The following is a 204,124-nucleotide window of genomic DNA, read 5'->3' on the forward strand; positions in this document are numbered from 1 at the left end:
TAGGCCTTGATCCAGTGCGTGTTCTTCATCTCGTTCTTGGGGACCATCGGACCCGCTTCGAACGCCGTGTGGATTTCGTCGCCGGTGCGGTCGAGGAAACCCGTGTTGATGAAGGCGATGCGATGGGACGCGGCGCGGATCGAGGCCTTGAGATTGACGGACGTCCGCCGTTCCTCGTCCATCAGCCCCATTTTGACGGTATTGCGCGGCAGACCGAGTGCATCCTCGACGGAATCGAACACGCGGTCGGCGAACGCCACCTCTTCGGGGCCATGCAGTTTCGGCTTGACGATATAGATCGAACCGGTACGCGAACGAGCGCGACGGCTGGGCGACGATTCAAGCCCATGCATGCCGATGGCCGTGGTGATCATGGCATCGACAATGCCTTCCGGCGCCGGACGGCCGTCATCGAGCAGGATCGCATCGGTTTCGATGAGCAGACCGACATTGCGCACCAGCATCAGGGCCGTTCCGGGCAAGGTCAGCGTCGAGCCGTCCGGCGCGGTGTAGGCGCGGTCCGGATTGAGGCGGCGCATGGTGGTGCGGCCGGACTTTTCGAATTCCGCTTCCAGCGTGCCCTTCATCAGGCCAAGCCAGTTGCGGTAGGCGCCAACCTTGTCCTCGGCATCGACAGTGGAAACGGAATCCTCGAGGTCCATGATCGAGGTCGTGGCCGCTTCCACGATCACGTCGCAGATGCCGGCCGGATCGGTGCCGCCGACCGGATGGCTGCGGTCGAGACAGATCTCGATATGCAGACCGTGATGGGTGAGCAGGATCGCCGTGGGCGATTCCGCCGGTCCACGGTAGCCGGCGAACTGCGCCGGGTTGGCAAGTTCCGACGTCCGTCCACGCGTGGTACCAACTGCAAGCGTGCCGTTCTTGATCGCGAACGACACCGCGCCTTGATGGGAGCCCGAGGACAGCGGCACGGTCCGGTCGAGGAAATCGCGGGCAAAGGCAATAACCTGTGCACCGCGGATGGGATCGTAGGCCTTGCGCACCATGCCGGGGATCATGTCGGTGCCGTAGACGGCATCGTAAAGACTGCCCCAGCGCGCATTGGCGGCATTGAGCGCATAGCGCGCGTTGGTCAGCGGCACCACAAGTTGCGGACCGGCAACCGTCGACATCTCGGGATCGAGCGGGCCGGTCTGGATGGTGAAATCCGGCCCTTCTGGTTCGAGATAGCCGATCTCGGTCAGGAACGCCTTATAGGCGCCGACGTCGAACGCCTCGTAGGCGTGCTTGCGATGCCAATCGTCGATCGCGGCTTGCAGCCGGTCGCGTTTGGCCAGCAGGGCCCGGTTTTCCGGCGCCAGCGTATGCAAGAGTACGTCGAACTCGGCCCAAAATGCCAATTCCGAAATGCCGGTGCCGGGCAGGACTTCGTCGTTGATGAAGTCGTGCAGAACCTTCGCCACCTTGAGACGACGTCGCTTGACGCGCTGGGTTTCTTTGCGATGGGCCGGTTGTATTTCCATGAGAGCATCCATGACGGTCTCCGTCATTCCGCTGCGAACTGGGCGGTTTCGGTGGAATGGGCCATTGCGGTGGTCGAGGACTCGCCGCCGCTGACCGCCAGCGACACGGCGTCGAAATAGCCGGTACCGACTTCGCGCTGATGACGCGTGGCGGTATAGCCTTTGGGTTCCGCGGCAAACTCTTCCTGCTGCAGATCGGAATACGCCGCCATGCCACGCGTGTTGTATTCGTGGGCGAGACGGAACGTCGCCAGGTTCAGGCTGTGGAAGCCGGCCAGCGTGACGAACTGGAACTTGTAGCCCATGTCGCCGAGTTGTTCCTGGTACGTGGCGATGGTCTTCTCGTCCAGCTTGGCGCGCCAGTTGAACGACGGCGAACAGTTATAGGCCAGCAGCTTGTTGGGGTACTGGCGCCGGACTTCGGTCGCGAACTCACGCGCTTCACCGAGGTCGGGACGGGAGGTTTCCCACCACAGCATGTCGGCATAGGGCGCATACGCGAGAGCGCGCTTGATGCAATGGGCGACGCCCATTTTTTCCTTGAGGCGGAAGAAACCTTCGCTGGTGCGCTCGCCGGTCATGAATTCATGATCGCGCTCGTCGATATCGCTGGTGATGAGCTGCGCGGCTTCCGCATCGGTGCGGGCGATCAGGATGGTTTCGACGCCGGCGACATCGGCCGCCAGACGCGCCGCATTGAGCGTGCGGATAAAGTTTTGCGTCGGCACCAGAACCTTGCCGCCGAGATGGCCGCACTTCTTTTCCGACGCCAGCTGATCTTCGAAGTGCACGGCCGCGGCGCCGGCTTCGATCATCGACTTCATCAGTTCGAAGGCATTAAGCGGACCACCGAAGCCGGCTTCCGCATCGGCAATGATTGGTAAGAAGTAGTCGCATTCGCTCTTCCCTTCGAGATGGCCAATCTGGTCGGCGCGCTGCAGGGTGCGATTGATACGGCGGACCACTTCCGGGACGCTCGAACTCGGGTACAAGCTCTGGTCGGGATACATCTCGCCGGAATTATTGGCGTCGGCCGCGACCTGCCAACCGGAGACATAAATCGCCTCCAATCCCGCCTTGGCCATCTGCATCGCCTGATTGCCGGTCGACGCACCGAGCGCGCGCAAAAACGGTTTTTCATGAAGCGCTTGCCACAGGCGAGCGGCTCCGCGTTCGGCCAGCGTATGGGCGACTTGAACCGAACCTCTGAGCTTCTCCACCTCGGCTGGACCGTAGCTGCGGCGGATGCCGTCGAACCGTCCCGAACCGTTTGCCATCGAGTCCATAGCGTTTGCTCCTTGCGTTTATTGGTCTTGTTTAGTATTTGTCTTTTTACAAGAAGCGCAATAACTTATTGAAGAACCAAAGAAACTTTGTAAAGCGCCACACGAGGACACGCTGTAAATCGGTAAATCTCCAAACAAGGGTATGGGCCGCACATGATTCAAACCCGACTTGGAACCAAGCTGAGACGCCTGCGCGCGGAGCAAAAACTCACGCAAGCGCAGATGGCGCAGCAGCTTGAGATCAGCCCCACCTATCTCAATCTCTTGGAACACAATCAGCGTCCGATCACGGCGACGGTGCTGCTGAAACTGGCGCAGCGCTTTGCCATCGACGTGTCGTCATTCAACATGGATGACGAGACGCGCCTCGTCTCCGATGTGATGGAGGCGCTGTCGGATCCGCTGTTCGACGTGCATGGCATCAAAGCCACGGACGTGCGCGAGATGGTGGGCGCCTCGCCTGCCATCGCCCGTGCGGTGCTGACACTCTATCAGGCCGCCCGCCGCAATGCCGTGCCGAACGCGGCGGCGGTCGATACGGCGCCTGGCGAACTCAGCTATCTGCCGGGCGGCATGCCATCGGAAGAAGTGTCGGACTTCCTGCACGCCAATCACAATTACTTCCACGATCTCGAACTCGCCGCCGAAGCGCTGTGGAAAGCGAACGATCTCACTCTTGAAAATCTCTACCACGGCCTGATCGGTGTGCTGTCGAAGCGGTTCTCGGTTGCAGTGGACGTGCAGCCTGCCGACGCGATGGGGAACACGCTGCGCGAATACCGCCCGCTCGACCGGGTTTTACGCATCTCCGAAATGCTGCCGCTATCGAGCCGGACGTTCCAATTGGCGAGCCAGATCGCCTTGCTCGGCAGTGACGGCGAAATCTCTGCGCTGATGGCGAACGGAAAATTCACCTCGGGGGAATCGGAACACCTTACCCGCACGGCACTGGCCAACTATTTCGCGGCCGCCGTGATGATGCCCTATGCGCGGTTCCTCGAAGCGGCCCGCGCGACGCGGCACGATCTCGACGTGCTGCAGCATCGCTTCGGCGCCAGCTTCGAGCAGATTTGCCATCGCCTGACGACGCTGCGCCGGCCGGGGGAAGAAGGCGTGCCGTTCCATCTCATCCGCGTCGACGTCGCCGGCAACATCTCCAAGCGATTTAACGGTTCGGGCATTCAGATCGCCCGTTTCGGCGCCGCTTGTCCGCGCTGGAACGTTTACGACGCTTTCGCCACACCCGGCATGCTCCGGGTGCAAGTGAGCCAGATGCCGGACGGCTCCTCGTTCTTCTGCGTTGCCAAAACGATCAGCCCAATCGGCCGCGGCGCGCGCGCCAAGCCGGTCGGAGCCCGCTTGCACCGGCTCGCGATCGGCCTCGGCTGTCCCCTCTCCTATGCCAAGGAAGTGACCTATGCCGATGGGCTGACGCTGGACGATCCCAATATCCTAACCCCGATCGGCGTCAGTTGCCGCGTATGCGAGCGGGTCAATTGTCCCGAACGCGCCATGCCTTCGCGCAACTTCAAGCTGGTCGTCGACGAAAACCGCCGCGGCCTGTCCGCCTATTGCTACCCCTGACGGGAGAAACCCATGGTCTCCGAATCCACACCCTCATTCACCGACGAAGAAGCGCTCGCCTTCCATGCCGGCGCCAAGCCGGGCAAGATCGCGATCGCACCCTCCAAACCAATGGCAAGCCAGCGCGACCTGAGCCTCGCCTATTCGCCGGGCGTGGCGGTGCCGGTGCGGGTGATCGCCGATAGGCCGGATGCAGTGTATGACTACACCGCCAAGGGCAATCTGGTCGCGGTGATCTCGAACGGCACTGCGATCCTAGGCCTCGGCGATCTCGGCGCACTGGCATCGAAGCCGGTGATGGAAGGCAAGGCGGTGCTGTTCAAGCGCTTCGCCGATGTCGACGCTATCGATATCGAAGTCGATACGACCGATGTCGACGCCTTCATCAATGCGGTGCGCTATCTGGGCCCGACCTTCGGCGGCATCAATCTGGAAGACATCAAGGCGCCGGACTGCTTCGTGATCGAGGAGCGGTTGAAGGAGTTGATGGACATTCCGGTGTTCCACGACGATCAGCACGGCACCGCCATCATCTGCGCCGCCGGCGTCATCAATGCGCTCCAGCTCACCGGTCGCAAGATCAACGAGATCAAGGTGGTGGTGAACGGTGCCGGTGCCGCCGGCATTGCGTGTCTCGAACTCCTGAAGACCATGGGACTGCCGAACGCCAATGCGGTGCTGTGCGATTCCAAAGGCGTGGTCTATCGCGGTCGCACCAACGGCATGAACCAGTGGAAAAGCGCGCACGCCATCGACACCCGCGACCGTACATTGGAAGAGGCTTTGAAAGGTGCCGACGTGTTCCTCGGCTTGTCGGTCAAAGGTGCGCTGACGCAGGACATGGTGAAAGCCATGGGCAAAGCGCCGATCATTTTCGCGATGGCCAATCCCGATCCGGAAATCACGCCGGAAGACGCCAAAGCGGTGCGGCCCGACGCGATCATCGCCACAGGACGCAGTGACTATCCCAATCAAGTCAACAATGTCCTGGGCTTTCCCTACATCTTCCGCGGCGCATTGGACGTGCGGGCACGCGAGATTAATCTACCGATGAAGATCGCAGCTGCTGAAGCCCTCGCGGCTTTGGCGCGCGAAGACGTGCCCGACGAGGTTGCGACCGCGTACGGTGGCGTGCGGCCGAGCTATGGCGCCGATTACATCATCCCCTCGCCGTTCGATCCGCGGCTGATCTCGCGGGTGTCCTCGGCGGTGGCCGAAGCGGCGGTCAAGACCGGGGTGGCACGGCGCGCGATGCCGGATGTCGGGCATTATCGCGCCGAACTGACTTCGCGGCTGGACCCCTCCGCCGATCTATTCCACCGCCTCACCGAAAGCGTGCGCGCCAAGCCGAAGCGCGTGGTGTTCGCGGAAGGCGAAGAATCGTGCGTGGTGCGCGCCGCGGTCGCGTTCCAGCAAGCCGGTCTCGGCAAAGCCGTACTGGTCGGGCGCCGCGACGTCATCAAGGCAACCATCCAGCGCGCAGGCCTCGAAGGCGTCGCCGATCTTGAGATTCGCGTGCCGCATTCGGCGGCGGAAGCGGCACCTTATATCGAGGCGCTGTACAAGCGGCTGCAGCGGCGCGGCGCGCTGCATCGTGACGTCGTGCGCATGGTGACCAACGACCGCAATATCTATGCCGCGTCGCTGCTCTCCGCCGGGGAAGTCGATGCCATGGTGACCGGCTCGACGCGCGCCTATGCCGCCGTGCTGGCCGATATCCGCCGGGTGCTCGACACCCCGCCCAACCAGCGCCCGATGGGCGTGATGGTGATCTTCGCTAAGGGCCGGGTGATCTTCGTTGCCGACACGTCCGTGCACGAACTGCCGACCTCCGAGCAGCTTGCCGACATTGCGACCCAGGCGGCGCGTGTGGCCCGTTGGTTCGGCTATACCCCGCGCGTGGCATTGCTCGCGTCATCGACGTTCGGCTATCCCCGCAGCGAACGCTCCGAGCGCATCGTCGAGGCGGTGCACATTCTCGACCGCCGCCAAGTCGATTTCGAATACGACGGCGAAATGGCGATTGACGTGGCGCTCGATCGCGAGCGGATGGCGCTCTATCCGTTCTGCCGCCTGACTGAAACCGCCAACGTGCTGGTGATGCCGGCGGTGCATTCGGCACAGATTTCCACCAAGCTGTTGCAGCAGGTGGGCGGCGTGTCGATGCTGGGGCCGTTCATGGTCGGACTGGAAAAGTCCGTCCAGATCGTTTCGCTCGGCGCCAACATGACCGAGATCTACAACGCTGCGCTGGTGGCTTCGCTCTAGGTGGGGTCGCCGACCCGCGCCAGTACGCGCTGCGCCTGAACAAGGTGCGGCGCGTCCAACATGACGCCATCGAGCGCGATCACGCCGGCGCCAGCGGCGAAGGCTTGCACCACGGCTTTTGCGCGCGCGATCTGTTCGGGCGATGGCGTGAACGCAGCGTTGATCGGTCCGATCTGCGCCGGATGGATCGCCAGCATTCCGGAAAAGCCGTCGCGCGCGCCGCGTGCGGCGTAGGCAGCGAGACCTTCGCCGTCCGTGAACTTCGGATACACCGTTTCGATGGCAACGACACCGGCCGCGGCGGCGGCAAACAGTGCGAGCGACCGCACCATCTCGAACGGCGGCGTGTAGCGGCCGTCTTCCTCGCGCGACGTCGCCGCGCCGATCGCGGCAGGCAAATCTTCCGCACCCCAGGTCATCGCGCAAAGCCGCGGGCCGCCGTACTCGCCCAATTTGAACAGTGCTGCGGGCGTTTCGGTGACGATGGGCAAAACCCGCGTCGCGCCCGGCGCGATCTCATATTGCCGCTCGGCGGCTGCGAGCAATTCGTCGAGCCCCGCAAGGCTGCGCACCCCTTCCGCTTTCGGCAGCACGACCCCGTCCGGCCGTCCCGGCATGACTACGTTGAGGTCGGCCTCGACAAGAGCCGATGCCAAGGAATTGATGCGGATGAAAACCTTAGCATCGCCGCGCGATTGCAAAGCGGCCAGCGCATTCGAACGTGCTCTTTCCTTCGCCGCCAACGCAACGCTGTCCTCGAGATCGATGATGACAGCATCGGCGCCGCTGGCGAACGCCTTCGGAAAACGATCCGGCCGGTCTCCCGGCACGAACAGCAGCGAACGCAGCCTCATGGCGACCTTCTTTGCAGCAGCACCACGCGCAGCATCTCGCATACCACTTCATCGCGCTGGTTGAGCATCTCATGACGGAACGTGACCACACCGGCGTTCGGCCGCGACCGGCTCTCCTTGAGTGCGACAACCTCCGTGCGGGCGTGCAGCGTATCGCCGATGAAGACCGGCTTGGGCATCACGACCTTCTCGTAACCCAGATTGGCGATCAGCGTACCGAGCGTGGTATCGCCCACCGAGAGACCAACCAACAGCGAGAACGTGAATGTGCCGTTGACGAGAATGCGCCCGAACTCGCTTTTCGCGGCATAGTCCGCATCGATATGCATCGGCTGCGGATTGTGGGTCATCGCCGAGAACAACAGATTGTCCGTCTCGGTCACAGTACGGCGAATCTCGTGCTCGATCCGGTCGCCGATATGCCAATCCTCGAAACAGCGCCCCGCCATCATTCCTCTCCCGCGATGCGCACCAGTTCGGTTCCTTCCGACACCTGGGCGCCAGTTTCGGCACGCAATTCCGCAACCACACCGGCGAACGGCGCCACCAAGCTATGCTCCATCTTCATGGCTTCCAGCACCAGCAAAGCCTGCCCGCGCTCCACGCGGTCGCCCTGTTTCACTGCCACCGACAAGATGCGGCCCGGCATCGGCGCGGCGAGTGTTCCATCCTCACCTGCGCTGGTACCGCCCGCCCCCTCTGCCCTCGGTGCATTGACGTGCCATGCCTCGCCATCCAGGAAGACGATCCGTTCGCCGTGAACATCTCTGATAGCGCCGCGCGGCCGTTCAGAGTTTAGCTCCACCACGTGCGATAGACCGTCGACTTCGACCACGACACGCGTCTCTCGCGGTGCCGCAATGCGAAAACCGGAGAGCGCACGCCACGGATCATCGGCATCGGAAGGCAACAACGCTCGGGCAGCAAGCTGCAACACGGGACCGGATGGTTCGGCGGCAGGAATGAGATCGTCATGCCCCGCAATGAATCCGGTATCGATCCTCCCCGCGGCGAAATCCTCGTGCGCAGCCGCGCGCGCCAAAAACGCTGCATTGGTCTTCACCGGCCAGATTTCGACCGCGGCACACGCCTCTGCCAGTCGTCGCGCGGCAGCGGTGCGGCTCGGCGCGTGAACCGCGATCTTGGCGATCATCGGATCGTAGTACGGCGAAATCTCGTCACCTTGTTCAACGCCGCTGTCGACGCGAGCATTCGATGGCAGAACCAAGTGGTCGAGGCGTCCGGTCGACGGCAGGAACCCCGCCGAGGGGTTCTCCGCATAAAGGCGCGCCTCCATCGCCCAGCCATTGCGGCGGATTTCATTCTGCACAAGCGGCAGCGGCTCGCCCGCGGCAACGCGCATCTGCCATTCGACCAGATCGAGTCCGGTGATTGCTTCAGTGACGGGATGCTCGACCTGGAGGCGCGTATTCATCTCCATGAACCAGATGCGGTCGGCGCGAACGCCTCCGCGCGCATCGGCGATGAATTCGATCGTGCCGGCGCCGACATAGTTCACGGCCTGTGCTGCCTTCACCGCCATCGCGCAAAGGGCGGCACGGGTTTCTTCGTCCACACCGGGAGCGGGCGCTTCCTCGATCACCTTCTGGTGCCGCCGCTGCAGCGAGCAATCGCGTTCGAACAGGTGGACCACGCGGCCGTGCGCATCACCGAACACCTGGACTTCAATATGACGCGGCGCTTCGATGTACTTTTCCAGCAACACACGGTCGTCACCGAAAGCGGCTTTGGCTTCGCGGCGGCAGGATTGCAGCGCATCACCAAACGCCGCGGCGCCTTCGACCCGGCGCATGCCTTTGCCGCCGCCACCGGCCACCGCCTTGATCAGCACCGGATAGCCGATCGCATTGGCTTCGGCCTCAAGACGCTTGAGGCTTTGATCGTCGCCGAGATAGCCGGGCGTCACCGGAACGCCCGCCTCGGTCATCAGTCTTTTTGCTGCATCCTTCAGCCCCATGGCACGGATGGCTGCCGGCGGCGCGCCGATCCAGACGAGACCAGCTGCAGCAACAGCTTCGGCGAAGTCGGCATTTTCGGACAGGAAGCCGTAACCCGGATGGATCGCCTCGGCGCCGGTGCGGCGCGCGGCGTCGAGCAGTCGGTGCGTATCGAGATAGCTCTCCCGCGCCGGTGCCGGTCCGATACGAACCGCCTCGTCCGCCTCGCGCACGAACGGCAACCCCGCATCGGCATCCGAGTATACGGCGATGGTCCTGACGCCGAGGCGTCGCGCGGTACGCAGAATGCGCCGAGCAATCTCGCCGCGATTGGCTATCAGGACAGACCCGAACATCGGCTACATCCGGAACAGGCCGAAGCGCGGGCGCTCGGCAACAGGTGCGTTGAGGACGGCGGAGAGTGCCAAACCAAGCACATCGCGCGTTTGGGCCGGGTCGATCACACCGTCGTCCCACAGGCGTGCGGAGGCGTAATAGGGACTACCCTCATGCTCATACCGGGCGCGGATTGGCGCCTTGAACGCTTCCTCCTCTTCCTTGCTCCAAGTGCCGGCGTCGCGATGGACCGTTGCGAGCACACTGGCCGCCTGCTCGCCGCCCATCACCGAGATGCGCGCGTTGGGCCATGTGAACAGGAACCGCGGACCGAACGCGCGACCGCACATGCCGTAATTGCCGGCGCCGAACGAACCGCCGATCAACACGGTGAGCTTCGGAACGCTGGCGGTCGCCACTGCCGTCACCAGCTTGGCGCCGTTTTTGGCGATGCCTTCGGCCTCGTAGCGGCCGCCCACCATGAAACCGGAAATGTTCTGCAGGAACAAAAGTGGCGTGCGGCGCTGGCAGGCCAATTCGATAAAATGAGCGCCCTTCAACGCGCTTTCCGAAAACAAGATACCGTTGTTGGCGAGCACCGCAACCGGAATGCCCCAAATGCGGGCGAAGCCACAAACCAGCGTGGCGCCGTAGAGCGACTTGAATTCGTGAAATTCGGAACCGTCGACAATACGCGCGATGACCTCGTGCACGTCATAAGGCGCCCGGACATCCGCCGGGATGATGCCGTAAAGTTCTTCGGCGCCATAGGCTGGCGCTTTCGGCGGCGCGAGATCCATGTCGATGCTCTTGACCGTGTTGAGGCGGCCGACGATCTCCCGCACCAGACCCAGCGCATGGATATCGTTTTCCGCCACATGATCGACAACTCCCGAACGCCGCCCATGCGTCTCGGCGCCGCCCAACTCTTCCGCGCTGATCACTTCACCGGTCGCAGCCTTCACCAGCGGCGGCCCGCCGAGGAAGATCGTTCCCTGATTGCGCACGATCACCGTCTCGTCGCTCATTGCCGGAACATAGGCACCGCCGGCCGTGCACGAACCCATTACGCAAGCGATCTGTGCGATGCCTTCCGCCGACATCTGTGCCTGGTTGTAGAAGATGCGGCCGAAGTGATCGCGGTCGGGAAATACCTCGGCCTGGTGCGGCAGGTTGGCGCCGCCGCTGTCGACGAGATAGATGCACGGCAAGTGGTTTTCGCGCGCAATCTCCTGGGCTCGCAGATGCTTCTTCACCGTCAGCGGGAAATAGGCACCGCCCTTTACGGTCGGATCGTTGCAAACGATCATGACTTCGCGATTGGCGACACGGCCGATGCCGGTGACGATCCCCGCGCCGGGAGCTTCGTCGTTGTAGAGACCGTTCGCCGCAAGTGCGCCAACCTCAAGGAACGGCGAGCCCGGATCGAGCAAGCGGTGGATGCGGTCGCGCGGCAGGAGCTTGCCGCGTTCGGTGTGGCGCGCGCGAGCCCGCTCCGAGCCGCCGAGTGCAGCCGCAGCGACCCTGGCCCGCAACTCTTCGGCCAGCGCGCGATTGTGCCTTTCCTGGGCGAGAAACGCCGCGCTGCCGCGGTCGATCCTGGTGGCGAGCGTAGTCACGCGGCAATCAACTCTCGGCCGATCAGGATGCGACGGATTTCGTTGGTGCCGGCGCCGATGTCGTAGAGCTTGGCATCGCGCAAGTAGCGTTCGACCGGCCATTCGGTGGTGTATCCGGCGCCGCCCAGCGCCTGGATCGCCTCCAGCGCGACCTTCACCGCATTCTCGCTCGCCATCAGAATGGCACCCGCCGCATCGAAGCGCGTGGTCTTGCCGGCGTCGAATGCGCGGGCCACGGTATAGACGTAAGCACGCGACGAATTGAGCGCGACGTACATGTCCGCCACCTTGGCCTGGATCAACTGGAACGCACCGATCGGCTGACCGAATTGCTTGCGCTCGCGCACATAGGGCAGCACGACATCGAGGCACGCACGCATGATGCCGAGTGGACCACCGGCGAGAACGGTGCGTTCGAAGTCGAGCCCGCTCATCAACACGCGAATCCCGCCGCCTTCCGGCCCCATGACGTTCTCGGCGGAAACCTCGCAGTCCTCGAACACCAGTTCGGCAGTTTCCGAACCGCGCATGCCCATCTTGTCGAGCTTCTTGGAAACCGAAAATCCCTTGAAGCTCTTCTCGATCAGGAACGCGGTGAGGGAGCGCTCGCCGGTCCGCGCATAGACGACCAGCACATCCGCATGCGGGGCGTTGGTGATCCAGAACTTGGTGCCATTGAGCACGTAACGATCGCCGATCTTCTCCGCGGCCAGTTTCATCGATACGACGTCGGACCCGGCACCGGCTTCACTCATTGCCAGAGCGCCGACATGCTCGCCGGAAATCAGCTTCGGCAGATAACGGCGCTTCTGCTCGTCCGTCCCCCAGCGGCGGATCTGATTGATGCAGAGATTGGAGTGGGCGCCATAGGACAAGCCGACCGAAGCGGAGGCGCGGCTCACCTCCTCCATCGTCACGACGTGCTCGAGATAGCCAAGACCGAGACCGCCGTAATCCTCCTCCACCGTAATGCCGTGAAGGCCGAGCGTTCCCATCTCAGGCCACAAGGACCGCGGGAAGGTGCCGGAAACATCGGCTTCCTTCGCCAGCGGGCGAATCCGGTCGGTGGCAAACCGGGCGGTCGTCTCCCGGATCGCATCGGCGGTGTCGCCAAGCCCGAAATCCATGTCCTGCAGCACCATCGTCCTCCCGATCATTTTTTGTCGCGCTCGCACCGGCCGCGGCAACGAACGAGGCGTTCACCCCAACGTCAGAAACAACATCGCTGCGCCGAGGCCGTCCCGGCCACCACACTCCTGACCCAGCGCAAACTTTGCTTTGTTTGTTCTGCGTTCGATTTTGTTTGCAAATGAAACCATCCTGTCTTTCGATACTCCGAAAACAGGAGGAACGCCATGCCGGATTTGTGGGACAACCCGATCGGCACCGACGGCTTCGAGTTCGTCGAGTACACGGCACCCGATGTCGGACAGCTGCATGCGCTGTTCGAACGCCTCGGTTTCCGCGCCGTCGCGCGGCATCGTTCCAAGGATGTCACGCTGTATCGCCAAGGCGAAACCAACTTCATCGTCAATGCGGAAAAAGGCAGTCACGGCACGCGCTTCGCCGAGGTGCACGGTCCCAGTGCCTGCGCCATGGCCTTTCGCGTCAAGGATGCGGCCCATGCCTTGCGCAAGCTTACGGAGCGCGGCGCAAAACCCTTTGCCGGACAAATCGGCCCGATGGAATTGAACATTCCCGCCATCGAAGGCATCGGCGGCAGTCTTATTTACCTCGTCGACCGTTACGGCGAGCATTCCATTTACGATGTCGATTTCGTTCCGACCGATCCCGCGAAAGGGCTTACCCACGAGGGGACCGGCATCACGGCGATCGACCACGTCACCCACAACGTCTATCGCGGCAACATGGACCAGTGGGCCGGGTTCTACGAAAGGCTCTTCGGTTTCCGCGAGATCCGCTATTTCGATATCGAAGGCAAGCTGACCGGTTTGAAGTCGCGCGCGATGACGAGCCCCGACGGGAAGATCCGCATCCCCATCAACGAATCCGCCGACGACCGTTCGCAGATCGCGGAATACCTGTCCGACTACAAGGGCGAAGGCATCCAGCATATCGCGCTCGGTACGACCGATATCTACGAAACGGTCGAGCGGTTGCGGGCGGAGATTGCGTTCCTCGACACGCCCGACACCTATTACGAACGGCTCGACAACCGCATCAAAGGCCACGGCGAGGATGTCGAGCGCCTGCGCCGCGACCGTATCCTGATGGACGGCGCACCCGACGAGAACCAGGGGCTGCTGCTGCAGATATTCACCCAGAACGCCATCGGACCGATCTTCTTCGAGATCATCCAACGCAAGGGAAACGAAGGCTTCGGCGAAGGCAACTTCCGCGCGCTGTTCGAATCCATCGAACTCGACCAGATCCGCCGCGGTGTTCTCGATCCGGGGGCAAGATCATGAGCGCCAAAGGCTGGATTCATCTGCCCCGTAAGGAAGGGACGACCTCGCGCCAAGCGCATGCCGACCTTCCCGCCGGCAGCTTTGAACGCGAAATCGGCCGCGACGGCTTCTTCGGCCCGGCGAGCCACATCTATCATCCGCATCCGCCGACCGGGTGGACGAGCTTCGAAGGGCCCATGCGGCCGCGCGCGTTTGATGCCGTCGCGGCAGCGCAGGAGAGTTCCGATCCGCTTCGGGCGCAACCGCTGCTTCACAATGCGGCGGTAAAGCTGCGCATCTGGTCTGCCGACCGGCCGATGCGGGATCTGGTGCGCAACGCCGACGGCGACGAGCTGCTGTTCGTGCACCAGGGTGTCGGCGATCTGTTCTGCGACTTCGGTCATATGGCATATGGCGAGGGCGACTACATTCTGATGCCGCGCGGCACGATGTGGCGGCTGGAGCCATCTCAACGCACGGTGGCGCTGTTGATCGAAGCTACCAATGGCGCGTTCAAGCTGCCCGAGCGGGGCATTCTCGGTCCGCATGCGATCTTCGATCCCGCCGCGCTCGAAACGCCGGCTCTCGACGAGGCCTTTAAGGCGCAACAGGGCGACTGCCAAACGCGCGTACTGGTGAAGCGCCGCGATGCCATTTCGACCATCACCTACCCCTTCAACCCGCTCGATGCGATCGGCTGGAAAGGCGAGATCGCGGCGATGAAGCTCAACTGGCGCGACATAAGGCCGGTGATGAGCCATCGCTACCACCTTCCGCCCAGCGTCCACGCGACGTTCGTCGCCGACCGCTTCGTCGTCTGCACCTTCGTGCCCCGGCCGATCGAATCCGATCCGGGCGCCCTCAAAGTGCCGTTCTTCCATTCCAACGACGATTACGACGAGGTCATCTTCTATCACGCGGGCGACTTCTTCAGCCGCGACAACATCAAGCCGGGCATGATCACCTTTCACCCGAGCGGCTTCACGCATGGTCCTCATCCCAAGGCGTTCGCAGCGGGCGCGCAGCGTGCCCGGAACTCGACCGACGAGGTTGCCGTCATGATCGATGCCCGCGACGCGCTCGACATGAGCGAGGCGGCCCGCGTCCAGGAAGTCCCCAGTTACGCCGACAGCTGGAAATCGCCATGAAGCTGGCGTCGCTCCGGCACGGACGGGATGGCCGACTGGTGGTGGTCGACCGCAATCTCGAAATCTGTGTGCCGGTTCCCGATATTGCAGCGACGCTGCAAGTCGCGCTGGATGATTGGCACCACGTGGCGCCGCGCCTTGCTGACATTTATCGCCAGATGAATGAGGGCCGAGCCGACAACGCGCGCCCGTTCGATCCCAAAGCCTGCGCCGCACCGCTGCCGCGCGCCTATCAATGGGCGGACGGATCGGCGTATGTCACCCACGTCGAACTCGTACGCAAGGCACGCGGCGCCGAGATGCCGCAAAGCTTCTGGACCGATCCTCTGATGTACCAGGGCGGCTCGGACGCTTTCATCGGCGCCACCGACCCGATCCTTGCCGCCGATGAGGCCTGGGGCATCGACTTCGAAGGCGAAGTTGCGGTGATTACCGGTGATGTGCCGATGGGCGCCACGGACACGGAACGCCATATCAAGCTCCTGATGCTGGTGAACGACGTTTCCCTGCGCAACCTCATTCCCGGCGAACTGGCGAAAGGGTTCGGCTTCTTCCAGTCGAAACCGGCGACCGCGTTTTCGCCGGTGGCGGTGACGCCCGATGAGCTTTCGGGAGCATGGCACGACGGCAAGGTGCACTTGCCGCTCACCGTCACGCTCAATGGCGAGACGTTCGGAACGCCGGATGCCGGAGACGACATGACATTCGCCTTTCCGCAGCTTATCGCGCACGCGGCGAAAACGCGTTTTCTCAGCGCCGGCAGCATTATCGGATCGGGCACGATTTCGAACCGCGATGCGGCACGGGGCTCCGCCTGCATTGCCGAAAAGCGCATGCGCGAAACCATCGCCGACGGGGCGCCCAAGACGCCATTTCTCCGTTTCGGCGACAGCGTCCGTATCGAGATGCTGGATCCTCAAGGGCATTCGATCTTCGGTGCCATCGACCAGATCGTGGCGCGATACGAGGGAGGATGACGTGGCGATGCGGCTTTACACCTATTACCGCTCTTCGGCAGCGTATCGCGTGCGCATCGCGCTCAATCTGAAAGGCCTTTCGTACGAAGCCGTCGCGGTGCACTTGCGCAAGAACGAGCAGAACGCGGCAGCCTATCGCGCCATCAATCCGCAAGGCCTGATTCCGACATTGACCGCGGACGGCCATGCCATCGGCCAGTCGCTGGCCATCATTGAATATCTCGACGAAACGCATCCGGAGCCGCCGCTGCTGCCTCCAGAACCGCATGCCCGCGCCCGCGTGCGCCAGATTGCCTATGTCATCGCCTGCGATATCCATCCGCTCAACAATTTGCGCATGCTGCGCCACTTGAAGGACAGGCTCGGGCTGGACGATGACGCGCTGACCGTCTGGCAGCACCATTGGATGGTCGAGGGATTTGCCGCAATCGAAACCTTACTCGCGGATTCGCCCGATACCGGCCGCTTCTGTCACGGCGACACGCCCGGCCTCGCGGACATCTGTCTGGTGCCGCAGATCTACAATGCCCGCCGCACCGGCGTCGATCTTGCGCCGTATCCGACGATGACGCGGATCGAAGCGGCGTGCCAGGAGCGTCCCGCCTTCGCGGCCGCTCATCCTACGAGGCAGCCGGATGCGGAATGACGACGAACGGCTGGATCTGGCGTACTTCCTGCCGTACCGGCTTTCGGTGCTCACCAACCGCGTCAGCGCAGCGATCGCGCGACAGTATGCCGAGCGTTTCGATCTCACTCCGGCGGAGTGGCGCGTGATGGCGGCGCTCGGCAACACGCCGGGTCTCTCCTCGCGCGAGGTCGCCGCCCGCACTGCTATGGACAAAGTGCAGGTCAGCCGCGCCGTCGCCCGGCTAGTCGATGCCGGCCGCGTCAACCGGTCGGTGGATGCCAATGACGGCCGCATCGCGCGGCTGCGCCTGAGCGCCAGCGGACGCGCGATCTATCGCAAAATCGTGCCGCAAGCATTGCAGATCGAAGCCCAACTGGTAGAGCCGCTGAGCGGACCCGAACGCGACCAGTTCGACCGCATCCTGGCGAAGCTCGACCGCCAGATCGATATTCTGGCCGGAGTGTTGGAACGGGAACCGGAGGGAGGAATATGAAAGTCTACAAATCCGCACGCGACGCCCTTGAGGGCGTACTGTTCGAGGGCATGACCGTGATGAGCGGCGGCTTCGGGCTGTGCGGCATTCCGGAGAACCTCATTCCGGCGCTGCGCGATTCCGGCGTCAAAGGGTTGACGGTGATCTCGAACAATTGCGGCATCGACGATTTCGGCCTCGGCATCCTTCTGCACACGCGCCAGATCCGGAAAATGATTTCCTCTTATGTCGGCGAGAACGCCACATTCGAACGCCAGTATCTCGCCGGCGAGTTGGAGATCGAGTTCAGCCCGCAAGGTACGCTTGCCGAACGCATCCGCGCCGGCGGGGCGGGCATTCCCGGCTTCTACACCAAGACGGGCGTCGGCACGGTGGTCGCCGAAGGCAAGGAGCACAAAGTGTTCGATGGCGAAACCTACATTCTCGAAACCGGCCTGAAAGCGGACCTCGCCATGGTCAAGGCTTGGAAGGGCGACGCGGAAGGCAATCTCGTTTACCGCCATGCCGCGCGCAATTTCAATCCAATGATGGCGATGGCCGGCAAGGTCACAGTGGCGGAAGTCGAAGAGTTGGTGCCGGTGGGTTCGCTCGATCACGACCAGATCCATACGCCCGGAATCTTCGTGCAGCGGATCATCCAAGGTCCGACGTATCAAAAACGGATCGAAAAGCGCACGGTGCGGGGAGACTGATATGGCCTGGACACGCGAAGAGATGGCCAAACGTGCGGCGCAGGAGCTGCGCGACGGCTTTTATGTCAATCTCGGCATCGGCATTCCCACCCTGGTTGCGAACTATGTGCCGGACGGCGTGCATGTGACCTTGCAATCCGAGAACGGCATGCTCGGATTGGGTCCGTTTCCGCGCGAAGACGAGGTCGATCCCGATCTCATCAATGCCGGCAAGCAGACAGTGACGGCGCTGCCGCAGACCTCGTTCTTCTCCTCGGCCACGAGCTTCGCGATGATCCGCGGCGGTCACATCGACCTCGCCATCCTTGGCGCGATGGAGGTGTCGGAGAAAGGCGACCTCGCCAACTGGATGGTGCCGGGCAAGCTCGTCAAAGGCATGGGCGGAGCCATGGACCTTGTCGCCGGCGCGCGGCGCTGCATCGTCACCATGGATCACACCGACAAAAAGGGAAATCCGAAACTGTTGCGGCATTGTACGCTGCCGCTGACCGGCCTTAAGTGCGTCGACCGGATCATCACCAATCTCGGCGTGTTCGATGTCGTCGAAGGTGGGTTGCGGATCGCACAGACCGCACCCGGCGTTACCAACGAAGAAATCCGCGCCAAGACGGAAGCCAGAATGGTGGACTGAAATGCCGAACCTCGACGAACTGCGCCGCAGTCATCCCGATATCGCCGAAGACTTCACCATCCCGCAACGCTGGGACCACTACACCGTTGCGGAACACGCCGTTTGGCAGACCTTGTTCGAGCATCAATCGAAAATCCTGCCGGGCCGCGCCTGCCACGAGTTCCTTGATGGCCTCGCCAAACTCGGCCTCGCGCCCGACCGCATCCCGGATCTCGAACGCTTGTCCGATAAGCTCGAGAAAGAGACGGGCTGGCGCGTTGTGGCGGTTCCGTCGCTGGTGCCGGATGCGGTCTTCTTCGACCATCTCGCCGCCCGGCGCTTTCCGGCAGGACGCTTCATCCGCAAACCCGAACAGCTTGACTACATCGAAGAGCCGGACATTTTCCACGACGTGTTCGGCCATGTCCCGATGCTGGTTCATCCCATGTTTGCCGACTACATGCAGGCCTACGGCAAAGGCGGGCAGCGCGCGCTTGCCGAATTCAACGCTCTGAAGAATTTGGCGCGGCTCTATTGGTACACTGTCGAATTCGGCCTGATCGCGACGTCGCACGGTCTGCGCATCTACGGCTCCGGCATCGTATCGTCGCGCGCGGAGTCGGTTTACGCCGTGGAAAGCCCCTCCCCCGACCGCATCGGCTTCGAGCTCGAACGCGTCATGCGCACCGATTACCGCATCGACGATTTCCAGGATTGCTATTTCGTCATCGAGTCCTTCGAAGCCCTGCTGGCCGAGACCACGAAGGATTTCGCCGCGCTTTACGCCCGGCTGGCCGCTGGACCGACATACCGGCCCGGCGAGATTATACCCGGTGATCGCGTGATGACGCGCGGCAGCCACAGCTACAGGCCCGGCAGTCACGCGGCTTGATGGAGAACAGCAGAACGAGGACCGCGCATGTCCGCGCAGTCCTCGCTTCTATCACTCAGTTCGCGATCGGCTTCAGCACGATCTCGTAGCAATCGTTGGCGCGCATCGGCAGAGTCTTGCTGAAGCGGCCGCCCTTGACTTCGACCGTTTCGCGGATCGCAGGCGCTCCCGAGCTCACGCTTTTCAGACTGTCCACCTGGGCCCGCGTCAACTGCTTCGGCGATCCCATCTTGGCATACGCGGTGAACGCGTCATTCTGTTGATAGCCGATTTGATAGACCGACACCTCGTAGCGGCCATCGGGCACGCTGGTCAGGTTGAGCGCCGCGGTGCCTTTGCCGACCGTCGGCAGTTCCTGTTTGTAGTAGATCTGGTCGTTGCTGCCCTTGGGCGGCACCACCGGCGAATAATCCCAGAACAATGCCGTAATCGAACCGTCCTTCGCCTTGGTGATCCAGGATTGCCGGTCGTTCACTGCCACGTCGTCGCCCCGAAGCCGGCTAAGGAACGCGAAGGCGTGATAGGACGGCTTCTTGATCCCTTGCAGGTTCATCAGACCGAAACCACCGTGGAACGGCGTGAAGCGCGGCCCGAGCTCCTCGAAAATGTCGGTGAAGGTCCAGTAGGACAGCGAATCCACGTAGGGCGTGGCGCGCTTGACCACATTCAGGATGAAGCTCGCCTGATGGTACTGGTCGTGCATGTAGTCCGTGGGCGTATAGGCGGAACTCCATTCGGTGAAGTGCAGCTCGCGTCCCTTGAGCGACGTGGCGTCGATCAATTCGCGCGAGTGGCGCATACGTCCGCTGACCCGCTCGGGATCGGGATCGATGACCGTGCCGGCAAAACCGGTCTCGTCGAGATAGCCCTCGTTCACGCCGTAGGCATGCAGCGCGATGAAATCGGCCGGAATCGAAGGATTGGCGAGCAGCCACTTCTCGAATGCGATCTCGGCCGCATAAGGCACGGCAGAGGCCGGGCCGCCGATCCGGCATTTGGCGCATTCGGCACGGATCGCTTCGGCCGTGGTCTTGTAAAGCGACAGGTAGTCCTCAAGCGGATGAGGCCAGAAGCCGCGAATGTCCGGCTCGTTCCACACCTCGAAATACCAGTGATTGATCTCGTCCTCGCCGTAACGCTCCTTGAAATGCGCCACCAGCGCGCGCATCAGCGTCGCCCATTTGGCGGGATCCTTCGGCAGAGAAGTGTTGCCCTTCCACCAGAAAATCGTCGAGTTGCCGCTCGCCAGTTTGGAAGGCATGAAGGTCAATTCCACGAAGGGCCGGATCTTCAGCTTGAGCAGTGCGTCGTAGAGCGAGTCGACATATTGGAAATTGAACTGGGGATTGCCGGCTTTGTCCTCGCTGTAGACGCCCATCTCGTCGGTGAGCAGACCGTGCATCCGCAGATAGCGGAAGCCGATTTCCGATTGCACCGTCGCGAGTTGCTCCTGCCAATCAGCACGCAGCCCCTCCGCGGCGCGTCCCGCTCCCACCGCCTGCAACGGCACGGCGGAATGCGGGCCTGTCACCTTCGCCAGATCGGCGCGGATGACGCGATGCTGCGGCGTGACGCCGAAGCTGGGCACAAGCAACAAAACGGCGGAAACCACGGCCGCGCAAAATACACGCATTGGAACACTCCCTCCTGAGCGGCGGTATGTTGTTATCGCTCCGATCACGAAGCCGCTTCGCCGCAACTGCCAAAATAAATGTCTGATAAATTACGAAGCGGCTCAAGCCTCCCCTGGTAAAAGGCGCGTGACCGTTTCGCCCACTTACGCCTGGACTTTTCGCGGGTGAATCGCGAAACCGCCTTGCCGACAAACTTTGACAAACTTGATTAGGCCATCCGCCAATAGTCAGACTATTCGATCCTCCGACGCGCGGTTAGCATGGCGTCAACAAGCCGGCCCCAGTCAGGGCCGCTTCCGGAGGGAACTGCTGATGAAAATGACGTGGATGGCACTGGCCATCGCGGCGACCTGCGCAATGAGCGTTGGCGCGCCGGTCAAGGTAGACCAGGGACTATTGGAGGGCACGGTCGAAGACGGACTTTCCGTCTATCGCGGCATTCCCTTCGCGGCGCCGCCGGTCGGCGATTTGCGCTGGCGCGCACCGCAGCCGGCCGCGAAATGGACCGGCGTTCGCAAGGCGGACAAATTCGGTCCTCAATGCGTTCAAGGCGGCTTCGGTCCGCCCGATCCCAACGCTGGGCCGATGAGCGAGGATTGCCTCTATCTCAATGTGTGGAGCCCGGCCAAGACGGCAAAGGACAAGGTTCCGGTGCTGGTCTGGATTTACGGCGGCGGCTTCAATGGCGGCGCCACCTCGATCCCCGGCTATAGCGGCGAAGTGCTGGCCAAGAAAGGCGTCGTGCTGGTGTCGATCGCGTATCGCGTCGGCACGCTCGGCTTTCTCGCTCACCCCGAACTGAGCGCGGAATCGCGCCAGCACGTTTCGGGCAATTACGGCCTGCTCGACATGATCTCGGCGCTCGCCTGGATCAAAAAGAACATCGCGGCCTTCGGCGGCGATCCCAACAAAGTGACGATCTTCGGCGAATCCGCCGGCGGCATTGCGGTCAGCATGCTGAGCGCCTCGCCGGTTGCCAAAGGCCTGTTCCAAGGCGCGATCTCGGAAAGCGGCGGTTCGTTCGGTCCGCCGCGTGCGGCGGGCGGTCCAGGCGAAAACATGCGCCTGTTGGCCACTGCCGAAAAGGACGGCCTCGCCTTCCAAGTGGGTGCGGGAGCGAACTCGCTCGCCGATCTGCGCAAGCTGCCGGCCGAAAAGCTGGTTGGTCTGACTCGCGGGCTGGCGTGGCCGATCGTCGACGGCTGGGTCATTCCGAGCGATCAGGTTTCGCTCTATGACGCCAAGCGCTTCAACGACACGCCCATTTTGGTCGGCTACAATTCCGACGAAGGCCTCAGCTTCTCGCATTACGCCACGCCGCTGGACTACATCGACAGCGTGAAGGGCCGTTATGGGCCGTTTGCCGGCAAGCTTCTCGAAGCCTATCCGGCCGGCGCAACCGGTCATCCCAAATCGGCGCGCGATCTGTCCCGCGATGCGGCGTTCGGCTGGCACACCTGGACCTGGGCCAAGAAGCAAGCGAGCCTCGGCAAGTCGAAAGCCTATCTCTATTACTTCGACCAGCATCCCGACTTCGCCGCCAATTCGCCCCAGGCCGGATACGGCGCCTGGCATGGCCGCGATGTGCCGTATGTGTTCGGTCACTTGAACGATCTGCAGAAGGAAACGCCGTCGGCATCCGACCGCGTGATTTCCGATGCGATGGTGACCTATTGGACCAACTTCGCCAAATACGGCACGCCCAACGGCAACGGCGCTCCGGAATGGCCGGCTTTCACGGAAGACAATCCCCAGACCATGGTGCTGGCCGGCACGCCGCATCCCGGCAAGGTCGACAACGAAGCCGGCCTCAAAACGCTCGATGCCTATTTCACCTGGCGCCGCTCGGCGGAAGGCGTCGCGGCATCGGCGGTGGAAGATGCCAAGCCTGCGCCGACCAATGTGATGGGCGCCCAGTATCCGCGCGTGCTCTCCGACAAGCGGGTGGCGTTCCAGATCAAGGCGCCTGAGGCCAAGTCGGCCGACATCGACATCATGGGTCATAAGTATCCGATGACGCGCGGTGCCGACGGGACGTTCAGTGTCGTTACGCCGCCGATCGTCGAAGGTTTCCACTACTACGCGCTCGATGTCGACGGCACGCGGCTGAACGATCCGGGCAGCCACGCTTTCTTCGGCACCGGCATCGATGCCAGCGGCATCGAGATTCCGGAAGACGGCGTCAGCTACTATCTCGCCAACAACGTGCCGCACGGCGATGTCCGCATCCGGATGTACAAGTCGAAAGTCACCGGTCAGATGCGCCGCGCTTTCGTCTACACGCCGCCGGGCTATAACGCCGACACATCGAAGCGCTATCCGGTGCTCTATCTGCAGCACGGCATGGGCGAAGACGAAACCGGCTGGATCTTCCAGGGCCACGCCAACTACATCCTCGACAATCTCATCGCCGCAAAGAAGGCGGTGCCGATGATCGTGGTGATGGACAACGGCTATGCCGCAGCACCGGCTGGTCCGTTCGGCCCGGCTGCGCCGGCCGGGCGGCCTGACATGAAAAGCTTCGAGCGCGTCATGCTCGAAGACGTGATCCCGATGATCGACGCCGACTTCCGCACCATCGCGGACCGCGATCATCGCGCCGCGGCCGGCTTGTCGATGGGGGCCAACCAGATGACACATCTGGCCACCGGCCACCTCGACACCTTCGCTTATGTCGGCGGCTTCAGCGGCACGATGAACGGGCTTTCCACCGATCCGCTCGATGCCGCCACCGCGTTCGACGGACGCTTCAAGGATGCGGCGGCGTTCAACGCCAAGGTCAAACTGTTCTGGCTTGGCCTCGGTACGCAGGAACCGATGCCGTTCCCCAAATCGGTCGGCGCGTTCCGCACCATGCTCGACAAGGCCGGCGTGAAGTATGTGTTCTTCTCGTCGCCCGGCACCGCCCATGAGTGGCTGACCTGGCGCCGCGACCTCAACGACTTCGCGCCACGACTCTTCCACTGAGCATCCAGACAAGAGAGGCCCTGCTTCGGCGGGGCCTTTTTTTGTGCGTGCCGCTCAGCGTCGCAAAAGCTCTTCGAGGACCACAGCCTGGTTATGCCGTTCGTCCTTCGCGCCATAGAGGAGCGTGACGCGGCCCTTGCGGACCAGACTGCGCAACTGCTTCAGCGCCTCGGGATTGGCGGCAAGTTCCGCCTTATACCGCCGGCGAAACTCGCTCCAGCGTTCCGGATCGTGGCCAAACCAGCGACGCAGTTCGTTGCTCGGTGCGATGTCCTTCATCCAAACGTCGGCGGCCGCCTTGGTGCGCGCCAGTCCGCGCGGCCACAGCCGGTCCACCAGGACTCGGGTTCCATCTTCGGGTACGGCGGGCAGATAGGCTCTTTTCAGGAGTACTTCGCCGGAACGTTTCGATCCTGCCATCGCGATACCTCCTGCCTCCGGCAATGATACCCAACTCTCCGTGACGCTTCGGGTTTCGGGGTCCCGAATGGCCGCCATCCCGGCGGGCCATGCGGGCGAAAAGTCGGCTCGACACCTGCGGCAGCAGGACCGAGCAGGCGCGTTGACTTAAGGCCGCGACCTCCCTAAACAAACCGCCCCAAGCCCGTGCCCAGATGGCGGAATTGGTAGACGCACTAGTTTCAGGTACTAGCGCTGCAAGGCGTGGAGGTTCGAGTCCTCTTCTGGGCACCATTTCAGCCGGTTTGGCTGTCCCAACATTTTGATTCCAAAGGGTATTTACTCCCGCTCCCATGGTGGGCGGGCGGTAAAGGCGCTTGTCGTAGCGAGCCGTCCGATCCGGGGCTAGGGAACGGGCCGCTCTCTCCCGTGCAGCCATGGCAAGGGACATCAAGGCGTCCCGCGGAATACCGAATCGATGGCCCCGGCGCGGTCGCTCCCTATATATAGACGCGGGACACGGCCCGTCCGGACGTCCCCTCAAGGGAGGTGTCGATGCTGGTAGCCACAACCGAAACGGTCCCCGGATACCGCCGGGTGAAGACCCTCGGCCAAGTGTTCGGCGTCGTGGTCCGCTCGCGCGGGCTGGGCGGCAACGTCCTGGCAGGACTGCGCTCGATCGTCGGCGGCGAAATCCATGAATACACCCAGCTTCTTGAAGAGGCGCGGCGGCAGGCCGTCGACCGGCTGGTCACCAACGCCACCGCCATGGGCGGCAACGCCGTCCTGATGATGCGCTTCGATTCCTCGGAGATCGGCCAGTATATGAGCGAGATCGTCGCTTACGGCACCGCGGTGGTGCTGGAACAGGAGCCGACCAATGCTGCGTAATGTGGTTCTCGCCATCGGCGGCGCGATGCTTATTTTCGGCGTAATGGGCATGGTGGCGGGGTCGTTTACCGTCGGCGTCCCCGTCGCCGTCTGGGGCGCGATCTTCGTGTTCGGCATCCTTTACGAGCGCTATGCCTACAAGAGCCTGGTCGACAAAGTGCCGACCGGAAAAGGCTGGACCCGAACCACCGAGCGGTTCGTCGACGAGAAGAGCGGCCGGACCGTGACCGTCTACGTCAAGCCGCTCACCGGCGAACGCGCCTATGTGACGGAGCCGGTCGCCCCTGCGGCGCCCCCGCCGGTCGTAGAAGGATGACATGGCGGGCCCGGCGTGCCATAGAATGGGTCTAATTCAAGAGTTGTCTCACTTCAGGATCACGTCATGCCCAACGATCTCGTTACGGTTTTCGGCGCTTCGGGATTCGTCGGCCGCCATATCGTGCGTGCCCTCACCGCCCAGGGGTTTCGCGTCCGGGCGGTCTGCCGCAAGCCGAATCTGGCGAATTACCTGCTGCCCGCCGGGCATGTCGGTCAGATTCAGCTATTGAAAGCCAATATCAATAACGAGGAAGACGTCGCCCGCGCGCTCGAAGGCGCCGTGGCGGCGGTGAATGCGGCCGGCGTGCTGTTCGGTCATGGCCTGCAGAGCCTCGAAGCCATCAATGCCGATGCCTCCGGACGGATCGCCCGCGCCGCTTTGAAGGCCGACGTCGGAACGCTGGTGCATGTGTCGGCGATCGGCGCCGATACCCAGGCGATCAGCGAATACGCCCGCACCAAAGGTCTCGGCGAACGGGCGGTGCACGAAGGCTTTCCGCGTGCGGTCATCATGCGCCCGTCGCTGGTATTCGGACCGGAGGACGCGTTCTTCAACCGGTTCGCCGCAATGGCGCGTTTCCTCCCCGCCCTGCCCTTGATCGGCGGCGGCAAGACCAAGTTCCAGCCGGTGTTCGTCGGCGACGTGGCGGCGGCGGTGGCGCGGGCGGTGTCCGATCCCGCGATGGCCGGGCGCACCTACCAGCTCGGCGGCCCGAAGACCTATACTTTCCGCGCCCTGCTCGAATTCATTCTCGCCGAAACCGGCCGCAAGCGCCTCTTGATGCCGCTGCCGTTCTGGCTTGCGGGGCTCCAGGGCTTCTTCCTGCAAATGCCGAGCTTCATCCTGCCGATCAAACCGATGCTGACGGTCGATCAGGTGCGGCTGCTGAAATCCGACAACATCGTCCAGGACGGCGCCTTCACGCTCGACGATCTCGACATCGAGCCCACGAGCGTCGAGAAGATCGTGCCGACCTATCTCTGGCGCTTCCATCCCAAAGGCCAGTTCCGCGACGTGCAACGGCTCGCCGCGCACTAGAGCGCTTTCAGGAGCCGATAGCGCCAGCGTGGTCGGCGGCTTCCGGTTTTCCGTCCGAAAGCGCGTCAGTTCAAAAAGTCCTTATTTGACGTAAAGCCACGCCAGCAGCGCCGCGCCGGTGGCGATGCGGTACCAGCCGAACGGCTTGAGGCCGTATTTGCCGACGAAGGCGATGAAGCCCTTCACGACGATATAGGCGACGACGAACGACACCACGAAACCGACCGCGATGTTGGTCGTGTCGTTGCTCGAAAGCGTGTTCCATTCCTTGTAGAGGTCGTAGACCGTGGCACCCAGCATCGTCGGGACCGCCAGATAGAAGGTGAACGCCGCGCCGGCCTTGCGGTCGACGCCGAGCATCTCGCCGCCAAGAATCGTAGCACCGGACCGCGACACGCCGGGCAACAGCGAAATGCACTGGCACAGGCCGATTTGTAATGCCTTCTTGAGCGGCAGCCGGTCGCCGTCGGTGTAGCGCGGTTTCGGCGCCATCCGCTCGAGAATGAGAATAATGACGCCGCCGACCAACCACGACACGCCGATCACCGGCATCGCGAAGCTGGGCTGCAACAGATAGGCCTTGAGGTATTTATAGACCGTCGCGCCGAAGATCATCGACGGGATGAACGCCACGATGACGTTGATGGCGAACGACCGCGCCTCGGGCGACGTCGGCAATCCGATCAGGACGTTCCAGAACTTCTTCCAATAGACCGCCACCACCGACAGGATCGCGCCCAACTGGATGACGATCGTGAAGGTTTCCCAGCGGCTGTCTGGCAATCCCAAGAGCCGTTCGCCGACCAGCAGGTGCCCCGTGGAAGAAACCGGCAAAAACTCAGTAAGTCCCTCAATAATCCCGAGGATTATCGAGTTCAAAATGTCTTGCATTGATGAAGGCTCCGAAGAACACTGAAACTGGCAGGTGGCTAGCACAACCTGACTAGTTGTGACCTATCACACCGACGTGAGACGGGCCATGCTTCTTGTATATCTTGACCTACGAGTATGATGCACGTTCGTCATACCCAGGATTGGAGGGAGACATGAAATCTCTGTTATTTGCGGCCATTGCCTGTGCCGCTGCGTTCACCACTGCGGCTGGCGCCGTGGAGGTGAAGGCGCCGTTGATCGAACGCCAGAAACTGTTCGGCAATCCGACCAAAGCCTTTGGCCGGCTCAGCCCAGACGGCAAGTGGCTGGCCTTCATTGCGCCGCGTGACGGCGTGTTGAACATCTTCGTGGCGCCGATCAATGCGCCCGATGCCGCCAAACCGCTGACGACCGAGAAGACGCGCCCGATCCGCTCCTATTTCTGGGCGCCGGATTCCAAGACCATCCTGTTCGTCAATGACAAGGGCGGCGACGAGAACTTCCTGCTCTACGGCGTCGACATCACGACCGGCGCCCAGAAAACGCTGACCCCGTTCGAGAAGACCCGTGTCCAGGTGATCGGCGTGTCCAATCAGGTCAAGGATCACATCCTGATCGGCCTCAACAATCGCGATCCCAAATGGCACGACGTTTATGCCTTGAGCCTCAAGGACGGTGCGCTCACCAAAGTGCTTGAGAACAACGGCTATGCCGGCTTCCTCGCCGACGATACCCTGACCTTGCGCGGCGCCTCGCGGCCGAACGCGGCCGGCGGTACCGATTTCTTCCGGATCAAGGACAACAAGATCGACGACAAGCCGTTCGCCTCGACCGGCCTTGAAGACGCCTTCACTACCTCACCGGCCGGCTTCACCACCGACGGCAAGACACTCTATTGGATCGACTCCCGCGGCCGCGACAAGGCGGCGCTGATGGCTCAGGACGTCGCCACCGGTGCGATGAGCGTGGTGGCGGCCAGCGACAAGGCCGATATCGGCAGTGCGCTCGCCAATCCCAAGACCGGCAAGGTCGAAGCCTATTCGGTCGATTACCTCAAGAACGAATGGACCGCGATCGATCCGGCGGTGAAGGGCGATCTCGAATTCCTGCAAAAGAACCTCAAGGGCGACGTCCAGGTTTCCTCACGCACCTATGACGACGATTTGTGGACGGTCGGCGTCGATCCGGTGTCGGCCCCGCCGGCGGTGTATCTCTACGACCGCAAAGCCAAGACGCTGAAAAAGCTTTGGGTGTCGCGGCCCGAACTCGAAGGCCTGCCGCTGTCGGCCATGCATCCGGTCGAAATCAAGACCCGCGACGGACTGACCGAAGTCTCCTATCTCACCCTGCCCGCCGGCAGCGACACCAAGACCGCCGGCGTTCCCGACAAGCCGCTGCCGATGGTGCTGGTCGTCCATGGCGGCCCGTGGTCGCGTGACGGCTACGGCTTCAATTCGTATCACCAGTGGCTTGCCAACCGCGGCTATGCGGTGCTCAGCGTGAACTATCGCGGCTCGACCGGCTTCGGGAAGAAATACATCGAAGCGGCCAATCTGCAGTGGGGCCTCAAGATGCACGACGACCTGATCGACGCCGTCGATTGGGCGATCAAGAACGGCATCACCACCAAGGACAAGGTCGCCATCATGGGCGGCTCGTACGGCGGCTACGCCACGCTGGCGGGTCTCACCTTCACGCCCGATACGTTTGCGTGCGGCGTCGATATCGTCGGGCCGTCGAACCTCAACACCCTGCTCAAGACCATTCCGGCCTATTGGGAACCGATCAAGCTGCAGTTCTACAAGCGCATGGGCGATCCCACCACGCCGGAAGGCCAGAAGATCCTCAACGCCGCCTCGCCGCTGTTCAAGGCCGACGCCATCAAGAAGCCGCTCCTGATCGGCCAAGGCGCCAACGACCCGCGCGTCAATCAGGCGGAGTCGGACCAGATCGTGAAGGCGATGGCGGACAAGAAGATCCCCGTCACCTACGTCCTGTTCCCCGACGAGGGCCATGGCTTCGCACGGCCGGCCAACAACATCGCCTTCAATGCGGTGGCCGAGCAGTTCCTGGCCAAGAACCTGGGCGGCCGGGCCGAACCGATCGGCGACGCCGTCAAACAGTCGACCGCCAAGGTCCCGCACGGCGCCGAATTCGTGCCGGGCGTCCCGGAAGCGTTGAAATAGCAGCGTTACAGTCCCTTTTTGCCAAGAGCCGCTCGCGAGGGCGGCTCTTTTCTTAGGCGGAACCATATATGTCAATATATTTGACCTTTATGATGCCTGAACCGTGGTGAGATATGTCGAAAACGACCCGAGTAACGAAATTATGAGACAGATTTGCTGTCTTATATGGCCAATTTCCCTGGACTCCTTGGCAAAATCCCGGCACATCGCCCGTCATGGTCGAGAAGATGCTGAAATTCGTCAGCCTGGGGCGAGACATGCCGGGCAAGCGCCAGCCGCGGGAGCGCACCCGCGACTTTCATGAAATCTATGCCGAGTTCGCCGCCTCCAAGGCCGCCGAACAGGCTTCGCGCTGTTCCCAGTGCGGCGTGCCGTTCTGTCAGGTGCACTGCCCGCTCTCGAACAACATCCCCGACTGGCTGAAGCTGACGGCGGAAGGCCGCCTCGAAGAAGCGCACGAGGTCAGCCAGGCGACCAACAACCTTCCCGAAATCTGCGGCCGCATCTGCCCGCAGGACCGGCTGTGCGAAGGCTCCTGCGTCATCGAGCAATCCGGCCACGGCACCGTGACCATCGGCGCCGTCGAGAAGTACATCAACGACACCGCCTGGGAGAACGGCTGGGTCAAGCCGCTGCAGCCCGCCCGCGAGCGCGACCAGTCGATCGGCATCATCGGTGCCGGACCGGCCGGCCTCGCCTGCGCCGAGCAGCTCCGCAAGAAAGGCTACAAGGTCACCGTCTACGACCGCCACGACCGCGCCGGCGGGTTGATGGTTTACGGCATTCCCGGCTTCAAGCTCGAAAAACACATCGTCGCCCGCCGGGTGAAGCGGCTGGAAGACGGCGGCATCGTCTTCAAGCTGAATTTCGAAGTCGGCCGCGATGCCTCGCTCGACAAGATTCGCGACAAGCATGATGCAGTCTTCATCGCCACCGGCGTCTATCGCGCCCGCGAGATCGAAGTGCCGGGGGCCAACCTCGGCGCCATCGTGCCGGCGCTCGATTTTCTCATCGCCTCCAACAAAAAAAGCTTCGGCGACGACGTGCCCGACTACGACAACGGCAAACTGAATGCCGACGGCAAGGACGTCGCCGTGATCGGCGGCGGCGATACCGCGATGGACTGTGTGCGCACCGCATTGCGCCAAGGCGCCAAGTCGGTGTCGTGCCTGTACCGCCGCGACAAGGACAACATGCCCGGCAGCTTGCGCGAAGTCGCCAACGCCGAAGAGGAAGGCGTCAAGTTCGAATGGCTGACGCTGCCCAAGGCGTTTCTCGGCATGGAGAATGTCGAAGGCGTGCGCATCGCCCGCCAGCGTCTCGGCGCCCCCGATACCTCTGGCCGCAAATCGCCGGAAGAAATCAAAGGTGCCGACTTCGTGCAGAAGGCCGATCTCGTCATCAAGGCGCTCGGTTTCGATCCCGAATACCTGCCGATGAAATTCGCGGCACCCCGGCTGACGGTCTCCAAATGGGGAACGGTGCGCGTGCGCCCTTCCACCATGATGACCGACATCCCCGGCGTGTTCGCAGGCGGCGACATCGTGCGCGGCGCCTCGCTGGTGGTGTGGGCGATCCGAGACGGCCGCGATGCGGCGGCGGCGATGCATACCTGGCTTCAGGCGCAGGTGCGCCAAGCGGCGGAGTAAACGATGAGCAACACCGAGATTACCCGCTACCTCGCCAACGCCGAGAAGCTCGAAACCGCGCACGCCTATTCGCCCGATCAGGAGCACGATGCCTGCGGCGTCGGCCTGGTGGCCGCCATCGACGGCGTGCCGCGGCGCGAAGTCGTCACCCGCGCCATCGAAGCGCTGAAAGCGGTCTGGCATCGCGGCGCGGTGGACGCCGACGGCAAGACCGGCGACGGCGCCGGCATTCATATCCAGGTGCCGCAGGAATTCTTCCGCGCCCAGGTGCAGCAGACCGGTCACAAGCAGCGCTCGGGCCGCATCGCGGTCGGCCAGATCTTCCTGCCGCGGACCGACTACAATGCGCAGGAGACCTGCCGCACCATCGTCGAAAGCGAAATCCTGCGCTCCGGTTTCTATCTCTACGGCTGGCGGCAAGTGCCGGTGAACCTCTCGATCATCGGCGAGAAGGCCAATGCCACCCGCCCCGAAATCGAACAGGTGATGTTCGATACCGGCGGCAACGAGGACCTCGAAGAACTCGACCGCAAGCTCTATCTCTGCCGCCGCCGCATCGAGCAGGCGGTGCGCGCCGCCGCGATTGCCGATTTCTATGTCTGTTCGCTGTCGACGCGTTCCCTGATCTACAAGGGCATGTTCCTGGCCGAGCAGCTCGCCAACTTCTATCCCGATCTGCAGGACGAGCGCTTCATCTCGGCGTTCGCGATCTTCCATCAGCGCTATTCGACCAACACCTTCCCGACCTGGCGTCTTGCTCAGCCGTTCCGCATGCTGGCGCACAACGGCGAGATCAATACGCTGAAAGGCAACGTCAACTGGATGAAGAACCACGAGGTCAAAATGGCCTCGGATCTGTTCGGCGACGCCGCTGCCGACATCAAGCCGATCATCCAGCCGGGCGGATCGGATTCCGCCGCGCTCGACAGCGTGTTCGAAGTCTTGGTGCGCGCCGGACGCACGGCGCCGCTGGCCAAAACCATCCTCGTTCCCGAAGCATGGTCGAAGCAGGCTTCCACCATGCCGGAATCGCATCGCGCCATGTACTCCTATGCCAACTCGGTGATGGAGCCGTGGGACGGCCCCGCCGCACTCGCCGCCACCGACGGGCGCTGGGTGATCGCCGGCATGGACCGCAACGGCCTCAGGCCGATGCGCTATGCCTTGACCGACGACGGCCTCTTGTTCGTCGGTTCCGAGACCGGCATGAACGCGCTCGACGACAATCGCGTCACCCGCAAGGGACGGCTCGGACCGGGCCAGATGATCGCGCTCGACCTCGCCGAAGGCGCGTTCTTCGAAGACCGCGGCATCAAGGACAAGCTGGCGAGCCAGTATCCGTACGAGGAATGGACCCGGCGCATCGTCGACCTTCAGCCGATTATCGGACCCGGCCCCGAGCCGATGATGTTCGATGCCGAAACGCGCCGCCGCCGTCAGGCCGCCGCCGGTTACACCATGGAAGACATGGAGGTGATCCTTCATCCCATGGTCGAAGACGCCAAGGAGCCGATCGGCTCGATGGGCGACGACACGCCGCTCGCGGTGCTGTCGGAAAAATACCGGCCGCTGTCGCACTACTTCCGGCAGAATTTCTCCCAGGTCACCAATCCGCCGATCGATCCGTTGCGCGAAGAGCGGGTGATGAGCCTGAAGACCCGCTTCCGCAATCTCGGCAACGTTCTGGTGCAGGACGAGAAGCAGACCGAAGTCTTCGTGCTGGAAAGCCCGGTGATCTCGACCGGCATGTTCGAACGCCTCAAGGACCATCTCGAAGGCCGCTTCTTCGAAATCGACTGCACCTACCCGCTGGCCCAGGGCGGCGCCGGTTTGCAGGCCGCGATCGAACGCATCCGTGCCGAAGCCGAAGACGCGGTGGCGCAAGGCTACGGTCATCTCATCCTCACCGACGAGCGTCTTTCCGACACCATGGTCGCGGTGCCGATGATCCTCGCCACCGGCGCGGTGCATTCGCATCTGGTGCGGCGGGGGCTGCGCACCTACACCTCGATCAACGTGCGCTCGGCGGAGTGCCTCGATACGCATTATTTCGCGGTGCTGATCGGCGTCGGCGCCACCACCGTGAATGCCTATCTCGCCCAGGAATGCATCGCCGACCGGCATGCGCGCGGGCTTTACGGCAATCGCGGCCTCGGCGAATGCGTCAAGCGCTATCTCGACAGCGTTTCGGCGGGTCTCTTGAAGATCATGTCGAAGATGGGCATCTCGGTGATCTCGTCTTATCGCGGCGCCTACAATTTCGAGGCCGTCGGCCTGTCGCGATCGATGGTCGCCGACATCTTCCCCGGCATGCCTTCCAGGATTTCCGGCATCGGCTTTCCCGGCATCGCCAAGAAGATCGCCAAGCTGCACGTGCGCGCGTTCGACGACGAAGCAACCACGCTTCCGGTCGGCGGCTTCTACAAGGCGCGGACGCAAGGCGAAACCCACGCCCACAAGGCCGATCTGATCCACCTGTTGCAGACGGCGGTCGCTACCGAAAACTATTCGATCTACAAGCGCTATGCCGACGCCGTGCGCGCCATGCCGCCGGTTTCGCTGCGCCACTTGATGGATTTCCGCAGCCCCGGCGCCCCGATTGCGCTCGAGGAAGTGGAATCGATCACCGAAATCCGCAAGCGCTTCGTCACTCCGGGCATGAGCCTCGGCGCGCTGTCGCCGGAAGCGCATGAAGCCCTCAACATCGCCATGAACCGCATCGGCGCGAAATCCGATTCCGGCGAAGGCGGCGAAGACCCGGCACGCTTCCATCCCAAATCGAACGGCGACAACGCCAATTCGGCGATCAAGCAGGTGGCGTCGGGACGCTTCGGCGTCACGGCGGAATACCTCAACCAATGCCGCGAACTCGAAATCAAGATCGCCCAAGGCGCCAAGCCCGGCGAAGGCGGACAGTTGCCCGGCTTCAAGGTCACCGAGATGATCGCGCGCCTCAGGCATGCGACGCCCGGCGTGACTCTCATCAGCCCGCCGCCGCATCACGACATCTATTCGATCGAGGATCTGGCGCAGCTCATCTACGACCTCAAGCAGATCAATCCCGAAGCGCGGGTGTGCGTGAAACTCGTCGCGCAGACCGGCATCGGCACCGTTGCGGCGGGCGTCGCCAAGGCCAAAGCCGACGTGATCCTGATCTCGGGCCATAACGGCGGTACCGGCGCGAGCCCGCAAAGCTCGATAAAATACGCCGGCGTGCCGTGGGAAATGGGCCTCACCGAAGCCAACCAGATCCTGACCCTCAACAATCTGCGCCATCGCGTGACACTGCGCACCGACGGCGGACTTCGCACCGGCCGCGATATCGTCATGGCGGCGATGATGGGCGCCGAAGAGTTCGGCATCGGCACCGCCGCGCTGGTCGCGATGGGTTGCATCATGGTGCGTCAGTGCCATTCCAATACCTGCCCGGTTGGGGTTTGTACCCAAAACGAAAAGCTGCGCGAGAGATTCACCGGCACGCCGGACAAAGTCATCAACCTGTTCAGCTTCATCGCCGAAGAAGTGCGCGAGATTCTTGCCAGCCTCGGCTTCCGCAAGCTGGAAGAGGTGATCGGACGTACCGATTTGTTGAACCAGATCAGCCGCGGCGCCGAGGAACTCGACGACCTCGACCTCAATCCGCTGCTGGTGCAGGCCGATCCCGGCAACTACGCCCGTTATTCGACCCAGAAGGGCCGCAACGAAGTGCCCGACACGCTCGACGCCCAGATCGTGAAGGACGCCGCACCGCTGCTCGAGCACGGCGAAAAGATGCAGCTCACCTACACGGTGCGCAACACGATGCGGACCATCGGCGCCCGCACCTCGTCGCATATCGTGCGCAAGTGGGGCATGAAGGGGCTGAAACCCAATCATCTCACGCTCAAGCTACGCGGTTCCTGCGGCCAGTCGCTGGGCGCTTTTGCGGTCCAGGGCATCCGCATCGAAGTGTTCGGCGATGCCAACGACTATGTCGGCAAAGGCCTATCGGGCGCGACCATCGCGATCCGGCCGCTGACCGGCGTGAAGTTCCGCCCGCGCGACAACACCATCATCGGCAACACGGTGCTCTACGGCGCCACGGCGGGCAAACTGTTCGCCGCGGGACAGGCGGGCGAGCGCTTCGCCGTGCGCAATTCCGGCGCCACCGCGGTGGTGGAAGGCTGCGGCTCCAACGGCTGCGAGTACATGACCGGCGGCATGGTGGCGATCCTCGGAAACGTCGGCGACAACTTCGCCGCGGGCATGACCGGCGGCATGGCCTTCGTCTACGACGCCGACGGCCTTTTCGCCGAGCACGTTAATCCCGACAGCGTAATCTTCCAGCGGCCGCAAGCCGCGCACTGGCAGGACACGCTGCGATTCCTCGTCGCCGAGCATCAGGCCGAAACCGGCTCGCAGTGGGCGGGGGAACTGCTCGAACAATGGGACCTTGCGCTGTTGCGCTTCTGGCAGGTGGTGCCGAAGGAAATGGTCAACCGCCTGGACCACGCGCTGACCGACCAGCGCGAAGCCATCCCGGCGGAGTGATCTATTTGGAGTCGACGCGAGTCATGGTGCCGTTCGACACGGCCCATGTCTCGTTTTCGCCGGTCCCGACGTAGATCGTCGTCTTGTGCTGCAGACTGAGCCAGAGGGTCGTCTCGACGGGGATGTTCGACACCAATTGCGACACGAACGCTCCGACTGCTTGGCCCAGGCTCGGATCGGGCGGCGGTATGACCATGCAGGATCGTGACAGCGCATCGCGCTGGATGATGGAATTGCCATCCTTCGAAATTGTGAAGCGGTAGTGACCGCCGTACATCATTTCGCCGGCCGTTGTCGTCGCCGCCAAGGCCCAGACCAACCAGTTGCCGTCGACATCCTCCATCGCCACGGTGTTGTAACGTCGGGAACAAGGCCGCGGGATATTGCTGAGAGCCAGTTTTCTGGCCCGGTATTGCGCCAGTTCCGGCTCCGACAACGTACGGACTTGCGGAACCGACAGCACACCCGGTCCGTCGCCGTCGAACGTCACGTCGTAGGCCGCTTCCGGGCCGCTGTCTCCGTCACGTAGAAAACGGACCACGCTGGGTCCTTTCGACAGATGCGTGATCCAAAGCCCGTTGAGGCGCTCCTTCTTCGCCTCGTCGACCGGCAGCTTCGCCATCAGGATATCGGATGCCTTCCAGGCGAACTGATCGTCGCGATAGATATAGCGGCCGAGCAGCACCAGCGTCTGCTGATCGAATTGCCGGATCGGCGGCGGCTCTTCGGCGCTTGCGAGCGTTCCAAGAGCGACCAGAGCTGCCAAAGCAGCGGCGTAAAACCGGTTCATGACACCCCCCAACTTCGCTCCACTATACTCCAACGGCGGGGCGGTTGCAGGCCAAGTGACGCGCGACAAAAGCTGGGCTACCTCGCCGCAGACGGACGCCTCAGGCTGAGACCGTCTTGCTGCGGGGCTTGGCATGAAACGCATTTTTCTCCTCAACGGTCATCCGGACGGCTCGTCCGAACGCTTCTGCGCCTCGCTGTGCGACGCCTATGCCGCCGGAGCACGCCGCTCCGGCCATGAAGTGCGCCGTCTCGATCTCGGCGCCATGGACTTCCCGCTGATCAAGACGGCGGAGCAATCCAACAAAGGCGACGTCGCCCCCGACGCGCTCAGGGTGCAGGACGCCCTCGTCTGGGCCGATCATATCGTACTGGTGTTCCCGCTCTGGCTCGACGATCAGCCGGCGTATCTGCGCGCCCTGTTCGAGCAGGTGTTCCGTTATGGCTTCGTGCACGAGAACTTCGACAACGCCAAGAAGCGGCTGAAAGGCAAGACCGTTCACACCGTGATGACGATGGGCGTGAGCCGGTGGGAATACCGGTTCAAGAGCCGCGCCTACGGCATCAAGATGCTCGAAACCGGCCTATGGAAATACGCCGGCATGAAGCCCGCACGCCGCACGCTGATCGGTGCGATCCACTCGATCGACGAAGCCGCGCGCAAAGCCTGGCTGAAAAAACTCCAGGACGATGGCGCGGCTGCGCGTTGACGATTGCGCGCTTTCTACGGAAAACCGGTACCCACTTTTCCCGAAAGCGCTTCAATCAACCTACGATGCTATACCCACCGTCGACGTAACAGGTCTGGCCGGTGATGGCGCGGGCGCCGTCGCTGGCAAGGAACGCGGCCAGAGCGCCGACGTCATCGATACCGGCCAGCGGCAGCGGAGCTTTCGCCGCGGCGTCCTCGATCGAGGCGTCGAAATTCTTGAGGCCGCCCGACGCGCGGGTGCGGATCGGGCCGGGAGAGATCGCATTGACCCGGATACCCTTCTCGCCGAGTTCCAGCGCCATGTAGCGCACGCACGATTCCAGCGTCGACTTCACCGCGCCCATCATGCCGTAATCGCGCATCGCCTTGGCGGCGCCGATATAGGACATGGTTAGAAGCGCGCCGCCTTTGTCCATCAACGGCTCGGCCAGCTTGGCCATGCGGACGAACGAATGGCAGGAGATGTCCATCGCCTGCGCGAAGCCGTCCCACGACGAATCCACCACGCGGCCATGCAGATCGGCCATCGGCGCGAAGGCGATCGCGTGCACCAGAAAATCGAGCCGGCCCCAGTCCTTCCGAACGCGCTCGAACAGCGCTTCGAGCTGGCCCGGCACCCGCACGTCGAGCGGTTCGACGATCGACGCATTGAGGCCCTCGGCCAGCGGGCGGACATAGGGTTCGGCCTTGGCATTGAGATAGCTGACGGCGAGTTCGGCGCCCTCGGCGTGGAACGCCTTGGCACAGCCGTACGCGATGCTGTCTTTGTTGGCGATGCCGATCACCAAACCCTTTTTTCCGGTCAATGACACGTTGTTCGTCTCTCGATGAATTTCCGGCCCCGTATAGCGCGGGCCTGGCGGAGCCGCCACGCGACGCTCTGGCGCCGCGGACATGAAAGCAGTGTCAACTACTTCCGCTCCGGTTGCAGCGCGAAGTTTCGCGCCCGATCGGGTCCGCTTACTTTTTTGGGGATGTAGCTTAGATGGGGAAACCTCCCGCACTCTTCAAGAGGAGTTTTCGCGTTTCGCCGGCCCTGCGACACGGGAGCAAAAAATATCCGCAAGACAATGCGCTGAGCGGCCCGCCGCGGGCAACATGGACGGCAGGTGTCTCGGAACGAGTCGCAATCGGGCGAAAAAAAGATCCTAAGCGGCGGCGGCGCGGCGCTGGATGGCTTCGTGGACTTCGGCGTATTCGGCGCCGATCGAATCCACGAAATCGTTATGAACGTTGCGTTCCTGCGCCATGGTGTAGAGGCTGCCGAACTGCTCCAGCATTTCGGCGAGATGATCTTCCAGGCCGCTCGCATCCTGCGGTGCGCACGCGGCACGGCCGGTCAACGCATCGGCCACCATTTCGAGCGTGTCGCCGATCTCTTCGCGGAACGCCAGCCGCGAGGTCGAGGAATCGATCACCGCCAGAAGTTCTTCGCCGCGCAACACCAGGGTGCCGACTTCGGCTTCGGTGCGCTGACGCGCGTCGCGGATCAGATTGGCGGCAACGCCGAGCGCATCGGTGGCCCGGCCTTCGCCGTCGCGGGCGGTCGCCAGCGATCCGGCGGCGCCGGTCAATTCGTCGAGTTCCGACAGCCCCGCCGCCGCGGCGGTCTCCAGATGACGGCCGTGGTCCCTCAGTTCGATCGCGATCACCGACAACGGCTTGGCCGCATCGCCGATCTGGGCGCATTTGATGGTGGTGTTGAGCGCCATGTACTGGACGTCGTTCTTCAGCCCCTGCACCGCCGCGATGCGCTTGCCGAGCTGGTTGGCGGCCGCCGCCGTCTCCTGGCCGGTACGCAGCGCCGACGAGTCGGCCTCTTCGATCTCGTTGACCAGCACGAAGGCCTGGTCGATGCGGCCGCCGAGGTCGGCGAGGAACCCGCCGCCGCTCTTGCCGCCGTAAGCCATGTCGCGCAGCTTGAGAAGCTCGCGGCTGTGTGCGCCCATATCGGCCATCGCCGCTTCGACCACGGTGACTTCCTGATGGAATTCCTCGATGGTCGATTTGAGCTGCTGCTCCAACAGGCCGTAGCCGAGCGCCATCAGGCGGCCGTCATAGCCCTGCAATTCCGGGTCGGTCTGCAGGCGGCGGATGGAATCCTGCACGTGTTCGATGCGCTGGCGGGTGATGTCGCCGATCTGCAGCGCCTGCAACACGCGCACGACGCGCTTCTGGATGTTGCGCGCGATCCCGGCGACGTCGCCGGCCACCGCCGACACGCGGGCGTAGTGCTCGCCCATCAGCCCGGCGCTTTCCGACAATTCGTTGGGCAGCACCGGCAACAGCGTGCCGATGCGCGTGGTCAGCGTGGCGCCCTGGATCAAGGCCGACGCGAGACCTTCCTGCAGGCCCATCAGTTCTTCGTCCATCTGGCGCAGCTCTTCGCGGCCGGACTCGATGCAGTCGGAAATTTCCTGGGCGAAGGATTCGAACGTGGAGCCGGCTTCGGCAATGCCGCTCGACACGATCTTGATGTTGACGGTGAAGGCCCGCATGTAGGCGAGACTGGCGCGCATGTCGGACACGTATTTCGCCAGCGTCTCGCGATGACGGCCGAGGTCTTCGATGGCGTGCTGGCGGGTGCGGTGGTTCTCGGCGAGATCGTTGAGGCTCTTGGCGGCGGCGCGAAGGTCGGAACTGGCGGCCGCTACGGCCTTCTCGTCCAGCGCCTCGACCAGCTTTTCGAGCGAAGCGACCAGCGCGTCGATCCCTTCGATCGCCTGGGTAAGCATTTTGCCCGCCGATAGAAAGTGCCGCTCGATGACCCGGCGCGCCGATTCAAGCTGCGCAGCCAAATCCGTATTCGCGCCGACTAATACCAAATGACTCATCGGAGGCATCCCACCTGTGATCTTCCATTGTTGTGCGAAAGAAGCGAAATAGAGGTAAACGCCGAGGCGGGCCGATTAGGGAATTTCCCGGACATCTCGCCGCGCATAAAGCCTCAACCGTAAACAAGCCGTTAGGATTTGGCCGCGCCCCGATAGAGGCAGGCCCACATCTCGCCTCCAGGATGCAAAGCCGGTATAAGACCTAACATGCGTCACGCTCTCATTTGTCACCCCGATACGCCGTCCACGGTGGTTTCCGCGATCGAAGTTGAAGTCGCCCGTGCGGCGGCCGGCAACCTGTTGCTGCACTATTTCATCACCGGCCGGGCGGGGCTGCTGGTGCCCGCCTATCCCTCGCCGGCGACCCGCAAGCGGGCGGACGAGCTGTGGCTGCACACCTGCTTCGAGGCCTTCGTCAAACCGCAAGGCGGTGAGGCGTATTGGGAGTTCAACCTGGCGCCGACCTGGGACTGGCAGGTCTATGCCTTGAGTAGCTATCGAACCGGACGGCGTCCGGCGGCAGACGTCACCGTGCCGACGGTCGACGCACGCTATGCCCGCGACAGCTGGGACCTGCGGGTGCATTGGGAACTCGCCGCGGCCATCCCCAACGACGGCCCCTGGCAGATGGGCGTCTCCGCGGTGATCGAAGACACCAGCGGCACGATCTCCTACTGGGCCTTGAAGCATGCGCCGGGCAAGCCGGATTTCCATCACGCCGATGCGTTCGCGCTGACGGTGGCGCCATGAAATTCGGCATCGACCGCCTGCTCGCCGAACCGGATCTGCGGGCGCCGCTGGCGGGAAAGCGCGTCGCCCTGCTCGCCCACCCGGCGTCGATGACCGAAGGCTTGGTGCATTCGCTCGATGCCCTGGCGGCGTGCAGCGGCATCAAACTGGCGGCGGCGTTCGGACCGCAGCACGGGCTTCGCGGCGACAAGCAGGACAATATGGTCGAGAGCCCGGATTTTTCCGATCCGGAGCTGGGGATTCCGGTGTTCAGTCTCTACGGCACGGTACGCCGCCCGACCGACGCCATGATGGACACGTTCGACGTGCTGCTGGTCGACCTGCAGGATCTCGGCTGCCGCATCTACACCTTCGTCACCACGCTGTTGTATGTGCTGGAAGCGGCGGCCAAGCACGGCAAGAGCGTGTGGGTGCTCGACCGGCCCAATCCGGCGGGACGGCCGGTGGAAGGAACGATCCTGCGCGACGGCTGGGAGAGTTTCGTCGGCGCCGGACCGCTACCGATGCGCCACGGCCTGACCATGGGCGAACTCGGGCACTGGTTCGTGCGCCGGTTCGATCTCGACGTCGACTATCGCGTGATCGAAATGGAAGACTGGCAGCCGGACGCCGCGCCCGGTTACGGCTGGCCGCTGCACGAACGGGTCTGGGTCAACCCCTCGCCCAACGCCCCGAATTTGTGGATGGCGCGCGCCTATGCCGGCACCGTGATGTTGGAAGGCACGACATTATCCGAAGGACGCGGCACCACGCGGCCGCTGGAACTGTTCGGCGCACCCGACATCGATGCGCGGGTGGTACTCGGCGAGATGGCGCGACTGGCGCCGCAATGGACGGCCGGATGCATCTTGCGCGAATGCTGGTTCGAGCCGACTTTCCACAAGCACGCCGGCAAGCTTTGTCACGGCGTGCAGATTCATACCGAGGGCCCGGCCTACGATCACGCGGCGTTCCGGCCGTGGCGCTTGCAGGCCCTCGCCTTCAAGGCGATCCGGCGGCTCTATCCCGAGTATCCGCTGTGGCGCGATTTCGCTTACGAATACGAAACCGGCAAGCTCGCCATCGATGTCATCAACGGCGGACCGACCTTGCGCGAATGGGTCGATACGAGGGGCGCGGCGCCGGACGATCTCGAGACGCTAGCGGCAGCCGACGAACGGGCGTGGGAAGAAGAGCGGCAGACGTTTCTGCTGTACTAAACCTCGGTGTCATTCCCGGCCGAGCAAGCGTAGCGCAGCGTCGAACCGGGACCCACTCAGACACAATCCAGATTTCGAAGTGGTTCCCGGATCGCGCTACGGTGCCAAACGGAAAAATCGTCGTGGCGCGTCCGGGATGACAGTTTGCGTTACTGCGGCAGCGTCTGTTCACCTTCGATGGCGAGCGGTGTCGAGGCGACCGCCTTGGTGAAGCCCGGCTGGCCGCTGCCGACCGATAGCGTGTAGGTGCCCGGCTGCACTTTGATGGTGCCGTCCGGCGTCACGCTGGAAAGATCGCGCGGGTTGAGATCGAAATGCACGGTCTTGCTCTCGCCCGGCTGCAAAGTGAGGCGTTCGAGTCCGCGCAGCGCGACCCGCGGCATGCCCGGCGCACCCGCGAAGCCGAGATAAAGCTGCGCCACCTCGTCGCCCGCCACCTTGCCGGTGTTCTTCACCTCGACATCGATACCGAGCTTGTCGCCCGCTTTCAATGTCGGCGCCGAGAGCTTGAGGTTGCCGTAAGAGAAGGTGGTGTAGGAGAGTCCGTAGCCGAACGGATACAGCGGCTTGCCGCCGTAATAGCGATAGGTCCGGTTCGCCATCGAATAGTCTTCGAACGCCGGCAGATCCTTGAGCCCGGTGTAGAACGTTACCGGCAGACGGCCCGACGGATTGTAGGCGCCGGAGAGAATGTCGGCGATGGCGGTGCCGGCCGACTGGCCGCCGTACCACGATTCCAGAATTGCATCGGCGTGCTTGGCGGCCCAATTCACGCTGAGCGCCGAGCCGTTGTAGAGCACCGCGATCAGCGGCTTCTTGGTCGCCTTGCGCGCGGCTTTCAAAAGATCCTCTTCCGCTTTGGGCAGATCGAGGCTGGTACGGTCGCCGCCGACGAAGCCGGGCACATCGACCTTCATCTCCTCGCCTTCGAGGGCCGGCGTGATGCCGACCACGGCGATCACCACGTCGGCCTTCTTCGCCGCCGCGACGGCGCGCTTCTGCGCATCCGCAATCTGCTTGCTCCAAACGAAATGGATAGACATGCGCGGCTCGTAGCCCCGCTCGATCTTCACCTGATAGGAATGGCCCGCTTCGAGATGCACCATCGTCATCTTGGCGGTCTGATCGCCGGAGCCGAGGCTGACGATCTCCTTGCCGTCGAGCCACAGCTTGCCGACGCGGGCATCGAGGCCGAGGGCGTAATCGCCGGTCTCGGTAGGCGTCAGCGTGCCGGTCCAGCGCACCGCGAACTTCGCCAGCTTGGGCAGATCGGCGATCTGCATGGCGACGCGGCCGCGCTCGTAATCGACACCGGCATCGACGCGGGTCATCACCGGCTGGCCGGTGAACTCCTCGCTTTCGAAGAACTCGGCATAAAGGCCTTCCTTGCCGTCGGGCGTCTTCAGCACCGACGCCGGAACCGCCTTACCGCCGCGCAGGAAATTGGTGCCGGGTTCGTAGACAATCTCGGCATTGGGGAATTGCTTCCTGATGCCGTCGAGCGCCGACACCGGATTGAGCGGCGTGCCGTTGTAGTTGCCGTAGAGCGGCACCACCTGATCGGCCAGCGGTCCGATCACCGCGATGCGCTTGACGGTCTGCTTCAAGGGCAACGCGCCCTTGTTCTTCAACAGCACCATCGATTCCCGCGCCGCCTTGAGCGCCAGCGCGGCGTGATCGTCGGAATTGAGCGCGCTTTCCGGCACCTGGGCGAACGGCACCATCGATTGCGGATCGAACATGCCGAGCTTCATGCGCGCCAGGAATTGCCGCTTCAGCGACTCGTCGACCACGCTCATCGGAACGAGGCCCTGCTTCATCGCCTCGATGTAGCGCTGGTAATCGACGTCGGTCTTGACGTTGAGAGTCCAGGTCGAGCAATCGTTGTCGACGCCGTGCTTGAGCGAAGCCGCCGCCGCTTCGGCGACGGTCTTGGTGTATTTGTGACCCTCGGCGATGTCGAGAATGGCGTCGCAATCCGACACCACGACGCCCTTGAAGCCCCACGCCTGGCGCAGCACTTCGTTGAGCAGGTAATCCTGGGCGCACGCGGGCTGGCCGTTGACGCGGTTGTAGGCGCACATCACCGAGCCCGCCTTGCCGTCGACGATGGCGGTGCGGAACTGGGCGAGATAGGTGTCAACCATATCGTGCTTGGAGGCAGGCACGTCGACGCTATGCCGCGTCGGCTCCGGTCCCGAATGCACGGCGAAATGCTTGGGCGTGGCGATGGTGCGCAGGTATTTCGGATCGTCGCCCTGCATGCCGGTGACGAACGCCTTGCCGAACTGGCCGGACAGCCACGGGTCTTCGCCGTAGGTCTCCTGGCCGCGGCCCCAGCGCGGATCGCGGAAGATATTGACGTTCGGCGACCAGAAGCTCAGGCCCTGATAGATGCCGTGATCCTTGTCGTAGCCGACTTCGTTGTATTTGACGCGCGCCTCGGTCGAGATCGCGACGCCCATGTCGTGCACCAGCTTGGGATCGAAAGTGGCGCCGAGGCCGATCGCCTGCGGGAACACGGTGGCAAGACCGTTGCGCGCCACGCCGTGCAGCGCTTCGCTCCACCAGTTGTAGCCGGGAATGCCGAGCCGCGGAATCGGGCGCGCCCAGTTGCCGAACTGCGAGGCTTTCTCCTCCACAGTCAGGCGGGACACCAGATCGTCCACCCGCTGTTCGAACGGCAATGCCGTGTTGGTATAGGCCGGCGGCGGCGGCGCCTTTTTGTTATCGTTATCACTCCAGGGCCAATCAAACGCGGCCGCGCTGTATGTGCTAAGCGCCAACAGCGCGACGGCCGCGGTGGCCGTGCGCAACATCGAAGCGGACGTCATCGAATCTCCTCCCAGGAGTGTTCTTTGCCTTATCCTAATCCTGGGAGGACGGCGGTCGCAAACCGCCGAAAGCCTAGCCTTTAGTCGATTCTAGTCACGATCGCGGCATCGCCGGTCGTACTCGTCGCGGCCGCCGTGCTCACGCCAATACGGTGTACCGAGGTCGAGATCGCACGGGTTGGTTGCCGCCCCGATGGCCGCGCCGCCGACGGCGCCAATCGCTGCGCCGGTACCGGGCGCGCCCGCCATTGCCCCGATGATCGCACCACCCGCGGCGCCAAGTCCGGCGCCCGATACGGCGCGATCGCCCGTACTCGTACCGCAGCCGGCCAGACCGAGGGCCAGCACCGCGGCCATCGAAGCGCTTTTCCAGAGCATCATTGCACACTCCCTTTGTCGCGTTCCATTTCACAACGCCTGCGACGCCTGGAGGTGCCCGAAAAGTGGTTTGGCGGGTGGCGGCGCAGCCGGCGCCGACAAGGGTTGTGGGGGGGAGAGCCGCCGCCGTCCCGCCGCCACCCGCCAATTCGTATTCGCCTACGGCGTGTGCGTCGCGCCCGACTTGGCGAGCGACTTCAACTCCGACGAACTCAACCGTGTTGTGTAGCCGCCGCTCTGGCGCGCTTCGAGCGACGACACCGGAATCGCCACGGTCTCGGCGCCCATGCCGAGATGCTTTTCCATCGTCACCGACACCGCCTGCTGGCCTTGCGTATCGGTGGTCATCGCCGCGACGGTGCCGATCTTCTTGCCTTTCGTGTTGTAGATCGCCTGGCCGGTAAGATTGGCCGAGGTGGGGTTGGAATGGCTCATCATCGAATCGCCGTGCATCGGCGTGTTCGACGGCATGGTCGATTGATTGGAAGCCGGCCCCTGATTCATCGGCGACGGCGGCGGCGATGTGGTCTGTGCCCACAGCGGTGCCGTACAGCACGCGCCCAGCAGCAGAGCGAAAATGGCAGTCTTCATCGGGGTTCCCTCGCACTCCAGCCCCTTGGCGCACCACGCGCGACAAAAAGCGTAGCCGCCGGTTAAGCGGATCGCTGTGATTATGTTGGGACAATCGCCGCGAGACTGCGCAAAAACGCGAAAACCGGGCTGGGTTCGTCGTGCCGAGATTGTTTGGTGTGCTGACAGTCGTTGCCGCATTGAGCGCGGCGCTTCCGGCGCGGGCCGGCGGCGACTACCGGCTGCTGGACATCGACGGGCATGCGGTCAAATGGGGCGCGCCCGAACTCGGCCGCGGCGCGGTCGTGACTTGGCGCCTAGCGTTCGCACACGGCACCGCACCGGGACGCGAAAACTGCCGGCGCACAACCGGACTTGACGGATTGCTCATGCGTGCCGGTCTCAAACGCGAGGACGCCCTGCGTGCCGCCGATGCCGCCTTCGCCTTATGGAGCAAAGCCGCCGACATCCGCTTCGTGCCCGCGGGTACCACCGGAGTCGCCGACATCACCATCGTTGCCGAAGCCGATGACGACGGCATCGCCTATACTGACGTTACGCCGAGCGCCGAAAGTGGACACACCGTGTCTCTTTCCCGCGCCGTGGTCTGCCTTAATCCGCAGGCTAAGTGGATTACCGCGCCGACCGGAACTTACCGTCTCGCTTACGTGCTGGCGCACGAGATCGGACACGCCATCGGTCTCGATCATCCCGGCCCGACCGGCGCGCTCATGAGCTTCGAATACGACTCAAAACGCGACGAGCTGGCGCCCGGCGACATTGCCGGTGCTGCGCTACTTTACGGAGCGGCAGAGCGCATTATCAGTACACGGTAGCTACGAGCGTGCCGCGTGACTATCATGCCGCATGATGATGTGCGCTGCCTTGTTCGTGACTCATTGGCCTGAAAAAATGTTGGCGCTGTATCGCCGTGACATCCCGGCTCGGTTAAACTTGGCTTCATGAAAAACGCACGATCACAATTTTGTCTCTTCATTGTCACCGGAATTGTGGTGGCGGGATGCTCGACGCTAGGCGGCACTCACGATACGCCGTCTGCCAAGACACCGAGTCCGGTCGCATCCGCTCCGGCACAGCCGAAACCCGCACCGATGCGGCCGAAACGAGCGGCCGCACGGGAGAATCGTGAAGTCAGGGAGCCCGAACGAGTTGCTGCGCTTGATCCCAAATCGCTCATCGGCCTCACGCCGGCGGCCGTCGAAAAACTGCTGGGAGCACCGAGCGCCGTTCTCAGAAGCGATCCCTCGCTGGTGTGGACCTATTCCGGCCAGGGCTGTTCGGTGCAGATCGTGTTCTATCCCGATCTCAAGACCGCGAGCTATCACGCCCTCAAATACAATTCCACGGCCGGCGCCGAGGCCGACAATACATGTGTTCGCAACATCCTGACGGTGAGAAGCAATGGACCAAGTTAGCCGTAACGCCGCCCGCGGGCATATCCTGGTGGTCGACGACGACGAACTGTTCCGGGAGTCGGTAAGCACCAACCTGATCGACGCCGGCTATTCGACCGACGCCTTTGCCGACGGCTCGACCGCGGTGGATTATCTGACCCGCGGCCCCAATGGCGACATGGTGGCCGATATCGTCCTCCTCGACTGGAAAATGCCCGGCATGACCGGCATCGAAGTACTGCAGCGGCTGCGCACGGAAAAAATCGACATTCCGGTGATCTTCCTCACCGTGCTCAGCGACCAGATTTTCGAGGAAGCGGGTCTCCTCGGCGGCGCCGTCGATTTCATCGAAAAGTCGCGCAGTTTTTCGATTCTTTTGAAGCGTATCGAACTGATCCTTTCCGGCTACAAGGCCAAGCAGGCGGTGCAGAGCGTCGCGGATGCCGGCCAGGACGCGGTCAAGATCGGCGACATCACCCTGCGCTACGATTCGCGGCGCGCGCTGTGGAAGAACCAGAACGTCGGCCTGACGCTGACCGAATTCAACATCGTCGCCTATCTGATCGAGCATTCCGACCGCGACGTCAGCTATCGCGAAATCTACGACATCGTGCACGGCGAAGGTTTCATGGCCGGCGACGGCGAGATCGGTTACCGCACCAACGTTCGCGCCTTCATCAAGCGCATCCGCCAGAAGTTCCGCGATCTCGACATGGATTTCACGCAGATCACGAACTACCCCGGCTTCGGCTACAGGTGGCGGAATGGAAGCGAACAGTAGCGCGCGGCCTCTCGCCTACAAGCTCGTCCATTCCTTTGCGCTTAAGCTGTTCCTGCTCGCCGTCATCCTGCTCTCGGTGCCGTTGATCCTGTGGTGGCAGTTCCAGCGCGCCGAACATCAGCAGGCGATGCTGCTGCACAACGCCGTCGATCAGACCGGACGCGTCATCGCGGCGATGCTGCGCCCGCACTTCGAGCGCTTCCAGGATGAAGCGCCGGGCGCGTTGTCCGATGCGCTGGCCGGCGCGGCCCTCGTCAACACCAAGGTCAAGGTGCTGGTGCGCCTCAAGGGCGCCGGGCCCGACGATTTCATCTACATCGCATCGGCCCCGCCCTTGCCCGCCGCTTATCTCAAACAGGAACGCCGGGACTTGATCCAAGCGGGCATCCTGCAGCGCATGGCGCCGACCTGCGACCGCGCCACCGATCTTTCCGTCCGCTTCGTCAACCCGGCGGGTCAGCAGGAGCTGCTGACTTCGATGACGCCGGTGCACGCCAACGGCAATTGCTGGATCGTGATCACGTCGCAGAATGCCGCCGACCTCGCCCCGGCGGCGCTGCACCTGTCGTTCTGGAGCATTCCGACGCTGCCCGCCGCGTTCGCCATCTACTTCGCCAGTGCGGCGCTGGTGATCCTGTTGTCGGTGCATCTGTGGCGCAACGTTGCCCGCTTCCGCTCCGCGGCGCGCAAGATCCGCATGCGCGGCGGCGGCGCCGCATCGTTCCGCGAACTCAACACCATTCCCGAACTGACCGGCGTGGCGGAAGACTTCGACGGCCTGGTGATGGCACTGACATCCAGCCAGGCCTTCATCAAACAGACGGCGGAAGAAAACTCGCATGCGTTGAAAGCGCCCTTGGCGGTGATCGCCCAGTCGATCGAGCCGCTCAAGCGCACGCTGCAGCCGTCCGACACGGTGGGGCACCGCGCGATACAGCTCATCGAGCGGTCGGTGGAGAAGCTCGATGCCGCCGTATCGAGCGTGCGCGATCTCGAGCAGGCCGCTGCGGAAGTCGTCTTTCCCGTGCGCCGTCGGCTCGATCTCACCGCCTTCCTGACGCAGATGCTGCGCGACTACGAGGTCACGTTGGCGGCGCAAGGCAAACGGCTCGCCGCATCGCTCGAGAAGAATGTCATCGCCCATGCCAACGAAGACCTGCTGGAACCGGTGATCGAGAACCTGCTCGAAAATGCCGCCAGCTTCACGCCCAAGTTCGGCACCATCGAGGTTTCGCTGAAGCGCAATGCCCAATGGGTCGACGTCAGCATCGCCGATCGCGGCCCCGGCGTCGATGCGGACCGGCTGCCGCGGATTTTCAACCGCTACGTGACATATCGCGACGAGCCGGATGCGGACGGCGGCAACCTTCCCTCTACGGAGCATCAGGGGCTGGGCCTGTGGATCGTCAAGCGCAACGTCGAAGGACTCGGCGGCAAGGTGCAGGCGAAAAATCGTGACGGCGGCGGTTTCGAAATCACCGTCTGCCTCAAGGCCGATTCATAAACGCTTGCCTTCGCTTTGTCACAACTACATACAATATCGCGTGGCAATGTCGCGTTACGCGGTGCTCGATTAAGGCTGCGAGGAGCGCCGCGTATCGCTTGGGTTTGCACCCCAGCCCAACGGAGCCGGAGTTGGAACAGCCAGCTCCGGCTCCGGCATTTTGGGGACGCAACCGGCGTCCACCGACAGGCGTTCCGTACCCGCTCTCGCCAAGGAGGTACGAACCCGTGAACACCCTGTCCAAGATCATCGCCGCGCTGGCACTGACCGCATTGCCCGCGATGGCGCAGGATACCCCGCCCGCAACGCCGATGGCCCCGCCCAGCCCCAGCGCAAACGCCGATCTTACCGGCCAGCGCATCTACAACACCGACGGCGACTGGATCGGAACGGTCACGCGCATGGGCAGCGACACCCAAGGCCAACCGCTGGCGGCGGTCACCATCGAGCGCAAGCTCGGCATCGCCGGCACGACGGTGCTTTTCCCGATGGGTTCGCTGCAGCCGCGCGAGAAAGGCGGCTACATGACCAATCTCAACGGCGATCAGATCAAGCAGCTGCCGAAATCGAACGCCACCAACACGCCGTAGCCATTACCCGTTCAACGCCTTCAGCACTTCGCCCTCGGTGAGAATTTGCGGCAGGATCTTCGGGTCCGCCGCGCCGGGGGCGTAGTAGAGGTAAAGCGGCACGCCGGAACGGCCGTGCTGTTCGAGCAGCGCGGTGATCTCGGGATTGCGATTGGTCCAGTCGGCGACCAGAAGCGCGATGTTCTTGTCCTTGAACGCGGCATGCACCGAGGGACGCGACAGCGCCGCCTCCTCGTTCACCAAGCACGTAATGCACCACGACGCGGTGGCGTCGATGAAGACCGGACGGCCTTCTTTGCGCAACGCGGCCAGACGCGCGGGGCTGTAAGGCTCCGACGCCATACCCGCATGCGCGGTGGCAACGACCGGCGCCGGCGGCTTGGCCGCGGCGACGAACGACAGCGCGTAAGCGCCGGCCGCCGCAAACACCACCACACCCGCCCATCCGGCAAGCTTCGCACGGCCGGACGAAAGCTGGAGGCGGCCGTAGAGCCATGCCACCACGACCAGCGCGGCGACGGCCGCCAGCGAAGCGATCAAGCCTGTCTGATCGACCTGCTTGGCCAGCACCCACACCAGCCATCCGGCGGCGGCATACATCGGCAACGCCAAAAGCTTCTTCAGCCGCACCATCCATTGGCCGGGTTTGGGCAACAGCTTGTGCATCGCCGGGACCAACCCCAGCACAATGAACGGCAAGGCGAAGCCGAAACCGAGCGCGGTGAAGATTCCGATCACCACCGGTGCGTCCTGGGTGAAGCCGTAACCGATCGCGGTCGCCATGAACGGTGCGGTGCACGGTGCCGCCACGGCCACGGCGAGAACGCCGGTGAAGAACGCGCCCAGCAAGCCGCCGCGGCGGGCCAAGGCGTCGCCCGCGGAAATCGGCGCGATCTCGAACACGCCCGACATATTGAGCCCGACCGCCACCATCAGCAGCGCCAGCGCGGTCACGACGATCGGTTCCTGCAACTGGAAGCCCCAGCCGATGGCGGCGCCACCGGCGCGCAAAGCCATCACGACAAGCCCGAACGCGACGAAGCTGAGAATGGCGCCGAGGGCGTAGGAGAACGATTCCGCGCGGGCATGGGCGCGATCCGCCCCCGCGTGCCCCGCGAGCGCCAAGGCCTTCATCGCCAGCACCGGCAGCACGCACGGCATGATGTTGAGGATCAAACCGCCGAGCGCGGCAAACGCCAGCGCCAGCCACAGGCTGAACTCGCCGCCGGTATTGGCCGCGGGGACGGCACCCGGTGCGGCATGCACCTGCAATGCCTGCACCGATCCGTCCGAGGAGGTCAGCACCAGGACGCCGCTCAAGGCTTTGCGCGCAGCGAGCTTGTCGCCCGGCTTGAGGTCGACCACCAATCCGTTCTTGGCAAAACCGAAGCTCTGCGGCGCGGCATCGACCACCGATCCGGTTTCGGCCGGGAAAAACTGCACCGTGGTCGGACGCGCTACACCGGCCAGCACGGGCGCCTCGACGAACAGGCGCAAATCCTGGCCCAGCGCATACCGCATCGGCCACGGCGAGGCGGCGGGAATTTTCGCGCGCGTTGCGGCGAAGTCGGCGGCGCTGGTGGAAGACGGACCGCCCGCGGCGGGATCGATCACCACCTGGGTCTGGACCTTGGCCTCTTCCGGAATACAGACATTCTTGCAGACGAGATATTGCACCAGCGCGGGCAGCGTCACCGTTCCGGCCGGCGCATCGGCGGGCACGGTGAGATCGATTAGCTGCCACACCTTGCCTTCGTAGCCGTAATCCATCAGCGGACCGACCGGCACGCGGATCGGATACGGCCACTGGATCGGACCGGCCTTCCAGCCCGGCGGCAGCGTCCATTTGACTTCGGTCGGCTGTCCCGCCTCGCCCGGATTGGACCAATAAGTGTGCCAGCCGGCGTCGATGTCCTGTTCGACCGCGATGGTGAACGTGCCGCCGGGGCGGACCGCGTCGCGGTCGGCGATCAACTGGACGCGGACTTTCGGGGCCTGATCGGTAGGCGGCAAAGTGTCCGCCGAAACAGGCGTGAACAGGCTGACGAGAACGGCAAGGCCGGCGAGGATGGTGCGCATGGCCCAAACCTACCCCGCCCGGTTGCCCGACGCCAAGGGCTGGAGCGGCGCGGCAGGATTGGGTATCACGGCCGCGGGAGAATTAACGATGCGCATCACGGCAGGACTTTACGGCGGGCGGACCTTGGCGACCCCGCACGACTATCGGGTGCGGCCGACCGCCGACAAGGTGCGGCAAGCAATCTACAACATCCTCTTGCACAACGATCTGGGGTTGTCGCTGGAAGGGGCGCGGGTGGCCGATCTGTTCGCCGGGACCGGCGCGATGGGCATCGAAGCCTTGAGCCGCGGCGCCGCCTTCTGCCTGTTCGTCGACGACTCCGCCGAAAGCCGCGCCCTGGTGCGCCAGAATGTCGAGGCGCTCAGCCTCACCGGCGTGAGCAAGATCTGGCGCCGCGACGCCACCAAACTCGGCCCCATGGCCGCGGGCGCGGGCGGACCGTTCGGCCTCGTGATCCTCGACCCGCCCTATCACAAAGGCCTGATCGAACCGGCGCTGGTCTCGCTGCGCGAAGGCGGCTGGCTCAGCGAAGGCGCCGTCGTGGTGGCGGAAACCGCCGACGACGAAACCGTGGAAGGCGCAGGTTACGCGCGCGTTCAGGAACGCGTCTACGGCGAGACGCGGGTGACGTTTTTGCATCGATAAAGCCGTGCTAACGTGGGCCGTGCTCGGGGGGATTGAGGCATGAAATCCGTCATCGCACTGCTGCTGCTCGCACCGGCGACGGCCTGGGCGGCGGGGAATTCCGAACAATCGGCTCCGGCACAGAAGTATTCTCCTCCCGTTGCGACCGGCATTCCTCACACCTGCCTGGAGTATTACCCGCCGAACGCGATGCGACGGGGCGACCAAGGCCTGACGACCATCCGCTTCATCATCAAAGAAGACGGCACGATCCGCGATGCAACGGTCGTCATTTCCAGCGGCAGCGATCTTCTCGACCAGGCGACGCTCGACTGCGCCAAGACTTGGACCTACCGGCCGGGAACCCTCGACGGCAAAACCGTCGCCGTGTCGTGGAAGGTGCGCGTCGAATGGTACATGCACGACACCTACGAAGGTCCGGCACCCGATCAGGCCCCGCCGCCGGCGGACGCGAACTGGTCTCCTCCAGTTATTGCTCCCGGCAGCGAACGACACGGCTGCGAGAATTCGTTCAACGAGGCGGGTGACGTTTCGATCGTCGAGCCGCTCAAACCCACAGTGGTGCTCTTCACGATCACGCCCGAAGGAACGACACGCGATCCGCGCATCGAGACGTCGTCCGGCAGCGCCAGATATGACAGTCTTGCCATCGGATGCGTGTTGAGCTGGCGTTATGTTCCGGCCAAACGCAACGGCGCGCCGGTCGGCGTGCACTGGTCCACCACCATTCCGTGGCGGGACTGAGCGCCCTCCGCCGACCGAGACGCCGCTCGCATGCCGCGGCTGTGCGCAATTGCCCGTCTCCGCAGACGATAAAACGCCGTATGGTCGCGGACGTAGTCCAATCGTGAGGATTGGCCATGCGCCGCCGCACCTTCCTGTCGTTGTCGCTCGCTGCCGCTGCCATGCCGGCTTCAGCCAAGACCGAGACCGTCGCGATCGCCGTCGGCGATACAACCCTTGCGACCATGCCGACCGATTTCAACGGCCTCTCCTACGAGAACACGCAGCTCTACAACCCCGATTATTTTTCGACCAAGAACGCGGGCTTGGTGGCGGCGTTCCGGGGCTTGAGCAAAGCGGGCGTGTTGCGGCTGGGCGGAAGTCTCTCCAATTCCTGCCGCTGGAAGAGCGAAGCCGGCACGTTCGAGACGCCGGCGCAGACGGCGATCGTCGAGGAAGGCCGGATCAAGAAATGGGAATGGAAGCTGTGCGATCCCACGGTGAAGCGCGACGGCGCCATCACGCCCGCAGCGCTCGCTTCGCTGCGCGGCTTCTGTGACGCCACCGGCTGGCGCGTGATCTACGGGCTCGATTGCACCGCAGGCGGACCGGAACGGGCGCGCGATGAGGCCGCGCATGTCGTCGCCGCGCTGGACGACCGCCTTCTGGCGTTCCAGGTCGGCAACGAGGCCGATTTCCTGCCGCAGTACAAGAACAGTCCCACCGACAAGGTCGGCGATTTCGAGCGCTATTATCGCGATTACCAGGCCTTCGTCGCGGCGGTCCGTCAGGCCGCGCCGAAGGCGCCGTTTGCCGGTCCCGACACCGCCGTCGCGATGGATTGGGTCGACGCCTTCGGCAAGCGTGAAGGCAGGAAGGCGGTGTTCCTCTCGAGCCACCTCTACGACATGGGGCCGGGCAACGATCCGAGCCAGAACGCCGAACTGCTGCTCTCGGGCAAGTCGCGGCTGCCCAGTCAGATCGCCGAAGCGGCGCAAGCGATGAAAAACTCCGGCGTGCCGTTCCGGCTGACCGAAGTGAATTCGTGCTATCGCGGCGGCCGTCCGGGCGTCAGCGATGCCTATGCCTCGGCGTTGTGGTGCGCCGACATGATGCTGAAGCGCGCGGCCGTGGGCTGGGCGGGCGTCAACCTGCATGGCGGCGGCGACGGCATCTATACGCCGATCGAAGCGGCCGTGGACGGCTCCACCAAACTGCGGCCACTCTATTTCGGCATGCAGTTCGCGGAACACTTCGCCGGGGCCGAGTTGATGGCCTGCGAGGCGAAGACCGACGCCAACGTCACCGCTTATGCCGCCCGCAAAGGCGGACGGAAACTGCTTGCGCTCATCAACAAGGGCGCCGAGAGGGTGACGGTCGCGCAAACCTGGGTCAAACCGGCGCGCATCACGCGCCTGACCGCCCCCGCCCTCGACGCCAAGACCGGTGTGGTGCTGAAAACCACTGCCGCACAGGGCGCAACGACCGTACCTGCTTACAGCGCGGTGATACTGATCGGGTGAGATCGCTGTCATCCCCGGCCGAAGCCGCAAAGCGGCGAAGGGGAAGGGGACCCAGGTGCCCGAACAAATTCAGCGTCGACGATCCAGCAAAAACCTATGCCCCTTTTTCGGCATCGTGCCGATGTCGCGACCTGGGTCCCCTTCCCCTCGCTGCGCTGCGCTTGCTCCGCCGGGGATGACAGCGACGGTGCGATGAGGACGGCGTCTCACCGTCTCCCGAACAGCTTCTCGATATCGGCGAGTTTCAATTCGACGTAGGTCGGGCGGCCGTGGTTGCATTGGCCGCTGTGGGGCGTGCGTTCCATTTCGCGCAGCAGCGCATTCATTTCGTCGGCGGTGAGGCGGCGGCCGGCGCGTACACTGGTGTGGCAGGCAAGCGTGCCCGCTACCGCTTCCAACCGCTCTTTCAGCGACAGCGCGGCGCCGGTCTCGGCGATGTCGTCGGCGAGATCGCGCAACAGGCCCTTCACGTCCATCTGGCCCAGCATCGCAGGCGTTTCGCGCACCAGCACCGCATCGGGACCGAAGGCTTCGACCACCAAGCCCAGTTCCGCCAACTCGGCGGCGCGGCCGACGACGCGCGCAGCTTCCGCCGGATCGAGATCGACCACCTCCGGCACCAGCAATGGCTGACGGGCGATGCCGCCCTCCTCCATCTGCTTCTTCATGCGCTCGTAGGTCAGGCGCTCGTGCGCGGCATGCTGGTCGACGATGACGATGCCGTCCGCCGTCTGCGTCACGATATAGGTCTCGTGCAATTGCGCCCGCGCGGCGCCGAGCGGGGTCGCGACCTCTTCCGGCGGCGGCGGTTCGATGGTCGACGGCTCCACGCGCGCCGCGGGCGCGAAGGGCGATTGGAAATCGCGGCTCGCGTCGTAGGCGGCCGGAGCGCGATACGACGGGATCGACTGCCCCGGCAGCGACGGCTGGTATTCATACCCCGTATGCGGCTTCAAGGCGGCGAGCGCATCGGAAGCAACCGTGGTGGACGCCTGATGACCGGCGGCGTGAATGGCGTTCTTCAACGCCGAGACGATCAGTCCACGGACCAATCCGGCATCGCGGAACCGCACTTCGGTCTTGGCGGGGTGGACGTTGACGTCGACGAACGCCGGATCGCAGGAGAGAAACAGCGCCAGCGCCGGATGACGGTCGCGCGCCAGGAAATCGGCATAGGCGCCGCGCACCGCCCCGATCAGCAGCTTGTCGCGCACCGGACGGCCGTTGACGAACAGGAACTGCATCTGCGCATTGGCGCGGTTGTAGGTCGGCACGCCCGCGAAACCCGCCAGCGAAAGCCCTTCCCGTCCCGTCGTCACCGGCACCGCATTGGCGGCAAATTCGCGCCCCATGATGCGCGACAGGCGCTTCAACTGCCCCTCAAAGAGAACGTCTTCGGCCGGAAGATCGAGAACCTCGCGCCCATCCAGCGTCAGCGAGAACGCGACATCGGGGCGGGCCATGGCGAGGCGCTTGAGCGTGTCGTGGATCGCGAGGTCTTCGGACCGCGCCGACTTCATGAACTTCAGCCGCGCCGGCGTGGCGTAGAACAGCTCGCGCACTTCCACCCGCGTCCCCGATTGGCCGTTGGCGAGAAAACCGGCCGGACGAGGCCCCACGATATGTCCGCCATCGACGCCGACGCCATGGGCTTCGCTGTCCTTGGTGCGGCTGACGATGGAGAGCCGCGCCACGGCGCCGATCGAGGGCAACGCTTCGCCGCGGAAACCCATGGTGACGATGTGGGAAAGATCGTCGGCGGGCAGTTTCGAGGTGGCGTGGCGTTCGACCGCCAGCACCAGATCGTCGGCGCTCATGCCCTCGCCGTCGTCCTCCACCAGGATCAGATCGGCGCCGCCGTTCGAGGCCGACACCGCAATGCGGTGCGCGCCGGCGTCGAGCGCGTTTTCGACCAGTTCCTTGACGGCACTGGCGGGACGCTCGACCACCTCGCCCGCGGCGATGCGGTTGATGGTGCCTTCGGTGAGACGGCGGATTTTCATGGGGTGCAGCTTAGCGGATTCGGGCGCGTTACTGCGAATCCGCCGGTTCGGTGTTGCCGCTCGTCAAAGACCCTGCCACCACGATGGTCAGCCGTCCCGGATCGAACAGGCTGTGGGCGACGCGGCGAACGTCGGCGAGCGAAACGGCATTGATGAGCGCGGCGCGGCGGTCGAGATAATCGAGCGGCAGGCCGAGAACCTGGAATGCGTTGAGCTGGGCCGCGATGTCGGCATTGGACGTGAACGACAGCGGGAACGAGCCGTTGAGATAGAGCTTGGCGTCGTTCAGCTCCTGCTGCGTCGGGCCGTCGGCGGCGAATTTGCGCATGGTCTCGCGCACCGCCGCGATGGTCTGGCGCACGGCGCTTTTGCGGGTCGAAACCGCCCCCATCAACAGACCGGCGCGGCGGTAGGGCACCAGATCGGTGACGACGTCGTAGGTGAGGCCGCGGTTCTCGCGCAGTTCGCGGGTCAGGCGCGACCCCGATCCGGCACCGCCGAGAATGTAGTTGGCGATCATCGCGGCGATGTAGTCGCGATCCTGGCGCAGCGGACCGGGCTGGCCGAACACCACCGCCGGCTGCGGCACGTCCATCGGCAGAATATGCAGGCCGGGCGCACCGGGCCGGTAAGGCCACGGCGGCAGCGTCGGCGTGGTGTCGGCGAGCGTGCCGAACGCGGATTGGATCAGGCCCGACAGCACTGCCGGCGTGACGTCGCCCGCCACCGCAATCTTGAGGTCGCCGCGCACCCAATGGGTCTTGGCGAAGGCGCGCAGATCCTGCGCCGAAATCGAAGCCAGTCCGCGGGTGTCGCCGTCGGCCGGGCGGCCGTACGTGTACGGACCGAAATAGAGGCTGTAGAAACCGCGCTCGGCGACCGTGGACGGATCCTCGCGGCCGAGATCGAGTTCCTGCATCATTTGCAGCCGCACGCGCGTCACCGCATCGGGATCGAAACGGGGCTTCGACAGCGCCAGTCCCAAAAGGCGGAACGCTTCCTTGGCGTTCGACGACAGCGTGGTGAGGCGGATCGTCAGCGTATCGCGCGACGGCAGGATTTCGAGCTTGATGCCGTGGGCGGCGAGTTCGGTCTGGAACTCCTCCGCATTCATCCGCCCGGCACCTTCGTTGAGGCAATAGGCGGCGAGCGCGGCCATGCCGGACTTGCCGGACGGATCGTAGATGGCGCCGGCCGGGAACGTCGCGCTCAGCGCGATCACCGGAATGGTGTGATCCTCGGAATGCCACACCACCACGCCGGGCAGGACATCGACCGGCTTCACCTTGGCTGCCGATGCCGGAACCAGCATCACGAGCGCCAGAAGCAGTGCGGCCAGTCGCCCGATCATCGCGGTAAGAGGTAAGCCGTAACGGCTTCGTTGCGGTTGAGACCTTCGGCGGCGGCATCCTGCAGCGCCTTCGGCTTCACACCCTGAATGCGCACCGGCCATTGCTGCACGTCGTATCCGGTCAGCCCCACCGCCAGCGCGCGGGCGTAGGCCGAGGCCATCTCGAACTGGCTGTCGCGCGTGAACGCCGCTCCGGCCACGAGTTGCGCCTTGGCCCGCAGAAGTTCGGGCTTCGACGGCTGATGGTGGGCATAGAAGCCGATCACTTCGTCGACCCCGCGCTCGAGCGCATCGAGCGAAACACCGGGACGCGGCGTCACGCTGATCGAGAACTGGCCGTTGTCGCGGGCATAGCCGTCGTAGCTGGCCGAGGCATCGGTCGCGATCCGCCGTTCGACCACCAGACGGCGATAGAGCGCCGAAGTGGCGTCGCCGCCCAACAGGCGCGCGAACACTTCCAGCGCCTCGGCCTCGCCGGGAGCGCCTTCGGCATAGCTCGCGACGCGATAGAGCCTGAGCAGCAGCGGCACCTTGGCGTCCTTGCGGTTCACCACGATGCGGCTTTCGCCCATACGCCGCGGCTGGGCGTAATCGACCCGCGCCACCAGATCGCGCGCCGGAAGAGGCCCGAACTCGGACTCGGCCACCTGGCGCACTTCGTCGGCGGTGACGTCGCCCGCCACGATCAGGATCGCGTTGTTGGGCGCGTAATGGCGGCGATAGAAGTTTTCCGCCTCGGCGCGGCCGATGCGGCGGATTTCGTCGGGCCAGCCGATCACCGGGCGGCCGTAAGGATGCGAAAGATAGAGCGCGGCCTGGGCCTGCTCCAGCACCAGCGCCTGCGGATCGCTATCGACGCGCAGGCGGCGCTCCTCGGCCACCACGTCGCGCTCGGCCATCACCGCGCTCTCGGACAGATCGAGATTGATCATGCGGTCGGCTTCGAGATGGGCAATGAGCCTCAGCTTGTCGCGCGAAATCTGCTCGTGGAAGACGGTGTAGTCGTGGGTGGTGAAGGCGTTGTCGTCGCCGCCGTTGCGCGCGATGGTCTGCGAGAAGCCGCCGCCGGTTACCGCGCGGGTGCCGCGGAACATCATGTGCTCGAAGAAATGCGCGAGGCCAGAGATGCCGGGCGGGTCGTCGACCGCGCCGACCTTGTAGACCACCATCTGGGTCACGACCGGCGCGCGGCGATCGGGCACCACCACGACCTGGAGGCCGTTCTGCAGCACGAACTGGAACGTCTTGCCCGAGGATGCGGTTTTGGCGGCAACCGGCCCCTTCGCGCCTGCGGTCGGCACGCCGAGCAGCGGCAGGGCGAGAAGTCCCGTCCAAACGCTTCTCCGGCTATACTTGGCGCTCCGCATTAGAATCGTTCCTGAAGGGACGCCGCGTTGTGGTAGCGCAAAACGCCGCTCCGAAGAACGGCGATTTACATGCCAGCGGCGTGCGCGGATTTAGAACCAGTCGAACCAGCCGTCGAACCAGCCCTTGTCTTCCTTGGGCGGCGGCGGCGGAGCGGCGGGCTTGGCGCCCGGCGCGGGGGCCTGACCGGCGCGCTGCTCTTCGATCTTCTTGGCTTCCTTGTCGGCGTCGAGCGCCTGGCCTTCGTCGGTCTTCGGCTTCTGCCAGAACAGGATGTCCTTGGTGAAGCCGTCGTCGGTGGCGACCGTGTTCTTGTAGTCCGAGGCCAGATTCTGGTGAATCTGCGGATCGATGTTCTGCACCTTGGCGTTGGCGAGGACCATTTTCTCGGTCTCGCTGAAGGTGCTGGGCAGCTGGGCGGCGATCGTGGCCGGATCGTTGCCGAACAGCGCGCCTTCGGCGGCTTCGGTGGGATCGACCTGATTGGTCGGCACGGCGCCCGGACGCGGCGGCTGAAGATTGTAATCCGGCGGGATCACCAGCGGCGCCTTGGTCGTCACGGCGAATTCGTCGGGCGCGCTCTTGTCCATGCCGGCGGCCGAACGGAGCGTATCGCAGCCCGTCAACGCCGTGGCCGCAACCGCGAGCGCGAGTGCCGCGCGCAAACCGTTCTTCATACCTACTTCTCCTGTCCCTGGTCGGACCCGGTCACTCCGGGGGCCTCGGGCTTCATCAAGGCATCGTACAATAGAGCAATCACGCCAAAGGTGATTGCGGCATCTGCGACGTTGAAGACGTAAAAACTGTAACCAAACGCGTGAAGTTGGATGAAATCCGCCACTTTGCCGTAAACCAAACGATCGATCAGGTTGCCCAGCGCCCCCCCGATCACCATGCCGAGACCGAGCGCAATCACGGTTTTCCTGGCGAACCACAACCACCAGCACAGAACGCCGACCGCCACCATCTGAAACGTCGCCAGAAAGACGGTGCCTTCGACGCTGGAGGCCGGAAACAAACCAAGACTGATGCCAGGATTCCAGACCATGACCAGATTAAAAAACGGCAACACCTGGATGGCGGAGCCGGGGGTCATGTGAATGAAGTCGACGCCGTAAAGCAGCGTCATCTTCGAAGCCTGATCGAGCGCAAAAGTCGCTCCCGCGACCAACAGCCCGGCATCTCGCTTGTTCATTCGGCCCCCTCGCCCGCTTATCCCACCGCGTCCGCGCAACGATGGCACAGATCGGGGTGCTCCGGAACTTCCCCTACTTCCGGTAGAACACGCCAGCAACGCGCGCATTTGTCGCCCTGGGCGGCACGGAAGACGGTGGCCGCGCCCGGCACGTCCGGCAGACGGAAGGCGTCGGCAGGCGCTTGTCCGGTCGCCACTTCGGCCCCCGAGGTGATCGAGATCTCGGCCAGATCCAAGCCGGCGAACAGGGCCGCGTCGGCGGCGTCTTCGACATAGAGCACCGGATCGGCCTCGAGGCTGGCGCCGATGACCTTGTTCTTGCGCTGCAGTTCGAGCGCACCGGTGATGACCCGGCGCAGGCTGCGGATGCGATTCCACTTCTCGATCAACGCCGGATCGGCCCACTCGGCCGGGGTCTCGGCGAAGAGCTGCAGATGCACGCTCTCGTTCGGATAGCGCAGGGTCCAGGCTTCTTCCATGGTGAAGCACAGGATCGGCGCCAGCCACGTCACGACGCGGCGGAAGATTTCGTCGGTGACCGTGCGCGAAGCGCGGCGGCGGACCGAGGTCGCCTTGTCGCAATAGAGCGCATCCTTGCGGATGTCGAAATAGAACGCCGACAGCTCGTTGGTGCAGAAACTGAAGACGGTGTTGAAGACGCGGTTGAAGTCGTAGTCCGCGTAGCCCTTCTTCACCAGCGCGTCGATCTCGGCGAGCTTGGCGACGATATAGCGTTCCAGCTCCGGCATTTCCGACACGGCGATGCGTTCGGATTCTTCGAAACCGGCGAGATTCGCCAGCATGAAGCGGATCGTGTTGCGCAGGCGCCGGTAGGCGTCGACATTGGCTTTGATGATCTCGCCGCCGATGCGCAGGTCTTCGGTGAAGTCCGACGATGCCGCCCACAGCCGCAGGATGTCGGCGCCGTTCTGATCGGCGATGGTCTGCGGCAGCACCACGTTGCCGATCGACTTCGACATCTTGTAGCCCTTCTCGTCGAGCACGAACCCGTGCGTGAGAACGGCCTTGTAGGGCGGATGGCCTTTGGTGGCGCAGCCTTCAAGCAGCGACGACTGGAACCAGCCGCGATGCTGGTCGGAGCCTTCGAGATAGAGGTCGGCCTGATCGGCTTGCGGCCAATGGCTGTCGACCGGCTGCTCGACGGTGAAGACGTGGGTCGATCCGGAATCGAACCAGACATCCAGGATATCTTTCACCTGCTCGTAATCGTCGGGGTTCTTGCCTTCACCGAGGAAGCGCGAGGCCGGCGAATTGAACCACGCATCGGCGCCCTCGGCCTTGAAGGCTTCGAGGATGCGGGCGTTGACCGCTTTGTCGTTGAGGATTTCGCCAGTCGCCTTGACCACGAAGATCGCCAGCGGCACGCCCCAGGCGCGCTGACGCGACAGCACCCAGTCGGGACGGCCTTCGACCATCGAGCCGATACGGTTCGCACCCGCGGCAGGATAGAAACGCGTTGCCGCAAGGCCTTCCATCGCGAGCTGGCGCAGCGTCTTGCCGGCGCGGAACGGCTTGTCCATCGCCGCGAACCATTGCGGCGTGGCGCGGAAGATCACCGGCGCCTTCGACCGCCACGAATGCGGATACTGGTGGCGCAGCGAGCCCTTGGCGAGAAGCTTGCCGGATTCGATGAGCTGCTTGATGACGGCGCCGTTGGCGTCGCCTTCCTTCTTGCCGTCGCGCGACAGGATGTACTTACCAGCGAACACCGGCACTTCCGGCGCAAAGGCGCCATCGGCGGTGATGACGCGGAAGGCGTCGGGATGCTTGGCGGGATAGTTCGGATCATTTTTAAGCACTATCTCGAAGTCATCTTCGCCGTGTCCAGGTGCAGTATGCACAAAGCCCGTACCGGTATCGTCCGTGACGTGTTCACCCGCCAGAAGCGGCACATCGAAGCCGTAATAGGGATCAAGTTCGCGGAACGGATGAGCGCAATGGATCGTCGACGGATCGACTTCGGCCACACACTTGATCTCGATTTTGGCGTGGCTAGCGGTCTGATCAGCCAGCGCATCGGAGAGGAACAGCAGCTCACCTTTCGAAGCAAGCGCTCCCTCGCTTGCATCAACAACCTCGAACAAACTGTAAGTCATCTTCGGTGAGTAGCAGATGGCGCGGTTACCGGGGATGGTCCACGGGGTAGTCGTCCAGATGACTACGCTCAGGCTTTTCTCGGGACGATCCTTAAGCAACCCAGCCCTCACCACCGGGAATTTCACATAGATCGTCGGCGAGGTTTTCTCGTGGTACTCGATCTCGGCTTCGGCGAGCGCGGTCTTTTCCACCGGCGACCACATCACCGGACGGAAGCCGCGGTAAAGCAGACCCACATCCACGAACTTATGCAACTCGCCCGCGATGGTCGCTTCGGCGGCGAAGTTCATCGTGGTGTAGGGATGGGCCCACTCGGCCATCACGCCCATGCGCTTGAACTGGCCGCGCTGGACGTCGATCCACTTCAGCGCGAATTCGCGGCAGTCCTTGCGCAGCTGGTCGATCGGAACCGAATCCTTCGACTTGCCGCTGGCGCGGTATTTCTCTTCGATCTTCCATTCGATCGGCAGGCCGTGGCAGTCCCAGCCCGGAACGTAGGGCGCGTCCTTGCCCATCATGGTCTGCGAGCGGATGACGAAATCCTTGAGGATCTTGTTCAGACCCGTGCCGGAGTGGATCTCGCCGTTGGCGTAGGGCGGGCCGTCGTGGAGGATGAACTGCGGGCGGCCCTTGGCGGCGGCGCGGATGCGGCCGTAGAGGTCTTCGGCCTCCCACTTGGCGAGCCACTTGGGCTCGGCCTGGGGCAGGCCCGCTTTCATCGGGAAATCGGTCTGGGGCAGGAACAGCGTGGCGCGATAGTCTTTCGCGCCGGTTTGGTCAGAATCTTTCGACATTTTCGGCCTTGGCGGTGGTTAGGTTGGGGTGCGGCATCCCGGTCTCCGGTGAACTCACGGAGCCGGGCGGCGAATTCGCTCTTTCAGCCGGGAATCCAACACGTTTTTCCGCCTTCCACAGGGAAAGGGGCCTTCTAGCAGGGGGATGGCGACGGGTCAAAACCTCTGCATCCAGTGTGGGATGAAACCGGCGCAATCACCCGCCCCGCACGCCGGGAGTAGATCACAAGAACACAACAAGAACGGCCAAGAGAGTGCAGCCGGCGTTCTGGTAGTATGAATCTCGGGTGCAGCACCGGGCACTGGAGGCACATGAAACAGGCTTTGCTTATCGCGATTGGCGCAATGGTCGGCGCAACGCTTCTAACGATGTTCTTTCTTCCGGCATGCGTCGGCATTGTGGCCAGCGATTACTGCATGCCGCTCTCGAGCGCATTTATACCTCTGCTCAGTCGGCTAGGTTCTGAGGGCGGTGCTCCGGGTGTCTTTCAATCGGTTTGGCTTGGATACTTCACCCTGCTCGTCATCGTTTTGACTGGCATTGCCTTGATCAGGCGGGCGCGCCCGCGACGATAATGCAGACCGTGGCGGCGCGCCGGGAAATATACTGGCCCGGCTCGAACTGGTCGGGGGGCTTGATGGGGGAGCGATTGGTTACAGGAAGCGTCACCGCCGTAACCGGCAAAGCAATGAGCCCGGACGACTTGCAGAACGGGCGCAAAACGCTGTTCCAGGCCTTGGTCGATGCGCGGGCGCGGTTCGGCGGCAGCCGTCCGGCGGTGGTCGATATCGACGACAAGGTGGCGACGTACGACACGCTGCTGATGGGATCGCTGGCGCTCGGCCATGCGCTGAAGAAAGGCACCAAGGCGGGCGAAGCCGTCGGCATCATGCTGCCCACCAGCTTGGGCGCGGTGATCGCGCTGTTCGCCCTGTCGGCGTTCGGCCGGGTTCCGACGATGCTGAATTTCTCCACCGGCGTCGCGGCGGTGCTCAACGCGCTGCGCATCGCCAAGGTCAAACGCGTCGTCACCTCGCGCAAATTCGTCGATCTCGCCAAGCTCGACGACATGATCGCGCAAATCTCGGCCAAGGCCGAAATCATCTACCTCGAAGACGTCAAGGACCATCTGAGCGTTCTCGACAAGTCCGCGGCCGCGGTCGGCAAGTTCGCGCCCGATTTCATCACCCGCGGCACCGCCTCGCACTTTGCCGCCAACGCCTGGGCGAAGCTCACCCGCAATCAGCCCGATTACGACCGTCCGGCGGTGATCCTGTTCACCTCGGGGACCGAGGGCGAACCCAAAGGCGTGGCCCTCTCCCACTTCAACATTCTCATCAACATCGAACAGGCGCGCACCCACGTCGCCTTGTATCCCGAAGACATCATGTTCAACGCGCTGCCGATGTTCCATTGCTTCGGCCTCAACACCGGCGCGATCCTGCCGATCATGGTCGGCTTCAAGACGATCCTGCACCCGACCCCGCTGCAGCCGAAGGAAATCTCGCGCCGCATCCGCCAGACCGGCGCCACCATCCTGATCTCCACCGATACGTTCCTGTCGCAATACGCCCGCGCCGGCGACGAAGGCGATCTGGCCGGGATGCGCATCGTGGCCTGCGGCGCCGAACGCGTACGCGACGAAACCCGTCAGCTGCTGCGCCACAAGAGTGCGGTCGACATCCTCGAAGGCTATGGCGTCACCGAAGCCGCGCCCTTGGCCGCCATCAATCAGCCGGGGATCAACCACTCCGGCACCATCGGCCACATCCTGCCCGGCATGGAAGCGCGCCTGGAACCGGTGGAAGGCATCCCCAACGCCGGGCGCATGTTCATCCGCGGGCCGAATGTCATGCTCGGCTACATCAGGCCGGACAAGCCCGGCGAGATCCAGCCGCCGAAGAACGGCTGGCACGATACCGGCGACGTCGTGCATATCGACGACGACGGATTCATTTCGATCAAGGGTCGGCTGAAGCGCTTTGCCAAGATCGGCGGCGAAGCGGTTTCGCTCGCCGTGGTCGAGAACATCGCATCGGCCTTATGGCCGGAGTTCTGTCACGCCGCGATCTCGATGCCCGACGGCCGCAAGGGCGAGCACATCGTGCTGCTCACCACCAATCCGGACGCCGACCGGGTCGATCTGGTCGGCTGGGCGCAAAACCACGGTGTGCCCGAACTCGCCGTGCCCAAACGCATCCTGCACGTCGAAGCCATCCCGGTGCTGGGCACCGGCAAGATCGATTATCCGACCGTCGAGAAGATTGCGCGGGCGGGGACGGCGGCGCTTCCGCCAGCTTGAAACGGCGTGCTAAGGTTCGAATGTGAAAGTGTTTCAGACTGACGCGAACAGCGAAGATGCGTCAATTATTGCCTTTCGCTCCCATACTTCGCGAGACGGAGTTTCGCATTGCGATAGGCTATTCGATAAACTCCGAATGCAGCGAATAAGGCCAACGGCAACACAACAAATATCCAGATATTCCAGTCACTGACGATCCGTCGATCGATAAGGCCGAGAACTAACGCCAGATAAGCAAACGCACCATCTGCCGAGAGCACAAGGAATGCGGTGGTACCACCGGCCCCAACAGCGAACTGCCTTGGAGATATTTTGTTGAAAGCTCGGGTGTTTAGAAACCAGGCTATAAAAACCGTCGTGATCACGGATACAGCAAAGCACAAATATGGGCCGACAAGTGCGCCCCAAGCTACCCGGAAAATCAGTTTTACCAGCGCAAAAACAACTAGCTGCGCTGCGAGATAAATGCCTGTAACCCGAAACAATCCCATACTGAAATGCCCATGGTTTGCAGCGGCAGTGGTCGCAAGAGGCGACGTAATCCTCCGCAGCGTATCCGCATTCTTGGCACCTTTTCCACGCCGAGTGGGGAGCCGGTCGAATGACCTACGTCCGAAGTTGGACCAATTCCAGACTTCGACCTAACGACGATCTTGCGCCAATTTCAGGCGTTCGATTGATTGCTACGCGACGCGCTTCTTTGATACCGCGTCCTGTTTTTCGGAAAGCAACGCCCCTTGCTGCAATGCGGCAGCCTTCGCGATAGTCGGTGGCGTTTCGGGACCATCTGACGGTGGCAGCGGAAATGCTTGGCTCCATGCGGAAAGGAAGCCGTTGATAACAAACGCTGTAGCTGCTGTTGGTTACAACGCGCATGACGGCACAGTGTACCAGATGGCCAACAGGTCCCAAATGGCCAACGTGACGTTTCAATGCGGGCTACCAAGCGTTAATTGGGGTCAGAGCGGATTTTCTCGGGCGATGGTTCTCGCGGGTCACATGTCGCGACTGGAAAATCCACTCTGACCCCAATTAACTTTCGGCTCATAACGTTCATTCCTCAATCGTGCTATTCTTTTTGCACGCGAAGGCGTTCGGCACGGGGGGCGTTCATGCCAACGAGCATCCGGCTTTTCTGGTGGATTAGCGTGCTTCTCGTTTTCTATGGGACAGCGATGTCCGTTTGGACATTGATGTTTCCCGACGCGCAATACCTTTCGTTCGTGGCAAAAATGCCAGCAAGCATGAGAGACCAAGCCTACGATCTGCGCATCCATTTGATCATCAAAGACACGCTGCTTTGGGGCGTCCCGATATTGACGTTCGCTTGGCTCGCTGCGTTCAAGCGCCACAATTGGGCGCGCATGTTATTTGCCGGGTTGCTCGGCGTGAATGTAGCTGTAGACCTGTTGATGGCGAACCTGTTGGTCCAGCAACTGATCGGTTCAGCGCTTCTACAAGACGCGAGTTTGCTCGATGTCTACTTTCAGAACATGGCTCGTCAAAACTGGCTGAACCCTTGGCTGTATCTCAATTCCACGGTGCTGCTCGCAGCGACCGGCCTTGCGTTCTCACCGCAGGCGCGGGGCTGGTTCGCGAGACCCAAGGCTGACCTCGCCGGATGAGTCCGATCAGTGGAAACTGATTAAAGACCGCTGCGCCCAGCCTTAGTTCGAAACAACCGCGATCAAAGCTTCCGGTGCAGAGCACCCCAACAGATCTGGTCCATCAATTCGATCAGAACACCGAGACCGGCGAGCATCCCGGCTGCAAAAATCGATTCTACGTGGCTACGGCTGCTTGGTAACCGGCGGTGAGATCTCGGATGGTGGTTCGGCGGCCGTGAAATAGACTTTCTTGTTTTCATACATGAAATATAGGTGGAGCTTCTTGAGCAAATCCAGGCCGAGACCGACGTCGCCGCCCCCGAAGCATTTGTTCTGGTGTTCCCAATTGATCCGCCCCGCAACGCCGCTGCACATTTCATCGTCGCCATCGGTGACAAAGATTTGCGGGTTTTCCACCGTGACCCGCTCACCAGCGACCAGCCTTCTAAACGGATAGTGGAACAGAGTATCGCCGTCCTCGGCTTTCTCTACTTGCGATAGACGATTGGCGTCAAAGTCCTGAAACAAGGCCCGTGCCGCGGCCCGAGCCATCTTGCTTCGCGGACCGCGCATTCTCATATCGGCTTCAATTCGCACACCGTCCAACTCCATGGGCAGAACAATACGGCCCGTCGGCTCAGCCTTAAGATCGGCCACTCCGAACACGTCGGCCGGCCAAAACGGCTGAAATTTGCAGTCTCGCGGCAGATAGAGACCAATCCGGTTGTGTGCCAAATCCAGCTCCACATCGAATCCGGCAAACATGTTCATGCCGGCAATCCCGTCGACAGCACCCCAGTTTTCAGCAGGGGGGCCGGCCAAAATTGTGGATTCTCCGCGCTCCACAGCACCGAGCCTGATGGTCGGCACCGTGACCGTTTTCTCGAAGGAACTCTTGCCATCTTTTACGACGAATGGGGCGCGCTTGAAGGGCAACTTGAGTTCCGCCGCGACCTTTTCGTCGAGCTTGCTGTAGGCGTGACCGAGATCGAGCAAGAACGTTCGGTTTGAACCGGCAATGCCGATGGTCAGGGTAAAACCGTGATCGGATGGCTTCGGATGCAAAACAACGCCCCGCAACGGCGGGCACGTGGTGTCATCTGCAGCGGACGCTGAAACGAACGCTATCGCCAACCCTAGCAGCAAGCCCGCCGCCGCCCCCCGGCCGATGACCATGCCCCCACCCCTTTCACGCCTATACGGTGAGAGAATTGCTCAAAGAGGTGCTTTTGAAAACAACCATATTCATAGAGCAATCCGCTGTGAGGGCGCTCCTCGGTCCCTTCTTGAAACTGCGCCGTCCGCACCTATCTGATCAGAGGCTCTTTGACCGCGCAGGATGATCCTCACACTGCATCGCAGTCGCGTTTGCGTACGTGCGAAGTTTAGAACGATTCGATTTCGATTCTGGACGCCGGCCTGCTTCGGAGACGTTTCAGCCGCCTTTTTTGCTGCGGAAAATGCAAGGCGATTATCGCGGCAGCGCCGGGACTTAATGCCGATTTTGGCGAATTGAATTCGGGTTTCCCGTCGCTTCTTGAGGCGGGTGGAGGAAGCTTTCGCCTCCTCCACCGTGGAGTCCCCACCCCAAAAGTGTCACCCGAACCGGGCTCGGCCGGACGGCGCTTTTCCTAGCCGGCCACCGCGTGCCAGCCCGTGCCGGCGCTGTTGACCGGGCCTTTGGCCAGAACGTTCAGCCCGTTCATGGTCCACACCATGGTCTGCCCGCTGGTGTTCTGGAACAGGACGTCGTCCTTGCCGTCGCCATTGTAGTCGTCCGACCCGGCCACCAGCCAACCGGTGACGGGATTGCCCAAAACGGCCGAGCTTTTCACCGCCGCGCCGTTCATCTGCCAGGTCATCACCTGACCGTTGGCGTTCTGGAACAGAATATCGGAGCGATGATCGCCGTCGAAATCTCCCGTCGCGACCGCTTTCCAGCCTGCGCCCGGCGACGTGCTTACCGTGGTCTTGGACGCCACCGTCGTGCCGTTCATCGACCAGATCTGAATACTGCCGTTGCTGGTGTTCTGGAACAGGATGTCGGATTTGCCGTTGCCGTCGAAGTCGGCGGCGCCGATCGTGTTCCAGGCCGCGCCGGGATTGCCGACGATGAGATTGGCCGTTTTCGCCGTTCCGTCCATCAGCCACACCCAGACGCGGTGATCGTTGTTCTGGAACAGGAGATCGGCCTTGCCGTCGCCGTTGAAGTCGCCGACGCCGATAACGTGCCAGCTTGTTTCCATCTTGGTGTTCACCGTGGCCGCATTGGTCAGGGAAATGCCGTCGAACGTCCAGATCTGCACGTCGGCGTAATTGTTCTGCAACACGACATCGGTTCTGCCGTCGCCGTTGAAATCACCTCCGGCGATCACTTTCCAGGACGAGCCCGGATCGCGCAGGGTGGCGCTGCCGGTCTTTGCCGTGCCGTCCATCGTCCACACGATCACCTGCCCGCTCGCGTTTTGCAGGAGGATGTCGGCCTTGCCGTCGGCATTGAAATCGGTCGCCAGCGGCTTCGCCGGCACGATCACAGACGTGGTCGGCCACGCCGGACCGCTCGACAGCTGCGGATCGATCACCGCACCCTTGCCGGTCAGAATGGTGGTCTTCAGCCCCGAGATCGTGTTGTTGGCGACGGTGAAATCGGCGTTGCCGGTCTGGTTATGCACAAAGTTCACGCCGGCCTTGTCGTCGTTCACGAACGTGTTGTTGGCGACGACAATGGGACCGGCAGGATTGGTCGCGCCCTCTTCGCCCATGGTGATGGCGTACGACGAATTGGCGGAGTTCGGTCCCTTTTCGAGATAATTGCCGGTGATCGTCGCGGCACCGCCGTTGGGAATGTCGATCAGATAGCTGGAGGTTCCGGTCAGCCCGTCGGTGATGCTGTTGTTCTTGATGATCGTGTTCTTGGCGCGGGATTTGATGGCGTGACCCTGCTGGGTGTTGGTGAAGGTCGAATTCTCGACATCGAGCAGCTTTGCCATGCCGGCATAGATCGCGTGCGCGGCACCGTGCGCGCCGGCGTTGGAGCCGTTGCCGTCGAAGGTCGAGTTCTTGACGGTAATGGTGCTGCCGCCGTTGGGAGCGGTCAGGATGCCGTCCTGGTTGTTGAGGAATCTCGAATTGGTGACCGTCAGATTGGTGCCGGTGAAATTGATGCCGGCGCCGTTGCCGTCGTAGTTGTTGGCGTTCTTGAAGGTGATGTTGTCCACCGTAACGTTGGCGCCGGAGAGGACGAACAAGCCTTTGCCCTGGGTCAACGAGCCCTGGATGACCACGCCGGGACCCATGCCTTTGATGGTGATGTTGGACGACCAGAACCACGCGCCGCCGTAGGTTCCGGGGAAAATCTCGACAATGTCCCCGCTCTGCACGTGCGGCGCTGCATAATATGGGCAGCTATACATCTGGCCTTTGCCGATGGTGATAATGGACATAGGCGCCCCCGTTGTTGCGCGGCTGCCGTTTTCCGGCAGCGACGTGGATGCTTTCCACGGCGCGTGTTGATCTTCGGGGGAGAATCTAGAAGCCGGCCCTGAAAGGGGTCTTAATGCCGTTGATTCAATTGAAACGGATTGGACGGTGTTCGCATAGCAACTTTCGTCAGCGTGACAAACTAACGCGTCGTTGTTTCACCCGCTTACGGTGTAGCCAGCAGACGCCTCAGTGGCCGGCACCAGCCTTCAGCCGCGCAGCACCTGTTTGGCGTCGGCGACGTCTTTGGTCATCTGGGCCTTGAGAGCTTCGACGCTGGCGAATTTCGCCTCGGGGCGGAGATAGGCGACCAGTTCGACCGCGATCTGCTTGCCGTAAAGGTCGCCGGAGAAATCGAACAGATAGGTCTCCATCAACGGCGCCTCGATTTCGAACATCGGGCGGATGCCGAAATTGGCGACCCCGTCGTAGCGGGCCGTCACCACCTCGTCCTCGATCACGCTGGTGCGCACGGCGTAGATGCCGTAGGCCGGCCTCAGATAGCCGTCGAGGTGCATGTTGAGAGTCGGGAAGCCGAGGGTGCGGCCACGTTTTTCGCCGTGCTCCACCCGGCCCTCGATCACGAACGGATGGCCCAAGAGGCGCGCGGCATCGTCGGGATGGCCTTCGCGCAAGAGGGTGCGGATCAGAGTGGAGGAAATCTTCTCCTCCATGCCTGCCATCACGGTCGGGAAAATCTCGACCGCAAAGCCTTCCATCTCGCCCATATAGGCGAGCACGGCGCCGTCGCCGGTGCGGTGCGCCCCGAAGCGGAAGTCGGAGCCGACCACAACGCATTCGACTTCGAGCCCTTTGACCAGGAGCTCCAGCACGAAGTCCTGGGCGGTGTGATGGGCCATTTCGCCGTCGAACGGCAGCGCGAACATGGCGTCGACCCCGAGCTTGGCGAGGATGTGCGCCTTGGAACGGAACGGGGTCAGCCGGATCGGCTCGGCACCGGGCTGGAAGAATTCGCGGGAGGTCGGCTCGAAGGTGAGCACCGCGCACGGCACACCGCGCACCTCGGCATGGCGAATGGCCCGCCGGATCAGCGCCTGATGGCCGCGATGCACGCCATCGAAATTGCCGATGGCCACCACCGCACCCTTGTATTCACGGGGAATACCGGCGATGTGGCGGAAAATCTTCATCGGGCGACTTTACGGGTTCGCAGGCGCCAAGACGAGGGCCTCGCCTTCCAGTACCACGGCCTCGCCCACTTTGCAGATGCAATCGAACATCACCCGCCGTTTGTTCTGGACCTCGCGGACGGTGCAAATCGCCGTAACGGCATCGCCGATTCGCACGATCCCGGTGAAAGAGGTCTTGATCTCGAGGACGATGGTGCCGGGTCCGGGCAGTTTGGTGCCGAACACCGCCGACACCAGGCTGAACACCAGGCCGCCGTGGACGCAGCGGTGGCGGGCGATGGTCTTGCGAGCGAAGGCCTCGTCGAAGTGGAGAGGATTGAGGTCGCCGGAAATCTCGCCGAAGACCTCGACGTCCCGCTCGCTCACGGTCTTGGTGATACTGGCGGAAACGCCCGGTTTCAAATCGCTGAAAGAGACGGTCATTGGATTACCACTTGAGAATGTCGACGGCGGCGCGCGCCTTGAGATTGTGCTTGGCGAACAGCGCCGCAAGATTTTCGTTGGTGACGGCGCCGAGCTCGTCCTTGTGCAGGCCGTTGGCGACGAACAGGGCATCGAGCCCCATCACGTTGGCACCGGCCATGTCGGTCTCGAGCGCATCACCGATGACGAGGATGTGCCTGTTCCGGCCGCCCGCCGCCATGATGGTTTCTTCGTAGATCGCCGGCTTGGGCTTGCCGTAATAGATCACCTCGCCGCCGATCTTCTCGTAGGCGCGCGCGATGCCGCCGGCGCAATGCACCAGCACGCCGGCGCGCGGCGCCAGAAGATCGGGGTTGGCGCAGATCATCGTCAGGTCGTGCCGCTTCATTTCGGCGAGCGTAGCGGCGTAATCGTCGGGCGTCTCGTGATCGTCGTCGAACAGGCCGGTGCAAAGCACGACCTCCGCCTTGTCGGCGCCGACGAGTTCGATGTCGAGATCGTTGAACACCGGCGTGTCACGTTCGGGACCGATGTGCATCATCTTGAGACGCGCGCCGTGCGCCCGCCGGACCAGTTCTTCGCGCGCCGCACCGCCGGAGCTGACGATGATGTCGTAGGTCCCTTCGGGAACGCCGTAGCCTTTCAGCGAGATGGCGATTTCCGAGGGCGGACGCGGCGCATTGGTGAGGAGCACGACGCTGCCGTGGTTCTTGCGGAATTTCGCCAGCGCCTCGACCGCAGGCCCGTAGGCGCGCACGCCGTCGTGCACCACGCCCCAGACATCGCAGATGATTGCATCGTAGTCGCCGGCGATTTCCGCCAGACCGGAAACAAGGACAGGAGAACCGTTCATTAATCCACAGCTTATCGAGGGACACAAAATGGAGCCGCAGGCTATAGCGGGAACCATCCGCCCCCTCAAGGCGCGGCGTTTTCAGCCCTCGAAAATGGCGGAAATCAGGCGGACTTGCGCAAAGGTACAACCGACGCCGACGGCCGGTCGATCTCCTTGATGGTCTCGCCCCGGACCGCGCGCGGCTCGCCGAACAGGTAGCCTTGGGCGAAATCGACGGCGTAGTCGAGTAACTGAACGACCGTCTTTTCGTCCTCGACGCGCTCGGCGATCAGGTTGAGGCCGTGGCGCGCGAGCAGGTTCTTGAAGTCCTCGGCGGCGACGGCCGCACCGGCGGCGTTCATGCCCTTGGTCAGCATGTCGGCGCGGACCTTGAGATAGGAAAAACCGAGGTTGCGCAGCTTGGCGAAATCGAGCGCCAGCGTGCGGATATTGTCCATCGACAGTGCGAAGCCGAGACCGTGGAGACGCTTCAGGTTCGCTTCGCCCTCGCGGCCGGCCCTGAGCACAGCTTCCTGCGAGAATTCGAACACCATCTGACCGCCGAGATCGCGGTTGTGCTGCATGTAGTCGAGGAACTGCGGGAAGAATTCGGTATCGCGCAGCGTATCGCCGGAGATGTTGCAGAACACGCCGATGCCGCGGTTGCGGGTCATTAGGCGGCGCACGATCTGCACGCAGCGGAACAGGAGCAGATTGTCGACCACGCTCATCAGGCCCGCGGGCGCGGCGATCTTGATGTATTGGGCCGGCATGATGACCGAGCCGGATTCGGAACGCAGACGCGACAACGCCTCGTAGAAGCGCACCTTGCGCTGCGGCAGGCTGACGGTCGGCTGCAGATAGAGATCGACGCGGTTCTCTTCCAGCGAGGCGCGGATCATGTCGAGCAGTTCGGGTTCGGCAATGCCGTCGAGATTGACCGGAGCGCCGGCGGGACGGCCGCCCGCTTCGTGCCGGGCCTTGTCGGAGACCTTCGAGGCGAATTCCTTCATCAGGCTCTCGAGCATCTGCAACTCGGAGACGATTTTCTTGTTCTGGGCGTGGGCGCGCGCTTCCATCGTCTTGGTGACTTCTTCCACCCGCGCCTGGGTCTCGGCGAGCGCCTTCTGGACTTGTGCGCCCGACTTCTTGAGGCCCTGAATTTCCTTGTTCTGCTTCCTGGCGATCTTGCGGCGCAGCACGGCGCCGTCGACCTGCAGCATCAGGATCAAGCCGATGAATCCGGTCGCGATGCCGGTTACCATGTTCTGCATCATCAAGCCGGCAAAGCTGCCGACCGTGGCGCTCGTCAGCAGATAAATCACGATGAGAAGAAACCTGACCATGGCCCCGCTACCGATTTTCGGACCGGCAACCATTGCCCACCTCCCGTTTCGAAGTCGTTAACCAACGACCATTTTGGGACAGGCCGTGGAGGGCTCAGAATTCGCGGTGCTTCAACAGGTAGGCGGGGATGGCGAGCCCAGCCCCAATAGCTGCCAAGGTGAACAGCACTCGCAGCAAATATTCGATGGCCGTTAAGATAACCGCGGCGTTCTCAGGGTGCGGCGTGGTGACCGCCAGGGCGCCCAGGATCGCCTGCCCGAAGAACGCGCCCGGCACCATCGGAATACAGCCGGCCAGCGCTACGGCGTTGCCGCGGGGGCCCAGCGGCCGCCGGAACAGGTTGGCACAGATGCTGGCCGATACCGCCGCCACGAACGACGCCGCTTCGAGGCTCCAATGCTGATCGAGACCGAGGGTCCGCACGCAAAGCGCCAAAGCGCCCGCCGCGGCGCACCAGGCGAGCGCCTTGAGGCCGAAATTGAACAAGACGCCGAATCCGGCCGCGGCCACGGCGCCGAAGAAGGCCTGGTGCAGAAGGTGCATCCAATCGACGGGCGCCATCACTGCACCCCCAAAAGCGCTTCGGCCAGCCAGACGCCGCAAGTCGCAAAGCCCATCACCATCAAGACCGATACCGCACGGGCGCTGCCCATCGAAGGATAGCCGTCCATGATGTCGGTCTGGGCATTGGTGGCCGGCACGCCGGGAACCAGCAGGAGAATGGACGCCATCATGGCCAGATTGGTCGTCGTCGAACCGGCAAGCCGCGCCGAGGCGCCTGCGATCGACGCAGCGGTAAAGGCGATCACCGCCGCCAGGACATATGAGTTGACACCGCGCCGGTGCAAATACATGCGCAGCGCCTGCCCCAGCCCGCCGCCGACGAATACCGGCCCGAACGCCAGCCAATCGATGCCGAGGAGACGACCGAACGCGGCGCAGGCAAGCCCGACCGCCAACGACACCAGCCACAAAGGATGGCGCGGCGTGGTTTTCACCAGATGGTCGATTTCAGCTTCGACCTCTTCCACCGTCATGCCGCCCTTGGACACGCGCACGGCGAGCCTGCGCATGGCGTGATCGAGACGATGGTTCACTCCGTGCGGACCGATCGTCATCATACGGGTGATGGTGTTGCCGCCGCTGTGAACGGTAATTTCCTGCGAGGCGTAGCCGGTGCGAAGCCCGACCGGTTCGACACCCAGCCCGCGGGCCACCAGCGAGGCGCCCTGATGCACGACGCGCACACGCGCACCGCACTCGACCAGAATGCGCGCCACCCGCAAAGCGGCCATGGCGATCTTCTCGAGTTCACGATGCTTCAGGCGGACAGGATCGTCGGTCATCACATATCGGCGTCAGGGCGTCTTCGAATAGCTCTTCGTCCGCATGGTCACAAGTTCCTCGGCGGCGGAGGGGTGGAGCGCAATGGTGGCGTCGAACTGGGCCTTGGTGGCGCCCATTTTCATGGCGACCGCCACGATCTGCACCATTTCCGAGGCATCGGGACCGAACAGATGGCAGCCGAGCACCCGCTCGGTCTTTTGATCGACGATCAGCTTCATCATCATGCGGTCGCCCTCTCCCGCCAACGCAAAGCGCATCGGACGGAAAGTCGACTTGTAGACGTCGACGGCGTGGCCGTGGCTGAGCGCGGTTTCCTCGCTCATACCCACGGTGCCGATTTCGGGCGTGGTGAATACGCCGGTCGGAACCATGGCGTGATCGGGACGGGTCGGCGTGTCCTGGAAAACCGTCTTCACGAAGCACATCGCTTCGTGGATGGCGACGGGGGTGAGCTGAAGCCGGTCGGTGACGTCCCCGACGGCGTAGATGTTGTCGACGGCGGTGCGCGAGTAGGCATCGACCTCGATGCGGCCGTTCTTGCCAGGGACGATGCCGATGCGCTCGAGTCCGAGGCCTTTGGTGTTGGGAATGCGGCCCCAGGCGAGCAGCAGCCTGTCGGCGACGATACGCTCGCCGGTCGTCAGCACCGCGTGGATTTCATTGCCTTCACGTTCGACGGCGGTGAACTGCCGTTCGGGCAGCACCTTGAGGCCGCGACGCTCCATCGAAGCCATCAGCGCATCGCGCAGATCTTCGTCGAAACCGCGCAACACCTTGGGACGGCGCACGACCAGCGTCGTCTCGACGCCGAGCATGTGGAAAATGTGGGCGAACTCGACCGCGATATAACCGCCGCCGGCGATCATGACGCTGGCGGGAAGCTGCTTCCAATCGAAAACCTCGTCGGACGTGCAGCAATGCTCCACTCCGCCGGCGCCGAACAGGTCACGCGCCGAATGACTGCCGGTTGCGATCAGCACCTTGTCGGCAGTCACCGTGTGTCCGTCGGCGAGGCGGATGGTGTGGGCATCTTCGAAGCTGGCGTGCTGATGATAAATGGTAGCGCCGGCGCCCTCGACACCCTTGGTATAAAGGCCTTCGAGGCGGGCGATCTCGGCATTCTTGTTGGCCTGCAGCGTGGCCCAATCGAAGTGCTTCTTGCTGAAACTCCAGCCGAAACTGGGGGCAAGCGCGAAATCCTCGGTAAAGCGGCTGGCGTAGACGTACAGCTTCTTCGGGACGCAGCCGCGGATCACGCAGGTGCCACCCATGCGGGAGGCCTCGGCCAATCCAACTTTGAGGCCCAGTCCTGCGGTCATGCGGGCCGCGCGAACGCCGCCCGACCCTCCGCCGATGACAAACAAATCGAAGTCGTATTTGGCCATGGCAAAATCCCGGCTTGCGTGTTCCGGCTTAAAGGAGGTTTGATGGCCTATCAACGCTTGAGGGGGCGATGATCCGTATCTCCGCAATACTTTTGCTGACGCTCGTGCTCACCGGGTGCGCCATCGACGATTCGGGGCCGGTACGTTCGGTCTGGCGGCCGGCCGACGGGAATCCCACTTACAGCGACGTGGTTTACGTCACCGACCGGGAGCCGGATCCTGGGGTTGCGGGCGGCTACGCCACGCGCTGGGCGGGCAAACCGTCCTGCGGTATGGCCCAGACGGTGGTGCCAGCGGCGCTGGTAGCGGACGAAGAGCCGAAATGGGGCTATGTCGCCAAAACCAACCCGCAAAGCTGCGCCAGGGGCAACATGCGGCTGGGCGGCGCCCTCGCCCTGATCGAGGCCCAGGCCAAGGCCCGGAACTGCAACTCAGTCTTCCTGTTCGTCCACGGTTTCCATACCGGCTTCGACGGCGGGGTCCTGCGCGCGGCCCAGATCGCCCATGACGCCCAGACAGGGTGCACCGTGGCGGCGTTCTCCTGGAGCGCCGAGATCGATATCGACCGCTATGTCTCCGACCTCGAACACAGCGATTACGCCCAGCCGCTGCTCGCCGAGTTCCTGCGCGAGCTTTCCGAGTCGGGATTGCACGTGACGGTCATGGGACACAGCCTCGGTGGCCGGCTGACGCTGATGACTCTGTCGGGGCTGGGACAGGATCGTACCCCGCCGCACGCCGGTTTTATCGACGAACTGGTGCTGGCGGCGGCCGATGTCGGCATCGATCCCAAGAACAACGATTTCCAGAAGCTTATGGCGGGCGCGGCGCCGTTCGCCAAGCGCACCACCATCTACGTCTCGTCCTACGACACGGTGCTGGAGATTTCCCGGCGCGAACACGGCGGCGTGCCGCGGCTCGGCATCTCGCCCGATCTCGCGTTCCAGGCCGACGACAAGACCCACGTGGTCGACATCGTCGACGCCTCGATGGCGCCGGCCGACCGGCTGGATCATTCCTATTACGCGATGTCGCCCGAAACCCTGCTCGACATCCGGGCGGTACTGCACGGCGTGCCGCTGGACGAACGGCTCAAAGGCGGCACCAATTGGCCGGCCACCCTCAAATGCGGCGACAAGTGCGCGCCGAACTACCGGATCAAAACCGAAGGTACGCCGCGCTTTTTCACGCGGTTCATCCTGCACGTGCTGCCGGTGATACCGCTTATCCGGTAGGCCCTATGACCGTTCGATAACCTCGATACCTTCCGGCCGGGCGACGATCAGGGTCGTAGCGATGCCGATGTAAAGGCCGTGCTCGACCACGCCGGGCACGCAGGAAAGCGCGTTGGCCAGTTTGGCGGTTTCGGAAATCACCGGACCGAAGGCGGCATCGTAAATCACGTTGTTGCTGTCGGTCTTGTAGACGGCATCGCCCTTCTTGCGCAGCACGAGCGGAACGTCGCCATAGCCGAGCGATTTGATCACCGCGGAAATCCGGCGGGCGGTTTCGGCGTGACCGAATTCCAGCACCTCGATCGGCAGCGGGAAGGCGCCCATCTTCTCGACCAGCTTGGGCCCGTGGATCATCACGATCATCTTCTTAGCCGAGGCCGCCACGATCTTCTCGCGCAAGAGCGCCCCGCCGCCGCCCTTGATGAGATCAAGGTTGTGGTCGGACTCGTCGGCGCCGTCGACATCGAGGTCGAGGGGAGCCAGATCGTTGAGATTGCCGAGCGCGATCCCCAGGGACCGGGCAAGCTGGGCCGTCCGCTCCGACGTCGGCACACCGATGATGTCCAGCCCGCCGCGCACCCGCGCGCCAAGGAGGTTGATGAAGGCCTCGGAGGTCGAGCCGGACCCCAGCCCCACCTTCATGCCGTTCTGGACATATTCGACCGCGCGCGCGGCCGCTTCATGCTTCAAATGGTCGATATCGTTCGTGCTCATGGCGCCGATATGAAGCCCATCCGGACGGGTTCGTCCAGCCCTCCGAACGGCGGGGCCTGCGGCAGTCTGCGCACTGGGAAATGCCAAGATTTGAATTATTCTAAATTATGGAATTGACCTGTCGGAACACCGCAAATCGCGGCATCCTTGGACAGAAGCGCACAAAGGAGGCTTGTCACCCATGGCCAAAAAAGACGGTCCGGCTATCGATATCGGCATCGAAGAAAAACAGCGCAAGGCAATCGCGGAAGGCCTGTCGGCCCTGCTCGCCGACTCGTACACGCTCTACCTCAAGACCCACAACTATCACTGGAACGTCACCGGCCCGATGTTCAACACGCTGCATCTGATGTTCGAGACGCAGTACAACGAACTGGCGCTGGCGGTGGACCTGATCGCCGAACGCATCCGCGCCCTCGGCGTCTACGCGCCCGGCAGCTACAAGGCCTTCGCCAAGCTCTCCTCGATCGAGGAAAGCGAGAAGGTGCCGAGCGCCACCGCCATGATCGCCGACCTCGTCAAAGGCCAGGAGACCGTGGTGCGCACCGCCCGCAAGATCTTCCCGCTGGCCGACAAGGCCGACGACGAAGCCACCTGCGACCTGCTCACCCAGCGCATCCAGCTCCATGAAAAGACCGCGTGGATGCTGCGCAGCATGCTGGAATAGACACGCGTAGAATTCCGTTTTTTGCGACGGGGAGCGGCGCGCCGTCTCCCCGTTTTTTTTGCGGATTCGATGCGTACCGCCTGCGCTTACCCGGCGACCGGAATGAGCAGGTCGAAGCCGCCGCGGCCGGTGGCAGGGTTGAAATGCCAGTCGTAGCGCTCGACATATTCGGGAACGCCGGGACCATCGGGCGCCAGTTTTAGCCCCGCCTCGGGGAGCGCCCGCGCAAACACCCGATGCAGGAAATCGCGAAATTCGGAAATATGGCCGTCGAACGGAAACAGCGCGATCTGCAACGCCGGGATCGTCAGTGACACGAAACCGACCGGCATCTCGGGCGGTTCCGACGGCGGCGCACCGCAGAAATAGGACATCTCGGTATCGCCGTCGGCCATCCGCATCGCCACGCCATAACGCCAAGCGCTCGGCGTCCAGGGCGGCGCCACGCGGCGGATCATGTACTCGTCCCATTGCCGGTTGATGTTCTGCACCAAGGCATAGTGTTCGACATCGCGGCGATGCCGGCGCAGCACACCGGTCAAGGCGAGAGGACCAATCCGTTCGGAACGTGGCAGGCCCGGCATGGGTGCCTTTCCCCGAAAAAGTGTATCAACGCTGTACCTACTCTTCCGACACTGGCGCCGCCAGGGCCGATTCCTACACTTTGACTGGAACAAGCACCTCGACGCCGCCAAGGCCGGTGGCGGGGTCAAACCGCTCCGTGTACCGCTGAATGAACGCGGCCGGGCATGTATCTTCGTCGGCCGGTTCGATTTCCGCCATCGGCAGCACTGTGGCGAATATCAATTCGGTGGTGGAGTGCAGCAGCGAAACGTGTTCGTGATGCTCGAACACCGCCACCGTCAACCGGGGAAGCGCGAGCGCCACCAATTCCGCCGGAACATAGATCAGTCCGTCCACCGGAAAGCCGCAGAAATAGTCGAACCTGTTCGCGCCTTCGGGCGTGTGCAGCGCGACACCGTAGCCGAGGCGCGGAGGCAAAACCGGAAGCGAACCGGCGACCGCTGCCAATGCGTGCCACTGCGCCGATATATCGAGTCCGATTTCCTTCCGGTCGCGGTCGACACGGTGGCTTCTCTGCAGGCCCGCAAGGACCACCGGCCCGAACGGCTCCAGACGCGGCGGCGCGAAACTGATCCCCATGGCGCTCCCCCGATTCAGCCAGGATCAATAATGTAACCGCGTCAATCCCTGCCAACGTGGCACGTGCGCACGTGATGGCGAATTTTCAGCGTGAGAATGATTTGCACCATCGCACATCCATCGCAAACCGTAGAACGCTGCGCACGCTAATTGGCGAGTTCCCGTCTCGCCGTGGTGACGATGTTTTGCGTCAATGCCGATAGACGGTCGCGCGCCAGACGGCTCACCTGCCAATACAAGGGCACATCGAGGGTAAGTCCCGGCACCAATTCCACCAGTCGGCCCGCTGCAAGATGGTGCTTCACGAGTTGTTCGGGATTCACGCCCCACCCCATGCCGAGCAGGCAGGCCTCGACAAAGCTCTGCGTCGACGGAAGCCAGTGGGTCGGATAAGCGATGCTCTTTCCGGTGGCTCGCCGGATCCAGTCATGCTGGAGCCGGTCTTTCTGATTGAAAATGAGACCGGATGCATCAGCAATCGAAGCGGCGGTGACGCCGTCCGCGAAGTAGCGGGCAACGAACGCAGGGCTCGCGGTGGCGCGATAGCGCAGGCCGCCCAGAGGCGTGACATGGCATCCCTGGACCGGCTTTTTCAGGGACGTGACGGCGGCAATCACGCGCCCGCGCTGCAGCCATTCCGCTGTGTAATCCTGATCGTCTATCGCAATGTTGAGCAGATAGTCCATCTTCTTGGCGAACGGCGACACGGCATCGAGAAACCAAGTGCCGAGACTGTCGGCGTTGGTCGCGATATTCAGCGTCACTCGCTGTGACGGCGCGTCGGGCGCGACCAGCCCCGGCAATTGGCGCTTGAGCTCCTTCTCCAGCATCCCCACGTGTTCCATGTGGCGGCAGAGCCATTCCCCTTTGGGGGTGGCCAGGCATGGCGTGCCGCGCGCGATCAGCACGACGCCGAGACGTTCCTCCAGCTGCTTGACGCGCTGCGAGACGGCCGAAGGCGTGACGTTCAGTTCCCGCGCGGCGGCCTCGAAGCTGCCGGTCTGTACCACCATGGCGACCGCAAGCGCGGCGGGGTAATCCAGCATGAATTAGCTCTGCTAATTTCAGATTAGTTTCTTTAACTATCCTAATCCTCCGTGCGCTCGTAGCAAAGACCCATCAGAGGTAATTCCGAGACGGTCTGCGATGAGCTTTTCAGTTTTTCTTGCGGGACTGGCCATGGGCCTCAGCCTGATCGTCGCCATCGGCGCGCAAAACGCCTTTGTGCTGCGCCAGGGGCTACGCAACGAGCACGTTTTTGCGGTTTGCCTGACGTGCGCGATGTCCGATCTCGTCCTGATCCTGGTGGGCGTCACCAGCTTCGGGAAAATCGCGGGCTGGCTGCCGTGGGTGAACCCGGTGATGCGCTATGCCGGAGCGGCCTTTCTGGCTTGGTACGGCGCCAAAAGCCTGATTGCGGCCGTGCGATCGACCGATGCACTGACCGTCGGCAATTCGCCCGAGAAAAAGGGACTCGGCAAAACGTTGCTGGCCTGCCTGGCCTTCACCTGGCTGAACCCGCACGTCTATCTCGACACCGTCGTCCTGCTCGGCTCGATCTCGACGCAGTTCAAAGGTCATCAGACGGCGTTCGCAAGCGGCGCCGTGTCGGGATCGTTCCTGTTCTTCTTTGCGCTCGGTTATGGCGCGACTTGGCTGCGGCCGGTTTTTGCCAAACCCTCCGCCTGGCGGACCCTGGACGCGATCATCGCCGTCGTCATGGGCGGGATCGCGTTTCAGCTCGTCACGGGCGCGTGACTACTCCACCGTCACGCTCTTGGCGAGGTTGCGCGGTTGGTCGACGTCGGTGCCTTTGGCGACCGCGGCGTAATAGGCCAGCGTCTGGACCGGTACGGCGTACAGAAGCGGCGAAATGAACGGATCGGCCTCGGGCACTTCCACCGTCTGCCACACCTGCGCACCCGCCGCGGCAATGCCGGCCTTGTCGGAGATCAGGATCACTTTGCCGCCGCGCGCCATCACTTCCTGCATGTTGGAAACGGTCTTCTCGTAAAGGGCGTCGTGCGGAGCGATGACGATCACCGGCACCTTCTCGTCGATCAGGGCAATGGGGCCATGCTTCATCTCGCCAGCGGCATAGCCCTCGGCGTGGATGTAGGAGATTTCCTTGAGCTTCAGTGCACCTTCGAGCGCCAGCGGATAGTTCACGCCGCGGCCCAGATAGAGCACGTCGCGTGCCTTGGCCACTTCGCCGCCGAGGTGCTCGATCCGCGATTCCTGTTTGAGGAACTCGACAATGTGGCGCGGAGCGCCCAGCAAAGCCGAGCAAAGCTTGTTCTCGGTGGCGAGATCCATGTGGCCGCGGGCACGAGCCGCGGCTATAGCCAGCGGAGCAAGCGCAGAGAGCTGACAGGTGAAAGCCTTGGTCGACGCCACACCGATTTCCGGACCGGCGAAGGTCGGCAGCGCGATGTCGGCTTCGCGCGCGATGGTCGATTCCGGAACGTTGACGATGGCGATGGTGACCTGGCCGTGCGCCTTGGCATCGCGCAGCGCCGCCAGCGTATCGGCCGTTTCGCCCGACTGGCTGATGTAGAGCGCCACGCCGTTTTCGGGATAGACCGGCTGGCGATAGCGCAGCTCGGAGGCCACGTCGATCTCGACCGGAAGACGGGCGAGTTGTTCGAACCAGTACTTGCCGACGAGACCGGCATAGTAGGCCGTGCCGCAGGCCGAGATGGTGAGGCGCATCGCTTCCGCCAGCGCCTTGGCCAGACGCGGCTCGTTGAGACGTACGGTGCGCGCATCGGGATCGAGATAATGCGCCAGGGTGTGGGCGATCACTTCCGGCTGCTCGTGAATTTCCTTGGCCATGTAGTGGCGGTGGCCCGCCTTATCGACCAGACCGGCGGAAGCACTCGTCACCTTGATCTCGCGATTGGCGGGACGATCCTGCACGTCGTAGATCTTCACCTCAGGCCCGCGCACTACCACCACGTCACCATCGTCGAGATAGGACACGCGGTTGGTGAAGGGCGCCAGCGCGAAGGCATCCGACCCCAAATAGGCTTCGTTCACGCCATAACCGACTGCCAGCGGCGAACCCATGCGGGCGCCGATCAGAAGGCCCTCTTCGCCCTTGAAGATCATCGCCAGGGCATAAGCACCTTCAAGACGCTTGATCGCGGTCTTGGCCGCCTGCTCGGGCGGAAGGCCTTCGTCGAGATACTGGCTGATCAGATGGGCGCAGACCTCGCTGTCGGTTTCGGATTCGAACTTGTGGCCCTTAGCGATCAGTTCGGCGCGCAGCTCGCGGAAATTCTCGATGATGCCGTTGTGAACGATCGCGACCTTGTCGGTGGCGTGCGGATGCGCGTTCAACTCCGACGGCTTGCCGTGCGTGGCCCAGCGGGTGTGCCCGATGCCGGTATGACCGGGAAGCGGGCGGTCGCGCAGCACCGCATCCAGCGCCGACAGCTTGCCGAGCGCACGACGGCGATCGATCTTGCCTTGCACCAAGGTGGCAATGCCGGCGGAGTCATAGCCGCGATACTCGAGGCGCCGCAGCGCGTCGACAATGGCGCCGGCGCAATCCTTGGTTCCCGCGATGCCAACGATACCGCACATAGTCTTCTCCTTCGGATACGCCCCGAACAGATAAATGCAAAATCCGCGCCTTAAGGCTTTTTCGCAGCTTTGGCGGCTTTCTCGGCTTTCTTGACGGCCCGGTACTTCTCGGCCCAGCCCGGTTTTTCAACCTGCGGCGCCCGCGTCACCACCAGCGCATTCGCCGGCACATCCTTGGTGATGACCGACCCGGCACCGGTCATGACGCCATCGCCGATCTTCACCGGCGCGACCAGCGCGGTATCGGACCCGATGAAGGCGCCCGCGCCGATATCGGTCTTGTGCTTGAAGAAGCCGTCGTAATTGCAGGTGATGGTACCGCAGCCGATATTGGCGCCCGCCCCGACCCGTGCGTCGCCGAGATAGGTGAGATGGTTCGCCTTGGCGCCCTTCTCGATGCGGGTGTTCTTCAACTCGACGAAATTGCCGATGTGAACGTCTTCTTCGACCACCGTGCCGGGGCGCAGGCGCGCATACGGCCCGATGATCGCACCGGAGCCGACCTCGACGCCTTCGAGATGCGAAAACGCGCGGATGCGGGCGCCGGACCGGACCGTGACGCCGGGCGCAAACACGACATAAGGCTCGACGGCGCAATCGGGTTCGAGGACCGTATCGTGGCTGAAATGCACAGTATCCGGCGCAACGAGGCCGACGAAATTCTTCAGCGCGGCGGCGCGCAAGCGGACCTGCATCGCTGCCTCGGCCTTGGCGAGTTCGGCGCGGCTGTTGACGCCCATCATCTCGACTTCGTCGGCTTCGATCACGGCACAGCGGACGCCATCGGCCTTGGCGAGCGAGGGAACGTCGGTGAGATAGTATTCTTTCTGGGCGTTGTTGTTGTCGAGCTTGCCGGCCCAGTAGAAAAACTCCTTGGTCGCCGCAGCGAGAATGCCGGCGTTGCACAGCGTCTCGGCGCGTTCCTCGGCATTGGCATCCTTGAACTCGACGATGCGATCCAACAGGCGCGCGCGATCCAGGATCATGCGCCCGTAGGCGCCGGAATCGGCGGGACGGAATCCGATCATCGCCATGCCGGTTTCGGCCTGCGAGGCGAACGAGGCATCGAACGTCGCCGAGGTCACCAGCGGCATGTCGCCGTAACAGACGATCACCGTGCCGGCGAAATCCTTGAGCAGCGGAGCGGCACACGCCGCGGCATGACCGGTGCCCAATTGCGGGTCCTGGATCACGCTCTCCGCGCCCATTTTTTCGGCAAATGCCCGGACCGCATCGCCCGCCTTGTGGGTCACCACCACAATGCGCTCGACGCCTGCCCCCCGCATCGCCTGGATCACATGCCCCACCATCGGGAGGCCTGCGACCTCGTGCATCACCTTGGGGAGAGCGGACTTCATCCGCGTCCCCATCCCCGCCGCCAAAATTATACCTGCACGTGCCATACGCGTTGGATAGCCCACCGACAGGTACTCGGTAAAGTGACGAATTACATCACGATATTGCTGCTACAGGCTTGTAATGGCGCGGTTTCGGACCGAAAAGCGGGCGCTGAATTTTCCCTACCGTATCGGACCGAATGACTTCCGCTCCCGCTTTCCTGTTCGACCTCGACGGCACGCTGGTGGATACCGCGCCCGATCTTCTCGCCACCATGAACATGCTGCTGACCCGCGCCGGTCACCCGCCGCTGGGGCCGGAGGTGCTGCGCCGACTGGTAGGCCGCGGCGCCCGCAATCTGATCGCCGACACCTTCAAGGTCACCGGCGCGCCGCTCGCGCCGGAGGCGATCGAGCCGCTCTACGCCGACTTCCTCAAGGATTACGGAAGCCATATCGCGGCCGCCAGCCGGCCGTTTCCGGGCGTGGTCGAAACCCTCGACCGGCTGAAGGCGGAGGGCGTCCGTATGGGCGTCCTCACCAACAAGCCGCATCCGAACGCGATGCAGCTCCTGACCGAACTCGACCTGACGGGGTACTTCGCGACCATCGTCGGCGGCAGCAAGTATCCCTGGCTGAAGCCCGATCCGCGCCTGTACGAGCGGGTGCTGGCGGACCTCGGCGGCGGACCGGCCGTCATGGTCGGGGACAGCATTACCGACGTCCAGGCCGCCCGCGCCGGCGGGACCCCGGTCATCCTGATGAGCTATGGCTACACCCCCGAACCGGCCGCCACCCTAGGCGCCGACCTGGTTCTGGACGATTTCCGCGACGTCCCGGCCGCGGCAAAGCGGCTGCTGGGGATTTCCTAGGCAGCGGCTTGCACCGGACGGCGGCGGACGGTATAGCCCACCTCCCCGAGGCGGACGGCCCTGCCGGACACGCCAAAACCGGATCCGGGCGATTAGCTCAGCGGGAGAGCACACCCTTCACACGGGTGGGGTCGTAGGTTCAATCCCTACATCGCCCACCATCCCTTGCCCTGTCATGGGCGGCGGATGGCAGAGCCGGATCCTTTCGCGAACACTACAGCTATCTAGCGCCTCCACGGCGATGGCCGCCGCTGCGGCCAGACAGGCACACGACGTATACTGACGATTTCCGCGCGGCACGGAGCCCCGGATACGCCACGCACATCAGCTTGGGCGGGCCGTCTCACGAAAGGGTGATGGAAATCGCGCCGTTTCGGCGCCTTTCGCGGGCAAAATCGCGGAGCTGTGAACGGCTGGTCAGAAGTAAACGTGGCAAGATTGTGGCGTGCTTCTGGGAGAAAAAGCTATGCGAACTGCAGCCCGTTTGCTCGCTTCCGGACTCGCCTTGGCGGCCGTGCAATGCCTCTCTCCCGCCACAGCGGGCCACATGTCGGACTTCGATCTCAACAAGCTCGACAGTTGGGCGGATGCTATCGCGGTGTGCGACGTGACGCGCTTTCTGCTCACCGATCCCGACACCGGGGCCGACGCCATTATCGTCGCGGGCCGCGGTAACACCCATGTCGCGCTCTACAAGCCGCTGTACCAGCCGCCGACCAACTTCTTCTCCGACGTGATGCGCCAGACCTTCGAGCGCGTGCAGAAAGCCGGCCAAGTGAGCTTCGACGGCTATAGCCGCGCCCGCATCCATTATGCCGGCCGTATGATATCCGCCTATTCCGGGGCCACTCTCGCCGAGAAACACTACATGGCCGACCAGATGGAGCTTTGCTACCACTTGGCGGTCCGGGCCGGCGTCAAGCTTACACCAGCCATGCGTCAAGAGCCCTGACAGCTTGCCGCGGCCGGCTTCGGAACCGGACGTCAAATCCGCCCATCTATCAACGCCTTGCAGCAACGGAGCGGATACTGCCGCGACCATTCGAATAAGCCGCAGCAAACGAGCTTGTTAACACACGGCCCGTAAGAATAATCGCCGCGGTCTTGGTTTGAAGGGCTTTTTGTCATGCGCGGCCGGTTGTTTGGCGTTGCTTTGGTCTGTCTCACTACCGGCGCGATAGCGCAGCCTGGACAACCCTGGATGAATACCGCGCTCAGCCCCGATGCGCGCGCCGATCTGATCCAGAAGGAAATGACCCGCGACGAGATGCTGGTTCTGGTCGACGGCTATCTCGGGGTCGCCTACCAAAAAGGCTTTCACGATCCCATCCCGGCGTGGATGAAGCCGCTCTTGCCCGGCTCGGCCGGCTTCGTACCCGGCATCCCGCGCCTCGGCATTCCGGCGCTGACCGAATCCGACGCCAGCCTCGGCGTCGCCAATGGCGGCAACATGCGCCCCGGCGACACCGCGGTGGCGCTGCCCTCCTCGCTGCTCACTGCTGCCACCTTCAATCCGAGCGTTGCCTTTGAAGGCGGCGCCATGATCGGACGCGAAGCACGCGCGAAGGGCTTCAACGTGATGCTGGCGGGCGGCGTCAATCTGGCCCGCGAACCGAGGAACGGCCGTACCTTCGAATACGTCGGCGAAGACCCGTGGCTCGCCGGTCTCATCGCCGGAGCCTCGATCAAAGGCATCCAGAGCCAGAGCATCATTTCCACCGCCAAGCATTTCGCGTTCAACGACCAGGAAACCGCCCGCACGGTGATGAGCGTCGCGATGGAAGAAGGCGACGCGCGGGAAAGCGATCTGCTCGCCTTCGAGATCGCGCTCGAAAAAGGCGATCCGGGCGCGATCATGTGCTCGTATAACCGCTACAAGAACGTCTATGCCTGCGAGAATCCGTATCTGTTGACCGACGTGCTGCGCAGCGACTGGGGCTATCAGGGCTTCGTGCTGTCGGACTGGGGTGCGGTGCATTCGACCGAGAAGGCCGTCAATGCCGGTCTCGATCAGGAATCCTCCAACGGCTCCGACGCCATCGATTTCTTCGGCACGCCGCTGCGCGATGCTGTCGCCAAAGGCACCGTGCCGGAAGCGCGACTGCGCCAGATGGTGCATCGCATCCTGAGAACCATGTTCGCCAAAGGCCTGTTCGACCGACCGGTGGTCAAAGGCCCGATCGATGTCTATGGCGATCTCGCGGTAGCGCAGAAGAACGCCGAAGAAGGCATCGTGCTGCTCAAGAACGAAAAGGCCGCGTTGCCGCTCGATCCGGGCAAGAAGCGCCAGAAGATCGCGGTGATCGGCGGCTTCGCCGACAAGGGCGTGCTGTCGGGCGGCGGTTCTTCGCAAGTTCACGGCATCGGCCACACCAAGGATATGCACGTCTCCCTCGGCGGCGGCACCAAAGTGATCGGCGGTACGACCTGGACCCTGCCGCGTGATACCGGCGTACTGCATGCGACGGCCCCGCTTGCCGAAATCAAGAAGATGGCTCCCAAGGCGCGCGTGTCGTTCACCGACGGCGACGATATCGCCCAAGCAGTTGCGGCGGCGAAGAAGGCCGATGTCGCGATCGTGTTTGCGACCCAATACATGACGGAAGGCGTCGATGTGATCGACCTCGCCTTGCCCGGAAATCAGAACGCGCTGATCGAGGCGGTCGCGGCGGCCAATCCCAATACCATCGTAGTCCTCGAAACCGGCGGCCCGGTCACCATGCCGTGGCTCGACCGCGTCGCGGGCGTGGTGGAAGCCTGGTATCCCGGCAATGGCGGCGCTGCCGCGATCGCCCGCATCCTGTTCGGCGAAGTCAATCCGTCGGGCCGTTTGCCGGTCACCTTCCCGCTCGCCGAAAGCCAGCTGCCGCATCCGATCATCACCGGCCAGCGCCCCGATCGAAAGATCGTCGGCACCAGCGGCACGCCGACCGCGTACGATGTGATCTATCAGGAAGGTTCGCGCGTCGGCTATCGCTGGTTCGAAGACCAGAAACTCACCCCGCAGTTCCCGTTCGGCTATGGCCTGTCGTACACCAGCTTCGCCTTTGAAAACCTGAAGCTGGTCGGCGCCTCGACCATCAAAGCCGAGTTCGACGTGAAAAATACCGGCATCCGCGCCGGCAAGACGGTGGCGCAGGTTTACGTCAAGCCGCCGTTCGGCCCCGTCCGTCTGGTCGGATTCGAAAAGGTCGAGCTCAGTCCGGGCGAGAGCAAGCACGTCACGCTCTATGCTGACCGGCGCCTGATCGCAATGTTCAATGCCGACGCCAATCAGTGGAACGTGGCCGAAGGCGATTACGTCGTGCGGCTGGGCGGCTCGGCAACCGACAAAGCGGCGGTGGGCACGGTGCACGTCAATGCGGGGACGGTGCGGCCGTAATCTGCTTGTCGATCCACGTCGCAACGTCTTTCCAATACGTGGAACCGGCGAGGTCGCGCAGCAGCATGTGGTAGCCGTTGGGATAGAGCCGTTCTTCGAAGTTCGAATGCGCCGATAGTTTCTTCGCCGCCTCCGCCGCGGCGGCGGGCGGAATGACCTGATCCTTCTCGCCATGCAGCATCAGGATCGGCGGCGGATCTTTCAGTTTGCCGGCATCCTCGCGTGCATCGTCCATCAAATTGGCGAGACCCCATATCGCATCGGTGCGGGTGGCCTTGATGACCAGCGGATCGCGCGAGAATTTCTTCAGCATCTCGATATTGTTCGATGGCCAGATGTGGACCACGCCGCGGCCCGTCACCGTCATTCCGGGCATGACGTGGGCACTGAACCACATGGCCAGGCGATAATAGAACGGCATGTCAGAACGCGACCACACCGCAGGTGCCACCAGGACAATGCCGTCGGCATGCGGCGGATGATCGGACGCAAAGGCCGTCAATACCACTGCACCGCCCATGCTCTCGCCGAGCACGAACAGCGGCATACCGGGGTGGCGGGCGCGGACCGCCGCAAGACAATCGGCCAGATCGCGATCCAAGACCTCCTCGCCCGCCCACAAGCCGGTGTTGGGCGCCCGGCCAAAGCCGCGCTGATCGTACGCATAGGTAGTGATTCCATGCTCGGCCCAATACGGCGCCGGCAGCGCGAACGCGTTGGAATAATCATTCATGCCGTGCAGAGCGACGATCACGGCGCGCGGCTTCTGTGCATCCCAATGGCGCAGCGGCAATGCGAGCCCATCGCGAGTCGTGAAAAATTCGTCAGAAACAACCGGGGCGACGTTCTCAAGGCCGAGCGGCGCCGTGACCGGCGCACAGCCAGCCAGAATGACGCAGGCGAGAAGGACGGCCAATCTGGCCATCAGAAGTCCTCCGGTATTTAATCGGGAAAAATCAGCCTCAGGGCCCAGAGAATAAGAAGAGGAATCGGGAATGGACAAGCCTGTCGTTGCCCTCGTGGCTGCCGCGTTCACGCTCAGTGCCTGCTCCAGCCTGCCGCTGATGAAGCCGCCGCCGCCGGTGGTCGCCGTTGTCAAAGGCGAGCAGAAATTCGCGCCTAAGCCGCTCACCCTACTTTATACGACCTTCCAGGACCACGCCGTGCTGCAGCGGAACAAGCCGATCCCGGTCTGGGGCCGGACCGCGCCGGGCGCCGAAGTGGACGTCTCGTTCGCCGGTCAGACCGCAACCGCAACGGCCGATGCCGCGGGCCAATGGAAGACCGAACTGAAGGCGATGACGGCGGGTGGGCCCTATGTGCTCGCCGCCAAATCGTCGAACGGCGACAGCCAGACGGTCAAAGACGTGATGATCGGCGACGTCTATCTCTGTTCCGGCCAATCCAACATGGAACTGCCGCTGCGGCTCGCGACCAACTACGACAGCGAAATGCGCGGCGCCACCAATTCCATGATCCGTTTGTTCCACGTACAGCGCTTCACCAGCCCGGCACCGCGCACGACGTTCGGTGCCGATGCGAGCTGGGCGGTCACCACGCCGGACAATGCCAAGGAGTTCTCCGCCACCTGCTATTACTTCGGCCGCGAACTGCAGCCGGCGGCGGGCATTGCATTGGGCCTCATCGAGGACGCCTGGGGCGGATCGGCGATCCAGGCCTGGATCAGCAATGAAAAGCTGGCGAGCCTCGGCGGCTACGGCGAGACGCTCGATATCGTGAAGACCTATGCGGCCACGCCGAAGGCCGGCGACCTGAAATACCGCGCTCTGGTGCATTCCTGGTTTGCGGCCAACGATCCGGCGCTGAAAGCGGGATGGGCCGATCCGGCGTTCGACGACACCGGGTGGGATGCCCTCGTCGCGACCGGTGGCTACCGGCCGTGGCCGAAACTCGCCAACTTCAACGGCGTCGTCTGGCTGCGCAAGACGATCGAACTTTCCGAAGACGAAGCGACGGGCGCGGCCACGCTCAATCTCGGACAGGTCAGCGACATCGATCTCACCTTCGTCAACGGTGTCGAGGTCGGCGCCGGCGAAGGCTACGACGTGGCGCGCGCTTATGCGGTTCCCGCCGGAACGCTGCATGCCGGCAAGAACGTGATCGTGGTTGCGGTCAAAATGGGCGCAGCCTTTCTCGATCCCGCCGACAAGATGAATTTGAAACTCGCCAGCGGCACGGCCAAGCCGCTCGCCGGCCCGTGGAAGTTCAAGACGTCGGCCAACGAGCCGCTTCCCGCCATAGCGCATCAGCCCTGGCTCAACCAGTTCGGCGTTTCGACGCTGTATAACGGCATGATCCTGCCGCTCGGCCCCACCGCGATCCGCGGCATCGTCTGGTATCAGGGCGAAACCGACGCGGGCCAGCCCACAGAGTACCGCCGCCTATTGAAAGCATTGATCGAGGATTGGCGCGGGCGTTTCGGTGCCGATACGCCGTTCTTCGCGGTGCAATTGCCGGGCTTTGGAGCACCACGCCTCGTTCCCGGACAATCGAATTGGGCCGAGTTGCGCGAAAGCCAACGCATCACGACTGCCGCAATGCCCGATGCAGGACTGGCCGTCACGACCGATCTCGGCGTGTCCGACAACATTCATCCGCAGATGAAACAGGAAGTCGGCCGCCGGCTGGCGCTGCTCGCCAAGAAAATGGTTTATGCACTTCCCATCGAAGGCATGAGCCCCTCACCGGCGAGCGCGACGCGCCAAGGCAAGACGGTAACCGTACGCTTCGATCACATCGGCGCCGGCCTCACCGCGCGCGAATGGGACAAAGCCATCGGCTTCTCCGTATGCAGCGAAGACCGTTCCTGCCAGTGGGTCGATGGCATCGTGGCCAAAGATTCGGTGACGCTCGCTGCGACCGCCAAAGCCAAATACGTGCGGTTCTGCTGGTCCGACAGCCCGTTGTGCAATCTCTACAGTGTCGAGGGCCTGCCGGCGGTGCCGTTCGAATTGCCGATCACAAATGCGGGACGCGCAGCGAAGAAGTAGCACCCCACAAAATTGTGATTTCGGCCGCCGGAGCCGCCGCGATAGCCTCCTTCTCTCAATCAGGAGAGGGCTATGGATCGCAAGGAATTCCTTAAAGGCTGCGCCACGGGTTTGTGCGCCTGCGCTGCTGCGTGCCTGCCAACCGGAGCGCTTGCCGAACCGACCAAGGCGGAAGACTGGAAGCTGCCGTTCGTCCAGCGGCGCTATGCCAAGCTCATTGGTTCGCTGTCGAAGCAGCTCTCCCCCGCCGAGATGTCGGCGACCATGCAGGAACTTGGTTCCTTCTGCGCTTCCGAACTCGACAGCAAGACGGAAGCTTTTCGCGGCAATCCCGAAGCCTACATCAAGGAAGCTACCAAAAACGGCTCGGTGGTGACGTACGACGCGGCCACCAAGACCTACACCTCTTCCTACGATCCCAAGGGCGACTGCTTCTGCCCGTTCAACAGCCTCAAGGCGAAAACGCCGGGCGCGGTGTGCGATTGTTCGGTCGGCTGGACCAAGCACACCTGGGGCATCGTTCTCAACAAGGAAGCAAAGGTCGTGTTGAAGGAAGCGGTGCTGCGCGGCGGCAAGGTTTGCAAGGTCGAAGTCACCGCGGCTTGAGCGCCTGCTTCACGCGCCGCCTGAGATAAGGCAGCAGGTCTTCGGCGAACCAGGGATTCTTCTTGAGCCACGCATTGTTGCGCCACGACGGGTGTGGCAGCGGAATGCGATCGGGTGTGTATTCACGCCAGGATTTCACCGTGTCCGACACGGTCTTCTTGGCACGCCCCTTCAGGTGCCAGTTGAAGGCATAGGTGCCGATCAGCAGCGTGAGATCGAACGGCGGCAGAACGGCGAACAGTTTGTCCTGCCAGGCTTCGGCGCACTCCTTGCGCGGCGGCAGATCTCCGCCGTTGGCGTCATAGCCGGGAAAGCAATGCGCCATCCCGATGATCGCGATCTTGTGCTCGTCGTAGAACACGTCGCGGCCGATGCCCATCCAGTCGCGCAAGCGGTCGCCGGACGGATCGTTGAACGAAAGCCCGGTCTCGTGCACCCGGATTCCCGGCGCCTGGGCGATGATGCAGATGCGGGCCTTGGCGCTGGCGCGGATCACCGGCCGGACGCCATGGGGCAGGTGCGCCTCGCAGATCCGGCAGGCGCGGATTTCGGCCAAAAGCTTGGAAAGATTGCGGTCCGTCGTGGTCATGGCTGCACAGTGTCGCACGGTTTAAATAGGTATTGTTGATACTTCTTTTAACCCCCTACACTCCCCCTGCCAACGACCAGGAGGAGCCCATGTCCGCGACCACCGAAACTCTGAGCCAGCTCGCCACCACGATCCCCGGAGCCACGGGCGTTTTCCGCAAATACAAACTCGATTTCTGCTGCGGCGGTGCGGTGAGCCTTGCGGAGGCGGCGGCAGCCAAGGGCCTCGATGCCGATGCCATCGCCGGAGAACTTAAGGCCCTCGCGCCGGTACCGGCGGAGGCGCCGACCGAAACCGTGCCCCTGATCGCCCATATCCTGACGCGCTACCACGAAGTTCATCGCCGCGAACTGCCGGAGCTGATCCGGCTGGCCAAGCGCGTTGAAGCAGTCCACGGCGAACGGCCCGACGCGCCTAAGGGCCTTGCCGATATCCTGGTACCGTTCGCGCGCGAACTCGATGACCATATGCGCAAAGAAGAGATGGTGCTGTTCCCGATGATGGAAGACGGCGGCAACGATTTCATCCGCCACCCCATCGGCGTGATGCGGACCGAGCATATCGAAGCGGGCGCAACGCTGAAACAGCTGGAAGCCTTTGCCGGCGAGCCCCCGGCCGACGCCTGCCCGACCTGGCGCGCCCTCAATGCCGGTCTCGCCAAGTTCTGCGACGACCTGATGAACCACATTCATCTCGAAAATAACGTGCTGTTCCCGGCATTCGAAACTGCGGAACATCACGAAGGATGCGGCTGCGGGCATTAGGCCGCGCAGCCGGTCCCGTCACAAGGCGGCGGAACTCGACATCTCCGTGGTATGCGCGTGACCGTCACGGCGGTGGTAGACGGCAACGACTAGAATGTGGTCGACCTCTGCCTCGCCGAGCGGCAGATAGAGATATTCGCAATAGATGTAACCGCGTGCCTGGCCGCTGCGAGCGACCCAGCCGCGCATGGCGAGCGGTTCGCCTTCGCGCACGATGCTATCGTAGTACGGCTTGATGAATTTCGGAAAACGGGGCGTCAGTATTTCGGTCTGGCTCCAGCGCAACCCCTGGAACGACTGGCCGTGTGCCATCACCGAGGCGTCCCCGACGATGCGGTATTCGTAATCGCTGCCGCCGTCGATCACCTTGATCAGCGTCGTGTTGCGCAGGATCGGCTTCAGTACGCGCGGCGTGATCGCCTGGCGCGGCGGAAATCGGCGGCCGTCCTTAAGACTCTCCCAAATCCGGTGCGCATTCAGCAAAACCGCATTATCGACATCGTCCAGAGGGATGCGGTGGCATGGCCGCGGGTTGGCGTCACAACCAACCGCAAGCGAACCGTCGATATCCATCGTGGACATGGCAACATGCCGGTATGAAAGTCGCCATGATTTAGCCGCAATGACTGTTAACGCGGCATTTAATTTTAGCTCCGCGCTGTCCTGAAACCCCGATATTCCTAGGTTACAGGAAGAAATCCGATCATTGAGGCAGTAAGGCCACTCGCCAACGTGCCGGCCAGCAACGAGCGCATCACCAGCGGCACCACCTCATCGCGGCGTGACGGCTCCAACGCACTCATGCCAGCGATGACGATGCCCACCGACGAGAAGTTGGCGAAGCCGCACATGGCGTAAACGCAAATCAGCGTCGAGCGCGGATCGAGCGCTCCCGCCGGCATTGCGGCAAGATTCATGTACGCGATCAGCTCGTTGAGGATCGTTTTGGTGCCGAGCAGGCTGCCGGCTGTCGCCGCCTCGTTCCACGGCACGCCATAGAGCCACACGATCGGCGCAAAAATCCAACCGAACACGCGCTGCAGCGTGAGCGGCGCACCTGCAACCAGGGGAGCGTGCCCGAGGATCATGTTGGCGAGCGCGACCAGCGCCGTCACCACGATCAGCATGGCGATGATCTGCCAATAGATCTTGAGGCCGACCTCGGTACCGTGGCTGACCGCATCCATACTGGAGCGGTATTTCATATCGGAGTCCGACACGGTATCGGTCGCCGCCGCGCCGGGGATCATGATGCGCGCAATCACGATGGCGCCGAACAGGCTCATCATCGAGGCGATCAGGATGTGCCCTAGAGCTCCCGGCAGCACGGGTTTGAGGATCGTGGCGTACAGTACGAAGACGGTACCCGCCACCACGCTCATGCCGACGGTGAACATGATAAACAACTCGGACCGGTTGAGCTTGCCGAGATAGGGACGGATCACCAACAGGCCTTCGACATTGCCGAGGAACACGGTCGAAGCGCCCCCGAGACCCACCGCGCCGCCGATCCCGAGCACACGCCTGAGAACGATCGCGATCCCCTTGACCACGATGGCCAATATCCGCCAGTGCCACAGCAGCGCCGATAGCGCGCTGATGACGATGATCAGCGGCAAGACGCCGAAGGCGAAATTGATGAAGGCGCCGGCATTGGTGACGGCAAACGGCGCATCGCCGAGACCGACATAGCCGAACACGAACGAGGTGCCCGCCCTGGTCGCCTCGGTCAGGGCGGCCACCACGCCGTTGAGAGCGAACAGCCCGTCGCGGGCCATCGGAACCTTCAAAAGCAGCAGCGCCAGGAAGAACTGCACCAGCACCCCGGCCACGACGGTGCGGACCGGGAACGCGCGCCGGTTCTCGGAGGCAAGCCAGGCGACGAAAAGGATGAAGGCGATGCCGAGCAGGGATTGCGGATGCAAGCCCGGCGACATAGAGGAAAGGAACTCCTGGATTCGCGTCACGCGTGCCCCCGTAGGTATCCGGCCCGGAACAGTAGAAGGGATGGCGATGGCCACCACCGAATTAATCGCCGCAGGCCTCGGGCTGGTCAATGTCTGGCTGGTGGTCCGCCGCAGCGTCTGGAACTACCCGTTCGGCCTCGCCATGGTGACGCTGTACGGCTTCGTGTTCTACGACGCACGGCTCTATTCCGACACGATTCTGCAGGGTTACTTCTTCGTCGTGCAGGTGTTCGGCTGGTGGTACTGGCTGAAAGGCCGGGATGCCGAAGGGCTGGTGCGACCCGAAATCCTGGGGACGAAAGGCCGGCTGTGGGCGCTTGGCGCTACGGCGGCGGCCGCCGCGGTGACGGGCTGGCTCTTTGCGACCTACACCAATGCCGCCGCGCCCTGGTTCGACGCCTTCATCGCCGCCGGCTCGGTGACCGGACAGACGCTGCAGTCCTATCGCAAGGTCGAAAGCTGGCTCTGGTGGATCGCGGTCGACATCGTCGCGGTCGGTGTCTATGCGTGGAAAGGCCTCTATCCCACCACCGGTCTCTACGCGATATTCCTCGTCCTGTCGGTCGCCGGCCTCCTATCGTGGCGGCGTCAGCTTGCAAAATTCGCTTCCGTCGAGGTGTCTGCGTGAGCCGTGGCTTTCTTCTAGGAAAATTCCTGCCGCCCCATCGCGGTCACTTGATGCTGTGCGATTTCGCCCGGACCTATTGCGACGAGCTTACGGTTCTGGTGTGCACGCGCCCATCCGACCCCATCGACGGTGCGCTGCGCGCGACCTGGATGCGCGAATTGGTGCCAAATGTGCGCATCGTTCATCTCGACCGCGACGTGCCGCAGGAGCCCCGCGAGCATCCGGAATTCTGGCCGATCTGGCGCGAGATCATGAAGAACGTCCATCCGGAGCCGATCGATTTCGTATTCAGCAGCGAATCCTATGGCGGACGGCTGGCGGAGGAAGCCGGCGCGCGCCACGTGCCGTTCGATCCCGACCGCCTCGCCGCACCGGTTTCGGGTACCAAGGTGCGCGCCCATCCCTACCTTTTCTGGGACTACCTGCCGCCGCCGGTCCGCGCCCACTACGTCAAAACCGTGTGCCTGTTCGGCCCGGAATCGACCGGCAAATCGACCCTCGCCAAGCGCCTTGCGTCGCATTTCCATACCATCGCGGCACCGGAATACGGGCGCACCTATTGCGAAATCTTCGGCACCTACTGCACCGCCGACGATCTCAGGAACATCGTCAAAGGACAGGCGTCACTCGAAGCGGCCGCCAAGCGCCGCGCCAACCGGCTTCTCATTCTCGATACCGACCGGCTGATGACCGCATTGTGGGCCGACATGCTGCTCGGCATCCGCCCGCCCGATCTCGACGCCGTGCCGGAATTCGCCGATCTCTACCTGCTCGCCGATATCGACATTCCGTGGGCGGACGACGGCACGCGCTATTTCCCCGGCGACGCCGCCCGCCAGCGCTTCTATCGCATCTGCCGCGAGGAGTTGGAAAAGCGGAGCCTGCCGTTCGAGGTGATCGGCGGAGATCGCGACGGACGGCTGAAAATGGCCGCCGATGCGATCAATCGCCATTTCCCGGAGCTGAGCGGAGGCTGATACCTGCCGATTGCCTCCACGGCATACCCCTGCCATGAATAGCGCTAGGGAAACTTCAGAGGGGACATGGCGTGACGGGACGCCCGACAGAGATCAAGGCACTGGCAGGAGCGCGCGCATTTCCGCCGCTGATCCTGGTGCTGTTCCATTTCTGCGAAGGGCACAAATACCGCGGCATGGACGAGGCCATCTGCTCGACCGCGTGGTGGCACTACTACTTCACCTGCGGCAAGTGGTTCGATCTGCCGGTGGCGCACGGCTATTTGTGGGTGGAGTTCTTCTTCGCCCTCTCCGGCTTCATCCTGGTGCACGTCTACAGCGCGCGTACGGCCGAGTTCTGGCGTCTCAAAAGCGGAGCTTATCTCGCGTTCCTGAAGGCGCGGCTGGCGCGGCTTTATCCGGTCCATGTCGTCACCCTGATCTCGATGCTCCTTTTGATGTGGACGCTGAACCAGCTGTCCTATTGGGGCGGCTATCTGTCGATCTATCACCAGCCCTGGGCGCCGATTAACACGTGGCCGAGCTTCGTCGCCAACCTCGCGCTGGTGCAGGCGTGGAACATCTATCCGGTGCTGACCTGGAATGGCGCATCGTGGTTCGTGTCGGTGGAATTCCTGCTGTGCCTGCTCTTCCCGGTCTATCTAGTCCTGTCGCGCGGACGCTGGTGGATGGGCGTGGCGCTGATCGGCTTCGGCGTATCGTGGCTTTTGCTCTTGGCCGTGGGCGGCGGGCATGGCCTCGACGTCACGTTCCATGACGGCATTTTCCGCGGCATGGCCGGGTTCGCCGTCGGTGTCGGCCTCGCCATGGTCTACCGCCAGGCGAAGAAATCCGGCGTCGACACATTGCCGGAATGGGTTTTCCACGCGGCGCAGGCGGTAGCACTTCTCTACCTTCTGTGGGCGACGTACCGGACGGGGTGGAACCATACCGTCAACGATTTATGGACGGCGACAGCATTGTTCGTGCTGATCTTCGTGCTCGCGTTCGATCGCGGTTTTCTCGCCAAAGGATTGGCGACGAAAGTACCCTTGCGTCTGGGCGAATGGTCTTACGGCATCTACATGGGCCAGACTTTCTGGCTGCAGGCGATCCGCTATTTCGAACAGCGCTGGTACCCTTCCGACAATACCCGCATCCTGGGCTTGCGCTTCGGCGACGTGATGTGGTGGGCTGAGCCGTTCATGCTGGTGGGGATTTGCATCGCGTGGGGCGCACTTCTGACGATACTGGTAGAGCAGCCGGCCAATCGGTGGCTGCGGCGCCGGTAAAGCCCGCCGAGATCAAAGCCCTGTCCGCACGGCCCCCGGCTCATTTTGCGTCCGCCGGCCAGCGGAACAGAGCGGTGATGGCGGTGCCGTTCACCGCATAGTGCACGACGCAACCGGAATCGTTGCCTAGAGCGTAGCGGATGAGTTGCGTCCCCAACCCTTCGTCGCGCGTGGGGGCCGACGGCGCCGTCTCGATCCACTCGAGCATCACACCCCCGTTCTCCTTGCGCCACGACAGCACGACGGGACCCAGCCCTTCCGCCAGCGCGCCGTATTTCATCGAGTTGGTGCACAACTCATAAAGCGCCATCGACAGTCCGCCGACATGGCGTGCAGGCACCTTGGCATCGGGACCGGGACGCAGATCGAAGCCGGGATTGGGGAGGAACGGCGCCAGCGCCGATTTGATGAGTTCTGCAAGGTCGACATCGGACCAGCCGCTCTGCACCAACATGTCCTGCGCCGAACCGAGAGCCACCAATCGCGCCGACAGGACGTTCCTGTACTCCGGTACGGTGTGGACCTCGCGCGACAGTTTGGTGGCGATTGCCTGGATTACCGCGATCAGGTTCTTGATGCGATGCACGGATTCGCGCGCGGCGCGGTCGCGGCGCAGTTCGCTTTCAATGAGGGAGTCCTGCACCAGCCGCGACTTGCCGACGATCCAGGCAAGGAACGAGGACAGCACCAGATATATGACGAGCGAGAAGACGGTGCGCGATGACGTGAGAGCGAACGAATTGAACGGCGGCATGAAGAAGTACCACGTCAGCAGCACGGTAACGGCCGTCACGGCAAGCCCGATGCGCGGTCCGCCGAGCAGCGCCGCAATCGTCACCGAAGCGTAGAAGGTGATGAACGGCGGCAAAGGCTCGCCGACCGCAGCGTCAAGCAACGGCTTGGCGATGAAGCCCGCCAGCACCAGCGCGGCCGCGACGGCCCATGCCGCCGCCGAATCCGGACGCAGCCACGGACTGGCGCTCCAGTCGACGAAAACTCTCAGCCAGCGTCGCAATGTCTCCATCAGCGCAGCCCCAGCATGGCGGAGTTTTATTTCGCAAATGTACGGACGATGGTAAACGGCGAAATTGCACCGCGCCGATATGACGTGGCGTAAAATCAATATGTGTAGCATATTATATTGCGGCTGCCGCCCAGGCGTTACGGCGCGGCACGCCCTGTCATGCCCGTGCCTTCTCCCGGCAGTGCGTTACGGAATTCCTCCGTAAGCCAGTCGAGGAAAACGCGCACGCGCGGCGACATCAGCCGGTCGCGCGCAAACAACAGCGATACCGGGGTCGGCGATGGCGGTGTCTCCGGCAAGGTCTCGATCAATCCGGCAAAATTACCTTTGTTGCGATAGCGCGGTATTTGAATCAGGCCGAGACCGCGCAAAGCGGCTTCGCGGTAGCTTTCGGCGGCATCGACTGAGAGTACCATCGGCAGCATCACCGTCTTCTTTTCTCCGTCGACCATGAATTCGAGCGGCAGAACACCGCCGTAGGCCGACGAGCGATAACCGACCATGCGATGCCCATCGAGGCGGTCCCAGCGCTCGGGCGTGCCAAACCGCGCCACGTACTCCGGCGCAACGCACGTCATTTCCGGCAAGAGCGCGACCCGACGGGCGACAAGGTCGGTATTGCCGACCGGTCCGGCGCGCACCACACAATCGACGCCCTCGGCGACCGGGTCGATGAAGCGGTCGGTTTCGCTCATCTGAACATCGAGGCCGGGATGCTCGTCCAAAAAGCGCGGCAAACCGGGCAGAATGATGTGCCGTGCCATCGAGCCCTGGGCATCGATGCGAAGCGTGCCCTTCGGCTTTGCGCCACGGAAAGCAGTTTCCGCTTCCTCGAAATCGGCAAGCAGAGCAAGGCAACGCCGGCGATAAACCTCGCCGTCTGGCGTGAGGTGGACCTTGCGGGTGGTCCGCTCCAAGAGGCGGACGCCGAGCCGTTTTTCCAGACCCTTCACAGCGTCGGTGACCGTCGAGGCGGGCAGGCCGAGGTCGCGCGCGGCGGCGGCAAAACTCATCCGCTCCGCCACCCGGACGAATACCTGCATCGTCTCCAACCTGTCCATTATTCGCATTTTCCGGATAGCAAAGCCGGATAATGCCATATTAACCGGAAAATATGAATGTCTATCTTAGTGGGCGAGAAACACGGCAGCTAACGGAGTAGCCCACATGTCCAAGATAGCCCTCATTACTGGTGCAAGCCGCGGCCTCGGTCGTGCCACCGCCCTCGCCCTTGCTGCCCGCGGCGCGAGCATCATCGGAACCTACGCCAGCAACAAAGCCGCTGCCTACGAGACCGCCGCCGCGGTTGCAGCCAAAGGCGGTAAGGCCGTCATGCTTGCGCTCGACACCGGCGCGATCGCGGGCCACCCCGCATTCGCTGAAGCCGTCCGCAAATCCCTGGAGCAGTTCGGACGCGAGCGCTTCGATTTCCTCGTCAACAACGCGGGGATGGGCGTGCATTCCGCCTTCGCCGAGACCACCGAAGCCGATTTCGACCGGCTGATGAACGTCCACTTCAAAGGCGTGTTCTTCCTGACCCAGAAACTGCTGCCGTTGATCGCGGACGGCGGGCGGATTCTCAACGTGTCGAGCGGGCTGGCCCGTTTCAGCCTGCCGGGATACTCCGCTTACGGAGCGATGAAAGGTGCCGTCGAGGTACTGACACGCTATCTTGCTAAGGAACTGGGACCGCGCGGCATTCGGGTCAACACCATTGCGCCTGGCGCCATCGAAACCGATTTCGGCGGCGGCGCCGTGCGCGACAACAAACAGCTCAATGATTTTGTGGCTTCTATCACCGCACTCGGCCGTGCCGGCCAGCCCGATGAGATCGGCGGCGCCATCGCGGCACTGCTTGAGGACGGCAGCGGCTGGATCAACGGCCAGCGGGTGGAAGTTTCCGGCGGCATGTACGTGTAAACGAGCCCCTCGGTAACCATGTCCGGGGTCCGCCCCCGGACATCTTGACCGGCTTGTCAGGGCCGCCGCTTGGGTCGACAGTGCCCGCCGCGTCGCAATTGGGGCAGCCCGTGAGTATCGCCGATAAGCCGAAAACCGAACGTACATTCCTCGGTCATCCCATCGGCCTGTTGTGGCTGTCGGCGTCGGAGTTCTGGGAGCGCTTCTGCTACTACGGCATGCAGGCGCTCTTGACGCTGTACCTGTTCAAATACCTCCTGCAACCGGGGCATATCGAACAGGTCTGGGGGTTCGAAACCTATCGCCAAGGTGTCGACTGGCTGATCCAGGAAATCCCCTGGCTGTTCCACAAGACTCCGATGGCCTACGCCTCGTACACCTCGCAACTCTACGCCGGCCTCGTGTTCGTCACGCCGCTGATCGGCGGCCCCCTTGCAGACCGGGTGCTGGGACGCACGCTGACCGTGACGTTCGGTTCGATCCTGATGGTGGTCGGCACCTTCCTTTTGGCCGCCAACCACACATTCCTCATCGGCATCGCATGCCTTTTGTGCGGCGTCGGCTGCTTCAAGGGCAATATCGCGGCCCAGGTTGGTGACCTCTACACGATCGATGATCCGCGACGGGCTGACGGCTTCCAGATCTATTTCATGGGCATCCAGATCGCAGTGATTTTCTCGCCGTTGATCTGCTCGTACCTGGGTGAACGGGTCGACTGGCATCTCGGCTTCATTGCCGCCGGTATCGGTATGGTGATCGGCCTGATCGTCTATCTGATCGGCCGCCCGACGTTTCCCAAAGAACGTTTGAAAGCAAAGGTGGCCGAAAAACGCGAAAAGCTGACCGGCCGCGATCTTGGGGCCTTTGTGCTGCTGGTGGTGCTGCTGCCGGTACTGGCCTTCGGGGCCGTCGGCAATCAGCAGATATTCAACGCCTATCTCGTCTGGTCAGGGAACAACTACCAGATGACATATGGGAGCTTCACGGTCCCCTCCGGCTGGATGATGTCGTTTGACGCCGGATTCAGCGCTGTCAGCATGATCGGCGTCATCGCCTTCTGGCGTTGGTACGGCAAGCACCGCAAGGAGCCGGACGAGATCACCAAAATCGCCATCGGCGTCCTGATCAGCATGTGCGCACCGCTGGCGCTGGCCGGCGCTTCCGCGGTCGTGGCAACGACCCATCATCCCGTTAGCCTCGGTTGGGCGGTCGCCTTCCACGTCATCAACGATATCGGTTTCGCCAATGTCTTCCCAGTTGGGCTGGCGCTCTATTCGCGCGCCGCACCGAAAGGCCTCGGCGGCACCATGCTGGCGATCTATTACCTGCACCTGTTCATCGCGAATACGTTGATCGTGGGGCCGGTGGGCGGCCTGTTGGGCTCGATGCCCGACACCCAGTTCTGGCTGCTGCACGTCGCGCTGATGTTCGGCGCTGCTATGGTGTTGCTTGTCGCCCGATTGCTGTTCGGGCACCTTTTGGCGCCCAAATACGCCGAAAATGCTTCATGACAGGGCTGTCATACTAGTGCGAAGTTCTGACTAGGTGCTGCCGGTCCGATTTCAAGGTTCTGGACCATGCGAACGGTGCATACCCGCCCATGTGTGCACTGCAGCATCGAAATCATTGTGCTGTCGCATCTCCCACTTATCTGAAGGACGTGCCCGGAACGAGCGATCCAAAGCGGATCGATATCCGGGACAAACTAAGGAGTGGGTCTAAAATGACTAGCAATTTCAAAAAGATCGCCGGTGCCAGCTTGCTGACCTTGGCCGTACTCGGTGGCGCTGCCACCTATCTTACCACCTCGCTGAATACCCCGGCGCACACGTCCGTCGCCTTTGACGGCGTTACGACCGAGCCTAGCCAGTTCGGCGACCGTCATGCCGAAGTGATCGTGACCGAGGGGCAGGCCTCCTAAGTGCCTGCCTCGCGGCTCCCGCTTATTTCCGGAAGGGAAGGTAAGCCGCTGAATTGCCAAGCCATGCCTGAATTGCATGACCCTTAATTTGGCAAGTTTCCGGAATACCATTGTGGCGCAAATGTGGCAGGCGTATTGTCTCCCCTGAGGCTGGTTAATGGCGGCCCCAATAAGCCGTCGACCGGCCCAGGATGGAGACAGCCATGGATGAATCCTACTCGTCGACTTTGAAGTCGATCGGCGCCATCGTTCTCACTCTCGCTCTGTTCCTCGGTGTCGGCTACTACGTGTACGAATCCCTGTTCGTACCGCCGGGCCCGGCGCAGACCGAAGATGTGGTGGCCACCGCCCCGGCCGCTCAGCCGGCCACGACCGACCAGAAGAACCCGTCATAGCGTCTGGCGTAGGCGCGGCTTTGCCGCGTCAGTCTGCGACTTCCTCGAGCACGACGTCGTGGCCCCATAGACGCTCGATGTGCGCGACCACCTGATCCTTGGTGGCGTGCTGCAACGGGATGCCACGATACATCTTGTGCTCGAGGAACAGCGTCCGGTCTCCCTTGAGATCAGCGTCGACGACCTGAATGTTGGGATCGGCGATCCCCGGATCGTATTGGCGCGCCAACAGGCTACGGACCTTGCGATAGCCCTGCTCGTCGTGAATGGCGCTGACGCGATAGGCGCCCTCGTCCGCCTTGTCGTAGAGCGAGAACAACCGGAAATCGCGGATCAATTTCGGGCTCAGGAATTGCTCGATGAAGCTCTCGTCGCGGTAGTTCGCCCAGGCATCCTTCAGTGCCCCGACCCAATCACCCGAACCGGCAAAATCGGGAAACCAGTCCCGGTCCTCCGCCGTCGGAGCCTCGGCAATGCGGCGGATGTCGCTCATCATCGCAAAGCCGAGTGCATACGGGTTGAGGCCACCGAAACGGCGGTCGTCGAACTCCGGCTGGAATACCACCGAGGTGTGGCTGTGCAGGAACTCCAGCAGCGAGCCTTCCGAAATCAGCCCGCGGTCGTACAAGATGTTCATGATGGTGTGGTGGACGAAGGTGGCACAGCCCTCGTTCATCACCTTGGTCTGGCGCTGCGGATAGAAATACTGCGCCATGTTGCGCACGATACGCAGAATCTCGCGCTGCCAGCCGCGCAAGGTCGGTGAGTTCTTCTCGATGAAATAGAGAAGATTCTCCTCCGGCAGCTTGATCTCGCCGTCGAACTCGTCCTCGTCCACAAGCGTCGGCGGAGCGGCTGGCGGCTCGATCCCCGCGGGCAAAGTGCGCCAGAGATCGTTGTAGGCTTCTTCCTCGTAGGCGGCGCGGCGGCGGCGCTTTTCCAGCACGCGTTCGCGCGACGGCTTGGGCGGGCGGCGATAGCGGAAGACGCCCTGGTCCATCAGCGCGTGGGCGGCATCGAGCACCAGCTCGACCTCGTCGCGGCCATAACGCTCCTCGCAGGCGGAAATGTAGTGCTTTGCGAAAGCGAGATAATCGAGAATGCCCTCGGCGTTGGTCCACTGGCGGAACAAGTAGTTGTTCTTGAAGAAGTGATTATGGCCGAAGGCGGCGTGGGCCATGACGAGGGCTTGCATCGTCATGGTGTTCTCTTCGAGCAGGTACGAAATGCAGGGGCTCGAATTGATGACGATCTCATACGCCAGGGCGGAATAGCCGGCGCGATACATCGTGTCCTCGCGCGCAAACAGCTTGCCGAAGCTCCAGTGATGGTACATCAGCGGCATACCGAGCGAGGAATACGCGTCGAGCATCTGTTCCGACGAGATGATTTCCACCTGATTGGGATAGACGTCGAGCTTCAGATCGTTGAGGGCGATTTCCTCGATCGCCTTGTAGGTGCGGTCGAGGGTCGCGAAATCCCATTCGGCTTCGGTGAAGAGGAGCCCGGTCATCACGCCTCCGCTTTCTTGAACAGCTCGCGGAAGACCGGGAATATGTCCGCCGGCTTGGAGATGCGCTTGGTGGCGAAGTTCGACCATTCCGCCGCAACCGTGCGATAGGCGCGCCAGAGCTCGGCGCCGGAATCCTCGGACGCGAACACTTCCATCTCGCGCTCGTCGAGAATTTCGATATAGGCATAGTACTGACAGAGAGGCATCACGTCCTCGTTGAGCATCTCGACGCAACGCCGCGCATCGCCGGACTGGGTGTAGCCATCGGAAGCCTGGGCTGCGTAGATGTTCCAGTCGGAGGTGGTGTAGCGCTCGCGCTGGATTTCCAGCATCTTGTCGAGCGCTGTCGAGACGATCGTGCCGCCGGACTGACGCGAATAGAAGAATTCCTGCTCGTCCACTTCCTGCGCATCGTGCGTGTGACGGATGAAGACGATATCTACCTTTTTGTAACGACGGCGCAGGAACAGGTGCAGCAGCATGTAGAAGCGCTTGGCGAGATCCTTTTCGCGCTCGCCCATCGAACCCGACACGTCCATCAGGCAGAACATTACCGCCTGCGAGGTCGGCACCGGCTGCTCGGTGTAGGAATTGAAGCGCACGTCGACCGGATCGATGAATCCGACCCATTTGCGCCGCGCGATCGCGTAGGCAAGCTTTTCCTTCAACGCGGAGATTTTCGCGCGCATCTCCTCGGTTTGTGGCTCGCGCTCGAGGGCGGCAAGATCGGCTTCCATCGCCTCGACCTCACGCAAGGAGGGGCGCCGCAGAGCGAGACGGCGGCCTTGCGCATTGCGCATGGTGCGCACCAGATTGATCTGCGACGGCGATCCGGAGGTGGTTATACCCGCACGCTTCCACTGCTTGTTCTGAGTTTCCTTGAGCGTCGTGCGCACCAGATTGGGCAATTCGAGGTCCTCGAAAAAGATATCGAGCACCTCGTCCTCGTTCATGACGAATTCGAAATCGTCTTCGCCCTCGCCCGTGTCGGAGGCTTGCTTGCCCGAACCGCCGGAGCCGCCTTGCGGCTTCTTGATCTCATCACCAGGCAGGAACTCTTTGTTGCCCGGCAGCACGAAATCACGCTCGCCCGCTGCCTTCGGATCGAGCCGGAAGCGCGGCTCTCTGGTGCCCTGGGTGGACACCTTGATCTTGCGTTCCTTGCCGATATCCGCGACAGCGGAATCCTTGAGCGACTTCTGCACCGCGTCGCGAATTTGCTGACGCGCGCGGCGCAGGAAGCGCTGGCGGTTGGCGAGCGACTTGCCTTTCGGGTTCAGCCGCCGGTCGATGAAATACGTCATTAACCCGCCTTGTTCACCCGCATGTACCATTCCACCAACCGCCGGACCTGCCGAGCGGTATAGCCGCGGGCCAGCATGCGCTTGACGAATTCGTTGTGCTTGGTCTGGGTATCGGAATCTTTTTTCGACTCGAAGCTGATGACCGGCAGCAAGTCTTCCACCTGCGTGAACATCCGTTTTTCGATCACCGATCGGATCTTCTCGTACGCCGTCCACCCCGGATTCATACCGTCATGGGTGGCGCGGTAGCGCAGCGAAAATTTGACCACCTCGTTACGGAAGTCCTTGGGATTGGCGATGCCTGCCGGCTTTTCGATCTTGCTGAGCTCGTTGTCGAGCGCATTGCGGTCCAAGAGCTGGCCGGTATCGGCGTCCTTGAAGTCCTGGTCCTCAATCCAGGCGTCGGCATAAGCAATGTAGCGATCGAACAGGTTCTGGCCATACTCGCCATAGCTTTCGAGGTACGCCTTCTGGATTTCCTTGCCGATGAACTCTGCATAACGCGGCGCCAGATCCGCCTTGATGAATTCGAGATATTTCTTCTCGGTGTCGTCAGCATATTGTTCGCGACGGATCGACTGTTCCAACACGTACATCAGGTGCACCGGATCGGCTGCCACCTCGGTGACGTCGTAGTTAAAGGTCTCCGACAGCGACTTATAGGCAAAGCGGGTGGAAATGCCCGTCATGCCCTCGTCGATGCCGGCCTGATCCTTGTACTCCTGCAGCGTCTTGGCCTTGGGATCGGTGTCCTTCAGCTTCTCGCCGTCGTAGACCCGCATCTTGGAGACGATGTTCGAATTCTCGTGCTCCTTGAGCCTGGTCATGACGCAGAACTTGGCGAGCATCTCCAGCGTCTCTGGCGCACAGGGTGAATTTGAAAGTTCCGACCCCTTGAGCAGCTTCTTATAGATCTGCGTTTCCTCATGCACGCGCAGGCAATACGGCACGGTGATGACGCAGATGCGGTCGAGGAAAGCCTCGTTGTTGCGGTTGGCCTTGAACACCGTCCATTCGGCTTCGTTCGAATGCGCCAGGATCACGCCGGCGAACGGAATGGGGCCGAGCGTTTCGGTGCCGACGTAGTTGCCTTCCTGCGTCGCGGTCAACAGCGGGTGCAGCACCTTGATCGGCGCCTTGAACATTTCGACGAATTCGAGCAGCCCCTGGTTGGCGCGGCAAAGACCGCCCGAGAACGAATAGGCGTCGGGATCGTTCTGGCTGTAGTGCTCGAGCTTGCGGATGTCGACCTTGCCGGCCAGCGAAGAGATATCCTGATTGTTTTCGTCGCCCGGTTCGGTCTTCGCCACCGCAATCTGCCGGAGCTTCGACGGATACATGCGGACGACTTCGAACTTGGAGATATCACCGCCGAACTCGTCGAGGCGCTTAACCGCCCAGGGGCTCATGATGCCACCGAGGCGGTGCTTTTCGATGCCGTACTTCTCTTCAAGCAGCGTCATCAATTCCGCAGATCGGAACAGGCCGAGCGGGGATTCGAAAACCGGGCTGATTTCGTCGCCGGCCTTGAGGACGTAGATGGGGTTTTTCTCCATCAAGTCTTTGAGGCGTTCGGCGAGCGAGCTTTTGCCGCCACCCACCGGGCCAAGCAAATAGAGAATCTGACGCTTTTCTTCGAGGCCTTGGGCTGCGTGCTTGAAGTAGCCGACGATGCGCTCAATGGTATCTTCCATGCCGAAGAAGCCATCGAAGGCCTTGTAGATCTTGATGGTGCGGTTGAAGAACAGCCGGCCCAGGCGTGAATCCTGCGCGGTATCCACGAGTTCCGGCTCACCGATCGCCTCGACCATGCGCTCGGCCGGCGTCGCATAAAGCATTTTGTCGTCACGCGCCGCGAGCAACCAGTCGCGCAGCGACATGGTCTCGAAACGTTCGCGCGCATAGTCGCGCGTAAAGATGTCGAAGACATCGAGAGTACCCATCGAAACTCCGTTCCTTCCGCGACGCCCTCACGACAGACTGTCATGAGCCCAGAGGCGTCACGAATGTTTGTAAGCCAATGCGATTATTCCCCCGATTTGGAATTGTTCCAAGGGCCCAACCGCCGTGATTGCATGCCTTTCATGTTTGCTCTGTTACACATACTTTTCCTGTCGCCATCGAACGCGCGTGCGCTCGGCAGCGTTGAAACGCTTCATTCCCCTCGACTGTCGCCGCACACGTAAACGCGTCCGCGGTGTGCATGGTCCCATTGGGACGACGGCGATTGAAACAAGTGTAACGTGATTTGCTCTCGTTCCAAATACACATTGCGCGGATTGTCGAACGCGCGTCACTCTTGAGACACGCGCCTTCCGTATGGGAAAAATTGGAGCGATGTGCACATTCGCGCAGCAATATCAGCGTTAAAATGCTGTGCGGCCAGCGCAGAACGCGGTCTTCCCGTTACACAGGAAACAATCGTTCATTTTCGCACCAGCATCCGGCGCAACACCGGCAAAAAAATTTTTCGAGGTGCTTGCGGGGCCCGCGCGATCGCGCAAAGCTTCTGACTATGAGTAATCTTGCGCTACAGATCCGGCAGGCACGGCTCGACGACGCCGCCGATGTCGCGCAAGTCTATATCGACTCCTGGCACGATACTTATCCTGGGGTATTGCCGAGCGCGCTCTTGCGCGCCATGACCCCACGGGGACAAACCTCGCGATGGGAAGCGGCGATCCGAACGCAAACACGCGAAACGGTATTGGTGGCCGACAGCCGCCAGGGCATCATCGGCATGGCGAGCCTGGGACCGGCGCGCGACAGCGAACTGGGGTTCGACAGCGAGGTCTATACCCTTTACGTCGACCCGGCCTATTTCGGTATGGGTGTCGGACGCGCGCTGCTCAAAAGCGCTTTTACGCGTCTGCGCCAGAGCGGCTATTCCAGTTGCGTGATCTGGGCGCACGCACGGAACCACGCGCGCTTTTTTTATGAAGCCATGGGAGGGCGTCTGATCGCCGAACGCACCGCCAAGCTGATGGGCGAGCCGTGCCCCGAAGTGGCATTCGGCTGGAGAGTCCTGGCGCTGGCCGAGCGAACCGCGGAACGTCCGACATCGTAGGGATCAGTCGCTAGCAAAAGGAAAGCGGCGTCCTTGGAAAAGGAACGCCGCTTTGTCCTTGCGCGGAAACCGCCGTTCACGAATTGGGCGTGAACTTCACCGGAACCTTGATCGAGCCGGTACGGCTGCCAACCGGCAGTGCCTCGGCGACGCACATCGCCGCCTTGTCAAAGCCAGCTGCTGGTGACGGCGCTTCTAAAACCTTGCAATCGTTCAGCTTGCCATCGGCAGCATTACATTCGAGCATCACGGAGGCACCGGTCTTCGTATTCGCATATTTGCTGGCGCAGGCCGCGAACTGCTCCGCCAAGCTGCCCGCCGACGCACCTGCCGTCAAAACCAAGGCCGCCGCCGCAGCGAAAGCTGCATTCATCGTTCTCACTGGAACACCCCTTTTGGTTTTCTACCTGTACTGGTACCGGTATCACGTCCCGGTCCGGGGGGAAGTAGCGCTGTCGCTCTTAACGGCAACTTGCTCAAAAAAGGTTCAAGTGTGGCGGTTTCTCTAGTGGTGAACAAAACCAAAAAGACTTCCGTCGCATTTGCAAAATCCGCGACAAACCTGGGCTCGTTACGGTTGTAAACCGTCACTCCTGCCCGAATGCGGGGATTTTTTTTGAGGGAAGTCAGTCCGGGCCGCGCAAGTCGCGAGGTCGGACGAAGTTAAGCAACTCGCCATCGCCGCGCTCGACCGCACTCCACATCTCGACGTCGAATTCCAGAATCGCGACGGCGGCCGTGGGGTACTCAGCCCCAAGTAGCTGGTGCAGCTTGCGCGTCTTGGTATCGCCCGGTGGCCGCGCCAGTTTCTTGACCGCCTCCTCAAGCCCCGGATTATGGCCGATCAGCAACAGCGTATCGGCCTTGTCGCGTACCTGGCGCACTAGGTTCACGATGGTCAGCCAGCGCGCCAGATAGAGCTCGGGAAGGTGGCGCACGATGGGGGTCACAAACAGCTGAGGCAGAACGAGATCGAGCGTCTCGCGCGTACGCTGGGCTGGCGAACACAGCACCAATTCAGGAAGGAGAGCTTCTTCTTTGAGAAACTGCCCCATGCGAATGGCATCGGAACGGCCGCGATCGGCCAGCCGCCGGTCGCGATCATCCAGGTCCGGAGAGGCCGGAACGGCCTTGGCATGACGCAGTAAAATAAGACGTTTCACGATACCTGATACCGGGCGCGCGCACCGCGTTCGAGTGCGGCGGCCACCAATTTGTCGAGCCCCAAGGCGCGGCGCAGCGTCTCGATCACCCGAATCTCTTCCAGCGCGACGCGGTGGTCGCTGAGCGCCAGCTCGAGAGCGACCCAATACGCGGTTTCGCGCAACGGCTCCGACAGGGCTTGGGTCACCAAGCCGAGAAGCGCCGTCAGCCCTTCCGGCTCCTGCAGAATGGCCGAACAGTCCTCGATCGTCGCACTCAGCCGATCCGGATCGAATTCCCTGAAGGCCGGCAGGCGGCGGGTCAGGTCGCGGATTGATTCGATCTCCCGCTCGTTCATCGCTCCGTCAGCGGCGGAGACGACAACCATGATGTAAATAAGCGCGGTATGGGAGCTGATCGTGTTCATGACAGGAACCATGGCCAATTTCAGGGGAGTGTTTACGGGAACTTGACCCACCCCGGCAAGGCTCGCATGGTTCTCGTCCCATCCACACCTCGGAAGAGCTTCGCATTAGGGCGGTTTTGGACTGATGGCGACACAAAAGAACCCGAAAAACTGGCGACCGCGAACCCTCGCCGTGCGCGGTGGACAGATTCGCACGCCGTTTCAGGAAACCGCCGAAGCGCTGTTCCTGACCTCGGGCTATGCCTATGACGGCCCCGAAGAGCCGGAAGCACGCTTCAAGGGGGAAGCCGACGGCTACACCTACAGCCGCTATGGTAATCCCACCGTCGCCATGTTCGAAGCGCGCATGGCAGCCCTCGAAGGCGCCCCAGTCGCCCGCGCGACCGCAAGCGGAATGGCGGCGGTTTCCTCCGTGTTCCTGTCCGCGCTCAGGAGCGGCGATCATGTGGTCGCGGCCCGCGCCATGTTCGGCGCCTGCCGGCTCGTCGTCGAGGACATCCTCGCCCGCTTCGGCATTACTTCAACGATCGTCGACGGCACCGACCTTGATGCCTGGCAAAAGGCGCTCACGCCGGCGACGAAGATGCTGTTCCTGGAGACCCCCGCCAATCCGACGCTGGCCATCGCCGACCTCCGCGCCATCGCCGAAATCGCCGACAAGGCCGGCGCCAGACTGGTGGTCGACAACGCTTTTGCCAGTCCCGCTTTACAACGGCCGATGCAATTCGGCGCGCACATCGTGGTGCACTCGTCGACGAAATACATCGACGGTCAGGGCCGAGCCATGGGCGGGGTGATCCTGTGCCGCGAGGACTTCCTCGCCGAGCATCTGCAGACATTCCTGCGCAATACCGGACCGATCATCAGCCCGTTCAATGCATGGCTGCACCTGAAAAGCCTGGAAACGCTGGACTTACGCATGCGCGCCCACTGCGAGAACGCGCGGGCGGTAGCCGATTTTCTGGCCGAGCAGAAGGGCGTGCATCGCGTGCTCTATCCCTTCCGTGACGACCACCCACAAGTCACTCTGGCAAAAGCGCAAATGGATGGCGGTGGGGGCGTCGTGGCGTTCGAAATCGACGGCGGCAAGGCTGAAGCTTTTGCGCTCGAACGGGCGCTCAAGCTGATCGACATTTCCAACAATCTCGGCGACGCCAAAAGCCTCATCACCCATCCGGCCACTACCACTCACTGCAAACTGACCCCGGAGGCGCGGGCTGCAGTGGGCGTCAGTGATGGCATGCTGCGTTTGGCGGTCGGACTCGAGGACCCAGCCGACCTCTGCGACGATCTAGCGGAAGCCCTACGGAGCATGCGGAAATAGGCTTACCGCGTTAACCTCCGTCAACGGAACACTTGCCCTTTCCGGCGAGGCGGGGCTTTACTCCGGCCATGTACGAGCGTGTGACACGGGGGATCCGGGTGGCGGTGGAACCGGCCTACCTGGACGACCAATCGGACCCGGACGAGGGACAGTTCCTCTGGTCCTATACCGTTACGATCGAGAACAACGGATCGGAGCCGGTCCAGTTGATCTCGCGCTATTGGCACATTACCGATGCAGTGGGACATATCCAGGAAGTGCGCGGGCCAGGAGTAGTGGGCGCCCAGCCGGTGATCGATCCCGGCAAAAGCTTCCAGTACACCAGCGGCTGCCCTCTTCCGACGGCCTCGGGCCATATGGTCGGGACCTACCAGATGAAGTCGGCGTCCGGTGAGGCGTTCGACGCGGAAATTCCGCCTTTCATCCTTGAAAGTCCGCACGAGCGCCGCCAAGTACACTAATATAAGCAGTGTCAGGTTTCCTTAGCGGCGCCACACGCGTTGCCGCGCGAAAGGTTTTGCCATGTCCGAATCCCGCAAATTCAACGTCAATCGCCCGTCGCGGGAAGAAGCCGAAGAAGCCGTACGGACCCTTTTGCGATGGGCCGGCGACAACCCGAAGCGCGAAGGCCTGATCGACACGCCTAAACGCGTGGTGAAAGCCTATGAGGACTGGTTCTCGGGCTACCAGGAAGATCCCGAAGAATATCTGAAGCGCACCTTCGAGGAAGTCGAAGGCTACGACGACATGATCGTGCTCAAGGACATCCGCTTCGAAAGCCACTGCGAGCATCACTTGGCCCCGATTATCGGCCGTGCCCATGTCGGCTACATGCCCAACAAGCGCGTGGTCGGGATTTCCAAACTCGCCCGCGTGGTCGACACCTTTGCACGGCGCTTCCAGGTGCAGGAAACGATGAACGCCCAGATCGCCGAATGTATTCAGCGCGTGCTGGATCCCAAGGGCGTGGCGGTGGTGATCGAAGCCACGCACCAATGCATGACGACGCGCGGCGTGCATAAACCGGGCGTGACCATGGTCACATCGACCGTCCACGGCGCCTTCCGCACCAACCCATCCACGCGGCGCGAATTCCTGCACGTGATCGGCAACCCGACCGCCAGGATGGAAGGCTAACTCAGCCGGGCCTTGCCGATTTCGTGAACCGTGCCGCAGAACTCGCACTTGGCGCGGATGACACCGTCGGCATCGGCCAGATTGGCGCGTTCTGCTTCCGTGTAGGACTTCAGCACCGTGGCGATGCGCTCGCCGTCGCAATCGCAGCGGAACGTGATCTCCTCCGCCGGCAGCACTCGCACTTCCTCCTGATTGAACAGGCGCCAGAGCAGCGTCTCGGCGGTAAGCGTGGTATCGAGCAGTTCGAGGTCTTCGACCGTCCCTGCGAGCGATGACAGGCGATCCCAATCGTCGGCACCGCGCCGAACGCCTGGCGTTGCCTGCAGCATCAGACCGGCGGCCCGCCAGTGCGGCTCCTTCGAACCGGGCGTGAAGACTGGCGCAGCGGCCAAGCGGATCAGCGTCGGCAATTGCTCCGATTGCTCGAAATAAGTTTCGGCCGACGCCGCAATGCCTTTGGGCGATAGATCGACGATGCCTTGATAGGTCTGGCCACCGCGTACCGGCTCGATGGTGATGGCAAGCGAACCCGCCCCCGTCAGGGCTGCAAACAGCGGCTTCTCGGCGAGCGTGACTTCGTCATCAAGGCGAGCAAAGCCGCGCACGCCCTTCGGCTTGCCACCGGAGGCACCGTAGTAATCGGCAGCGACGATATCGAGCGGGCCATCGGATTTGGTCTGCACCGTCAGGCGGCCATCGAGTTTCAGCGCCGAACCAAGCAGCGCCGACAGCGCCAAAACCTCGCCGGCCACGCGGGCGGCAAGTTCCGGCAACGCATGTACGCTCAAGGCGCGCGCAGAGGTTGCGTCCAGCCGCACGAAACGGCCGCGAACACCCGCGTCAACAACATCGAAGGGCAGGACAAAATCGCCCGTTGGAGCATTCTGGTAGGGTTCCATGATCGAAGGGATATAGGGCTTCGGTGACGGAATTCAATCGGCCCCCGAAAACACCTTATTCGCCCAGGATTTGCGCCGCCGTAAAGATACCCGCGAAACGGTCGCCGAGGGCCGCCAGCTCCGCCTCATGGATGGTGCGGGCCGGAACGAGCCCGTTCGGACCGGGCAGATCGCGAGAGGCGCAGGCATCGGCCACGACAGTCGAAACATACCCGAAACTCAGCGCGTCACGGACCGTCGTCGAGACACACATGTGTGTCATGAAGCCCATGAAAATGACGGCGCGGCCACTGGCGCCCAACCGCATGTCGAGATCGGTCTGGAAAAAACTCGAGGGACGCGGCTTCTCGACCACATCCTCGAACGATACCGGCTTCAACTGCTCGATCGGCTGGCCGCCCCAGCCCTGCCGGTCGAACAACCCGCCCGGTGCCCCTCGCTGGAAAACATGAATGACGCGGCTGCCGGCCACGCGTGCGGCATTAAGAATGCGCTCCGCCGCGGCGATCGCAGGCGCCGCATCGGGTAGTTCCAGCGGACCTTTCAGATACTCGTTCTGATAATCGATCAGAACGAGTGCGGACTCTGCGAGCTTCGGGAGCGCGGGCTCATGCCCGGCAAGGGAGAGTAAGGTTTTGGCCATTGACACCTCCCCTGCGGGGCAATTCACCGGATCACAGTTTCCCTAAACACCACTGCATGATCGCCTTCTGGGCATGGAGGCGGTTTTCAGCCTCGTCCCAAACGGCAGTCTGCGGGCCGTCAATGACGTCATCGGTCACTTCCTCGCCGCGATGGGCCGGCAGGCAATGCATGAAGATCGCGTCTTTGCCGGCGGCCGCCATCAGGCGCGAATTGACCTGGAAGGGCTTAAGCAGATTGTGGCGCTTGGTGGCGTCTTCATCGCCCATCGACACCCACGCATCGGACACAATGCAGTCGGCCCCGGCCACCGCTTCTTCGGCGTTGGTCATGAAGTGGACCTTGCCCTTATGCGCCTTGACCCACTCCTTCACGGGCGGACGCACCTGCAGTTCCGGCGGCGCGGCGACGTTGAGCGTGAAGCCCATTTTCACCGCGGCGTGAATCCACGAGGTGCAGACGTTGTTGGCATCGCCGCTCCAGGCAATAGTCCTACCTTTGATCGGACCCTTCTTCTCTTCGAAGGTCATCAGGTCGGCGATCACCTGGCAAGGATGGCTGAGCTTGGTCAATCCGTTGATGACGGGCATGTCGGCGTTGGCCGCAAGATCCAGCACCATTTCGTGGTCCAGCAGGCGGATCATCACGATGTCGACGTAGCGCGACAGCACGCGCGCGGTGTCGGCGATGGTTTCCTCGCGGGCGAGCTGCATCTGCGCGCCGGTCAGCATGATGGTGGTGCCGCCGAGCTGGCGCATGCCGACGTCGAACGAAATGCGGGTGCGGGTCGACTGCTTGTCGAAGATCATCGCCAGGATGCGGCCTTCGAGCGGCTTGTCGGCGTCGGGCACACCCTTGGGAAGACCCTTGCGCGCTTCCTTGCGGCGCTTGGCTTCGTTCAGGATTGCGGTAAGCGTTGCGGAATCGTGGTCGGAAAGATCGATGAAATGTCTGACGGCGCTCATTGGGCAGCCTCTAGCTTAAGGATTGGTCTCAAACGTCTTGGCGGCGGCGGAGAGCTTCTCCATCGCCTCGCGCACATGCTCCTCCGTGATGGTCAGCGGCGGCAGAACACGAACGACGTTGTCGCCGGCGCCGACCACGAGGAGGCCCGCTCGTCGGGCCGCATTGACGAATTCGACGTTCGGTACCTTCAGCTTGAGACCAAGCAATAGCCCCTGCCCGCGGATTTCGGCGAATACCTGGGGATATTCGGCGAGCAGCCGCCCCATCTGTTGCTGCATGTAGTTCGCGATCTGCTCCACATGCGGCAGGAAATCGGGTTCCAGCGCCATCTCGAGCGCCGCGTTCGCCACTGCCATGGCCAGCGGATTGCCGCCATAGGTCGTGCCGTGGGTACCCGCGGTCATGCCCTTGGCCGCTTCGGCCGTGGCAAGGCAAGCTCCCACGGGGAACCCGCCGCCGATGGCCTTGGCGATGGGCATGATATCGGGCGTGATGCCCGTCCATTCGTAGGCGAATAGCTTGCCGGTGCGTCCGACGCCGGTCTGCACTTCGTCGAAGATCAACAACAGTCCGTTGTCGTCACACAACTTGCGCAAGCCGCGCAGGTATTCCGGCGACATGACGCGCACGCCGCCTTCGCCTTGCACCGGCTCGATCAGAATCGCGGCCGTCTCAGGACCGATGGCGGCTTCCACCGCCTTCAGGTCACCCGGCGGAATGCTGTCGAAACCTTCGACCTTCGGACCGAAGCCCTCCAGGTATTTCGGGTTCCCGCCCGCGGCGATCGCCGCCATGGTGCGGCCGTGAAAGGCGCCCTGGAAGCAGATGATACGGAACCGCTCCGGCTTGCCGCTGACGTACTGATAGCGGCGCGCCATTTTCCAGGCGAGTTCGCAGGCTTCGACGCCCGAATTGGTAAAGAAGCAGGTGTCGGCGAACGTCACCTCGGTGAGTCGCTTGGCAAGGCTTTCCTGGCCGGGCACGCGATAGAGGTTGGACGTGTGCCAGAGCTTTTGCGCCTGCTCGGTCAGCGCCGCCACCAGCCGCGGATGGGCGTGGCCGAACGCGTTGACGGCAATCCCAGCACCGAAGTCCAGATATCGCTGCCCATCCTCGGCGAAAAGGTACGGACCCTCGCCGCGGACGAAACCAACGTCCGTCCGATTGTAGGTTGGCAGCAATACGGGAAACACGTGGACCTCCTGATGAGTCGCAATTTGTGGATAAGGAATGGGGGCTTTAGCCGCTTTGCCCCACCGTCACAAGCAAACTCGTGTCACAAAGCCATGAGTCGCGTTTATCCAATTGGACCTGCTCAAGGAATTTTCGTGCACAGGCTTTCGCTTTCCGCTGAGTCGTATCCTGTGGACGAAGGGCTAGTGGTTCGGCCCCATGCCTTGTGCGAGGTCCCGGAGCCGCTACGATAGGTGGTGGCAGACGGCCGAAAGGAGCACTGCATGACCCAGGCCAATTGGACCGACGACCGCGTCGAACAGCTCAAATCCCTCTGGACCGAAGGCCTTTCGGCCAGCCAGATCGCCCGCACGCTGGGCGGAGTGACCCGCAATGCCGTGATCGGCAAGGTGCACCGCTTGGGCCTCGCCGGCCGGGCTAGCCCCTCACGGGTGGAGCGTCCGCGCCTGCCGACGACTCCGCGGGTGTCGATCCGTCCGCACGTGCCGCCGGCCCCGATCATCGAAGAAGATCCGGTGACCCTCGACGACGGCAACTTCGCGACGGTTCTCACCATCAACGATCGGATGTGCCGCTGGCCGATCGGAGATCCCAGCGAGAATGAGTTCCATTTCTGCGGCCGCAAGCCCAAGTCCGGCTCGCCTTATTGCGAAGCGCATGCCCGCAAGGCCTACCAGCCGCAGCAGCAGCGCCGGGACAAGCTGGCAAGCTGATCGCTTCCGCCTTTCGAGACGCCTGACGAATCGGGCGTCTCGAGGTGCGATAGGGCCTCCTCAACACGAGGGGTTTTGTGCTACCGTTTCCGCCATGAAGAAACGCGTCGAAAAGCCAAAGACGAAGCCCGCCAAACCCGAATCGGCAAAAAGCGAGCCGGCGCCCAAAACGCTTGCCAAAGCGGCCGCACCCTCGCCGCAGGATCCCCTGCACGACCTCTTGCGTGGGGCTCACACCCACAAGATCTGCCGGTAGCGGAGCTTCATTACTCGAAAACGACTGACCAGCGCGCTCGCCGCGGTGCTTGTTTGTGTGCCGCCACTACGCCGTAACGGACGAGTCTTCGAGGGCATAGCCCGCGGACCGCACTGTGCGGATCGGGTCGTTGGAGCCGTCGACGATCAGCGCTTTCCGCAAGCGGCCGACGTGGACGTCCACCGTGCGCGCTTCGACGTAAACATCCGACCCCCACACCGCGTCCAGAAGCTGCTCGCGCGAGAATACGCGACCGGGATGCTGGATCAGGTGATCGAGCAGCTTGTACTCGGTCGGCCCGAGGTGGACTTCCTTGCCGGCGCGGCGAACCCGATGCGCGGCGCGGTCCATCTCTATGTCGCCGACGGTGACGATATCTTCGGCCAGACTTGGACGGATGCGGCGCATCACAGCTCTGAGGCGCGCCAACAACTCCATCATCGAAAACGGCTTGGTGAGATAATCATCGGCCCCGGTGTCAAGGCCGCGGATGCGGTCCGATTCCTCGCCGCGCGCCGTCAACATGATGATCGGAACGTTGCGGGTTTCCTGGCGGCTTCGCAGACGGCGGCAAACCTCGATGCCCGACAACTGCGGCAGCATCCAATCGAGCAGCACAAGGTCCGGCTGCTCCTCGGCGGCGACGAGCAGTGCTTCTTCGCCATCCATCGCCACCAGCACGCGATAGCCCTCGCGCTCCAGATTGTATCGGAGCAGGGTGACTAGGGCGTTCTCGTCCTCCGCCACGAGCACCGACGGCTTCATGCTTCAATCCTTCTTTTCGATCCGCGCACTGGCGGTAGTGTCCCCTTTGGGGCGCTCAAGAGCGAGATGGCCGCCGGTCACCATGTGATAGACCACCTCGGCAATGTTGGTGCAGTGATCGCCCGCCCGCTCGACGTTCTTGGCGATGAACAGGAAGTGCGTGCACAGCCCGATCGTGCGCGGGTCTTCCATCATGTAGGTGAGCAGTTCGCGGAACAGGCTGTTGTACATCTCGTCGATTTCGCCGTCCTGCTTCCAGACGAGTTCAGCGGAATCGGGATCGCGGTCGGAATAGGCATCGAGCACCGCCTTGAGCTGGGCCAGCGATTGGCTGCCCATCCGTGCGAGGCTCTGCGCCAGCCGGATCGGCTGCTCGCGGTTGAGCACGATGGCGCGCTTGGCAATGTTCTTGGCTAGGTCGCCGATACGTTCGAGTTCGCCGGCGATCTTGATCGCCGCGAGAGTCTCGCGCAGGTCCACCGCCATCGGCTGCCGCAAAGCCAGCACCCTCAGCGCCTGCTCTTCGATCTGCTGCTGCAGTTCGTCGACTTTGCGGTCGCCCGCCACCACCGCCTCGGCCCTGGCGGTATCGCGCCGGGCAATGGCGTCGATGGCGTCGGCAAGTTGCGCCTCGGCGAGGCCGCCCATCTGCGCCACCGACGACGCCAGCGCCTCCAACTGCTCGGTGAAAGCCCTTACGGTATGATCTGCCATGGCCCTGCCCGCTTCCTCGTTGCCGGCACCATTCACACCGGCAACGCTATCGATATGCGATGATTTTATAACAGTTCCGTGACACCGGCGTCGGACGGCTTTTCCGCGGCCTTTTTTGCCGCCGGGAGCAGGACCGTAAAGATGGAACCCTCGCCCACCCGGCTTTCGATTTGCAACCGCCCGTTATGCCGGTTGACGATGTGTTTGACGATGGCGAGCCCCAGACCGGTGCCGCCGCGCTCCCGGCTGCGCTTCACATCGACCCGGTAAAACCGCTCGGTTAGCCGGGGAATCGCCTCCGCCGGGATGCCTTCGCCGTCGTCCTTAACGGATGCCACCACCTGCGGCTCCGGTCCGCGCCGCCCCGGAGCCATCTGCTGCCGCAAGGTAATTTTCACCTCGCCGTTGCTGCGGCCGTACTTGATCGCGTTGTGGATCAGATTCTGGAAGACTTGGACCAATTCGTCGCGCTCACCGCTCACAGCGGGGACTGGGCCGGGGCAATCGACCGAGATGGTAATGCCGTCCGCCTTGGCGAGCGGCGCCAGCGCCGCAGCGGCCTGTTTGATCACGGCCTCAATCGACACCTCGCCCCGCGGCGGCACATGTTCGTTGAGCTCGATCCGGGTCAGCGACAAAAGATCCTCGATCAGCCGGCGCATCCGTTCGGCCTCGACACCCATGATATCGAGGAACTGCTCGCGGGCTTCAGCGTCGTCTCGGGCGGGGCCTTTTAAGGTCTCAATAAAGCCGGTAACGGCGGCGAGCGGTGTCCGCAACTCGTGGCTGGCGTTGGCGATAAAATCCACCCGCATCTGTTCGGCGCGCTTCATCGCGGTAAGGTCGTGCATCAGCAGCATCACGACCGCCGGATCGGAAGATACCCGCGCGGTGAACGCCTGATAATTGCGCTCGATCGGGACCCGGACGGTGAACTCGACCGATAAGGGCTCGCCGGTGTGCGCAGTCCGCGCCAGGGCTTCCAGAATCGCAGGATTGCGCATCACGGCCGAAACGTGTTTGCGCTCGATCCCGACGCCGACCACGTCCCGCATGGCGCCATTGGCAAACAGCACCCGATCGCCGCCGTTGACCAGCATCAAAGGATCAGGGAGCCGTTCCAGCATTTCGCGCGCCAAAGGCGACAACATGGCCAACTCGTCGGACGCCGGCTCTTCGACCGCCGCAAACGGCTGCCGGCGCTCGCCGATGCCGGCGGAAACGGCCAAGATCAGCGACACCACGACGACCGCCGCCAGCCCCTGAAATCCGAGCCATGTAAAAACGGCCGCGCCGACGATCAAAGCCGCCGTCACGGACCACAGCATCCGCCGAAGAGTTGCCCAGAACGCGGCGTCTCTGTTCATTCCGTACACCGCATAACGATTCGCGCTATCCGACATCATAGCCGCAATTTGGCCTTGAACTGCGACGGTTCGGTAACGGCTGCGGCGCTATCGACGCATTAAGTCGTTCAAAGGTGGTACGGAAATCTCCGGACTGGTGAAAATACCGACCCGGCCTTCGGCCAGAAACGCCCGCGCATCGTTATAGGCCCGGTTGTAGGCAGCGCGCGCCAGCCAGCCTCCCGCACTGAGACGGCGCACACCGAGTTTCCCCAGCGCGGCGGCATCCGGCACGCCGTCCCAAGCGAGCAGATTCAGCGGCAGGCCCACCGCCGAGACCATACGGGCGATCTCGTCCGGGTCCTTCAGTGCAGGGACAAATATGGAGTCGGCACCGGCCTGCCGGTAAAGCGCGGCGCGGCGGACGCTTTCCCCGAATGCTTCCGCAACCGGAACGAGACCGCGCAGATAGACGTCGGTGCGGGCATTGATCCACAGCGCGATACCTTTGCGTGCGGCAACCGAGCGGGCACGCTCGATCTTGGCAGCAAGAATTTCGGGCGCGTCGCGACCGTCTTCGATGTTCACGCCCACTGCACCGGCATCGAGGATACGCGTCAGGGGCTCTTCCACCGATGCGGCGTCGGCCGCATAGCCGGCGACGATATCGGCCGAGACCGGAATACGCACAATCCGCACGATCTCGGCGACGGTCGCCACCAGCTTCTCGAACGGAAGCGTTTCGTCGGGATAACCATAACTCCAAGACACGGCGGCACTCGAGGTCGCAATCGCCTGGGCGCCGGCGGCTTCAATCACTCTGGCACTGCCCGCATCCCAGGCATTGGGAAGGACCAACAAGCCCGGTCCGGCATGCAAAGCGGCAAATTCTCGATCCAGGCTCATCTCAAACTCCCAAACAGGCCGGTATGACGGGCTTCGTGCGCCAACAGCCATTTCTTGCGCGCAATCCCGCCGCCATAGCCGGTCAGCGATCCGTCGGCGCCGATAACGCGATGGCAAGGCACGATCACGCCGATCGGATTGGCACCGTTGGCCAGTCCCACCGCCCGCATCGCACCCGGCTGACCGAGCATCTTGGCCAGCGCACCATAACTCATGGTTTCGCCCGCCGGTATGCTGCGTAATGCCTGCCACACGGTGTTTTGAAACGGCGCACCACGCATCCGCACGCGAATGTGATCGATGGCGCGCACATCGCTGTCGAAATAAGCGGCCATCGCCGCAACGAGACCGAAAGGATCGGCGCCTTCGACGAAATCGGCGCGACCGAACCGCTCGAGCCAGGTATCACCTTCGTACCAGCCGAACGCATGCACGACGCCTTCCGCATCATAGACAAGACGGGCTTGGCCCACCGGTGTTTCCAGGCCGGTAACGAATAGATCATCGTTCGGCATCGTGAGCCCACAAATGCTGTGCCGCATAGGCCCGCCACGGCCGCCACATCTCGGCCCGTTCGAGCAGCATGGCTGGCGTCGGACGGTGGCCATTGGTTTCTATGGCGCGCAATAGCGCAACATCGGCCGCCGGAAAAGCGTCTCCATCGCGCAGAGCCCTGAGAGCCCAATACTGCGCCGTCCAGGGACCGAATCCGGGCAATGCGAGGAGCCGCGCCACCGCAGCTTCATGTCCGCCGACCGGATCGAGCAGGTGCGGATCGCGCGTCACTGCATCGGCAAGGGCGGCGAGCGATTTGAGACGCGCCCCCGGCATGCCGAGAGCGGAAATATCGGTGGCTGCGAGACGCTGTGGCGTCGGAAATGCCGCCACGAGGCGTTCGTCGCCCGTGGCATCCGATGAAAGATGCGGGCTGGTCAGCCCGACCAGTTTTCCCGCGAGCTTGCGCGCTGCCACCACGCTGACCTGTTGACCGAGAATGGCGCGCACGGCCATTTCAAAACCATCCCAACCGCCGGGCGCACGCAGTCCCGGCCGTTTCGCGATCAGCGGTGCCAGAACATCGTCGCCGGAGAGATGCTCGCCGATCGCCGCCACATCGGCATCGAGATCGAACACCCGGCGCAACCGCGCCACGATGCCAAGCAGCGCCCGCACGTCGGGAAACCGGATTGTCGCCAAAAGCGTGCCGCGGCCGGGTACGACCGACACGCTGCCGAATGTGCCGCCAATTTCGATGGTGCGGGCATACCGGTCAGGTTCGGCAATCTCAACGCCGTCCACAGCGCGCGCGGCGAGAAACGCAACAATACGATCCCAATCGTAGGGCGGGCGATAGCCGATCTTCACGGTGACGGCGGTGGCATCTTTGCGACGGCGACGTAACGCGCTCGGACTGCAGCGATAGAGCTTGGCGAATGCATCGTTGAAACGCCGCACGCTGCCGAAGCCGGACGCCTCCGCAATGGCACTCATGGAAAGCGCAGTGTCCTGGATCAGCTGCTTTGCAAACAATATGCGCCGTGTCTGGGCTACGGCGACCGGCGGCGCCCCAAGATGCTTGTCGAACAAGCGCCGAAGCTGACGCTCGCCGACACCAAGGCGATCAGCCAACGCACTGACGCCCGCTTCGCCGTCGAGACCGCCTTCGGCGATCAAGCTGAGTGCGCGCGAAACCGTGTTGGAGGTACCGCGCCAAGCCGCAGCGTCCGGCGAAATCTCCGGCCGGCAACGCAGGCATGGACGGAACCCCGCCGATTGCGCAGCAGCGGCACTTGCGAAAAACCGGCAGTTCTCGCGTTTGGCTGTTCGCGCCGGGCATATCGGGCGGCAATAGATGCCGGTAGACGTGATGGCGACGAACAGCCGGCCATCGAAACGCGCATCGCGACTGGCGAGGGCTCGGTAACAGACGTCGAAAGGCGGCAAATCCATGCCCGCAACTATGCCCCAAAAGACACGCTGCGTCTGGCCATTTTCGGACTCGAAAGCCAAGCCGGTTGACGGCGGCCGCGGCGCCGGATTAGCACTGCCTTACGCACAGGGTTTCGGGAACGCGAAAGCGGCTGCCCCCGCAACTGTACCGGCGAGACGGTTTCCACAGGCCACTGAGGCGAAAGCTTTGGGAAGGCGGAAAACCGACGAAGACCCGGTAGCCAGGAGACCTGCCCTGCGCCGTCGTCCTGTTTCCGACCGGGGTGTGTCGGGAGCTGCGGGGGAAACCGTCGCGACGACAGAAGTGGAGTCGTCGCGGGTGTGCACCCAGAATCCATTGCGAGGTTCGATGCGGGTTTCCCGCGTGCCGACTCTTGGCTCAAACCAGGAGAACGCCAATGCGTAAGTTATTTCTGTTTTCTACCGTTTCATTGATTGCGCTCGTACCCGCGTGGGGCGAGACAGTCGTCGTCAGCGCTACCCGTACGCCGCAGCCGCTCGAAAAGACCGGTACGTCGATGTCGGTCATCACGGCCGACGATATCGCGCTGAAACAGACACCCGTGCTCGCCGATATTCTTGCAGATCTGCCGGGCGTATCGATCACACGCAACGGCGGCGTCGGGCAGGTCACCAGCCTGTTCCTGCGCGGCAGTGAAGTCGGCCAGACCCTCGTGCTGGTCGACGGCATTCGCATCAACGATCCCAGCGCCACAACGGGCGGCGCACTGCTCGGCGACGTGCTCGCCAACGGGCTCGAGCGCATCGAAGTACTACGCGGTCCGCAATCGACGCTGTACGGCTCGGACGCCATCGGCGGCGTCGTCAACCTCATCACCGCACGCGGCGGCGACAACACGTTGAAGCTGACGGCGGAAGGCGGATCGTTCGATACGGCGCATTTCAATGCGGCGGCCAACGGAACGTTCGGCAGTGTCGAGTTCGGCGCGGCAGCGAATTATTACGTCACCAATTCGGTTTCGGCAGCGGACGCCCGCAACGGCAATCCGGAGGCCGACGGCTATCACCATTTCGGTGCCACCGGAAACCTGCGCTGGCACGCGACCGATGCCATCAGTCTCGACGCCCGTCTCTATTACACCCGCGCCCGCGACAGCTATGACGGATACGACCCCATCACCTTCGCGTTCGGCGACACGCATCAATACGGCAACAACGAACTGCTGGCGCTATACGGCGGGATCAATGCGGATTTCTTCGGTGGCCGCTTCACCAACCGCGTATCGGCGGCGTATTCCGACAGCGACCGCAAATCCTACGACACGGTAGAAGACTTCTTCGCCAAAGGCGCCACGACGCGGTTCGAATACCAAGGCGGCTTCAAGCTCAACGAAGCCAACGAACTGACGTTCGGCGCCGAAGATCAGCGCACCAGCTTCAAGACGCAGTACCTGGCTTACGCCCCGGTTCCCACGACCGGCAGCAATCGCATCGATGGCGTGTACGGCCAGTGGCAATCGACCATCGCCGACGGCGTTACGCTGACAGGCGGTATTCGCTACGATCATGACCGCGAATTCGGCGATCACACCTCGTACAAACTGGCAGCGGCTTGGCAGGTTGTCGACGGCACGACGCTGCGCGCCAATATCGGCGACGGCTTCAAAGCGCCAAGCCTCTATCAGCTCTATTCCGAGTACTCCAATCCGATCGAAAGCCTGAAGCCTGAAACGGCAACGGGCTGGGAAATCGGTGCCGACCAGACGCTGGGAACGTGGCAGGCCTCGCTGACTTATTTCGAACGGCGCACCGGCAACCAGATCGATTTCTATTCCTGCTGGACCGGCACTTCGCCGATCTGTACGCAGCGGCCGAGCGGTTTTTACTACAACGTCAATCGATCGCGGGCGAAGGGCGTTGAGATCGCAGTGAACGGCAAGATCACCGAGGCGCTGTCGCTCAATGTTTCCTATACCAATCTCACCGACACGGATCGCGCCACCGGCTTACAGCTCGCACGGCGGCCACATGACAGCTTCGCGACGACGCTCACTTGGCAGCCGCTGGATGGACTGACGGTTGGAGCGGGCGTCAATTACGTCGGCGAGCGGTTCGACGATGCCGGCCATTTCACCAAGCTCGGCGACGTGGCGCATGTCAATTTGTTTGCATCCTATACTGTTTGGGACGGCGTCGAACTGTTCGGGCGGGTCGAGAATCTCGGCGATAATCTGCGCGAACCCGTCGCCGGCTACGGCGCCATGGGACGGGCATTCTTCGGCGGCATCCGGACGAAAATCTGATTACTTGACGAGCGAGAGACGGCGCGCGGGGGCTGGCCTGGACTTGTAGAACAGCCCCGGCGCGCTGTCGGCCAAGACGTAACCGAGGATATAGCTGTCCATGGACTCGGCCGGGCCGACCAGCAGGGCGCCGTCGGGCATCAAGATGTCGCCGATGCGCTCGAGAACGGAGGCGCGCGTCTTGAGGTCGAAATACATCAGTACATTGCGGCAGAACACGACATCGCAGTCGGGCAGCCAGCCGTAGGAATCGAGCAGATTGAAGGTGCGGAACGTCACCATCCGCCTGAGGTGATCGGAGATGCGCCAGTTAGCGCCTTCCTGCGTGAAGTTCGACACCAGGCGGCGGATCGGCAGGCCGCGCTGCACTTCGAACTGCGAATAAACCCCTTCCTGGGCGCGCGCGATCATTTGCGAATTGATGTCGGTGGCAACCAGCGTGATCGACCAGCCTTCGTCGGCGAGCTTGGCGTCGTCGAGCAGCATGGCAATGGAATACGGCTCCTGGCCCGCCGCGCAGGCGGTGCACCATATCTTGAGCTGCTTGGTATCGGAACGTGCCTCTTTCAGTGCCGGCAGAACGATGTCGCGGAATTCGTCGAAGGTCTTGCGGTCGCGGAAAAAGGCGGAGTCGTTGGTCGTCATCGCCTCGATCACCGCCTGGACCAGCGCTTCGTGGCCGTAGTGCAGTTCCTTCAAGAGCGAAGGAATGTCGCGGAAGCCGAAGCGACGCACCACCGGCATCAGCCGGGTCTCGATCATGTGCGTCTTCTTTTCCGCGAGCACGATGCCGGCGCGGCGGAGAAGCACGTTGGCGAGATAGGAGTAGTCGGGGCAGTGCGTCACGGTCAGACCAGCCCCACTTCCGCAAGCTTGGCCGCGATCAACTCGCGATCGAACGGCTTCAGGATGTACTCGTCGGCCCCGGCGATGATCGCCTCGCTGAGATCGGTGGGATCGTTCTCGGTGGTGCAGATGAGGACCACCGGATGATTGCCTTTGGTCTCGCTGCGCAGCGATTTCAGGAAGTCGATCCCGCTCATCTGCGGCAGTTGGCCGTCGAGCAGAATCACGTCCGGCATCTTGCGGCGACAGGCCATCAGCGCCTCGGCGCCGTTCTCGGCTTCCATGGTCTCGAACGACAGGTCCGCCAGAATCTTGCAAGCGACCTTGCGGATCACCCGGCTATCATCGACCACAAGGCATGTTTTCATCGGATTAGCCGCAAGAGTTGCAACGCATCCAATCTAAACTCCCGAAGGTAAAGGAGCCCTAACCAGCGACCAGTTCCACAGCCCCTTCGCGCGGGGTGATGGTGAGGCCGGCATTGACCCCCTTGGCGAGACGGAATGTCAGCACCGGCTGGACGCCGCGCGCATCGTGCTCGCAAATTTCGCCCTTCAAAGCGCGCTCGACATCTTCGGAGATGCGGGCACCGGTTCCGGTCGCAGTCACCTTGAAGCCGGGCGCCTGGCCGAAACCGTTGGCCTCGATCCGCACAACCCCGCCGCGCGGCAGGCAATCGACGCCGATCAAGGTCGCATTCATCAGGAGCTTGGCCCAGTCCTTCGGCCAATGCACCGGCGGCGGATCGAATTCCAGCGTCACCCGGCCGACGCTCATCAGACCGGCGATCAGAGTACCGACCTCGCCGAGAGGCAGTTCCGCCCCGGCCGAGCCGGCGGCCCCGAACGCCAGCCGCATGAACTGCAGCCGCGCCAGCGCCTGCGCCGCACTCGAGGTCACAATCTTGAGGGCATCGGCGCGCATCGCTGCGTCACGTTCGTCTTCCAGCACCTCGAGCCCGTTGACCACGGCACCCAACGGGCCGACCAGATCGTGACAAACCCGGCTGACGAGAAAGGCGGAGAACTCGAGATCAGTCATAGGAGGTCCCTGGGTGAAAGCTCTGGTGGACAGCGTTGGGAATTGGTTATCGTCTCCTTTGCGGTTTAAGGAAAGCTTAATGGGTTCGATTCCGGCACCCAGAGGCGCAGCTCCCACGGAATCGCGGCAGGAGAGACCATGACCAACACCGCCTCGCCCATGCTGAAAGCCCTGGCCAGCATCGCCTACGATGCCGGGGCCATCGTGCTCGCCCACTACACCGACGAGATCACCGCCACTCGCAAGCAGGACAACTCGCCGGTCACCGCCGCCGACGTCGAAGCCGAACGCTTCATCCTGAAGCGGCTCGCCCAACTCGCCCCCGGCGTGCCGATCGTCGCCGAGGAAGAAGTGGCGGCGGGACGTATTCCGAAAGTGGGCAAACGGTTTTTCCTGGTCGATCCGCTCGACGGCACCAAAGAGTTCGTCTCCAAGAACGGCGAGTTCACGGTCAATATCGCCGAGATCGTCGAAGGCAAGCCGGTGCGCGGCGTGGTCTACGCCCCAGCCAAGGAGCGCATCTTCTTCGGCGAAACCCTGTCGGGTGCCTTCGCCATGACGGCTGCGCCCGGCGGCGCTCCCGATTTCGCCGCCGCCCATGCCATCGAGGCGCGGCCCGCTCCCAAGGACGGCCTGACGGTCGCCATCTCGCGCACCCACAACGACAAGAAATCCGAAGAATATCTGGCGGCCTACCCGGTGAAGAATTTCATCGTGGCCGGCTCGTCGCTGAAATTCTGCCTGATCGCGGCAGGCGAAGCCGACATCTATCCCCGCCACGGCCGGACCATGGAATGGGATACCGCCGCCGGTCACGCCGTCCTCGCCGCCGCAGGCGGCAGTCTGACCACGATGGAAGGCCGGCCGTTCATGTACGGCAAGGCCGGTTTCGCCAACCCGCATTTCGTGGCGCGCGGGGCGTGACAGTCTCCTCCTGAGAGGTCGCCAGAGCGCGAAGCGGGCGAAGCCGTCACTGGCGTCGGCCCCCCACCCGGAAAATCGCTCGACCAGCTTTGTGCCGTTCCTCCGGCCAGTTTTGTCGCTCGCGATTTTCCGACCTCTCCACAAGGAGGAGGTAGTTTCGGCAACATAATTGTTCTGCCAAATCGAAGAGGGTACCCCCTCCCGCTCTGAATGTGCTTGGGGGCAGAAACAGGAAAACGTGAATTCAATTCCGACTAAACCGCGGAAGAAGAACGAGAAACGTCTGATTAGGACGCGACGCGAACCGTCCTCTGTCCAGAATCGAAATCGAATCGTTCTAAACTGATGCCTTCCCTTTGAAGCATAAGCAAAACGGCGTGTTTCCGGATGCGCACCACCGTGTGCGCCGGCATCAGCAAATCATTCGCAAGAGCATTCACGACGGTCAAACAGCACAGCCTCAATTGAGGTAGGAACGATCCAAGAACATTCAAGTGGAGCGGCGCGCGGTCGCTGGCCCAGAGCCGACGCGCGATGCGCTATATCTCGACCGAGACGGGATTCGGGGGACGGTATGATGCGGATGGGCGTTGCGGTCGTGGCGGTGCTGCTGTGCGGAGCCGCGGTGGCGGGACCTTCGGGCGACAAGTTCAAGTGCGGCGGCGATGAAAAAACCTGGCGGGTCGATCTCTCCATCGCGGCGGCGCCGCGGCTGGACTGTGCGGGGCTGAAGGCCGTCGTCAAAGCCTTCGCCTTGCTCGACGAGCGCGACCTTCCCAATTCGCAGGCCGGCGGGCGGCCCAAGAAAATGGACTATTATCCCCGGACCGCGACGAGCCTGCTCAAAGCCTTGCGCCAAGGCGACGGCGCGGCCGGTCCGGGGTGCCTCGCGCTGCGCGAGGCGGTGGCGAAGACCTCGGACTCGTCGGTCGCCTTGCACGGGATCGAACTCGTCACGCTGATCGACAACAAGGCGGGCACCTGCACCAAGGGACTGCGGGCGGCGCTCGGCGACAATCCCGATGCCCTCGGCGTTCTGGAGCAAGCCGCCGACCTGTGCGAGGGCCGCAAAGAAGCCCACTGCGCCCTGCTCCGCGCGCAGGCAAAATAAGTCCTTCAGGGCTCCACGCCAGTGCCGTCCCGGCGCGATAACGCGCGGGATTTCCGGCAGGCCGAGTGTCTGCGCCCGGCGCCACAACCGGAAGTTTTTCGACCTGTAAGTAGAAACACTTAGCGGGCTTCAAAAGCTCCCATCGGGCACACCGTACACGCGATATCAACGAAATCCCGGCAATGTTGACAGCAAGGAAGGCGAGCGTTTCGCGCGCGCCGTGTCAGGGACATGTCAAAATGAATTTCAAGGATTGGACCGTCAGCAAAAAGCTCCTGGGCGCCTTCGCCTGCGTGCTGATTACGACGATGGCATTGGGCGGCTTCGCCGTTCTGCAGCTCGCGAACATGAACAGCCAGACCGATGTTCTGAGCGGCCATTGGGTCCCAGCCATGAAGGCGCTGTCGCAGTTCCAGTACAGCTCGACCCGCTTCCGCTCCTATTCGAGCAGCTATCTCCTGCCCGGCACCGACGCGGAACACGAGAATACGTTGAAGCTGCTCAAGAAGGCCGAAGTGGCCGCCGACGAGGCGCTGGCCCAGTTCACCAGCCTTGCCTCCTCCGCCGAAGACCGGCAGATCGCCGCCAAACTGCAAGAGACGTGGTCCGCCTACAAGCCGCTGCGCGAGGAACAGGTCGCACTTTATAAGTCCGGCGGCCTCGACAAGGCGGCAGCCTATTTCATGGGCCCGATGCGCAAGAGCTTCAAAGCCCTGACCGAAGCGACCGACACGGCCTACGAATACAGCACCAACGGCGCCGCCGCAGCGGGCCAGGAAAGCGAAAACATCTTCTACTCGTCCAAACTGTTCGTGTTCGTGGCGATCGGCCTTGCCATGGCCCTGTGCGCCGCCGCCTGGTATTTCATGAACCGGGTGATCGCGATGCCGCTCACCAACATGACCGACGCGATGGACGAACTCGCCCGCGGCAATCTCCAAGCCCACGTTCCGCATGCCGATCAGCAGGACGAAATCGGCAAGCTCGCGGGGGCGATGACCACGTTCAAGAACCAGCTCGCCCAGGCCGAGGAAGCCAAGGAACAGCAGACCCAGGTGATCGTCTCTTCGATCGGCACCGGTCTCGATCATCTCGCCAAGGGCGACCTCACCCATCGCGTCACCGCCGACCTCACCGGCGCCTTTGCCAAGCTGAAGGAAGACTTCAACTCGGCGATGGAACGCCTGCAAGGCACGATCAAGAACGTGCTCGGCTCGGCGCACCAGATCGCCTACAACGCCGGCGAAATCTCGACGGCCGCCGACGACCTGTCGCATCGCACCGAACACCAGGCCGCCAGCATCGAAGAAACCGCTGCGGCGCTCGAGGAAATCACCGCCACCGTCAAGAAGACCGCCACCAACGCCAAGGCCGCCTCGCAGAGCGTGGCCGGGACCAAGGATGCGGCCGAGAACGGCGGACGCGTGGTCGAAACCGCCGTCAAGGCGATGGACGCCATCGCGCAGTCGTCGAAGCAGATCACCGACATCATCGGCGTGATCGACGAGATCGCCTTCCAGACCAACCTCCTGGCCTTGAACGCCGGCGTCGAAGCCGCGCGCGCCGGTGAAGCCGGCAAGGGTTTCGCGGTGGTGGCGAGCGAAGTGCGGGCGCTGGCGCAGCGCTCGAGCGAAGCCGCCAAGCAGATCAAGGCGCTCATCAATACGTCGAGCGAGCATGTCGGCGACGGCGTGAAATACGTCGGCGAGACCGGCGAAGCGCTGAAGCGGATCGTCGACCAGGTGCTGCAGATCAACAGTCTGATCGGCGAAATGGCGCTGGCGGCCGAGCAGCAATCGACCGGCATCGAAGAAGTCAATTCTGCGGTCAACCAGATGGATCAGGTGACGCAGCAGAACGCCGCCATGGTGGAAGAGTCGACGGCGGCCTCGCGCAATCTGGCGGACGAAACCAAGGTGCTGACCGATCTGGTCGGCTTCTTCTCGGTCGGCGATACGCATCTCGCCACGCCCGTGGCCCGGACGGCCACGCCGCGCACCACGCTCAAACCGGCGGCAAAACCAGCGGCGAAGCCGGTGGCCAAGCCAGCCGCGAAAGTCGCGGCCGCAGGCGGCGGACGGGCTCCGGCGACGCGCACCAGCGACGACGACTGGACCGAGTTCTAGGAACTTTTCATTTGGTCGCGCTTCTTTTCCGATAACCGGTTCCCACGTATCGGGAAGCGCTCCACGGAGGGGGCGTTATGCCCCCTTCCACGACTGCCAGAAGGCGCGTTCCTCGCTGTCCGGATCGTCCGCCACCTGACACTCGGTGTTGATGAGCATGGTGGCGCGCCGGGCGGTGTCGTACCGCGGCCATTGCGGCTGGCCCACCGCGGTTGGCACGGCATTGCGGGCGAACGAGGTGAAATAGCTCGACATCGCCGCCGAGGCTTGGGCCAGTCCCGGTCCCTGCCCTTGCAGATCCCTGATCTCGTAATTGTAGAAGACCAGCGAGATGTCGGAGGCGTGTCCGGCGCGGAAAATCCAGTCGGTGTCTTTGATCGGAACGTTCGACTGGTAATCGTAGCGATAGCGATAGACCGGCGCCGGCTGCTGCGACTTCAAATCGGCGATCTTCACCGTGCCGTTGCCGAAGCTCATCGCGGTCATGATCGCGATGCCGAGTTCGGGCGCGGTCGCCTGCGGCCGCGTCTTCTTGTAGAGCGCGATGATGGCGTCGGCGGCGCTGCCGATCTGCTGATGCGCCAGCGCGGTCAAGCCCGCTTCGTCGCTCTTGAAGAACGCCGGGTTGTCGCGCACGAAGAACGTCGCCTCGTCGCGCGCGTTGCCGATCAACAGCGGCACGTTGGCGGCAATCGCCGGCGCGGCCGGATCGAACGGATCGGCGGGCAGCGCCACGCCATCCACCACCGGAGCCCAATTGCCGGGCACGTCCTGCCCCAATCCGCCTCCGGACGCCGGGCCCGGATGCCTGGCGGCGTATGCGGCCGTCGCCGTACCGAGCGGGCCTTTCGGGCCTTGCATCTGGAGGGCGAGAAGTTTTTCGCCGGGCACGTCGAGCAGCTTGGCCGGATCGGAAATGCCAAGACCGGCGAGCACGCGGCGCGCGGTTTCGGTGCCGGACTCTTTCGAGATGCCGCGCAGCATCGGGCCGCTCTGCACCGCCGCCTTATGGAACAGCCCCTGCGCCGCGGGCATCGCCATCACCGCGCAGGTCTTGGCACCGCCGCCGGACTCGCCGAACACCATTACGTTACCGGGATCGCCGCCGAACGTCGCGATGTTCTGCTTGATCCACTGCAAAGCCGCGACAATGTCGAGCTGACCGCAATTGCCGGACTGGGCATATTCGGGCCCGAGCAATTCGCCGAGATAGAGATAGCCGAACAGGCCGAGGCGATGATTGATCGCCACCACCACGACGTCATAGGTCGCGGCGAGATGCGAGCCGTCCTGGATGTTCTGACCGCCGGAGCCGGCCGTAAAGCCGCCGCCGTGCAGATAGACCATCACCGGCCGCTTGCCGCCGTCCTTCACCGCGGGCGTCCACACGTTCAGCACCAGACAGTCTTCGCTGTAGGCCGGTTCGTGCTCGCCATAGGTGCCACCGGGCGCCTGCAATGCCGGCGAACCGAGGCGGGTGGCATCGCGCACGCCCGTCCACGGCGTCACCGGCGGCGGCGCCTTGAAGCGGTTCTTGCCCGATACCGGACCGGCATAGGGAATGCCCTTGAACGCCAGCGCCCCGCGGCTGTGCCCGCCACGGATCTTTCCGCTGGCGATCTCGACCTCGAGAAACGGCTCCACGGTTTGGGTCGGCCAAGCGGGCGCTTCGGCCCGAGCCGGAAGCCACAGATGCGGTACCGCCACGGCGGCCCCTCCGATCTGCAACAGCGTGCGACGACGGATAGAATACACCATGGCTCCCACTCCTGAGCATTCCCTGGCGTAGTTTCTCACGTTCGCCGGCCGCTTGCAGTAGCGGAGTGATCCACTAGCGCAGGTGTTACCGGTCGTAGTCGTGCCGGCTGGAATAGAACAGCAGCGCCATCAGCCCGGCCCCCACGACGATGGTAACCACCACCCCCAAGACCAGGAAGATCCAGCCCGCCGGACTCATCGCGACGCCGGACATATCGCGCCAAGCATCCGTTGCGTAAACGACGGCGGCGACGAGAAAACCGGCCAGTACGGCCAGCGTGATCCAGCCCCCCAGCCCCAGGCGCAACTTCGGTTTGTTTTCCATGCGACCCATTCCGGCTGGATGACAACGAATTAACGCCCGGCCGGTCTATTCGAACCCGAACGGCCTGCGCCAACATCAGGTTGCCAAAATCGGCTGGCCCAATCCAGCCTCAGTCCCCGCAAAGGGAGACAGAGGAGGGCCGTTGGCGGCCGGTGCGTTTCAGGCGATGATTCGCCGTTGGTGATTCGTCCGGACGACTGCAAGAGGAGTACCGTTGATGAAAAGACGTGAGCTGATGCATGGACTGCTGTTGGGCGCGCTTGCGGCCGGCATGTCCCCCCTGCCCGCGTTCGCGGATGAAGAGGATCGGGAAAGCGACAAGTCCGGCGATCTGGACGAAACCTTCTCGGAAAACGAAATCACCCGGTCGGCGGCGGACTTCTTCGGCATCGCCACCGAGGCCACCGCCAAGGCGGTGCAGCGCGTGTTCCGCGACCAGGGCCGCCCCGATGCCTACGTCAAGGGCGACGAGGGTTCGGGCGCGTTCGTGGTCGGTCTGCGCTACGGTTCGGGCTGGCTGATCCGCAAGAACCACGAGCCGAAGAAAGTCTACTGGCGCGGCCCGTCGATCGGCTTCGATGTCGGCGGCAATGCCTCGAAGGTGTTCACGCTGGTCTACAATCTCAAGACCGAGAAGCGCCTCTATCACCGCTTCCCCGGCGTCGAAGGCTCCTACTACTTCATCGCCGGTATCGGCGTTCTCTATATGCGCCGCAGCGGCGTCACCATCGCCCCGATGCGAACCGGCGTGGGCCTGAGGGCCGGCGTCAACGCGCAGTACCAGGAATTCACCGAAACGCGCGACTGGTTCCCGCTCTAAGCCTGCGGCACACCACATAAGAAAAGGGGCCGGCGGTGACGACCGTCGGCCCCTTTTTTCATATCGGCGATCGGCCCGTTCAGGCCGCCGCTTCGGCCTTTTCCTCGATGCTCCCGGCCGGCTTGGGCAGGTAGAGCAACAGAGCCGCGGCGACGTAGGTCGACGAGAAGGTGCCGACCACGATGCCGAACAGGATCGAACCGGTGAACTCCTCGAGCGCCGGCACGAAGAAATAGAGCGGAATGATCGAGAGGGCGGTCGCCACCGAGGTCAGGATCGTCCGCGTCAGCATCTGGTTGGTGGAGAGGTTGATCAACTCGGGCAGCGGCATGCGCTTGTACTTGCGCCGGTTCTCGCGCAGCCGATCGAACACCACCACGGTGTCGTTGATCGAATAGCCGGCCAGCGTCAAGAGCGCGGCGATCGAAGTCAGCGTGAAGTCGAGATGCAGGATGCTGAACAGACCCGCGGTGACGAACACGTCGTGACCGGTCGCGAAGGCGGCGCTGATGCCGTATTGCCATTCGAAGCGGAAGGCCACCCACAGCGCGATCATGATGACCGCAAGGATCGCCGCGTAGATACCGCCGCGGAACAACTCACCCGAAACCTTGGCGCCGATCACCTGGGTGTTGAGATATTTATAGCTCGTGCCCATCTTGTCTTTGATCTTCTGCGCCGCGACGTTGTAGTCCTGATTGGCGTTCGGCTGGACGCGGATCATCAGGCACGAAAACGCCGGCGTCGAACACGGGCCGCCGCTGGTGGTCTGGATCACCGTGTCGTTGAAGCCGAGCGATGCGATCTCGGAGCGGACTTTCGCCACCTGAGACTCGCTGATCGTGTAAGGCGCCTTGGCCTGCACCTCGACGCCGCCGGTGAAGTCGAGGCCGAGATTGAAGCCGTGGAAAAAGATCGAAAGGATCGAGACCAGCAGCAGAAGCCCGTCGACCGCAAACGCATAATAGCGCGCGCCGATGAAGTTGATGTTCGTGGCTTCCGGGAGAAATCTGAGCAGAGGCATGAAGTTAGGCTTCCAGATGGACCGGCGAGGAATAGACGCAAAGGCCCGTTCCGACAAGGCGGCGAACCCCGCCCCTTGCCAACTGGGGCCTTGGCAGCGGATTTTCCAGCAACCTGCGGCAAAATGACTAGATCTCACAGCACAGGGTTGGCAATCAAGGCCGGCACACCCCACTTAACCCTCAGCAGCACATCCGGGCGACCATGGAGCAATTTGCCACCGACGTTCTCGCCTTCATCCGGACCCATCCCGAGATGGCGGCCCTGGTCATCGGGTTCACCGCGTTCGCCGAAAGTTTCGCTTTCGTCAGCTTCTTCTTCCCCGGCTTCGCCATCCTGGTGGCGGCCGGCGCCATGGTGCAGGCCGGACTGATCGATCCCGTAGCGGCGGCTTTGGCCGGCGCTGCCGGAGCGGCGCTGGGCGATGCGGTGTCGTATTGGATCGGCATCAAGTTCGGTCACATGCTGCCCGATGCGTGGCCCTTCCGCCGCCATCCGGACGCGCTCGAACAAGGCGCGACGTTCTTCAAAAAATGGGGCTGGCCAAGCGTCTTCATCGGCCGTTTCTTCGGCCCGTTGCGCGCCTTCGTACCCTTGGCGGCCGGCATCTGCCGGATGCCGCTGGTACCGTTCATGGCCGCCAACGTGATCTCCGCAGTGGTGTGGGCACCGGCGCTGCTGTTTTCCGGTTATGTGATCGGCACCATTGCCCGCAGCGGCTGGTCGATCGAACAGAAGGCATTGGCGGCAGGCGCCGCATTGGCGGCGTTCGCGGGCCTAGTCTGGCTGTCGCGGAAAATCTTCAAGACGGGATGACGTTCGCGAGACGATCACATTCGCGTGCGCCCTTGCCCCCATCACAACCGAAATCGATCGGACACACGGAAACGTGAGGTCCGGCAGATCGCGAATTTTCCTGCATATTTTCGTTTGTAAGTCTTACATCGCCGCCGCGGGCACTAGTAGAGATCTGCAATAGAATTGCGAAAATGCTTTCAACCTCGCAGCTATTTGACTGCTTGCCGCATGCAATTTTTCGAAGATGAACTTATATCTCTTTCATGCGCCGCGCGTGGAGGGATAGCCAATGAAGTTACGCGCTCAGTTCGTGGTCGACGTGACGGCCACCGACTACGTTCAAGCAGCCGACCACCAGAAGCGTCTTGGGGCGTTCCTGGAAGAGATCAAGCGTCAGTATACCGACGCGACTTTGACGATCCGGGAACGGCGCAAGCCGAAGCTCGTACGCCGACCACGTGAGGAGGACAGCCTCGCGATATCCGAATGACGAGAGCCAAACCTCACAATCGTAAGGCCTCGCCGTGAAGATCGCTGCAAGACTTGCCACCGCCCTGAATACCGTCTCGCGCCGCTGTGAGGACGACAACCTCGGTTGCATCACCGTCTTCCTGTGCGTGTGCGAACACAACGGAATCTGCATCAAGGACATCGTCCACCTCTGCGGCCTGAGCGAGGCCAAGGTTTCGCGCTCGGTCGAATCCCTGCGCCTGTCGGGCCGCCAGGGCCTAGTCGACGTCCACCGCCACCCCACCGACGGCCGCAAGCGGCTCGTCTTTCTCACCGACGACGGCGAAGCGCTGCGCGCCGAGATGGAATGCCTGTTCCAAGGCGCCTGACGCGCATAAAAAAGCGGCGGGCCGAAGCCCGCCGCTGAAGTTCACACAAAAGTTCGCTTACAGCTTCGCCGTGAGCGCCACAAACACCTGACGGCCCAAAAGGTCGTAGCTGTTGTAGACGTTGGGCGTGCCGGTGCCGGTGATCAGGTTCGAAATGATATGCGGATCGGAATCGAACAGATTGTTCATGCCGGCGCGCAACTGCAGCTCGTCGGTGACCTGCCAGGTCGCGGAGATATCGAAATAGTTCATCCCCGGAATGCGGGCATTGGCTGCATCGAACGAGCCGGAGGACAGGCCCGGCTGGTCGGTGTTGCTGTCGAGCGCCGACGGACCGAAATACCGCCACGTGATGGCGAAGGTGGCATCCCAAGGCGAATTCCAATTCAGCCGGAAGTGGTGACGCCAATCGGGCAGCGGGTTGCCGCAGGTATTGCCGAACAAGCCGGCGCAGTCATAGGCCGGGTTGGTCGAAACGTTCTGGGCCTTGGCCGTCATCGTGTAGGTGCCGGTCAGATGGAAGCCGACACTGCCCCATCCCGACAGCCCCACTTCCTCCAGACCCAACTGGTAATCGGTCTGCAGGTCGATGCCCGAATTGTTGAAATAGCCCGAGTTGACGAACGTCCCGTCGATATAGCCGCCGCCGGCCACCGTCGTGCCATAGAGCGTGCCCGCGGAAGTACGGTGGATCAGGCCGCAGAACTTGGGATCGCCGGTGTTGAGGCAGTTGTTGAGCGTGACGTTGATCGGGATGCCCTGGATGATGCCGTTGTAGACGTCGATCTTGTAGTAATCGACGCTGGCAACGAGGCCGGGGACCAGGCTCGGCGTGGCACTGAGGCCGATCGAGAAGGTCTTGGCCTTTTCCGGCGACAGGGCGGTATTGCCGCCGGTGAGAATGGCGCATTGCCCCGACGGGCACTGGCCGATCGCATTGGTGGTGCCGCCGTTGCCGTACTGGGCAGCCGTCACACCGGTACGCTGGCATTGCTGCAGCGTCGCCGTTGCAGGCATAAAGCCGCTGTCGGTCGTCGGCGCGCAAGGATCGACCGACACGATCGAGGTATTGGTGACCGATCGCGGCGTATAAGTCTCGAGCAGCGACGGCGCCCGGATCGCCACGTCATAGGACGTACGCAGCCGGATGTCCGCAATAGGCGACCATTGCAGGCCGACTTTCCAGGTGGTCGGACTGCGGTCGCCGGTATAGCGCGAGAACCGGATGCCCGCATCGATCGACAGGTCGTCGGCGAACGGCTGCTGCTGGGCCAGCGGCACGCGAATTTCGCCGTAGCCTTCCGTGACACTGATGGCATTGTCGATCGGAACGACGGAGCCGCCGAACCCGATCAGGTCGTTCGAACTCTCGGCGACGTCGCCAGCATAGGTCATCTTGTCCTTGCGGTTGGAAGCGCCGAACGCAACCTGAATACCGTCGGTGGCAAACGGCGACTTGATGCCGTAAGCACCGAGATCGCCGGTGATGTCGAGTTCGATGATCTCCTCGAACAGCGTGCCGCGCGACGTACCGTAGGTGGCCAGATAGGCCGTCTGTGCCGGCGTCACGCCGCCTTCGGTGAAGATGTTGTAGGGCACGCAGGACGTATCTTCGCCCGACAGCACCGATTTGCAGGTCGGAACGCCGCCGACCGAAACGACCTGCAGCGCCCGGTTGATCTTCTGGTTCGACAGGTAATTGCCGTTCATCTGATCGAGGGTCACGTAGTAGTAGGACCCGAAAGCGTCGTAGTGCCAGGCGCTGCCGATATCGCCTTTGAGGCCGACCACGCCGCGGTAGTTGAAGTGTTCGTACTGGCTATAGCGGCCGCCGCCTTCGATATTGCGCCGCCCGATTTCCATCGGCGTATTGTCGGTCGCGCCGAGACCCTGCCCGGTGCAGAACACGCCGACTTCCTGGGCGCTGAGCAGCGGGTTGTCGCAATTGACGAAGTAGTTCCCCGACCCGTCCGGCGAAAACGCGTTCGAGCCGCGGAACACTGCGGTCGGTGCGATCTGCTGGTAGGAGCGGTCGTTCATGAACTCGAATTCGGCATAGGGCTTGGCCCAACTCGCAAGATCGTAATGGCCGAACATCGCGCCGCTGAAGCGGGTATCCTGCCGCGACAGCGTCTCGTAGTCGTTGGAGTTGAACGAAGAATACGGACTGGAGCCGGCCACCGGTGCCAAAACCGCATTATGGCCGACGATCGAATAGACCGGCTGGGCCGGCAGCGTCTTAGGCTGGAAGAAGTTCGAGTTGCTCGATCCCGAGCAGTAGATGTCCGGATCGATGTTGATCTGGCAGGCCGCGAAGTCTCGGTTCTTCATCCACACCGGGTCGGCATTGCGGTAGCCGAGGAAGCCGGTGACGTTGCCTTTGCCGTCGGCGGTATTGGCGCCGATGGTGATCGAGGCCTGAATGGTACGCCCATCCCACACGTCTTCCGGCGCCTGCTGCAGCGGCCCTTGGGTATTGGCGGCGATGGTTTCACCGATCACCCGGCGCGCGAAGCTGTTGTCGTTGTGGTGCCAGTTGGCGCCGTACTGCATGTCGACCTGGACGCCTTGGAAATCCTGCTTGAGCACGAAATTCACGACGCCCGCCACGGCGTCGGAGCCGTAGGTCGACGACGCGCCGCCGGTCAGGACTTCCACCTTCTCGATCAGCGGCACCGGAATCTGGTCAAGGTCCGGCGCGGCGCCGGGATTGCCGGTGTTGGGATCGCCGACACCGAGGCGGCGTCCGTTCACCAGAACCAGCGTGCGCGTGGGACCGAGACCGCGCAGGTTCACCGTGGTCACGCCGCCGGGACCGGAAAGCGGATTGTTGGTGTTGGTGAAGTCGCCGGTGTTGCTGACGAAGGTTTGCGGCAGATCGTTGATCATGTCGGCGACATCGGTCGCGCCTTTGACCTGGAACTGCTCGTTGGTCACGGTCTGCACCGGACTGACCGAGGTCAGATTCGACGACATCGGAATGCGCGAGCCCGTCACCACGACGGTTTCCGTGGTCTGGGCAAGCGCAGGACACGCCAACATCAGCGCCGCCACGCTGGCGGCCCCCAACAGGCGGGTATGTGAGACAATCGTACGGTCGAACATTGCAATACTCCTCTCCAAGCGCCCCAGCCTGTTCGCAAGGCAGGATTACGCAGTGGGCAACGTTGCCGGATGGAGCGGAGCGATGGGCTAAAATCGCCGCCGGAACTGGAGACAGTTGCTCCGTACACGGCAGATGCTTGGCTGCGGAACGGCTATCGCACAGCAAATGCGGATCAAATGTGTTCGCCGGAGAGCGGCGGCGGCCGGACTGCGCCCGGCGGGCGGCTTCACGGCCCCAGTGCAAATCACTGGAGTAAAAAAGGAAACGCCGCTGCGAGAGGGTGCGAGACGAAGCGGCGGCGCGGTGCTCACGAGGGCGTGAAGACGCGCCCCCACAAGCTTTTCAACACAATCGTGCCCGCTTTCGGCGATGTTGCAGGAAAGCCGCGTCCCGCGAAAACAATGCATCACAAAAGACGAGAGCGCCCGCACGAATGCGAGCGCCCTCCGGTTCGTTGCCGTTGCAATCTTGCTTTCGGCTAGCCGTGCAGCTTCTTCGCCACCTCGGCGATCTTGCGGCCCTGATAGCGGGCGCCGGTCAGTTCGTTCTCGCTCGGCTGGCGCGAACCGTCGCCGCCCGCAATGGTCGAGGCGCCGTACGGCGAGCCGCCGGTGATCTCGTCGAGCGTCGTCTGCCCGGTGTGACCGTAATCGAGCCCGACCACCACCATGCCGAAGTGCAAGAGGTTGGTGATGATCGTGAACAGCGTCGTCTCCTGGCCGCCGTGCTGGGTGGCGGTCGAAGTGAAGGCACCGCCGACCTTGCCGTTGAGCGCGCCGCGCGCCCACAGCCCGCCGGCCTGGTCGAGGAAGTTCGCCATCTGCGAGGTCATGCGGCCGAAGCGCGTGCCGGTGCCGATGATGATCGCGTCGTACTCGGCGAGGTCCTCCACCTTGGCCACCGGCGCCTTCTGGTCGAGCTTGAAGTGCGACTTCGCCGCGATCTCCTGCGGTACCAGTTCGGGCACGCGCTTGATGTCGACGGCGGCGCCGGCTTCGCGCGCACCTTCGGCAACGGCTTCGGCCATTTTCTCGATATGGCCGTAGGACGAATAATAGAGAACCAGGACCTTAGGCATGACGAACTCCTTTTTGATCGTGTTTATGCGGCGTCCACGAGGACGATTTCGGACTCTTCAAGCGCTTTGACGGTGAGCGTCTCGACATCGCTGATGGCGGCGCCGTCGCGATGGTTCACCGTGACGCCGTTGACCTCGATCGCACCCACCGCGACAACCAGATAGCCGTGACGCGATGCACCGAGCTTGTATTCGGCGGTCTCGCCCTTCTTCAGCGTGGCGCCCACCACCCGCGCATCGGTACGGATCGGCAGCGCGTCGGTGTCACCGGGCAATCCGCTCGCCAGGGTGACGAAGCGCCCCGACCGGTCGGCTTTGGGGAACGGCTTGGTGCCCCAGGCCGGCGCACCGCCCTTCTCGCGCGGCAGGATCCAGATCTGGAACAGCGTCGTCTTGACCGGCTCGAGATTGTATTCGGCATGACGCACGCCGGTGCCGGCGCTCATCACCTGCACGTCGCCCGCTTCGGTACGGCCTTTGTTGCCCATCGAATCCTGATGGGTGATGGCGCCCTCGCGGACATAGGTGATGATTTCCATGTCGGCATGCGGGTGCGGCGGGAAGCCGGAATTCGGTCCGATCTCGTCGTCGTTCCAAACCCGGAGGTCGCCCCAGTGGACGCGCTCGGGATCGTAATAGTTGGCGAACGAGAAATGGTGGCGGGCATTGAGCCAGCCATGGTCGGCATGGCCGAGACTGTCAAAGCGTCTGACGTCGATCATAGAAAACTCCTGCGGGGATGACCCCGCCTTTCTGTTGCCGACGATAGTTATTGATCCTGCGCGCGAACAGAAATAGAAACAATCGAAATCCATTGTTTCCGGAAATATACCATGAGTGCCCTACCCGACCTCGAAGCCCTGGCGGTGTTCGCCAAAGTGGCGGAATTCCGCTCTTTTGCCCGCGCCGCGGCCGAACTGCAGTTGTCGAAGCCGACGGTGTCGAAAGCGGTGACGCGGCTGGAACAGCGGCTGCACGCGAGCCTGTTCAACCGCACCTCGCGCCGGCTGGCCCTGACCGAGGCGGGCGAAAAGCTGCTGGCGCGCGCCAGCGCCATGCTGGCGGAAGGGGAAGCAGCGGAAGCCGAGGCGCTCAACCAGTCGCAGGTGCCGCGCGGACGCTTGCGCATCGCCGCGCCGATGAGCTTCGGCATTCTGCATATCGCGCCGCTGTTGCCGGCGTTTTTCCGCCAGTATCCGGAGGTTTCCGTCGATCTGCAGCTTTCCGACGAGATCATCGATCTGGTCGGCGACGGCTTCGACGGCGCCATCCGCATCGCGGCGCTGCCGGATTCCTCGCTGGTGGCGCGGCGGTTGTGCGCCATGCCGGTCTATCTGGTGGCGGCGCCGTCGTATCTGAAGGCGCACGGACGGCCCAAGCATCCGATGCACTTAAGCGAGCACGCCGGCATCGCTTATTCCTATTCGCCGAACCAGGGCGTTTGGCAGTTCAAGAAGAAAAGCGGCGAAGTCGCGAGCGTACGGCCGGCCGGCCCCCTAAGCGTCAACAACGGCGAAGCCATGCTGCCCGCGATCCTGGCCGGCGTCGGTATTGCCGTTTTGCCGGAATTCATCGTGCGCGACGCGCTGGCGAAAAAGCAGGTCGAAATCCTGTTGCCCGAGTGGTCGCTCGGCGACGGCGCAGTTTACTGGGTAACCCCGTCCGGCGGACCGAAGCCGCAACGCGTCACCGTGATGGGCGATTTCCTGGCGAAGATGCTGGGGAAGAAGAAATCCGGCTGAGGCACTCGCGGGTTACGCGTCAGATTGCACCGTCCGATACCGGAGTGTGTTGATATTGCGTACGATGTGCAGTCCTGGATTTGATTACGGTCCCCCCAAAAAGAGGTGTAACCTAAGGTTGCATTTTTGCTCTTGGGGGCAACCATGCACTCCGAAAAACAATCGGCCTGCAGATCATTGTGCAATGCTGCCGCGACTGCGGCGCTGCTAGCGACCGGCGCCACGGCCGGTCCGACTCCGATCGACACCAACGCGCCCTATTACCTCGCCTCACAACTCGGCATTACGGTGTTGCCAGTCTTCAAGGGCGGCACGCTGCTGGTCGATCAGGAAGATGCGACCTACGCTCAGAATTTCCTACTGGAGAACTATAACGACAACACCATTTTTGTACCCACCACTGACGCCACCTTCTCCGGCGTCATCAGCGGTCCAGGCGGATTTATCAGAATCAGCCCTGGTAACAATGGTTCTCGGCTTCTGCTGACCGGCAACAATACATACACCGGGCTGACTCAAAATCGATCAGGCTCGCTTGTGATCGGCAACGGTGGAACTACGGGTTCTATCGCAGGAGATATCATAAATAACGGCTTGGTGACGTTTGCGCGTAGCGATATTTATACGTTCGCAGGTGGCATATCCGGCACTGGCAGTGTCCAACAATTCGGTGGCGCCGCTAACCTTGGCAACGCCGGCAAGTTGATTTTGAGCGGAACCAACACCTATTCCGGAGAGACGATTGTTTCCTACTCAACGATTGAGGCGGGCTCTCCCGACGCCTTTTCACCCCATTCCTGGTATTTTCTAGAGGGCGCAAGCTTCTACTATCGCGATTATATCAGCGTGCTCGACCTGAACGGCTTCAATGAGACGATCGGTAGCCTGAACGGCTATGGAGAAGTACACCTGGGCACCGGATCCCTCACAGTGAACTCCGGCGGCTCCTATCAAGGCGTCATCTCCGGAACCGGCGGATTGATCGTGGCAGGCGGCGTGCTCAACCTTTACGGCCGCAATACCTACAGTGGGGGAACAACCATCGCGGCCGGCGCCGAGTTATTCCTGGGGCTCACAGGAAACATCCATAACCCCGGCGCAATCGTCGGCAATATCGAGAACAACGGCACACTGACATTTGTCGATTCTGATGCTCCCAACATCTTCTCCGGAAACATCTCGGGCACCGGCTCGCTTGTGCTGGACGACCCGTCAGGCTTGGCTCTTCCCCAGGTACTTCTCACCGGGACGAACACTTATACCGGAGGGACTTTCCTTGGCGGATACATCTCCAAATACGGCGCTTGTGTTTGCGCAGAATTGCGGATTGGCAATGGCGGAACGACAGGCTCGATCGTCGGCAACGTGACCGACAATGGATATCTCATCTTCAACCGATCCGATTCCTACACGTTCTCCGGTAATGTTTCCGGCACAGGCTATCTGGTGCAGGAAGGCAGCGGCACACTGATCCTCACTGGCTCCAACACGTATACCAGCGGTACGCCCCGCTACACCGACTTTCCCCATGGCACGATGATCGCCATCGGAACTCTGCAACTCGGCGACGGCGGCACGACGGGTTCGATCGTCGGTGACGTCTATATTACCGGCTACGGCACGCTGGCGTTCAACCGCTCCAACACTTACATCTTCGCCGGCGCCATCTCCGGCAACGGTTCAGTGCAGCAGATTGGCGGCGGCACCACCATTCTAACGGGCACCAACACCTATACCGGCGGGACGACGATCTCGGCCGGCACACTTGTCGTGGGCGACACCGCGCATCCAGGCGCCAGCGTGACAGGAGACGTCGCCGTCAATGGCGGCAGCCTGAAGGGCCACGGCACCATTCACGGTATAGTGGCCAATATCGCCGGAAACGTGCAGCCGGGTTCGTCCATCGGTACACTGACGGTCACCAGCTATACCCAGACAGCCGCCGGCACACTGACGATCGAGATGACGCCGGGCACAATCTCGCAACTGGCAGTCACAGGCAATGCAGCGCTGAACGGAAAACTTCTGTTGCAGTTCGACTCCGGATCTTTCGGAGCGGATGATCAGACATTCCTGACCGCAGCGAGCGTGACCGGCGCCTTCACTACCGCGGAAGCGAGCGGTCTCCCTGCGGATTTGGCATACGGACTCGTTTACGAAACACAGGATGTGCGACTGATCACTCAGCCAAAAAAATCCGGCCAAGTCTATGGCGACCTCGTCACGACAACGATCGACACGGCCCATGCATTCGGCCTTTTGACGGTAGACCCGCCAGCAGAAGCCTGCAGCAGCGCAGCGTGCACGGACGTCACGTATTGGATTACAGGATTCGGCGAAGCCGGATCGCTCGACGCCGGATCGCCCCAAAGCGATGCCTTCAACACGCGGACACTGGGGATCGCGGCGGGAGCGGATTACAACTTCGCCGGCGGCACCACGATCGGCATGGTCGTGGGCTTCAGCCAATCTGCGCTGACGATTTCAAATGGCTGGGGCAAGGCACTGGTCAACACCACATCGGTAGCGGTACGCGGCAGGACCGGCGTGTTGAATGGACGTCTCGACGCCGACTTATATTACACCACGCACAACACCGCGGCCCATCGCGTTGTGGCCGGACGCGGTACCGCCTATGCCGAGCCGGACGGCGATGGCTATGGCGGGGTATTGCAGTTTTCCTACCCAGAACACTCCACTTTTTCCGCCTTTGGCCGCATCAGTTATGTGCGGATTACGCAAGCAGCCATGGCTGAACAAGGGCTTGGTGCCAACAACCTGTTCGCCGGGAGCAGCACGCATGCATCGGCGCGGGGGACTTTCGGCCTGCGTTTCGGCGACGTGTTTGATCTGGGCAACGGCGCGCGTTTTATCCCCGACGCATGGGCGGGCGTGGAAACCGAACTGGCGGACACGGAGCGCACACTGCAACTGCAGTTTGCCGACGGATCGTTCGAGGCTCCTCACGCCAGTCCGGAAAGTACCTTGTTCGTGGCAGGCGGAACACTCCGTCTTCAGATTGCACCGCTCACCATCGGACTGTGGGGCAACGGAAGGCTCGGCGATCGAGAACAAAGCGGCCGGATCGGCTTGAGTGTGGCGTTCTAGATCGTGATGTTGGCCGGCATGACCGGGACTGACCGGCTTCGACCGTGAAATTGCAGTGCGATGTTCCGAAAGACGATCATCGCCGTCGCTCTGCCCCACTTTTGCCATGCCACGAGCCATGCATTAGAATCATTCTAAATATGCAGAGAACGCGTTTGTGACGCGGCGTCATGGCGGCGTTTATTCGGACTCGAAATGCCGAACGCCCTGCCGTTTTCAGAACACCGCAACACGAAATTCGTTTTCGCGCCGATCTTCACCGGCCGCCGTGCGTTCGGGATTTTTATCGTTTCCGCTCCAACACACGGATGAAAGTGTCCTATGGCTGACAGCATTGCCTCCTTTATCGCCCGCACCCTGGCCGAAGCCGGCGTCGAACGCATTTGGGGCGTCACCGGCGACTCGCTCAACGGTCTTTCCGACAGCCTGCATCGCCAGAGGAAAATCCGCTGGATGGGCACGCGCCACGAAGAGGCCGCCGCGTTCGCTGCCGGTGCCGAAGCCCATATGACCGGCAAGCTCGCCGTGTGCGCGGGTTCGTGCGGACCGGGCAATCTGCATCTCATCAACGGCCTGTTCGACTGCCAGCGCAATCATGTGCCGGTGCTGGCGATCGCCGCGCACATTCCCTCGGCCGAAATCGGCTCGGGTTATTTCCAGGAGACGCACCCGCAAGAACTGTTCCGCGAATGCAGCGTCTACTGCGAACTCGTCACCAATCCCGAACAGATGCCGCGCGTGCTCGAAATCGCCATGCGCAGCGCCATCCTGAAAAAAGGCGTGGCGGTGATCGTGCTGCCAGGCGATATCGCATTGCAGGCGATGCCGGACGGCATCGACGTGCGCTGGACCACACCGCGCGATCCCATCGTGGTGCCGCCGGAAAACGAGCTCGACGCCCTCGCGGCGATGCTCAACGGATCCGACAAGATCACGCTTCTGGCCGGTGCCGGCTGCGCCGGTGCGCACGACGAAGTGTTGAAGCTTGCCGAGACGCTGAAGGCGCCGGTCGTCCATGCCTTGCGCGGCAAGGAGCATGTCGAACACGGCAATCCTTATGACGTGGGCATGACCGGACTGATCGGCTTCTCATCGGGCTATCACGCGATGGGCGCGGCCGAAACCCTGCTGGTGCTGGGTTCCTCGTTCCCCTATCGCGCGTTCTATCCGCATCACGCCCATATCGCCCAGATCGACACCCGCCCCGAAGCGCTGGGCGCCCATACCCAGATCGATCTCGGCCTGATCGGCGACATCAAGGCGACGATCAAGGCACTGCTGCCGCGGCTGAAGACCCACAAGGATCCGGCGTTCCTCACTCTGGCGCGCGAGCACTATGCCAAGGCCCGCAAGGACCTCGACGCGCTCGCCACCGACGACGGCGCCAAAGGCCAGATCCATCCGCAATACCTGGCCAGGCTCATCAGCGAGAAAGCAGCGGACGATGCCGTCTTCACCTGCGACGTCGGCACGCCGACGGTGTGGGCCGCGCGCTATCTCAAGATGAACGGCAAGCGCCGGCTGATCGGCTCGTTCACCCACGGCTCGATGGCCAATGCCATGTCGCAGGCGATCGGCGCCCAGGCGGTCGATCCCAAGCGGCAGGTGATCGCGATGTGCGGCGACGGCGGCTTCGCCATGCTGATGGGCGACATCCTTTCGCTGAAGCAGCTCGATCTGCCGGTGAAGATCGTGATCTTCCACAATCGCAGCCTCGGCTTCGTCGCCATGGAGATGAAAGCGGGCGGCTACATTTCGGACGACACCGATCTCAACAGCCCCGACTTCACCAAGGTCGCCGAAGCCATCGGCATCAAGGGCATCCGGGTTGAAGACGCCAAGGCCTTGCCGGAAGCGCTCGACGAGGCCCTCGCCCATCCGGGACCGGTGCTGGTCGACGTAATGACCGCCAAGCAGGAACTCGCCATGCCGCCGCAGATTACGCTGGAGCAGGCCAAGGGTTTCAGCCTCTATATGATGCGCGCCATCATCAACGGCCGCGGCGACGAACTGATCGAACTCGCCAAGACCAACTGGCGGTGACGGCCCGTCACGTTTTGCCCCGCGGTAGACCGACCGCATGAAATTGGTATGCTATGCACTCTTTTTTTCATGGAGAGTGCATGGCGGGGCAGACGATCATCGAACAGCGCCGGGCGCAGATGTTTCCGGTTCTCGGCGCCGACGAGATAGCGCGGCTGAAGCGGGCCGGCGCGGAGCGCGAATTTGCCGATGGGGAATACCTCGCCCACGCGGGCGACCGCGCCGATGCCTTCCTGGTGACGGACGGCGAACTCGTCATCAGCGGCCCCGGCGGCGATGTCATCGTAACGCACGGTCCCGGCTCATTCGCCGGGGAGCTGGCGCAATTGTCGGGCCGTCCCGCCCTCGTCGATGTCCGCGCCAAAGGCCGCACGCGGGTGGTGGCAATCGATCCGGCGGAACTGCGCCAAATCCTCATCAGCGAAGCCGAACTCGGCGAACGCATCATGCGGGCGCTGATCCTGAGACGCGTCGGCCTGCTCGAACAGGGTACGGGCGGACCGATCATCGTCGGCGCGGAGGACAGCGGCGATGTCTTGCGCCTGCAAGGCTTCCTCACCCGCAACGGTCACCCGTTCCAACGGCTCGATCCGGCAAGCGACGGCGGCGCAAGTGCCATTCTCGACAAATACGCTGCGGAGCCGGGAGATCTGCCGATCGTTCTGTGCCCCGACGGTTCGGTGTTGCGCAATCCCACCGAACACCAGCTCGCGCGCTGCATCGGCCTTCTCCAGGCGATCGATCCCGCCAAAGTCTACGACGTTGCCATCGTCGGCGCCGGACCCGCGGGATTGGCGGCTGCGGTCTATGCCGGTTCGGAAGGGCTTTCCGCCATCGTGCTCGACTGCCGCGCTTTCGGCGGACAGGCCGGCGCCTCGGCGCGGATCGAAAACTATCTCGGCTTTCCCACCGGCATTTCCGGCATGGCGCTGATGGCGCGCGCCTACAATCAGGCGCAGAAGTTCGGCGTCGAAATGGCCATTCCCGACGAAGTGCAGTCGCTCCACCGCGGCGAAGGCGAATTCGCTTTGAAGCTCGCCAGCGGCAGCAGCCTCAAGGCCCGCTCGGTCATCGTGGCGACCGGCGCGCGCTATCGCCAGCTTGCGCTCGGCAACCTGTCCGAATTCGACGGCTCGAGCGTGCACTACTGGGCGTCGCCGCTGGAAGCGCGGTTATGCAAGAACCAGGACGTGGCTCTGGTCGGCGCGGGGAATTCGGCCGGTCAGGCGGCGGTGTATCTCGCCGGACATGCCGCCAAAGTCTGGGTGATCGCGAGGCGAGGCCTGGACGCGACCATGTCGCGCTATCTGATCGACCGCATTGCGGCGCAGCCGAATATCGAAGTGGTGACGGGGGCAGAGATAACCGCGCTGGAAGGCAACAGCGGGATGCTGCGGACCGTACGCTGGAAGAACCGGGACGGCGGGGAAACCGCGAAGGCCATCGCGCACCTCTTCCTCTTCATCGGCGCCCAGCCCAATACCGACTGGCTGGCGGCGTCGGGCATCCGGCTGTGCGAGAAAGGCTTCATCGCCGCCGACGGCCGCCACGAAGGCAGTCCGCTCGATACCTCGATGCCCGGTGTCTATGCGATCGGCGATGTGCGGTCGGGCTCGATCAAGCGGGTGGCATCGGCGGTCGGTGAAGGCGCGGCCGTGGTGGCGCGCATTCACCGCTATCTCGCCGACGCCGCTTAGCTACTGTCCTTTCGCTGCCGGGAGGGAAACGACCTGATCGGCCGTCATGGTGGTGCGCAGCTTGCCGTTGAAGGGCACGTAGCGAACCTGCGCCGGGGTCAAGGCCACCACCTTCTGCGGCGACTTCAATTGCACTTCGAGACGACCGACCAAGCCGGAATCGCTGGTCACGACGCGCTGGACTTCGCCGATGGGCTTGCCCTGAGCATCTTCGACCTTGGCTTCGCTGAGGGTGTCGGAAGGATTGACGACTTCGGAAATGTCGACCGTCTTCGCGGTCGAAGCCGCACGCGGGGCGTTGGCCGCCTGTTTCATCGCAGCCGCATTACCGGCCCACGCAACTCCGCCCAGCAGCATCGTTGTGACAAAAAAGGTCGTGGCGACACGCATTCTGGTGCTCCTCGAAGGTTCGAAGAAGCAATGCGCGCCGCGCGCGACGGTTCCGGGTTTACGCGATTTCGATGTAGCGGTCGGCCTTGCAGCCGCAGACCGGGCAATCGTCTTCGACATCGCCGATCACGGTGTGGCCGCATACCGGGCAGACCCGCACTTTGGCGTCGGCGAGGTCCTTGCCTTCCGTGACCGCGGCGATGGCCTGGCCGTACAGCTCGTAGTGCACCTTCTCGACTTCGAGCGCGAAGTGCATCGAGCGGGCGGCTTTCTTGTCGCCGTCGGTTTCAGCGTCCGCGATCATCGGCGGATACATGGTGGTGATCTCGTAGTCCTCGCCGCCCTGCGCATCCATGAGATTGTCGATGGTCGCCTTGATGCCGCCTTCGAGCGCCTTCAAGTGGTTGCGGGCGTGGATCGACTCCGCCGCCGCCACGCCGCGAAAGAGGCGCGCCACGACAGGATAGCCGTCGCGCTCGGCCTTCTCGGCATACGCGAGGTACTTCTGGTTGGCCTGGCTCTCGCCAGCAAACGCCGTCTTCAGATTGCCTTTGGTGCTCACGACAGTCTCCCTCGCACATCGTAGAATCAGTATTAGAACGATGAGACGAGTGCAGCCGCAGCGACAGCAGGCATAATGGCGCGCGGCGCGCCCAGCCGCGCCCTAACCGTGTCGCAACTTGAAGATGAGAATGATGCTCGTCATGACCAGCGCGGAGCCGTTGCACAGAATGATCGGCAGATCGTGGATCGAGAAGCCGTAGACCAGCCAGCACAGAAGTCCGACCGTCATCACCAGGAACATGGCGAGCGAAATGTCCTTGGTCTGCCGCGTCCGCCAAACCCGGATCACCTGCGGCAGATAGGCAGCGGTGGTGCAGAAGGCGGCGGCGAAGCCGAAGAACTGGATCAGCGCAGGGGTCATGGGGCAGCGTCGGAGTTTTGCGATTCAGGCGCATTCCTTAGCAGTCGCGTCGTGCCGCCAGTAGCCGCGACGCCGCCGCAGCGGCCATGCGCAAAAAGCTCCCCGAAACGCAAAAAGGCCAAGGAGACCGCAACGCGGCTCTCCTTGACCTTCGCGAGATACGACCGTCAGCCCTTGCGACGACGGGCAGCGCCGATGCCGGCCAGTCCGGCGCAGAGCAGCAGAAGCGTCGCCGGCTCGGGCACGTCCGGCGGCGGATTGTTCGAGCCGCCCTGATCGAGGCCGTCAAACCGGACCTGCTTCACATCGACGATGTTGCCGTCCGTGAAGGTGTCGCGGCCATGCCCGTAGGTGCCGAGGCCGGACGTGGTGAAGCTGATCCAGGTGAAGTTGTCGCCCGAGATCGTGAAGAAGTTGTTGCCCGCGCCGTCGAGCGCAAACGGAACCGAGACGTCACCGAGATTGCTGGCGAACGACACCATGCCATCGCTCTGCGCCTCGATGTTGAAGATCAGAGTCGAGAACGTATGCCCGACAAGGCCGATGGTCAGATTGGTGAAGCCCGGACCGTTGCCGGCCGCCGGGATGATCTTGGCCTGGCCGCCGGCGCCGAAATCGATCTGCCCGTCGGTGGTCGAGAAACTCACGCCGGCAGAGTGATCCGTGTTGAGGCAACCGAAGATCGAAGCGCCCGGCGCCCCGGTCGGCGCGCTGCAGGCGGCACTGATGGCGTTGATGCCCGTTCCGCCGCCGCTGGCCGCCACGATCATGGTGGCAGACGCAGGACCAGCAAATAATGCCGCGGCAGAAAACGCGACGGCCGCGAGCGTAGAGAAGCGAAGCATGGCTGATGGTCTCCCGAGATGTTGAGTCATCTCAGCAAGCCCAATGCCACGCGGAAGACGTTACGGAATGGAACTCTGAATCGACGTCAAGTTCCGGTTTTGTAAAGTTCGATGACATTTGTTGCCCTCGACGGGCAATGGTCTTCGCCGGATTACGGTAATAGCGGATTTTCCGGCCAGTTGTGCTTGGGATAGCGACCGCGCATGTCGCGGCGGGCATCGGCCCAGGCGCCTTTCCAGAAGCCCGCAATATCGGCTGTCAGTGCAATCGGCCGCCCCGCCGGCGACAGCAGCGCCAGCCGCAACGGCACGCGTCCCCCCGCCAGCTTGGGTGTTTCGGCCAAGCCATAGAAGTACTGGGCGCGGGCGGCGGCGATCGGAACCGGCTCGGTGTAATCCACGGCCGCGCGCCCGTGCGGGAGCGCCAGATGCGTCGGCAATTCCTTATCGAGCCGATTTTTCAGCGACCAATCCAAACGGCCGAGCAGCATGGCGCCGAGATCGAGCGCTGCGAGATCGGCAAGCCGCGTCAGCCCGAAGAGATGCGGCCCCAACCACTCCGAAAGGCTTGCAATCAGACTTGCGTCATCCGACGCCGGCCAGATCGCGGGCTCCAGCCCATGCATGAGAGACAGGCGCGCCTGAAGATTGCGCGCGCCGTCCGTCCACGGAAGACGTGCCGGATCGCTCCGCACGGCCTCCAGCAACACCGACGCCGCCTCGGCCGGATCGGGCGGCGCGGAGCGTTCTTCCAGCACCAGAGCGCCCAGGCATTTGCGACGGCGCGCCAATACGCTGCCGGTGGCGGGATCGAGACTCGTTTCCACCGTCTCTTCGATCCGCGCGGCGAGCGCGGCCGGCAACTCCGCGCCATCGAGCGGTGCAGCCATGGTGATGCGCGGCGATGTTTTCATCTCCAGTGCCGCGACGGCGAGGAGCCCTGCTTTGGCGAGCGGATCGGTGACGGGAAGCCGCGCTCCGCCGCCGCCGGAAAGACGAAAACTCCCAGGCTCGTTGCGACGCTGGGCCAGCCGGTCGGGAAATGCCGCGGCGATGAGAGGTGCCGGATTGCCCGCCGCGGTGCGCGCCGCGCCGATGCCGAGACGGCTGCGATACTGCTTGGCCGCCTGGCGGATGCCGTGAATCGCATTGCGGTCCGCACCGGCGGCGGACGAAGGATCTTCGATGGCCTCGAGCCGCGCCATGATGTCGGCCGGCGCATCGACGCCGGCACGCAACGGATCGCGGGCCTCGAGCAACGCCGCGATATCGCAGGCGCGGGCGGCTTCCGCAGCATTGTCCGCGGCCAGCATCATGGCGGAAAGACGCGGATGCGCGCCCAGTGCATTCATCCGCTTTCCGAGCGGCGTCACGGCACCCGTCTCGTCCATCGCGCCAAGCTCCACAAGCAGCGCACGGGCAGCCGCGACTGCGCCTTCCGGCGGCGCGTCGAGAAAAGCGAGTTTGTCCGGCGGCGTGCCCCAGGTGGCGCATTCCAGCACCAGACCGGACAATTCCGCATCCAAGATCTCCGGCCTGTCGTAGAGGCGCAGCCCGCGATGCGCCGCTTCCGTCCAAAGCCGGACCGCAATGCCGGGCGCCTCACGGCCGGCACGGCCCGCTCGCTGATCGGCCACCGCGCGGCTGACACGCTCGGTCGTAAGCCGGGTCAGGCCGCTCGCCGGATCGAACCGCGGGGCGCGGCGATAGCCGCCGTCGATGACGATCCGTACCCCCGGCACGGTGAGCGAGGTTTCGGCAATGGATGTCGCCAGCACAATGCGGCGGCCTTCGGCGGGCCTGAGCGCCATGTCCTGCGCCGCTGGCGGCAGATCGCCATGCAGCGGCAGCACTGTGGCATCGATGCCGTCGAGCGCCGTTTCGGTGCGGCGGATTTCCGCCATGCCCGGCAGAAACGCGAGAATGTCGCCCGGCGCTTCGGCAAACGCGCCGCGAATGGCGCGGGCCATCGTTGCGGGTAGATCCCGCAGGGTCTGAAGATCGCGCGCGGCGTGGCGTACCTCGACCGGATACATCCGCCCGGCGCTTTCGACGATGGTGCCGGACATGATCGCCGACAAACGGGCGCCATCGAGGGTCGCCGACATCGCCAGCAGCCTGAGGTCCGGCCGCAGCATCGCCTGCGCATCGAGGCACAACGCCAGCGCCAGATCGGCATCCAGCGACCGTTCGTGAATTTCATCGAGGATAACGGCGGCTACGCCCTCCAGCCCCGGATCGCCGGAAAGGCGGCGGACGAACAGGCCGGTCGTCACCACCTCGATGCGGGTTTTGGACGACACCGCGCTTTCGAGACGGGTGCGAAAGCCCACCGTCTGGCCCACCGCCTCGCCGATCAGACTGGCCATGCGGCTGGCGGCGGCCCGCGTGGCCAGCCGGCGCGGTTCGAGCATCAGGATGCGGCCCCGGTCCATCGGCTGAGCCCCCAACAGCGCCAGCGGCACGCAGGTGGTCTTGCCGGCACCGGGCGGGGCGACGAGCACGGCATTGGATTGCTCCCCCAGCACGGCCATGAGGCGCGGCAGGCACTCCGTGATCGGCAGGTCGGGGATCGTGAAACGCGGCGACGGCATGATCCGGTACTAGAGCATTTCCGGTTCCGCGGAAACCGGCCACCGGGCCGGAGCCGGGCGTGCATCGACGTCGCCCGATGGCGCGTGCCGGGGCCGCGTGCGGGTTCCAGCGGGGGGCCTCGAGCCGGTGCTTCAGCCTGCTTCAGGCCCGCCAGCTTCGCTCGCGTCAAAACGTGAGCTTGAAGGTCGCGCCACCGCCGGGCGTTTCGGACAGAACGACGGAAGCCCCGTGCACCGCGGCGATTTGACGAACGAGTGTCAAGCCGACGCCGGTGCCTTCGCGCTTGGTCGTGTAGAACGGCGCGAAAATATTCTCGCGCTGCTCGGCGGCGATGCCGGGGCCGTTGTCGCTGACGGTGATCAGTACCTGCCCGCTTGGTGTCCGTTGTGCCGCCAAGACGATCTTGGCATCGGGTCGGCCGCGAAGAGCATCCAAGGCATTGCGCAAGAGATTGATCAGCGCCTGATCGAGCAGAACCGCGTCGGCCGTGACTTCGAGCGTCTCCGGCTCGACCGGGGTCGTGAAGGCAATGCCATTGGCTTCCAGCTCCGGCGCAATCAAGCTGTGCAGGCGGACGAAGACGCGGCGCACCGAAAGCCGCTCCGGACGGGCGGTGAGCCGGTGGGTCAACCGACGATGGCTCTGCACGAATTGCAAGAGTCCTTCGCTGCGCTTGGCGACCGTGGCGAGCGCCATGGCTGCCTCGTCGAGGTGTTCGCGGCTTGGCGTGTCCGCCGGAAGATCGCGCGCAGCCTCCTCGACCAGATCGCGCGCGGTTGCCGCCAGCGAGGTCATCGGCGTCAGCGAGTTCATCACTTCGTGCGCCATGGTGCGGATCACCGTCTGCCACGCGGCAAGTTCCTGGGCGCTGAGTTCGTTGGCGATATTCTGCAGCGACAACAGGCGGCGCTTGCTGCCGTTCGTCACGAATTCGGTGGCGGCGATCTTGAGATGCAACGGCCCCGAGCCGCGTTCGATCGGAACCAGCGCGCTGTCGCCGGGCTTCAGGCTGGCGATGCCGGCCGCAAAGGCTTCGCCGAAAGGCTGAAAATCGCGCACCGTTTTGACCGGCGTTTCGAACAGCCGGCGGGCGGCGGGATTGAGCTGCTCCACGGTTCCGTCCGGCGCAATGGCAACGAGCGCAACCGGCATATGATCGAGCAGCGTCTGCAGCAAGCGCCTTTGCTCCTCGCGTTCGCTGCGGCTGGCCCGCAGCATCGCCATCACCCGCGCCATTGCCTTGCCGAGATCCTGCGATGCGCCATCCTGGGAAAAGCCCGCAAAACTTTGGGTGACGTCTTCGTATGTCAGCGCATCCAGAAAGCGCGCGGTTTCGCGGCTGGCGCGCGCAGCATATCGGGCGAGAAAGACGGCCTCGGCGACCGCCGCTGTGAGAACCAGCACGCCGGTCGCGATCCAGGATGTAGCGAGGACGATCCAGGCGAACACGAACAAGGTCAGCGCCAACAAGGCTGTGCGCACGCCGATTTCGGCCTGGAAGCGGCTACAGACCATATTTCTGCATCCGGCGATAAAGCGAGGCGCGCGTCAGACCCAGGGACTGCGCGGCGCGGCTGACATTGCCCTCATGCTGCGACAAAGCTTGCTGGATCGTGTTGCGCTCGACGCTGCCGAGATTGAGACCGTCGTTGGCGGCATCGCCCTGCGCCGGCCGCGGTTCGCGCGGCAGGGAGAAATCCTCCGCTTCCAAGGCGGTGCCTTCGCTCAGGATGACGGCGCGCTCGACGGCGTGGCGCAAGGCGCGGACATTGCCGGGCCAGTCGAACGCGGTCAGACGCTCCAGGGCATCGGCGGTCAAGCGCTTGCGCGGCAAATTGTATTTCTGCGCATAGAGCGCGATGAAATGCTCGAGCAGCAGCGGAATGTCTTCGCGGCGCTGGCGCAGCGGCGGCAAGGTGATCTCGACCGTGTTGATGCGATAGAGCAGATCGGTGCGAAAGACGCGCTCGTCGGCGAGCTGTTGCGGCGGCAGGTTGGTCGCCGAAATCAGGCGGACGTCGATCGCTTCGGCGCGGTCGCTGCCGACCGGCACCACTTCCCGCCGCTCCAGCGCCGTCAGAAGCTTGGTCTGAAGATGCAGCGGCACGTTGCCGATTTCGTCGAGAAACAGCGTACCGCCGGTGGCGGCCCGGAAGCGGCCGATGCGGTCATCCTTGGCGTCGGTGAAGGCGCCGCGGCGGTGGCCGAACAATTCGCTCTCGAACAAGGCCGCGGACACCGAGCCGAGGTCGACCCGCAGGAAGACTTCGCTCGCCCGCACCGATTGGCGATGAATCTCGCGGGCGACCAGCTCCTTGCCGGTGCCGTTCTCGCCGAGGATCAGCACATTGGCGCTGGTGGGGGCGGCCTTGCGGATCAGATCGAACACCTTGCGCATGGCGGGCGAGCCGCCGATCAAGGCGCTGTCGGAATGGGTGGCGGCGGCAAGACCGCGCGTGCGGGTGCGCAATTCTCCGGCTTCGCTGCGAGCGCGGCTGAGATTGGCGGCTGCGACCAGGGTCGCAATCAGACGTTCGTTTTCCCACGGCTTGACGACGAAATCGGCGGCGCCTTGCTTCATCGCCTTCACCGCCAGTTCCATATCGCCATGCGCGGTCACCAGAACGACGACGGCCTGCGGATCAATCACCAGAACGCGTGCCAGCCACGACAATCCTTCAACACCGCTGTCGGCGCCGCGAGCGAAATTCATATCCAGAAGCAGAACATCAAAACTGCCTTGGCGCGTCTTTTCCGGCAGGTCGGCCGGATTGCGTGTGGTCTCGACCGACGCGAAATGGCGCTTCAGCAGCAAGCGGGCGGCCAGAAGCACGTCTTCTTCGTCGTCCACGACAAGGATGCGCGCTGGGTTCACGAGACTGTTCATTTCCGGACACTACCCAAGCGGAACTGTACGGTATCGCGCAGTCGTGCGAAAGGGGTGTTTCGCTAAGTCATTGATTTTCAAAGGATCAGATTTGGCATGTGGCTTGCCCTTAGGGCTGTCATGGACAGGGATGATTCTTCGATGCGCAACTTCTCAGAGGACGATCCGGCGGTTCCGGCCATGGATCGTGTGATTGCCAAGGCGCCGTCATGGCGGCGCTATTGGCCCTACGGCGCGGCGGCGGCCGCTGTGCTTCTCGCCGGCATTTGGCTCATGATCGCCGGTGGCGGACGCGTCTATCGCGTTTCCATGGATCAAGTGACGATCGGAACGGTCGCCAGCGGCGCCTTCGAGGATTTTGCCGCCGTGCGCGGCACCGTGGCGCCGTTCATCACCAATTACCTCACCACCGACCAAGGCGGCACGGTCAAGCAGATCCTGGTCGAAGACGGTGCGATCGTGAAGAAAGACCAGCCCCTCATCGTGCTGGCCAATCCGACGCTGCAGCTCGAAGTCGCCGCCCGCGAAGCCGACACGGCGCGCCAGATGAGCGAAGTCGAGAACACCCGGCTGCAGCTTGAGCAGACCCGGCTCGATCACCAGAAATCGCTGTTCGAGATCGACCACGAGGTGGAGTCTTTGACCGCTGACATCGCCCGCGACAAGCGGCTGTTCGAAGCCAAAGCCCTTGCTTCTGCCACCTACGAAAAGGACAAGAGCAAACTCGCTTACGTGCTCAAGGTCCAAAGTGCCATTCAGGTCTCCCACGGCAAGATGGAAGGCATTCGCCGCGAACAGCTGGCGCAATTGAAGACGACTCTGGTGCGTCTCAACACCAATCTGGAAGCGGCGCGGCAAAGCATCGAAGCCCTGACGATCCGCGCGCCGATGGACGGCCAATTGACGGCCCTCGACGCCTTGGCGGGGCAATCGAAGCCGCAAGGCGCCGTCCTCGGGCAGGTGGATTCGCTCGACCGCTTCAAACTGACGGCGCAAGTCGACGAATTCTATCTTGGCCGCGTCCGCACCGGTCAGCAGGCTATTTCCTCGATCAATGGCCGGGACTACAAGGCGACGGTTGCCAAGGTGTACACGCAGGTGAGCAACGGCACGTTCAAGGTGGACCTCGCATTCACCGGCGCCGTGCCGACCGGTGTGCACAACGGACAGGCGGTCGAGATCAAGCTGCAGCTCGGCGGCACCACCAAGGCGCTGCTGCTGCCGTCCGGGCCGTTCTATCAGGATGGCGGCGGGACCTGGGTGTTCCTGCTCGACGGCAAGACCGCCAAGCGCCGCGCCGTGAAACTCGGCCGCCGCAACCCCGAATTCGTCGAAGTGCTCGAAGGTCTCAAACCCGGCGATCGCGTGATCGTCTCGAGTTACTCGGCCTATCAGAACATCGATCGCGTGGAGCTCGAATCCAAATGAACAATGTCAGTGAAGCAAATGCCATGATTTCGCTCAAACACATCAACAAGGTTTACCGGACGTCGGAGATCGAAACCACGGCGCTGCGCGCCATCGACATCGACGTGAAGACGGGAGAATTCGTCGCCATCATGGGGCCGTCGGGCTGCGGCAAGTCCACGCTGCTCAATGTCATCGGCATGCTCGATCAGCCGTCGAGCGGCGAATACTGGTTCGACGGCAAGAACATCTCCGGCTGGCGCGAAGCGCAGGTGTCCGGTCTGCGCAAGGCGGCGATCGGCTTCGTGTTCCAAAGCTTCAATCTCATCAGCGAGCTGACCGTGTTCGAAAACGTCGAACTGGCGCTGCTTTATCACGCCGATATTGCGGCCTCCGAGCGCAAGCGGCGGGTCAAAGAGGTGCTGAAGCGGATGGGCATTGCGCACCGCGCCCAGCATATGCCGCAGCAGCTTTCCGGCGGCCAGCAGCAACGCGTCGCCATCGCCCGCGCCGTTCTCGCGGAGCCCAAGCTGATCCTCGCCGACGAACCCACCGGCAACCTCGATTCCGCCAACGGCGAGGAAGTGATGCAACTTCTCACCGAGCTGAACCAGGACGGCACCACGATCGTGATGGTGACCCACTCCGACGCGCACGCCCAATACGCCCATCGCATCGTGGCGCTGCTCGACGGCGGCGTCGTCAGCGAAAACATCAAGCGCAGCCTGTGAGGACCACGCGATGATCGGCCACTATATTGCCATCGGCGTGCGCAATGCCGCCCGCCACAAGCTGTTCAGCTTCATCAACATCGCCGGGCTGGCGATCGGACTCACCGCGGCCATCCTGATCGGCCTTTACGTCCGCCAGGAACTGTCGTTCGACACTTGGCTTCCGGCCAGCGAACGCATCTACCGCATCAGTCTCAAGACGCACATTCCCGGTCAGCCGGTGCGCGATGCCGGCGCGGCCTCGGCCCCGCTCGGATCCACGCTGGTCGACGAGGTGCCGGGCGTGCAGGAGCAGACGCGAATCCGCACCAAAGGCTTTACCGCGATCCGTGTCGGCGACAACCGCTTTTCCGAGGTGGTCAATACCGTCGACGCCAATTTCTTCACCATGATCCGGCTGCCGTTCGTGGCCGGCGATCCGGCAAAGGCTTTGGCGCAGCCGGACGGTGTCGTGCTGACCCAACGCATGGCGCTGCGCTATTTCGGCACCGAACAGGCGATCGGCCGCACGCTGTTTTTCGACAACGCCACGCCGCGTGTCGTCACCGGCATTTTGCGCGACTTGCCCTACAACACGCAGTTCAACGGCGATGTGTTCGTCCTCTTTCCGCCGTTGCGCCCAGGATTCCAAAGCGGGGCCGCCGGAGACGACAATTCCAATTTGTGGACGACGATGGATGTCTCCTCCTACGTCCGTCTGGCGCCGGGAACCGATCCGGCCACGGTGGCGGCCGCAGTCCCCGGCGTTTTCAAGCGCCATCTGCCGGCGTCGTTCCTTTCCGTCGTTGCCTCGGTCATCCACGGTTCGGCCAGCGATCTGATTTCCGCCGAGCTGGTGCCGCTGCAAGACGTTCATCTGACGAAGTACGCCCACGGCAGCGGCCTCAAACCGGCCGGCAGCCGCGTCCTGGTCTATGGCTTCGCTGCCATTGCGATGCTGCTGCTGGCGATCGCCGGGATCAACTTCACCAATCTGGCGACGGCGCATGCCACCTTGCGCGCCCGCGAAGTGGCGCTGCGCAAAGTCGTCGGCGCCAGCAAACGGCAATTGATGGTGCAGTTCCTGATCGAGGCGGTGTTGATGGCGCTGTTGGCGCTGGTCTTCGCGTTGGCGGCGACCGAAATGCTCCTGCCGGCCTGCGGCGGCTTCCTCGGCCATCCGCTTTCGTTCAATGTCGTCACCGATTGGCCGTTCACCCTCACCGTGCTCGCCGTGACCATCGTCACCGGATTGCTGGGCGGACTTTACCCCGCTCTGGTGTTGTCGGGCTTCCGCCCCGTTGAGGCACTGCATTCGGCCGCCGCCATGCCGCGCGGCACCGGGCTGATGCGCACCGCTCTGGTGGTGTTTCAGTTTGCGATCTCGATCGGCCTGGGGATCGCAGCGTTGGTCATCTTCGCCCAGATCCGCTTTGCCGGTCAGCTCGACGTCGGCTTCGATCGCGACAACATTGTCGCCCTGACCATCGACGGGACGGGGGTGGAGCCGGTGGCGGCGGAAAACATGATGCGGTCCCTCGCCGCTTTGCCCGGCGTTTCCGCAGCCGCGCTGTCGGACATGGTTCCGGCCAGCGGCAACGCACCGATGAATGTCGCCCGTCTGCCGGGTGCCAGCGGGCAAGTGGCGGTCCTCACCTACTCGGTTTCGCCGGAATTCGCCGCCGTCTACGGCGTCCGCCTGAGCGCGGGACGTTTCCTGTCGCGCGATCGCGGGGCCGATCTCCATCACGGCCACAGCCTGGAGAACGGCCGCAACGTCCTGATCGACGAAGCCGCCGCGCTTGCCTTCGGCTACACGCCCGCAAGCGCCATCGGAAAATCCGTCGACCTGATCGGCGGACGGGTGACCATCGTCGGGGTCGTTCGCAACGTGTTGTTCTCCGGCGCCCAGGCGGTGCAGGTCGCGCCGACGGTTTTCTATGATAACCCGGCACTGTCGCGGCATATCTCGGTGCGGGTGAAAGCGGGCATGGTCGCCGAAACCCTTTCCGGCATCGACCGCGTCTGGCAGCGTTTCATTCCCGACAAGCCGCCGGTGCGCTGGTTCGTCGATGACAGCATGAACCGGCTTTATGCCGATGACGAACGGCAAGGCGCCCTGATGGGCTTGTTTGTCGGGGTTGCGATCGTCATCGCCTGCCTCGGACTATTCGGCCTGGCTGCGTTCACGGTGGGGCGCCGCACCAAGGAAATCGGCATCCGCAAGGTGTTCGGCGCCAGCAAATTCGCCATCGTGAAACTCCTCTTGTGGCAGTTCTCGATTCCGGTTCTGGTCGCCAACCTGATCGCCTGGCCGGCGGCATGGTATTACCTGCGCCACTGGCTCGACGGCTTCGCCTATCGCATCGATCTCAATCCGGCGTTCTTCGTGATACCGGGCGCGATCGCCCTCATCATCGCCTGGGCGACGGTGGCCGGACATGCCTTGCGGGTGGCACAGGCCAATCCGGTCGATGCGCTGCGTTACGAATGAAGGGAGGCGGCGCCATGACAACCATCGGTCACACATGGCGCCGCCGCAAGCGAGAGCGGCCCGAGGAAATCCTCACCGCCGCCCGGATCGAATTTCATGCCCATCCAGCCGGCGCGGTGACGATGAAGCAGATTGCCGACCGGGCCGGGGTCGCCAAAGGCACCATCTATTTGTATTACGCCAGCAAAGCGGAATTGATTACGGCCGCCATCGCAAGCGTCCGGAACAATCAAGCTCTCCCCGTCGAACAAATTTCCGTTTGATGCACTCGAACCCGCCTTTGAAACCGGGGAAGTCGGCCGCTTTCACCAACCTCACTTCGCGCCGGCCAATTTGGGCCAGATCAGGCCGTACACCACGATATAAGCGAAGCACACCATCGGCACGAAGAAGCCGACGCGCATCGACATGATATCGGCGATATGCCCCATGACCGGCGGCGCGATCGCGCCACCGACGATCGACATTACGATGATCGACGATCCGAGCTTGGTGTGCGGTCCCAGCCCTTGAATGCCGAGGGCAAAGATCGTCGGGAACATGATCGACATGAAGAAGAACGTCCCGAGCACCGCAGCGAATCCGAGATTGCCTCCCAACATCGCAACGCCGCACAACACGACGTTCACTACCGCATAGAACGTCAGCACGCGATGCGCCTTGGCCCAACTCACGACCGCACTGCCGCACAACCGGCCGAGCATGAAGAGACCGAATCCGAAATAGCCCAGCCAATCCTTGGCGACAATGTCGCTGACGTGCTGGTTCTCCATCACGTAATTGATGAAAAACGCGAAGATTCCCGACTGCGCCGAGACATACATAAACTGCGCCAGCACACCAAAAAGGAAGTGCGGCGTACGCCACAATCCTTTCCTGGCCGCACCGCCGGCCTGCTCGACGGCCTCTTCCGGCTGCAGGTCGGGCACACGCGACACCGCGAAAATGGCGAGCAGCACCGCGACCACGATGGCAATACCGAGATAGGGAACATAGAGACCGGAATTCACGTCGGCGTTCTTGGCGCCTTCGAAAATGAACGCACCGCCGATAACCGGACCGAGAATCCAACCGACGCCGTTGAAGGTCTGCGCGATATTGATCCGAGCCGCGCTCTTTTCGGCGGAACCGAGAACCGTCGTGTAGGGATTGGCGACCGTTTCCAGACAGGTCATGCCGGCGGCGAGAATGAACAAGCCGGCAAGAAACACGGCATAGGTGTGGAACTGCGTCGCCGCGACGAACCACAGTGCGCCGATCACGATCAGCGATAATCCGATGAGGATACCGCCCTTATAGCCGAACCTGCGCGCCAAGAGACCGGCGGGAATGGCCATCAGGAAATAGGCCAGGTAGTTGGCCGACTGGACGAAGCCGGACTGATACTTGGTGATGTGCAGCGTACTCTGGAAGTGCTTATTGAGAACGTCGATCAACCCGTTGCAGAACCCCCAAAGCAGGAACAGCGTGGTGACCAGCGCAAAAGTTGCAAGCATGTTCCTGCCGTCGGACAGACGGAACAGGCCGCTCTTTCCCGGATGCATGTCGCTCATAGTTTCCCCTGTATGATTATTGTTTTTTGTTTTCAGTCTTGCAGCTTAAGCGCGCCGCGTAACGCCCTTCTTCAGGATGATGTTGCCGTATTGTGCCGTCTCGCCGGTCATCAGCACCGCGAAAGCCGACTTTGTCCGGTCATAGAAGGCGAAGCGTTCGATAAACTCGGTCGCCGGCGCACCCGGCGCGTGAGCCTCGATGGCGGCGCGATAGGATTTCAGCAATTCCTCGTCGAGCCGGTCGCCATCCACCGGAGCCATCATGAAGACCGGATGCGGAACATACGAATCCAGCTCGAACAGCGGCAGGATCGCATCGAGCAGCGGGGCTATCCGCAGGCCGTCAGCGCGCAACACGCGGCCATTGACCGATTCGCCTGGAAAATGCGCATCAGCGAGCACGATTTCGTCGCCGTGTCCCATCCGGCACAGCACCGAGAGAAGGTCGGGCGACAAGAGCGGCGAGATTCCTTTCAGCATATCTGGAACTCTTCTTTGGTGTGAGATGCGGAATGCAATGCGGCCCGCCTCTTACCGCCTAAAGGGTATCGGGATAGCTCTGTTGGAGAGACTCCTGGAGCTTCTTGACGGCTTCCGCCTCGCCGGCCCGGCATACCAGTGTCGCGTCGGCCGTGTGAACGACCATCAGATCGCTGCAGCCTATGACGGCCACGAGATGGCTGGGATCATCTGAGGCGACCAGGACGTCGCGGCAATTCAGCAGCGCACTGCGGGCTGCCGACGTGGCGTTGTTCCTGTCGTCGTGCTGACAGACGGCAGCGAATGCATTCCAGGAGCCTATATCGAGCCAATTCAGCGACAAGGGAACCGCAAGCACCTCGGCACGTCCGGCACGCGAGGCCGGCTCCATGACGGCATAGTCGATGCTGATCTTTTCGATCTTCGGATACGTGCTGGCGACGATCTCATCCCGGCGCGGCGTATCGTACAGAGCCGCCATGGCGGTAACCGCCTCATAAATCGCCGGACGATAGGCGCTGAGGCAGTCGAGCAGCGTTGCCGCTTTCCAAACGAACATGCCGCTGTTCCAGAGATAGCGCTCCGGCCCCGCTGCAAAAAACGCTTCCGCAGTCTTCTTGTCCGGCTTCTCGCAAAAGCGCGAAACTACTCTCGCAGAGCCCTCTTCCGCGCCAAGTTCGAGATAACCATACGCGGTAGAGGCCGCATCCGGCGTGACGCCAAACGTCACCAGGGCATGCGCCCGGCTTTCGGCCAGACCGAATCCCGATCGCAAGCTGTCCCGGAACCGTTCTGCCGGCTCGATGACGTGATCCGCCGTGCAGACTGCGAAAACGGCATTGGCATCGCGCTGCCGCAATACGGCTCCGCAATAGCCGATGGCCGCGGCCGTGTCCCGGCCGACCGGCTCGCCGATGAACTGCTGTTCGGGCAAATTCAGAAGCCGGCAGATCTCCTCTTTGAAGATCAGGCTGCCGCAGACGAACAGTCGCTCCGGAGCCACCAGAGGCTTGAGGCGTTCAAACGCGTGTTCCAGAAGAGACCGGCCATGCAACAAGGGCAAAAGCTGCTTCGGCCGGCGTGTCCGGCTCCAAGGCCACAGTCTCGTGCCGGAACCGCCGGCCAGAATTACAACGTAGCGCATGCGGATACCCCCTTCGCATTTGCCGTGTGGCTAGAACCCCCGCAAATCCGTGCTCGACCGGCGCGGCAAACCGGGAGCCGGCGTGCGCTTCAACACCACGTATTCGATGCCGCGCGCGGCGCAGTAACCGCGCTTATCGCCTTTGTCGCCATCCTCGTTGACCACGTAATACTTCGGCTTCAGCCGTTCGATTTCGGCGTCGGCATCGAGCCACCCCGATCCGCTCGATATCAGAGCCTGCTGGACGCACCGGATCGAGCCCACCACATAGCGGCGCTCGTCCTGCGGAAGCAGCGGATGCCCTTCGCCTTTCAGAAGCCGGATATTCGCATCGTTGCCCACGACGACGTACAGATCGCCGAAGCCGGACGCCTCTTCGAAAAAGCGGGCATGTCCGGAATGAAACCAGTCGAAACAGCCCGTGACGATGACTTTGGGGCGGGACGAAGCGGCAGGAGGTACTTCCGGAAATCCCCCGAGATCGCCGTCGGAAATCTGCCGGTAGGCGATACCGCGCGATCGGCAATAGAGCTCGCGTGCCGGGTTTGCAGTTTCGCGATCGATCCAGAGATCCGCGTCCACACCGGCGGGCAATTCATCCGCTACCGCATTGAGATCGACGACGTCGGACACGTATCGTATTGCTTTCAGGAGGTAGTGCCGCTCGGCAAGCGGAAAGCGCGGCGCGCGACCGGTCGCCTGCCACACAGCGTCGTCCGGCCACAGCAACACCGACAGCGAGCCGAATTTCGATGCCTCCTGCAGAAAGCGGATATCCTTCGAGCCTAGATTGTCGAAGCCGCCGGATAGGACGACTCTTTTGCGCGTTGCGTTCATGGCCTGACCCGCACGTTGATGCGGAACGCCCCCGGCACGTTCTCCTCCGAGGCGACGATGATGTAACCGCCGCCGCACCCGGAAAACATCGCACCGGGATAATCCGCTTGATAGGCCTTCAGCAGCGCCACCAGATTCTCGCAGAGCAACGGATGATGCACGACGTGGGGCAGCAACGTTTCCCAGCAGCGCATATTCGTATTGAAAGACTCTCCCAGCCGCTTCAGGTCGCGATTGACGATCGCGTCGTAACAATCCGCGCCGCACTTTCCAAGCCGAGCGACCCAGGCGGGATCCAGGTTTTTCACCCCCAACGGGCTATAGCCCAGCGGCCGGGGCCCTACCGGCACGAATTGCAGCACGTCTTGAAGCCAGCACGCGACTTCGGGCGAATTGCAGGACTCGATATGCGACGGAAAAACGCCGTCCTCGAAGCCATAATCGTAGTCCAGCCGGTTGATCCCCGGATAGACCAGCCCGATCATGTCCTGCGAGCCGCTCGGCTCGGCCTTGCCCTCGTTTTCAGCGGCGTAGAGTTCACGCACCAGGTCTTCCGGCGGCCGCTGCGGCAACGCACCGCCCCAGATACGGGCTGCGATGGTCCGCGTGCTGCTCGCGAGACCCGAGCGATCCATCGGCAAGAATTCCGGTTCGATCTGAACCACAACCATCGAGCCGGGCGCAGCCGGATTGTGACGTGAGACGAACGGCTGGTCGATCCAGCCGCCCGCCAATTGCAGCCGGTTCGGTATCGAACCGATCACTGCTCCGACAGCCCCCACCGTCCCCCGCATCGGCATCAGCCAATTCCCACGCGCTTTCCGGCCTTGCGGCGCTCGTATTGTTCCTTGATCCAAGCGTAGGTCTTGGCGAGACCGACATCCAGCGAGGTGGACGGTTCCCAGTTCAGCACCTCTTTGATGAAGGTGTTGTCGGAGTTGCGCCCCGCGACGCCCTTGGGCGCATCGAGATCGTAATGGCGCGTCAGCGGCGTCTTCAGGTTGGCCGCCTTCTCCACTTTGGTCAGCAATTCGTCGATCGACACCAGTTCGGAGGAGCCGAGATTGACCGGGGTCGCGATCAGGTCGTCGCAATGGGTGATCTTGTCGATGCCCTGGACGCAATCGTCGATGTACATGAAGCTGCGCGTTTGGGTTCCGTCGCCCCAGATGGTGATGTCGGTGGAACCGCCGTCGAGGGATTCGATCACCTTGCGCGACAGCGCGGCCGGCGCCTTTTCACGGCCGCCATCCCAGGTGCCGTGCGGGCCGTAGACGTTATGGAAGCGCGCGATGAACGTCTTCATACCGCGCTCGGCCCAGTACTCCTGGCAGAACAGTTCGCTCATCAACTTTTCCCAGCCGTAGCCGCGCTCCGCGAACGCCGGATACGCGTCCTCTTCCCGGAGCGCGCGAACATTGGGGTCCTGCTGCAGCAGCGTGTTGTAGGCGCAGGCCGACGACGAGAAGAAATAGCGCCGCGCGCCGGCCCGATAGGCGGCCTCGATCATATGCGTGTTGACCAGGATCGACCGCAGGCATTCGACACGGAAGCGCTCGATGAATCCCATACCGCCCATGTCGGCAGCGAGATTGTAGACCTCGACCGCACCTTCGCAGACGCGCCGGCAGTTCTCCTCTACGCTGACATCGAGGCAAAGGTTCTCGACTCCGGGAACATGCTGGTACCATTCATAGAGCGGCTTCTTGTCCACCGCGCGGATGTTCCTGAAACCCTTGTTGTGGAAATAGAGCGCCAGATTGCCGGCAATAAACCCGCCCGCCCCGGTGATAACGATGAGATCGTCCTTTCCGGTGGGCGCGTCGGTCTCCACAACGCGATCGCACGGGTAGGCGACACCATGGCCGCGGAAATTTCCTGATTTGCTCGACATAGCTTTTATTGTCCTCAACTGCCGTTCGAGGCGAACTGTATCATTCCGGTTTTCGCCGTGAAGAAGGCAGATTTTGGCACGGGCATGGATATTTTTGTCTATCTTCCGGCTGCTCAGGGCGGGGCGACGTGCTAGGATCGCCAGGGCCTTGGGGGCCCGCCGAGATGTCCGCACCATCGCCGGACGGATGTCGGAGGTCCGCCGGAGACAGCGCATCCGAACGCAGAGGTTTTGGGGGGATGACATTGGAAACGCATACTCGGCCGGTCGATCCCGATTTCATCTCCCGGCAGGTCAGGGGCGCAAAGCGGTTTTATCTCGATTTGAGCCCATCGCCGCAAAGCCCTCTCGCGGTCGTGTGCGGCGGACTGGAACACTGTGCATCGGACTACAGGATGCAACGCGAGAGCTTTCCTTATTTCGCCATCGAATATGTCATCCAGGGGCGCGGCGAACTTCGTCTGGATAACGCGGTCGGCACACTCAAACCCGGCGTCCTGTTTGCCTACACGCCATCTACGGCGCACAGCATTCGAACCGATCCGCACGCGCCGCTGGTGAAGTATTTTATCGATTTCGCAGGAGCGCGTGCTTCGCGTTTATTGAAAACTTGCGGCCTGGCCGATGAAGCGATCCTGCAGGTATTTCCTCCCGACTCTCTCATGGCGATCTTCGATGAATTCATCGACGGCGGCGCGCGTGCCGGATTGGACGACGGCGAGTTCCATTCGAAGCTGCTGGAGTGCATGGCGCTGAAAATCAGGGCGGTTGCGACGCCGCCGAAAGACGCCGAATCCGTCGCATTCATCGGCTATCTGAAGTGTCGATCGCTGATCGAGCAGGATTTCCTCACGTTGAAATCGCTCGAACAGATCGCCGACACTTGCGGGATGGACGCCGCCTATATTTGCCGCTTGTTCCGCCGCTTCAGCCACCAAAGTCCCTATCAGTATCTTCTGCACCTGAAGATCAACTACGCGGCCGCGGAGCTGCACAGGTCCGATATCCTCGTGAAGGATTTGGCGGCCGAAGTCGGATTCAAGGACTGTTTTCATTTCTCGCGGACGTTCCGCAAGCTGTTGGGATCGTCGCCGGCGAAGTTCCGCAATTTGCGCTGATGCTGGCCGGATTGCCCTTCGGCGGGCGCTGCCCGCGCCGTGGTAATCGTCGCGTTGGGAATGGGTATTGGTCGGAGCTTTGGCCAGAATCCGACACGTCTTTGCGGACGCAGGTCCCAGATACCGATCACAGCACGCCCCGAGACAAGCTCCGAAGCCTGCTTGACAGCTATTTGATCGCTAGAGGACCACTGCCAAACCCAAGAACTAACGTAAGCCCTTGAAAAAGCTTGGCGCTCCCAACCGGACTCGAACCGGTGTTTCAGCCTTGAGAGGGCCGCGTCCTAGACCGCTAGACGATGGGAGCTCAGCGGAGGGGGAGGCTTATACGGGGCTAATCCCGGCGGTTCAAGCCGTCTTCGCCGCCTCCTCCCTCCGCTTCGTGTTCACCTCCCCCGCGGTCAAACGCCGTGCCGTTCGCAGGCCGCGATAGCGCAGGGGAGGAAAGGTCATTTTGCGGGGTATTTGGCGGCCCATTTGTCGTACGCCTTCAGCGTCTTTTGTGGGCTCGTCGCATAGAAGTTGTAGCCGTTGCGGCGCTCCAGCGACAATTCGTTCATGGTGTCGTGCAGCGACTGGTCGCGGTCGCCGAACACGCCCTTGCCGGTGGCGGGGTCGATGAAGCGCGGCCACAGCGGTCCGGCACCCGGCTTGGCCACGAGGCGGCGGCCCTCGGGGTCTTCCTTGCCGGTCATGATGTAGCCCATCACCGCCGTCTTCTTGAGATAAGCCACGCCCGACCGGATCGCCTGCTGCAGCTCCGGCGAGGGGTTCGGCAGGCTCATCAGATAGACCAGGAGCGACGCGCTTTCGTCGGACGCCAGCAGCGGCGGTTCGAAATTGCGGGCCGCGCACGGCTTCAGGGTCAGGGCGTCGTGCTGCTGGCCCCACACCGTGAGCGTGCCATCGGGCGCCTTCACCTGGGTGGCGAGAATGACGGCCAGCGCGCGCTTAGCCGATGCCGCCGCAGCGGCGCGCAGATCGGCGGAGACGAAGCTGTATTCGTTGTCCTTGTTGGCGGCGACGTCGGTCATCACGGTGGCGGCCAGGGTCACCGCGTCGTCATTGTAGGTGATGGCGTCGTGATAGCCGCCTTCGAGCGGCCACACCTGCGGCCAGCCGCCATTGGGAAACTGCGCCGCCAACAGATACTGCACACCCTTCACGAACGCGGCGCGATAGGGCGCATCCTGGCCGTCGGGCAGCGCTTTGATGACCCGCGCAAGGAAGAAAAGCTCGGTGGTGGTGGCGTTGTTGTCGAGCGTGCCGACATAATTCCAGCGCAGATCGCGCGGCGCGTCGAAATCGCCTTTGCCGAGGAAGTTCGAGATATTGTCGGGCACGTAGGCCTGCCCCTTCAGCCGCACCGGACCGCTGCGGTCGAAGTTCTTGCCCCACCCTCCGGCCGGAGTCTGAAACGACACGATGTTGTCGGCGACGCGGCGCGCTTCGGGTCCGGCATACCAAGCCGGGTCCTTGTCGAGCGGCATCGAGGCGTCGTGGCCGTGCTCGGGCGGTGCCGGCGGAATCTGCATCAGGTCTTTGCGTTCGGCGGCAAGCGCGGCCTGATCGGCCGCCCGCTGGACCTGCGAGCGTTGGAGATAGGTGGTCCAGGCCTCCCGTTCGGCGGCGGGCAGCATGGCGATGCGCTCCGCCGTGATGGGTTCGGCATGGACGTTGTGGCCGATTACGGCAGCAGAAGCGGCACAGGCGGCCAGGCCGAAGCCGGCCAGCAGAAGTCTGAGTTTCATGTCACACCCGGATCGTCAGGGGCTGGAACGACGGCGCTTCGAACGCCGCGAATGTCTTAATGACACCGGTAGCAATGATAACCCAGATGAAGCCTTCGGGATAGATGTGTGCGCGGTCGCGGGCGCTGGGCTCGGCCCGGCCGTTGGGGTGGGAATGGTAGCAGCCGACCACCTCCCGCCCGGAACCGCGAAGGGCCCGCTGCAAGGCGAACTGAACGGCCGGATCGATCTCGAACGCTTCCTGCGGAGCCGGCGACACATTTGCCGCAGGGTGGAATGCCGTGACCGTGACAATACCCTCCTCGCGCGTACCTTCCAGTAAGCCGCAGCACTCCGCCGGAAAGGCGTCGCGGGCGGCAGCCAGGAGTTGGGCGCGAAGAGCGGCGGCGAGGATCAGCATGCCCCCTCCGTCTCACCGCTGCGCGGTGATCCACCAGCCCCGCTTACGACCGGCCTGCTGGCGGTGGCGCTGCGCAAGGCGGGGGTAGAAGGCAAGAACATCACTCTTTCGGGGCTTCGCCGTGGATACGGGCAACCACGCTGCCGTCATCGGTGCTGAGCACCCAGACTTCATCGTCGGTAGCGGAGCGCACCCTGAGGATCAGCCGTCCCGGCTGGGTGTCGCTCGACAGGATGCGGAAGCCGGGCGCCAGCGTCATCGAAACCGGCTTTTTGGCCTGCGGCGTTACGGCCGCGGGCGCGCGATGCCCCCAGCCGGCGCTGATGCCGTAGACCATCACCCCCAATACGACGACAATCACCACGGCAAGACCGATGACGGCGGCCAGTCCGAGGCGATAGGTTGCCGTCGATTTCGGATCGACCGGTGATTCAGTGGCAGGTACTTCAGAAAGTTCAGACACGACGTCCTCCACGGGCGTGCGGACGGTTGTCGTGGCAGCCGAAGCGGCAGGCGAACGCCTGGATCGCTTCCTGGCCGGTGCCTGTTCCGACATGAGCCGCTCCCGCCTGCGCCAATTGATCGATGAAGGCCGCGTAACGCTGGAGGGCGTCCGCGACGGGACGGCAAAAATAGGAGACCCCAACCACAGGGTCAAACCGGGCGAGCATTACAAAATCGACGTACCGCCCGCCGCACCTGCCCTGCCGATCGGCCAGGACATCCCCCTGAACGTCGTCTACGAAGACGACGACGTGATCGTGATCGACAAGCCTGCGGGGCTGGTGGTGCATCCGGCCGCCGGCAATCCCGACGGGACTCTGGTCAACGCCCTGATCGCCCATTGCGGTGCGTCGCTGAAAGGGATCGGCGGCGCAGCCCGGCCGGGCATCGTTCACCGCCTCGACAAGGACACATCGGGCCTGCTGATCGCCGTCAAGAACGAGCGCGCCATGCATTCGCTCGCCAAGCAGTTCGCCAATCATACCATCGAGCGCGCCTATCACGCGGTGGTGTGGGGCTGGCCGCGCAATGCCGAAGGCCGCATCGAGACCCAGATCGGCCGCAATCCCTTCGACCGCAAACGGATGGGAGTGATGCGGCAAGGCGGCAAGGACGCCGTGACCCGCTATCGCGTGATCGAACGTTTCGGCGAGGCGACGCGACCGCTTGCCGCGCTGATCGAATGCCGGCTGGAAACCGGCCGCACCCACCAGATCCGCGTGCATCTCACCCATCTGGGACACCCGCTGATCGGCGATCCCACCTACGGCCGGGCGCGAACCGCACCGCGCGCCAAAACGCCGGAACACGAAGCCGCCTACAAGACGCTCGCCGAATTTTCCCGGCAAGCGCTGCACGCGCGTCTGTTGGGGTTCCAGCACCCCTCGCTGCACAAAACGCTTCGTTTCGAGTCCGTTTACCCCGCCGATATGGCAGAGTTGATAGAAGCTCTCCGCAGCCTCTGAATGCGATCAGCGCGAAAGGATCATCCATGACACGGGTCATCACCGGCGACGAAGAACTCATCGATCCGCGGACGCCGGAAGGAGCGCTGGCCGAATTCTACCGCGCCTTCAACAGTCGCGATCTGGCGCTGATGGAACAGAACTGGGGCGGCGACGAAGCCGTGCTCTATCACGAGCTGGGCGGCGTGCGGAACGGATGGACGGAAATCCGGGAACTTTACGAGCAGACCCTGTTGTCCAGCCCGGCCGGCGTGCTGATGACCTTCCACGATTACCGCATCGACCGCTCTGCCGATACGTTCTTCGCCGTCGGCCTGGAACGCGGCCTGCTCCGGACCCAGAAGGACGTGCTGGAATTCCGCATCCGGGCCAGTCGGCTGTTCGGCTGGCGCGGCGGCCGCTGGCGTCAGATTCACCATCACGGCTCGATCGAGGAGCCCGAATTGCTGGCCAATTACCAGACCCTTGTCCTGACGGGACAGACAGCTTCCCTCACTTGAAAAAGCCGAAATCGTCCCTACATGGAGCAGAGACGACGTCTCCGGGACGGCGTTCGTTAATAAATGCGAGGGTGCCGATTACGGCGTTCACTTTATCTGGGCCCTCGAAACGCTTAGTTTTGCCTGCCGGCCGGCTTGGCGGCAGATTTCAGAGAATGGCCGGCTGATATCGGCGGCCAAGGAACGGGGACTATGAGCAGTCGTGCGCTTCCGGCCCTTGCGGGGGAAAGCGGACTTTCGAGATACCTTTCGGAGATCAAGAAGTTTCCGCTTCTGGCTCCGGAAGAGGAGTACATGCTCGCCAAACGCTGGAAAGAGCATCAGGACCCTCGAGCGGCCCACAAACTGGTCACATCGCATCTGCGTCTCGTTGCCAAGATCGCCATGGGCTATCGCGGCTACGGCCTGCCGACCTCGGAAATCATCGCCGAGGGCAATGTCGGCCTGATGCAGGCGGTCAAACGCTTCGAACCCGAACGCGGCTTCCGCCTGGCGACCTATGCCATGTGGTGGATTCGCGCCTCGATCCAGGAATTCATTCTGCGCTCGTGGAGCCTCGTGAAGATCGGCACCACCACCGATCAGAAGAAGCTGTTCTTCAACCTGCGCAAGGCGAAGTCGAAAATCAACGCCATCGAGGAAGGCGATCTTACGCCCGAACACGTGGCGGTTCTGGCTGACCAGCTGGGCGTAGGCGAAGACGAACTCATCTCGATGAACCGCCGTCTGTCGGCGCCGGATTCCTCGCTCAACGCGCCGCTACGCTCCGATGGCGAAAGCGAATGGCAGGACTGGTTGCCGGACGAAACGCTCGACCAGGAAACCCGTATGGCCGAGACCCAGGAAGTCGACGAGCGCAAGGAACTGCTCGCAGCGGCCCTGGGCGAACTGCCCGAACGCGAGCGCGAAATCATCGCCGCCCGTCGTTTGCAGGACGAGCCGGCCACCTTGGAAGAGTTGAGCCACAAATTCGGCATCAGCCGCGAACGCGTGCGCCAAATCGAAGTGCGCGCCTTCGACCGCCTGCAACGCGCCATGAAGTCCGCCCTGCGCGAAAAGCGTGCCGGAATGGCGGAACTGAGGGCGGCGACCCAAGCGGAAGAGCGGCCGGACTGAGCATCACCGGATTCGATAAATCCTGATTCCGGGCGCCGGACGCTCGATCTTGTCCATGATCTGGCGTGGGATGGCATGCGCTACCCCCGCCTCGCGTAACAGGCCACCGATCGCCCGCGGCTTTCCGGTCACCGCGCCAACCTCGTGCCAGTTGCGTTGCGGCTCGTAAGCGCCCTTGCAGCCGCCGGTCGAACGGCAGAGCCAAAGATTGCGCGGGCTGTAGACGTAGAGAGTGCCCGGCTGTGGCTGCCCTGCCCGGACACGGTGCGTTTCGCCGCGATAGCGCAGCAACAGATCGGAGCGGCGGGCCATGTCGGGATCGACGGTGACGCGCGCGCCGGGATGAGCGTCGAGCCATCGCAGCAAGGACATTTCGGCAAACCGCGGTTTGGTGTTCTCGAGATAGAACGAGGCCGCATTGCCCACGAGCAGCAGCATCAGCGCGGCGAACGCGACACCGCGATACCGCGTCCGCGAAAAATGCAGAAACGCGTACGCCACCAGCACGACACTCGCCCAAGCCGGAACGGTGTAGTAACGCGGCACCAGATAGAGGATCGGGAACGCCAGGGAAATGAAGGCGATCCAGATCAGCGCCAGGCGTGCGGCATGGCGCAGTGCATCGCGATCGCGCTGCGGCAGCGCTTTTGCGCGCCAAGCCCAGATCGCAGCGGGTATTGCGAGCCAGAACAGCGCCGCGAATTTCTGACTGGCAAACAGCATCAACAAGGGGTCGGCCCAGACACTGACCGAAAGATTGCCTTGCCGGTCGAGCGCCGCGCCGGTCTTGGCCATGTGCTGGAATTCGCTGAGACGGCTGACGCTGTCATGGCCGGCATCGAGGCGGTAGCGATACAGCATGTCGCCGGTCATCACGCCGAAATAGGTCATCTCGGTGAGGATCGGCGCCGCAAAGCCGAGCGCGACGAACAGGTAATTGCGCCGCGCCGGGCGGCGGTCGAACGCCGCGCTGACCATGAAGAACAGCAACAGAACGGCGCTGGTTTCGCGCGTCAGGAACGACAAGCCGGCGGCAAGCCCGGCCAGAAACAGCATCGTCCGGCTCTCGGCCGTCACGAACAGCCAAAACGCCAGCGAGGCGAAAAACACCTCGACGATATCGTTGTTGATGTAGGTCGCCTGAACCACGAATTCGGGCGTCGCGGCTAACAGAAGAACAATAACGGAAGCGGCGCGCTCGCCAAGCACGCGGCGGGCAAAAAAGAAGTTCACCGCCAGCAAGCCGAAGAAGAAAATCAGGCTTGGCATCGCCAGCGCCAGCACCGAATGCCCGAAGACCGCCAGCGAGGCCGCCACCGGCAGCACCACGGTGTGGCGGGTGGCCCAATGGTTCGCACCAACCGCCGGAAAATGGGCGAGCCATGCCTCGGCTCCCAGCGCGTAGGAACGGTCGTCGGCGCCGTCATAGCCTACGAAATGCAGCGAAATCAGCGCCGCGGCAACGGCGAAGGCGACAAGCAACCAGACGTTCGTACGGTTGCGGCGGATGGGAACCGCAAGAGTCATCGACGATAACCATTTTGGGGCGTCCGAGCACGAGCAGCGGCTCGCGCAAGGCGGTAGTGGATTTCGCTTTGACTACGCTTTAAAAGGCCCCAAGTTCCAAGACGAAATCAGAGACATTTGATGCCTATCGCCACCATCGGCCGCACGTTCCGGTTCGAATCCGCACACTTTCTGCCCAAAGTTCCCGACGGCCATCGCTGCAAGAACCTTCATGGCCACAACTATCGGGTGGAGATCGAGGTCCGCGGCGAGGTCGACGCGCGCGGCTTCGTCAAGGATTTCGGCGAGCTCGATGGCGATATCGCGCCGCTGCTGGCCAAGGTCGACCACAAGCTGCTGAACGAAGTTCCGGGCCTCGAAAATCCCACAGCGGAAATCATCGCCCGTTGGTTCCTCGACCAGATCCCAGACGCCGCCCGCGTCAAGGTTTGGGAGAACGACGACTGCTGGGCGGAAGTCAGCCGGTAGCAAACTCACAGCCTCGTGACACGCCAACAATGCAGGCACGCGCCCGCGGCCCTTGCAGTGCGCTCGCACGCGATTACGCTGTCAGCGACACGAGGAGACCGACATGCACCTCAAGCTCTGGCAGATCGATGCGTTCGCGAACAAGCCGCTGGAAGGCAATCCCGCCGCCGTGGTGCCGCTCGAAACGTGGCTCGAAGCCGAGCTGATGCAGGCCATCGCGCGCGAGAACAATCTGTCGGAGACCGCCTTCTTCGTGAAAACCGGCGACGGCCGTTACGATCTGCGCTGGTTCACGCCGCGGGGCGAAGTCGATCTATGCGGCCACGCCACATTGGGAAGCGCCGCAGTGTTGTTCGAAGAACTCGAACCGGCGCTCAATAGCGTCCGCTTCGCGACACGCTCGGGCGAGTTGGTCGTGACGCGCGGCGCCGACGGCCTCACCATGACGCTTCCCAGCGATCCGCCTGCCCCGTTTGCTGCACCGAGCGGCTATGCCGAAGCCATCGGCGAAGCGCTGGGGACGATCCCGCCACGGGAATTGTTTGCAGCGCGCTATCTGGTGGGCGTGTGGGACGATCCCAAAACGATACGCGACATGAAGGGCTGCGGTGAGATCGCAGCGCTGCTGCGCCAGCAGAATTTCTGGGGCATGGCGGTAACGGCGGCGGGCGACGAGAACTACGACTTCGTTTCGCGCTTCTTCGCACCGGACAAAGGCGTCCCCGAAGACCCGGTGACCGGATCCTCGCACACCATCCTGACGCCGTTCTGGGCTGAGCGCCTCGGCAAGAAGACGATGAAAGCGCGCCAAGTCTCGCCGCGCGGCGGCGACCTCACGGTGACCGACGATGGCGCGCGCACCGTGCTTGCCGGAAAATGCGCGCTCTACATGAAGGGCGAGATTTTTGTTTAGGGCGTACCGAGAATGATGTTCCGCTCGCAGCTTCCGGGCGCCGGCTTGGCACCGGGCTCTTCACCGGTGAGCACGCGCATCCGATAGAAGTGCGGACTATTGCCGTCGGCTGAGAGGTCGGCAAGCTTCACCATGCCGGCCGGGGTGATGAGTGATTGGTTCTGCGCCACATAAATGGCGACGAACTCGGGCCACCAAGCAATATCGCCGGTCTGCGGCGTAGCCACTTCCTCGAACCGCGTCGAGTTTGGGAACTGGCTGGCCGGAATGAGGCTGTACTGAAGACCGGAATTGCAGAAGACGCGCCAGACGTATTCGGAGCCGTCGTTGTGGTTGCGGCTGATGGAGGCGACTTGCGCCTGCGAACCCGCCGGAATGGCGGATGAAGCCGGAACGGCAAGTGCTGCAAAAACCGAAACGGCAAGAAGAAGTCGGCGCATCGTGGTCCCCGTCTACCCAAGCCCGGCCCTGGCGCGGCTGTTAACCGTCTGTCCCAGAATGGGGCTGTCTTTGATCCTTTCCAGGGACGTTGCAAGGCGCTTGCCGGATTCATCCCCAGGAAGACGGCCAAAAATGGCGGGTCCCGGAGACGGGGACTCACGCGATGGCGTCGTCGTCGTTAATCGTCTCACCGAAGGCAGCCAGCCCTTCTTCGAGGTAATCGCCCAGCAGCGGCAAGCCGATCAGATACTGCGCCGTGCGCTTGTTGTGCTCGGTACGGGCGGTTTCCAGCGCCTGATCCCATTCGGAAATGTCGTAGGTGCCACGGCCGAGCCAGGCGAGCGCGACGAGATTGATCTGCTCTTCCTCGTTCAAGGCCCGAATCGCATCCGCCAACTCCTGGCGCGTGAAATCGCCCGGTGCGTCTTCGAGAATGTCGGCATCGCCGTCGTCGGTCGGGTTGGAGCCCGATTCGGAATCGGTCAGCGGCTCCTTGGCGTCGTAAGCCCGTGCCTTGAGAATAATAAAGGCGACCTTGTCGGTGGCAATCGCAAGCACAGGGGCGGCTTCAGGCGCTTCGTCGGGGATGGCCGGCATCGAAAGTTCCTCTTCGTCCGACGGAACAACGGCTTAGGCGAGACCGTGTTCCCGCCCCTCGGGCCGCGCTATAAACCGGCACGGGCTCATGCGGGGGATACGATGACAGTGAAACTATTCGGCGCACTGGCGCTGATCGCAGCATTTGCCATTCCGGCAAACGCGGGCACGAAGATCGATGATCCGATAGCGTTCGTGAAAGGCGTCTACGCGCATTGGAACACCTCGCAGCCGGAGCCCAAAGGCGTGTTCACGGCGCGCCTCGACGCGCTGGCGGCGTTGGATGAAAAAGAAGCGCATGGCGAAGTCGGGCGCGGCGACGACTTTTCCTTCTGGTGCAACTGCCAGGACGGCGATGTGAAAAACGTGACAGTGAAAGGCTGGACCGTCGCCAACGCGCCGGGCCGTAAAGTTGTCGAAGCCAAATTCCTGCTTGAAGACAAAAAAGAACACCTGCTGTTCTATTTCGAGAAGACAAAGGACGGCTGGAAGATCGACGACGTGCAATCGCTCGCTACCGGTCCGTGGACGCTGTCGGTGATCTACAAGTACGGCTGGCCCGACGGACGCTAAATCATCCGACCACGGATCATCATGCCGCCGGTGTGCGGGCGATCCCGCGCACGAATCTTTCGCGCACGCGACATTTCAAAAAACGACACATGTTTCGTTTGACTACCTGCGGGAGAATCTGTAGATACGTAACTGGGCCACGCCTCCCCAACGAGGTGCTAACATTCTGGAAGGAATGTCGGATGACAAACGATCCGCTGGCTGTGCGTCCTGCACGGCCTTTTTTTTCGTCTGGACCTTGCGCCAAGCGCCCTGGCTGGACTCCGCAAAATCTCCAACTCGATACACTCGGCCGGTCGCACCGCGGAAAACTCGGTAAGGCGCGCCTGAAGGAAGCCATCACGCGCACCAAGGCCGTGCTGGAAATTCCGGCGGATTATCGCGTCGGTATCGTGCCGGCCTCGGATACCGGCGCCGTCGAAATGGCGCTGTGGTCGATGCTGGGCGCCCGCCCCGTCGACATGCTGGCGTGGGAGAGCTTCGGCGAAGGCTGGGTCACCGACGTGATCAAGCAGCTCAAGCTGAAAGACGTGCGGGTCCTGAAAGCCGGGTACGGCGAAATTCCCGATCTCAAACAGGTCGATTTCACCCACGACGTGGTGTTCACCTGGAACGGCACCACCTCGGGCGTGCGCGTCCCCAACGGCGACTGGATTCCGGACAATCGCGAAGGCCTGACCATCGCCGACGCCACCAGCGCCGCGTTCGCGCAGGACATCGCCTGGAACAAACTCGACGTCGTCACTTTCTCCTGGCAGAAGGCGCTCGGCGGCGAAGCGGCTCACGGCATTCTGGTTCTGAGCCCCCGCGCGGTGGAGCGGCTGCAGACCTACACCCCGCCATGGCCGCTGCCGAAGATCTTCCGCATGACCAAAGGCGGCAAGCTGATCGAAGGCATTTTCGAAGGCGAAACCATCAACACGCCGTCGATGTTGGCCGTGGAAGACTATCTCGACGCCCTCAAATGGGCCGAACAGATCGGCGGCCTCAAGGCGCTGATGGCGCGTTCGAACGCCAGCCTGGCGGCCATCACCGATTGGGTGAAGACGTCGAACTGGGCTGCGTTCCTCGCCAAGGACGAAGCCATCCGCTCGAACACCTCGGTTTGCCTGAAGGTGGTCGATCCGTGGTTCGAAGCCCTCGATGCCGAAGCCAAGGCCGCGGCGGCCAAGAAGATCGCCGCCACCCTGGACAAGGAAGGGGTCGCCTTCGATCTCGGCGCCTATCGCGATGCGCCTCCGGGCCTTCGCATCTGGTGCGGTGCCACGGTCGATACCGCCGACATTAAGGCCTTACTGCCCTGGCTCGACTGGGCCTGGGCCAAGGTCAAGGCCGGCTAACCACCCGGACGCCTGAAACGCGACAGACGCATTCCCGTGTCATAGGGTTTGCCGAGCGCATTTTAGGCAAAGGGGGCTTCCGATGGCGTTTACGCCCGAGAACGATCTGGAGAGAGCCATGTTGCAGGCGGTCTCAAATCCGTCCGCGCAAGCCGACTTCTACCGCCTGCTGCTCAGCAGCGAGCTGGTGGCGCTCGGGACCATGGCCGACGCCATGACGCTCGAAACGGTGCAAGGTCCGGCCGGGGAATTCCACCCCGTGTTCACCTCGCCCGCACGGGTCGCAGCGCTGAAAACGAGACCGCTTCCGCAGTTCACGATCCAGGGACGCCGGCTGTTCGAAATCGCCGTCGGCGCCCAGTTCGTGCTCAATCCGGGATCGGTTCCCGACAAGATCATGAAGGCCGATGAGATCGACTGGTGCTTAAAGACGTTTCCGCCGGAAGGCGAAATCGTCGTGCTGCAGCCGAAAGTCTATCCCACCAGACTGGTGAAGGGATTGTGCGTCCTGTTTACCAGCCGGGCGGCGATTGACGCAGCGCATCTCGCCTTCGTGATGCGGACCGGCATCGATACCGAGCCGCATCCGTTGATCGGATTGGAAGCGGAGGGAGACGTTCCTCGCCTGGCGCAGGAAATCTTCGAAGCGGGTGCAGCGATCATGCCCGATGCCCCCATCGAAGTCGTCTATCTCGATCCTCGAGGCCCCTTGGACCCATTGCAAACGCATTTGCTGAGCGTGCCGCCGTTCTACCGGCGGGCGCTTCCACCGAATTGAGAGGGACATCCCATGCCTAAGGTACTCATTGCCGACAAGCTTTCCCCCGCCGCCGTTTCCATCTTCAAGGTTCGCGGCGTCGAGGTCGACGTCAAGACCGGCCTTCCCAAGGAAGAGCTGCTCAAAATCGTCGACCAGTACGACGGCATCGCCATCCGTTCGGCCACCAAGATCACCAAGGACGTGATCGCCGCGGCCAAGAAGCTGAAGGTCGTGGGCCGCGCCGGCATCGGTGTCGACAATGTCGACATTCCGGCCGCCACCGCAGCGGGCGTGATCGTGATGAACACGCCGTTCGGCAATTCGATCACCACCGCCGAACACGCCATTTCGCTGATGATGGCGCTGGCGCGCGAGATTCCGGCCGCCAACGCCTCTACCCACGCCGGCAAGTGGGAGAAGAACCGCTTCATGGGCGTCGAGCTGTACGGCAAGACGCTCGGCCTGATCGGCTGCGGCAACATCGGCGGCATCGTCGCCGACCGTGCCAAGGGCCTCAAGATGCACGTCATCGCCTACGATCCCTACCTGTCGGCCGAACGGGCGGCGGAACTCGGCGTCGAAAAGGCGGAGTTGGACGATCTCCTCAGCCGCGCCGACTTCATCAGCCTGCACACGCCCAAGACGGCGGAAACCAAGAACATCATCTCGGCGGCGGCGATCGCCAAGATGAAGAAGGGCGCGCGCCTCATCAACTGCGCCCGCGGCGGTCTGGTCGATGAAGTGGCTCTCAAGGCGGCGCTCGATTCCGGCCATCTCGCCGGCGCCGCTGTCGACGTGTTCGAGACCGAGCCGGCCAAGGAAAGCGTGTTGTTCGGCAACGAAAAGGTCGTCTGCACGCCGCATCTTGGCGCCTCCACCGAGGAAGCGCAGGAGAACGTCGCGCTGCAGGTCGCCGAACAGATTTCGGACTACCTCATCACCGGCGCCATCGTGAACGCGCTCAACATGCCGTCCATTACGGCGCAGGAAGCCCAGCTCGTGAAGCCGTGGATCAGCCTGGCCGAAAAGCTCGGCGCGTTCGCCGGCCAGCTCACCGAGAACGAAATCCTGGCCGTGGAAATCCTCTACGAAGGCACCGCGGCGACGCTGAACCAGCGGGCGCTGACGCAAGCGGCCCTCGCCGGCCTGCTCAAGTCGCACCTGCCGGACGTCAATATGGTCAACGCACCGGTGGTGGCCAAAGAACGCGGCATCAAGGTCAGCGAAACCCGTCAAGACCAGCGCGGCATTTATGAAGGCTACATCCAGGTGAAGGTGACGACACCGGATATGACGCGCGGCATCGCGGGCACCGTGTTCTCCGATGGTCATCCGCGCCTGATCCAGGTGAAGGACATCAAGCTCGACGCCGAATTTGCGCCGAACATGATCTACGTCACCAACGAGGACAAGCCGGGCTTCATCGGCCGCCTGGGTACAATGCTTGGCGAATCCAAGGTCAATATCGCCAACTTCACCCTCGGCCGCAGTGCGCCGGGCGAGGATTCCATCGCCCTCGTCCAGGTCGACGGCGATCCCGGCGACGACGTCATTGCCGCCATCCGCAAACTGCCGCTGGTCCGCGGCGCCAAGGCGTTAAAGTTCTAAAGCAGCGAGCATTTTTTCTCTTTCCTCCTTCGCGGCGCCCCATGCGCGGAGCGCGTATCGAGCCAAATAGCGAGGGAGGAAAGAGAAATTTGTCCCGTCCCACCACTTCATCCCTCTAGATACGCAAAAAGGCGGGAGTGCCCGCCCTTCCCGAAGAGGTTGGCGCACGGCACGCGCAGGTTAATGCGCGCAGCGACGGCACCGCGATCCTCTCCCTCGGTTTCAAAAGCGACCTGCCCAGGCGAACCGGCCCTCGCGGGCACATATCCTCGGCTATCGCTTACGTGGATGCACACGCCATCCCTTCACCTGTATCTCGCACGTGGAAATTTTTCGCTATCGCAGCCGTATTGGGGCCGCTCTTGATGCAATCCTCCCAGACCTCATTTCTGGAGATGGGAAGCGCTACAGACGATTTCAAGATGTCCAGAAAAATATTGTGGTTTTTACGCGCGAGACGCAGCCGCAATAATTTCCGGAAGATGGACGAATGAAACCGGTCACAATGATGAACGGAATTGGTGAACGAGAGGCGAGGCAATCGCACATGAATGAGGACGCCCACCACTGCGGCCATCCCCGTGGTGCCGGGACTCACTCGCCGTCTGTCGTCACCATGATGAAGTCCGTTGCTCCAGAAGGCTAAAGTTTTCGACTTATTGTGATGCCGCTTCATCCCCGAAAAGCGATATCCATTTTTCGCTAAAGCGCCTGGTACGTGCGGCAGAAAGGTCACCTTGCGGGCTTTTCTGCCGCCGCTCTTTCCCGACGGTCCGGCCGGGACTATCACCCTTCGATGCAGCGACGGAGGGGATGCCGTGTCGCCCGGAGCCTTCATCTACATCATCTGGGGTCTTTGGTTCTTTGCCTGGCTGGCCGCGTCGATCCTCGGCAAGCGCGAACGCGGCAGGCTGCACGGCGGCCTGTCGGCGCTGTTCCATCTCGTCGCCGCCTTCGCGCTGTTGCTGCTGCTCAACCTTCTGAACCCCTTCCCGGCCGCCGACCTGCGCTACGGGCTGTGGTCGACGGGCGTGCCCGATGCGCTCGGCTGGGTGCTCGTGACCATGGCGCTCGCCGCGTTCGGATTCTCCCTCTGGGCCAGCGTTCATCGCATCATCCGGCTTCATCACAGTGCCCGAGTTGTCGACGGCGGACCCTATGCGGTGGTGCGCCACCCGCTTCATGTCGGCGTGATCCTCGCCGCCGCCATAACGGCAGTCCTGTTCGGCGAACCATCGACTCTGAGCGGTGCCGTTCTGTTATCGGCCGCGCTGATCGTGAAAGTGTGCCTCGAAGAGCGCGCCAGCGATGATGCGGCCCATCGCGACTACCGCCGCCGCGTACCGATGTTCGTGCCGTTCTGGCCGACGAGAGATTAGCTGCCGCGAAATACAGCCGGCCTTTTGTCGAAGAATGCCGCCAGCGCTTCGGCGTGATCACTGCTGGCATGCGCATGGCCCTGGGCCTCGGCCGACGCCTGCATCACCGTCGCGAAATCCGCGGTCATACCTTGGCGCATCAACGCCTTGGTCTGGCGCAATACACCCGGCGGCAGGCGCGCGATGGAAACGGCGAGGCCACGCACTTCCTCCATCAGCACGGCGGAGGGCACAACGCGCGAAACGATTCCCCACCGCATAGCCGTCGTGGCATCGAGGGTATCGCCGGTGAAGAACAATTCGGCGGCACGCGCGTATCCGATCACACGCGGCAGAAGCCACGATCCGCCGTCGCCCGGCACCAGTCCGAGCTTGAGGAATGGCACCGAGAACACAGCGGTCTCCGCAGCGACGCGAATGTCGGCGAGGCATGCCACATCGTTGCCAAGCCCGATCGCGGCACCGTTCACCGCCGAAATGAGCGGCACCTCGATGCTCCACAGCGCTTGTACGACACCGTGGATATCGCGCTTATAGGCGGCGGTGATTTCTTCCGGCGTGCCGGCGAACAGGCCCGACTTTTCCTGCATCGCCTTGATATTGCCGCCGGCGGAAAACACCGGCCCGGCGCCGGTGAGGATGGCGCAGCGGATCGCGGGATCGCCATTGATCGCAGCGGCTGCATCGGCGAACAGCGCGCCATCGCCCGGCTCGCCGAGAATGTTGCGCACCTCCGGACGGTTGATCGTGAGTATGACAACCGGACCGTTCTTCTCGATAAGCAAAGCCGTCATGATGCGCCTCCTGTCGGACAGAGCTTAGCGCAGCAGGTGGAGCCCGGCGCGGCATTTGCCAATGCTTAACCACAGAAATTGCGAATCGCCTCCCGCTTAAGTGCGGGTTAGGAGGGGGTCCCCTACCGTCCTGCGGAGGGGCCTTGGTGGGGTGATAATGCGGTTTGGCAGAGTCGATATGGCCGGCAGAGCGGTGGTGCTGGGCGTGGTCGCGGCTTACGCGGCGGGCGCCCTGATTATGCTCAGCATTCTTGTTGCGACATCGCTATGGCCGGGGGCCGCTCCGACCTTCTGACAAACCCCGGCATCACGCGGATAAACGTCATTTCGCGAGTTGGCAGGCCGTCGACAAAACAATTTACACATCCTCCCCAAGCGAAACCGGCGCTCGGAATGCTGAGCCCTGGCGCTTCTCTTTCTGTCACGGAACGATTGCGGCCTGATCGGTGTGTGTCCTTCCCCATAGACGTCGCAGCGGGCTGCACCTCGCCCATAGGCAGCGAATGGCGACAGTGGCGTCATGGTGCGGTATCGCCGCTGTCAGAGCGATGACGGGCGTCACACGCCAGACGCTACGACAGCTTGGAAAGACGGTTTACAGGCCGACGGAGAGGTGGGCGAAAAAACCAGGAAAATCGGGCTTTTTTGATTTGGCACGACGGTTGCTGTCGCTCTTATGCGAGGGCTGCCGTGTTGGCAAGTCTGGGGAAGAAGAGGACATGAGAATGAAGTACGGATTAGCAATTCTGGCCGCAGCCGCCATGACCGTCGCCGCTGGTGCGGGACCCGTCACGTCACCGCCGCCGGTTATTTCTGCCCTGGGCGGCAACGTCACGGCCATCTATATCTTCGCCGATGCCGGCGACAGCAGCATTCTGGGACTGGGCGCGCCTGCCCCGGCCGTTTCCCAAATCTTCTGCAACCATCCGACCGGATCGTGCTCGACGGCAGGCACGCCGGGCGACATCATGAGCCTCGGCAACCGTAGCGGCATGCTGACGTTCACGCTGGATAACACCACCAAGAGCACGTGGTACGACAGCACCAATCCGGACGGCGACGGCAATTACCACGCCAAGATCACGACCAACTATGCCGATTTCGGCGTCGGGACCTTGTCGGCTGCGCTGCAGGCCCAGCTTGCCGGCTACTCGAACATCACGTTCGTTGGCTTCGAAGACCGCAACCTGGCTCAGGGTAGCGACTGGGACTACAACGACCTGATCTTCGCGTTCTCGAATACGGCTCCGACCGGCAATCCCGGCGTGCCCGAACCGCTGACTCTGTCGCTTCTCGGCGCGGGTCTGGCCGGCGTCTTCGGTCTTCGCCGTCTGAAGAAGAAGAGCTGATCGCCCCCCGATCAGCTCTCTACAGGAGCGGTGCCGCCCCGGCATCGCTCCTTTTCTTTTTGGGGTAAGCGCGCAGCCGATGGCTGACGAAGGCGCTCTTATTTCTTTTCCGCCCGGAGCGCTTCGTGGTGGCGGATGACTTCCTTGACGATGAAGTTCAGGAACTTTTCGGCGAAATCGGGATCGAGTTTGGCGTCGTGCGCCAACGCCCGCAGCCGGGCGATCTGCTGGGCCTCGCGCGCCGGATCGGCCGGCGGCAGGCCGTGCTCGGCCTTAAGACGGCCGACGGTCTGCGTGCACTTGAACCGCTCGGCCAAGAGATGGATCAGCGCCGCATCGATATTGTCAATGGAATCACGCAGGCGTTGCAGTTCTGGATCGGTCATCGGCACGGCCCTAGAAAACACTATGTGGAGTCTTAGGCGATCCGACCTGCCCGCCGCAATGCGCCTTACGGCCCATCGGCTTCGAAGGGATGCTCCGGCTCCTTGCAGGATTTGACCCTGGTCGGGGACATCGAGTTGTTCATCTTCCAGCACTCGTCCAGGACCGAGCAATAGCAGCCGCGGAATTGTATCTCCCGCAGCGTCCGGGTGAACCGCCGGCCAAGCGCCGGATTGGCCGGATCGGGGAGATACGCGAACGCCGTCTGGTCATCACCGGAGCGCAGCACGATCTCATTTACCTCCGTGACGGACGTTCTCGGGGAGAGCATGGCATTGGCGGCTTTAGGATCGGCGGGAAGACCGCAACAACGGCGCAGGAGATCGCGCGCCGAACTCACGGGCTGCCCTTTGTAGACGACTTCAAAACTATGGACCTTGGCCGGACCGACACCGGAGTTGCTAAGGCCGAACTGCAGAACACCATGCTCGGAGGAATCGATTTTCACCCAGCCGGTCACAAACGGCCACGTCGACGCCGAGACCATCTCTCGCTGCGTCCACGCGTTCTGGATGGCGACAACCAGCGAGACGACGGACAGGATGATCGCGCTTACGGAAATAATGAGGTCCGCCAGCGAGTGGCCGGTGCGGCGCGGCTGGGCCTGGATGTCCTCGGTCGATACCGCCAGCGGCGGCTCCGACACGCGACCGGCTTCGGACGACTTGATCTCAGACATGCGAACCCCCTCGTACGCGGCATCACCGCACACAAGGGGGCCGCCCTTACGGAAGGGACTACGACTTAGCGGTGGCTGTCAACCTCGAGCCACATGGCGTTCAGCACCGCCAAGGTGACCGCAAAGCCGAGACCCAAGACCCAAGCGAAATACCACATGATGAAACCTCAGTAGTTGGCGTTGCTGTCCGACATGATGTTCTCCGCCCGCACCGGTCCGCGCATGATGCGGTAGACCCAGCCAGTATAGGCCAGGACGATGGGCAGGAAGATCACCACGCAGGCCAGCATGATCTCGAGCGTGAGCTTGGAGGACGAACCGTCCCACACGGTCAGGCTCTGGTCGGGATGGCTCGATGACGGCAGGAAGAACGGGAACAGCGCCAGACCGGCAGTGGAAATCGTGCCCACCGGCACAAGCGCCGAGGAGATCCAGGCGAGAAGCGGCTTTTTCCGCAGCAGAACCGCCAGCACGGCGCCAAGCACGGCCACCAGCGGCGCCAGCCACAAGAGCGGAACGGCCCTGTAGTTGGCGAGCCAGCCGCCAGTGACGAGCGCAACGGTCTTGAGGGTCGGATTGGACGGACCGTTGGGAGCGAGCGCACTGGTGATTTTGTAGCCCTCGAGGTTCTGTACCCAGACGCCGGCCACAACGAACAGCAGAATGAACGCCAGCGCGGCCCACGGCATGATCGCCCGCGCCCGATCGCCCGGCTTGGCGTCCGCCGCCTTCAGCGACACCCAGGTCGAGCCATGCAGAACGTGCATCGCCACGGACGTCAGGCCGCACAACAGCGCGAACGGGTTGAGCAGCGAGAACAGCGTGATCTCCTCATGGAAGCGCAAGTCGCTGTCGAAGCCGTACGGTACGCCGACAAAGAGGTTGCCGAACGCCACACCGAAGATCAGCGCCGGCACAAAGCCGCCGACGAACAGCGCCCAGTCCCACATCGAACGCATGCCGGACGACTGGAACTTGGAGCGGAACTTGAAGCCGACCGGCCTCAGAATCAGCGCCGACAAGAGCAGGAACATCGCAAGATAGAAGCCGGAGAAGGCGGCGGCATACAGCGGCGGCCAGGCGGCGAAGATCGCACCGCCCCCGAGGATCAGCCACACCTGATTGCCTTCCCAGGTAGGCCCAACCGAATTGATGACCACGCGGCGCTCGATGTCGGTCCGTCCGACGAACGGCAACAGGATGCCGGTGCCGAAATCGAATCCGTCCATCACCGCAAAGCCGATGAGCAGGATGCCGAGCAGTGCCCACCAGATCAGACGCAGAATTTCATAGTCCATTTGGTTTACTCCGCCGCAACGAGGGTTTCGCCGACTTTGTGACCCAGCGTTTCGTCAGGCCCCAGCTTGATGTACTTCTTGAGCAGGTAGATGTCGGCCACCAGCAGCGTCGAATAGAACACGACGAAGCCGAGCAGACTGAACAGCACGTTGCCCGCGACCGTCCCCGACACCGCCAGCGAGGTCGGAAGCACGCCGTCGATCACCCACGGTTGCCGGCCATATTCGGCAACGATCCAGCCGAGCTCCGCCGCGATCCACGGCAGCGGCAAGGTCCAGAACGCCGCTTTCAGGAACAGTTTCGAGCTATCGAGCTTGCGCTTGGCCGACAGATAGAAGGCGAGCGCGAACAGAAGGATAAAGTAGAAGCCGAGACCGACCATGAAGCGGAACGACCAGAACAGCACGGGCACATTCGGCACCGTCGAGTTCGCAGCCGCTTGGATTTCGGCCGGCGTCGCGTTCTGCACATCGGGACGGTACTTCTTGAGCAGAAGCCCGTAACCGAGATCGGCAACGTGGGCGTCGAAGGTCTTGCGCAATTCCGCGTTGGTGCGGTCGCGCTTCAGCTTGTCGAGCGCGTCATAGGCGACGATGCCCGACTTGATGCGCTCCTTGGCGGCTTCGACCAGGTTGTTGATGCCGGGCACCTCCTTGTCGACCGAGCGCGTGGCGATGAGGCCCAACACCCACGGGACCTTCACTTCGGCCTTGGTGGTGTGAGTCTTCATGTCGGGGATGCCGAATACCGTGAACGACGCCGGAGCCGGTTCGGTATTCCACATCGCTTCGATCGCGGCGACTTTCATTTTCTGGTTTTGGCCCGCGACATAGCCCGACTCGTCGCCGAGCACGACGACACTGAGCGAAGCCGCCAAACCGAATGCCGCGGCCACAGTCATCGAGCGCTTGGCCAATTCCACATGCCGGCGGCGGGCCAGATAGTACGCGCTGATCGCCAGCACGAAAACCGCGCCGACGACGTAGCCTGCGCTCACCGTATGCACGAACTTGGCCTGCGCCACGGGATTGAACACCACGTCCATGAAGTTCGTCACTTCCATGCGCATGGTCTGCGCGTTGAAGCTCGAACCCACCGGATACTGCATCCAGCCGTTGGCAATCAGGATCCACAGCGCCGACAGATTGGTGCCGAGCGCGAGGCCCCAGGTGATGACGAGGTGGCCCACCTTGCTCATCCGGTTCCAGCCGAAGAAGAAGATGCCCACGAAGGTCGCTTCGAGGAAGAACGCCATCAGACCTTCGATCGCCAGCGGCGCGCCGAAGACGTCGCCGACATAATGCGAGTAGTAGGCCCAGTTCGTGCCGAACTGGAATTCCATGGTGATGCCGGTGGCAACGCCCATGACGAAGTTGATGCCGAACAGCGTGCCCCAGAACTTGGTCATGTCGCGCCAGATCTGCTTGCCCGTCATGACATAGACGGTTTCCATGATGCCAAGCAGGATCGATAGGCCCAGCGTCAGCGGCACGAACAAGAAGTGGTACAGCGCGGTTGCAGCAAATTGCAGCCGGGATAGTTCGACGATATCCATGGTGTCATCCTAACGATGGTCTGAGCCGAGAAGCCGCGCCGAAACGGCGGCCGTATCGGCAACGGTCCGATGGGACGGACTGAAGAACGCCACATAAAGACATGTGAGCAGGACGACCTTGATCGCCAGTACCGCGACTATGTCTTTCCACAAAATCGGACGTTTCATTCCCTGTTCTTCCGCACGATCCCAATCTTACGCCGGCATCTCGCCGGCTGGGCGATTAGCGTAATTCCGACAGAGTCCGCGTGATGTCGGGAGGGCTACCGGCTTCGAGCATTCCTGCGTTCGCCCCCCAGGCGACGCGTGACGCTGATCGCAGTCACCGACAAAGACTCTCATTGTTCTAAGAAAAAGTGCAGTGGAAATAATCCAGCAGGGACAACATGCCGCCCCTTTCGCCACAATTGCTGCGACTGAGAATTTGTCGCTTTTCTACCGTAGGCGGTGGCAACTCACATTCAGCCCGTTTTCCATCCCAATGGAAAAAGGCCGCCATTACCCAATCGACATGTTGGCGAGGCGAACGCGCTTTGCTAGAAATATAATGAAAACAAATAGCACGCTGTATGCCACAACCTCTGTACCGCCCGGATCCACCGCAGTGGGACGACTCGCTGTTCGAGACCGTAGTTGCCGCGGCGATCAACGGTGTCATGGCGGTCAATGAGTTCGGGCTGATCAGCGTCTTCAATGCCGCTTGCGAAGCAATGTTCCAATATCGGCGCGAGGAGGTGCTGGGCCACGGCGTTGCCATGCTGCTCGCCTCGCCGTTCCGGGAGGAATACGAAGAGCGCCTGCGCCATTATCAGGAGACCGGCGAGGCCAAAGGGGCCGGCAAAGGTCGCGAACTCGTCGGCCAGCGCAAGGACGGAACCGAGTTCCCCATTTTTCTGTCGGTCGGCGAAGGCCTCCACGACGGCCGCCGCACCTTCGTGGTCGTCGTCCAGGATCTCACCGACCTCCAACTCGAACGCGCCGTACACGCCCAACAGAGGGCCTTCCTGGCAGCGATCGTCGATTCGTCGAACGACGCGATCATCTCCAAGACCCTCGACGGTAAGGTCACGACCTGGAACCGCGCAGCCGAGGAGCTGTTCGGCTATAGCGCCGCCGAAATGATCGGCACTCCGGTCGTTCGCCTGTTTCCGGAAGACCGTCTCAATGAAGAAGCGGAAATCCTCGAACGGATCCGCGCCGGCCGTGCGCTCGAACACTACGAGACGGTACGCATCCGCAAAGACGGCACGCCGGTCGACGTTTCGGTGACGGTATCCCCCATTCGCGATCTCAACGGCAATGTCATCGGTGCCTCCAAGACGGTGCGGGACATAACCGAAAAGAAGCAGGCCGAAGCCCGGCTCCAGGCCCTTTCGGCGGAGCTCAACCACGTTGCCAGGGTCAGCGAAATGGGCCAAGTATCGGCCGCCATTGCTCACGAACTCAATCAGCCGCTGACCGCAGTTCTCAACTATACCAACGTCGCCAAACGGCTGATCGCCTCGGCCGATGTATCGGCCAAGGCCAAATCCTATGAGGCGGTGTCGAAGGCGGGCGAACAGGCCCTGCGCGCGGGGCAGATCATCCGCCGATTGCGCGACTTTGTCGAAAAACGTGAATCGACCAGGACGCTCGAAGACATCAATGCCGTAACGGAAGACGCGCTAGCCCTCGGCTTGATCGGTAACCATGCTACGGAGATCAAGACCACCCTGGCGCTTGCGCCCGACCTGCAGCCGGTTTTGATCGACAAGGTTCAAATCCAGCAGGTGCTAGTGAATCTCTTGCGCAATGCGGCCGAGGCCATGACCGAATCGGAAAGGCGTGAGCTGACCGTGACGACCTTCATGGTCAACGATTCGTGGGTCCAGGTCAGCGTGGCCGATACCGGCTGCGGGGTGTCCGACGAGCTCGCCGAGCGCCTGTTTCGGCCGTTTGTGACTACAAAAACGGGCGGAATGGGAATAGGACTAGCAATTAGTCGCTCGATCATTGAATCTCACGGCGGCCGGCTCACGATGGTCCCCAACCCAAATGGCGGGACCGTGTTCCAGTTCATTCTGCCGGTCGCGAAACGCTTGGTGGATTGAACCAATGGCCGAATCCGTTTTCATCGTTGACGACGATCCCGACATCCGCGATTCCCTTTCCCTGCTTCTCTCGGCCTCGGGCTACGCCACCAAGGCGTACGAGTCGGCGACCGCCCTGCTCGCCAGCGAAGCGCCCGAATCGGTCGGCTGCCTGATCGTGGATGTTCAGATGCCGGAAATGGACGGCATCGCCCTTCAGAAGGAACTGGTGGCCCGCCGGTCGCCACTGCAGGTGATCGTGATGACGGGTCATGCCGATATTCCGATCGCCGTCGGGGCGATGAAAGCGGGGGCCGTCGACTTCCTCGAGAAGCCGTTCGACGAACCGGTGCTTCTCGACAGCGTGCGCCGCGCGCTCGACCGTGCCTCCACGGCAGGAGATCAGGTCAAGGAAGCCCGTAATGCCGCCGCCCGTCTGGCGCTGTTGACCGAGCGGGAGCGACAAGTTCTCGATCTCATCGTCGCCGGCAAGGCCAACAAGGTCATCGCCCACGAACTTTCCATTTCGCCGCGCACTGTGGAAATCCACCGCGCGCGCGTCATGGAAAAGATGGACGCGGGAAATCTCGCGGATCTGGTGCGAAAAGCCCTCTCTATTCCTTCCTGAGCGGAATGCTTAGGCACTACTCCGTATTTCGCGGAACGCACGATCCGGCTAGATAACCCATGGTCTTATGTGGCTTTCGGGGCCTCTGGTTTGGCGACAATGGTAGACATCATCGACGACGACGACGCAGTACGGGATTCGACGCGAGCCCTACTCGAATCATATGGTTACGAAGTTCGCGATCATGCGTCTGCGGAGCAGTTTCTGCAGGCGCCAGGACTGAAGCCCGACTGCCTCCTGGTTGACCAGCACATGCCCGGCATGACCGGTCTCGACCTGCTCGAACACCTGCGCTCCCGCGGAGATCAGACGCCCGCGCTGATGATGACCGGACGCAGCGATCCCACCCTCGAACCGCGTGCCGCGCGGATCGGCGTCACGCTGCTGCACAAGCCGGTGCCCGAGGACCAGCTCGTTTTGTGGATCGAACGCGCCCGCCAGACCCACGCCTGAGCTCCGTTTACCGTTCTAGTCCGGTGCGCCCCCATGCGCGCCGTGCAGTTTGTCGTGCCGCAGGCACGCGCGGAAAAGCACCTCGCCGACCAGCAAAAATACGGTTTGCAAATCGTTTTAAAGCTGCGGCATCAGGGAAACTCCCAACTTACAGCAATTCAAAAATGGCGCATTCTCGGGACACCAATCACGTTGGGACGAGACGATGTACATGGAGGATTTTCGGAAGCACTACGACAACGAGCGGGCCCTCGGGCACGCCCTGATCGCCCGTGCCTGCGAGAAGTCCACCATGATCCGGCAACGTCTCGCCGTCGTCGCCGAAGAATTACGCCAGGCCGCTGCTACGGCTGGCAACGGAAGCGAAGGCCTCCTCAAGCTCGCGAGCCAGTTCGAACAAAACTCCAAGCCGGGAGACCACACGTGATCGGCAAAGCCCTCAGCACGATCTTACCATTAATGGTCGGGCAATCCCCCAGCTCCGGCCAAGCGTCCCCCTATACCCAGGAAACTGTGTTCGCGTATTTCAACCGACTGAAAGACGAACTTCTTTGGCCCCGGATCCCCGTCCGCATTGCACCCCCGCCAGATGGTGATCCAGCCGATTGCGCCTGACCGGCTCTAGAAATAGACCGGTCAGGCGCACCCTTTCCTTGCCTGCCACCCCCAAACTGGCCGATGCTATCCCGCATGACATTGCGGGGCTCGCCATGATCCAACGACTTTTTACTATCGTTCTTCTGAGCGCCGGACTGGCGGGCGCTGCCGTTGCGGCGCCTTCTGTTTCGAACGCCTGGATCCGGGCAATGCCGGGCGCGCTGCCGGCAGGCGGCTATTTCACCCTCGCCAACCCCGGCCCCAAGCCCGTGACTCTGATCGCGGCCCAATCGCCCGCCTGCGGCTCGCTGATGCTGCATATGACCCACACCATGGGCGGCATGACCCACATGATGCCGGTCGACAAGGTTGACGTTCCGGCCGGCGGCAGCTTCGAATTCAAGCCCGGCAGCTATCATCTCATGTGCATGGAGCCGAAGGCCTTGAAGCCCGGCACGACCGTTCCTGTGACGCTGAAATTCGCCGACGGGACGAGCCTGACGGCCTCGTTCGCAGTCAAAAACGCGACGGGGAAATAGGCTTCAGTCGACCTCTGCCGTGCAGCCCGGCAGGCCGCGCAAGAAGCCATCGGATAGCGGTCCCGGCAAGTGCAGCACCGCGAGCGCCTCACCCGCTTCCTTGGGCGTCGTACTGCCGTCGGCAAGATCGCGATAAACCTGCGCCACCCGAACCATGTCGCAGGTCTGGGGCGACAGCCGCAACGATACGACACCGGCTTCGGCGAGCGCCGTGACGTGATTGACTGCGGTGCTCACGACGTAGCCCTGGGTCTGGATGCCGTTGACGGCCAGGAACGGCACGCCATCGAGCGTGCAGACGTCCATCCCGTCGCTGTGCGCTTCGCAAATGAACTGGCACGAATCCTTGGCCATGTTGGCCTGACGCGCCGCGTAGCAGCGGGCGGACAGTGCCAGCGGCGGACGGCCGAAAGCGAACACTTCCACCGCCTCGTTGCCCTTCGCCATGGTACGGATCGACTCGAGCGGCAATTCCGGCGGCAGGCAGACCCGCGTCGCGCCGAGCTTCAGATGCAGCGCCAAAGTATCTTCGTTATAGATATTGATGAACGGACCGACGACGTGCGCCCGTCCGTTCAACAGATGCACCGTGGCGATATCGTTCGCCTCGATCATATAGCCGGCCTGAATGACATCGCCGATATCGCGGACCTCGCGCTTGGTCGTGGGCAACGCCAGAGTCGCATAGAATACTTCCTTACCGCCGCGCTCGAGCCGGTCGACCACATCGAGAATGACGTCGTCGATGAACGGCTTGCGCTTGGAGCACACCACTTCGCCGATGCAGACGCGATCAACCGGCGCTTCGTCGGCGATGCGATTGTAGAAATCGACCCAGCGGGGCTTCGGCCAGTTGTAGAGCACTGGCCCGAGCGTGAGGGAAAGTCGTGCCGTCATCGCCCCACCTATCTCCAAGCCTTCTTGTACGCGCCGGTGGTTTCGCGCTGGCCTTCGGTCAAGGCGCGCAGCTCGTCGAAATCGACCTTATCGCCGGCCGCCATGGCATCGATCGCCTTGCGGAACGCGCGCACAACGGTCGAGATATACGCCCGTCCGCGCTGGCGCCCTTCGATCTTGAACGCCGTGACGCCGATTTCGGCCAGTCGCGGCAGAAGCTCGACGGCATTGAGACTGACCGGGTCCTCGAACAGATGCGACACAGCCCCTTGCGCCTCGAAGCGGCCTTTGCACAGGGTCGGATACCCGGCAGGCTCGCCGCGTTCGAACCGTTCCACCGTAAAGCCGCCGACGCAGGCCACCAGTGCATCGGATTCCTCGCGATAACTGACATGGCTCGGCGGCGAACAGACGCCCGTCATGTTGGGCGATTTGCCGGTGGCATAGGACGAGAGCATGCAACGCCCTTCTGCCATCACACAGAGCCCGCCGAACACAAATACTTCGGTCTCGCACGGCGCAGCATGCGCGGTGAGGCGCGCGATCTCTTCGACCGTCAGCACGCGCGGCAAAACCACCCGAGCGATGCCGAAGCGGTCGCGATAAAAGGCAATGGCCTCGGGCGTGGCGGCGGCGGCCTGAACCGACAGATGCAGGCGCTGTTTGGGATGGGCCTTACGGGCGTATTCGACCAAACCGACATCGGCAAGGATCAGCGCATCGGCGCCGGCGGCTACCGCATCATCGACGCCCCGTTTCCACAGATCCGTAGAGCCGGCCCGCATGAACGTATTCAGCGCGATGAGGATCTTGGTGCCGTGATCGTGGGCGTACGTCACCGCCTCTTTCATCTCGGCGCGATCGAAATTGAGGCCGGGAAAATTGCGCGCGTTGGTTTCGTCGCGATAGCCGCAATAGACCGAATGGGCACCGGCATCGACCGCGGTCTTGAGACCGGCCGGGGTGCCAGCGGGACAGACGAGTTCGAGCGGAGTGGTCATGCGAAAGCTCCGCTGTTGGGGCCGGTCTCTTCGGGCGCGTCGAGCAGACGGCGAAGTTGCACGAACAGCATCCGCGTGCCGCGATTGACCGGACCTTGCAGACTCTTGGGCAGGCCGAGAACGGTCGACGGATCGAGTTCGGCGTTCTCGATCGCGTTGCGCAACGCCAGTACGGCTTCGGTGTCGCCTTCGATCATCAGGTCGCGCGAGAAGAACAGCGCGTCGCCATCATAGGTACCGTCGATCATGCCGATCAGGACCACCAGCGGCGCGGCGATGCGGGCGTCGTAACCCTGCGCCACCGAACGGCGGACCACCTTGAGATCGGTGCGGCCGCCTTCCGGCTTGATCAGAAATACGAACGGGCAATCCACCGGATCGATCGCAAACGTCCGCCCGGCATACTCGCCGAGCCGCGCCGCAAACGACGGCCGCGCCGCCATGGCGTTGGACAAAAGACGACGCGCGATCACTTCTAGCGGCAAGAGCGGCAGAAAGCCGGTCGCGTTGGTGAATATCGGCGGCAAATGTCCACGCATCGTCTAATCCGTTTCCCCGGACGCAAATTTTAGGCGCGTGGACCGCCGCCTCAACCCGCCGGAGCCACTTTGGCCGGTTTTGTCGCGGGCTTGCGGCAATTTGGAACGGCTACAACCAAGCCGACCGGGACGCGGGCCGATCCACACGCCGGACCGCCGCAGACGTGGATTGCTCCGTATACGGCTCGAAATCGCGCCTGGGAGTACAACCTGTTATCAGATGTTCAATTGTATTCGCGGGACGGAGAGGAAGCCGGCGCAACAGAATTTCGCGGCGGTCTGCGAGAGCGCTAACACAGGCACCCCGGCCAATACCGCAGGGGAAACGGAGACCAGTTGGTTCAGTGCACCAGGAAAGTATAGCCGTCGCAGAGGATGCGCGTGACCGTATTGGCCTGCATCACCACCCAATCGATGCGATGCGACGCCAGGGAAACATCCGTCATGGGCGCCACGCTGTGCACGCCGACTTGCAGCAGGGCCGCAATAGCCAAGCCGATGATCATCGATCGCCGCATACGTCCCTCCTATGTCGATAGGGGGATCGTACTTCAATTTGTGGCGTTTTGCTGGCGGGCGCGATGACAGATGCGTTACCGACATTACCGGCCGGTCACGCAGTTCGTTGTTTTCCTCGCGGTTTGGTCATTTACCGCCCCGCCTCGGAACCGACGGGCGCCAAATCGTGGGACGCCCGTCACACAGTTTCATCCTATTCCGCGGCAGCCTTGTTCGGCGCGCCGGGCGTGGGCAGGTATTCGATCAGTTGCGCGCCGCTCGCATATGCCCGTGACAGCGGCTTCGCCAGCGTAATCCCTGTTCCCGAGACCTGCACTCCGGCGATGTGCGACCGTTTCAGCGGCGCCGTAACAGTGATCTGAAAACCGCCCTGGCCGAAACCCGAAGAGGCCACGACGGCCGTCTCGGCGTTCGCGTTATCATCAATGGTGATCGCCTGGCCGGGCTGGAAGCCTCTGGGATCGGCGATAGCGATGGCCGTTTCGCCGGCAACAACTGCGGCTCGCGCCGTCGTTGCCCCTGACGTACCGATCGCCGCAATTTTCGCAGCCTCGCGTACATCACCCGCGCCAACCAGCACAGTCTGGCCGACATGAAAGTCCGCCACGCGGCTGACCTTCACGACACTCGCTCCGGCCACTGCACCTTGCGGGAGCGTGGCCGCTACCGGATTGCGGAAGTCGGTACAGTTGCTGTCCGTGTCCCTACCATCGGGGAAACGTCCGGCGCTGCTGTTGCTCGAGATCGCATTCACCGGCGGGAAGAGGATCGGGGCGCCGGGTGTCGGCACGAAACAGCCGCCTTTTTCCGCGCCGGAGACGGCGTGATAGCCTTCGGCCGCCCACGGATCGACGATGTTGCCGTTATTGGCGAAGTTGCCGTAGTTGAGGCTGTCGACAATCCTGCCGGACGCATCGCGCAGCACCATGCTGCCCGCGTTCACCGACAGAACCGGACCGCCAAACCACTGGTTCGGCGCCTTCGCATCCTGATAACCGGCTGTCTTCACCACCGCATCGCGAACCGCCGTTTCGATCGGATGACTTTTCGTCAGCGGCCTGTCGAGGGCGATGCCTGTCCCGAGCGCCTGAACGGGCTCATTGGTCGAATGCGGAAATGCCGTGGCAGGCGCAAAGCTGATGCCGGTTCCGCGCACGCTGAAGGGCAGATTGGCGGCATGATTGTACTTCAGCGGGGCCGTCAGCTCGATGCCGGTGCCGAGTTCCACCACATCCTCGTCGCTGATATGCGATGCCGCGAGCGCCGGCTTGAACTCCAGACGCGTCACCATCGGGTCTTCAGAGACGACCGCAGTGATCGTCACCGTCTGCTTGCTCGCCGGTGTTCCGACAATCAGTTTTCCGCCTACGGAGAAATCGAGTTTGTGACTTACGGGCCAACCGCAAACGCCGCGGACCTTGATGGCGGTCGAACCGGCCTTCACATCCTCGACGAGGGCGGTGCGCTTCGCCGCCGTACCGATGCTCTTGACGGTGACCGTTTCGATGCCGTGACCGACACTTTCAATATCGAGACGGATCGTATCGCCGGCTGAGATATTCGCCAGCGCCGCCGTCTGGATGGTGGTGGATCCGGCGGGCGCATCCGCCTCCAGATAGGCTTGCGTGCCCGGCTTGCCGACCGCCGTGACCGTGGCCACTTCGTACTTTTCGACATTGCGGCCGACCACCGGATAGGTGGTGCCGTATCCCAGCGCGATTTTTTCGCCGACCTTGAAGCCCGACACGTCCGCGACAGGAACGTTGGTCGAACCGGCCGGAATCGTGATCATGGGGTCTTCGGCGGGCTGCCACAGCGTCGTGGCGTTGTGAGCTGCGGTCCCGAGGCTGGCGATCTTGCGGGTTTCCGCCGCCACGCCATCGCCAACAACAATCGCGTCACCGACATTCATTCCATCGGTATTGCGGACATGGACGACGGTGTCGCCCGCGTTTGCCGCAACGGCCAAGCCGGAGTTCGACAACCCGAGCAGGTAAAAACCACCCGGCACCAGCTTGGTGCCAGACGGAACCGTCGCGGCCGAAAACACCGCCTGCTGGTGGGCATGCTGCGTCAGCGTCCAACCGGAAATGTCGATCGTCTGCGGACCGGCATTGTAGAGTTCGATGAACGAATTGGTGGTATTGACCGACCCGTCGCTGACCCGGAACTCATTGATCTTCACCGGAGCGACGTTCCGCACTTTTTCCACGGCGGTTTCGGATCGTTTGGCGTTCGCGGAAGTCCACACCGCTTTGGCGACAAGATCGCCATTGAGCATCGTGCGGCCCGCGGTGATCTTGAACGTCGCGCTGACGCTAGCCCCCGGCGCAATCGGGTCTGCAAAGGTTTTTGCCCCTTGCTTGGTGCCGACCGCGGCAACGGTCCAGCCTTTCGGCGCTTCCACACTTATTTTGACGCCCGTGGCGGGAGTACGGGTCGTGTTGGTGAAGGTTACCGTGGTTTCTTGCGAGGCTCCCGGCGAAAACGTTTGAAGTCCCGTCGGCGCCGCGACGGCCGAAGCCGGTGCTACCGACAGCAGCGGCACATCGTATTTCGCCGCCACGACATTGGCCTGCACCGCCTGATCGGTTGCGTCCGACGGGAACGTACCTGCAGCGGTCATGGCGCCTTCGTAGAACGTACCTTGCGAGCCGGTGCTGTTGTCGCCGCCGTTGCCGAGCAGGATAGCCCCCTGCTTGCGCATGGGATCGTAGGTCGCGTCGATGCGCGATCCATCGAACAGAACCGACAGCGGGCCATTCTGTGCATCCCCGCCCAGCGAGGTCCAATGATGCGGCTTGCCTTTGGCCATTGCGGTCACAAACCGCCAGGTGATGCTCTGCAGCGTCTTGCAGAACTTGGATTTGTCTTCGTTGACGCAACCCACCAGGTTGTTTTCCTGGTCCGTCATAATCCACGGGCCGGGCGGCGTACCGTGATACCAGGCCGACGCGTTGCCGTAATACGTCGTCTCCATGGTGCCGTTGCCGTCATCGCGGCTGTCGATCTCCGCATTGCCGTAATCGAAGCAGCAGCCGGAATTGTAGTGCTGGCCGTTGATGACCCAGTACTGCCCTTCGGCCTGATCGTCGACCGCTGTGCCTTTGGCGTCATTGAGGCGAAGCCCCATGCCGGGCGCGATAAAGACGCCATAGGCCTTATGGCCCATGATCGTGATCGGAGCCATGTCGGCCAGCGGAAGATTATTGAACCCGCCCAGGGATGGCCCGCTGAAACCGCCGCGCGGCGCTTGTTTCAGATCGTTGTGCTTGTCGGACTGGTCGTAAAGAATGGAAATCGAACAATGCGTGTTGGCGCAGAACTTATCCTGCGCGGCCGCATCGGCATACCCGCCGGCATCCGTTCCCGAAGGCTGCACAATGCCGATATCCAGCGTCTTGCCGTCCGACCACCGCACGACTTGATAAAGCGGTCCGTTGTAGGAGGCATAGAGCGCGCGGGTTGTGCTGTGCGCCGCAACGCAAGACGTTCCCGCCGCCGCGTAGATATCGCAAGGGCCTTGCGGCCGGGACGGCGGTGCAGCGTGCGCGGGAGATAGTGTTCCGCCGACCAACACCAATGCGAGAGCGGAGCTCCGCATCAATTCTTTTTTCGTTTCCATCGATGTTCTCAATCCGAATAACGGCTGAGAATAATAACTCGGACATTTATTGGTGTCGACGGAAGCGCAAGCCATTCATCGCTTGAGGCAGCCGGCTATCGAAAAATCTGCGCGTAATCACCAAGAATTGAGAACGCGAGAATTGGGGAATTACGACTGGGACGAGTGGCGCACTGTGCTAGATCAGCGTGGTTGATAGGCGCGCTCGTCCCATCCGCTCAGCCAGTTTTTATTCTGACGACGGTGAATGCGTTTGGCTTGAGCGGGAGGGAGAGCTTGGGCCCGACGATGACGACGGGGGCCGGGAGGGGG

187 protein-coding genes, 3 tRNA genes and 1 riboswitch (1 of these 191 running past the window's edge) are annotated in these 204,124 nt (G+C 62.8%); of the genes, 87 read left to right on the plus strand and 103 right to left on the minus strand.

What is annotated here, in order from left to right:
* Together FHS84_RS01850 and aceA are read right to left on the minus strand one after the other, a co-directional pair.
* Positions 1–1,487, minus strand: the 5' portion of a protein-coding gene (locus FHS84_RS01850; RefSeq protein ID WP_166929706.1) for a malate synthase G. The gene continues 694 nt to the left of window position 1, outside the view; only the first 1,487 of its 2,181 coding nucleotides appear in the window; its start codon is at positions 1,485–1,487; the stop codon falls past the left edge of the window.
* 23 nt (positions 1,488–1,510) lie between these two features.
* Positions 1,511–2,773 (minus strand): isocitrate lyase, encoded by a 1,263-nt coding sequence (gene aceA / locus FHS84_RS01855; RefSeq protein WP_166929708.1) that lies wholly within the window; start codon positions 2,771–2,773, stop codon positions 1,511–1,513.
* 153 nt (positions 2,774–2,926) lie between these two features.
* Between aceA and FHS84_RS01860 the strand changes: the two genes are divergently transcribed.
* Both FHS84_RS01860 and FHS84_RS22165 read left to right on the plus strand, forming a co-directional pair.
* Positions 2,927–4,357: a helix-turn-helix domain-containing protein gene (locus FHS84_RS01860; RefSeq protein WP_166929710.1), complete on the plus strand. Its 1,431-nt coding sequence runs from the start codon at positions 2,927–2,929 to the stop codon at positions 4,355–4,357.
* 12 nt (positions 4,358–4,369) lie between these two features.
* Positions 4,370–6,625, plus strand: a complete 2,256-nt coding sequence (locus FHS84_RS22165) for a phosphate acyltransferase (RefSeq protein WP_166929712.1) — start codon at positions 4,370–4,372, stop codon at positions 6,623–6,625.
* Here the strand turns inward: FHS84_RS22165 and FHS84_RS01870 are convergent.
* Genes FHS84_RS01870 through FHS84_RS01890 form a run of 5 tightly spaced genes read right to left on the minus strand, consistent with a single transcriptional unit; the run spans position 6,622 to position 12,534 of the window.
* Positions 6,622–7,479: an HpcH/HpaI aldolase/citrate lyase family protein gene (locus FHS84_RS01870; RefSeq protein WP_166929714.1), complete on the minus strand. Its 858-nt coding sequence runs from the start codon at positions 7,477–7,479 to the stop codon at positions 6,622–6,624. The genes FHS84_RS22165 and FHS84_RS01870 overlap by 4 nt on opposite strands.
* Positions 7,476–7,928 carry a MaoC family dehydratase gene (locus FHS84_RS01875; protein WP_166929716.1) on the minus strand — a complete coding sequence of 151 codons (453 nt, stop codon included), beginning with the start codon at positions 7,926–7,928 and terminating at the stop codon, positions 7,476–7,478. The genes FHS84_RS01870 and FHS84_RS01875 overlap by 4 nt, the downstream gene beginning before the upstream one ends.
* Positions 7,928–9,793 (minus strand): acetyl/propionyl/methylcrotonyl-CoA carboxylase subunit alpha, encoded by a 1,866-nt coding sequence (locus FHS84_RS01880; protein WP_166929718.1) that lies wholly within the window; start codon positions 9,791–9,793, stop codon positions 7,928–7,930. Before FHS84_RS01880 ends, FHS84_RS01875 begins: the two co-directional genes overlap by 1 nt.
* A 3-nt stretch (positions 9,794–9,796) precedes the next feature.
* Positions 9,797–11,392, minus strand: a complete 1,596-nt coding sequence (locus FHS84_RS01885) for a carboxyl transferase domain-containing protein (protein ID WP_341801804.1) — start codon at positions 11,390–11,392, stop codon at positions 9,797–9,799.
* Positions 11,389–12,534, minus strand: coding sequence for an acyl-CoA dehydrogenase family protein (locus tag FHS84_RS01890; protein WP_166930149.1), 1,146 nt, complete (start codon positions 12,532–12,534; stop codon positions 11,389–11,391). Before FHS84_RS01890 ends, FHS84_RS01885 begins: the two co-directional genes overlap by 4 nt.
* A gap of 213 nt (positions 12,535–12,747) precedes the next feature.
* Here FHS84_RS01890 and hppD point away from each other — a divergent pair, with 213 nt between their 5' ends.
* From hppD to phhA, 8 genes are read left to right on the plus strand one after another with little or no spacing between them, the layout of a single operon-like run.
* On the plus strand, positions 12,748–13,821 hold the full coding sequence (hppD, locus tag FHS84_RS01895) for a 4-hydroxyphenylpyruvate dioxygenase (RefSeq protein WP_166929722.1): 1,074 nt from the start codon (positions 12,748–12,750) through the stop codon (positions 13,819–13,821).
* Positions 13,818–14,948, plus strand: coding sequence for a homogentisate 1,2-dioxygenase (locus FHS84_RS01900; RefSeq protein WP_166929724.1), 1,131 nt, complete (start codon positions 13,818–13,820; stop codon positions 14,946–14,948). Before hppD ends, FHS84_RS01900 begins: the two co-directional genes overlap by 4 nt.
* Positions 14,945–15,925, plus strand: a complete 981-nt coding sequence (locus FHS84_RS01905) for a fumarylacetoacetate hydrolase family protein (protein WP_166929726.1) — start codon at positions 14,945–14,947, stop codon at positions 15,923–15,925. The genes FHS84_RS01900 and FHS84_RS01905 overlap by 4 nt, the downstream gene beginning before the upstream one ends.
* Before the next feature lie 7 nt (positions 15,926–15,932).
* Positions 15,933–16,571 carry a maleylacetoacetate isomerase gene (maiA, locus tag FHS84_RS01910; RefSeq protein WP_166930151.1) on the plus strand — a complete coding sequence of 213 codons (639 nt, stop codon included), beginning with the start codon at positions 15,933–15,935 and terminating at the stop codon, positions 16,569–16,571.
* Positions 16,561–17,046 carry a MarR family winged helix-turn-helix transcriptional regulator gene (locus FHS84_RS01915; protein WP_166929728.1) on the plus strand — a complete coding sequence of 162 codons (486 nt, stop codon included), beginning with the start codon at positions 16,561–16,563 and terminating at the stop codon, positions 17,044–17,046. Before maiA ends, FHS84_RS01915 begins: the two co-directional genes overlap by 11 nt.
* A complete protein-coding gene (locus FHS84_RS01920; protein WP_166929730.1) occupies positions 17,043–17,738 on the plus strand; it encodes a CoA transferase subunit A in 696 nt (231 codons plus the stop codon). The genes FHS84_RS01915 and FHS84_RS01920 overlap by 4 nt, the downstream gene beginning before the upstream one ends.
* Position 17,739: 1 nt before the next feature.
* Positions 17,740–18,369, plus strand: a complete 630-nt coding sequence (locus tag FHS84_RS01925; RefSeq protein WP_166929732.1) for a CoA transferase subunit B — start codon at positions 17,740–17,742, stop codon at positions 18,367–18,369.
* Between the two features lies 1 nt (position 18,370).
* Positions 18,371–19,240: a phenylalanine 4-monooxygenase gene (gene phhA, locus FHS84_RS01930; protein ID WP_166929735.1), complete on the plus strand. Its 870-nt coding sequence runs from the start codon at positions 18,371–18,373 to the stop codon at positions 19,238–19,240.
* A 55-nt stretch (positions 19,241–19,295) separates the two neighbouring features.
* On the opposite strand, the gene FHS84_RS01935 is transcribed toward phhA, so the two are convergent.
* Entirely contained in the window at positions 19,296–20,873 is a 1,578-nt protein-coding gene (locus FHS84_RS01935) for a GH39 family glycosyl hydrolase (RefSeq protein WP_208393647.1), read from the minus strand.
* Positions 20,874–21,186: 313 nt separating this feature from the next.
* On the opposite strand from FHS84_RS01935, the gene FHS84_RS01940 reads away from it, so the two are divergent.
* Positions 21,187–23,841, plus strand: coding sequence for a carboxylesterase family protein (locus tag FHS84_RS01940; RefSeq protein WP_166929737.1), 2,655 nt, complete (start codon positions 21,187–21,189; stop codon positions 23,839–23,841).
* 54 nt (positions 23,842–23,895) lie between these two features.
* Here the strand turns inward: FHS84_RS01940 and FHS84_RS01945 are convergent, their stop codons facing one another.
* Entirely contained in the window at positions 23,896–24,261 is a 366-nt protein-coding gene (locus FHS84_RS01945; protein WP_166929739.1) for a DUF488 domain-containing protein, read from the minus strand.
* 188 nt (positions 24,262–24,449) lie between these two features.
* On the opposite strand from FHS84_RS01945, the gene FHS84_RS01950 reads away from it, so the two are divergent.
* The 4 genes from FHS84_RS01950 to FHS84_RS01965 all read left to right on the plus strand — a co-directional run bounded on the left by FHS84_RS01950 (position 24,450) and on the right by FHS84_RS01965 (position 26,488).
* Positions 24,450–24,534: transfer RNA gene (locus FHS84_RS01950), tRNA-Leu, on the plus strand.
* 261 nt (positions 24,535–24,795) lie between these two features.
* Positions 24,796–25,131, plus strand: coding sequence for a heavy metal-binding domain-containing protein (locus FHS84_RS01955; protein ID WP_166929741.1), 336 nt, complete (start codon positions 24,796–24,798; stop codon positions 25,129–25,131).
* Positions 25,121–25,447 (plus strand): hypothetical protein, encoded by a 327-nt coding sequence (locus FHS84_RS01960; RefSeq protein WP_166929743.1) that lies wholly within the window; start codon positions 25,121–25,123, stop codon positions 25,445–25,447. Before FHS84_RS01955 ends, FHS84_RS01960 begins: the two co-directional genes overlap by 11 nt.
* A 66-nt stretch (positions 25,448–25,513) precedes the next feature.
* Positions 25,514–26,488, plus strand: a complete 975-nt coding sequence (locus FHS84_RS01965; protein WP_166929745.1) for a complex I NDUFA9 subunit family protein — start codon at positions 25,514–25,516, stop codon at positions 26,486–26,488.
* Between the two features lie 81 nt (positions 26,489–26,569).
* Here FHS84_RS01965 and FHS84_RS01970 read toward each other — a convergent pair whose 3' ends face one another.
* A complete protein-coding gene (locus FHS84_RS01970; protein ID WP_166929747.1) occupies positions 26,570–27,379 on the minus strand; it encodes an undecaprenyl-diphosphate phosphatase in 810 nt (269 codons plus the stop codon).
* A 155-nt stretch (positions 27,380–27,534) separates the two neighbouring features.
* On the opposite strand from FHS84_RS01970, the gene FHS84_RS01975 reads away from it, so the two are divergent.
* The 3 genes from FHS84_RS01975 to gltB all read left to right on the plus strand — a co-directional run bounded on the left by FHS84_RS01975 (position 27,535) and on the right by gltB (position 35,726).
* A complete protein-coding gene (locus FHS84_RS01975; protein ID WP_166929749.1) occupies positions 27,535–29,547 on the plus strand; it encodes a S9 family peptidase in 2,013 nt (670 codons plus the stop codon).
* Positions 29,548–29,762: 215 nt separating this feature from the next.
* The gene (locus FHS84_RS01980; RefSeq protein ID WP_166929751.1) at positions 29,763–31,196 is read left to right on the plus strand and encodes an NAD(P)-dependent oxidoreductase; all 1,434 of its coding nucleotides are present in this window, start codon (positions 29,763–29,765) and stop codon (positions 31,194–31,196) included.
* Between the two features lie 3 nt (positions 31,197–31,199).
* The gene (gene gltB / locus FHS84_RS01985) at positions 31,200–35,726 is read left to right on the plus strand and encodes a glutamate synthase large subunit (protein WP_166929753.1); all 4,527 of its coding nucleotides are present in this window, start codon (positions 31,200–31,202) and stop codon (positions 35,724–35,726) included.
* A gap of 1 nt (position 35,727) precedes the next feature.
* Here gltB and FHS84_RS01990 read toward each other — a convergent pair whose 3' ends face one another.
* Entirely contained in the window at positions 35,728–36,516 is a 789-nt protein-coding gene (locus FHS84_RS01990) for a hypothetical protein (protein WP_166929755.1), read from the minus strand.
* A gap of 133 nt (positions 36,517–36,649) precedes the next feature.
* On the opposite strand from FHS84_RS01990, the gene FHS84_RS01995 reads away from it, so the two are divergent.
* Positions 36,650–37,225 (plus strand): NAD(P)H-dependent oxidoreductase, encoded by a 576-nt coding sequence (locus tag FHS84_RS01995; RefSeq protein WP_166929757.1) that lies wholly within the window; start codon positions 36,650–36,652, stop codon positions 37,223–37,225.
* 55 nt (positions 37,226–37,280) lie between these two features.
* On the opposite strand, the gene fabI is transcribed toward FHS84_RS01995, so the two are convergent.
* Together fabI and FHS84_RS02005 are read right to left on the minus strand one after the other, a co-directional pair.
* Positions 37,281–38,039: an enoyl-ACP reductase FabI gene (fabI, locus tag FHS84_RS02000; RefSeq protein ID WP_208393648.1), complete on the minus strand. Its 759-nt coding sequence runs from the start codon at positions 38,037–38,039 to the stop codon at positions 37,281–37,283.
* 336 nt (positions 38,040–38,375) lie between these two features.
* A complete protein-coding gene (locus FHS84_RS02005) occupies positions 38,376–39,962 on the minus strand; it encodes a hypothetical protein (protein WP_166929761.1) in 1,587 nt (528 codons plus the stop codon).
* 306 nt (positions 39,963–40,268) lie between these two features.
* On the opposite strand from FHS84_RS02005, the gene FHS84_RS02010 reads away from it, so the two are divergent.
* Positions 40,269–40,811: a DOMON-like domain-containing protein gene (locus FHS84_RS02010; protein WP_166929763.1), complete on the plus strand. Its 543-nt coding sequence runs from the start codon at positions 40,269–40,271 to the stop codon at positions 40,809–40,811.
* Positions 40,808–42,010: an exo-beta-N-acetylmuramidase NamZ family protein gene (locus FHS84_RS02015; protein ID WP_166929765.1), complete on the plus strand. Its 1,203-nt coding sequence runs from the start codon at positions 40,808–40,810 to the stop codon at positions 42,008–42,010. The genes FHS84_RS02010 and FHS84_RS02015 overlap by 4 nt, the downstream gene beginning before the upstream one ends.
* Positions 42,011–42,159: 149 nt before the next feature.
* Here the strand turns inward: FHS84_RS02015 and FHS84_RS02020 are convergent, their stop codons facing one another.
* The 3 genes from FHS84_RS02020 to FHS84_RS02030 form a co-directional block, all read right to left on the minus strand.
* Positions 42,160–44,844, minus strand: a complete 2,685-nt coding sequence (locus FHS84_RS02020; protein WP_208393650.1) for a glycoside hydrolase family 3 C-terminal domain-containing protein — start codon at positions 44,842–44,844, stop codon at positions 42,160–42,162.
* Between the two features lie 90 nt (positions 44,845–44,934).
* Positions 44,935–45,225, minus strand: coding sequence for a YMGG-like glycine zipper-containing protein (locus tag FHS84_RS02025; protein WP_166929767.1), 291 nt, complete (start codon positions 45,223–45,225; stop codon positions 44,935–44,937).
* A 156-nt stretch (positions 45,226–45,381) separates the two neighbouring features.
* On the minus strand, positions 45,382–45,813 hold the full coding sequence (locus tag FHS84_RS02030) for a PRC-barrel domain-containing protein (RefSeq protein ID WP_166929769.1): 432 nt from the start codon (positions 45,811–45,813) through the stop codon (positions 45,382–45,384).
* A 140-nt stretch (positions 45,814–45,953) separates the two neighbouring features.
* Between FHS84_RS02030 and FHS84_RS02035 the strand changes: the two genes are divergently transcribed.
* From FHS84_RS02035 to FHS84_RS02055, 5 genes are all read left to right on the plus strand, one after another.
* On the plus strand, positions 45,954–46,628 hold the full coding sequence (locus FHS84_RS02035) for a matrixin family metalloprotease (protein ID WP_166929771.1): 675 nt from the start codon (positions 45,954–45,956) through the stop codon (positions 46,626–46,628).
* A 276-nt stretch (positions 46,629–46,904) separates the two neighbouring features.
* Positions 46,905–47,228: a hypothetical protein gene (locus tag FHS84_RS02040; protein ID WP_166929774.1), complete on the plus strand. Its 324-nt coding sequence runs from the start codon at positions 46,905–46,907 to the stop codon at positions 47,226–47,228.
* Positions 47,215–47,988, plus strand: a complete 774-nt coding sequence (locus FHS84_RS02045; protein ID WP_166929776.1) for a response regulator transcription factor — start codon at positions 47,215–47,217, stop codon at positions 47,986–47,988. The genes FHS84_RS02040 and FHS84_RS02045 overlap by 14 nt, the downstream gene beginning before the upstream one ends.
* Entirely contained in the window at positions 47,972–49,492 is a 1,521-nt protein-coding gene (locus tag FHS84_RS02050; RefSeq protein WP_166929778.1) for a sensor histidine kinase, read from the plus strand. The genes FHS84_RS02045 and FHS84_RS02050 overlap by 17 nt, the downstream gene beginning before the upstream one ends.
* Before the next feature lie 227 nt (positions 49,493–49,719).
* On the plus strand, positions 49,720–50,082 hold the full coding sequence (locus FHS84_RS02055) for a PRC-barrel domain-containing protein (protein WP_166929780.1): 363 nt from the start codon (positions 49,720–49,722) through the stop codon (positions 50,080–50,082).
* A gap of 3 nt (positions 50,083–50,085) precedes the next feature.
* On the opposite strand, the gene FHS84_RS02060 is transcribed toward FHS84_RS02055, so the two are convergent.
* Positions 50,086–52,161, minus strand: coding sequence for a protein-disulfide reductase DsbD family protein (locus FHS84_RS02060; RefSeq protein ID WP_166929782.1), 2,076 nt, complete (start codon positions 52,159–52,161; stop codon positions 50,086–50,088).
* On the opposite strand from FHS84_RS02060, the gene rsmD reads away from it, so the two are divergent.
* The 3 genes from rsmD to FHS84_RS02075 all read left to right on the plus strand — a co-directional run bounded on the left by rsmD (position 52,160) and on the right by FHS84_RS02075 (position 55,053).
* Positions 52,160–52,807, plus strand: a complete 648-nt coding sequence (gene rsmD, locus FHS84_RS02065; protein WP_208393652.1) for a 16S rRNA (guanine(966)-N(2))-methyltransferase RsmD — start codon at positions 52,160–52,162, stop codon at positions 52,805–52,807. The genes FHS84_RS02060 and rsmD overlap by 2 nt on opposite strands.
* Positions 52,808–52,846: 39 nt before the next feature.
* The gene (locus tag FHS84_RS02070) at positions 52,847–53,551 is read left to right on the plus strand and encodes a TonB family protein (protein ID WP_166929784.1); all 705 of its coding nucleotides are present in this window, start codon (positions 52,847–52,849) and stop codon (positions 53,549–53,551) included.
* A 116-nt stretch (positions 53,552–53,667) separates the two neighbouring features.
* Positions 53,668–55,053, plus strand: coding sequence for a glycosyl hydrolase family 79 N-terminal domain-containing protein (locus FHS84_RS02075; protein WP_166929786.1), 1,386 nt, complete (start codon positions 53,668–53,670; stop codon positions 55,051–55,053).
* 206 nt (positions 55,054–55,259) lie between these two features.
* On the opposite strand, the gene mutL is transcribed toward FHS84_RS02075, so the two are convergent.
* The 6 genes from mutL to ileS all read right to left on the minus strand — a co-directional run bounded on the left by mutL (position 55,260) and on the right by ileS (position 63,879).
* The gene (mutL, locus tag FHS84_RS02080; RefSeq protein WP_166929788.1) at positions 55,260–57,056 is read right to left on the minus strand and encodes a DNA mismatch repair endonuclease MutL; all 1,797 of its coding nucleotides are present in this window, start codon (positions 57,054–57,056) and stop codon (positions 55,260–55,262) included.
* 28 nt (positions 57,057–57,084) lie between these two features.
* Positions 57,085–58,407 (minus strand): M16 family metallopeptidase, encoded by a 1,323-nt coding sequence (locus tag FHS84_RS02085; RefSeq protein ID WP_166929790.1) that lies wholly within the window; start codon positions 58,405–58,407, stop codon positions 57,085–57,087.
* The gene (locus FHS84_RS02090) at positions 58,404–59,774 is read right to left on the minus strand and encodes a M16 family metallopeptidase (RefSeq protein WP_166929792.1); all 1,371 of its coding nucleotides are present in this window, start codon (positions 59,772–59,774) and stop codon (positions 58,404–58,406) included. The genes FHS84_RS02085 and FHS84_RS02090 overlap by 4 nt, the downstream gene beginning before the upstream one ends.
* 90 nt (positions 59,775–59,864) lie before the next feature.
* A complete protein-coding gene (locus FHS84_RS02095; RefSeq protein ID WP_166929794.1) occupies positions 59,865–60,449 on the minus strand; it encodes a DUF3035 domain-containing protein in 585 nt (194 codons plus the stop codon).
* Positions 60,450–60,451: 2 nt separating this feature from the next.
* A complete protein-coding gene (gene lspA, locus FHS84_RS02100) occupies positions 60,452–60,967 on the minus strand; it encodes a signal peptidase II (RefSeq protein WP_166929796.1) in 516 nt (171 codons plus the stop codon).
* A gap of 17 nt (positions 60,968–60,984) precedes the next feature.
* On the minus strand, positions 60,985–63,879 hold the full coding sequence (ileS, locus tag FHS84_RS02105) for an isoleucine--tRNA ligase (protein ID WP_166929798.1): 2,895 nt from the start codon (positions 63,877–63,879) through the stop codon (positions 60,985–60,987).
* A gap of 638 nt (positions 63,880–64,517) precedes the next feature.
* Here ileS and FHS84_RS02110 point away from each other — a divergent pair.
* Complete coding sequence (locus FHS84_RS02110; RefSeq protein WP_208393654.1) at positions 64,518–66,182, plus strand: AMP-binding protein; 1,665 nt, start codon at positions 64,518–64,520, stop codon at positions 66,180–66,182.
* 65 nt (positions 66,183–66,247) lie between these two features.
* Here FHS84_RS02110 and FHS84_RS02115 read toward each other — a convergent pair whose 3' ends face one another.
* Positions 66,248–66,673, minus strand: coding sequence for a hypothetical protein (locus FHS84_RS02115; RefSeq protein ID WP_166929800.1), 426 nt, complete (start codon positions 66,671–66,673; stop codon positions 66,248–66,250).
* 621 nt (positions 66,674–67,294) lie between these two features.
* Between FHS84_RS02115 and FHS84_RS02120 the strand changes: the two genes are divergently transcribed.
* Positions 67,295–67,807, plus strand: a complete 513-nt coding sequence (locus FHS84_RS02120) for a hypothetical protein (protein WP_166929802.1) — start codon at positions 67,295–67,297, stop codon at positions 67,805–67,807.
* 165 nt (positions 67,808–67,972) lie between these two features.
* Here FHS84_RS02120 and FHS84_RS02125 read toward each other — a convergent pair whose 3' ends face one another.
* The 9 genes from FHS84_RS02125 to gorA form a co-directional block, all read right to left on the minus strand.
* Entirely contained in the window at positions 67,973–68,965 is a 993-nt protein-coding gene (locus FHS84_RS02125) for a retropepsin-like aspartic protease (protein ID WP_166929804.1), read from the minus strand.
* A 455-nt stretch (positions 68,966–69,420) separates the two neighbouring features.
* On the minus strand, positions 69,421–71,232 hold the full coding sequence (locus tag FHS84_RS02130; RefSeq protein ID WP_166929806.1) for an FG-GAP-like repeat-containing protein: 1,812 nt from the start codon (positions 71,230–71,232) through the stop codon (positions 69,421–69,423).
* Between the two features lie 246 nt (positions 71,233–71,478).
* Positions 71,479–72,420, minus strand: coding sequence for a bifunctional riboflavin kinase/FAD synthetase (locus FHS84_RS02135; protein ID WP_166929808.1), 942 nt, complete (start codon positions 72,418–72,420; stop codon positions 71,479–71,481).
* Between the two features lie 9 nt (positions 72,421–72,429).
* Positions 72,430–72,843: a MaoC family dehydratase gene (locus FHS84_RS02140; protein WP_166929810.1), complete on the minus strand. Its 414-nt coding sequence runs from the start codon at positions 72,841–72,843 to the stop codon at positions 72,430–72,432.
* Between the two features lie 4 nt (positions 72,844–72,847).
* Positions 72,848–73,696 (minus strand): TIGR01459 family HAD-type hydrolase, encoded by an 849-nt coding sequence (locus tag FHS84_RS02145; RefSeq protein WP_166929812.1) that lies wholly within the window; start codon positions 73,694–73,696, stop codon positions 72,848–72,850.
* 104 nt (positions 73,697–73,800) lie between these two features.
* Positions 73,801–75,024 (minus strand): EAL domain-containing protein, encoded by a 1,224-nt coding sequence (locus FHS84_RS02150; RefSeq protein ID WP_166929814.1) that lies wholly within the window; start codon positions 75,022–75,024, stop codon positions 73,801–73,803.
* A 94-nt stretch (positions 75,025–75,118) separates the two neighbouring features.
* Positions 75,119–75,586: a threonine/serine exporter family protein gene (locus FHS84_RS02155; RefSeq protein WP_166929816.1), complete on the minus strand. Its 468-nt coding sequence runs from the start codon at positions 75,584–75,586 to the stop codon at positions 75,119–75,121.
* Positions 75,586–76,371: a threonine/serine exporter family protein gene (locus tag FHS84_RS02160; protein WP_166929818.1), complete on the minus strand. Its 786-nt coding sequence runs from the start codon at positions 76,369–76,371 to the stop codon at positions 75,586–75,588. The genes FHS84_RS02155 and FHS84_RS02160 overlap by 1 nt, the downstream gene beginning before the upstream one ends.
* 12 nt (positions 76,372–76,383) lie before the next feature.
* On the minus strand, positions 76,384–77,757 hold the full coding sequence (gene gorA, locus FHS84_RS02165; RefSeq protein WP_166929820.1) for a glutathione-disulfide reductase: 1,374 nt from the start codon (positions 77,755–77,757) through the stop codon (positions 76,384–76,386).
* 68 nt (positions 77,758–77,825) lie between these two features.
* Here gorA and FHS84_RS02170 point away from each other — a divergent pair, with 68 nt between their 5' ends.
* Positions 77,826–78,992 carry an alpha/beta hydrolase gene (locus tag FHS84_RS02170; RefSeq protein ID WP_166929822.1) on the plus strand — a complete coding sequence of 389 codons (1,167 nt, stop codon included), beginning with the start codon at positions 77,826–77,828 and terminating at the stop codon, positions 78,990–78,992.
* 3 nt (positions 78,993–78,995) lie between these two features.
* On the opposite strand, the gene rpiA is transcribed toward FHS84_RS02170, so the two are convergent.
* Positions 78,996–79,706, minus strand: coding sequence for a ribose-5-phosphate isomerase RpiA (gene rpiA / locus FHS84_RS02175; protein WP_166929825.1), 711 nt, complete (start codon positions 79,704–79,706; stop codon positions 78,996–78,998).
* 181 nt (positions 79,707–79,887) lie between these two features.
* Here rpiA and FHS84_RS02180 point away from each other — a divergent pair, with 181 nt between their 5' ends.
* Positions 79,888–80,373 carry a Dps family protein gene (locus FHS84_RS02180; protein ID WP_166929827.1) on the plus strand — a complete coding sequence of 162 codons (486 nt, stop codon included), beginning with the start codon at positions 79,888–79,890 and terminating at the stop codon, positions 80,371–80,373.
* An 86-nt stretch (positions 80,374–80,459) separates the two neighbouring features.
* Here the strand turns inward: FHS84_RS02180 and FHS84_RS02185 are convergent, their stop codons facing one another.
* The 3 genes from FHS84_RS02185 to FHS84_RS02195 form a co-directional block, all read right to left on the minus strand.
* Positions 80,460–80,957 carry a GyrI-like domain-containing protein gene (locus FHS84_RS02185; RefSeq protein ID WP_166929828.1) on the minus strand — a complete coding sequence of 166 codons (498 nt, stop codon included), beginning with the start codon at positions 80,955–80,957 and terminating at the stop codon, positions 80,460–80,462.
* Between the two features lie 73 nt (positions 80,958–81,030).
* Positions 81,031–81,537 carry a GyrI-like domain-containing protein gene (locus tag FHS84_RS02190; RefSeq protein WP_166929830.1) on the minus strand — a complete coding sequence of 169 codons (507 nt, stop codon included), beginning with the start codon at positions 81,535–81,537 and terminating at the stop codon, positions 81,031–81,033.
* Between the two features lie 146 nt (positions 81,538–81,683).
* Complete coding sequence (locus FHS84_RS02195; protein WP_166929832.1) at positions 81,684–82,583, minus strand: LysR family transcriptional regulator ArgP; 900 nt, start codon at positions 82,581–82,583, stop codon at positions 81,684–81,686.
* A 100-nt stretch (positions 82,584–82,683) separates the two neighbouring features.
* On the opposite strand from FHS84_RS02195, the gene FHS84_RS02200 reads away from it, so the two are divergent.
* Positions 82,684–83,295 carry a LysE/ArgO family amino acid transporter gene (locus FHS84_RS02200; RefSeq protein WP_166929834.1) on the plus strand — a complete coding sequence of 204 codons (612 nt, stop codon included), beginning with the start codon at positions 82,684–82,686 and terminating at the stop codon, positions 83,293–83,295.
* Here the strand turns inward: FHS84_RS02200 and glmS are convergent, their stop codons facing one another.
* Both glmS and glmU read right to left on the minus strand, forming a co-directional pair.
* Positions 83,296–85,125, minus strand: a complete 1,830-nt coding sequence (gene glmS, locus FHS84_RS02205) for a glutamine--fructose-6-phosphate transaminase (isomerizing) (protein ID WP_166929835.1) — start codon at positions 85,123–85,125, stop codon at positions 83,296–83,298.
* Between the two features lie 50 nt (positions 85,126–85,175).
* Positions 85,176–86,528, minus strand: coding sequence for a bifunctional UDP-N-acetylglucosamine diphosphorylase/glucosamine-1-phosphate N-acetyltransferase GlmU (glmU, locus tag FHS84_RS02210; RefSeq protein ID WP_166929837.1), 1,353 nt, complete (start codon positions 86,526–86,528; stop codon positions 85,176–85,178).
* A gap of 134 nt (positions 86,529–86,662) precedes the next feature.
* Here glmU and FHS84_RS02215 point away from each other — a divergent pair, with 134 nt between their 5' ends.
* The 4 genes from FHS84_RS02215 (at position 86,663) to FHS84_RS02230 (ending at position 90,716) form a co-directional block, all read left to right on the plus strand.
* On the plus strand, positions 86,663–87,334 hold the full coding sequence (locus FHS84_RS02215) for an HAD-IA family hydrolase (protein ID WP_166929839.1): 672 nt from the start codon (positions 86,663–86,665) through the stop codon (positions 87,332–87,334).
* An 86-nt stretch (positions 87,335–87,420) separates the two neighbouring features.
* A tRNA-Val gene (locus FHS84_RS02220) sits at positions 87,421–87,495 on the plus strand.
* A gap of 305 nt (positions 87,496–87,800) precedes the next feature.
* Positions 87,801–88,286 (plus strand): hypothetical protein, encoded by a 486-nt coding sequence (locus tag FHS84_RS02225; RefSeq protein ID WP_166929841.1) that lies wholly within the window; start codon positions 87,801–87,803, stop codon positions 88,284–88,286.
* Positions 88,287–88,535: 249 nt separating this feature from the next.
* The gene (locus FHS84_RS02230) at positions 88,536–90,716 is read left to right on the plus strand and encodes a beta-glucosidase (RefSeq protein ID WP_208393656.1); all 2,181 of its coding nucleotides are present in this window, start codon (positions 88,536–88,538) and stop codon (positions 90,714–90,716) included.
* Here FHS84_RS02230 and FHS84_RS02235 read toward each other — a convergent pair.
* A complete protein-coding gene (locus FHS84_RS02235; protein ID WP_166929845.1) occupies positions 90,691–91,641 on the minus strand; it encodes an alpha/beta hydrolase in 951 nt (316 codons plus the stop codon). The genes FHS84_RS02230 and FHS84_RS02235 overlap by 26 nt on opposite strands.
* A gap of 70 nt (positions 91,642–91,711) precedes the next feature.
* On the opposite strand from FHS84_RS02235, the gene FHS84_RS02240 reads away from it, so the two are divergent.
* Both FHS84_RS02240 and FHS84_RS02245 read left to right on the plus strand, forming a co-directional pair.
* Positions 91,712–93,727, plus strand: coding sequence for a sialate O-acetylesterase (locus tag FHS84_RS02240; RefSeq protein ID WP_166929847.1), 2,016 nt, complete (start codon positions 91,712–91,714; stop codon positions 93,725–93,727).
* Between the two features lie 72 nt (positions 93,728–93,799).
* Positions 93,800–94,333, plus strand: a complete 534-nt coding sequence (locus FHS84_RS02245) for a hypothetical protein (RefSeq protein ID WP_166929849.1) — start codon at positions 93,800–93,802, stop codon at positions 94,331–94,333.
* Here FHS84_RS02245 and FHS84_RS02250 read toward each other — a convergent pair.
* On the minus strand, positions 94,320–94,922 hold the full coding sequence (locus FHS84_RS02250; protein ID WP_166929851.1) for a uracil-DNA glycosylase family protein: 603 nt from the start codon (positions 94,920–94,922) through the stop codon (positions 94,320–94,322). The two genes, FHS84_RS02245 and FHS84_RS02250, sit on opposite strands and share 14 nt — an antisense overlap.
* 89 nt (positions 94,923–95,011) lie before the next feature.
* On the opposite strand from FHS84_RS02250, the gene ytfE reads away from it, so the two are divergent.
* Positions 95,012–95,686, plus strand: coding sequence for an iron-sulfur cluster repair protein YtfE (gene ytfE / locus FHS84_RS02255; protein WP_166929853.1), 675 nt, complete (start codon positions 95,012–95,014; stop codon positions 95,684–95,686).
* An 18-nt stretch (positions 95,687–95,704) separates the two neighbouring features.
* Here ytfE and FHS84_RS02260 read toward each other — a convergent pair whose 3' ends face one another.
* Both FHS84_RS02260 and FHS84_RS02265 read right to left on the minus strand, forming a co-directional pair.
* Positions 95,705–96,268 carry a PAS domain-containing protein gene (locus tag FHS84_RS02260; RefSeq protein ID WP_166929855.1) on the minus strand — a complete coding sequence of 188 codons (564 nt, stop codon included), beginning with the start codon at positions 96,266–96,268 and terminating at the stop codon, positions 95,705–95,707.
* A gap of 98 nt (positions 96,269–96,366) precedes the next feature.
* Positions 96,367–97,623, minus strand: coding sequence for a NupC/NupG family nucleoside CNT transporter (locus tag FHS84_RS02265; RefSeq protein WP_166930161.1), 1,257 nt, complete (start codon positions 97,621–97,623; stop codon positions 96,367–96,369).
* Between the two features lie 76 nt (positions 97,624–97,699).
* Between FHS84_RS02265 and pnuC the strand changes: the two genes are divergently transcribed.
* The 3 genes from pnuC (at position 97,700) to FHS84_RS02280 (ending at position 100,529) form a co-directional block, all read left to right on the plus strand.
* A complete protein-coding gene (gene pnuC, locus FHS84_RS02270) occupies positions 97,700–98,281 on the plus strand; it encodes a nicotinamide riboside transporter PnuC (protein ID WP_166929857.1) in 582 nt (193 codons plus the stop codon).
* Positions 98,278–99,258 (plus strand): AAA family ATPase, encoded by a 981-nt coding sequence (locus FHS84_RS02275; protein WP_166929859.1) that lies wholly within the window; start codon positions 98,278–98,280, stop codon positions 99,256–99,258. The genes pnuC and FHS84_RS02275 overlap by 4 nt, the downstream gene beginning before the upstream one ends.
* Before the next feature lie 71 nt (positions 99,259–99,329).
* A complete protein-coding gene (locus tag FHS84_RS02280) occupies positions 99,330–100,529 on the plus strand; it encodes an acyltransferase family protein (RefSeq protein ID WP_166929861.1) in 1,200 nt (399 codons plus the stop codon).
* 40 nt (positions 100,530–100,569) lie between these two features.
* Here the strand turns inward: FHS84_RS02280 and FHS84_RS02285 are convergent, their stop codons facing one another.
* Together FHS84_RS02285 and FHS84_RS02290 are read right to left on the minus strand one after the other, a co-directional pair.
* A complete protein-coding gene (locus tag FHS84_RS02285; protein WP_166929863.1) occupies positions 100,570–101,553 on the minus strand; it encodes a sensor histidine kinase in 984 nt (327 codons plus the stop codon).
* A gap of 137 nt (positions 101,554–101,690) precedes the next feature.
* Entirely contained in the window at positions 101,691–102,614 is a 924-nt protein-coding gene (locus FHS84_RS02290) for a LysR family transcriptional regulator (protein WP_166929865.1), read from the minus strand.
* A gap of 106 nt (positions 102,615–102,720) precedes the next feature.
* Here FHS84_RS02290 and FHS84_RS02295 point away from each other — a divergent pair, with 106 nt between their 5' ends.
* From FHS84_RS02295 to FHS84_RS02310, 4 genes are all read left to right on the plus strand, one after another.
* Positions 102,721–103,473, plus strand: coding sequence for an SDR family NAD(P)-dependent oxidoreductase (locus FHS84_RS02295; RefSeq protein ID WP_166929867.1), 753 nt, complete (start codon positions 102,721–102,723; stop codon positions 103,471–103,473).
* A gap of 110 nt (positions 103,474–103,583) precedes the next feature.
* Entirely contained in the window at positions 103,584–104,984 is a 1,401-nt protein-coding gene (locus tag FHS84_RS02300; protein ID WP_208393658.1) for a POT-type proton-dependent oligopeptide transporter, read from the plus strand.
* Between the two features lie 212 nt (positions 104,985–105,196).
* Entirely contained in the window at positions 105,197–105,394 is a 198-nt protein-coding gene (locus FHS84_RS02305) for a hypothetical protein (protein WP_166929869.1), read from the plus strand.
* Between the two features lie 203 nt (positions 105,395–105,597).
* Positions 105,598–105,789 (plus strand): hypothetical protein, encoded by a 192-nt coding sequence (locus tag FHS84_RS02310; protein ID WP_166929871.1) that lies wholly within the window; start codon positions 105,598–105,600, stop codon positions 105,787–105,789.
* A 28-nt stretch (positions 105,790–105,817) separates the two neighbouring features.
* Here the strand turns inward: FHS84_RS02310 and FHS84_RS02315 are convergent, their stop codons facing one another.
* From FHS84_RS02315 to FHS84_RS02325, 3 genes are read right to left on the minus strand one after another with little or no spacing between them, the layout of a single operon-like run.
* Positions 105,818–107,302, minus strand: a complete 1,485-nt coding sequence (locus FHS84_RS02315) for a SpoVR family protein (protein ID WP_166929873.1) — start codon at positions 107,300–107,302, stop codon at positions 105,818–105,820.
* Positions 107,302–108,606 (minus strand): YeaH/YhbH family protein, encoded by a 1,305-nt coding sequence (locus tag FHS84_RS02320; protein WP_166929875.1) that lies wholly within the window; start codon positions 108,604–108,606, stop codon positions 107,302–107,304. Before FHS84_RS02320 ends, FHS84_RS02315 begins: the two co-directional genes overlap by 1 nt.
* Positions 108,606–110,549: a PrkA family serine protein kinase gene (locus FHS84_RS02325; protein WP_166929876.1), complete on the minus strand. Its 1,944-nt coding sequence runs from the start codon at positions 110,547–110,549 to the stop codon at positions 108,606–108,608. The genes FHS84_RS02320 and FHS84_RS02325 overlap by 1 nt, the downstream gene beginning before the upstream one ends.
* 572 nt (positions 110,550–111,121) lie before the next feature.
* Here FHS84_RS02325 and FHS84_RS02330 point away from each other — a divergent pair.
* A complete protein-coding gene (locus FHS84_RS02330) occupies positions 111,122–111,673 on the plus strand; it encodes a GNAT family N-acetyltransferase (RefSeq protein ID WP_166929879.1) in 552 nt (183 codons plus the stop codon).
* Positions 111,674–111,749: 76 nt separating this feature from the next.
* Here FHS84_RS02330 and FHS84_RS02335 read toward each other — a convergent pair whose 3' ends face one another.
* From FHS84_RS02335 to FHS84_RS02345, 3 genes are all read right to left on the minus strand, one after another.
* Positions 111,750–112,046 carry an energy transducer TonB family protein gene (locus FHS84_RS02335; protein WP_425061551.1) on the minus strand — a complete coding sequence of 99 codons (297 nt, stop codon included), beginning with the start codon at positions 112,044–112,046 and terminating at the stop codon, positions 111,750–111,752.
* A 253-nt stretch (positions 112,047–112,299) separates the two neighbouring features.
* Positions 112,300–112,836 carry a histidine phosphatase family protein gene (locus tag FHS84_RS02340; protein ID WP_166929883.1) on the minus strand — a complete coding sequence of 179 codons (537 nt, stop codon included), beginning with the start codon at positions 112,834–112,836 and terminating at the stop codon, positions 112,300–112,302.
* A complete protein-coding gene (locus FHS84_RS02345) occupies positions 112,833–113,243 on the minus strand; it encodes a tellurite resistance TerB family protein (protein ID WP_166929885.1) in 411 nt (136 codons plus the stop codon). The genes FHS84_RS02340 and FHS84_RS02345 overlap by 4 nt, the downstream gene beginning before the upstream one ends.
* Before the next feature lie 124 nt (positions 113,244–113,367).
* Here FHS84_RS02345 and metZ point away from each other — a divergent pair, with 124 nt between their 5' ends.
* From metZ to folE, 3 genes are all read left to right on the plus strand, one after another.
* The gene (gene metZ, locus FHS84_RS02350; protein ID WP_166929887.1) at positions 113,368–114,567 is read left to right on the plus strand and encodes an O-succinylhomoserine sulfhydrylase; all 1,200 of its coding nucleotides are present in this window, start codon (positions 113,368–113,370) and stop codon (positions 114,565–114,567) included.
* Between the two features lie 68 nt (positions 114,568–114,635).
* Positions 114,636–115,028, plus strand: a complete 393-nt coding sequence (gene apaG, locus FHS84_RS02355; RefSeq protein WP_166929889.1) for a Co2+/Mg2+ efflux protein ApaG — start codon at positions 114,636–114,638, stop codon at positions 115,026–115,028.
* Between the two features lie 61 nt (positions 115,029–115,089).
* Positions 115,090–115,704, plus strand: coding sequence for a GTP cyclohydrolase I FolE (gene folE / locus FHS84_RS02360; RefSeq protein ID WP_166929891.1), 615 nt, complete (start codon positions 115,090–115,092; stop codon positions 115,702–115,704).
* On the opposite strand, the gene hslO is transcribed toward folE, so the two are convergent.
* Genes hslO through FHS84_RS02380 form a run of 4 tightly spaced genes read right to left on the minus strand, consistent with a single transcriptional unit; the run spans position 115,701 to position 119,404 of the window.
* Positions 115,701–116,603: an Hsp33 family molecular chaperone HslO gene (hslO, locus tag FHS84_RS02365; protein WP_166929893.1), complete on the minus strand. Its 903-nt coding sequence runs from the start codon at positions 116,601–116,603 to the stop codon at positions 115,701–115,703. The two genes, folE and hslO, sit on opposite strands and share 4 nt — an antisense overlap.
* Before the next feature lie 55 nt (positions 116,604–116,658).
* Positions 116,659–117,246 (minus strand): cysteine hydrolase family protein, encoded by a 588-nt coding sequence (locus FHS84_RS02370; protein ID WP_208393659.1) that lies wholly within the window; start codon positions 117,244–117,246, stop codon positions 116,659–116,661.
* A gap of 31 nt (positions 117,247–117,277) precedes the next feature.
* Positions 117,278–118,210, minus strand: a complete 933-nt coding sequence (argF, locus tag FHS84_RS02375; RefSeq protein WP_166929897.1) for an ornithine carbamoyltransferase — start codon at positions 118,208–118,210, stop codon at positions 117,278–117,280.
* A gap of 15 nt (positions 118,211–118,225) precedes the next feature.
* Positions 118,226–119,404, minus strand: coding sequence for an acetylornithine transaminase (locus FHS84_RS02380; RefSeq protein WP_166929899.1), 1,179 nt, complete (start codon positions 119,402–119,404; stop codon positions 118,226–118,228).
* A gap of 264 nt (positions 119,405–119,668) precedes the next feature.
* On the opposite strand from FHS84_RS02380, the gene FHS84_RS02385 reads away from it, so the two are divergent.
* A complete protein-coding gene (locus tag FHS84_RS02385; RefSeq protein WP_166929901.1) occupies positions 119,669–120,118 on the plus strand; it encodes a GcrA family cell cycle regulator in 450 nt (149 codons plus the stop codon).
* A 322-nt stretch (positions 120,119–120,440) separates the two neighbouring features.
* Here FHS84_RS02385 and phoB read toward each other — a convergent pair whose 3' ends face one another.
* From phoB to FHS84_RS02415, 6 genes are all read right to left on the minus strand, one after another.
* Positions 120,441–121,139 carry a phosphate regulon transcriptional regulator PhoB gene (phoB, locus tag FHS84_RS02390; RefSeq protein ID WP_166929903.1) on the minus strand — a complete coding sequence of 233 codons (699 nt, stop codon included), beginning with the start codon at positions 121,137–121,139 and terminating at the stop codon, positions 120,441–120,443.
* A gap of 3 nt (positions 121,140–121,142) precedes the next feature.
* Positions 121,143–121,853 carry a phosphate signaling complex protein PhoU gene (phoU, locus tag FHS84_RS02395; protein ID WP_166929905.1) on the minus strand — a complete coding sequence of 237 codons (711 nt, stop codon included), beginning with the start codon at positions 121,851–121,853 and terminating at the stop codon, positions 121,143–121,145.
* 65 nt (positions 121,854–121,918) lie between these two features.
* Positions 121,919–123,259 carry an ATP-binding protein gene (locus tag FHS84_RS02400; protein WP_166929907.1) on the minus strand — a complete coding sequence of 447 codons (1,341 nt, stop codon included), beginning with the start codon at positions 123,257–123,259 and terminating at the stop codon, positions 121,919–121,921.
* Positions 123,260–123,307: 48 nt separating this feature from the next.
* Entirely contained in the window at positions 123,308–124,105 is a 798-nt protein-coding gene (locus FHS84_RS02405) for an isocitrate lyase/PEP mutase family protein (RefSeq protein ID WP_166929909.1), read from the minus strand.
* Entirely contained in the window at positions 124,102–124,620 is a 519-nt protein-coding gene (locus tag FHS84_RS02410) for a methylated-DNA--[protein]-cysteine S-methyltransferase (RefSeq protein ID WP_166929911.1), read from the minus strand. Before FHS84_RS02410 ends, FHS84_RS02405 begins: the two co-directional genes overlap by 4 nt.
* Entirely contained in the window at positions 124,607–126,055 is a 1,449-nt protein-coding gene (locus FHS84_RS02415) for an AlkA N-terminal domain-containing protein (protein ID WP_166929913.1), read from the minus strand. The genes FHS84_RS02410 and FHS84_RS02415 overlap by 14 nt, the downstream gene beginning before the upstream one ends.
* Positions 126,056–126,146: 91 nt before the next feature.
* Positions 126,147–126,307, plus strand: a riboswitch (cobalamin riboswitch).
* A 146-nt stretch (positions 126,308–126,453) separates the two neighbouring features.
* Here FHS84_RS02415 and FHS84_RS02420 point away from each other — a divergent pair.
* The gene (locus FHS84_RS02420; RefSeq protein WP_166929924.1) at positions 126,454–128,319 is read left to right on the plus strand and encodes a TonB-dependent receptor plug domain-containing protein; all 1,866 of its coding nucleotides are present in this window, start codon (positions 126,454–126,456) and stop codon (positions 128,317–128,319) included.
* Here the strand turns inward: FHS84_RS02420 and FHS84_RS02425 are convergent, their stop codons facing one another.
* From FHS84_RS02425 to FHS84_RS02435, 3 genes are read right to left on the minus strand one after another with little or no spacing between them, the layout of a single operon-like run.
* Positions 128,320–129,165, minus strand: coding sequence for a CheR family methyltransferase (locus tag FHS84_RS02425; protein WP_166929926.1), 846 nt, complete (start codon positions 129,163–129,165; stop codon positions 128,320–128,322).
* 2 nt (positions 129,166–129,167) lie between these two features.
* Complete coding sequence (locus tag FHS84_RS02430; RefSeq protein ID WP_166929929.1) at positions 129,168–129,533, minus strand: response regulator; 366 nt, start codon at positions 129,531–129,533, stop codon at positions 129,168–129,170.
* A 58-nt stretch (positions 129,534–129,591) separates the two neighbouring features.
* The gene (locus tag FHS84_RS02435) at positions 129,592–130,206 is read right to left on the minus strand and encodes a histidine phosphotransferase family protein (RefSeq protein ID WP_166929931.1); all 615 of its coding nucleotides are present in this window, start codon (positions 130,204–130,206) and stop codon (positions 129,592–129,594) included.
* A gap of 138 nt (positions 130,207–130,344) precedes the next feature.
* On the opposite strand from FHS84_RS02435, the gene cysQ reads away from it, so the two are divergent.
* The 3 genes from cysQ (at position 130,345) to FHS84_RS02450 (ending at position 134,367) form a co-directional block, all read left to right on the plus strand.
* Positions 130,345–131,130, plus strand: a complete 786-nt coding sequence (cysQ, locus tag FHS84_RS02440) for a 3'(2'),5'-bisphosphate nucleotidase CysQ (RefSeq protein WP_166929933.1) — start codon at positions 130,345–130,347, stop codon at positions 131,128–131,130.
* 574 nt (positions 131,131–131,704) lie between these two features.
* Entirely contained in the window at positions 131,705–132,241 is a 537-nt protein-coding gene (locus tag FHS84_RS02445) for a hypothetical protein (protein WP_166929935.1), read from the plus strand.
* Between the two features lie 239 nt (positions 132,242–132,480).
* Entirely contained in the window at positions 132,481–134,367 is a 1,887-nt protein-coding gene (locus FHS84_RS02450) for a methyl-accepting chemotaxis protein (RefSeq protein ID WP_208393660.1), read from the plus strand.
* Between the two features lie 75 nt (positions 134,368–134,442).
* Here the strand turns inward: FHS84_RS02450 and FHS84_RS02455 are convergent, their stop codons facing one another.
* A complete protein-coding gene (locus tag FHS84_RS02455; protein WP_166929937.1) occupies positions 134,443–136,125 on the minus strand; it encodes a carboxylesterase/lipase family protein in 1,683 nt (560 codons plus the stop codon).
* Positions 136,126–136,210: 85 nt separating this feature from the next.
* Positions 136,211–136,450 (minus strand): hypothetical protein, encoded by a 240-nt coding sequence (locus FHS84_RS02460; RefSeq protein WP_166929939.1) that lies wholly within the window; start codon positions 136,448–136,450, stop codon positions 136,211–136,213.
* A gap of 217 nt (positions 136,451–136,667) precedes the next feature.
* On the opposite strand from FHS84_RS02460, the gene FHS84_RS02465 reads away from it, so the two are divergent.
* On the plus strand, positions 136,668–137,270 hold the full coding sequence (locus tag FHS84_RS02465; protein ID WP_208393661.1) for a DUF1134 domain-containing protein: 603 nt from the start codon (positions 136,668–136,670) through the stop codon (positions 137,268–137,270).
* 79 nt (positions 137,271–137,349) lie between these two features.
* Here the strand turns inward: FHS84_RS02465 and secF are convergent, their stop codons facing one another.
* Complete coding sequence (secF, locus tag FHS84_RS02470) at positions 137,350–138,294, minus strand: protein translocase subunit SecF (RefSeq protein ID WP_166929941.1); 945 nt, start codon at positions 138,292–138,294, stop codon at positions 137,350–137,352.
* A gap of 203 nt (positions 138,295–138,497) precedes the next feature.
* Between secF and FHS84_RS02475 the strand changes: the two genes are divergently transcribed.
* The 3 genes from FHS84_RS02475 (at position 138,498) to FHS84_RS02485 (ending at position 139,930) form a co-directional block, all read left to right on the plus strand.
* Positions 138,498–139,109: a DedA family protein gene (locus FHS84_RS02475; protein ID WP_166929943.1), complete on the plus strand. Its 612-nt coding sequence runs from the start codon at positions 138,498–138,500 to the stop codon at positions 139,107–139,109.
* A gap of 271 nt (positions 139,110–139,380) precedes the next feature.
* The gene (locus tag FHS84_RS02480; protein WP_166929945.1) at positions 139,381–139,581 is read left to right on the plus strand and encodes a hypothetical protein; all 201 of its coding nucleotides are present in this window, start codon (positions 139,381–139,383) and stop codon (positions 139,579–139,581) included.
* A 34-nt stretch (positions 139,582–139,615) separates the two neighbouring features.
* Positions 139,616–139,930, plus strand: coding sequence for a MarR family winged helix-turn-helix transcriptional regulator (locus FHS84_RS02485; protein WP_166929947.1), 315 nt, complete (start codon positions 139,616–139,618; stop codon positions 139,928–139,930).
* Positions 139,931–139,987: 57 nt separating this feature from the next.
* Here FHS84_RS02485 and FHS84_RS02490 read toward each other — a convergent pair whose 3' ends face one another.
* The 3 genes from FHS84_RS02490 to FHS84_RS02500 all read right to left on the minus strand — a co-directional run bounded on the left by FHS84_RS02490 (position 139,988) and on the right by FHS84_RS02500 (position 144,836).
* Positions 139,988–143,035 (minus strand): TonB-dependent receptor domain-containing protein, encoded by a 3,048-nt coding sequence (locus FHS84_RS02490; RefSeq protein ID WP_166929949.1) that lies wholly within the window; start codon positions 143,033–143,035, stop codon positions 139,988–139,990.
* Between the two features lie 479 nt (positions 143,036–143,514).
* Positions 143,515–144,114: an NAD(P)H:quinone oxidoreductase gene (gene wrbA / locus FHS84_RS02495; protein WP_166929951.1), complete on the minus strand. Its 600-nt coding sequence runs from the start codon at positions 144,112–144,114 to the stop codon at positions 143,515–143,517.
* A 23-nt stretch (positions 144,115–144,137) separates the two neighbouring features.
* Positions 144,138–144,836, minus strand: a complete 699-nt coding sequence (locus FHS84_RS02500; RefSeq protein WP_166929953.1) for a pirin family protein — start codon at positions 144,834–144,836, stop codon at positions 144,138–144,140.
* Between the two features lie 111 nt (positions 144,837–144,947).
* Here FHS84_RS02500 and FHS84_RS02505 point away from each other — a divergent pair, with 111 nt between their 5' ends.
* From FHS84_RS02505 to FHS84_RS02520, 4 genes are all read left to right on the plus strand, one after another.
* A complete protein-coding gene (locus tag FHS84_RS02505; RefSeq protein WP_166929955.1) occupies positions 144,948–145,856 on the plus strand; it encodes a LysR family transcriptional regulator in 909 nt (302 codons plus the stop codon).
* Positions 145,857–146,000: 144 nt separating this feature from the next.
* Positions 146,001–148,964, plus strand: a complete 2,964-nt coding sequence (locus FHS84_RS02510; RefSeq protein ID WP_166929957.1) for an autotransporter outer membrane beta-barrel domain-containing protein — start codon at positions 146,001–146,003, stop codon at positions 148,962–148,964.
* 321 nt (positions 148,965–149,285) lie between these two features.
* Positions 149,286–151,007, plus strand: a complete 1,722-nt coding sequence (gene poxB, locus FHS84_RS02515) for a ubiquinone-dependent pyruvate dehydrogenase (RefSeq protein WP_166929959.1) — start codon at positions 149,286–149,288, stop codon at positions 151,005–151,007.
* A gap of 80 nt (positions 151,008–151,087) precedes the next feature.
* Complete coding sequence (locus FHS84_RS02520; RefSeq protein WP_166929961.1) at positions 151,088–152,704, plus strand: FAD-dependent oxidoreductase; 1,617 nt, start codon at positions 151,088–151,090, stop codon at positions 152,702–152,704.
* Here the strand turns inward: FHS84_RS02520 and FHS84_RS02525 are convergent, their stop codons facing one another.
* The 7 genes from FHS84_RS02525 to FHS84_RS02555 form a co-directional block, all read right to left on the minus strand.
* On the minus strand, positions 152,705–153,094 hold the full coding sequence (locus FHS84_RS02525) for a hypothetical protein (RefSeq protein WP_166929963.1): 390 nt from the start codon (positions 153,092–153,094) through the stop codon (positions 152,705–152,707).
* Positions 153,095–153,152: 58 nt separating this feature from the next.
* Positions 153,153–153,656: a ferritin family protein gene (locus FHS84_RS02530; RefSeq protein WP_166929965.1), complete on the minus strand. Its 504-nt coding sequence runs from the start codon at positions 153,654–153,656 to the stop codon at positions 153,153–153,155.
* Between the two features lie 102 nt (positions 153,657–153,758).
* A complete protein-coding gene (locus FHS84_RS02535; protein WP_166929967.1) occupies positions 153,759–154,019 on the minus strand; it encodes a SemiSWEET transporter in 261 nt (86 codons plus the stop codon).
* A gap of 167 nt (positions 154,020–154,186) precedes the next feature.
* Positions 154,187–154,864 carry a PEP-CTERM sorting domain-containing protein gene (locus tag FHS84_RS02540; RefSeq protein ID WP_208393662.1) on the minus strand — a complete coding sequence of 226 codons (678 nt, stop codon included), beginning with the start codon at positions 154,862–154,864 and terminating at the stop codon, positions 154,187–154,189.
* Positions 154,865–155,016: 152 nt separating this feature from the next.
* A complete protein-coding gene (gene hrpB, locus FHS84_RS02545; RefSeq protein WP_166929971.1) occupies positions 155,017–157,458 on the minus strand; it encodes an ATP-dependent helicase HrpB in 2,442 nt (813 codons plus the stop codon).
* Between the two features lie 166 nt (positions 157,459–157,624).
* Positions 157,625–158,974, minus strand: coding sequence for a sensor histidine kinase (locus FHS84_RS02550; RefSeq protein ID WP_166929973.1), 1,350 nt, complete (start codon positions 158,972–158,974; stop codon positions 157,625–157,627).
* The gene (locus tag FHS84_RS02555) at positions 158,964–160,346 is read right to left on the minus strand and encodes a sigma-54-dependent transcriptional regulator (RefSeq protein WP_166929975.1); all 1,383 of its coding nucleotides are present in this window, start codon (positions 160,344–160,346) and stop codon (positions 158,964–158,966) included. Before FHS84_RS02555 ends, FHS84_RS02550 begins: the two co-directional genes overlap by 11 nt.
* Positions 160,347–160,487: 141 nt before the next feature.
* Between FHS84_RS02555 and FHS84_RS02560 the strand changes: the two genes are divergently transcribed.
* The 4 genes from FHS84_RS02560 to FHS84_RS02575 are packed head-to-tail and all read left to right on the plus strand — an operon-like array spanning position 160,488 to position 165,220.
* Positions 160,488–161,774: an efflux RND transporter periplasmic adaptor subunit gene (locus FHS84_RS02560; RefSeq protein WP_166929977.1), complete on the plus strand. Its 1,287-nt coding sequence runs from the start codon at positions 160,488–160,490 to the stop codon at positions 161,772–161,774.
* Between the two features lie 23 nt (positions 161,775–161,797).
* Complete coding sequence (locus FHS84_RS02565; protein ID WP_166929979.1) at positions 161,798–162,484, plus strand: ABC transporter ATP-binding protein; 687 nt, start codon at positions 161,798–161,800, stop codon at positions 162,482–162,484.
* Positions 162,485–162,494: 10 nt separating this feature from the next.
* Positions 162,495–164,957 (plus strand): ABC transporter permease, encoded by a 2,463-nt coding sequence (locus tag FHS84_RS02570; protein ID WP_166929982.1) that lies wholly within the window; start codon positions 162,495–162,497, stop codon positions 164,955–164,957.
* Between the two features lie 14 nt (positions 164,958–164,971).
* Positions 164,972–165,220 (plus strand): helix-turn-helix domain-containing protein, encoded by a 249-nt coding sequence (locus tag FHS84_RS02575; protein ID WP_166929984.1) that lies wholly within the window; start codon positions 164,972–164,974, stop codon positions 165,218–165,220.
* 51 nt (positions 165,221–165,271) lie between these two features.
* Here the strand turns inward: FHS84_RS02575 and FHS84_RS02580 are convergent, their stop codons facing one another.
* From FHS84_RS02580 to FHS84_RS02605, 6 genes are read right to left on the minus strand one after another with little or no spacing between them, the layout of a single operon-like run.
* Complete coding sequence (locus FHS84_RS02580) at positions 165,272–166,510, minus strand: sugar MFS transporter (RefSeq protein WP_208393663.1); 1,239 nt, start codon at positions 166,508–166,510, stop codon at positions 165,272–165,274.
* A 45-nt stretch (positions 166,511–166,555) separates the two neighbouring features.
* On the minus strand, positions 166,556–166,990 hold the full coding sequence (gene fucU / locus FHS84_RS02585) for an L-fucose mutarotase (protein ID WP_166929986.1): 435 nt from the start codon (positions 166,988–166,990) through the stop codon (positions 166,556–166,558).
* A gap of 58 nt (positions 166,991–167,048) precedes the next feature.
* Complete coding sequence (locus FHS84_RS02590) at positions 167,049–168,134, minus strand: mannose-1-phosphate guanylyltransferase (protein WP_166929988.1); 1,086 nt, start codon at positions 168,132–168,134, stop codon at positions 167,049–167,051.
* A 30-nt stretch (positions 168,135–168,164) separates the two neighbouring features.
* Positions 168,165–168,971 carry an adenylyltransferase/cytidyltransferase family protein gene (locus tag FHS84_RS02595; RefSeq protein ID WP_166929990.1) on the minus strand — a complete coding sequence of 269 codons (807 nt, stop codon included), beginning with the start codon at positions 168,969–168,971 and terminating at the stop codon, positions 168,165–168,167.
* A complete protein-coding gene (locus FHS84_RS02600) occupies positions 168,968–169,771 on the minus strand; it encodes a hypothetical protein (protein WP_166929992.1) in 804 nt (267 codons plus the stop codon). Before FHS84_RS02600 ends, FHS84_RS02595 begins: the two co-directional genes overlap by 4 nt.
* Positions 169,771–170,865: an NAD-dependent epimerase/dehydratase family protein gene (locus tag FHS84_RS02605; RefSeq protein ID WP_166929994.1), complete on the minus strand. Its 1,095-nt coding sequence runs from the start codon at positions 170,863–170,865 to the stop codon at positions 169,771–169,773. The genes FHS84_RS02600 and FHS84_RS02605 overlap by 1 nt, the downstream gene beginning before the upstream one ends.
* Positions 170,866–171,029: 164 nt before the next feature.
* On the opposite strand from FHS84_RS02605, the gene FHS84_RS02610 reads away from it, so the two are divergent.
* Positions 171,030–171,983: an AraC family transcriptional regulator gene (locus tag FHS84_RS02610; protein WP_166929996.1), complete on the plus strand. Its 954-nt coding sequence runs from the start codon at positions 171,030–171,032 to the stop codon at positions 171,981–171,983.
* Positions 171,984–172,214: 231 nt separating this feature from the next.
* On the opposite strand, the gene FHS84_RS02615 is transcribed toward FHS84_RS02610, so the two are convergent.
* From FHS84_RS02615 to FHS84_RS02630, 4 genes are all read right to left on the minus strand, one after another.
* A tRNA-Glu gene (locus FHS84_RS02615) sits at positions 172,215–172,290 on the minus strand.
* 142 nt (positions 172,291–172,432) lie between these two features.
* The gene (gene pelA, locus FHS84_RS02620) at positions 172,433–173,734 is read right to left on the minus strand and encodes a pectate lyase (RefSeq protein WP_208393664.1); all 1,302 of its coding nucleotides are present in this window, start codon (positions 173,732–173,734) and stop codon (positions 172,433–172,435) included.
* Between the two features lies 1 nt (position 173,735).
* The gene (locus FHS84_RS02625) at positions 173,736–174,134 is read right to left on the minus strand and encodes a M67 family metallopeptidase (RefSeq protein ID WP_166929998.1); all 399 of its coding nucleotides are present in this window, start codon (positions 174,132–174,134) and stop codon (positions 173,736–173,738) included.
* A gap of 100 nt (positions 174,135–174,234) precedes the next feature.
* Complete coding sequence (locus FHS84_RS02630; RefSeq protein WP_166930000.1) at positions 174,235–174,597, minus strand: hypothetical protein; 363 nt, start codon at positions 174,595–174,597, stop codon at positions 174,235–174,237.
* A gap of 31 nt (positions 174,598–174,628) precedes the next feature.
* Here FHS84_RS02630 and FHS84_RS02635 point away from each other — a divergent pair, with 31 nt between their 5' ends.
* From FHS84_RS02635 to rpoH, 3 genes are all read left to right on the plus strand, one after another.
* Positions 174,629–175,603 carry an RluA family pseudouridine synthase gene (locus FHS84_RS02635; RefSeq protein ID WP_208393665.1) on the plus strand — a complete coding sequence of 325 codons (975 nt, stop codon included), beginning with the start codon at positions 174,629–174,631 and terminating at the stop codon, positions 175,601–175,603.
* Between the two features lie 26 nt (positions 175,604–175,629).
* Positions 175,630–176,103, plus strand: a complete 474-nt coding sequence (locus tag FHS84_RS02640; RefSeq protein ID WP_166930004.1) for a YybH family protein — start codon at positions 175,630–175,632, stop codon at positions 176,101–176,103.
* Positions 176,104–176,295: 192 nt separating this feature from the next.
* Positions 176,296–177,219, plus strand: a complete 924-nt coding sequence (gene rpoH / locus FHS84_RS02645; RefSeq protein ID WP_166930006.1) for an RNA polymerase sigma factor RpoH — start codon at positions 176,296–176,298, stop codon at positions 177,217–177,219.
* 3 nt (positions 177,220–177,222) lie between these two features.
* Here the strand turns inward: rpoH and FHS84_RS02650 are convergent, their stop codons facing one another.
* Positions 177,223–178,746: a glycosyltransferase family 39 protein gene (locus tag FHS84_RS02650; RefSeq protein WP_166930008.1), complete on the minus strand. Its 1,524-nt coding sequence runs from the start codon at positions 178,744–178,746 to the stop codon at positions 177,223–177,225.
* 120 nt (positions 178,747–178,866) lie between these two features.
* Between FHS84_RS02650 and queD the strand changes: the two genes are divergently transcribed.
* Together queD and FHS84_RS02660 are read left to right on the plus strand one after the other, a co-directional pair.
* The gene (queD, locus tag FHS84_RS02655; protein ID WP_166930010.1) at positions 178,867–179,214 is read left to right on the plus strand and encodes a 6-carboxytetrahydropterin synthase QueD; all 348 of its coding nucleotides are present in this window, start codon (positions 178,867–178,869) and stop codon (positions 179,212–179,214) included.
* 103 nt (positions 179,215–179,317) lie between these two features.
* A complete protein-coding gene (locus FHS84_RS02660; protein ID WP_166930012.1) occupies positions 179,318–180,127 on the plus strand; it encodes a PhzF family phenazine biosynthesis protein in 810 nt (269 codons plus the stop codon).
* Here the strand turns inward: FHS84_RS02660 and FHS84_RS02665 are convergent.
* Entirely contained in the window at positions 180,124–180,567 is a 444-nt protein-coding gene (locus FHS84_RS02665; protein ID WP_166930014.1) for a hypothetical protein, read from the minus strand. The two genes, FHS84_RS02660 and FHS84_RS02665, sit on opposite strands and share 4 nt — an antisense overlap.
* A gap of 157 nt (positions 180,568–180,724) precedes the next feature.
* Positions 180,725–181,165: a DUF3775 domain-containing protein gene (locus tag FHS84_RS02670; protein WP_166930016.1), complete on the minus strand. Its 441-nt coding sequence runs from the start codon at positions 181,163–181,165 to the stop codon at positions 180,725–180,727.
* A gap of 102 nt (positions 181,166–181,267) precedes the next feature.
* On the opposite strand from FHS84_RS02670, the gene FHS84_RS02675 reads away from it, so the two are divergent.
* The 4 genes from FHS84_RS02675 to serA all read left to right on the plus strand — a co-directional run bounded on the left by FHS84_RS02675 (position 181,268) and on the right by serA (position 185,446).
* The gene (locus FHS84_RS02675) at positions 181,268–181,738 is read left to right on the plus strand and encodes a hypothetical protein (RefSeq protein WP_166930018.1); all 471 of its coding nucleotides are present in this window, start codon (positions 181,268–181,270) and stop codon (positions 181,736–181,738) included.
* Positions 181,739–181,920: 182 nt separating this feature from the next.
* Positions 181,921–183,078: a phosphoserine transaminase gene (locus tag FHS84_RS02680; RefSeq protein WP_166930020.1), complete on the plus strand. Its 1,158-nt coding sequence runs from the start codon at positions 181,921–181,923 to the stop codon at positions 183,076–183,078.
* Positions 183,079–183,160: 82 nt separating this feature from the next.
* On the plus strand, positions 183,161–183,856 hold the full coding sequence (locus tag FHS84_RS02685) for an enhanced serine sensitivity protein SseB C-terminal domain-containing protein (RefSeq protein WP_166930022.1): 696 nt from the start codon (positions 183,161–183,163) through the stop codon (positions 183,854–183,856).
* A gap of 12 nt (positions 183,857–183,868) precedes the next feature.
* Positions 183,869–185,446, plus strand: a complete 1,578-nt coding sequence (gene serA, locus FHS84_RS02690) for a phosphoglycerate dehydrogenase (protein ID WP_166930025.1) — start codon at positions 183,869–183,871, stop codon at positions 185,444–185,446.
* A gap of 280 nt (positions 185,447–185,726) precedes the next feature.
* Here the strand turns inward: serA and FHS84_RS02695 are convergent, their stop codons facing one another.
* Positions 185,727–186,284 (minus strand): hypothetical protein, encoded by a 558-nt coding sequence (locus FHS84_RS02695; protein ID WP_166930027.1) that lies wholly within the window; start codon positions 186,282–186,284, stop codon positions 185,727–185,729.
* On the opposite strand from FHS84_RS02695, the gene FHS84_RS21715 reads away from it, so the two are divergent.
* Positions 186,265–186,825: an isoprenylcysteine carboxylmethyltransferase family protein gene (locus tag FHS84_RS21715; protein ID WP_166930029.1), complete on the plus strand. Its 561-nt coding sequence runs from the start codon at positions 186,265–186,267 to the stop codon at positions 186,823–186,825. The genes FHS84_RS02695 and FHS84_RS21715 overlap by 20 nt on opposite strands.
* Here FHS84_RS21715 and FHS84_RS02705 read toward each other — a convergent pair.
* Positions 186,822–187,619 (minus strand): enoyl-CoA hydratase-related protein, encoded by a 798-nt coding sequence (locus FHS84_RS02705; protein ID WP_166930031.1) that lies wholly within the window; start codon positions 187,617–187,619, stop codon positions 186,822–186,824. The two genes, FHS84_RS21715 and FHS84_RS02705, sit on opposite strands and share 4 nt — an antisense overlap.
* Positions 187,620–187,776: 157 nt before the next feature.
* Between FHS84_RS02705 and FHS84_RS02710 the strand changes: the two genes are divergently transcribed.
* Complete coding sequence (locus FHS84_RS02710; protein WP_166930033.1) at positions 187,777–187,914, plus strand: hypothetical protein; 138 nt, start codon at positions 187,777–187,779, stop codon at positions 187,912–187,914.
* A 430-nt stretch (positions 187,915–188,344) separates the two neighbouring features.
* Positions 188,345–188,968 carry a PEP-CTERM sorting domain-containing protein gene (locus FHS84_RS02715; RefSeq protein ID WP_166930036.1) on the plus strand — a complete coding sequence of 208 codons (624 nt, stop codon included), beginning with the start codon at positions 188,345–188,347 and terminating at the stop codon, positions 188,966–188,968.
* Positions 188,969–189,066: 98 nt separating this feature from the next.
* Here the strand turns inward: FHS84_RS02715 and FHS84_RS02720 are convergent, their stop codons facing one another.
* The 6 genes from FHS84_RS02720 to cydP all read right to left on the minus strand — a co-directional run bounded on the left by FHS84_RS02720 (position 189,067) and on the right by cydP (position 193,113).
* Complete coding sequence (locus FHS84_RS02720; RefSeq protein WP_166930039.1) at positions 189,067–189,354, minus strand: chorismate mutase; 288 nt, start codon at positions 189,352–189,354, stop codon at positions 189,067–189,069.
* 65 nt (positions 189,355–189,419) lie between these two features.
* Positions 189,420–190,091 carry a hypothetical protein gene (locus tag FHS84_RS02725; protein ID WP_166930043.1) on the minus strand — a complete coding sequence of 224 codons (672 nt, stop codon included), beginning with the start codon at positions 190,089–190,091 and terminating at the stop codon, positions 189,420–189,422.
* A 65-nt stretch (positions 190,092–190,156) separates the two neighbouring features.
* Positions 190,157–190,249: a cytochrome bd-I oxidase subunit CydX gene (cydX, locus tag FHS84_RS02730; protein WP_166930044.1), complete on the minus strand. Its 93-nt coding sequence runs from the start codon at positions 190,247–190,249 to the stop codon at positions 190,157–190,159.
* A 9-nt stretch (positions 190,250–190,258) separates the two neighbouring features.
* Positions 190,259–191,389: a cytochrome d ubiquinol oxidase subunit II gene (gene cydB / locus FHS84_RS02735; RefSeq protein WP_166930046.1), complete on the minus strand. Its 1,131-nt coding sequence runs from the start codon at positions 191,387–191,389 to the stop codon at positions 190,259–190,261.
* 5 nt (positions 191,390–191,394) lie between these two features.
* Positions 191,395–192,945 carry a cytochrome ubiquinol oxidase subunit I gene (locus FHS84_RS02740; protein WP_166930048.1) on the minus strand — a complete coding sequence of 517 codons (1,551 nt, stop codon included), beginning with the start codon at positions 192,943–192,945 and terminating at the stop codon, positions 191,395–191,397.
* Positions 192,946–192,954: 9 nt separating this feature from the next.
* Positions 192,955–193,113 carry a cytochrome oxidase putative small subunit CydP gene (cydP, locus tag FHS84_RS02745; RefSeq protein WP_166930051.1) on the minus strand — a complete coding sequence of 53 codons (159 nt, stop codon included), beginning with the start codon at positions 193,111–193,113 and terminating at the stop codon, positions 192,955–192,957.
* A 401-nt stretch (positions 193,114–193,514) separates the two neighbouring features.
* Between cydP and FHS84_RS02750 the strand changes: the two genes are divergently transcribed.
* The 5 genes from FHS84_RS02750 to FHS84_RS02770 all read left to right on the plus strand — a co-directional run bounded on the left by FHS84_RS02750 (position 193,515) and on the right by FHS84_RS02770 (position 197,231).
* On the plus strand, positions 193,515–195,035 hold the full coding sequence (locus FHS84_RS02750) for a PAS domain S-box protein (RefSeq protein ID WP_166930055.1): 1,521 nt from the start codon (positions 193,515–193,517) through the stop codon (positions 195,033–195,035).
* Positions 195,036–195,039: 4 nt separating this feature from the next.
* Positions 195,040–195,642, plus strand: coding sequence for a response regulator FixJ (gene fixJ / locus FHS84_RS02755; protein ID WP_166930058.1), 603 nt, complete (start codon positions 195,040–195,042; stop codon positions 195,640–195,642).
* 99 nt (positions 195,643–195,741) lie between these two features.
* Positions 195,742–196,095, plus strand: coding sequence for a response regulator transcription factor (locus FHS84_RS02760; protein ID WP_243850653.1), 354 nt, complete (start codon positions 195,742–195,744; stop codon positions 196,093–196,095).
* Positions 196,096–196,306: 211 nt separating this feature from the next.
* Entirely contained in the window at positions 196,307–196,522 is a 216-nt protein-coding gene (locus tag FHS84_RS02765; protein ID WP_166930064.1) for a hypothetical protein, read from the plus strand.
* Positions 196,523–196,805: 283 nt separating this feature from the next.
* Positions 196,806–197,231 carry a copper chaperone PCu(A)C gene (locus tag FHS84_RS02770; protein ID WP_166930068.1) on the plus strand — a complete coding sequence of 142 codons (426 nt, stop codon included), beginning with the start codon at positions 196,806–196,808 and terminating at the stop codon, positions 197,229–197,231.
* A gap of 3 nt (positions 197,232–197,234) precedes the next feature.
* Here the strand turns inward: FHS84_RS02770 and ubiV are convergent, their stop codons facing one another.
* From ubiV to FHS84_RS02795, 5 genes are all read right to left on the minus strand, one after another.
* Positions 197,235–198,128, minus strand: coding sequence for a ubiquinone anaerobic biosynthesis protein UbiV (gene ubiV, locus FHS84_RS02775; RefSeq protein ID WP_166930071.1), 894 nt, complete (start codon positions 198,126–198,128; stop codon positions 197,235–197,237).
* 8 nt (positions 198,129–198,136) lie between these two features.
* Positions 198,137–199,129: a ubiquinone anaerobic biosynthesis protein UbiU gene (gene ubiU / locus FHS84_RS02780; protein ID WP_166930074.1), complete on the minus strand. Its 993-nt coding sequence runs from the start codon at positions 199,127–199,129 to the stop codon at positions 198,137–198,139.
* Positions 199,126–199,668, minus strand: coding sequence for a ubiquinone anaerobic biosynthesis accessory factor UbiT (ubiT, locus tag FHS84_RS02785; protein WP_166930077.1), 543 nt, complete (start codon positions 199,666–199,668; stop codon positions 199,126–199,128). The genes ubiU and ubiT overlap by 4 nt, the downstream gene beginning before the upstream one ends.
* A 341-nt stretch (positions 199,669–200,009) precedes the next feature.
* Positions 200,010–200,186, minus strand: a complete 177-nt coding sequence (locus FHS84_RS02790) for a hypothetical protein (protein ID WP_166930080.1) — start codon at positions 200,184–200,186, stop codon at positions 200,010–200,012.
* A 194-nt stretch (positions 200,187–200,380) separates the two neighbouring features.
* Positions 200,381–203,812 (minus strand): arabinofuranosidase catalytic domain-containing protein, encoded by a 3,432-nt coding sequence (locus tag FHS84_RS02795; RefSeq protein ID WP_166930082.1) that lies wholly within the window; start codon positions 203,810–203,812, stop codon positions 200,381–200,383.
* Between the last annotated feature and the right edge of the window lie 312 nt (positions 203,813–204,124).

The sequence above is a fragment of the Rhizomicrobium electricum genome (assembly GCF_011762045.1).
GTDB lineage: Bacteria > Pseudomonadota > Alphaproteobacteria > Micropepsales > Micropepsaceae > Rhizomicrobium > Rhizomicrobium electricum.

What these genes read in the sequence shown, in the direction of transcription:
- FHS84_RS02535 (WP_166929967.1), bottom strand. Translation starts at nt 154,019, where the DNA reads ATGACCCCTGCGCTGATCCAGTTCTTCGGCTTCGCCGCCGCCTTCTGC.
- FHS84_RS02240 (WP_166929847.1), top strand. Translation starts at nt 91,712, where the DNA reads ATGGACAAGCCTGTCGTTGCCCTCGTGGCTGCCGCGTTCACGCTCAGT.
- rpiA (WP_166929825.1), bottom strand. Translation starts at nt 79,706, where the DNA reads ATGAGCACGAACGATATCGACCATTTGAAGCATGAAGCGGCCGCGCGC.
- FHS84_RS02145 (WP_166929812.1), bottom strand. Translation starts at nt 73,696, where the DNA reads ATGAACGGTTCTCCTGTCCTTGTTTCCGGTCTGGCGGAAATCGCCGGC.
- FHS84_RS02290 (WP_166929865.1), bottom strand. Translation starts at nt 102,614, where the DNA reads ATGGACAGGTTGGAGACGATGCAGGTATTCGTCCGGGTGGCGGAGCGG.
- FHS84_RS01880 (WP_166929718.1), bottom strand. Translation starts at nt 9,793, where the DNA reads ATGTTCGGGTCTGTCCTGATAGCCAATCGCGGCGAGATTGCTCGGCGC.
- gltB (WP_166929753.1), top strand. Translation starts at nt 31,200, where the DNA reads ATGAGCAACACCGAGATTACCCGCTACCTCGCCAACGCCGAGAAGCTC.
- FHS84_RS02445 (WP_166929935.1), top strand. Translation starts at nt 131,705, where the DNA reads ATGATGCGGATGGGCGTTGCGGTCGTGGCGGTGCTGCTGTGCGGAGCC.
- FHS84_RS02415 (WP_166929913.1), bottom strand. Translation starts at nt 126,055, where the DNA reads ATGGATTTGCCGCCTTTCGACGTCTGTTACCGAGCCCTCGCCAGTCGC.
- FHS84_RS02075 (WP_166929786.1), top strand. Translation starts at nt 53,668, where the DNA reads ATGCGCCGCCGCACCTTCCTGTCGTTGTCGCTCGCTGCCGCTGCCATG.
- FHS84_RS02010 (WP_166929763.1), top strand. Translation starts at nt 40,269, where the DNA reads ATGCGTCACGCTCTCATTTGTCACCCCGATACGCCGTCCACGGTGGTT.
- FHS84_RS02025 (WP_166929767.1), bottom strand. Translation starts at nt 45,225, where the DNA reads ATGATGCTCTGGAAAAGCGCTTCGATGGCCGCGGTGCTGGCCCTCGGT.
- FHS84_RS02245 (WP_166929849.1), top strand. Translation starts at nt 93,800, where the DNA reads ATGGATCGCAAGGAATTCCTTAAAGGCTGCGCCACGGGTTTGTGCGCC.
- FHS84_RS02455 (WP_166929937.1), bottom strand. Translation starts at nt 136,125, where the DNA reads ATGGTGTATTCTATCCGTCGTCGCACGCTGTTGCAGATCGGAGGGGCC.
- apaG (WP_166929889.1), top strand. Translation starts at nt 114,636, where the DNA reads ATGTACGAGCGTGTGACACGGGGGATCCGGGTGGCGGTGGAACCGGCC.
- FHS84_RS02640 (WP_166930004.1), top strand. Translation starts at nt 175,630, where the DNA reads ATGACACGGGTCATCACCGGCGACGAAGAACTCATCGATCCGCGGACG.
- FHS84_RS02790 (WP_166930080.1), bottom strand. Translation starts at nt 200,186, where the DNA reads ATGCGGCGATCGATGATCATCGGCTTGGCTATTGCGGCCCTGCTGCAA.
- pelA (WP_208393664.1), bottom strand. Translation starts at nt 173,734, where the DNA reads ATGAAACTCAGACTTCTGCTGGCCGGCTTCGGCCTGGCCGCCTGTGCC.
- FHS84_RS02125 (WP_166929804.1), bottom strand. Translation starts at nt 68,965, where the DNA reads ATGGTCATCGGCCGGGGGGCGGCGGCGGGCTTGCTGCTAGGGTTGGCG.
- cydB (WP_166930046.1), bottom strand. Translation starts at nt 191,389, where the DNA reads ATGGACTATGAAATTCTGCGTCTGATCTGGTGGGCACTGCTCGGCATC.
- FHS84_RS02385 (WP_166929901.1), top strand. Translation starts at nt 119,669, where the DNA reads ATGACCCAGGCCAATTGGACCGACGACCGCGTCGAACAGCTCAAATCC.
- metZ (WP_166929887.1), top strand. Translation starts at nt 113,368, where the DNA reads ATGGCGACACAAAAGAACCCGAAAAACTGGCGACCGCGAACCCTCGCC.
- FHS84_RS02570 (WP_166929982.1), top strand. Translation starts at nt 162,495, where the DNA reads ATGATCGGCCACTATATTGCCATCGGCGTGCGCAATGCCGCCCGCCAC.
- FHS84_RS02180 (WP_166929827.1), top strand. Translation starts at nt 79,888, where the DNA reads ATGGCCAAAAAAGACGGTCCGGCTATCGATATCGGCATCGAAGAAAAA.
- FHS84_RS02605 (WP_166929994.1), bottom strand. Translation starts at nt 170,865, where the DNA reads ATGTCGAGCAAATCAGGAAATTTCCGCGGCCATGGTGTCGCCTACCCG.
- FHS84_RS02140 (WP_166929810.1), bottom strand. Translation starts at nt 72,843, where the DNA reads ATGACCGTCTCTTTCAGCGATTTGAAACCGGGCGTTTCCGCCAGTATC.
- glmS (WP_166929835.1), bottom strand. Translation starts at nt 85,125, where the DNA reads ATGTGCGGTATCGTTGGCATCGCGGGAACCAAGGATTGCGCCGGCGCC.
- FHS84_RS02115 (WP_166929800.1), bottom strand. Translation starts at nt 66,673, where the DNA reads ATGGGATTGTTTCGGGTTACAGGCATTTATCTCGCAGCGCAGCTAGTT.
- FHS84_RS02335 (WP_425061551.1), bottom strand. Translation starts at nt 112,046, where the DNA reads ATGAATGCAGCTTTCGCTGCGGCGGCGGCCTTGGTTTTGACGGCAGGT.
- FHS84_RS01875 (WP_166929716.1), bottom strand. Translation starts at nt 7,928, where the DNA reads ATGGCGGGGCGCTGTTTCGAGGATTGGCATATCGGCGACCGGATCGAG.
- hrpB (WP_166929971.1), bottom strand. Translation starts at nt 157,458, where the DNA reads ATGCCGTCGCCGCGTTTCACGATCCCCGACCTGCCGATCACGGAGTGC.
- pnuC (WP_166929857.1), top strand. Translation starts at nt 97,700, where the DNA reads ATGGCCACCACCGAATTAATCGCCGCAGGCCTCGGGCTGGTCAATGTC.
- FHS84_RS02680 (WP_166930020.1), top strand. Translation starts at nt 181,921, where the DNA reads ATGACAAACGATCCGCTGGCTGTGCGTCCTGCACGGCCTTTTTTTTCG.
- FHS84_RS22165 (WP_166929712.1), top strand. Translation starts at nt 4,370, where the DNA reads ATGGTCTCCGAATCCACACCCTCATTCACCGACGAAGAAGCGCTCGCC.
- cydP (WP_166930051.1), bottom strand. Translation starts at nt 193,113, where the DNA reads ATGAAACGTCCGATTTTGTGGAAAGACATAGTCGCGGTACTGGCGATC.
- FHS84_RS02750 (WP_166930055.1), top strand. Translation starts at nt 193,515, where the DNA reads ATGCCACAACCTCTGTACCGCCCGGATCCACCGCAGTGGGACGACTCG.
- FHS84_RS02185 (WP_166929828.1), bottom strand. Translation starts at nt 80,957, where the DNA reads ATGCCGGGCCTGCCACGTTCCGAACGGATTGGTCCTCTCGCCTTGACC.
- FHS84_RS02540 (WP_208393662.1), bottom strand. Translation starts at nt 154,864, where the DNA reads ATGCTTCGCTTCTCTACGCTCGCGGCCGTCGCGTTTTCTGCCGCGGCA.
- FHS84_RS01975 (WP_166929749.1), top strand. Translation starts at nt 27,535, where the DNA reads ATGAAATCTCTGTTATTTGCGGCCATTGCCTGTGCCGCTGCGTTCACC.
- FHS84_RS02580 (WP_208393663.1), bottom strand. Translation starts at nt 166,510, where the DNA reads ATGAGCGACATGCATCCGGGAAAGAGCGGCCTGTTCCGTCTGTCCGAC.
- FHS84_RS02195 (WP_166929832.1), bottom strand. Translation starts at nt 82,583, where the DNA reads ATGCTGGATTACCCCGCCGCGCTTGCGGTCGCCATGGTGGTACAGACC.
- cysQ (WP_166929933.1), top strand. Translation starts at nt 130,345, where the DNA reads ATGACCAACACCGCCTCGCCCATGCTGAAAGCCCTGGCCAGCATCGCC.
- FHS84_RS01925 (WP_166929732.1), top strand. Translation starts at nt 17,740, where the DNA reads ATGGCCTGGACACGCGAAGAGATGGCCAAACGTGCGGCGCAGGAGCTG.
- FHS84_RS02460 (WP_166929939.1), bottom strand. Translation starts at nt 136,450, where the DNA reads ATGGAAAACAAACCGAAGTTGCGCCTGGGGCTGGGGGGCTGGATCACG.
- FHS84_RS02135 (WP_166929808.1), bottom strand. Translation starts at nt 72,420, where the DNA reads ATGAAGATTTTCCGCCACATCGCCGGTATTCCCCGTGAATACAAGGGT.
- FHS84_RS02200 (WP_166929834.1), top strand. Translation starts at nt 82,684, where the DNA reads ATGAGCTTTTCAGTTTTTCTTGCGGGACTGGCCATGGGCCTCAGCCTG.
- FHS84_RS02305 (WP_166929869.1), top strand. Translation starts at nt 105,197, where the DNA reads ATGACTAGCAATTTCAAAAAGATCGCCGGTGCCAGCTTGCTGACCTTG.
- hslO (WP_166929893.1), bottom strand. Translation starts at nt 116,603, where the DNA reads ATGGAACCCTACCAGAATGCTCCAACGGGCGATTTTGTCCTGCCCTTC.
- poxB (WP_166929959.1), top strand. Translation starts at nt 149,286, where the DNA reads ATGGCTGACAGCATTGCCTCCTTTATCGCCCGCACCCTGGCCGAAGCC.
- FHS84_RS02610 (WP_166929996.1), top strand. Translation starts at nt 171,030, where the DNA reads ATGTCCGCACCATCGCCGGACGGATGTCGGAGGTCCGCCGGAGACAGC.
- FHS84_RS01935 (WP_208393647.1), bottom strand. Translation starts at nt 20,873, where the DNA reads ATGCGTGTATTTTGCGCGGCCGTGGTTTCCGCCGTTTTGTTGCTTGTG.
- FHS84_RS02660 (WP_166930012.1), top strand. Translation starts at nt 179,318, where the DNA reads ATGCACCTCAAGCTCTGGCAGATCGATGCGTTCGCGAACAAGCCGCTG.
- FHS84_RS02740 (WP_166930048.1), bottom strand. Translation starts at nt 192,945, where the DNA reads ATGGATATCGTCGAACTATCCCGGCTGCAATTTGCTGCAACCGCGCTG.
- FHS84_RS01955 (WP_166929741.1), top strand. Translation starts at nt 24,796, where the DNA reads ATGCTGGTAGCCACAACCGAAACGGTCCCCGGATACCGCCGGGTGAAG.
- FHS84_RS02670 (WP_166930016.1), bottom strand. Translation starts at nt 181,165, where the DNA reads ATGCCGGCCATCCCCGACGAAGCGCCTGAAGCCGCCCCTGTGCTTGCG.
- FHS84_RS02550 (WP_166929973.1), bottom strand. Translation starts at nt 158,974, where the DNA reads ATGGTCTGTAGCCGCTTCCAGGCCGAAATCGGCGTGCGCACAGCCTTG.
- FHS84_RS01920 (WP_166929730.1), top strand. Translation starts at nt 17,043, where the DNA reads ATGAAAGTCTACAAATCCGCACGCGACGCCCTTGAGGGCGTACTGTTC.
- FHS84_RS02015 (WP_166929765.1), top strand. Translation starts at nt 40,808, where the DNA reads ATGAAATTCGGCATCGACCGCCTGCTCGCCGAACCGGATCTGCGGGCG.
- FHS84_RS02555 (WP_166929975.1), bottom strand. Translation starts at nt 160,346, where the DNA reads ATGAACAGTCTCGTGAACCCAGCGCGCATCCTTGTCGTGGACGACGAA.
- FHS84_RS01890 (WP_166930149.1), bottom strand. Translation starts at nt 12,534, where the DNA reads ATGGTGCTGCAGGACATGGATTTCGGGCTTGGCGACACCGCCGATGCG.
- phoU (WP_166929905.1), bottom strand. Translation starts at nt 121,853, where the DNA reads ATGGCAGATCATACCGTAAGGGCTTTCACCGAGCAGTTGGAGGCGCTG.
- FHS84_RS02475 (WP_166929943.1), top strand. Translation starts at nt 138,498, where the DNA reads ATGGAGCAATTTGCCACCGACGTTCTCGCCTTCATCCGGACCCATCCC.
- FHS84_RS01970 (WP_166929747.1), bottom strand. Translation starts at nt 27,379, where the DNA reads ATGCAAGACATTTTGAACTCGATAATCCTCGGGATTATTGAGGGACTT.
- FHS84_RS02525 (WP_166929963.1), bottom strand. Translation starts at nt 153,094, where the DNA reads ATGCGTGTCGCCACGACCTTTTTTGTCACAACGATGCTGCTGGGCGGA.
- fucU (WP_166929986.1), bottom strand. Translation starts at nt 166,990, where the DNA reads ATGCTGAAAGGAATCTCGCCGCTCTTGTCGCCCGACCTTCTCTCGGTG.
- FHS84_RS02500 (WP_166929953.1), bottom strand. Translation starts at nt 144,836, where the DNA reads ATGATCGACGTCAGACGCTTTGACAGTCTCGGCCATGCCGACCATGGC.
- FHS84_RS01965 (WP_166929745.1), top strand. Translation starts at nt 25,514, where the DNA reads ATGCCCAACGATCTCGTTACGGTTTTCGGCGCTTCGGGATTCGTCGGC.
- FHS84_RS02345 (WP_166929885.1), bottom strand. Translation starts at nt 113,243, where the DNA reads ATGAACACGATCAGCTCCCATACCGCGCTTATTTACATCATGGTTGTC.
- FHS84_RS01860 (WP_166929710.1), top strand. Translation starts at nt 2,927, where the DNA reads ATGATTCAAACCCGACTTGGAACCAAGCTGAGACGCCTGCGCGCGGAG.
- rsmD (WP_208393652.1), top strand. Translation starts at nt 52,160, where the DNA reads ATGGCCCAAACCTACCCCGCCCGGTTGCCCGACGCCAAGGGCTGGAGC.
- FHS84_RS02285 (WP_166929863.1), bottom strand. Translation starts at nt 101,553, where the DNA reads ATGGAGACATTGCGACGCTGGCTGAGAGTTTTCGTCGACTGGAGCGCC.
- FHS84_RS02095 (WP_166929794.1), bottom strand. Translation starts at nt 60,449, where the DNA reads ATGAAGAACGGTTTGCGCGCGGCACTCGCGCTCGCGGTTGCGGCCACG.
- FHS84_RS02405 (WP_166929909.1), bottom strand. Translation starts at nt 124,105, where the DNA reads ATGAGCCTGGATCGAGAATTTGCCGCTTTGCATGCCGGACCGGGCTTG.
- serA (WP_166930025.1), top strand. Translation starts at nt 183,869, where the DNA reads ATGCCTAAGGTACTCATTGCCGACAAGCTTTCCCCCGCCGCCGTTTCC.
- FHS84_RS02230 (WP_208393656.1), top strand. Translation starts at nt 88,536, where the DNA reads ATGAATACCGCGCTCAGCCCCGATGCGCGCGCCGATCTGATCCAGAAG.
- mutL (WP_166929788.1), bottom strand. Translation starts at nt 57,056, where the DNA reads ATGAAAATCCGCCGTCTCACCGAAGGCACCATCAACCGCATCGCCGCG.
- folE (WP_166929891.1), top strand. Translation starts at nt 115,090, where the DNA reads ATGTCCGAATCCCGCAAATTCAACGTCAATCGCCCGTCGCGGGAAGAA.
- FHS84_RS02705 (WP_166930031.1), bottom strand. Translation starts at nt 187,619, where the DNA reads ATGACGGCTTTGCTTATCGAGAAGAACGGTCCGGTTGTCATACTCACG.
- FHS84_RS02330 (WP_166929879.1), top strand. Translation starts at nt 111,122, where the DNA reads ATGAGTAATCTTGCGCTACAGATCCGGCAGGCACGGCTCGACGACGCC.
- secF (WP_166929941.1), bottom strand. Translation starts at nt 138,294, where the DNA reads ATGCCTCTGCTCAGATTTCTCCCGGAAGCCACGAACATCAACTTCATC.
- FHS84_RS01900 (WP_166929724.1), top strand. Translation starts at nt 13,818, where the DNA reads ATGAGCGCCAAAGGCTGGATTCATCTGCCCCGTAAGGAAGGGACGACC.
- FHS84_RS02760 (WP_243850653.1), top strand. Translation starts at nt 195,742, where the DNA reads ATGGTAGACATCATCGACGACGACGACGCAGTACGGGATTCGACGCGA.
- FHS84_RS02030 (WP_166929769.1), bottom strand. Translation starts at nt 45,813, where the DNA reads ATGAAGACTGCCATTTTCGCTCTGCTGCTGGGCGCGTGCTGTACGGCA.
- ytfE (WP_166929853.1), top strand. Translation starts at nt 95,012, where the DNA reads ATGTCCGCGACCACCGAAACTCTGAGCCAGCTCGCCACCACGATCCCC.
- FHS84_RS01960 (WP_166929743.1), top strand. Translation starts at nt 25,121, where the DNA reads ATGCTGCGTAATGTGGTTCTCGCCATCGGCGGCGCGATGCTTATTTTC.
- FHS84_RS02320 (WP_166929875.1), bottom strand. Translation starts at nt 108,606, where the DNA reads ATGACGTATTTCATCGACCGGCGGCTGAACCCGAAAGGCAAGTCGCTC.
- FHS84_RS01870 (WP_166929714.1), bottom strand. Translation starts at nt 7,479, where the DNA reads ATGAGGCTGCGTTCGCTGCTGTTCGTGCCGGGAGACCGGCCGGATCGT.
- FHS84_RS02795 (WP_166930082.1), bottom strand. Translation starts at nt 203,812, where the DNA reads ATGGAAACGAAAAAAGAATTGATGCGGAGCTCCGCTCTCGCATTGGTG.
- aceA (WP_166929708.1), bottom strand. Translation starts at nt 2,773, where the DNA reads ATGGACTCGATGGCAAACGGTTCGGGACGGTTCGACGGCATCCGCCGC.
- FHS84_RS01995 (WP_166929757.1), top strand. Translation starts at nt 36,650, where the DNA reads ATGAAACGCATTTTTCTCCTCAACGGTCATCCGGACGGCTCGTCCGAA.
- FHS84_RS02370 (WP_208393659.1), bottom strand. Translation starts at nt 117,246, where the DNA reads ATGGCCAAAACCTTACTCTCCCTTGCCGGGCATGAGCCCGCGCTCCCG.
- FHS84_RS02695 (WP_166930027.1), bottom strand. Translation starts at nt 186,284, where the DNA reads ATGAAGGCTCCGGGCGACACGGCATCCCCTCCGTCGCTGCATCGAAGG.
- hppD (WP_166929722.1), top strand. Translation starts at nt 12,748, where the DNA reads ATGCCGGATTTGTGGGACAACCCGATCGGCACCGACGGCTTCGAGTTC.
- phhA (WP_166929735.1), top strand. Translation starts at nt 18,371, where the DNA reads ATGCCGAACCTCGACGAACTGCGCCGCAGTCATCCCGATATCGCCGAA.
- FHS84_RS01915 (WP_166929728.1), top strand. Translation starts at nt 16,561, where the DNA reads ATGCGGAATGACGACGAACGGCTGGATCTGGCGTACTTCCTGCCGTAC.
- FHS84_RS02260 (WP_166929855.1), bottom strand. Translation starts at nt 96,268, where the DNA reads ATGTCCACGATGGATATCGACGGTTCGCTTGCGGTTGGTTGTGACGCC.
- FHS84_RS02675 (WP_166930018.1), top strand. Translation starts at nt 181,268, where the DNA reads ATGACAGTGAAACTATTCGGCGCACTGGCGCTGATCGCAGCATTTGCC.
- queD (WP_166930010.1), top strand. Translation starts at nt 178,867, where the DNA reads ATGCCTATCGCCACCATCGGCCGCACGTTCCGGTTCGAATCCGCACAC.
- phoB (WP_166929903.1), bottom strand. Translation starts at nt 121,139, where the DNA reads ATGAAGCCGTCGGTGCTCGTGGCGGAGGACGAGAACGCCCTAGTCACC.
- FHS84_RS02400 (WP_166929907.1), bottom strand. Translation starts at nt 123,259, where the DNA reads ATGATGTCGGATAGCGCGAATCGTTATGCGGTGTACGGAATGAACAGA.
- FHS84_RS02465 (WP_208393661.1), top strand. Translation starts at nt 136,668, where the DNA reads ATGAAAAGACGTGAGCTGATGCATGGACTGCTGTTGGGCGCGCTTGCG.
- ubiT (WP_166930077.1), bottom strand. Translation starts at nt 199,668, where the DNA reads ATGCGTGGACATTTGCCGCCGATATTCACCAACGCGACCGGCTTTCTG.
- glmU (WP_166929837.1), bottom strand. Translation starts at nt 86,528, where the DNA reads ATGGCACGTGCAGGTATAATTTTGGCGGCGGGGATGGGGACGCGGATG.
- FHS84_RS02110 (WP_208393654.1), top strand. Translation starts at nt 64,518, where the DNA reads ATGGGGGAGCGATTGGTTACAGGAAGCGTCACCGCCGTAACCGGCAAA.
- FHS84_RS02060 (WP_166929782.1), bottom strand. Translation starts at nt 52,161, where the DNA reads ATGCGCACCATCCTCGCCGGCCTTGCCGTTCTCGTCAGCCTGTTCACG.
- FHS84_RS02710 (WP_166930033.1), top strand. Translation starts at nt 187,777, where the DNA reads ATGCGGTTTGGCAGAGTCGATATGGCCGGCAGAGCGGTGGTGCTGGGC.
- fixJ (WP_166930058.1), top strand. Translation starts at nt 195,040, where the DNA reads ATGGCCGAATCCGTTTTCATCGTTGACGACGATCCCGACATCCGCGAT.
- FHS84_RS02160 (WP_166929818.1), bottom strand. Translation starts at nt 76,371, where the DNA reads ATGACCGACGATCCTGTCCGCCTGAAGCATCGTGAACTCGAGAAGATC.
- FHS84_RS02420 (WP_166929924.1), top strand. Translation starts at nt 126,454, where the DNA reads ATGCGTAAGTTATTTCTGTTTTCTACCGTTTCATTGATTGCGCTCGTA.
- FHS84_RS02510 (WP_166929957.1), top strand. Translation starts at nt 146,001, where the DNA reads ATGCACTCCGAAAAACAATCGGCCTGCAGATCATTGTGCAATGCTGCC.
- FHS84_RS02685 (WP_166930022.1), top strand. Translation starts at nt 183,161, where the DNA reads ATGGCGTTTACGCCCGAGAACGATCTGGAGAGAGCCATGTTGCAGGCG.
- FHS84_RS02315 (WP_166929873.1), bottom strand. Translation starts at nt 107,302, where the DNA reads ATGACCGGGCTCCTCTTCACCGAAGCCGAATGGGATTTCGCGACCCTC.
- FHS84_RS02250 (WP_166929851.1), bottom strand. Translation starts at nt 94,922, where the DNA reads ATGACCACGACGGACCGCAATCTTTCCAAGCTTTTGGCCGAAATCCGC.
- FHS84_RS02155 (WP_166929816.1), bottom strand. Translation starts at nt 75,586, where the DNA reads ATGGCGCCCGTCGATTGGATGCACCTTCTGCACCAGGCCTTCTTCGGC.
- FHS84_RS02490 (WP_166929949.1), bottom strand. Translation starts at nt 143,035, where the DNA reads ATGTTCGACCGTACGATTGTCTCACATACCCGCCTGTTGGGGGCCGCC.
- FHS84_RS02130 (WP_166929806.1), bottom strand. Translation starts at nt 71,232, where the DNA reads ATGTCCATTATCACCATCGGCAAAGGCCAGATGTATAGCTGCCCATAT.
- FHS84_RS02625 (WP_166929998.1), bottom strand. Translation starts at nt 174,134, where the DNA reads ATGCTGATCCTCGCCGCCGCTCTTCGCGCCCAACTCCTGGCTGCCGCC.
- FHS84_RS02595 (WP_166929990.1), bottom strand. Translation starts at nt 168,971, where the DNA reads ATGAACGCAACGCGCAAAAGAGTCGTCCTATCCGGCGGCTTCGACAAT.
- FHS84_RS02560 (WP_166929977.1), top strand. Translation starts at nt 160,488, where the DNA reads ATGCGCAACTTCTCAGAGGACGATCCGGCGGTTCCGGCCATGGATCGT.
- FHS84_RS02720 (WP_166930039.1), bottom strand. Translation starts at nt 189,354, where the DNA reads ATGACCGATCCAGAACTGCAACGCCTGCGTGATTCCATTGACAATATC.
- FHS84_RS02070 (WP_166929784.1), top strand. Translation starts at nt 52,847, where the DNA reads ATGAAATCCGTCATCGCACTGCTGCTGCTCGCACCGGCGACGGCCTGG.
- FHS84_RS02520 (WP_166929961.1), top strand. Translation starts at nt 151,088, where the DNA reads ATGGCGGGGCAGACGATCATCGAACAGCGCCGGGCGCAGATGTTTCCG.
- FHS84_RS02050 (WP_166929778.1), top strand. Translation starts at nt 47,972, where the DNA reads ATGGAAGCGAACAGTAGCGCGCGGCCTCTCGCCTACAAGCTCGTCCAT.
- FHS84_RS02215 (WP_166929839.1), top strand. Translation starts at nt 86,663, where the DNA reads ATGACTTCCGCTCCCGCTTTCCTGTTCGACCTCGACGGCACGCTGGTG.
- FHS84_RS02295 (WP_166929867.1), top strand. Translation starts at nt 102,721, where the DNA reads ATGTCCAAGATAGCCCTCATTACTGGTGCAAGCCGCGGCCTCGGTCGT.
- ileS (WP_166929798.1), bottom strand. Translation starts at nt 63,879, where the DNA reads ATGTCGAAAGATTCTGACCAAACCGGCGCGAAAGACTATCGCGCCACG.
- FHS84_RS02310 (WP_166929871.1), top strand. Translation starts at nt 105,598, where the DNA reads ATGGATGAATCCTACTCGTCGACTTTGAAGTCGATCGGCGCCATCGTT.
- FHS84_RS02090 (WP_166929792.1), bottom strand. Translation starts at nt 59,774, where the DNA reads ATGCGGAGCGCCAAGTATAGCCGGAGAAGCGTTTGGACGGGACTTCTC.
- FHS84_RS02450 (WP_208393660.1), top strand. Translation starts at nt 132,481, where the DNA reads ATGAATTTCAAGGATTGGACCGTCAGCAAAAAGCTCCTGGGCGCCTTC.
- FHS84_RS02170 (WP_166929822.1), top strand. Translation starts at nt 77,826, where the DNA reads ATGATCCGTATCTCCGCAATACTTTTGCTGACGCTCGTGCTCACCGGG.
- FHS84_RS02225 (WP_166929841.1), top strand. Translation starts at nt 87,801, where the DNA reads ATGCGAACTGCAGCCCGTTTGCTCGCTTCCGGACTCGCCTTGGCGGCC.
- FHS84_RS01980 (WP_166929751.1), top strand. Translation starts at nt 29,763, where the DNA reads ATGGTCGAGAAGATGCTGAAATTCGTCAGCCTGGGGCGAGACATGCCG.
- FHS84_RS02505 (WP_166929955.1), top strand. Translation starts at nt 144,948, where the DNA reads ATGAGTGCCCTACCCGACCTCGAAGCCCTGGCGGTGTTCGCCAAAGTG.
- FHS84_RS02085 (WP_166929790.1), bottom strand. Translation starts at nt 58,407, where the DNA reads ATGATCGGGCGACTGGCCGCACTGCTTCTGGCGCTCGTGATGCTGGTT.
- gorA (WP_166929820.1), bottom strand. Translation starts at nt 77,757, where the DNA reads ATGGCCAAATACGACTTCGATTTGTTTGTCATCGGCGGAGGGTCGGGC.
- FHS84_RS02045 (WP_166929776.1), top strand. Translation starts at nt 47,215, where the DNA reads ATGGACCAAGTTAGCCGTAACGCCGCCCGCGGGCATATCCTGGTGGTC.
- FHS84_RS02410 (WP_166929911.1), bottom strand. Translation starts at nt 124,620, where the DNA reads ATGCCGAACGATGATCTATTCGTTACCGGCCTGGAAACACCGGTGGGC.
- FHS84_RS01990 (WP_166929755.1), bottom strand. Translation starts at nt 36,516, where the DNA reads ATGAACCGGTTTTACGCCGCTGCTTTGGCAGCTCTGGTCGCTCTTGGA.
- FHS84_RS02020 (WP_208393650.1), bottom strand. Translation starts at nt 44,844, where the DNA reads ATGACGTCCGCTTCGATGTTGCGCACGGCCACCGCGGCCGTCGCGCTG.
- FHS84_RS02190 (WP_166929830.1), bottom strand. Translation starts at nt 81,537, where the DNA reads ATGGGGATCAGTTTCGCGCCGCCGCGTCTGGAGCCGTTCGGGCCGGTG.
- FHS84_RS02150 (WP_166929814.1), bottom strand. Translation starts at nt 75,024, where the DNA reads ATGGTCAGGTTTCTTCTCATCGTGATTTATCTGCTGACGAGCGCCACG.
- FHS84_RS02725 (WP_166930043.1), bottom strand. Translation starts at nt 190,091, where the DNA reads ATGTCTGAGATCAAGTCGTCCGAAGCCGGTCGCGTGTCGGAGCCGCCG.
- FHS84_RS02575 (WP_166929984.1), top strand. Translation starts at nt 164,972, where the DNA reads ATGACAACCATCGGTCACACATGGCGCCGCCGCAAGCGAGAGCGGCCC.
- FHS84_RS02325 (WP_166929876.1), bottom strand. Translation starts at nt 110,549, where the DNA reads ATGGGTACTCTCGATGTCTTCGACATCTTTACGCGCGACTATGCGCGC.
- FHS84_RS02435 (WP_166929931.1), bottom strand. Translation starts at nt 130,206, where the DNA reads ATGACTGATCTCGAGTTCTCCGCCTTTCTCGTCAGCCGGGTTTGTCAC.
- ubiV (WP_166930071.1), bottom strand. Translation starts at nt 198,128, where the DNA reads ATGACGGCACGACTTTCCCTCACGCTCGGGCCAGTGCTCTACAACTGG.
- argF (WP_166929897.1), bottom strand. Translation starts at nt 118,210, where the DNA reads ATGAGCGCCGTCAGACATTTCATCGATCTTTCCGACCACGATTCCGCA.
- wrbA (WP_166929951.1), bottom strand. Translation starts at nt 144,114, where the DNA reads ATGCCTAAGGTCCTGGTTCTCTATTATTCGTCCTACGGCCATATCGAG.
- FHS84_RS02040 (WP_166929774.1), top strand. Translation starts at nt 46,905, where the DNA reads ATGCGGCCGAAACGAGCGGCCGCACGGGAGAATCGTGAAGTCAGGGAG.
- FHS84_RS02600 (WP_166929992.1), bottom strand. Translation starts at nt 169,771, where the DNA reads ATGCCGATGCGGGGGACGGTGGGGGCTGTCGGAGCAGTGATCGGTTCG.
- lspA (WP_166929796.1), bottom strand. Translation starts at nt 60,967, where the DNA reads ATGAACAAGCGAGATGCCGGGCTGTTGGTCGCGGGAGCGACTTTTGCG.
- maiA (WP_166930151.1), top strand. Translation starts at nt 15,933, where the DNA reads ATGCGGCTTTACACCTATTACCGCTCTTCGGCAGCGTATCGCGTGCGC.
- FHS84_RS01945 (WP_166929739.1), bottom strand. Translation starts at nt 24,261, where the DNA reads ATGGCAGGATCGAAACGTTCCGGCGAAGTACTCCTGAAAAGAGCCTAT.
- cydX (WP_166930044.1), bottom strand. Translation starts at nt 190,249, where the DNA reads ATGTGGTATTTCGCTTGGGTCTTGGGTCTCGGCTTTGCGGTCACCTTG.
- FHS84_RS01940 (WP_166929737.1), top strand. Translation starts at nt 21,187, where the DNA reads ATGAAAATGACGTGGATGGCACTGGCCATCGCGGCGACCTGCGCAATG.
- ubiU (WP_166930074.1), bottom strand. Translation starts at nt 199,129, where the DNA reads ATGACCACTCCGCTCGAACTCGTCTGTCCCGCTGGCACCCCGGCCGGT.
- FHS84_RS02590 (WP_166929988.1), bottom strand. Translation starts at nt 168,134, where the DNA reads ATGCGCTACGTTGTAATTCTGGCCGGCGGTTCCGGCACGAGACTGTGG.
- FHS84_RS02430 (WP_166929929.1), bottom strand. Translation starts at nt 129,533, where the DNA reads ATGAAAACATGCCTTGTGGTCGATGATAGCCGGGTGATCCGCAAGGTC.
- FHS84_RS02005 (WP_166929761.1), bottom strand. Translation starts at nt 39,962, where the DNA reads ATGCTTACCCAGGCGATCGAAGGGATCGACGCGCTGGTCGCTTCGCTC.
- FHS84_RS02770 (WP_166930068.1), top strand. Translation starts at nt 196,806, where the DNA reads ATGATCCAACGACTTTTTACTATCGTTCTTCTGAGCGCCGGACTGGCG.
- FHS84_RS02235 (WP_166929845.1), bottom strand. Translation starts at nt 91,641, where the DNA reads ATGGCCAGATTGGCCGTCCTTCTCGCCTGCGTCATTCTGGCTGGCTGT.
- FHS84_RS02265 (WP_166930161.1), bottom strand. Translation starts at nt 97,623, where the DNA reads ATGTCGCCGGGCTTGCATCCGCAATCCCTGCTCGGCATCGCCTTCATC.
- FHS84_RS02715 (WP_166930036.1), top strand. Translation starts at nt 188,345, where the DNA reads ATGAAGTACGGATTAGCAATTCTGGCCGCAGCCGCCATGACCGTCGCC.
- rpoH (WP_166930006.1), top strand. Translation starts at nt 176,296, where the DNA reads ATGAGCAGTCGTGCGCTTCCGGCCCTTGCGGGGGAAAGCGGACTTTCG.
- FHS84_RS01905 (WP_166929726.1), top strand. Translation starts at nt 14,945, where the DNA reads ATGAAGCTGGCGTCGCTCCGGCACGGACGGGATGGCCGACTGGTGGTG.
- FHS84_RS02650 (WP_166930008.1), bottom strand. Translation starts at nt 178,746, where the DNA reads ATGACTCTTGCGGTTCCCATCCGCCGCAACCGTACGAACGTCTGGTTG.
- FHS84_RS02665 (WP_166930014.1), bottom strand. Translation starts at nt 180,567, where the DNA reads ATGCGCCGACTTCTTCTTGCCGTTTCGGTTTTTGCAGCACTTGCCGTT.
- FHS84_RS02480 (WP_166929945.1), top strand. Translation starts at nt 139,381, where the DNA reads ATGAAGTTACGCGCTCAGTTCGTGGTCGACGTGACGGCCACCGACTAC.
- FHS84_RS02565 (WP_166929979.1), top strand. Translation starts at nt 161,798, where the DNA reads ATGATTTCGCTCAAACACATCAACAAGGTTTACCGGACGTCGGAGATC.
- FHS84_RS02120 (WP_166929802.1), top strand. Translation starts at nt 67,295, where the DNA reads ATGCCAACGAGCATCCGGCTTTTCTGGTGGATTAGCGTGCTTCTCGTT.
- FHS84_RS02765 (WP_166930064.1), top strand. Translation starts at nt 196,307, where the DNA reads ATGGAGGATTTTCGGAAGCACTACGACAACGAGCGGGCCCTCGGGCAC.